194 protein-coding genes, 3 tRNA genes, 1 pseudogene and 1 riboswitch (1 of these 199 only partly in view) are annotated in these 229,020 nt (G+C 71.8%); of the genes and pseudogenes, 85 read left to right on the top strand and 113 right to left on the bottom strand.

From position 1 onward, the window contains the following. Positions 1 to 10,127, bottom strand: the 5' portion of a protein-coding gene (locus EWV39_RS13355) for an amino acid adenylation domain-containing protein (RefSeq protein WP_129661312.1). It extends 4,096 nt beyond the left edge of the window; 10,127 of the gene's 14,223 nt are visible here — the first part of the coding sequence; it begins with the start codon at positions 10,125 to 10,127; its stop codon lies beyond the left edge, outside the window. Positions 10,128 to 10,244: 117 nt separating this feature from the next. Here EWV39_RS13355 and EWV39_RS13350 point away from each other — a divergent pair, with 117 nt between their 5' ends. Then, positions 10,245 to 10,466, top strand: coding sequence for a phosphopantetheine-binding protein (locus tag EWV39_RS13350; RefSeq protein WP_202864943.1), 222 nt, complete (start codon positions 10,245 to 10,247; stop codon positions 10,464 to 10,466). Between the two features lie 188 nt (positions 10,467 to 10,654). Here the strand turns inward: EWV39_RS13350 and EWV39_RS13345 are convergent, their stop codons facing one another. From EWV39_RS13345 to EWV39_RS13335, 3 genes are read right to left on the bottom strand one after another with little or no spacing between them, the layout of a single operon-like run. After that, positions 10,655 to 12,484 carry an ABC transporter ATP-binding protein gene (locus EWV39_RS13345; protein ID WP_129661306.1) on the bottom strand — a complete coding sequence of 610 codons (1,830 nt, stop codon included), beginning with the start codon at positions 12,482 to 12,484 and terminating at the stop codon, positions 10,655 to 10,657. Beyond that, positions 12,481 to 14,160: an ABC transporter transmembrane domain-containing protein gene (locus EWV39_RS13340; protein ID WP_129661303.1), complete on the bottom strand. Its 1,680-nt coding sequence runs from the start codon at positions 14,158 to 14,160 to the stop codon at positions 12,481 to 12,483. Before EWV39_RS13340 ends, EWV39_RS13345 begins: the two co-directional genes overlap by 4 nt. Before the next feature lie 8 nt (positions 14,161 to 14,168). Next, on the bottom strand, positions 14,169 to 15,962 hold the full coding sequence (locus tag EWV39_RS13335; RefSeq protein WP_165313329.1) for a (2,3-dihydroxybenzoyl)adenylate synthase: 1,794 nt from the start codon (positions 15,960 to 15,962) through the stop codon (positions 14,169 to 14,171). Between the two features lie 479 nt (positions 15,963 to 16,441). Here EWV39_RS13335 and EWV39_RS13330 point away from each other — a divergent pair, with 479 nt between their 5' ends. The 3 genes from EWV39_RS13330 to EWV39_RS13320 all read left to right on the top strand — a co-directional run bounded on the left by EWV39_RS13330 (position 16,442) and on the right by EWV39_RS13320 (position 20,036). After that, positions 16,442 to 17,506, top strand: coding sequence for an intradiol ring-cleavage dioxygenase (locus tag EWV39_RS13330; protein WP_129661300.1), 1,065 nt, complete (start codon positions 16,442 to 16,444; stop codon positions 17,504 to 17,506). Between the two features lie 197 nt (positions 17,507 to 17,703). Next, entirely contained in the window at positions 17,704 to 18,459 is a 756-nt protein-coding gene (locus tag EWV39_RS13325; protein ID WP_129661296.1) for a response regulator transcription factor, read from the top strand. Beyond that, positions 18,459 to 20,036 carry a sensor histidine kinase gene (locus EWV39_RS13320; RefSeq protein ID WP_129661293.1) on the top strand — a complete coding sequence of 526 codons (1,578 nt, stop codon included), beginning with the start codon at positions 18,459 to 18,461 and terminating at the stop codon, positions 20,034 to 20,036. The genes EWV39_RS13325 and EWV39_RS13320 overlap by 1 nt, the downstream gene beginning before the upstream one ends. 71 nt (positions 20,037 to 20,107) lie before the next feature. On the opposite strand, the gene EWV39_RS13315 is transcribed toward EWV39_RS13320, so the two are convergent. The 3 genes from EWV39_RS13315 to tkt all read right to left on the bottom strand — a co-directional run bounded on the left by EWV39_RS13315 (position 20,108) and on the right by tkt (position 24,269). Beyond that, positions 20,108 to 21,280, bottom strand: a complete 1,173-nt coding sequence (locus EWV39_RS13315; protein ID WP_165313327.1) for an ROK family transcriptional regulator — start codon at positions 21,278 to 21,280, stop codon at positions 20,108 to 20,110. 176 nt (positions 21,281 to 21,456) lie between these two features. Further along, positions 21,457 to 22,131: a deoxyribose-phosphate aldolase gene (deoC, locus tag EWV39_RS13310; protein ID WP_129661287.1), complete on the bottom strand. Its 675-nt coding sequence runs from the start codon at positions 22,129 to 22,131 to the stop codon at positions 21,457 to 21,459. A 59-nt stretch (positions 22,132 to 22,190) separates the two neighbouring features. Next, complete coding sequence (gene tkt, locus EWV39_RS13305; protein ID WP_129661284.1) at positions 22,191 to 24,269, bottom strand: transketolase; 2,079 nt, start codon at positions 24,267 to 24,269, stop codon at positions 22,191 to 22,193. Between the two features lie 276 nt (positions 24,270 to 24,545). Here tkt and EWV39_RS13300 point away from each other — a divergent pair, with 276 nt between their 5' ends. The 4 genes from EWV39_RS13300 to EWV39_RS13285 all read left to right on the top strand — a co-directional run bounded on the left by EWV39_RS13300 (position 24,546) and on the right by EWV39_RS13285 (position 27,522). Then, complete coding sequence (locus EWV39_RS13300; RefSeq protein ID WP_129661281.1) at positions 24,546 to 24,998, top strand: PTS sugar transporter subunit IIA; 453 nt, start codon at positions 24,546 to 24,548, stop codon at positions 24,996 to 24,998. Positions 24,999 to 25,026: 28 nt separating this feature from the next. Next, positions 25,027 to 25,299, top strand: coding sequence for a PTS sugar transporter subunit IIB (locus EWV39_RS13295; protein ID WP_129661278.1), 273 nt, complete (start codon positions 25,027 to 25,029; stop codon positions 25,297 to 25,299). A gap of 26 nt (positions 25,300 to 25,325) precedes the next feature. After that, positions 25,326 to 26,828, top strand: a complete 1,503-nt coding sequence (locus EWV39_RS13290) for a PTS ascorbate transporter subunit IIC (protein ID WP_129661275.1) — start codon at positions 25,326 to 25,328, stop codon at positions 26,826 to 26,828. A 130-nt stretch (positions 26,829 to 26,958) separates the two neighbouring features. Then, a complete protein-coding gene (locus tag EWV39_RS13285) occupies positions 26,959 to 27,522 on the top strand; it encodes a GNAT family N-acetyltransferase (RefSeq protein WP_129661272.1) in 564 nt (187 codons plus the stop codon). Positions 27,523 to 27,544: 22 nt separating this feature from the next. Here the strand turns inward: EWV39_RS13285 and nagB are convergent, their stop codons facing one another. From nagB to EWV39_RS13270, 3 genes and pseudogenes are all read right to left on the bottom strand, one after another. Continuing rightward, positions 27,545 to 28,309: a glucosamine-6-phosphate deaminase gene (gene nagB / locus EWV39_RS13280; RefSeq protein WP_129661269.1), complete on the bottom strand. Its 765-nt coding sequence runs from the start codon at positions 28,307 to 28,309 to the stop codon at positions 27,545 to 27,547. Further along, a complete protein-coding gene (locus EWV39_RS13275) occupies positions 28,306 to 29,766 on the bottom strand; it encodes an N-acetylglucosamine-6-phosphate deacetylase (protein ID WP_129661266.1) in 1,461 nt (486 codons plus the stop codon). Before EWV39_RS13275 ends, nagB begins: the two co-directional genes overlap by 4 nt. Before the next feature lie 245 nt (positions 29,767 to 30,011). Continuing rightward, positions 30,012 to 31,259 (bottom strand): annotated as a pseudogene (locus EWV39_RS13270) (PTS transporter subunit EIIC); the annotation flags it as partial. A 213-nt stretch (positions 31,260 to 31,472) separates the two neighbouring features. Between EWV39_RS13270 and EWV39_RS13265 the strand changes: the two are divergent. From EWV39_RS13265 to EWV39_RS13240, 6 genes are all read left to right on the top strand, one after another. Beyond that, positions 31,473 to 31,703: a PTS sugar transporter subunit IIB gene (locus EWV39_RS13265; RefSeq protein ID WP_129661261.1), complete on the top strand. Its 231-nt coding sequence runs from the start codon at positions 31,473 to 31,475 to the stop codon at positions 31,701 to 31,703. Continuing rightward, on the top strand, positions 31,700 to 32,191 hold the full coding sequence (locus EWV39_RS13260) for a PTS sugar transporter subunit IIA (RefSeq protein ID WP_238148355.1): 492 nt from the start codon (positions 31,700 to 31,702) through the stop codon (positions 32,189 to 32,191). The genes EWV39_RS13265 and EWV39_RS13260 overlap by 4 nt, the downstream gene beginning before the upstream one ends. 6 nt (positions 32,192 to 32,197) lie before the next feature. Next, positions 32,198 to 32,923 carry a GntR family transcriptional regulator gene (locus tag EWV39_RS13255; RefSeq protein WP_129661258.1) on the top strand — a complete coding sequence of 242 codons (726 nt, stop codon included), beginning with the start codon at positions 32,198 to 32,200 and terminating at the stop codon, positions 32,921 to 32,923. Positions 32,924 to 33,015: 92 nt separating this feature from the next. Next, a complete protein-coding gene (locus EWV39_RS13250) occupies positions 33,016 to 33,486 on the top strand; it encodes a hypothetical protein (RefSeq protein WP_129661255.1) in 471 nt (156 codons plus the stop codon). Between the two features lie 51 nt (positions 33,487 to 33,537). Further along, positions 33,538 to 34,464 (top strand): GNAT family N-acetyltransferase, encoded by a 927-nt coding sequence (locus tag EWV39_RS14315; RefSeq protein ID WP_129661252.1) that lies wholly within the window; start codon positions 33,538 to 33,540, stop codon positions 34,462 to 34,464. A gap of 98 nt (positions 34,465 to 34,562) precedes the next feature. After that, complete coding sequence (locus EWV39_RS13240) at positions 34,563 to 35,063, top strand: hypothetical protein (RefSeq protein ID WP_129661249.1); 501 nt, start codon at positions 34,563 to 34,565, stop codon at positions 35,061 to 35,063. Between the two features lie 30 nt (positions 35,064 to 35,093). Here EWV39_RS13240 and EWV39_RS13235 read toward each other — a convergent pair whose 3' ends face one another. Beyond that, positions 35,094 to 36,017: an Lrp/AsnC family transcriptional regulator gene (locus EWV39_RS13235; protein ID WP_129661246.1), complete on the bottom strand. Its 924-nt coding sequence runs from the start codon at positions 36,015 to 36,017 to the stop codon at positions 35,094 to 35,096. A 202-nt stretch (positions 36,018 to 36,219) separates the two neighbouring features. On the opposite strand from EWV39_RS13235, the gene EWV39_RS13230 reads away from it, so the two are divergent. The 4 genes from EWV39_RS13230 to EWV39_RS13215 all read left to right on the top strand — a co-directional run bounded on the left by EWV39_RS13230 (position 36,220) and on the right by EWV39_RS13215 (position 40,470). Then, on the top strand, positions 36,220 to 37,890 hold the full coding sequence (locus tag EWV39_RS13230) for an amidohydrolase (protein WP_129661243.1): 1,671 nt from the start codon (positions 36,220 to 36,222) through the stop codon (positions 37,888 to 37,890). A gap of 186 nt (positions 37,891 to 38,076) precedes the next feature. After that, positions 38,077 to 39,414, top strand: a complete 1,338-nt coding sequence (locus EWV39_RS13225; protein ID WP_129661240.1) for an MFS transporter — start codon at positions 38,077 to 38,079, stop codon at positions 39,412 to 39,414. Positions 39,415 to 39,485: 71 nt separating this feature from the next. After that, positions 39,486 to 39,824 carry a transcriptional regulator gene (locus tag EWV39_RS13220; RefSeq protein WP_129661237.1) on the top strand — a complete coding sequence of 113 codons (339 nt, stop codon included), beginning with the start codon at positions 39,486 to 39,488 and terminating at the stop codon, positions 39,822 to 39,824. Continuing rightward, positions 39,811 to 40,470 (top strand): nucleotidyl transferase AbiEii/AbiGii toxin family protein, encoded by a 660-nt coding sequence (locus EWV39_RS13215; RefSeq protein ID WP_129661234.1) that lies wholly within the window; start codon positions 39,811 to 39,813, stop codon positions 40,468 to 40,470. Before EWV39_RS13220 ends, EWV39_RS13215 begins: the two co-directional genes overlap by 14 nt. A gap of 286 nt (positions 40,471 to 40,756) precedes the next feature. Here EWV39_RS13215 and EWV39_RS13865 read toward each other — a convergent pair whose 3' ends face one another. From EWV39_RS13865 to EWV39_RS13165, 11 genes are all read right to left on the bottom strand, one after another. After that, positions 40,757 to 40,912: a hypothetical protein gene (locus tag EWV39_RS13865; protein ID WP_165313325.1), complete on the bottom strand. Its 156-nt coding sequence runs from the start codon at positions 40,910 to 40,912 to the stop codon at positions 40,757 to 40,759. Between the two features lie 110 nt (positions 40,913 to 41,022). Further along, entirely contained in the window at positions 41,023 to 41,403 is a 381-nt protein-coding gene (locus EWV39_RS13210) for a hypothetical protein (protein WP_129661231.1), read from the bottom strand. After that, positions 41,400 to 41,576: a ribonuclease PH gene (locus EWV39_RS13205; protein ID WP_129661228.1), complete on the bottom strand. Its 177-nt coding sequence runs from the start codon at positions 41,574 to 41,576 to the stop codon at positions 41,400 to 41,402. The genes EWV39_RS13210 and EWV39_RS13205 overlap by 4 nt, the downstream gene beginning before the upstream one ends. A 524-nt stretch (positions 41,577 to 42,100) precedes the next feature. After that, positions 42,101 to 43,804 (bottom strand): dipeptide ABC transporter ATP-binding protein, encoded by a 1,704-nt coding sequence (locus EWV39_RS13200; RefSeq protein WP_129661225.1) that lies wholly within the window; start codon positions 43,802 to 43,804, stop codon positions 42,101 to 42,103. After that, positions 43,804 to 44,778, bottom strand: a complete 975-nt coding sequence (locus tag EWV39_RS13195; RefSeq protein ID WP_129661222.1) for an ABC transporter permease — start codon at positions 44,776 to 44,778, stop codon at positions 43,804 to 43,806. The genes EWV39_RS13200 and EWV39_RS13195 overlap by 1 nt, the downstream gene beginning before the upstream one ends. Beyond that, the gene (locus EWV39_RS13190) at positions 44,771 to 45,697 is read right to left on the bottom strand and encodes an ABC transporter permease (RefSeq protein WP_129661219.1); all 927 of its coding nucleotides are present in this window, start codon (positions 45,695 to 45,697) and stop codon (positions 44,771 to 44,773) included. Before EWV39_RS13190 ends, EWV39_RS13195 begins: the two co-directional genes overlap by 8 nt. A 132-nt stretch (positions 45,698 to 45,829) precedes the next feature. Next, a complete protein-coding gene (locus EWV39_RS13185; RefSeq protein ID WP_238148354.1) occupies positions 45,830 to 47,437 on the bottom strand; it encodes a peptide ABC transporter substrate-binding protein in 1,608 nt (535 codons plus the stop codon). Between the two features lie 1,333 nt (positions 47,438 to 48,770). Continuing rightward, on the bottom strand, positions 48,771 to 50,012 hold the full coding sequence (locus EWV39_RS13180; RefSeq protein ID WP_129661213.1) for an MFS transporter: 1,242 nt from the start codon (positions 50,010 to 50,012) through the stop codon (positions 48,771 to 48,773). 226 nt (positions 50,013 to 50,238) lie between these two features. After that, on the bottom strand, positions 50,239 to 51,456 hold the full coding sequence (locus EWV39_RS13175) for a cystathionine gamma-synthase (RefSeq protein WP_129661210.1): 1,218 nt from the start codon (positions 51,454 to 51,456) through the stop codon (positions 50,239 to 50,241). After that, positions 51,453 to 52,913, bottom strand: a complete 1,461-nt coding sequence (locus EWV39_RS13170) for an O-acetylhomoserine aminocarboxypropyltransferase/cysteine synthase family protein (RefSeq protein WP_129661207.1) — start codon at positions 52,911 to 52,913, stop codon at positions 51,453 to 51,455. The genes EWV39_RS13175 and EWV39_RS13170 overlap by 4 nt, the downstream gene beginning before the upstream one ends. Positions 52,914 to 52,955: 42 nt before the next feature. Next, a riboswitch (SAM riboswitch) is annotated at positions 52,956 to 53,079 on the bottom strand. 222 nt (positions 53,080 to 53,301) lie between these two features. After that, positions 53,302 to 53,838: a GNAT family N-acetyltransferase gene (locus EWV39_RS13165; RefSeq protein WP_129661204.1), complete on the bottom strand. Its 537-nt coding sequence runs from the start codon at positions 53,836 to 53,838 to the stop codon at positions 53,302 to 53,304. Positions 53,839 to 54,038: 200 nt separating this feature from the next. On the opposite strand from EWV39_RS13165, the gene EWV39_RS13160 reads away from it, so the two are divergent. From EWV39_RS13160 to EWV39_RS13130, 7 genes are all read left to right on the top strand, one after another. Then, a complete protein-coding gene (locus EWV39_RS13160) occupies positions 54,039 to 54,836 on the top strand; it encodes a hypothetical protein (protein WP_129661201.1) in 798 nt (265 codons plus the stop codon). 113 nt (positions 54,837 to 54,949) lie between these two features. Further along, on the top strand, positions 54,950 to 56,032 hold the full coding sequence (locus EWV39_RS13155; RefSeq protein WP_238148353.1) for a zinc-dependent alcohol dehydrogenase: 1,083 nt from the start codon (positions 54,950 to 54,952) through the stop codon (positions 56,030 to 56,032). A 127-nt stretch (positions 56,033 to 56,159) separates the two neighbouring features. Continuing rightward, a complete protein-coding gene (locus tag EWV39_RS14265) occupies positions 56,160 to 56,354 on the top strand; it encodes an antitoxin VbhA family protein (protein WP_129661197.1) in 195 nt (64 codons plus the stop codon). Beyond that, positions 56,341 to 57,045, top strand: coding sequence for a Fic/DOC family protein (locus EWV39_RS13145; protein ID WP_129661193.1), 705 nt, complete (start codon positions 56,341 to 56,343; stop codon positions 57,043 to 57,045). The genes EWV39_RS14265 and EWV39_RS13145 overlap by 14 nt, the downstream gene beginning before the upstream one ends. 125 nt (positions 57,046 to 57,170) lie before the next feature. Beyond that, on the top strand, positions 57,171 to 57,551 hold the full coding sequence (locus EWV39_RS13140; RefSeq protein WP_129661190.1) for a 6-pyruvoyl trahydropterin synthase family protein: 381 nt from the start codon (positions 57,171 to 57,173) through the stop codon (positions 57,549 to 57,551). Further along, on the top strand, positions 57,532 to 58,779 hold the full coding sequence (locus tag EWV39_RS13135; RefSeq protein WP_129661187.1) for a glycosyltransferase family 4 protein: 1,248 nt from the start codon (positions 57,532 to 57,534) through the stop codon (positions 58,777 to 58,779). Before EWV39_RS13140 ends, EWV39_RS13135 begins: the two co-directional genes overlap by 20 nt. Next, positions 58,776 to 59,579: a class I SAM-dependent methyltransferase gene (locus tag EWV39_RS13130; protein ID WP_129661184.1), complete on the top strand. Its 804-nt coding sequence runs from the start codon at positions 58,776 to 58,778 to the stop codon at positions 59,577 to 59,579. The genes EWV39_RS13135 and EWV39_RS13130 overlap by 4 nt, the downstream gene beginning before the upstream one ends. Positions 59,580 to 59,759: 180 nt before the next feature. Here EWV39_RS13130 and EWV39_RS13125 read toward each other — a convergent pair whose 3' ends face one another. The 4 genes from EWV39_RS13125 to EWV39_RS13110 form a co-directional block, all read right to left on the bottom strand. Then, positions 59,760 to 60,200, bottom strand: coding sequence for a HEPN domain-containing protein (locus EWV39_RS13125; RefSeq protein WP_129661181.1), 441 nt, complete (start codon positions 60,198 to 60,200; stop codon positions 59,760 to 59,762). After that, positions 60,193 to 60,786: a nucleotidyltransferase family protein gene (locus EWV39_RS13120; protein ID WP_129661178.1), complete on the bottom strand. Its 594-nt coding sequence runs from the start codon at positions 60,784 to 60,786 to the stop codon at positions 60,193 to 60,195. The genes EWV39_RS13125 and EWV39_RS13120 overlap by 8 nt, the downstream gene beginning before the upstream one ends. 389 nt (positions 60,787 to 61,175) lie before the next feature. Then, positions 61,176 to 62,546 (bottom strand): GTP cyclohydrolase II, encoded by a 1,371-nt coding sequence (gene ribA / locus EWV39_RS13115; RefSeq protein WP_129661175.1) that lies wholly within the window; start codon positions 62,544 to 62,546, stop codon positions 61,176 to 61,178. Positions 62,547 to 62,644: 98 nt separating this feature from the next. Continuing rightward, positions 62,645 to 63,211 carry a YdeI/OmpD-associated family protein gene (locus tag EWV39_RS13110; protein WP_129661172.1) on the bottom strand — a complete coding sequence of 189 codons (567 nt, stop codon included), beginning with the start codon at positions 63,209 to 63,211 and terminating at the stop codon, positions 62,645 to 62,647. A gap of 335 nt (positions 63,212 to 63,546) precedes the next feature. Between EWV39_RS13110 and EWV39_RS13105 the strand changes: the two genes are divergently transcribed. Genes EWV39_RS13105 through EWV39_RS13085 form a run of 5 tightly spaced genes read left to right on the top strand, consistent with a single transcriptional unit; the run spans position 63,547 to position 68,606 of the window. Then, entirely contained in the window at positions 63,547 to 64,227 is a 681-nt protein-coding gene (locus EWV39_RS13105; protein WP_238148352.1) for an isochorismatase family protein, read from the top strand. Continuing rightward, entirely contained in the window at positions 64,224 to 65,009 is a 786-nt protein-coding gene (locus EWV39_RS13100) for an SDR family NAD(P)-dependent oxidoreductase (RefSeq protein WP_129661169.1), read from the top strand. Before EWV39_RS13105 ends, EWV39_RS13100 begins: the two co-directional genes overlap by 4 nt. Further along, on the top strand, positions 65,006 to 66,160 hold the full coding sequence (locus EWV39_RS13095) for an isochorismate synthase (RefSeq protein WP_129661166.1): 1,155 nt from the start codon (positions 65,006 to 65,008) through the stop codon (positions 66,158 to 66,160). Before EWV39_RS13100 ends, EWV39_RS13095 begins: the two co-directional genes overlap by 4 nt. Continuing rightward, positions 66,157 to 67,590 (top strand): lysine N(6)-hydroxylase/L-ornithine N(5)-oxygenase family protein, encoded by a 1,434-nt coding sequence (locus tag EWV39_RS13090; protein WP_129661163.1) that lies wholly within the window; start codon positions 66,157 to 66,159, stop codon positions 67,588 to 67,590. Before EWV39_RS13095 ends, EWV39_RS13090 begins: the two co-directional genes overlap by 4 nt. Then, positions 67,587 to 68,606, top strand: coding sequence for a dimethylarginine dimethylaminohydrolase family protein (locus EWV39_RS13085; protein ID WP_129661160.1), 1,020 nt, complete (start codon positions 67,587 to 67,589; stop codon positions 68,604 to 68,606). The genes EWV39_RS13090 and EWV39_RS13085 overlap by 4 nt, the downstream gene beginning before the upstream one ends. A gap of 165 nt (positions 68,607 to 68,771) precedes the next feature. On the opposite strand, the gene EWV39_RS13080 is transcribed toward EWV39_RS13085, so the two are convergent. Continuing rightward, on the bottom strand, positions 68,772 to 69,395 hold the full coding sequence (locus EWV39_RS13080; RefSeq protein ID WP_238148351.1) for a YczE/YyaS/YitT family protein: 624 nt from the start codon (positions 69,393 to 69,395) through the stop codon (positions 68,772 to 68,774). Positions 69,396 to 69,525: 130 nt separating this feature from the next. On the opposite strand from EWV39_RS13080, the gene EWV39_RS13075 reads away from it, so the two are divergent. Continuing rightward, a complete protein-coding gene (locus EWV39_RS13075) occupies positions 69,526 to 70,398 on the top strand; it encodes an SMP-30/gluconolactonase/LRE family protein (RefSeq protein WP_129661154.1) in 873 nt (290 codons plus the stop codon). A gap of 30 nt (positions 70,399 to 70,428) precedes the next feature. On the opposite strand, the gene EWV39_RS13070 is transcribed toward EWV39_RS13075, so the two are convergent. After that, on the bottom strand, positions 70,429 to 71,088 hold the full coding sequence (locus tag EWV39_RS13070; RefSeq protein WP_129661151.1) for a response regulator: 660 nt from the start codon (positions 71,086 to 71,088) through the stop codon (positions 70,429 to 70,431). Between the two features lie 153 nt (positions 71,089 to 71,241). On the opposite strand from EWV39_RS13070, the gene EWV39_RS13855 reads away from it, so the two are divergent. Further along, positions 71,242 to 71,406, top strand: coding sequence for a hypothetical protein (locus EWV39_RS13855; RefSeq protein ID WP_165313323.1), 165 nt, complete (start codon positions 71,242 to 71,244; stop codon positions 71,404 to 71,406). A 79-nt stretch (positions 71,407 to 71,485) separates the two neighbouring features. Beyond that, entirely contained in the window at positions 71,486 to 72,634 is a 1,149-nt protein-coding gene (locus EWV39_RS13065; RefSeq protein ID WP_129661148.1) for a sensor histidine kinase, read from the top strand. A 32-nt stretch (positions 72,635 to 72,666) separates the two neighbouring features. On the opposite strand, the gene EWV39_RS13060 is transcribed toward EWV39_RS13065, so the two are convergent. Further along, entirely contained in the window at positions 72,667 to 73,416 is a 750-nt protein-coding gene (locus EWV39_RS13060; protein ID WP_165313321.1) for a siderophore-interacting protein, read from the bottom strand. A gap of 400 nt (positions 73,417 to 73,816) precedes the next feature. Then, positions 73,817 to 74,839, bottom strand: coding sequence for a Gfo/Idh/MocA family protein (locus EWV39_RS13055; RefSeq protein WP_129661143.1), 1,023 nt, complete (start codon positions 74,837 to 74,839; stop codon positions 73,817 to 73,819). 138 nt (positions 74,840 to 74,977) lie between these two features. On the opposite strand from EWV39_RS13055, the gene EWV39_RS13050 reads away from it, so the two are divergent. Further along, positions 74,978 to 75,916 (top strand): sugar phosphate isomerase/epimerase family protein, encoded by a 939-nt coding sequence (locus EWV39_RS13050; RefSeq protein ID WP_129661140.1) that lies wholly within the window; start codon positions 74,978 to 74,980, stop codon positions 75,914 to 75,916. A 119-nt stretch (positions 75,917 to 76,035) separates the two neighbouring features. After that, the gene (locus EWV39_RS13045) at positions 76,036 to 77,451 is read left to right on the top strand and encodes a sugar porter family MFS transporter (RefSeq protein WP_238148362.1); all 1,416 of its coding nucleotides are present in this window, start codon (positions 76,036 to 76,038) and stop codon (positions 77,449 to 77,451) included. Between the two features lie 91 nt (positions 77,452 to 77,542). On the opposite strand, the gene EWV39_RS13040 is transcribed toward EWV39_RS13045, so the two are convergent. Then, the gene (locus tag EWV39_RS13040; RefSeq protein ID WP_129661134.1) at positions 77,543 to 78,148 is read right to left on the bottom strand and encodes an NAD(P)-dependent oxidoreductase; all 606 of its coding nucleotides are present in this window, start codon (positions 78,146 to 78,148) and stop codon (positions 77,543 to 77,545) included. A gap of 98 nt (positions 78,149 to 78,246) precedes the next feature. On the opposite strand from EWV39_RS13040, the gene EWV39_RS13035 reads away from it, so the two are divergent. Together EWV39_RS13035 and EWV39_RS13030 are read left to right on the top strand one after the other, a co-directional pair. Beyond that, positions 78,247 to 78,627 (top strand): winged helix-turn-helix transcriptional regulator, encoded by a 381-nt coding sequence (locus EWV39_RS13035; RefSeq protein WP_129661131.1) that lies wholly within the window; start codon positions 78,247 to 78,249, stop codon positions 78,625 to 78,627. A 153-nt stretch (positions 78,628 to 78,780) separates the two neighbouring features. Continuing rightward, positions 78,781 to 79,278 (top strand): hypothetical protein, encoded by a 498-nt coding sequence (locus EWV39_RS13030; RefSeq protein ID WP_129661128.1) that lies wholly within the window; start codon positions 78,781 to 78,783, stop codon positions 79,276 to 79,278. 146 nt (positions 79,279 to 79,424) lie between these two features. On the opposite strand, the gene EWV39_RS13025 is transcribed toward EWV39_RS13030, so the two are convergent. The 3 genes from EWV39_RS13025 to EWV39_RS13015 all read right to left on the bottom strand — a co-directional run bounded on the left by EWV39_RS13025 (position 79,425) and on the right by EWV39_RS13015 (position 80,780). Continuing rightward, positions 79,425 to 79,859, bottom strand: coding sequence for an OsmC family peroxiredoxin (locus EWV39_RS13025; RefSeq protein WP_129661125.1), 435 nt, complete (start codon positions 79,857 to 79,859; stop codon positions 79,425 to 79,427). 154 nt (positions 79,860 to 80,013) lie between these two features. Continuing rightward, positions 80,014 to 80,409, bottom strand: a complete 396-nt coding sequence (locus EWV39_RS13020) for a DUF202 domain-containing protein (protein ID WP_129661122.1) — start codon at positions 80,407 to 80,409, stop codon at positions 80,014 to 80,016. Continuing rightward, positions 80,406 to 80,780 carry a YidH family protein gene (locus EWV39_RS13015; RefSeq protein WP_129661119.1) on the bottom strand — a complete coding sequence of 125 codons (375 nt, stop codon included), beginning with the start codon at positions 80,778 to 80,780 and terminating at the stop codon, positions 80,406 to 80,408. The genes EWV39_RS13020 and EWV39_RS13015 overlap by 4 nt, the downstream gene beginning before the upstream one ends. A 427-nt stretch (positions 80,781 to 81,207) precedes the next feature. On the opposite strand from EWV39_RS13015, the gene EWV39_RS13010 reads away from it, so the two are divergent. Continuing rightward, entirely contained in the window at positions 81,208 to 82,731 is a 1,524-nt protein-coding gene (locus EWV39_RS13010; protein WP_337589953.1) for a peptide MFS transporter, read from the top strand. A 54-nt stretch (positions 82,732 to 82,785) separates the two neighbouring features. After that, on the top strand, positions 82,786 to 84,804 hold the full coding sequence (locus EWV39_RS13005; RefSeq protein ID WP_272947844.1) for a CocE/NonD family hydrolase: 2,019 nt from the start codon (positions 82,786 to 82,788) through the stop codon (positions 84,802 to 84,804). Positions 84,805 to 84,958: 154 nt separating this feature from the next. On the opposite strand, the gene EWV39_RS13000 is transcribed toward EWV39_RS13005, so the two are convergent. The 4 genes from EWV39_RS13000 to EWV39_RS12985 all read right to left on the bottom strand — a co-directional run bounded on the left by EWV39_RS13000 (position 84,959) and on the right by EWV39_RS12985 (position 88,664). Continuing rightward, complete coding sequence (locus tag EWV39_RS13000) at positions 84,959 to 85,735, bottom strand: IclR family transcriptional regulator (RefSeq protein ID WP_165313319.1); 777 nt, start codon at positions 85,733 to 85,735, stop codon at positions 84,959 to 84,961. 148 nt (positions 85,736 to 85,883) lie between these two features. Beyond that, positions 85,884 to 87,041, bottom strand: a complete 1,158-nt coding sequence (locus EWV39_RS12995; RefSeq protein WP_129661107.1) for an aromatic ring-hydroxylating oxygenase subunit alpha — start codon at positions 87,039 to 87,041, stop codon at positions 85,884 to 85,886. Positions 87,042 to 87,063: 22 nt separating this feature from the next. Next, positions 87,064 to 88,320 carry an NAD(P)/FAD-dependent oxidoreductase gene (locus EWV39_RS12990; protein WP_129661105.1) on the bottom strand — a complete coding sequence of 419 codons (1,257 nt, stop codon included), beginning with the start codon at positions 88,318 to 88,320 and terminating at the stop codon, positions 87,064 to 87,066. After that, positions 88,320 to 88,664, bottom strand: a complete 345-nt coding sequence (locus tag EWV39_RS12985) for a bifunctional 3-phenylpropionate/cinnamic acid dioxygenase ferredoxin subunit (protein ID WP_129661102.1) — start codon at positions 88,662 to 88,664, stop codon at positions 88,320 to 88,322. Before EWV39_RS12985 ends, EWV39_RS12990 begins: the two co-directional genes overlap by 1 nt. Before the next feature lie 464 nt (positions 88,665 to 89,128). Between EWV39_RS12985 and EWV39_RS12980 the strand changes: the two genes are divergently transcribed. Further along, the gene (locus EWV39_RS12980; protein WP_129661100.1) at positions 89,129 to 91,687 is read left to right on the top strand and encodes a GcvT family protein; all 2,559 of its coding nucleotides are present in this window, start codon (positions 89,129 to 89,131) and stop codon (positions 91,685 to 91,687) included. A gap of 106 nt (positions 91,688 to 91,793) precedes the next feature. On the opposite strand, the gene EWV39_RS12975 is transcribed toward EWV39_RS12980, so the two are convergent. From EWV39_RS12975 to EWV39_RS12965, 3 genes are all read right to left on the bottom strand, one after another. After that, the gene (locus EWV39_RS12975; protein ID WP_193554718.1) at positions 91,794 to 93,101 is read right to left on the bottom strand and encodes a YkvI family membrane protein; all 1,308 of its coding nucleotides are present in this window, start codon (positions 93,099 to 93,101) and stop codon (positions 91,794 to 91,796) included. A gap of 170 nt (positions 93,102 to 93,271) precedes the next feature. Continuing rightward, positions 93,272 to 94,360 carry a class I mannose-6-phosphate isomerase gene (locus EWV39_RS12970; RefSeq protein ID WP_129661381.1) on the bottom strand — a complete coding sequence of 363 codons (1,089 nt, stop codon included), beginning with the start codon at positions 94,358 to 94,360 and terminating at the stop codon, positions 93,272 to 93,274. Between the two features lie 5 nt (positions 94,361 to 94,365). Then, positions 94,366 to 95,157, bottom strand: coding sequence for a glucose 1-dehydrogenase (locus EWV39_RS12965; RefSeq protein WP_202864940.1), 792 nt, complete (start codon positions 95,155 to 95,157; stop codon positions 94,366 to 94,368). Positions 95,158 to 95,509: 352 nt separating this feature from the next. On the opposite strand from EWV39_RS12965, the gene EWV39_RS12960 reads away from it, so the two are divergent. The 3 genes from EWV39_RS12960 to EWV39_RS12950 are packed head-to-tail and all read left to right on the top strand — an operon-like array spanning position 95,510 to position 98,789. Further along, entirely contained in the window at positions 95,510 to 96,556 is a 1,047-nt protein-coding gene (locus EWV39_RS12960) for an alpha/beta hydrolase (protein ID WP_129661094.1), read from the top strand. After that, positions 96,553 to 98,130, top strand: a complete 1,578-nt coding sequence (locus EWV39_RS12955; protein WP_129661091.1) for an alcohol acetyltransferase — start codon at positions 96,553 to 96,555, stop codon at positions 98,128 to 98,130. The genes EWV39_RS12960 and EWV39_RS12955 overlap by 4 nt, the downstream gene beginning before the upstream one ends. After that, positions 98,127 to 98,789 (top strand): DUF6320 domain-containing protein, encoded by a 663-nt coding sequence (locus tag EWV39_RS12950; RefSeq protein WP_129661088.1) that lies wholly within the window; start codon positions 98,127 to 98,129, stop codon positions 98,787 to 98,789. Before EWV39_RS12955 ends, EWV39_RS12950 begins: the two co-directional genes overlap by 4 nt. 170 nt (positions 98,790 to 98,959) lie before the next feature. On the opposite strand, the gene EWV39_RS12945 is transcribed toward EWV39_RS12950, so the two are convergent. Genes EWV39_RS12945 through EWV39_RS12935 form a run of 3 tightly spaced genes read right to left on the bottom strand, consistent with a single transcriptional unit; the run spans position 98,960 to position 101,190 of the window. Continuing rightward, positions 98,960 to 99,364, bottom strand: a complete 405-nt coding sequence (locus tag EWV39_RS12945; RefSeq protein ID WP_129661085.1) for a RidA family protein — start codon at positions 99,362 to 99,364, stop codon at positions 98,960 to 98,962. Positions 99,365 to 99,421: 57 nt separating this feature from the next. Continuing rightward, positions 99,422 to 100,207 carry an IclR family transcriptional regulator gene (locus tag EWV39_RS12940; RefSeq protein WP_129661082.1) on the bottom strand — a complete coding sequence of 262 codons (786 nt, stop codon included), beginning with the start codon at positions 100,205 to 100,207 and terminating at the stop codon, positions 99,422 to 99,424. Further along, on the bottom strand, positions 100,204 to 101,190 hold the full coding sequence (locus EWV39_RS12935; RefSeq protein WP_165313317.1) for a sugar kinase: 987 nt from the start codon (positions 101,188 to 101,190) through the stop codon (positions 100,204 to 100,206). The genes EWV39_RS12940 and EWV39_RS12935 overlap by 4 nt, the downstream gene beginning before the upstream one ends. A gap of 124 nt (positions 101,191 to 101,314) precedes the next feature. Between EWV39_RS12935 and EWV39_RS12930 the strand changes: the two genes are divergently transcribed. From EWV39_RS12930 to EWV39_RS12915, 4 genes are all read left to right on the top strand, one after another. Beyond that, positions 101,315 to 102,550: an alanine racemase gene (locus tag EWV39_RS12930; protein ID WP_165313315.1), complete on the top strand. Its 1,236-nt coding sequence runs from the start codon at positions 101,315 to 101,317 to the stop codon at positions 102,548 to 102,550. Positions 102,551 to 102,577: 27 nt separating this feature from the next. Next, positions 102,578 to 104,224 (top strand): N-acyl-D-amino-acid deacylase family protein, encoded by a 1,647-nt coding sequence (locus EWV39_RS12925; protein ID WP_129661076.1) that lies wholly within the window; start codon positions 102,578 to 102,580, stop codon positions 104,222 to 104,224. Positions 104,225 to 104,454: 230 nt separating this feature from the next. Then, on the top strand, positions 104,455 to 105,123 hold the full coding sequence (locus EWV39_RS12920; RefSeq protein WP_129661073.1) for a bifunctional 4-hydroxy-2-oxoglutarate aldolase/2-dehydro-3-deoxy-phosphogluconate aldolase: 669 nt from the start codon (positions 104,455 to 104,457) through the stop codon (positions 105,121 to 105,123). Between the two features lie 5 nt (positions 105,124 to 105,128). Further along, entirely contained in the window at positions 105,129 to 106,517 is a 1,389-nt protein-coding gene (locus EWV39_RS12915; protein ID WP_129661070.1) for a GntP family permease, read from the top strand. Between the two features lie 74 nt (positions 106,518 to 106,591). Here the strand turns inward: EWV39_RS12915 and EWV39_RS12910 are convergent, their stop codons facing one another. After that, a complete protein-coding gene (locus EWV39_RS12910; RefSeq protein WP_129661067.1) occupies positions 106,592 to 107,470 on the bottom strand; it encodes a sugar phosphate isomerase/epimerase family protein in 879 nt (292 codons plus the stop codon). A 172-nt stretch (positions 107,471 to 107,642) separates the two neighbouring features. Next, positions 107,643 to 108,905, bottom strand: a complete 1,263-nt coding sequence (locus EWV39_RS12905) for an RbtT/DalT/CsbX family MFS transporter (RefSeq protein WP_129661064.1) — start codon at positions 108,903 to 108,905, stop codon at positions 107,643 to 107,645. Between the two features lie 183 nt (positions 108,906 to 109,088). On the opposite strand from EWV39_RS12905, the gene EWV39_RS12900 reads away from it, so the two are divergent. After that, a complete protein-coding gene (locus EWV39_RS12900; protein ID WP_165313313.1) occupies positions 109,089 to 110,081 on the top strand; it encodes a LacI family DNA-binding transcriptional regulator in 993 nt (330 codons plus the stop codon). A 124-nt stretch (positions 110,082 to 110,205) separates the two neighbouring features. Here the strand turns inward: EWV39_RS12900 and EWV39_RS12895 are convergent, their stop codons facing one another. Continuing rightward, positions 110,206 to 110,661: a class F sortase gene (locus EWV39_RS12895; protein ID WP_238148360.1), complete on the bottom strand. Its 456-nt coding sequence runs from the start codon at positions 110,659 to 110,661 to the stop codon at positions 110,206 to 110,208. A 270-nt stretch (positions 110,662 to 110,931) separates the two neighbouring features. Then, positions 110,932 to 111,585 (bottom strand): excalibur calcium-binding domain-containing protein, encoded by a 654-nt coding sequence (locus EWV39_RS12890; RefSeq protein WP_202864939.1) that lies wholly within the window; start codon positions 111,583 to 111,585, stop codon positions 110,932 to 110,934. Between the two features lie 550 nt (positions 111,586 to 112,135). On the opposite strand from EWV39_RS12890, the gene EWV39_RS12880 reads away from it, so the two are divergent. The 3 genes from EWV39_RS12880 (at position 112,136) to EWV39_RS12870 (ending at position 117,848) form a co-directional block, all read left to right on the top strand. Beyond that, a complete protein-coding gene (locus EWV39_RS12880) occupies positions 112,136 to 116,008 on the top strand; it encodes a TM0106 family RecB-like putative nuclease (RefSeq protein WP_193554717.1) in 3,873 nt (1,290 codons plus the stop codon). Continuing rightward, entirely contained in the window at positions 116,001 to 116,729 is a 729-nt protein-coding gene (locus tag EWV39_RS12875; protein WP_129661056.1) for a hypothetical protein, read from the top strand. The genes EWV39_RS12880 and EWV39_RS12875 overlap by 8 nt, the downstream gene beginning before the upstream one ends. Positions 116,730 to 117,050: 321 nt before the next feature. Further along, entirely contained in the window at positions 117,051 to 117,848 is a 798-nt protein-coding gene (locus EWV39_RS12870; RefSeq protein ID WP_129661053.1) for a metal-dependent hydrolase, read from the top strand. A gap of 60 nt (positions 117,849 to 117,908) precedes the next feature. Here the strand turns inward: EWV39_RS12870 and EWV39_RS12865 are convergent, their stop codons facing one another. Next, on the bottom strand, positions 117,909 to 119,228 hold the full coding sequence (locus tag EWV39_RS12865; protein ID WP_129661050.1) for an MFS transporter: 1,320 nt from the start codon (positions 119,226 to 119,228) through the stop codon (positions 117,909 to 117,911). 161 nt (positions 119,229 to 119,389) lie between these two features. Further along, positions 119,390 to 120,607, bottom strand: coding sequence for an L-2-hydroxyglutarate oxidase (gene lhgO / locus EWV39_RS12860; protein WP_129661047.1), 1,218 nt, complete (start codon positions 120,605 to 120,607; stop codon positions 119,390 to 119,392). A 146-nt stretch (positions 120,608 to 120,753) separates the two neighbouring features. Here lhgO and EWV39_RS12855 point away from each other — a divergent pair, with 146 nt between their 5' ends. Both EWV39_RS12855 and EWV39_RS12850 read left to right on the top strand, forming a co-directional pair. Next, on the top strand, positions 120,754 to 121,464 hold the full coding sequence (locus tag EWV39_RS12855; RefSeq protein ID WP_129661044.1) for a GntR family transcriptional regulator: 711 nt from the start codon (positions 120,754 to 120,756) through the stop codon (positions 121,462 to 121,464). A gap of 221 nt (positions 121,465 to 121,685) precedes the next feature. After that, the gene (locus EWV39_RS12850) at positions 121,686 to 122,345 is read left to right on the top strand and encodes a recombinase RecJ (RefSeq protein ID WP_129661041.1); all 660 of its coding nucleotides are present in this window, start codon (positions 121,686 to 121,688) and stop codon (positions 122,343 to 122,345) included. Positions 122,346 to 122,425: 80 nt separating this feature from the next. Here EWV39_RS12850 and EWV39_RS12845 read toward each other — a convergent pair whose 3' ends face one another. From EWV39_RS12845 to EWV39_RS12815, 7 genes are all read right to left on the bottom strand, one after another. After that, positions 122,426 to 123,436 (bottom strand): glycine betaine ABC transporter substrate-binding protein, encoded by a 1,011-nt coding sequence (locus tag EWV39_RS12845; RefSeq protein ID WP_238148348.1) that lies wholly within the window; start codon positions 123,434 to 123,436, stop codon positions 122,426 to 122,428. Between the two features lie 64 nt (positions 123,437 to 123,500). Continuing rightward, on the bottom strand, positions 123,501 to 124,490 hold the full coding sequence (locus EWV39_RS12840; protein ID WP_129661039.1) for a glycine betaine ABC transporter substrate-binding protein: 990 nt from the start codon (positions 124,488 to 124,490) through the stop codon (positions 123,501 to 123,503). A gap of 42 nt (positions 124,491 to 124,532) precedes the next feature. Further along, positions 124,533 to 125,294: an ABC transporter permease gene (locus tag EWV39_RS12835; protein ID WP_129661036.1), complete on the bottom strand. Its 762-nt coding sequence runs from the start codon at positions 125,292 to 125,294 to the stop codon at positions 124,533 to 124,535. After that, positions 125,291 to 126,754 carry an ABC transporter ATP-binding protein gene (locus tag EWV39_RS12830; RefSeq protein ID WP_129661034.1) on the bottom strand — a complete coding sequence of 488 codons (1,464 nt, stop codon included), beginning with the start codon at positions 126,752 to 126,754 and terminating at the stop codon, positions 125,291 to 125,293. Before EWV39_RS12830 ends, EWV39_RS12835 begins: the two co-directional genes overlap by 4 nt. Continuing rightward, on the bottom strand, positions 126,747 to 127,388 hold the full coding sequence (locus EWV39_RS12825) for an ABC transporter permease (RefSeq protein WP_129661031.1): 642 nt from the start codon (positions 127,386 to 127,388) through the stop codon (positions 126,747 to 126,749). Before EWV39_RS12825 ends, EWV39_RS12830 begins: the two co-directional genes overlap by 8 nt. A 249-nt stretch (positions 127,389 to 127,637) precedes the next feature. Further along, positions 127,638 to 128,963 (bottom strand): guanine deaminase, encoded by a 1,326-nt coding sequence (gene guaD, locus EWV39_RS12820; RefSeq protein WP_202864938.1) that lies wholly within the window; start codon positions 128,961 to 128,963, stop codon positions 127,638 to 127,640. A 118-nt stretch (positions 128,964 to 129,081) separates the two neighbouring features. Beyond that, positions 129,082 to 130,665 carry a nucleobase:cation symporter-2 family protein gene (locus EWV39_RS12815; protein ID WP_129661028.1) on the bottom strand — a complete coding sequence of 528 codons (1,584 nt, stop codon included), beginning with the start codon at positions 130,663 to 130,665 and terminating at the stop codon, positions 129,082 to 129,084. A 619-nt stretch (positions 130,666 to 131,284) separates the two neighbouring features. Between EWV39_RS12815 and EWV39_RS12810 the strand changes: the two genes are divergently transcribed. The 5 genes from EWV39_RS12810 (at position 131,285) to EWV39_RS12790 (ending at position 138,221) form a co-directional block, all read left to right on the top strand. Then, entirely contained in the window at positions 131,285 to 132,754 is a 1,470-nt protein-coding gene (locus tag EWV39_RS12810; RefSeq protein ID WP_129661025.1) for a xanthine dehydrogenase small subunit, read from the top strand. Continuing rightward, on the top strand, positions 132,751 to 135,192 hold the full coding sequence (gene xdhB, locus EWV39_RS12805) for a xanthine dehydrogenase molybdopterin binding subunit (RefSeq protein ID WP_129661022.1): 2,442 nt from the start codon (positions 132,751 to 132,753) through the stop codon (positions 135,190 to 135,192). The genes EWV39_RS12810 and xdhB overlap by 4 nt, the downstream gene beginning before the upstream one ends. Beyond that, positions 135,192 to 136,148: a xanthine dehydrogenase accessory protein XdhC gene (gene xdhC, locus EWV39_RS12800; protein WP_129661019.1), complete on the top strand. Its 957-nt coding sequence runs from the start codon at positions 135,192 to 135,194 to the stop codon at positions 136,146 to 136,148. The genes xdhB and xdhC overlap by 1 nt, the downstream gene beginning before the upstream one ends. A 73-nt stretch (positions 136,149 to 136,221) precedes the next feature. Then, a complete protein-coding gene (locus EWV39_RS12795; protein ID WP_129661016.1) occupies positions 136,222 to 137,691 on the top strand; it encodes an O-acetylhomoserine aminocarboxypropyltransferase/cysteine synthase family protein in 1,470 nt (489 codons plus the stop codon). 2 nt (positions 137,692 to 137,693) lie between these two features. Then, positions 137,694 to 138,221 carry a CoA-binding protein gene (locus EWV39_RS12790; protein WP_129661013.1) on the top strand — a complete coding sequence of 176 codons (528 nt, stop codon included), beginning with the start codon at positions 137,694 to 137,696 and terminating at the stop codon, positions 138,219 to 138,221. A gap of 64 nt (positions 138,222 to 138,285) precedes the next feature. Here EWV39_RS12790 and EWV39_RS12785 read toward each other — a convergent pair whose 3' ends face one another. The 6 genes from EWV39_RS12785 to ilvD all read right to left on the bottom strand — a co-directional run bounded on the left by EWV39_RS12785 (position 138,286) and on the right by ilvD (position 147,539). Then, a complete protein-coding gene (locus EWV39_RS12785; RefSeq protein ID WP_129661011.1) occupies positions 138,286 to 139,302 on the bottom strand; it encodes a hypothetical protein in 1,017 nt (338 codons plus the stop codon). Between the two features lie 181 nt (positions 139,303 to 139,483). After that, positions 139,484 to 140,557 carry a CAP domain-containing protein gene (locus EWV39_RS12780; RefSeq protein WP_129661008.1) on the bottom strand — a complete coding sequence of 358 codons (1,074 nt, stop codon included), beginning with the start codon at positions 140,555 to 140,557 and terminating at the stop codon, positions 139,484 to 139,486. Between the two features lie 290 nt (positions 140,558 to 140,847). Continuing rightward, positions 140,848 to 142,308, bottom strand: a complete 1,461-nt coding sequence (locus EWV39_RS12775; protein WP_129661005.1) for an amino acid permease — start codon at positions 142,306 to 142,308, stop codon at positions 140,848 to 140,850. A 170-nt stretch (positions 142,309 to 142,478) separates the two neighbouring features. Further along, positions 142,479 to 144,167 carry an amino acid permease gene (locus tag EWV39_RS12770; protein ID WP_129661002.1) on the bottom strand — a complete coding sequence of 563 codons (1,689 nt, stop codon included), beginning with the start codon at positions 144,165 to 144,167 and terminating at the stop codon, positions 142,479 to 142,481. Positions 144,168 to 144,306: 139 nt separating this feature from the next. After that, entirely contained in the window at positions 144,307 to 145,689 is a 1,383-nt protein-coding gene (locus EWV39_RS12765; protein ID WP_129660999.1) for an FAD-dependent oxidoreductase, read from the bottom strand. An 8-nt stretch (positions 145,690 to 145,697) separates the two neighbouring features. Next, positions 145,698 to 147,539: a dihydroxy-acid dehydratase gene (gene ilvD / locus EWV39_RS12760; RefSeq protein WP_129660996.1), complete on the bottom strand. Its 1,842-nt coding sequence runs from the start codon at positions 147,537 to 147,539 to the stop codon at positions 145,698 to 145,700. 306 nt (positions 147,540 to 147,845) lie between these two features. On the opposite strand from ilvD, the gene EWV39_RS12755 reads away from it, so the two are divergent. The 4 genes from EWV39_RS12755 to EWV39_RS12740 all read left to right on the top strand — a co-directional run bounded on the left by EWV39_RS12755 (position 147,846) and on the right by EWV39_RS12740 (position 152,900). Continuing rightward, positions 147,846 to 149,039: a cobalamin-independent methionine synthase II family protein gene (locus EWV39_RS12755; RefSeq protein ID WP_129660993.1), complete on the top strand. Its 1,194-nt coding sequence runs from the start codon at positions 147,846 to 147,848 to the stop codon at positions 149,037 to 149,039. Between the two features lie 347 nt (positions 149,040 to 149,386). Beyond that, positions 149,387 to 149,677: a hypothetical protein gene (locus tag EWV39_RS12750; RefSeq protein WP_129660990.1), complete on the top strand. Its 291-nt coding sequence runs from the start codon at positions 149,387 to 149,389 to the stop codon at positions 149,675 to 149,677. Further along, the gene (locus EWV39_RS12745; protein WP_238148347.1) at positions 149,677 to 150,021 is read left to right on the top strand and encodes a hypothetical protein; all 345 of its coding nucleotides are present in this window, start codon (positions 149,677 to 149,679) and stop codon (positions 150,019 to 150,021) included. Before EWV39_RS12750 ends, EWV39_RS12745 begins: the two co-directional genes overlap by 1 nt. A 656-nt stretch (positions 150,022 to 150,677) precedes the next feature. Further along, positions 150,678 to 152,900 (top strand): PTS sugar transporter subunit IIABC, encoded by a 2,223-nt coding sequence (locus tag EWV39_RS12740; protein WP_202864937.1) that lies wholly within the window; start codon positions 150,678 to 150,680, stop codon positions 152,898 to 152,900. A gap of 10 nt (positions 152,901 to 152,910) precedes the next feature. Here the strand turns inward: EWV39_RS12740 and EWV39_RS12735 are convergent, their stop codons facing one another. The 11 genes from EWV39_RS12735 to pyrE form a co-directional block, all read right to left on the bottom strand. Then, positions 152,911 to 154,137 (bottom strand): acetyl-CoA C-acyltransferase, encoded by a 1,227-nt coding sequence (locus EWV39_RS12735; RefSeq protein ID WP_129660984.1) that lies wholly within the window; start codon positions 154,135 to 154,137, stop codon positions 152,911 to 152,913. Between the two features lie 32 nt (positions 154,138 to 154,169). Beyond that, positions 154,170 to 155,150 (bottom strand): magnesium and cobalt transport protein CorA, encoded by a 981-nt coding sequence (locus EWV39_RS12730; RefSeq protein ID WP_129660981.1) that lies wholly within the window; start codon positions 155,148 to 155,150, stop codon positions 154,170 to 154,172. 55 nt (positions 155,151 to 155,205) lie between these two features. Further along, positions 155,206 to 156,498: an adenylosuccinate synthase gene (locus EWV39_RS12725; protein ID WP_129660978.1), complete on the bottom strand. Its 1,293-nt coding sequence runs from the start codon at positions 156,496 to 156,498 to the stop codon at positions 155,206 to 155,208. A 175-nt stretch (positions 156,499 to 156,673) separates the two neighbouring features. Next, on the bottom strand, positions 156,674 to 157,084 hold the full coding sequence (locus EWV39_RS12720) for a DUF4870 domain-containing protein (protein ID WP_129660975.1): 411 nt from the start codon (positions 157,082 to 157,084) through the stop codon (positions 156,674 to 156,676). Between the two features lie 270 nt (positions 157,085 to 157,354). Then, complete coding sequence (gene ald / locus EWV39_RS12715) at positions 157,355 to 158,443, bottom strand: alanine dehydrogenase (protein WP_129660972.1); 1,089 nt, start codon at positions 158,441 to 158,443, stop codon at positions 157,355 to 157,357. A 103-nt stretch (positions 158,444 to 158,546) separates the two neighbouring features. Then, the gene (locus tag EWV39_RS12710; protein WP_129660969.1) at positions 158,547 to 159,203 is read right to left on the bottom strand and encodes a hypothetical protein; all 657 of its coding nucleotides are present in this window, start codon (positions 159,201 to 159,203) and stop codon (positions 158,547 to 158,549) included. Further along, positions 159,200 to 160,042 carry a glycosyltransferase family A protein gene (locus EWV39_RS12705; protein ID WP_238148346.1) on the bottom strand — a complete coding sequence of 281 codons (843 nt, stop codon included), beginning with the start codon at positions 160,040 to 160,042 and terminating at the stop codon, positions 159,200 to 159,202. The genes EWV39_RS12710 and EWV39_RS12705 overlap by 4 nt, the downstream gene beginning before the upstream one ends. A gap of 12 nt (positions 160,043 to 160,054) precedes the next feature. Then, complete coding sequence (locus tag EWV39_RS12700; protein WP_129660966.1) at positions 160,055 to 160,477, bottom strand: DUF3151 domain-containing protein; 423 nt, start codon at positions 160,475 to 160,477, stop codon at positions 160,055 to 160,057. A gap of 357 nt (positions 160,478 to 160,834) precedes the next feature. Continuing rightward, complete coding sequence (gene fbaA / locus EWV39_RS12695; protein ID WP_129660963.1) at positions 160,835 to 161,860, bottom strand: class II fructose-bisphosphate aldolase; 1,026 nt, start codon at positions 161,858 to 161,860, stop codon at positions 160,835 to 160,837. 818 nt (positions 161,861 to 162,678) lie between these two features. Further along, a complete protein-coding gene (locus EWV39_RS12690) occupies positions 162,679 to 163,326 on the bottom strand; it encodes a TrmH family RNA methyltransferase (protein WP_238148357.1) in 648 nt (215 codons plus the stop codon). 77 nt (positions 163,327 to 163,403) lie between these two features. Beyond that, on the bottom strand, positions 163,404 to 163,988 hold the full coding sequence (gene pyrE / locus EWV39_RS12685; protein ID WP_129660957.1) for an orotate phosphoribosyltransferase: 585 nt from the start codon (positions 163,986 to 163,988) through the stop codon (positions 163,404 to 163,406). A 153-nt stretch (positions 163,989 to 164,141) separates the two neighbouring features. Here pyrE and EWV39_RS12680 point away from each other — a divergent pair, with 153 nt between their 5' ends. The 3 genes from EWV39_RS12680 to EWV39_RS13845 all read left to right on the top strand — a co-directional run bounded on the left by EWV39_RS12680 (position 164,142) and on the right by EWV39_RS13845 (position 166,615). Further along, entirely contained in the window at positions 164,142 to 165,809 is a 1,668-nt protein-coding gene (locus EWV39_RS12680; RefSeq protein ID WP_129660954.1) for an SLC13 family permease, read from the top strand. A 312-nt stretch (positions 165,810 to 166,121) separates the two neighbouring features. After that, a complete protein-coding gene (locus EWV39_RS12670; protein ID WP_129660949.1) occupies positions 166,122 to 166,415 on the top strand; it encodes a hypothetical protein in 294 nt (97 codons plus the stop codon). Positions 166,416 to 166,441: 26 nt separating this feature from the next. Next, positions 166,442 to 166,615, top strand: coding sequence for a hypothetical protein (locus tag EWV39_RS13845; protein ID WP_165313311.1), 174 nt, complete (start codon positions 166,442 to 166,444; stop codon positions 166,613 to 166,615). Between the two features lie 165 nt (positions 166,616 to 166,780). Here EWV39_RS13845 and EWV39_RS12665 read toward each other — a convergent pair whose 3' ends face one another. From EWV39_RS12665 to EWV39_RS12630, 8 genes are all read right to left on the bottom strand, one after another. Further along, positions 166,781 to 167,638: a hypothetical protein gene (locus EWV39_RS12665; protein ID WP_129660946.1), complete on the bottom strand. Its 858-nt coding sequence runs from the start codon at positions 167,636 to 167,638 to the stop codon at positions 166,781 to 166,783. After that, the gene (locus tag EWV39_RS12660) at positions 167,635 to 168,651 is read right to left on the bottom strand and encodes an ABC transporter ATP-binding protein (RefSeq protein WP_129660943.1); all 1,017 of its coding nucleotides are present in this window, start codon (positions 168,649 to 168,651) and stop codon (positions 167,635 to 167,637) included. The genes EWV39_RS12665 and EWV39_RS12660 overlap by 4 nt, the downstream gene beginning before the upstream one ends. Beyond that, positions 168,648 to 169,037: a GntR family transcriptional regulator gene (locus EWV39_RS12655; protein WP_129660940.1), complete on the bottom strand. Its 390-nt coding sequence runs from the start codon at positions 169,035 to 169,037 to the stop codon at positions 168,648 to 168,650. Before EWV39_RS12655 ends, EWV39_RS12660 begins: the two co-directional genes overlap by 4 nt. Before the next feature lie 190 nt (positions 169,038 to 169,227). Further along, entirely contained in the window at positions 169,228 to 170,769 is a 1,542-nt protein-coding gene (locus EWV39_RS12650) for an anthranilate synthase component I family protein (RefSeq protein WP_129660937.1), read from the bottom strand. Positions 170,770 to 170,994: 225 nt separating this feature from the next. Beyond that, entirely contained in the window at positions 170,995 to 172,182 is a 1,188-nt protein-coding gene (locus EWV39_RS12645; protein ID WP_238148345.1) for an acyl-CoA dehydrogenase family protein, read from the bottom strand. 4 nt (positions 172,183 to 172,186) lie between these two features. Beyond that, the gene (locus tag EWV39_RS12640; RefSeq protein WP_129660934.1) at positions 172,187 to 173,341 is read right to left on the bottom strand and encodes an acetyl-CoA C-acetyltransferase; all 1,155 of its coding nucleotides are present in this window, start codon (positions 173,339 to 173,341) and stop codon (positions 172,187 to 172,189) included. 76 nt (positions 173,342 to 173,417) lie between these two features. Beyond that, positions 173,418 to 174,182: an SDR family NAD(P)-dependent oxidoreductase gene (locus EWV39_RS12635; protein WP_129660932.1), complete on the bottom strand. Its 765-nt coding sequence runs from the start codon at positions 174,180 to 174,182 to the stop codon at positions 173,418 to 173,420. 91 nt (positions 174,183 to 174,273) lie between these two features. Continuing rightward, complete coding sequence (locus EWV39_RS12630) at positions 174,274 to 175,482, bottom strand: acyl-CoA dehydrogenase family protein (RefSeq protein ID WP_238148344.1); 1,209 nt, start codon at positions 175,480 to 175,482, stop codon at positions 174,274 to 174,276. A 211-nt stretch (positions 175,483 to 175,693) separates the two neighbouring features. On the opposite strand from EWV39_RS12630, the gene nadE reads away from it, so the two are divergent. From nadE to EWV39_RS12610, 4 genes are all read left to right on the top strand, one after another. Next, positions 175,694 to 176,515 carry an ammonia-dependent NAD(+) synthetase gene (gene nadE, locus EWV39_RS12625; RefSeq protein WP_129660926.1) on the top strand — a complete coding sequence of 274 codons (822 nt, stop codon included), beginning with the start codon at positions 175,694 to 175,696 and terminating at the stop codon, positions 176,513 to 176,515. 57 nt (positions 176,516 to 176,572) lie between these two features. After that, positions 176,573 to 177,124 (top strand): HdeD family acid-resistance protein, encoded by a 552-nt coding sequence (locus EWV39_RS12620; RefSeq protein ID WP_129660923.1) that lies wholly within the window; start codon positions 176,573 to 176,575, stop codon positions 177,122 to 177,124. Between the two features lie 238 nt (positions 177,125 to 177,362). Next, positions 177,363 to 179,180 (top strand): AMP-binding protein, encoded by a 1,818-nt coding sequence (locus EWV39_RS12615; RefSeq protein ID WP_129660919.1) that lies wholly within the window; start codon positions 177,363 to 177,365, stop codon positions 179,178 to 179,180. Positions 179,181 to 179,274: 94 nt separating this feature from the next. Next, positions 179,275 to 180,330, top strand: a complete 1,056-nt coding sequence (locus EWV39_RS12610) for a Gfo/Idh/MocA family oxidoreductase (protein WP_238148343.1) — start codon at positions 179,275 to 179,277, stop codon at positions 180,328 to 180,330. Between the two features lie 52 nt (positions 180,331 to 180,382). Here EWV39_RS12610 and EWV39_RS12605 read toward each other — a convergent pair whose 3' ends face one another. From EWV39_RS12605 to EWV39_RS12570, 8 genes are all read right to left on the bottom strand, one after another. Beyond that, the gene (locus tag EWV39_RS12605) at positions 180,383 to 181,045 is read right to left on the bottom strand and encodes an ABC transporter ATP-binding protein (RefSeq protein WP_129660915.1); all 663 of its coding nucleotides are present in this window, start codon (positions 181,043 to 181,045) and stop codon (positions 180,383 to 180,385) included. Beyond that, positions 181,042 to 183,078: a hypothetical protein gene (locus EWV39_RS12600; protein WP_129660912.1), complete on the bottom strand. Its 2,037-nt coding sequence runs from the start codon at positions 183,076 to 183,078 to the stop codon at positions 181,042 to 181,044. Before EWV39_RS12600 ends, EWV39_RS12605 begins: the two co-directional genes overlap by 4 nt. Positions 183,079 to 183,204: 126 nt before the next feature. Further along, entirely contained in the window at positions 183,205 to 183,429 is a 225-nt protein-coding gene (locus EWV39_RS14390) for a lactococcin 972 family bacteriocin (RefSeq protein WP_129660909.1), read from the bottom strand. Between the two features lie 300 nt (positions 183,430 to 183,729). Further along, positions 183,730 to 185,031: an MFS transporter gene (locus tag EWV39_RS14260; RefSeq protein WP_129660906.1), complete on the bottom strand. Its 1,302-nt coding sequence runs from the start codon at positions 185,029 to 185,031 to the stop codon at positions 183,730 to 183,732. A 92-nt stretch (positions 185,032 to 185,123) separates the two neighbouring features. Further along, a complete protein-coding gene (locus tag EWV39_RS12585; protein ID WP_129660904.1) occupies positions 185,124 to 185,918 on the bottom strand; it encodes an enoyl-CoA hydratase in 795 nt (264 codons plus the stop codon). Further along, entirely contained in the window at positions 185,915 to 186,814 is a 900-nt protein-coding gene (gene mmsB / locus EWV39_RS12580; protein ID WP_129660901.1) for a 3-hydroxyisobutyrate dehydrogenase, read from the bottom strand. Before mmsB ends, EWV39_RS12585 begins: the two co-directional genes overlap by 4 nt. Before the next feature lie 26 nt (positions 186,815 to 186,840). After that, positions 186,841 to 188,082, bottom strand: coding sequence for a 3-hydroxyisobutyryl-CoA hydrolase (locus EWV39_RS12575; protein WP_129660898.1), 1,242 nt, complete (start codon positions 188,080 to 188,082; stop codon positions 186,841 to 186,843). Positions 188,083 to 188,520: 438 nt separating this feature from the next. Then, positions 188,521 to 189,447 (bottom strand): SDR family oxidoreductase, encoded by a 927-nt coding sequence (locus EWV39_RS12570; protein ID WP_129660895.1) that lies wholly within the window; start codon positions 189,445 to 189,447, stop codon positions 188,521 to 188,523. 258 nt (positions 189,448 to 189,705) lie between these two features. Here EWV39_RS12570 and EWV39_RS12565 point away from each other — a divergent pair, with 258 nt between their 5' ends. Continuing rightward, positions 189,706 to 190,512: an exodeoxyribonuclease III gene (locus EWV39_RS12565; RefSeq protein ID WP_129660892.1), complete on the top strand. Its 807-nt coding sequence runs from the start codon at positions 189,706 to 189,708 to the stop codon at positions 190,510 to 190,512. A 487-nt stretch (positions 190,513 to 190,999) separates the two neighbouring features. Here EWV39_RS12565 and EWV39_RS12560 read toward each other — a convergent pair. The 5 genes from EWV39_RS12560 to EWV39_RS12540 all read right to left on the bottom strand — a co-directional run bounded on the left by EWV39_RS12560 (position 191,000) and on the right by EWV39_RS12540 (position 194,096). Then, a tRNA-Phe gene (locus tag EWV39_RS12560) sits at positions 191,000 to 191,072 on the bottom strand. A 64-nt stretch (positions 191,073 to 191,136) separates the two neighbouring features. Next, positions 191,137 to 191,210 (bottom strand) — tRNA-Asp (locus EWV39_RS12555). A gap of 68 nt (positions 191,211 to 191,278) precedes the next feature. Continuing rightward, positions 191,279 to 191,351: transfer RNA gene (locus EWV39_RS12550), tRNA-Glu, on the bottom strand. Positions 191,352 to 191,452: 101 nt separating this feature from the next. Next, entirely contained in the window at positions 191,453 to 192,478 is a 1,026-nt protein-coding gene (locus EWV39_RS12545) for a universal stress protein (protein ID WP_129660889.1), read from the bottom strand. Between the two features lie 214 nt (positions 192,479 to 192,692). Then, positions 192,693 to 194,096, bottom strand: a complete 1,404-nt coding sequence (locus tag EWV39_RS12540) for an FAD-dependent oxidoreductase (protein ID WP_129660886.1) — start codon at positions 194,094 to 194,096, stop codon at positions 192,693 to 192,695. 262 nt (positions 194,097 to 194,358) lie between these two features. Between EWV39_RS12540 and EWV39_RS12535 the strand changes: the two genes are divergently transcribed. Both EWV39_RS12535 and EWV39_RS12530 read left to right on the top strand, forming a co-directional pair. Then, positions 194,359 to 196,395, top strand: a complete 2,037-nt coding sequence (locus EWV39_RS12535) for a M13 family metallopeptidase (protein WP_129660883.1) — start codon at positions 194,359 to 194,361, stop codon at positions 196,393 to 196,395. Beyond that, entirely contained in the window at positions 196,392 to 197,405 is a 1,014-nt protein-coding gene (locus EWV39_RS12530; RefSeq protein ID WP_202864936.1) for a ribokinase, read from the top strand. The genes EWV39_RS12535 and EWV39_RS12530 overlap by 4 nt, the downstream gene beginning before the upstream one ends. A 63-nt stretch (positions 197,406 to 197,468) precedes the next feature. Here the strand turns inward: EWV39_RS12530 and EWV39_RS13840 are convergent, their stop codons facing one another. From EWV39_RS13840 to EWV39_RS12525, 3 genes are all read right to left on the bottom strand, one after another. After that, on the bottom strand, positions 197,469 to 197,624 hold the full coding sequence (locus EWV39_RS13840; protein ID WP_165313309.1) for a hypothetical protein: 156 nt from the start codon (positions 197,622 to 197,624) through the stop codon (positions 197,469 to 197,471). A gap of 153 nt (positions 197,625 to 197,777) precedes the next feature. After that, positions 197,778 to 197,903 (bottom strand): hypothetical protein, encoded by a 126-nt coding sequence (locus EWV39_RS14255; RefSeq protein ID WP_272947843.1) that lies wholly within the window; start codon positions 197,901 to 197,903, stop codon positions 197,778 to 197,780. Beyond that, the gene (locus EWV39_RS12525; protein ID WP_129660880.1) at positions 197,900 to 198,196 is read right to left on the bottom strand and encodes a MerR family transcriptional regulator; all 297 of its coding nucleotides are present in this window, start codon (positions 198,194 to 198,196) and stop codon (positions 197,900 to 197,902) included. The genes EWV39_RS14255 and EWV39_RS12525 overlap by 4 nt, the downstream gene beginning before the upstream one ends. Before the next feature lie 149 nt (positions 198,197 to 198,345). On the opposite strand from EWV39_RS12525, the gene EWV39_RS12520 reads away from it, so the two are divergent. The 4 genes from EWV39_RS12520 (at position 198,346) to EWV39_RS12505 (ending at position 202,820) form a co-directional block, all read left to right on the top strand. Further along, on the top strand, positions 198,346 to 198,780 hold the full coding sequence (locus EWV39_RS12520) for an Hsp20/alpha crystallin family protein (RefSeq protein WP_129660876.1): 435 nt from the start codon (positions 198,346 to 198,348) through the stop codon (positions 198,778 to 198,780). 534 nt (positions 198,781 to 199,314) lie between these two features. Next, positions 199,315 to 200,619, top strand: a complete 1,305-nt coding sequence (locus EWV39_RS12515) for an MFS transporter (RefSeq protein ID WP_165313307.1) — start codon at positions 199,315 to 199,317, stop codon at positions 200,617 to 200,619. Between the two features lie 192 nt (positions 200,620 to 200,811). Beyond that, entirely contained in the window at positions 200,812 to 201,855 is a 1,044-nt protein-coding gene (locus tag EWV39_RS12510; RefSeq protein WP_129660874.1) for an NAD(P)-dependent alcohol dehydrogenase, read from the top strand. 14 nt (positions 201,856 to 201,869) lie between these two features. Next, the gene (locus EWV39_RS12505) at positions 201,870 to 202,820 is read left to right on the top strand and encodes an AraC family transcriptional regulator (protein ID WP_129660871.1); all 951 of its coding nucleotides are present in this window, start codon (positions 201,870 to 201,872) and stop codon (positions 202,818 to 202,820) included. Here the strand turns inward: EWV39_RS12505 and EWV39_RS12500 are convergent. Further along, positions 202,753 to 203,445: a TetR/AcrR family transcriptional regulator gene (locus EWV39_RS12500; RefSeq protein WP_129660868.1), complete on the bottom strand. Its 693-nt coding sequence runs from the start codon at positions 203,443 to 203,445 to the stop codon at positions 202,753 to 202,755. The two genes, EWV39_RS12505 and EWV39_RS12500, sit on opposite strands and share 68 nt — an antisense overlap. 390 nt (positions 203,446 to 203,835) lie before the next feature. On the opposite strand from EWV39_RS12500, the gene EWV39_RS12495 reads away from it, so the two are divergent. Further along, positions 203,836 to 205,257: a glycoside hydrolase family 1 protein gene (locus EWV39_RS12495; protein ID WP_129660865.1), complete on the top strand. Its 1,422-nt coding sequence runs from the start codon at positions 203,836 to 203,838 to the stop codon at positions 205,255 to 205,257. Between the two features lie 92 nt (positions 205,258 to 205,349). Here EWV39_RS12495 and EWV39_RS12490 read toward each other — a convergent pair whose 3' ends face one another. From EWV39_RS12490 to EWV39_RS12475, 4 genes are read right to left on the bottom strand one after another with little or no spacing between them, the layout of a single operon-like run. Beyond that, positions 205,350 to 206,609: an MFS transporter gene (locus tag EWV39_RS12490; RefSeq protein ID WP_238148342.1), complete on the bottom strand. Its 1,260-nt coding sequence runs from the start codon at positions 206,607 to 206,609 to the stop codon at positions 205,350 to 205,352. Then, positions 206,606 to 207,916 carry a glycosyltransferase 87 family protein gene (locus EWV39_RS12485; RefSeq protein ID WP_238148341.1) on the bottom strand — a complete coding sequence of 437 codons (1,311 nt, stop codon included), beginning with the start codon at positions 207,914 to 207,916 and terminating at the stop codon, positions 206,606 to 206,608. Before EWV39_RS12485 ends, EWV39_RS12490 begins: the two co-directional genes overlap by 4 nt. Then, complete coding sequence (locus tag EWV39_RS13905; protein WP_193554716.1) at positions 207,913 to 208,566, bottom strand: hypothetical protein; 654 nt, start codon at positions 208,564 to 208,566, stop codon at positions 207,913 to 207,915. The genes EWV39_RS12485 and EWV39_RS13905 overlap by 4 nt, the downstream gene beginning before the upstream one ends. A gap of 19 nt (positions 208,567 to 208,585) precedes the next feature. Beyond that, a complete protein-coding gene (locus EWV39_RS12475) occupies positions 208,586 to 209,086 on the bottom strand; it encodes a DUF456 domain-containing protein (RefSeq protein ID WP_129660862.1) in 501 nt (166 codons plus the stop codon). 193 nt (positions 209,087 to 209,279) lie between these two features. Here EWV39_RS12475 and EWV39_RS12470 point away from each other — a divergent pair, with 193 nt between their 5' ends. Both EWV39_RS12470 and EWV39_RS12465 read left to right on the top strand, forming a co-directional pair. After that, a complete protein-coding gene (locus tag EWV39_RS12470) occupies positions 209,280 to 209,825 on the top strand; it encodes a transglycosylase SLT domain-containing protein (RefSeq protein ID WP_165313305.1) in 546 nt (181 codons plus the stop codon). A gap of 557 nt (positions 209,826 to 210,382) precedes the next feature. Then, positions 210,383 to 211,447 carry a sulfurtransferase gene (locus tag EWV39_RS12465; RefSeq protein WP_129660856.1) on the top strand — a complete coding sequence of 355 codons (1,065 nt, stop codon included), beginning with the start codon at positions 210,383 to 210,385 and terminating at the stop codon, positions 211,445 to 211,447. Positions 211,448 to 211,528: 81 nt separating this feature from the next. On the opposite strand, the gene EWV39_RS12460 is transcribed toward EWV39_RS12465, so the two are convergent. From EWV39_RS12460 to EWV39_RS12440, 5 genes are all read right to left on the bottom strand, one after another. Then, a complete protein-coding gene (locus EWV39_RS12460; protein WP_238148340.1) occupies positions 211,529 to 212,803 on the bottom strand; it encodes an aminotransferase-like domain-containing protein in 1,275 nt (424 codons plus the stop codon). A gap of 26 nt (positions 212,804 to 212,829) precedes the next feature. Next, entirely contained in the window at positions 212,830 to 213,903 is a 1,074-nt protein-coding gene (speB, locus tag EWV39_RS12455) for an agmatinase (protein WP_129660853.1), read from the bottom strand. 297 nt (positions 213,904 to 214,200) lie between these two features. After that, positions 214,201 to 214,956: a fructosamine kinase family protein gene (locus EWV39_RS12450; protein WP_129660851.1), complete on the bottom strand. Its 756-nt coding sequence runs from the start codon at positions 214,954 to 214,956 to the stop codon at positions 214,201 to 214,203. A gap of 50 nt (positions 214,957 to 215,006) precedes the next feature. Beyond that, complete coding sequence (locus EWV39_RS12445; RefSeq protein WP_129660848.1) at positions 215,007 to 216,065, bottom strand: hypothetical protein; 1,059 nt, start codon at positions 216,063 to 216,065, stop codon at positions 215,007 to 215,009. Between the two features lie 44 nt (positions 216,066 to 216,109). Then, positions 216,110 to 216,676 (bottom strand): helix-turn-helix domain-containing protein, encoded by a 567-nt coding sequence (locus EWV39_RS12440; protein WP_129660845.1) that lies wholly within the window; start codon positions 216,674 to 216,676, stop codon positions 216,110 to 216,112. 188 nt (positions 216,677 to 216,864) lie between these two features. Here EWV39_RS12440 and EWV39_RS12435 point away from each other — a divergent pair, with 188 nt between their 5' ends. The 3 genes from EWV39_RS12435 to EWV39_RS12425 all read left to right on the top strand — a co-directional run bounded on the left by EWV39_RS12435 (position 216,865) and on the right by EWV39_RS12425 (position 221,213). Further along, a complete protein-coding gene (locus EWV39_RS12435; RefSeq protein ID WP_129660842.1) occupies positions 216,865 to 218,364 on the top strand; it encodes a sodium:solute symporter family protein in 1,500 nt (499 codons plus the stop codon). A 157-nt stretch (positions 218,365 to 218,521) separates the two neighbouring features. Next, positions 218,522 to 220,129: a thiamine pyrophosphate-binding protein gene (locus EWV39_RS12430; protein ID WP_129661335.1), complete on the top strand. Its 1,608-nt coding sequence runs from the start codon at positions 218,522 to 218,524 to the stop codon at positions 220,127 to 220,129. A gap of 163 nt (positions 220,130 to 220,292) precedes the next feature. Continuing rightward, the gene (locus tag EWV39_RS12425; protein ID WP_129660839.1) at positions 220,293 to 221,213 is read left to right on the top strand and encodes an AEC family transporter; all 921 of its coding nucleotides are present in this window, start codon (positions 220,293 to 220,295) and stop codon (positions 221,211 to 221,213) included. 70 nt (positions 221,214 to 221,283) lie between these two features. Here the strand turns inward: EWV39_RS12425 and EWV39_RS12420 are convergent, their stop codons facing one another. Both EWV39_RS12420 and EWV39_RS12415 read right to left on the bottom strand, forming a co-directional pair. Continuing rightward, positions 221,284 to 222,228: a phosphoglycerate dehydrogenase gene (locus EWV39_RS12420; protein WP_129660836.1), complete on the bottom strand. Its 945-nt coding sequence runs from the start codon at positions 222,226 to 222,228 to the stop codon at positions 221,284 to 221,286. Positions 222,229 to 222,264: 36 nt separating this feature from the next. Further along, complete coding sequence (locus EWV39_RS12415) at positions 222,265 to 222,750, bottom strand: SRPBCC family protein (RefSeq protein WP_129660833.1); 486 nt, start codon at positions 222,748 to 222,750, stop codon at positions 222,265 to 222,267. A gap of 106 nt (positions 222,751 to 222,856) precedes the next feature. Here EWV39_RS12415 and EWV39_RS12410 point away from each other — a divergent pair, with 106 nt between their 5' ends. Further along, complete coding sequence (locus EWV39_RS12410) at positions 222,857 to 223,174, top strand: putative quinol monooxygenase (RefSeq protein ID WP_129660830.1); 318 nt, start codon at positions 222,857 to 222,859, stop codon at positions 223,172 to 223,174. A gap of 50 nt (positions 223,175 to 223,224) precedes the next feature. Beyond that, on the top strand, positions 223,225 to 223,974 hold the full coding sequence (locus EWV39_RS12405; protein WP_129661332.1) for an NUDIX hydrolase: 750 nt from the start codon (positions 223,225 to 223,227) through the stop codon (positions 223,972 to 223,974). A 154-nt stretch (positions 223,975 to 224,128) separates the two neighbouring features. On the opposite strand, the gene EWV39_RS12400 is transcribed toward EWV39_RS12405, so the two are convergent. The 3 genes from EWV39_RS12400 to EWV39_RS12390 all read right to left on the bottom strand — a co-directional run bounded on the left by EWV39_RS12400 (position 224,129) and on the right by EWV39_RS12390 (position 228,190). Further along, positions 224,129 to 224,761, bottom strand: coding sequence for a superoxide dismutase (locus tag EWV39_RS12400; RefSeq protein ID WP_129660827.1), 633 nt, complete (start codon positions 224,759 to 224,761; stop codon positions 224,129 to 224,131). A gap of 136 nt (positions 224,762 to 224,897) precedes the next feature. Continuing rightward, complete coding sequence (locus tag EWV39_RS12395) at positions 224,898 to 226,625, bottom strand: AbgT family transporter (RefSeq protein ID WP_129660824.1); 1,728 nt, start codon at positions 226,623 to 226,625, stop codon at positions 224,898 to 224,900. A gap of 170 nt (positions 226,626 to 226,795) precedes the next feature. Continuing rightward, entirely contained in the window at positions 226,796 to 228,190 is a 1,395-nt protein-coding gene (locus EWV39_RS12390; protein WP_129660821.1) for a M20 family metallopeptidase, read from the bottom strand. 337 nt (positions 228,191 to 228,527) lie between these two features. On the opposite strand from EWV39_RS12390, the gene EWV39_RS12385 reads away from it, so the two are divergent. After that, the coding region (locus tag EWV39_RS12385; protein ID WP_193554715.1) for a BCCT family transporter at positions 228,528 to 229,020 on the top strand (493 nt) is incomplete at its 3' end.

Genomic DNA, 229,020 nt, shown 5'->3' with positions numbered 1-229,020 from the left:
AGCTCCTCGAGGACCCCGCGCAGCTCGGCGCCGGGCTCGATCGCGACCCGGGTGCGGGCGGGGCCGGCGTCCTCGGTGTCGTCGGGCTCGATCCGGCGGGCGCCGGCGGCGAGCGCGCCGAGCACGGGGCGGGCGAAGACGTCCGCGACGCTCAGCGCCCATCCCTGACGGCGCGCGGCCGCGACCAGGCGCACCGAGGTGATGCTGTCCCCGCCGAGGGCGAAGAAGTCGTCCTCGGGGCCGGCGCCGGCGATGCCTAGCAGGGCGTCCGCGGCGGCGCACAGGGCCCGCTCGGCATCGCTGCCCGGCGCGCGGCCGGTGCCGGGGGCGGCCAGCTCGGGGTCGGGCAGTGCGGCCCGGTCCACCTTGCCGTTGCCCGTCATCGGGACGCTGTCCAGCACCGTGACCGCGGCGGGGACCATGTACTCCGGGACCCTGCCCCGGACGGCGGCCAGGACGGCGTCGGCCTCGGGCTCCTCCCCCGCCGCGGCGGTCACGTAGCCGAGCAGGCGCGCGATCCCCTGGGCGTCGGTGCGCACGCAGGCGACGGCGCGGTCTACGCCGGGGGCCGAGGCCAGGGCTGCCTCGACCTCGCCCAGCTCGATCCGGTGGCCCCGGACCTTGACCTGGTCGTCGGCGCGGCTGACGTAGTGCAGGCTGCCGTTCACCTCGCGGACGAGGTCGCCGGTGCGGTAGAGGCGGCGGCCGGGGCTCTCGGGGTCCGCCACGAAGCGGGAGGCCGTCATGCCGGGACGGTTCAGGTACCCGCGGGCGACCTGCGCGCCGCCGAGGTACAGCTCTCCCACGGCGCCCGCCGGGACCCGGCGCAGCAGCGGGTCCAGGACCCTCGCGCGGACGCCGGCCCAGGGGGCGCCGATCAGCGGCGGCTCCCCCGCGACGACGCGGGAGCTGGTGGCCCAGATGGTCGCCTCGGTGGGGCCGTAGACGTCGTGGACCTCGGCGCAGGCGCCGGCCATCGCGTCGGCCAGGGCGGCGGGGACTGGCTCGCCGCCCACCAGGGCGCGGACCGCGGCGAGCGGCCGGGTCCCGGCGTCGCGGGCGGCCGCGACCAGCTCCCGCCAGAGGGAGGGCGTGGCCTGCAGGACGGAGAGTCCGTGCTCCTCGACGATCTCGACCAGCTCGCCGGGGTCGAGGATCTGCTCGCGCTCGGCGATGACGCAGGTGCCGCCGACCATCAGCGGGCCGAACAGCTCGAGCCCTGCGATGTCGAAGGTTGCGGTGGTCACCGCGAGCAGGCCCTCGCCCTCGCGGATCCAGCCGAGCTCGACGGCCGCGGACAGGAAGGCCGCGAGGTTGGCGGTGCTCACCATGACGCCCTTGGGGCGGCCGGTGGAGCCGGAGGTGTGCAGGACGTAGGCCAGGGCGTCGTCCGCGGCGGGGACCGGGCCCAGGGCGGCGACGGCGTCGGGGGTCTCGGAGGAGGCGCCCTCCCCGGCCGCGGCGGGCCCCCGCGCTGATGCCGAGTCAGACGCGCCCGGGGCGGCGGCCGACGGCGCGAGGACGGCGGCCGGCACGGAGCCGGCGGCCGCAGCCTCATCGATCAGCAGCGCCTCGGGGGCGCCCTGCGGCAGGTGCGCGGCGGCGTCGGCGGTCGTCAGGACCAGCGCGGGGGCCGCGTCCTCCAGGACCAGCTCGAGCCGGGCGGCCGGGTGGTCCAGGTCCAGGGGCACGTAGGCGGCCCCGGCCCGCAGCACGGCGAGCATCGAGACCAGCAGGTCGCAGCCCCGGGGCAGGGCGATGGCGACGGCGCTCTCCCGCCCCACGCCGCGTCCGGCCAGCCGGGCGGCGAGCGCGTCGACGGCGTCCGCGAGCTCCCGGTAGGTCAGCGAACGGCGGGCGTCCCGCACGGCCACGGCCTCCGGCGCGCGCTGCGCCCACTCGGCCAGGGCCTGGCTCACGCTGCGGCCCGGCACGCCGCGCTCCGGCGGGTCGGCCGGGTGCTCGGAGCGCAGGGCGACCTGGGAGAGCGGCAGCTCCGGGTCCCCGACGAGCTGGCCGAGGACCTGCTCGACGGCGTCGGCGAGCCGCTCCACGGTGGCCGGGTCGAAGAGGTCGGAGGAGCCGACCACGCGCAGGCCCGAGCCCTCGGCGGAGTCCAGCAGCCAGACCCCGACGTCGAAGCGCGAGCTCTCGGTGCGCACCCGCACCTCGGAGACCTCGAGCCCGGGCAGGGACGGCGGCTCGACCGGCGTCTCGTAGGAGACCAGGGTCTGGAACAGGGGGTGCCGGGAGCGGGAGCGCCCCGGCGCCAGCAGCTCGACCACGCGCTCGAAGGGCAGCTCGCGGTGCTCGACGGCGTCCAGCGAGCGGGAGCGGACCTCGCGCAGGGTCCGCCCCACGGTGGCGCCGGCCTCGACCGGGCAGCGCACCACCACGGTGTTCACCAGGTAGCCGATCTGCTCGTCGGCGGCGCCGGGGTCATCGCGCAGGGCGACGGTGCTGCCCAGGGGGACGTCGTCGCCGGTGCCGAGCAGGGACCAGGCCACGGCGACCGCGGAGCGCAGCACCATCAGCGGGGTCAGGCCCTGGGCGGCGCAGGTCCGCGAGAGGGCCTCGCGCAGGGCCGGGTCCAGGTCGCGGAGCACGGCCGTTCCGGCGTGGCCCGGGGTCTCCGGGCGGGGGCGGTCGGCGGGGAGGTCGAGCTCTTCGGGCAGGCCGGCCAGGGCCTCGGCCCAGAACTCCTCGTCCTCGGCGAGCTGCCGCGGGTCGGGGGCGGGGGCCGCGGTCGCCGCGGGGGCGGGCCAGGCCGGCGCCCGGCCGGCGGCGCGCGCCCGGTAGGCGGTGCTGAGGTCCGTCAGCAGCGGGACCATCGAGGCGGCGTCGACCGCGATGTGGTGGATGACCATCACCAGCACGTGGGTGCGCGGGCCGTAGCCGAGCACGGCGGCGCGGGCCGGGGCCTGGCGGGTGATGTCCGCGGCGAAGGCGGGGTCGTTGACCAGGCGGGCGACGTCGTCCTCCAGCGCGGCCTCGTCCGGGCCGCCCTCGAGGAGCCGCGGTGCGGCGACCTCCTCCGGCGCGAGCGTCCGGGAGGCGGCCGAGCCGTCCGCCCGGGCGGGGTAGACGGTACGCAGCACGGGGTGGCGCTCCAGGAGGTCGCGCCACGCCTCGCCGAGGGCGGCGGGGTCCAGGGGACCGTCCAGGCGCAGGGCCACGGGGACGTCGTAGAGCGTGGAGGGGCCCTCCAGCTGGTGGAGGAACCAGAGGCGCTCCATCGCGGGGGTCAGGCCGATCTCCGCGGTCTCCGGCGTGGGAGCGGAGGGCAGGTCCGGTGAGAAGGCGACCGGGGTTCCGGCGTCGGCGCTCTCGCCGGGCGAGGCGGAGGCGCCGGACGGATCGGGGGCGCCGGACGAGGTAGTCCGGGCAGCGACGTCGTCTCCCCGGGAGTCGGGGCCGCCCGGGGCGCCTGTCTCGCTCGGCTCCGCCGGACCAGGCTCGGCGGGGCTCGCGTCCGCGGTGCCCTCCTCCAGCGCCTCGACGACCTCCTCCGGGATCGCCGCGGCCGCGGCGATCCCGAGCGGGGTGCGGTGGTCCAGGATGTCGACGATCTTCAGGCGCATCCCGAGGCGGCGCAGCCTGCCCAGCAGGCGCATCGCGATCAGGGAGTGGCCGCCGAGGGCGAAGAAGTCGTCCTCCTCGGCGACCTCGGCGAGGTCCAGCAGGTCGGCCATCTGCTCGGCGATCGCTCGGACGGCGGGCTCGGGGGCGTCGTCGGCGGGCTGGGCGGAGGATCCGTCCGCCGCGGCGCCGGGGCGGGATGCGGCATCCGGGTGGCCGGCGGGAGCACCGGCGGCGGATGCGCCGGCGGCGGACATGCCGGGGCCGGTCGCGGCTGCCTCGGGCGCGGCCTCGGCGTCCAGCCGCCCGGCGTCCACGAGATGCTCCAGCGTGACATCCGGGTCCTCGACCAGCGCGGCGAGCACCTCGGCCAGGCGCGCGGAGAGGCGGGCGGCCAGGGCGTCGTCGAGCGCGGCCGGGTCGTGGTCCAGCAGGACGCTGAAGCCCTCCCCGGGAGGCACCGTGACCGTGACCGGGTAGTGCGTCCCGCCGGAGCTGCTGATGCCGGCCAGGCGGGGCGAGGAACCGGCGTCGTCCTCGATCAGGCCGGGGGCGTTCTCGTAGACCACGAGCGAGTCGAAGAGCGGGCCGGCCCCCAGCTCCTTCTCGATCCGGGCCAGGGAGGCGGACTCGTGGCCGGCCATCTCCGCCTGGTCCGCCTGCAGACGGGTCAGGGCGGCCAGGAGGGCCTCGCCCTCCTCGAAGGCCAGGCGGGCGGGCAGGGTGTTGGCGAACAGGCCCACGGTGTTCTCGATGCCGGGGACGTCCGTGGGGCGGCCCGAGGCGGTGACGCCGAAGACCACGTCGCGCGTGCCGACGGTCTCGGCGAGCACCGCGGCCCAGGCTCCCTGCAGCACGGTGTTGGGGGTCAGGCCCCGCGAGCGGGCGAGCTCGGGGAGGCGGGCCGCGACGTCGTCCTCCAGCGGGATCCGCGTGCGGACCGCCTCGCGCGGCGCGTCCTGATCCGCGGAGGGCCGGGAGGCCACGAGGGTCCCGGCGCGCACGCCCTCCAGGCGGCGGCGCCAGGCAGCCTCGGTCTGCTCGGCGGGCGTCCCGGCGAGCCGGCGCAGGTGCGCGGAGAAGGGGGCCGCGAAGGGCAGGCTCCCGCCCTCGCCGCGGTACAGGGCGAGGAGGTCGCGGACCATGATCGGGGTGGACCAGCCGTCGGTGAGCAGGTGGTGGGCGCCCAGGACCAGGCGGGCGCGGTCGCCGGGCAGCAGCACCAGCACGGCGCCGACGAGCCCGCCGCGGGTCACCTCCACCGTGCGCGCGGCCTGCTGCTCCTGCAGCCGGTCCGCCGCCGCCTCCGCCATCTCCGGGGAGGAGCCGCGCAGGTCCACCGTGCGCCACGGGACCTGCGGGGCGCGGGTCAGCACCTGGACCGGGCGGTCCACGGACTCGACGTCGAAGCTCGCCGAGAGCACCGGGTGGCGCTCGACGACGGCGTCGAAGGCGGCGCGCAGCCGCTCCGGGTCCACGGGGCCCTCGATGTCCAGGCCGGCGGCCAGGACGTAGGCGTCCCGCTCGCCGTCGGCCAGGGCGTGGTAGAGCAGGCCCTCCTGGAGGGGGGTCAGGGGGAGGACGTCGTCGAGGGGGCCGTGGGCGGACTCGAGCGCGTCGATCTCGGCCTGGCCCAGGCTCAGGAGGCTGAGGTCCGAGGGGCTCGCGCCGCCCGCGCCGAGCAGCGCGTGGAGTCCGAGGGCCTCGAGGGCGCGGCGCAGGTGCCCCTGGATGCCGCGCAGGGCGGCGTCGTCGAGGATCCCGCCGGCCGCGCGCCACTCGACGGACAGCTCGGGCTCGGGGCCCGCTCCGGTGAAGACGTTGACCGTGAGCGCCTCGGTGAGGTCGCGGCGGGGCGACTCGACGACGCTGAACGCCCGCTCGCCGTCCAGGGCCCAGCCGCCCGCGGCGGAGTCGAAGGCGCCCAGGACGTTCAGGACCACCTCCGGGTCCGGCAGGTCCCCCAGCAGCTCCGGGCCGCGCGGGTCTAGGTGGCGGAGGATGCCGTAACCGACGCCGCTCTCGGGCGCGGCGCGCATCGCCTCCTTGGCCGCGCGCAGCACCCGGGAGGCGGCGGGGCCGCCGGCGAGGGCGTCGTCGAGCGCGGCGGCGTCCAGCACCAGGTCGGCGCCGAGGTGCACGGGGTGCTCGGTGGTGAACCAGCCGAGCGTGGAGGAGAGGTCGTAGTCGGGACCCAGCGGCTCGCGGCCGTGGCCCTCGACCGTGACCGGGCGGGCCGGGGCGGCGGGCAGGCCGCGCTCCCGGTCCCGCAGGGCCAGGGCCAGCGTCAGGGCGGCCAGGAGCACCTCATCGGTCCGCATGCGGTAGGCGCGCGGTAGGTCCTCCAGGAGGGGACGGGCGAGGTCGGCGGGCACCGTGGTGAAGCCGCCGCGGGCGGTGGCCACGGTGTCGGTGCCGGTGGCGAGCCGGCGCTCGCCGAGCGGGGCGGTGGGGCCCCCGGAGAGGACGCTGCGCCAGTGCTCGGCCTCGCCGCGGCGCGCGCCGGAGCGGCCGAGCGCGGCCTGCCTCCGGGCGGCGTGCCGCCAGGAGGTGCCCTCGGCGCGGGGAGCCGGGCTGCCGCCGGCCGCGGCGGCCTCGTAGCAGCGCTGGAGGTCCTCGAGGAGCAGGCGCCAGGAGACGCCGTCCACCGCGAGGTGGTGCACCGTGATCAGGAGACGGGTGGGGACGGGCCCGGCGTCGGCCGGGGTGCCCGTCGCGTCGGACGCGGGGGCGGAGCCGGCGGACGGGGGCAGGATCGCGACGCGGATCAGGCGGCCGGCGGCGGGATCGAGGTCCTCGATCAGGTGGGCGGCGAGGGCCTCGGGATCCGGTGCCGCACCGGGGGTCCCGGGAGCGGGAACGGCGTCGTCGGCGAGGACGTCCTCGACCGCGACGGCGCCCGGCCGCCGCGCGTACAGGACCGGCGAGGGCCCGCGCGGGTCCAGGACGGTGCGCAGCGCGTCGTGCCGGTCCAGCAGCTCCCGCAGGGCCTCGGCCAGCGCCTCGCGGTCCACGGGGCCGCCGGTCCGCACCACGGCCCACTGCGCGTGCCGCGCCAGCGCCTGACCGTCCGGGGCCGCCGCGCTCTGGGTGCGCACCACCGGGGATGCGGGAAAGGAGCCGAGCGGGCGGTCCACGGCGTCGCCGGATCCGCTCGCGTCCGCCGAGTCCTCGGCGCCCTCCGCGGAGCCGTCCCCGCGGGATCCCGCCGGCTCCGCGCCCTCGGGGTCGAAGGCGGCCTGCGCGGCGATGTCGGCCAGCGTGCGCGGCCCCAACAGGTCCTGCGGCCGCAGCGCGAGGCCCCGGCGCCGGGCCCGGCCCACCGCGGTCAGCGCCGCGATGCTGTCCCCGCCGAGGGAGACGAAGTCGCGATCCAGGGAGATCTGCGGGGCGTCCTCGGGACGGCCGGAGGACAGCGCCTCGGCCACCACCTCCGCCAGGACCCGCTCTCGCGTGGTCTCCGCGGAGCGGGACCGGCCCTCCTGCTCCTGCGGCAGCGGCAGGGCGGCGCGGTCCAGCTTCCCGCCCACGGTGGTCGGCAGGGAGTCGATGACCATCAGGTGCGCGGGGATCAGGTAGGTGGGGGCGCGCTCGGCCAGGCGGGCGCGCAGCGCCTCGACGTCGAGCCGGGCACCCGCCGCGGGCACCAGGTAGCCCGCCAGCGCGGCCTGCCCGCGGGACTCGACGACGGTCACCGCCGCCGCGCCCACCCCCGGCGAGGCCTGCAGCAGCGCCTCGACCTCGGCGGGCTCCACGCGCTGCCCGCGGATCTCGACCTGGTCGTCCGCCCGGCCGAGGATCGCGTAACCCAGGCCGGGCACCCAGCGGGCGAGGTCCCCGGTCCGGTAGAGGCGCCCGCCGCCGAAGGGGTCCGCGACGAAGCGCGCCGCGGTCTCCCCGGGGCCTCCAAGATAGCCGCGCGAGAGCTGGGGCCCGCCAAGGTACAGCTCGCCGACCTCGCCGTCCGCGACGGGCTGGAGGTCGAGGTCCAGCAGGTGCGCGGTCAGCCCGCCGAGCGGGCGGCCGATGTGCGGCGTCCGCCCGGTCACCCGGGCGGCCAGGGCGTCCACCGTGGACTCGGTGGGCCCGTAGAGGTTCCACGCATCGATCCCGGCGGCCGTCACCGCGCCCCAGAGCGCCGGGGGCAGCGCCTCGCCGCCGAAGACCAGCGTGCTGGGCCGGAGCTCTCCCTCGAGCAGCCCGAACTCCACGAGCACCGCCGCGAGCGAGGGCGTCGAGTCCAGCACGTCGATCCGGTCCTCCGCGAGGGCCTCGAGCATCCCCAGCGCGTCGCCGGTGACGTCCGAGCCGTAGAGGTGCACGGTGTTCCCGTCGAAGATCCAGGAGAGCTGGTCCAGCGCGGCGTCGAAGGAGAACGACGCCGTGTGGGCCACCCGCAGCCGGTCCCGCCCGGCGCTGCGCCGGGCCCGCGGGAAGAGCTCCGCGCGGTGGTGCCGGATCAGGTGGGTCAGGGCCTCGACCGGGATCTGCACGCCCTTGGGCCGGCCGGTGGTGCCGGAGGTGTGCAGGACGTAGGCGAGGTCGGCGCCGCGGCGGGGCGCGGCCAGCTCCTCCTCGGCCAGGGGGCCGGCGGGGAGGGCGGCCAGGCGCTCGGCGGCGTCGTCGAGGTCCAGGCGCGGGACGTCCGGGCAGGTGCCGGCGTCGCCCTCGGCGTCGGTGAGCACCAGCGCCGGAGATGAGTCGGCGGCGGTCTGACGACGCCGCTCGGCCGGGTGCGCCCGGTCCAGGGCCTGGAACGCCCCGCCCGCGCAGAGGGCGGCGAGCATCCCGAGGACCATCCGGTGGCCGCGGGGCAGGTCCAGCAGGACGATCCGCTCCGGGCCGATGCCCTCTCGGCGCAGGGCTCGGGCCAGGCGGTGGACCCGCTCGGCGAGCTCGCGGCCGGTCAGCCGGGCCGCGCCGTCGACGAGCACCTCCTCCTCGGCGCGCTCCTCACCGATCCGGGCGATCAGGGCGGGGATCTCCCCCGGGTCCGGGGTCTCGGCACGGGGCAGCGGACTCGTCCCCCCGGTGGCAGGGCGCGGGGAGGGACCGTCGGCGCGGGGCGGCGAGGCCGGAGCGGCGGCGGCATGGGACGGCGAGCTCGGGACGTCGACCTCGGAGGGCGAGTTCGCGGCATCGGGGAGGGCGAGCGGCTGGGCGGCACGGCGTCCGAGCATCCGGGCCGCGGCGTCGTCCTCGAGGGAGGGGGCGGCACCGACGCTGGGCAGGTCGGGGGCCGTGAGGCGGTCCAGCAGGGTCGCGAAGGCGCGCAGCCGGGCGCGGGAGCGGCGCTCGGGGACCCGGGCCGGGTCGGTCTCGAAGCTCAGGCGCAGGGCGCCGCCCGGGATCGGGGTCGCGGTCAGTCCGAGGTCCTCGGGCGGGCCGCCGGCGACGTTGCGCAGCTCGGCCGGGACGCCGTCGAAGTCCAGGCGCAGGTCGAAGACCTTGACGTTGGCGCCGACGCCGTGCAGCAGCGCCCCGGCCCCCGGCACGCCGAGGTCCTTGGGCAGGTCCTCGCCGCGGTAGGACTGGTGCTCGCGCATCCCGGCCAGGCCCTCGGCGACGGTGCGGGCGACGTCCACGACACTCTCGGTCCCCTCGATGCCCACGCGCAGCGGCAGGACGTTGACGGCCATGGTGGGGGTGCGCAGGGCCGCGGGGCTGGTGCGCACCATCATGGGGATCGCCAGGGTCACCTCGGGCTCGCCGTTGAGGCGGCGCACGTGGACGGCGTAGGCGGCCAGCAGCAGCTCGACCCAGGTCACCCGGTGAGCCTCAGCCACCTCGCGGAGGCGGGCGACCGCGGCGGCGTCGAGGTCCAGGGAGGCGAAGACCGTGCGGGGCACCGACTCCTGAGCGGCGGCCTCGCGGTTGCCGACCGGGGGCAGCGGCGTGAAGGTCCCGGTCCAGTGCGCGCGGTCCGCGGCGTGCTGCTCGCCGGCGCGGTAGGCGCGGTCCTCCTCCACCAGCTCCCGGATCGGGGCGTAGCGGGCCTCGGGGACCTGCTCGCCGCGGCGGGCGGCGGTGTAGCGGGCCGCGATGCGGCGGGTCAGGCGCGCCGCCGAGTACCCGTCCACGACGAGGTGGTGGTAGAGCTGGACGACCCAGACGGTCTGCTCGGTCAGGCGCAGCACCACGTAGCGGCACAGCTCGCGCTCGGTCATCTCGACGCAGTGCTCGGCCATGCGGGTGCGCTCGTCGTCGACCATGGCGGAGGCCAGGGCGAAGGGGTCGGCGGCGTCGGTGAGGTCGCGGACCTCGGGCAGCGGGACCTCGGAGGCGTCCACGCGCTGGCGGGGGCCGGCGTCGGTCTCGGAGAAGCGCAGCCGGAGGGTCTCCGCCTCCCGGACGGTCTCGCGGACCGCCTCGGCGAGCAGGCGGGCGTCCACCTCGCCGGGGCCGATCTCCAGGACCTCCCCCACCACGTAGTACGGCGAGGAGGGCTCCAGCCGCTGGGCGTTCCAGATCCCCTGCTGAGCGCCGCTCAGGGGGAAGAGGGCTCCCGTCTCCGTGTCCCGGGCGGGTGCCGAAGCCTCGTGCCGCATGCGCGTCCTTCCGATCGATTCGCCTGAATGCTTAGGTTAGGGTAACCATAGTAAGAGGAGATGGTCCACCGTACGACGGGACATCTCAGAGAACATTCGACAGGAAGAGAGACACCCGTGCAGCAGATCGTCGAGGAGCTCCGCGCGGAGATCGCCAGCGCCCTGGAGACCACCCCGGAGCAGATCGACCCCGACGCCGACCTCACCGACCAGGGCCTGGACTCGGTGCGCATGATGGGGCTGGTGGAGCGGATCCACGCGGCGGGACACGCGGTGGACTACGCCGACCTCGCCGAGGATCCCCGGCTCACGGCCTGGGATCGCCTCCTGAGCGCCTGACGGCCCGCTCGGATCCGTCGCCGTCCCGGCCCGGGACGGCGACGGATCCGCGCGCGGGGACCGGACAGGTGCGTATCGACGCGCCCGGATGCCTCCTCGGCGGAACATCCGCAAAAGGGCAGACAAAACTTTCGTAAAGACCCGCCGGATCCGCGGACCCGGCGGGGCCCTTCGGTGCTCCCACCGAGTCAGTCCTCCCGCCGGCCCTCGTGGGTCGCGGCCCACAGGTCGGCGTACCGTCCGCCCGCCGCGACCAGCTCCTCGTGCCCGCCGGACTCGACGACGCGCCCGTCCTCCATGACCAGGATGCGGTCGGCGGTCCGGGCCTGGCTCAGCCGGTGGGCCACGATCATCGCCGTGCGGCCGCGGCGCAGGCCCTCCGCGGCGCGGGCCAGGGCGTCGTCGTCCTCCGCCGAGCGGGAGGCCGCCTCGTCCAGCACCAGCACCGCCGGGTCCAGCACCGCGACCCGGGCCAGGGCCAGCTGCTGAGCCAGCTCGGGCTCGGGGTCCACGCCCTCGGGGCCGAGCACGGTGTCCAGCCCGCCGGGCAGGGCCCGCGCCCAGTCCTCGAGCCCGACGCGGCGCAGCGCCTCCCACAGGGTCCCGTCCTCGGCACCGGGCGAGGCCAGGTCCAGGTTCTCCCGCAGCGAGACCGGGAAGACGTGCCCCTCCTGGGCCACCAGGGCCACCGTGCGGGCGCGCCGTCCCGCGGGGATGCCGTGCACGGGGCGACCGTCGATCGTGACCTTCCCGCCCTGGGGCTCGCGCACGCCGGCGACGACGGCCGCGAGCGTGGACTTCCCCGCCCCCGAGGCGCCGACCACCGCGACCGAGGTCCCGGCCGGCACGGCGAGGTCGACGCCGCGCACCACCGGCTCCGCCCCGTACCCGGCGAGCAGTCCCTCGATCATCAGGTCCCCGCCGCGCGGAATCGCTCCATCCGCGGCCTTCTCCCGAGGCTCCGGATCCTCGGGGCCGTCCCCGGCCCCCCGCCGCGGGCCGGCCATCCCGACAATCCGGCTCAGCGAGGTCAGCGCCGACTGGACCTGGTCCAGCGTCATGAGCACCGCGCCGACCGGGTCGAAGATCCGGAGGAAGAAGAGCACCGCGGAGGTCGCCGCGCCCAGGGTCACCGCCTCCCCGTCCAGCAGGAGGAAGGCGGTGCCCAGCAGCGCCGCGACGCCGAGGAACTCGGCGAGGTTCACCCCGCCGAAGAGCCGGGTGGTGGCGATCTGCACCAGCACGTTCATCCGCGCCACGACCCACGACGTCGCCGCCAGGGGCCCCCGCAGGAACCCGGCCATGCCGTATGCCCGCACCGTCCGCCCGCCGCGGGCCGCCCCCAGCACGACGCCGGCGCGGCGGGCCCGCTCGGCCCGCTCCCGGTGGTACATCCCGGGCGCGACCCGCAGATAGCGGCGCACGGAGAACCAGTAGACCGGGATCGTGACGACCAGGGACAGGGCGAAGGCCCAGTGGATGCTCGCCATGCCGATCAGGGTGACCACGATCCCCGCCCCCGCGCCGGTCAGGGCCGGCATCGACTGGTTGACGGCGGTGGTGACGGCGGCGACGTCGTCGCTGGACCGGGAGACCACGTCCCCGGTCCCCGCGGCCTCGACCTCCGCCTGGCTGCGCCCCAGGGCCGAGCCGACGGCCCGCTCGCGCAGGGAGGCGACCACACGGTCCGCGGCCCCGGCCGAGAGCACGATGCCGGCGGCCTGGAGCCCCGCGCCGGCGACCAGCGCCCCGACCATGGCGGCGACGGCGCGCCAGAAGCCGCCGGTCCCCTCGATCCAGGAGGGGGCGCCGTCGCCGGAGAGCAGGTCGACGAAGGCGCCCAGCAGCCACGGCAGCACCAACCCGCACGCGGCGGCGGCGGCCAGCAGGACCACCGAGGCCAGGATGCGCGGGGCGTGCGGCGCGGCCAGGCGCAGGATCTCCCGCCAGACCTGCCCCGGGCGGGCGATGGGCAGCGTGGTCTCCGGGGCGGTGCCCGGTGCGGCGGGTGCGCTCACGGCTGGACCTCCACGTCGTCGTTGCTCAGGACCCGGTCCGCCACGGAGTGCCACGCGGGGGACGAGGTGCATACCAGGGTGGTGCGCCCGCGCCTGAACCGGGCGACCGAGCGGGCGACGTCGACCTCGGTCACGGAGTCCAGGGCGGTGGTGGGGTCCTCGAGGACCAGCACCGCGGGGTCCGCGGCGAGCGCCCGGGCCAGGGAGATCCGCTGGCGCTGGCCGCCGGAGAGCCTGCCGCCGGCCTCGCCCACGGGGGCGTCGACGCCGCCGGGCAGCACCCGCAGCACGTCGGCGCAGCCCGCAGCCTCGCAGGCGCCGATCATCCGCGCCTCGTCCACGACGCCGCGGCTCACGTTCTCCCGCACGGTCCCGGCGAACAGGAAGTCCTCGCCGGTGGCCAGCAGCACGTGCCGGCGCAGGTCCGCGACGGGCCAGGACGAGGTCTCCTCGCCGGCCAGCCGGAGCACCGACTCCGGGTCCTCCCCGGACAGCGCCGCGAGGATCTCGCGGGAGCCCTCGCGGTCGGCGTCGAGCACCGCGAGCTCTCCCGGGGCCAGGCTCAGGCCCCCTTCCCCGGTCTCGATCTCGAGGGGCACCGCCCCGGCCAGCCGCTCACCGGCGGGGGCCGCGGCCGGCTCGAGGGGGTCGGGGACGGCGTCGGGGGCGTCCAGGACCTCCAGCACGCGCCGGGAGGAGGCGAGCCCGGTCGCCCAGACCACGCCGATGTTGCGCCCCAGCACCGACATCGGCTCCACGAGCATCTGCGAGATCCCCACGACCATCACCAGCTCGCCCACGCTCAACAGGCCGGCCAGCGCGGCCCAGACGGCGAGCGCCGCGGTGGCCGCGACGAAGACGCCGCCGGTCACCTGCGTCATCCCGCCCAGCTGGGCCCGGGCGCCGTTGGAGCGCAGCACGGCCCGCAGCGCGGTGCGCGAGGACCTGACGTAGCGCCGGCCGGCCTCCTCCGAGGCCCCCAGCCCGGAGACCACGCGCAGCCCGGAGACGAAGTCGGCGGCCACGCTCGCCGCGGCGCCGGAGGCCTGCTGCGAGGCCCGCAGGCGGTGCGCGAGCGGCGCGGCGAGCCGGTCAGCGACCAGCGCGGTCACGGCCGCCCCGCACAGCACCCCCACGCCCAGCGGCCACCAGATCGCGATGAGCACGACGCCGCCCGCGACCACCGCCGCGACCTCCCCCACCGGGAAGAAGGCGAGCAGCTTGGTCCGCGCCACGGCCTGGGCGTCGGTGCTGGCCACGGTGAGCAGGTCGCCGTGGGCCCGGTGCCTGCCGCCGAGGCCGTTGGGCCGGGTCAGCCGGTCGGTGACGAGCATGCGCAGCTCGTGCTCGACGTAGCTGGCGGCCGAGTGGGCCATCCGCGCGCCGAAGCGGTAGGCGGTGGCGAGGACGAGGAAGACGACGCCGAGCGCGAGGACCGCCAGGAGGGTCCCGGCGGCGTCGCGCTCGGCCAGGGGACCGTCGATGGCGCGTCCCACGACCACCGGCACCAGCACCTCGCCGATCTGGTGCAGCACGGCCATGAGCGCGGCGCCGGCGGTCAGCCAGGGGCGGGAGCGGATGACCTGGCCGATCAGGCGAATCGGCGTCGTGGCGCGGTCCAGCCGCAGCGTCGAGCGGACGTCCTCGGCCTCGGGCGGGGTGAAGAAGGGCTGCATGGGGCGGATCAGCCTTCCCGCGCCGCGCGCTGGTGCTTCTTGCTGACCTTGCCGACGCCGGTCTGCGGGAACTCCTCGACGATCCGGAGCACGTCCGGCATCGCGAAGCGGGCGAGCCCGCGGCCGCGCAGGAAGGACCGCAGCTGCGGCAGCGTGGGCGCCTGCTCGCGGGCCTCGGGGCGCAGGATGAGGTAGGCGCAGATCTTCTCGCCGAGGACCTCGTCGGGGACGCCCACCACGGAGGCGTCGTGGACGGCGTCGTGGGCCAGCAGCTGGTTCTCCACGGCCTCGGGGGCGACCTTCTCGCCGCCTCGGTTGATCTGGTCCTTGGCGCGGCCGACGACCTCGAGGTACCCGCCCGGCGTCATCCGGACGATGTCCCCGGTACGGTAGAAGCCGTCCTCGGTGAAGGAGCGCGCGTCATGCTCGGGGGCGCGGTAGTACCGCCGGATCGTGTAGGGGCCGCGGGTCTGCAGGTGGCCGGGCTCGCCCTGCGGGACCGGGCGGCCGGCGTCGTCGAGGATCCGCACCTCGTCATGGGGGGACATGGGGGCACCCTGGGTGCCGACGACGGTCTCGATCGCGTCGTCGAGCCGGGTGTAGTTCACCAGCCCCTCGGCCATGCCGAAGACCTGCTGGAGGACGCAGCCGAGCTCGGGGGCGACGCGGCGCGCGACGCTCTCGCTGAGCTTGGCGCCGCCGACCCACAGGGTGCGCAGGGAGGAGAGGTCGTGCTGGGAGCGGGCGGGGGCGTTGAGCCAGGAGAGCAGCAACGGCGGGACCAGGGCGGTCTGGGTGATCCCGTGCTCGGCGACCAGGCGCAGGCAGGTGGAGGGGCTCGGGTCGGGGGCGATGACCACGCTCGCGCCGACCTGCAGCGCACCCAGGATGCCCGGGGAGCTCATGGTGAAGTTGTGGGCGCAGGGCAGGACCACGAGCATCGCGTCGTCCGGGCGGAGGTCGCACAGCTCGACGCTGCGGCGGACCGAGTAGAGGTAGTCGTCGTGGGTCCGGGGGATTAGCTTGGGGATGCCGGTGGTGCCGCCGGAGAGCTGGAGGAAGGCGAGCGCGGCGGGGTCGACCTCGGCGGCGGGCGGGGTGGAGGCGGGGTCAGGGGTCCGGGCGGCCCCCCGGGCCTCTCCCACGGCGCCGGGCACCGGGGCCTTGCCGGCGGAGCCGGGCACCGGGGCCTCGTCGGCGACTGAGGGCTCCCCGGCCTCGAAGGACCCGCCGGCGGCAGGAGCCGCCGCGGCGCCGCTCCCCCACGGGTCCTCGGCGCGGTGGTCCACGGCGATGACCCCGACCTCGGGGCGGCGCTCCCGCAGCCCCTGGACGACGGCCGCGGCGTCGGGCCCGGCCGATCGCGCCCCGAGGTAGTGCGTGGCCTCGGAGATGCGGCAGAAGTGTTCGACCTCCAGGCTGCCGTGGGCGGGCAGGGCGAAGACCGGCACGGCGCCCAGCCGGAACAGGGCGAGCACGGCGTCGAGGAAGGCCGCCGAGTTGGGCAGCTGGACGACGACGCGCGCGCCCTGCCGCACCCCCGCGGCGGTCAGGTGCGCGGAGGCGACGCGGACGGCGTCGTGCAGCTGGGCGTAGGTGAGGCGGCGGACGCCGTCGTCCACCGCGAGGCTCTCCGGGCGACGGCGGATGGTCTCCTCGACCATCCCCCAGTGGGTCTGGCCGGTCCACAGGCCCAGGTCGCGGTAGCGCTGCGCGGCCTCGGGCGGGAATCCGTTGGGGAGGGTCCCCGGGGCCTGCTCGGGGACGGGGGCGGCTGCTTCCGTGGACGCGCGGACGGGCATGGGTCTCCTGGGGACGGTCGACGACGACGGCTGGGCCGCCCGGGCGCCGAAGAGCTCGCGGGGCGGCTTGTTAGGTTAGCCTATCTTTGCATGAAGCGGTGTGTCGTGGCCAGTGACGCCCGTCTCATGGGGACCGGATCCCTCGCTCGTCAATACGGGCCTCCGGGATGCCCTTATCGCGGCGACGGAGTTCATCGACCGGAGGCGCCCGCCGCGGCCCGCGACCCGGACGGGACACGGACGTCCCGCGGCGCACGGCCCGCGCTGGGGACGAGCGCCCCGCTCCGCCGGGACCGCCACGCCCCGCATCTCACAGCCGGGGCATAGCCTCCGCTGGGACGGGGGAAAACTGCGCTCCTTAGAGTCGGGGACCGAGGGAGGCGGACGCCCGCGCCGGATGGCCGGCGCGGACGCACCGGCCCGGACTGGCCGCCGGGCCGCGTCCCGCCTCCCTCGCCAAGCGAAAGGAACCCCACGTCATGAGCCCCCTCTTCTCCCGCCGGAACCGCCAGCGCCCGTTCCCCGCCGCCTCCGAGCACGGGGACGGCGAGACCCGCGAGGAGGACGCCGCCCGGCCCGGGGCCGAGCGCACCTTCGAAGGGCGCGTGCTGGACCGCCAGGACGAGGACGTGGAGGACCAGGGGCTCAGCTTCGACCTCGGGACGCTGGTCAGCCGGCGTCGCGCCCTGGGGACGGCGGGTCTCGGCGCCGGGGCCCTGCTCCTGGCGGCGTGCTCCTCGAGCGAGACCTCGACGACGTCGTCCGCCAGCCCTTCCGCGACCGCCTCGGCCTCCCCCAGTGCCACGCCCTCCGAGGACTACGCCGAGGAGATGCCGCAGGAGACCGCTGGCCCGTACCCCGGCGACGGCTCCAACGGCGAGGACGTGCTGGAGATCAGCGGCGTCGAGCGCAGCGACATCCGCTCCAGCATCGACGGCGGGGCCACCGCGGCCGGCGCGGCGATGATCCTGCGGATGAACATCGTGGACATGGTGAACGACGACGGCCCGCTCACCGGCGCCGCCGTCTACGTCTGGCACTGCGACCCCGAGGGCAACTACTCGATGTACGCCGACGGGCTGACCGAGGAGACCTACCTGCGCGGCGTCCAGGTGGTGGGCGAGGACGGGACCGTCACCTTCACCTCGATCTTCCCCGGCTGCTACGCGGGCCGCTGGCCGCACATCCACTTCGAGGTCTTCCCCGACGTCGCCTCGATCACCGACGCCGGCAACGCCATCCTGACCTCCCAGATCGCGCTGCCGGAGGAGGTCTGCTCCGAGGTCTACGCCGACGCGGCGTACGGCAACTCGTCGGTCAACCTCGCCGATGCTTCGCTGGAGAGCGACAACGTGTTCTCCGACGGCTGGGACCTGCAGCTCGCCGCCGTGACCGGCGACGCGAGCTCGGGGTACACCGTGAGCATCGACGTCCCGATCGACACCAGCACCGAGCCGGAGGAGGCCTCGATGGGTGGTGCGCCCGGCGGTGCCGGAGGGGAGCCGCCCGCCGGCGCCCCGGGCGAGGCTCCCCCGGCGCAGTGAGGCCGCCGGGGTGGCAGGCTCGCCGGGCCGGCGGGTCGCCCTGGGCCGGCGGGTTCGACTCGACCGCCCGGCCCGGCCCCGGTGCCGCCCCGCCTTACCCTGCCTCCCCCCTTCCCGAACCCCTGACCGTACCCCGCCTCCTCCCCTCGGCGCTTCATGCGCCGCCCATCGACCACTCGACGAATAGTGTGTGAACCATGACCCAGAACTCGTCCGCCTCCGCGGCGGAGATCGCCAAGAGCCTGCCCGCCCTGCAGCATCCGGACGGCAGCAGGATCCGCGCGCTCGTCGTCGACGACGAGGCGATGCTGGCCGAGCTCATCGGCGCGGGCCTGCGCATGACCGGCTGGGAGGTCCGCCAGGCGGGCGACGGCCCGAGCGCCCTCGACGCCGCCCGCGACTTCCGCCCCGACGTCCTGGTGCTGGACATCATGATGCCGGGCTTCGACGGCGTCGAGCTCCTGGGCCGCATCCGCCGCTTCGCCCCCGCCGTGCCCTGCCTGTTCCTCACCGCCAAGGAGTCGGTGGACGACAGGATCCGGGGCCTGGCCGCCGGCGCCGACGACTACGTGACCAAGCCCTTCTCCATGGAGGAGGTGATCATCCGGCTGCACCGGCTGGTCCAGCGCTCGGGCGTGGCCGCCGTGGACGAGGACGAGCTCGTGGTCGGCGACCTCGTCCTGCACCTGGACAGCCGGGAGGTCACCCGCGGCGGCGAGGAGATCCAGCTGACCGCGACCCAGTTCGAGCTGCTGCGCTACCTCATGGAGAACCCGCGGCGGGTGGTCTCCAAGGCGCAGATCCTGGACAACGTGTGGAACTACGACTTCGGCGGGCAGGCCAACATCGTGGAGCTGTACATCTCCTACCTGCGCAAGAAGATCGACGTCGGCCGCGAGCCCATGATCCACACCGTCCGCGGCGTCGGCTACGTCATCAAGCCCGCCTCCTGATGCGGACCGAGCAGCGGGCACGACGCCGGGGCCCCGCCGGCCGGCGCCTGAGCACCCGGCTCATCGCGCTCCTGCTGGCCTTCCTCGGCATCGCCTGCCTGGTGATCGGCGCCGTGAGCTACACCGCGATGAACGCCTCGCTCACCGGCCAGCTGCGCTCCCAGCTGACCGAGGCCTCGGACCGGGCCACGAGCTTCCGCGGTCCCGCCCGCGGCTGGGAGGGCCACGGCTCCGAGGACCTCTACGCCGAGCCCGGCACCGCCTCCGACGGGAGCGAGATCCCCAACCCGCTCAACGCCCCCGGCCAGGCCGCGGGCACTCTGAACGCGCGGATCGCCGGGGACGGGACCGTGGTCGGCGGGCTGCTGGACACCTCCGGCGCGGCCGTGGACCTGACGGCCGGCGACGAAGAGGAGCTCACCGCGCTGGAGCCCGGGGCGGACGCCGTCGAGCTCCAGCTCTCGGCCGGGGACTATCTGGTGGTCGCGGACTCCGACCAGGACGGGGAGACAGTGGTGACGGGCCTCCCGCTGGCCGGGGTGCATCGGACGCTGACCTCGATGCTGCTGATCACCGCGGGGGTCACCGGCGCCGCGCTGCTGCTGGCCGGCGTGCTGGGCTCCGTGGCGATCCGCCGGACCATGCGGCCGCTGGAGCGGGTCTCGGCCGTGGCCACCGAGGTCTCCCGGCTGGACCTGGGGGCCGGTCAGCTGCCCGCCGAGTCGCGGGTGGCGCCCGAGGACTCGCGGCCGGGCACCGAGGTGGGAGCCGTGGGCCACGCCCTGAACCGGATGCTGGAGAACGTCGACGCCGCCCTCACGGCCCGGCAGCGCTCCGAGGACCGGATGCGCGCCTTCGTCGCCGACGCCTCGCACGAGCTGCGCACCCCGCTCGCGGCGGTCCGCGGGTACTCGGACCTGATGCGGTGGACGGAGGAGCTGAGCGAGGACGGCGTCGTCTCCCTGAGCAGGATCGACACCCAGGCCCAGCGGATGGGGGCGCTGGTCGAGGACCTGCTGCTGCTGGCCCGGCTCGACGAGGACCACCGCCCCGCCGAGGAGGAGGTGGACCTGACCGAGCTGGTGGTGGAGAACGTGACCGACCTTCAGGTGGCCGCGCCCGGGCACCGCTGGGCCCTGGAGCTGCCGGACGAGCCGGTGACGGCGCTCGGGGATCCGCGGCAGCTGCAGCGGGTGCTGCTGAACCTGCTCTCCAACGCCCGGAAGCACACGGAGGAGGGCACGCTGGTCACGACCTCCCTGAGCGCCTCGCCGGACGGGCGGGAGGCGGTGCTGAGCGTGGTCGACGACGGGCCGGGCATCGACCCGGACTTCCTCCCCGAGGTCTTCTCCCGCTTCGCCCGGGCGGACCGGGCGCGCTCCGGGGAGGCGGGGACCACCGGGCTGGGGCTGGCCATCGTCAAGGCGATCGTGGAGAACCACGGGGGCCGGATCGAGGTGGCCTCCCGGCCCGGGCGCACGGAGTTCACGGTGCGGCTGCCGCTGCTGGGGCAGGGGGCGGAACGGTCCGGACCGGAGGGACCGGGGACGCCGGCGGCCCCTCCCCCCACGCCGTGACCGTCGCCCGACCGGGCGGCGGGATCGCGACCTGACCGGGCACCGGGGCTGGTTGGCCCGGTGCCCCTCCCCTACGCCAGCGTCGCGTCCACGTTCTCGGGCAGCAGGACGGTGTCCAGAGCCAGCTGGGCGGCGCCCGCGAGCCCCGCCTCGGCGCCGAGCGTGCTGGCGACGATGTCGATCGTGCTGGTCAGGGAGGGCGGGTAGCTGCCGTAGATGGTCTCCCGGATCCCCGCCAGCAGCGGCTCCGGGGACTCCGCCAGGTTGCCCCCGACGATGATCACGGCGGGGTTGGCCACCGCGGCGAGGAAGCCGAGCGGCCCACCCAGCTGGCGCCCCGCTTCGCGCACCAGGCGGATCGCCTCCGAGTCGTTGCCGCGCACGAGGTCGACGATCTCCCGGCTGGTGCGCGCCCGCCGGCCCTGTTCCCCGAGCTTCGCGGCGATCGCCCGGCCGCTGGCGACGGCGTCGAGGCAGCCGCGCTGGCCGCAGCGGCACAGGATCTCGCCGCCGCGCGGCACATGGCCGATGTCCCCCGCCGCACCGTGGGCACCGTGCAGGACCGCGCCGTCGACGATCACCGCGCAGCTGACCCCCATGCCCACCTTGAGCACGATGGCATTCCGGCAGCGCCGCGGGTCGCGCGCCTGCTCGCCGCGCGCGAGGATGTTCGCGTCCTTGTCCACCACCACCGGGACCCCGGGGAACGCCTCCCCGAAGGCGGCCGGGACGTCGGTCCCCTCCCATCCCGGCAGGTGCGGCCGCTGCATGATCCCGCCGGCCACGGGTCCCGGGACACCCACGCCGATGCCGCGGATGCGCCACTCCTCCAGGCCGATCTCGTGGATCAGCTCCCGCATCCGCTCGATGACGTAGCCCAGGACCGGGCCCGGGCCGTCGTCGGCGTCCAGATCGGCCTCGGCCGAGGCCACCAGGCGGCCGTCCAGGTCGGCGATGCCGATCCGGGTGTGCCGCCCGCCGATGTCGGCGACCATCAGCCGGCCGACGTCGGCGTTGAAGGAGTACGTCTCGGCGGGCCTGCCGCCGGTCAGCACCGGCTCGTTCACGGTGATCAGGCTCGCCCGGTGCAGCAGGTCCAGCCGCTCGGCGACGGCGGTCCGGCCCAGCCCGGAGGCCTTCACCAGCTCCGCGCGGGTCCAGGCCGGGGCGCCGCGCACGATGCTCAGCAGGGCGCCCGGCCCGAAGGATCCCCGGGACCTGCCGCCCGCCGTCTGACCACCCATCGCCGCATCTCCTCCGGTACGTCTGCATCTGCGCCCCGAGGAGCGCGAGCGCCGTCCGGGCATCGCGCCGAGGGGCTCCGCGCGCAGGGGCAGCCGTCACGGAACACTGTACGTGAAGGCAGGCGCGCTCCCGGAGCCGTCCCGGGAGCGCCGGCCCCGCCCCCTCCTCGGGAGCCCTAGTAGCCGCCCTCCTCCGAGGACCCGCCCTCGAGCACCTTCCGGCTGCCGGAGACCCCCAGGCGGGTGGCCCCCGCGGCGACCATGGCCTCCGCGGTCTCCCGCGTGCGGATCCCGCCGGAGGCCTTGACGCCGAGTCTGCCCTCGACCGTCTCGGCCATGAGCCGGACCGCCTCGACGGTGGCGCCGCCGGCCGGGTGGAAGCCGGTGGAGGTCTTCACGAAGTCGGCCCCGGCCCGGGCGGCCGCGCGGCACGCCACGACGATCCCCTCCTCGTCCAGGGCCGCGGACTCGATGATCACCTTGAGCACGGTGGGGGCGGGGGCCGCCTCGCGCACGGCGCGGATGTCCGCCTCCAGCGCCTCGCCGTCGTGCTCCCTGGCGGCGCCGACGTCGATCACCATGTCGATCTCGTCCGCGCCGGCCTCCACGGCGGCGGCGGCCTCGGCGGCCTTGATCCTCGACTCGTGCTTCCCGCTGGGGAAGCCGCACACGGCCGCGACCGCGAGGCCGCCGCCGGTGGGGAGGCTGAGGGGCAGCATGCTCGGGGAGACGCACACGGAGTACGTGCCGAGCTCCGCCGCCTCCCTGATCAGGGCCTCCACGTCGCCGGGCGTGGCCTCCGGCTTGAGCAGGGTATGGTCGATGATGCGGGCGAGTTCCTGAGTGTCCATGTAGCTATCCTTACTCTCTTAGTCTGTCCGTGCGCCGGACGGCGCGCCTGCGGAGCGGATCAGCGTCCCTGCGGGGCGGGGACGCGGGCGGCGAGCGAGGCCTCCACGGCGTCGACCACGGCGTCGGCGGTGATGCCCTTGCGGCGCAGCACCTCCGCGCCGTTGCCGGAGGAGCCGAAGCCCTCCACCGAGACCGCCACGCCCTGGGTGCCCAGGTAGCGGTACCAGCCCTGGTCCGTGCCGGCCTCGACGCTGACCCGGGCCGTCACCTCGGCGGGCAGCACCTCCTCGCGGTACTCGGGAGTCTGCTCCTCGAACCACTCCAGGCACGGCATGGAGACCACCCGGACGCCGACGCCGCGCTCCGCGAGCCGCCGCGCGGCCTCCACCGCGAGGTGCACCTCCGAGCCGGTGGCCAGGACGATCGCGTCGGGGCGTCCCTCGGCGTCCGCGAGCACGTACCCGCCGCGGCGCACGCCGGCCTCGATCGCGGACTGGTCCTCCAGCACGGGGACCCCCTGCCGGCTCAGGGCCAGCGCCACGGGCCCGCGGGGCTCCTCGAGGATCCGGCGGTAGGCGGCGACCGTCTCGCGGGCGTCGCCCGGCCGCACCACGGCCAGGCCGGGGATGCCCCGGTAGGCCCACAGGTGCTCGACCGGCTCGTGCGTGGGGCCATCCTCGCCGACCGCCACGGAGTCGTGCGTCCAGACGTAGAGGACGGGCAGCTGCATGAGCGCGGCCAGCCGCACCGAGGGGCGCATGTAGTCCGAGAAGACGAAGAACGTGGCTCCGAAGACGCGGGTCAGGCCGTTGAGCGCGATGCCGTTCAGCACCGCGCCCATCGCGTGCTCGCGGATGCCGAAGTGGATGGCCCGGCCCTCCTCGCCGCCCGGCCACTCGACGTTCGTCGAGCCGGCAGGGAGGAAGGAGGGGAACTCGGCCGACCAGGTGCCGTTGGTCTCCGCCAGGTCGGCGGATCCGCCCCACAGCTCCTCGGTCCGGTGCCCGGCCCCGACCAGCGTCCGGGCGCTGGCGACGCGGGTGGCCAGCGACTCGCCGGTCTCGAACGTCGGCAGCTCGGCGTCCCAGCCCTCGGGCAGGCGGCCCTGCTCCAGGCGCTCGAGCGTCCGCTCCCGCTCCGGATGCTCCTGCGCCCACGCGGCGAAGGCCTCCTCCCACGGAGCCCGGAGCCGCTCGGCGCGGCGGGCCGCCCGGGTCCGGGTGCGCTCCAGGAGCTCGGCGGGCATGTGGAAGGAGAGCCCGGGATCCAGGCCCAGGGCCTCCTTGGTCGCGGCGACCTCGGCCTCGCCCGGGGCCCCGGCGTGCGCCTTCGCGGTGCCGCCGACCGCCGGCATGGGATGGCCGATCCGGGATCTGAGCCGGATGAAGACGGGGCGGTCGTCGGCCTCGAGCGCGGCGTCCAGGCCAGCGCGGACGGCGTCGAGGGATTCGGCGTCGTCGATCGTCAGGGTCCGCCAGCCGTAGGCGGCCATCCGTGCCGAGACGTCCTCGCTGGTGGCGACGTCGGTGGGGCCCTCGATGGAGATCCCGTTGTCGTCCCAGACCAGCACCAGGCCGGCCAGGCGCAGGTGCCCCGCCAGGGCGGCGGCCTCGTGGCTGATGCCCTCCTGCATGTCGCCGTCGGAGGCGAGGCAGTAGATCCGGTGGTCGAAGGGGCTGGCGCCGGGGGCGGCGCCCGGGTCGAGCAGGGAGCGGACCCGGCGCGTGGCCATCGCCATGCCCACGGCGTTGCCGATCCCCTGCCCCAGCGGGCCGGTCGTGGTCTCGACGCCGGGGGTGTGGCCCCACTCGGGGTGGCCGGGGGTGGCCGAGTCGAGCGTGCGGGCCGCCCGCAGGTCGGACATCTCCAGGCCGTAGCCGGCGAGGAAGAGCTGGAGGTAGAGCGAGAGGCTGGTGTGCCCGCAGGAGAGGACGAACCGGTCGCGGCCCAGCCACCCCGGCTCGGCGGGGTCATGGCGCAGGTACTCGTTGAAGAGGACCGAGAGGAAGGGGGCGAGGCCCACGGCGGTGCCGGCGTGACCGGAGCCCTTGGCCTGCACGACGTCGAGGGGCAGCACGCGGGCGTGCCGGACGGCGTCCTCGTCGAGGGCCGAGTGGGCGGTAGATGCTTCTGACATGGCCTGGTGTCTCCTTGCCGGTCCTATGGTTCAGAACGTGTCGATGGTGTTACACTCTAACCTAATGCCGCTAAGCGGCAAAAGAGGCTCTTCGAGGATCCGGTGTCGCAAAGAAGCGATTCCGCTGGAAAGACGCCCTGCTATTGGGCGACTTATGGACGCCGAGCCCCCGCGACCCGCGCCGGAGACCCCGAGCGAGGCGACGAGGGGTCCCATATTTACCACTCACCGACATAAGCCCCCTCCGCGGGGTGCCGAGACCGTCCAGGAGGACGCATGAGCCTGTCGACCTGGCTCCCGGAGGGAGCCGTCCGCATCCGCGCCGAGGCCTCGGACTGGCGGGGGGCCGTGCGCCTGAGCGGCGAGGCCCTCACGGAGGCCGGAGCCGCCGAGCCCGCCTACACGGACGAGATGATCCGCACGATCGAGGAGCTCGGCCCCTACATCGTGATCGCCCCCGGCTTCGCCCTGGCCCACTCCCGGCCCTCCCCCGCCGTCCGGCGGGCGGGGCTGAGCTGGATCACCCTGCGCGAGGCCGTGCCCTTCGGCTCCGCCAAGAACGACCCGGTCGACGTCGTCGTCGGCCTGGCCGCGCTGGACCACGAGGGGCACCTGGAGATGATGTCCGAGCTCGCCCGGGTCATCTCCGACCCCGAGCTCCTGGCCGCCCTGCGCGCCGCGGGGAGCGAGGACGAGGCCCGCGGCGTACTCGACGCCGTCGGCTCCTGAGAGAGACCCCGAGAGAAGGAAGAAAGACATGAAGATCGTGACCGTCTGCGGCATGGGCATCGGCACCTCCGTGCTGCTGAAGATGAACACCGAGAAGGCGCTGCGCGCCCTGGACCTCGACGGCGAGGTGGAGGCCGCGGACATCGGGGTCGCCCGCGGGATGGCGCGCAGCGCCCAGATCGTCCTGACCTCCGCCGAGCTCGCCGAGGAGATCGGCGACGTGAGCGCGCAGGTCATCGTCATCGACAACTTCACCGACTCCGAGGAGATCGGCCGGAAGCTCTCGGAAGCCCTGGGATGACCGGGACCCCGGGAAAGGACTGAACAATGGACTGGTTCCTGCAGGTGCTCGACTTCATCGGGCAGCAGATCCTCAACGTGCCGGCGTACCTGATCGGCATCATCACCGCCGTGGGCCTCATCGCCCTGCGGCGCAACGCCGGGCAGATCGTGGGCGGCGGCCTCAAGGCGACGCTGGGATTCCTGATCCTCGGCGCCGGCTCCGAGGTCGTCACCGCGGCCCTCACGCCGCTGGGCGACCTCATCCTCGCGGTGACCGGCGCCCGGGGCGTGGTTCCCACCAACGAGGTCATCGCGGCGATCGCCTCCGAGGAGTACGGGGCGGAGGGCGCCTACGTGCTCGTTCTGGGCTTCATCGTCATGCTGCTGCTCGCCCGCTTCACCCCGCTGCGGTACATCTTCCTGACGGGCCACCACATGGTGTTCATGTCCATCCTCCTGACCGTGGTCCTCTCCGTGGGGCTCGGCGACGAGCTGGGCTGGCTGGTGGTGCCGGTGGGCGCCGTCCTGCTGGGCGTGATCATGGTGGTCATGCCGGCGTTCACGCAGCCGTGGACCCGGAAGATCACCGGCGACGACTCGATCGCGATCGGCCACTTCGGGAGCCTCGGCTTCCTCGCCGCGGGCGCCACCGGCCAGGCCGTGGGCCGCCGCAGCCGCTCGACCGAGGAGATCAAGTTCCCGCAGGGGCTGCGCTTCCTCCGCGACTCGATGATCGCCACCGCCCTGTCCATGGTGCTGATCTACTGGTTCTTCTCCATCTGGGGGCTCATCAGCCTCCCGCGGGACCAGGCCCTGGACATCTTCGGCTCGAGCGACGCCGGGGACTTCATGATGGCGGCGCTGGGCTTCGCCCTGCAGTTCGGCGTCGGCGTCGCGGTGATCCTCTATGGCGTGCGGACCGTGCTCGGCGAGCTGGTCCCGGCCTTCCAGGGCATCGCGGAGAAGCTCGTGCCGGGCGCGAAGCCCGCGCTGGACATCCCGATGATCTTCCCGTACGCGGCCAACGGCGTGCTCATCGGGTTCATCTGCTCCTTCGCCGGCGGCCTGATCGCGCTGGCGGTCATCGCGACGTGGCTCAACCCCGCCTTCGGGCTGGCGCTGATCCTGCCCGGGATGGTCCCGCACTTCTTCACCGGCGGCGGTGCAGGCGTGTACGGCAACGCCACCGGGGGCCGGCGCGGGGCCGCGATCGGCGGCTTCGTCAACGGCATCCTGATCACCATCCTGCCGGCCCTGCTGCTCCTGGTCTTCGGGGAGATGGGGCTGCAGAACTCCACCTTCGGCGACGCCGACTTCGGCTGGTTCGGCACCGCCGTCGGCTCGGGCTTCTTCATCGGCCCGGTGCCAGGACTGATCATCTCCCTGGTCATCGCCGCGGTGCTGGTCGTCGGCGCCTCGGTCTTCCAGCGGCGGGTCGTGGACCGGGGCTGGGTCCCGGGCGCGCGCCGCGACGCCCTGCTGGCCGAGGAGACGACCGCGGCGAAGGAGGAGAGGGAAGGGGCGACGGCCCCGGGCGCCCGGCGCTGAGTTCCGCCCCCTGCCCAGCCCGCGAGGGCCGATGCCCCGGGACCCGACGCCGATCGGGTCCCGGGGCATCGACGCGCACCCGTCCCGAGGAGGACACTTTTGAACACGAGGGCTCGGGAGGAGGATCACCATGGACCACGAGCGGCTCGACGTCGAGATCATCGACCACGACTTCCTCACCCGGACGCACCTGGGCCGCCTCCAGGAGCTGTTCGACGGCGAGTACCGCCACACCCACGGCCGCTGGAGCCCGCACCGGCCCTACGGCTACTCCCCCGCCGACGTCCACGTCCTGATCTACCGGGGCGAGGAGCTGCTCGGCCACGCGGGCTTCCAGCGGCGCGGCATCACGGTGGGGCACCATCGCATCCGGGTGGGCGGGACCGGCGGCGTGCTGATCACCGAGGCGGAGCGGGGCACCGGGATCGGCCGGATCCTGCTGCACCACATCCGGCAGACCATGCGGGAGGCGCCGCAGGTGGAGTACGGGTACCTCGGGTGCGGTGAGAGCGTGGTCCCGTTCTACGAGGCCGCGGGATGGCACCGGATCGCCGCGGCGGAGAGGTCCCTCTCCCGGGCCACCGGCCGGCCGCGGTACGTGGCGGCCGGCGCGCCGATCATGATCCTCCCGGTCTCCCGCTCGCTGGACCAGTGGCCGCGGGGCGTCGTCGACCTGCACGGGACGCCCTGGTAGGGGCGCCGGGGCGGCCCTTCCCTCACCGTGTGGCCAGGCGCTGCTCCTCGCGGAAGTAGTCGAGCATGCTCAGCTCGGCCGCGGCGTCGTCGTCGAGCAGGATGAGCGCCCGCCGGTGGAACTGCAGCGCCGACGCCGGGCACATCGCGCTCACCGGCCCCTCGACCATCGCCCGGACCGCGGCCGCCTTGCTCCGGCCCTGCGCCACCAGCACCGCCGTCTTGGCCTCCCCGATGGTCCCGAGCCCCTGCGTGATGCAGGTCCGCGGCACCTCCTCGTCCCGGAAGAACCGGCTGTTGTCCCGCCGCGTGGCGGGCGTGAGGACCTTGACGCGGGTGCGGGAGCTCAGCGAGGAGGTGGGCTCGTTGAACCCGATGTGGCCGTTGGCGCCGATGCCCAGCAGCTGCAGGTCCACGCCGCCGGCCTCGCGGATCTCGCGGTCGTAGCGGGCGGCCTCCTCGTGGGGGTCGGCGGCGTCGCCGCGGGGCGTGTGTAGCTGGTGGAGGGGGAGGCCGACGCGGTCCGTCAGCTCCCGCCGGATGGTCGAGTGGTAGGACTGCTCGTGATCCCGTGGCAGGCCGACGTACTCGTCGAGGGTGAAGGCCGTGACGCCCACGAAGCTCAGTCCCTCCTCCCGGTGGCGGCGCTCCAGCTCCTCGTAGGTGCTGCGCGGGGAGCTGCCGGTGGCCAGGCCCAGGGTCATCGGCCCGCGGGCCATGCGCTCCTGGACGAGGTCGGCGGCGCGGCGGCCCACGCCCTCGGGGGTGCCGCACAGAACGATCTTCATGCTGTCTCCTTCTGCTGGTCGGGTTCCCCGGCACCGGGTTCTCCGAGGCCGGGGGCTTCCTCGGCCGGATTCCGGCGGGCGGGGGCATCGAGGGGCGGGAGGAGGGCTGTGGGCGTCCGGGCGGACGGGGTCCGGGAAGGCTCCGGGGATCCCGCCGTTTCCGGAGCGCCTGTCGGGGCCATGGGCCCCGACTGATCGGGGGGCCTCGCCGGCTCCGGGGCCACCGGCCGGCCCGCGCGGTGGACCTCGAGGACGCGCAGGTCCCCGTCCGTCACCACGATATCCGCGCGGCGCCCCGGGGCGAGCTCGCCAACCTCGGCGAGGCCCATGGTCCGGGCGGGGGTGGAGGAGGCCGCGGCCACGGCGTCGGGCAGGGGGATCCCCCAGGCCACGCAGTTGCGCACGCCGTCGATCAGCCGGCTCGTACCGCCCGCCAGCGCTCCCGGCTCGCCGCGCTCGGTGTCCGCGCTGAGCCGGGCCTCGCCGTCGGCGACCGTGACGTCCATGGACCCCAGGGCGTAGCGGCCGTCCGGCATGCCCGCGGCCGCCATCGCGTCGGTGACCAGTGCGATCGCGCCCGGGCCGACCATCGAGAACATCCAGCGGACCAGCTCCGGCTCGACGTGGACGCCGTCGGGGATCAGCTCGAGCATCACCGGCGGGGTGTCGGCGGCGCGGTGCCCGGGAGGCGACCCGACGCCGTCGCGGGCCGCGCGCATGAGCACCGGGATCGGCCCCGGCTCCCGGTGGGTCAGGGGCGCGATCCGGTTGAACAGGTGCGTCCCGCTCCACGGCCCCGGCGGGGCCTGCTCCATGACCTCCCGGACGCGGGCGTCGGTGGCCTCCGAGTGGCCGATGGAGGGGACGACGCCGTGCTCCCGGCACAGCTCGACCAGCCGCGCCGCCTGCGCCGTCTCGGGGGCGAAGGTGATCGAGCGGATCGTCCCCCGTCCCGCGCGCAGCCAGCCCTCCAGCAGGCCGGGGTCGCCGGGGATCAGTGCCGCGGGGTCCTGGGCCCCGCACATCCCCTCGGCGAGGAACGGACCCTCCAGGTGGATCCCGGCCAGCTCGCCCGAGCGCACCGGCGCCTCCAGCTCCTCGATCTGCCGCAGCAGCGTCTCCGGCGGCGCGGAGACCAGGGAGGCGAAGAGCGAGGTGGTGCCGTGCGCGGCATGGTGGCCCGCCGCGATCCGCGCCCCCTCGACGTCCTCGCCGAAGGTCTCCCCGCGGGCCCCGTGGCAGTGGACGTCCACGAGCCCGGGGAGGATCAGCGGCGCGCGGCGGGCCGCCTCGGCGAGGCCCTGGGGGGCGTCCTCGGCCGGCCCGCACCACGCGATGCGGTCCTCGCGGACCCACACCACCGCGTCGGGGAGCTCCCCGGCGCCGGAGGTGCCCGGCACGAGCCGCCCGCGCAGGCCCCAGCCGCGGTCCGCGCGCGTCGTCGTCCCCTCGTTCACGACGACGCCCCCTTCCGGCCGCCGGCACCGTCCCGGCCCTCGGGCCCGTCCGGGTCCGTGCTCCGTCCGGCGTCGGCATCGGCAGAATCGCCGTGGGCGCCGCCCCCGTTCAGGCGGTCCCGCTCGGCAGCGGCCTCGGCGTCGGAGCCGCCGGCTCCTGTACCGGCCGCACTCGCCCTCCCGGCTGCTCCGTTCCCGGCCGCCGCCGGGGAGCCGTTGAGCACCGGAGCGGCGTCGTTCCCGGCCGTCGCGGGCGCCTCGGCCTCGTCCTCCCGCCCCGGCGTCTTCAGGTTCCAGCGGCGGATCACGAAGCGGAAGAGCAGGTAGTAGATCGCCGCGTAGCCCAGGCCGATGGGGATCAGCCAGATCGAGTTCTGCGAGATGCCGAAGTTCAGCACGTAGTCGATCGCCCCGGCCGAGAAGCCGAACCCGGTATGGATGCCCAGGGCGTTGACGAGCATCATCGAGGTCCCCATCAGCACCGCGTGGATGAGGTACAGCGGCCAGGCGATGAACATGAAGGAGAACTCGAGGGGCTCGGTGATGCCGGTCAGGAAGGCGGTGAGACCGGTGGAGAGCATGATGCCTCCCGCGATCTTCTTCTGACTGGGGCGCGCCTCCTGCCAGATCGCCACGGCGGCCGCGGGCAGGGCGAACATCATGATCGGGAAGAAGCCGGTCATGAACACGCCGGCCGTGGGATCACCGGCGAAGAAGCGGTTGAGATCGCCGTGGGCCCCGTTGTAGTCGCCGAGGATGAACCAGACCACGGAGTTGAGGATGTGGTGCAGGCCCAGCGGGAGCAGCAGGCGGTTCAGGAAGCCGTAGACCCCGCTGCCGACCACCGCGTTCTCCGAGACCGCTCCGCCCACGGAGGTGAGGCCCCTGTCGAAGAAGCCGTAGACCAGGGAGAGGACCACGCCGATGACGATCGCCGCCACCGCGGTCAGGATGGGCACCAGACGGCGGCCGCTGAAGAACCCGAGCCAGTCCGGAAGCCTGGTGCGGTGGAACCGCTGCCACAGCAGAGCAGAGGTCAGGCCGATGACGATGCCGCCCAGGACCCCGTAGTTGATCACCGGCTCGTCCTCGCCTGCGGATGGGCCGTCCAGGACGATCGGGGCCATGACGGTGAAGACGTTGGTCATCACCAGGTAGCCGACCACTGCGGCCAGGGCCGTCGACCCGTCGCCCTTGCGGGCGAACCCGAAGGAGATGCCCACCGCGAAGAGCAGGGGCAGGTTGTCGAAGAGAGCGGAGCCGGCGGCCCCGATGACCTGAGCCGTGGTGGAGAGGGCCTCGAAGCGCCCCAGGAGGTCGTCCTGGCCGAGGCGGAGCAGGAGCGCGGCGGCGGGCAGGGCCGCGATGGGCAGCATCAGGCTGCGGCCGAAGCGCTGCAGGATCTTCATGGCCCTGCCCTCCCCCTGGGAGGACTTCTTCTTGCCGGCCGGCGGATCGCTCGCGGCCCGGGCGGCGGTGGTGTCGGAGGACATCTTGGAACCTCGGTTTCCCTCTGAGGTGCGATGGATGGACGAGCTTGTGAACGCCCCGAGGAGGGGGTACGCTCGATCCAACTGATTATAACCAGTGGTTTCCATCACTGTGAGTGATCCGTTGAGCTTTTGTCAACCGTCCGTTCCCGCCGAGGAGGCGGGGCCGGGAGAGGGCCCCACCGCGCCCTCGAGACCCCCATCCAGGAGGCCGTCATGTTCAATCCCCAGGAGATCCTCGCCGCGCTCGGCGGGGCGGAGAACGTCGAGGAGATCGAAGGGTGCATCACCCGCCTGCGCACCGAGGTCGCCGACTCCTCCCTCGTGGACCAGGCGGCCCTGAAGTCGCTGGGCGCACACGGCGTCATGGTCTCGGGCAGCGCGGTGCAGGTGGTCGTCGGCCCGGAGGCCGAGACCATCGCCGAGGACATCCAGGACCTGCTGTGATCCACGAGGCGGCCGGCGTCGTCGTCGGCGCCCCGTTCACGGGCCGGCCCCTGATGCTGAACGAGGTGCCGGACCCGGTGTTCGCGCAGGGGATGGTAGGCGCGGGGGCGGCCGTGGAGCCGCTGCCCGACGCCGGCCGCCTCACCGTGACGGCCCCGCTCGCGGGGAAGGTGGTCAAGGCGATGCCGCACGCCGTGGTGCTGCAGTCCCCGCGCGGGTTCGCGGTGCTGGTGCACGTCGGGATCGACACCGTCACGCTCGGCGGCGAGGGCTTCGAACTGCTCGCCGCGGAGGGCTCGGAGGTCGGGGCCGGCGAGGCCCTGGTGGAGTTCGACGCCGCCGCGGTCCGCGGGAGGGGGCTGAGCCCGGTCTGCCCCGTCGTCGTGCTGGACACCGCGAAGGAGCACGTCACCCCCGCCGGCCCCGGCGGGACCGTGCGCGAGGGTGAGACGCTGTTCACCGTGCACCTGTTCGATGTGCGAGACTGATGTCCCGTGACGGAGAGCAGGCTGCACAAGCACGAGTGGGTGAGGCAGCAGCTGCGCGACCTCGCCCTGCATGAGCTCGCCCCCGGCGACGCGCTGCCCGGCGAGCGCCAGCTGGAGCGGACGTACGACGTCTCCCGCATCACCGTGCGCCGCGCCGTCTCCGACCTGGTCTCCGAGGGCGTGCTCGTGCGCATCCACGGCAAGGGGACCTTCGTCTCCCACGGCCGGGTCCGCTCCGACCTGCACCTCGCCTCCTTCAACGAGGACATGCGCCGGGCCGGCTACGCGCCGAGCACGCGCGTCGTCGAGGTCCAGGCGCGCTTGCCCGAGGCCCAGGTGGCGGCCTTCCTGGGCCTGGACGCCGGCGAGGAGGCCTTCATGGTCAAGCGCGTGCGCCTGGCCAACGGGGTGCCGGTCAGCGTCGACGAGTCCTGGATCCCGCCCCGCCTGGCCCCCGACCTGCTGCGGCGGGAGATGACCGGGTCCCTGTACGCCCACCTCGCCGAGGCGGGGCATCCGGTGCGGATGGCGGAGCAGACCGTGGAGGCCGCCGCGGCGACGCCGGAGATCGCCCCCCTGCTGGAGATCGAGCCGGCGACGCCGGTGCTGCTGTTCCACCGCTACACCTACACGGGCACCCCCGACGCCCGGGTCCCGGTGGAGTACTCGATCTCGACCTACCGGTCCGACCGGTACCAGCTGTCGATGCGGCTGGGGATGGACGGGGCGTAACCTCCCGCTGCCACCGCCCGCCCTGTGATGGAGTGGAGGTGCGGGTCCGACCAAGGCCCGGACCGCGCGCAGCCGATCGCAGGGGAGGCATCGTGGCCGACGTTCCTCAGCTCCGAGACCGTCCGGACGAGGGAGACCAGGAGAAGCGGATGGATGCGCCCGAGTTCTTGGGGCGTGCGGCCCTCATACTGCTCGCCATTGCCGGGATCCTCGGCCTCTACCTGGCCGTGGCGCGGTTCGGCGGGTGGCACCTGCTGTGGATCTCCGCGGGCGCCGTCGTGCTGGTCATAGGGGGTCAGCTCGTCTCCGATCGATTGGACCTCAGTGCCCGACGGCGCCAGGGCCTTCCGACGAACCCGGTGCCGATCCCCCGCGGGCACGTGGGGTGGATGGCCGTCGTCGCGGTGGGGCAGTGCTTCCTGGGGCTCTGGTTCGTGATCGATGATCGGGAACGGCACCAGGGCGGAGATACGGCGCTGGTGCTCGGTATCGCGCTGCTGGCCGCCTCCCTCTGCTCCATGATCCAGGCCGCCGGGAAACGCCGGTACGCCATCCAGCGGTAGCAGGAGCCGGTTCGCGCGGAAGCGGGACGCCCGGCGGGATAGTCTGAGCCCATGCTGACCGATCCCCTCGAGCGCCTCATGGAGGAGGCGCAGGACGAGGCTCGCCGCGGCCTCGGGCCGGACCACACTGTGGGCGCGGCCCTGCTGACCGAGGGCGGCCGCGTGGTGCGCGGGCTGAACACGCACCACTACCTGGGCGGCCCGTGCGCCGAGACGGTGGCCCTGTCCAACCATGCCGCGCGGTGCCCGGAGGACCCGGTGCGGGCCGTCGTCGCCGTCCACGGGCCGACGCGCGACGTGATCGCCCCATGCGGCATGTGCCGTCAGATCCTCTTCGAGATCGATCCCGGGATCGAGTGCGGCGTGCCCGGCCCGGACGGACCGGAGATGCATCCGGTCCGAGCACTGCTCCCCCACCCCTATGACCGGGCGGAACTCTTCCGCACCGAGGGAGACGGCTTGCGGAATCGATCCCGCATGCCAGAACGGGAGCCTGCCGGTCAGGAGACCCTGACGGCCGGCGGACGCGTCTACCGCGTGAGGCGGGCCCGGGCGGAGGACGTGGCGGGCGTCGTCGCGCTCCTGGCCGACGACGCCCTGGGCCGCGGCCGCGAGAGCATCGCGGCGGAGGCGTACCGCGAGGCCTTCGAGGAGATCGACGCCGATCCCCGCCATCTCCTCGCCGTGGTGGTCGCACAGGACGGGGCCTTGGCCGGGACGATGCAGCTGACGATCCTGCCCGGCCTCTCCCGCGGCGGCGCGCGGAGGCTGCAGATCGAGGCGGTGCGCATCGCCGCCGGCGAGCGCGGCGGGGGCCTGGGGTCCGCCATGATCTCCTGGGCCGAGGGGTACGGCCTCCGCCGGGGCGCGGTGCTCGCCCAGCTGACCTCGGACAACGTGCGCGCCGACGCCCACCGGTTCTACCAGCGGCTGGGCTACGCGGCGTCCCATACGGGCTTCAAGAAGCCGCTGGGATAGGAGGATCGTCGCATCGGCTCCGCTCCTGTGCCAGGGTGGAGGATGAGAGCCCGCCGACAGCGAGGGACCGCCGACGTCGAGGAGGCCGCAGGGACGCCGTGAGAACCGTATCCTCCGTGGGACTCGAGCGCATGGGCAGGGCCGTCCTCTGCACGGTCATGGGCCTCGCCGTCGCGTCCATCCTCCTCCCGCTGTGGCTCCTCGGCGGGGATCTCGGGAAGGGGACGCTCGCCCTCCTGATCTGCGTGATGCCCCTCACGGTCTGCGCCGTGGCGAGCGTCGTCATCATGCGCACCGAGATCCGCCAGGACGAGGAGGGCGCCGTCGAGCTCCGGCTGTGGCCGTACTGCCGCAGACGTCTTCCGGCGGCGTCCATCCTCTCCGTCGAGCCGACCGACCGCTGGACCTACGCCGCCGGCTACGGCTACAGGTTCCTCGGCGACGGTGCCCGCGCCCTCATGACGGGCGGCCCGACCATCACCATCCGGACGACCGAGCGGACCTGGGTGGTCACCGCGCGCGACCAGCGCTCCGTCGTCGAGGCCCTCCGCCTGCGGCTGGAATCCGCTGACGACGACGGCGGCCACGGCCGGCCCTGATCGCGGCGGACGAGCCCCTCCCGCCGGACCTCAGCCCCCTCGCCGCCCCACCAGCCGGTCCAGGCTCCACTCGTAGCGCTCCGTCCACACCGAGGCGTGGATCCACGTCTCCACGGCGTGCACCCCGGCGAGCTCGCGGAGCCCCCTGACCACCTCGGTGTACTCGGCGATGGAGCGCGCCGCCACGGTCGCCAGGAGGGAGAAGCGCCCGGTCGTGCGCGCGAGGAACTCCAGGCCGGGGAGCTCCAGGACGGCGGCCTCGACGTCCCGCTGCTCCTCCTCGCCGCCCGTCAGCGAGACGCCGAGGCCGAACAGCACGCCCCTGGTCACGCTGCTGCGCCGGCGCACCCCGCCGATCTGCATGACGCGCGCCTCCAGCAGCCGCAGCGTCCGGCTCCGGCACGCGGAGGCCGAGCGGCCCGTGCGGCGCGCCAGCTCGCCGAAGGTCAGCCGGCCGTCCCGCTGCAGGTTCGTCATGATCGCGACGTCGAAGTCGTCGAACACCAGCTCCGAGTCCTCGGGCTCCTCGCCCAGCAGCAGGGTCTTGAGCACGTGGTCGTACAGGGCGAGCTGCACCTCGATGACGCCGGGGATCGCCCGCATCGCGCGGACCGAGCGCGCCAGCTCGCCCTGCGAGGCGGCCCACACCTCGGCCACCACCGGCGCGGGCCCGGTGACCTCGGAGAGGTAGACGACGCCGTCGAACCCCCGGAGCCGCTCGAAGACCGGCCGCGTCGGCCCCGCCACGCGGAGCGTCAGGTGGGCCTGGACGGAGAAGCCCAGCACGCGGGGGTGCAGCGCGGCCAGGACCCGGAGCTCTCCCGAGTCCAGCAGCTCGCGGACGCGCTGGGCGACGAGGGAGCGGTGGACGCCGAGCTCTGCGGCGAGGGCCGAGAACTGGGCGCGTCCATCGACCTGCAGGGCCCTCAGGAGGTCTTCGTCGAAATCGGGCATGCCTCGATTCTCGCAGAATCCCGTCCCGGCGCTGAGGACAGAAAAACTCGTACGGCTCTGCACAGCCGCTCATATGAGACGTTCTGACAGAGCACAGCGCCATCTGTTCTTGTTGAGAACGGTTATCGATCATTCCGCTGTCCTCCGCCGCGCTTCCCCGAATATCCTCGGAAGTCACCACCGACCCGAAGGAGTCCCCACCGTGCGCAAGCTCGCTTTCACCCAGGCCCCAGCGCCCGCCGCGCCCCGGATCGTCACGGCCGGCCGGATCCGTGCCCTGGACGAGGCCGGCAGCACCCCCGAGGCCTTCCTGGTGCTCGGGGACCGCATCCGGCACGTCGGCCCGGTCGAGGACTGCCGGGAGGCGGCCGGGAGGGTGAGCGCGCTCGAGCCCGAGCTGCTCGACCTCGGCGCGGCCACCGTGGTGCCCGGCTTCGTCGATGCCCACGCCCACCCCCTGATGCTCGGCCAGATGATGAGCTGGGTCGACTGCGGCCCCGAGAAGGCCGGGTCCATCCCCGAGATCGTGGAGCTGCTGCGCGAGGCCGCGAAGGCCCTGCCCGCCGGCCGCCCGATCCGGGGATACGGATACGAGCAGCGCAACCTCGCCGAGCGGCGCCACCCCACCCGCCACGAGCTGGACCGGGTCGCGACCGACCGCGAGGTGTACCTGATGAACGCCTCGGGCCACGGCGGCGTCGTCAACTCGCACACCTTCGAGCTGCACGGCGTCACCCGGGACACCCCGAACCCGCCGGGCGGCGAGTTCTTCCGCGACGAGGCCGGGGAGCTCACCGGCGAGCTCTCCGACGCCGCGTGCAACGTGCTCACCGGCCTGGAGGGCGTCAAGATCGGCCATCACGGCCCCAACTTCCACCTCGCCGACGAGCCCGAGGAGCATCGCCGCCAGCTCGCCGCCGCGCAGGAGAGCTTCCTGGCCGGCGGCGTCACGACCATCGGCGACTGCCAGGTCAGCCGCCGCGAGTTCGACATGTACCTCCGCCTGGCCGAGGCCGGCGACCTGAAGGTGCGGGTCAGCATGTACCTGCTCTCCCACCTGCTCGACGACGCCGTCGAGATGGGCCTGCACGGCCAGTTCGGCAACGAGCACCTGAGCTTCGCGGGCATCAAGTTCTACTCCGACGGCACCCTGGGCGGCTGGACGGCGTACTTCCCCGACGGCTACGTGGGCGACCCCTGCCGCACCGGCCAGCTGTACCACGAGCCCGGCGACTACGCCGAGCTCATCAGGAAGGCCCACCGCGTCGGCCTGCAGACCGCCACCCACTCGCAGTCACCCACCGCGCTGGAGATGGTGATCTCCGCGATCGAGGAGGCGCTGGCCGAGCGGCCGGATCCCGATGCGCGGCACCGCATCGAGCACTGCGGCCTCCCCACCCCCGAGCAAATCCGGCGCATGGCCGCAGCCGGCATCTATCCCGTGAACCAGCCCCAGCACCACTACAACTGGGGCGAGGGCGTGGAGCAGGCCATCGGGACGCCGGGCGAGCGGTTCAACCCGCTGGGCGAGTTCGAGCGGGCCGGCGTGCAGGTGACCATCTCCTCGGACGCGCCCGTCGCCGACCCCCGTCCCATGGAGGCGATCCAGGCCGCCGTCTCACGCGTCACCCGGCGGGGCACGCACCTCGGACCCGAGGACCTCGCGGTCTCGCTCGACACCGCGCTGCGAGGGCACACGATCTCCGCGGCCCGAGTGCTGGGCCGCGAGGACGAGATCGGCAGCCTCGAGGTCGGCAAGCGCGCCGACTTCGCCGTGCTCGCCCGCGATCCGCACCAGACGCCGACGCAGGAGCTGGCCGGCGTCGAGGTGCTCTCGACCTGGGTCGGCGGGGCACGCGTCCACGGGCGCTGACCCTCCGCCCGGCCTCGCGCCCTCCGGGGGAATCCGCGACTCCGCGCCCTCCGAAGGCACCCTGCCCTGGTCCCTCCGGGGCGCCCGGCCCGGCATCCTCCAGACCACCCGACCCGGCACCCTCCGGACCCGACCACCACCGTTTCCCCCTCCACGCACGCACCAGCACACAGAACGGGATCCCCCATGGCACCCCAGCGCACGAAGCAGGCGCGGAAAGCCGCCTTCGCCGCTTTCATCGGCACCGCGATCGAGTGGTACGACTTCTACATCTACGCGTTCTCGGTGACGCTCGTCTTCAACGTCCTCTTCTTCCCCGAGGGCACCGACCGGCTGACCGCCATCGCGGCGGGCTTCGGCGCGGCGGCCGTGGGCTTCTTCGCCCGGCCGCTGGGCGCCGTCGTCTTCGGCCACATCGGCGACCGGTTCGGCCGGCGGCCGGCCCTGGTGCTCACGCTGTCGATCATGGGCGCGGCGACGTTCCTGATCGGCGTGCTGCCCACCTACGCGTCGGTCGGCGTCATGGCCCCGATCCTCCTCGTCGTGCTGCGCTTCCTACAGGGCCTCGCGGTGGGCGGCGAATGGGGCGGTGCCGTGCTGATGTCGGTCGAGCACGCGGACGAGCGGAAGAAGACCTTCTACGGCTCCTTCACCCAGCTCGGCAACCCGGCGGGCGCGCTGATGGCCACGAGCCTGCTGAGCCTGCTGATCGGCATCACCGGGGAGGAGGGCTACCTCGACTTCGCCTGGCGGATCCCCTTCCTGCTCTCCGCCCTGCTGGTCATCGTCGGGTTCGTCGTGCGGTGGACCGTCGAGGAGTCGCCGGTCTTCGAGACGGAGACCGCGGCGCTGAAGGCTCAGGCGGTCCGGCAGCGGGCCCCGCTGGTCGACGCGCTGCGCCGCAACTGGCGGACCCTCCTGCTGGGCATCGGGGCGCTGCCCGTCGCGGTCGGCGGTTACTACCTCACGACGACGTTCGCCACCACCTACGCGACCGACCCCAGCGTCGGCCTCCCCGAGATCCTGATCCTCAACGCGCTGAGCGTGGCCTCGATCGTGGAGCTGTGCGCCACCGTCCTCTTCGGGTGGCTGGGCGACCGGATCGGCCGGAAGACGGTCATCATCTCCGGGTCGATCCTCGTCGCGGTGCTCGGGATCCCGATGTTCCTGACGCTCGGGGGCGGGAACGTCGCGCTGATCTTCGTGATGTTCGCGCTGATGCGGTTCGCGATGTCGGCCACCTACGGGCCCATGGCCACCGCGATGTCGCAGATGTTCCGCCCGCTCGCGCGGTACACGAGCATCTCGGTCGCCTATCAGGCGGCGGGCGCGATCTTCGGCGGCCTCTCCCCCATCGCCGCGACGCTGATGTTCCAGGCGACCGGCAGCATCTGGCCCATCATCGGCCTGCTGGCCGGGATGTGCGCCCTCGGCGCGATCTGCCTGGCCGCGGCGCCGCAGTACGTGGACGACGTCGACGAGACCATGGGAGCGGTTGGGGTACGGCAGCGCACGACGCAGTGAGAAAAGCGGACGTCCCGACCCGCGGCATACTCCCCCGCTGTACCGTGGTAGCTATCGGTGAGGAGGCGAGCATGACCGTTGAGGACAGAACGAGCTTCGGGGACCGGAAGGTCTATTCGGTCCCGGAACGCTGGGAGGATCTGCGGGGCCCGGACCACGGCGTCCTCGAAATGCCGGTGACTCTGCACTGGGTCGAGGATCGCCGGATCCGCCTCGAGGAGCCGGGAGAGCTTCGCATGGGGTACCGCGCGGTCATCTGCGAGGGGCTCGCCGAGGATCAGGAGAGGTACCTCAACCCGGATCTGCTGCGCTCGATCTGGGCCGACATGGTCCTGCCCCCGCGCGTGCGCAGCCTGTGGCGCGCCCGGTTCCCCGAGCATCTGCCGGAGAACTCCCATGGCGTCCTCTGATCGGGAACGAGACCTCCGCTTCCAACGGCAGGTCACCCACCTGTTGCTGGAGCAGCTGCAGGCGCAGGGTTTCGTCCTCACCGGCTCCGGTGCGCTGCGCGAGCACGGCCTCATAGACCGTCCCACCAAGGACGTGGACATGTTCACCGAGATGTCTTCGGCGCAGACGTTCGTACCGGCCACGAAACGGGCGGTGGAGATGCTGCGCGCGGCCGGGTACGACGTCGAGGTAGGACGGGACTTCCCCACCTACAAGTCCATCGGCGTCAGTCGAGGAGACCAGCGCCTCGAGGTGGACTTCGGCCTCGACTATCGCGGGCATCAGCCGGTCCGGATGGAGATCGGCCCGGTCCTCGCCTTGGACGACGCCATAGGGAGCAAGGTCAGCGCTCTGTACAGCCGCGGCTACCCGAGGGTCTTCCTGGACGTCGACGCGATCCGCCAGACGGGACGCTTCACTGACGGGCACCTGCTGCAGGCCGGCCAAGCCCAAGATCCGGGTCTGGACCGGCGTCTTTTCGGTGAGCTGCTCCAGGATGTCTACAAGATCCGACTCGGCGAAGTACTCCCATACGGGATCACGGAGGAGCAGCTGGAGAACATCAAGCGACGCATGGGCGCTTGGGGCGAGGAGCTCAGCGGATGAAAGGGCTATCTCATCTAGCCACCGGCCTAGGTGCAGAAACGTCTTCTGCTGGCGAGGAGGAGCAGCTTACAGGTGCTCCAGGAGCGGTGGCTAGCGCCTGAGAGACCCCCGGCACAGCGCGTCATGCAGTCGGAAGATATTTTTCCAGCGCCTCGCGCATGACCTCCCTGGGATTCTTGTGATGGGCTTTGGCGTAGGCATCCAAGCGATCGCTCATGGCCTGAGGCAGACGCACCTGTCTCCGGGGGAAGCTGTCCGCGCCGGAGGGCGCCGCGCCCCGATTCGGTCACCCGCCAGCCGCGGCCTCGATCATCGCCCGGGCGGCGGCGTGGGTTTCATCGTTGCCTTCGATAATGCGCCGAGCACTGGAGATGGCCTCGGGCATCGCGTCGCTTTCAGCCCAGCGACTCAGGGCCTCGTGGTCGGGGGTCTCGGCGTTCATCGCGGCTTCCTCTCGTGGACTCATCTGGGCGTTCCTGCGACGTTCCCATTCTTCCAGGGCCCTGTCCCGGATCTTCCTCCGTGGCGGCATGACATGGAAGATCACCGTCGCTATTCGGCCATCAGCTGGCTGACCCGCTGGTGGGAGAGCTTCATGATGGACCCGGTCTCCCGAAGAGAACGGTGCTCCTCCTCGCGCAGATGCCGCGCGAGTTCGCGCCGCTTGGCCGAGGCCTCCTGGGCCAGTTGGTCGGCCCGGCTCTGGAGAGTCTCTATCTCGTCGAGGCTCGAGCTGACGTCCTCGGAGATGTTCGTGTGGAGGGCCACGGTGATGGCCTCCGGCGCCTGGCCCGTGAGGTCGGCGATCGCGGCGCGCATCTCATCCTCCGCCTGGTCCAGGCGACGGACCTGGCTGACCCCGACGCCCTCGACGACCAGGGTCCACCCCCCGCGGGCCAGCGGGGTCGCTTCAACGGTGTATGCGGTGCTCATCGGCGCCACCATCCCTTCCCTAGTTCCTCGGCGATCTCGGAGTGCCGACCCAGCGTCCTGCTGGTCGATCCGATGGTGACGATGGCGTGGCGGGTTCCCTCACGGGTTCCGTATCCCAGGCCGCGGGCCTTGGCCTGCCGTTTGAGCTTCTTGAGCACTGCGGTTCTCTTCATGAGTATCGTCTATCCCCCCTTGCCTAATCAAGGCAAGAGGGATAGACAATTGTGGACGCCGACTCATCAGGTTATGGTGCCTTCTGTACAACATGCACGCCCCCTGAAGCCGCAGGGGATAAGTCGTGCCCTTCCGGTGAGGGAGATACCCCTATATGTGCGGGGAAGAGCTGGCGTTCAAGCGCGGTCCGGACCCGTTGTAGAAAATACCCCGTGTGTACGGGGAAGAGGTGGCCACGGTCCGCTGCTGGACGTACACCTTGGAAATACCCCCATGTGTACGGGGAAGAGCTTAGGCGGTTCCGGGGTTCGTTGTGTCCATAGGAAATACCCCCGCGTGTACGGGGAAGAGCCAACTGACTAGGTATTTTATCTGGATGAGGACTGTTTTTTCGCGTGTTGCACGCGAAAACCCGCCCTCAAGCCTCAGCCGGGGCCCCGCCCTACGAGCTGCGGCGTGACGCAAGCCGGGGCACGACGCCGCCCGATGCGACGTCGTGCCCCGATCCTCGTCTCCGCATCCCTCAGGACGCCGGCTCTACGCTCCGCCCCGGGATCGCCGCCAGCAGCCGCTTGGTGTACTCCTCGCGCGGATGGTCGAAGACCTCGAGGCTGCCCGCCTGCTCGACGACGCGGCCCTTCTGCATCACCAGCACCTGGTCCGCGATCTGCCGTACCACCGCGAGGTCGTGCGTGATGAACAGGTAGCTCAGCCCCAGCTCGGCCTGCAGGTCGTTGAGCAGCTTGAGGATCTGCGCCTGCACCAGCACGTCCAGCGCGGAGACCGCCTCGTCCAGCACCACGACCTCCGGGTCCAGCGCCAGGGCGCGGGCGATCGCCACGCGCTGGCGCTGCCCGCCGGACAGCTCGTTCGGGTACCTCGACATCACCGCGCCCGGCAGCGAGACCTTGTCCAGCAGGTCCCTGATCTTCCGTTCCCGCTCCTTGCCCGTGCCGACGCCGTGCAGCCGCAGCGGCTCCTCGATGGACCGGTAGATGGAGTACATGGGGTCCAGTGAGGCGTACGGGTTCTGGAAGACGGGCTGCACCCGGCGCCGGAAGTCCAGCTGCTGGGCGCGGGTGCGGATGGAGCCGACGTCGACGCCGTCGAACTCCACCGTCCCGGAGGTCGGTTCCAGCAGGTCCAGGACCATGCGCGCGACCGTCGACTTCCCCGACCCCGACTCGCCCACGATCGCGGTGGTGGTGCCGCGCTCGAGCGCGAAGGACACCGAGTCCACCGCCGTGAAGTCCCGTTTGGAGAACCCCTTGCCCGGCAGCTTGAAGACCTTGGTCAGGTCCGTCGCGCGGATCACCGGGCCGGTGGCCTCGCCGCCGAACTCGGAGGCCTCCGCGATGGTATCCTCGGCGACCTCCAGCGCGGCCTCCGTTGCCTCCTCCCGCACCTCGGCCCGCTCGCTGGCCGCCAGCCGGCGGGAGCGCAGGGAGGGCGCGGAGCTGATGAGCCGCTGCGAGTACGGGTGCTGCGGGTCCCGGAGGATCTGCAGCGCGGGTCCCGACTCGACGACCTGACCCTTGTACATGACCACCAGGTGGTCCGCGCGCTCGGCGGCCAGGCCGAGGTCGTGCGTGATGAGCAGGACCGCGACGCCGAGCTCGTCCGTCAGCCCGTCCAGGTGGTCCAGGATCTGCTTCTGCACCGTCACGTCCAGCGCCGAGGTCGGCTCGTCCGCGATCAGCAGCTGGGGCCGGGCCGCCAGGCCGGCGGCGATCAGCGCGCGCTGGCGCATGCCGCCGGAGTACTCGTGCGGGTACTGCTTGGCGCGGGCCTCGGCGTCACCCAGTCCCGCCTCCTCCAGCAGCTCGACGACGCGGCGGTCCGCGGCCTTGCCCCGCGCGACGTCGTTGACCTCCAGGACCTCCTTGATCTGCGCCCCGACCCGGTACAGCGGGTTGAGGTTGGACATCGGGTCCTGGGGCACCAGGCCGATCCGGTCGCCCCGGTAGGAGCGGCGCCTGCGGCCGCCGAGCTTCATGAGGTCGACGCCGTCGAACTCAATGGAGCCTGCGGTGACGTGACCGGTGCCGGGCAACAGGTCGATGACGGCGTGCGCCGTCGTCGACTTCCCCGAGCCCGACTCCCCCACGATGGCCACGGTCTGGCCGGGGTAGACGGTGAGGTCGACGCCGCGCACGGCGGGGACGTCCTTCTTGCCGGAGGTGAAGGCGATGTGCAGATCCCTGATCTGCAGGAGAGGCTGTGTCATCACTTCCTCGCTTTCGGGTCGAGCGCATCGCGCACGGCGTCGCCCAGGAGCATGAAGCTCAGGACGGTGACGGCGAGCGCGCCGGCGGGGGCGAACAGGACGTGGAGGTTGTCGCCGGAGCGCACCTGGCTCTGGGCCGCGGCGATGTCGTTGCCCCAGGAGACGATGCTCGGCGGCAGGCCGATGCCCAGGAAGGACAGGGTCGCCTCGGCGACGATGTAGACGCCCAGGGAGACGGTGGCCGTGACGATCACCGGCGCCAGCGAGTTCGGGATGATGTGGGAGAACAGGTTCCGCCACTTCGAGGCCCCGATGGCCCGCGAGGCGTCGACGAACTCCAGCCCCCGGATCTCCAGCACGGCGCCGCGGGCGATCCTGGTGACCTGCGGCCAGCCGAACGCCGCCAGGGCGAAGACCACCGCGAGCACGCCGCCCCAGTAGCCCCGGTCCGGCCAGACGTTGTTCAGCGCGGAGAGCCCGACGATCGCGGCCAGCAGCAGCGGGATCGCGAAGAAGATGTCCGCGATGCGGGAGACCAGCGCGTCCACCCAGCGTCCGAAGAAGCCGGCGACGGCGCCCGTGAACAGCCCGATGACGGTCACGATGACGGTGGTCAGCAGGCCGACGACGACGGAGGCGCGAGCCCCGTAGACCACGCGGGAGTACACGTCGTACCCCTGCTTGTCGAAGCCGAACGGGTGCCCGGACTGCGGCCCCTGGAGGCTCTTCGAGAGCATCGACTGGCGCGGGTCGACGCCGGTGAACAGGCCGGGGAAGCACACCACCACGAGGATGAACAGCAGCAGGATGGCGGAGACCCAGAAGAGCCAGTTGCGGCGCAGGACCTTCCACGCCTCCTTCCACTGGCCTTCGGGCGGGGCGCTGGTGTCCACCATGCCGGTGGCCTGCAGCGGCGTCTCGGAGGAGGGGGCGACGAAGTGCGTCTGCCCCGGGAGTGAGGTGGTCTCAGGCATAACGAATCCTCGGGTCGAGCACGGCGTAGAGCAGGTCGACGAGCAGGCTGGTCACCACGTAGATGATCACCATGACCGTCACCACGGAGACGACGGTGGGGTTCTCACCGCGCAGGATCGCCTGGTACGCCAGGTTCCCGATGCCGTTGATGTTGAAGATGCCCTCCGTGACCACCGCGCCCGCCATGAGCGCGCCCAGGTCGGCGCCCAGGAAGGTCACCACGGGGATCATCGAGTTGCGCAGCACGTGCCGCCGGTTGACCATGCCGTCCGGGACGCCGTGGGCGCGGGCCGTGCGGACGTGGTCGGCGGTCAGGTTCTCGATGACGGAGGTGCGGGTCAGCCTCAGCACGTAGGCGAAGGAGACCAGGCCCAGCACCAGGGCCGGCAGGATCATGTTGGTGAACGAGGTGTTGCTGCCCACCGTGGCCGGCACCCATTGGAGCTGGATGCCGAAGACCAGCTGCATCATGAAGCCGAGGACGAAGATCGGGACCGCGATCACGATCAGCGAGACCACCAGCATGGTCGAGTCGAAGATCTTGCCGCGGCGCAGGCCGGCGTAGAAGCCGGCGACGACGCCCAGGACGGCCTCGAAGATCAGGGCCATCACCGCGAGCTGGAAGGTGACCGGCAGGGCCCGTGCGATCAGCTCGGAGACGGGCTGGCCGGAGTAGGCGATGCCGAAATCCCCGACGAGCGCGCCCTTGAGGAAGAGCAACCACTGGACGATGAACGGCTGGTCGAGGTTGTACTGCGCCATGAGCTGCGCGCGGGTGGCCTCGGACACCGGCTTCTCGCCGAAGAGGGCGACGATGGGGTCTCCGGGCTGGAGGAAGACCATCGCGTAGATGAGGAGAGTGGAGCCCAGGACCACGGGGATGGTCTGGAGCAGCCTTCGGGCAATGTAGCGCCACACAGTTGATGAACCTCCGTGAGGAGCGGCGGGGCGGGCCGGAGCGAGCGGATGCGGCTCGGGCCGCGGCGCCGGAGAGCGGGGAGGGAGCCCGCGGCCGGGGAAAGCCCCGGCCGCGGGCCCCTGGGTCGGGCGTTACTTGGTGATGGTGTGGTACGTCGGCTGGGCCTGCCAGTTCATCTCCACGCCCTCGATGCCCTGGGCGGCGACGCCGTAGGAGTTGCGGTCCCACAGCGGGATGGCCGGCAGGTCCTCGAAGAGGATGGTCTGCGCCTCGTTCAGGGCGTCCTTCCGCTCGTCCTCGTCCTGGGAGCTGGCGGCGCGGACCAGGGCGGCGTCGAAGTCCGGGTTGGAGTAGTCGCCGTCGTTGGATCCGGCGCCGGTGCCGAAGACCGCGGCCAGGTAGTTGTACACGGAGGGGTAGTCGGGCTGCCAGCCGGAGCGGAAGGCGGTGCCGATGCTCCGGTTGGTGATCAGCTCGCGGTACTCGCCGAAGGTCGCGAAGGGCTTGGGCTCGGCGCTGATCTGGAGGTTCTCGCGCAGCTGGTTGGTCACGGCCTCGACCCACTCGGCGTTGCCCGAGCCGTCGGCGTTGAAGGAGACCTCGAAGGTGCCGTCGAAGTCGCTGATCTGATTGGCCTGGTTCCACAGGTCACGGGCCTTCTCGGGATCGAAGTCCAGGACGTCGCTGCCCTCGATGTCGTCCGAGTAGTCGGGCATCACCGGGGAGGAGAAGTCGGTGGCCGGGGAGTAGGTGTCGTCGAAGATCTGCGAGGTGATCTCGCCGCGGTCGATGGCGTGCGAGATCGCCTGGCGGCGCAGCTTGCCCTCCTCGTCGTCGCCGAAGTGCTCGAGCGAGTCCGGGATGGTGACGTTGGTGCTGATGGGGCCCGGGTCGTTGAAGGCCTGGAGCTGGTCGTCGGTGGTGAAGGTGGAGATCGCGCTGGTGGGGACCTCGTCCAGGACGTCGAGGACGCCGGACTGGACGTCGGTGTAGGCGGCGTCGGGGTCCGTGTAGAACTTGAAGGTCACGCCGTCGTTCTGGGGGTCGCGGTTGCCGTCGTAGTCGTCGTTGGCCAGCAGGCGGGCCTCGGTGTCGTGGTCCCAGCCGTCCAGGGTGTAGGGGCCGTTGCCGATCGGCGCCTCGCCGAATGCCTCGGGGTCGTCGAAGGCGGCCTCGGGGAGCGGGAAGTAGCTGGAGTAGCCCAGGCGGTCCGGGAAGTCGGAGGCGGGGTCCTTCAGCGTGACGGTGAAGGTCGAGTCGTCCTCGACGTTCAGGCCGGAGATGCCGTCGGCGCCCTCCTCGAAGGTGCCGTCGTCGGTGGTGCCCTCGATGGGGTAGAAGAAGTACGCGCCGAGCTGCGCGTTCTCGGGATCCGCGCCGTAGTTCCAGGCGTCGACGAAGGAGTTCGCGGTCACGGCCGAGCCGTCGGAGAAGGTCCAGCCGTCCTTGAGCTTGACGGTCCAGGTCTTGTTGTCCTCGGACTCGATCGAGTCGGCGACCTCCATCTCGGTCTCGCCCTCGGAGGTGTAGGAGACCAGGCCGGCGTAGAGCAGGTCCACGATGCGTCCGCCGCCGACCTCGTTGGTGGAGGTGGGGATCAGTGGGTTCTGAGGCTCGAGGCCGCGGGCGTTGATGATCATGTCGCCGTCTCCGCCACCGCTGCCGCCGCCGTCGTCGCCTCCGCCGCCGCATCCTGAGAGCAGCAGGGCGGCGGCGCTGACGCCGGCCGTGATCGTCATAATTCTTCTCGTTCGCATCGAGGATCTCCGTCTTCTCACGAGTGGATTGATGGGTGAGGATGCTCGGTGACCGCCGAGAATACCCGGTGATCGCGGTCACAGGTAATCAATAGTACTGCATTGTGAGGTGGACTACGCAAGGGCGACGAGGAGAGCCATGCGCCGACCTTCGGATTCGTATGGCGTGCGGCACGAGGCCCCTGACCGAGCAGTGACTGAACCGGCCACGCCTCAGAAGCGTAGACGTCGTTTGTTTCGATGCGGTAACGCGGGAAAAGAGTCGGCCTCTCGACTTACCGGAGCGAGCAGGGGTGGCACCCGTCGCCCTCTGCATTGAACTGGGGCTGCTCTCACTAGGAGGAATGGGATGACAGGAGGGTCAGCGCAGGCGGAGCGACGCTTCGTGGATCGACTCACGGTGAGAAGTTGACGGCTGGAGACTCAACAAAGTTGAAGGATCCTCCGATTTTCACGGTCACCCTCAGTAGGGATATCGAACAATCCGAGCGTCCTCAAGAAACGCTTAATGCATATATTTCATTGCGAGCGGGGTGGGAACAACATTCACGTAAATAAAACATAAGAGGCTTCAGGTCGCATAACATAAGACATACCGAACAATGTTTTATCGGTGTGTGAACATGCTTCGCTCGTCTCCACCTCATGACGTCCGGCGGCCGTAGCCTCACGCCTGCGGAAGACAGCTCGATCTCATGTTTCGAGAAAGCCGATGGACGGCGTCGGCCGGAGCTCCCATAATCCCTGCACCTCCGCGGAGGCCGGGGTTCGCAGCGTCATCGAGCGGCGTCGTCCAACTCCGGGCCGCTGCCGACGGCGCGGGCCCGATGTCCCTCCCGCCCGTGTTCTCGAGGAGGAGAACATTCTTCCTGAACATTTGTTAGATAGGTCTCACAGCCAGCGCTCAGCGTTAAAACCCGCTCCGCCCGGCAGTGCTCGCGCATATTCATCGCATGCCCCGGTGATGACGCTCCGTACCCCGTACGCTATCGACTCGTCACTCACTCCGGACGCCCGGAGCACGCTCCTCATCCACGCCGGAGCGTCAGTCCGATATATCGATCCCGTATGCATCATGTCTCTTATCCCCTCCCGGCCACCACGGCTGCCGATAGGCGCAGAGGGAGGAACGGGAGGGAAGCCTGTCCGACGTCCGAGACAGCATTCAGGATCGCGGAACACGTACCGAATCCTGCGAACCCGAGGATGCCCCGCGCCGAGGAGCTCCGATACGACGACGTCGCCCGCCCCACCCGGGCTTCCGGGCGGGACGGGCGACGTCGTGGGAGAAGGAGGCGCCGCCGGGCGCCTGGGGTCAGGCTCGGGCGGCCTTCCGCGACCGCTGCGCGAGGAGCATGGCCGCGGCCATCCCGGCACCCAGCAGAGCGGCGATCCCGCCCAGCAGCGAGGGGGCCTTCAGACCCCAGCCGATCCCGATGACCGCGCCGCCGAACCACGCGCCGAAGGCGTTGGCCAGGTTGAACGCCGAATGGGTCAGCGCGGAGGAGATCTGCGGGGCGTGCGGGGCGCAGTCGATCAGGTGCATCTGCAGCGCCGGGGCCAGCGCCTGCCCGCTGATGCCCACCATCGTCATGAACAGCAGGGCCAGGGGCAGCACGTCGGAGGTCATGGAGAACAGCAGCAGGGAGGCCATCAGGGTGATCAGGGCGCCGCAGACGGTGCCGAGGACCGAGATGTCGGCCAGGCGCCCGCCCAGCATGTTGCCCACGACCATGCCGAGGCCGTAGATCGCCAGCGCGAAGGGCAGCATCGCAGGCGCGAGTCCGGCGGTCTCGGTGAGCACCGGTGAGATGTAGGCGTAGAGGGCGAACATTCCGGAGAACCCGACGATGGCCAGCAGCAGCCCCAGCCACAGCCGCGGGGACTTCAGCGCGGAGAGCTCGTTGCCCATGGAGACCGAGGCCTCCACCTTCTGGGCGGGGATCACGGCGCGGATCATGACGCCGGTGACGACAGCGGCCGCCAGCGCGACGCCGAGCATCCACCGCCAGCCGAAGTTCTGCCCCAGCCAGGTGACCACCGGGACGCCGACGACGTTGGCCACCGAGAGCCCGACCATGACCCAGGAGGCCGCCCGGGCCCGCTTGGCCGGGCCGACGAGGCCTGCGGCCAGGAGGCTCGCACCGGCCAGGTACGCCCCGTGCGGCAGCCCGGAGAGGAACCGGCCGGCCAGCAGCATGCCGTAGGTCGGCGAGAGCAGGGACACCGCGTGCCCGAGGACGAAGAGCCCCAGCAGGGAGATGACGAGGGCGCGCCGCTCGAAGCGCGCCGCCACGACCGAGAGCAGCGGCCCGCCGACCACGGCGCCGAGCGCGTACGCGCTCACCAGGTTGCCGCCCTGCGAGAGGTCGATGCCCAGATCCGTCACGGCCTCCTGGAGCAGCCCCATCATGGAGAACTCGGTGATGCCGATGGCGAAGCTGCCGAGGGCGAGGGCCAGGATGGCTGCTCCCAGATGGGTGCTCTTGCGCTGGGATCGGTCGACAACGGGGAGCTGCCGGGTCATTTCCTCCGTGATCGGGCTGTTGAGCGTCACGCTGCCTGCCCTCCTCTCCAGAAGTCGGTGTCGGGGCCGTGCCGCGTCACCGCAGCCCGGGGAAACCGGGCCGATGCGGGCACCCCCGGGTCAACCGGAGGGGCCCGGACGCTATTCCCCGCGAGAGGAGGGATCGGCGGTGAGATACCTCGCACCGCCGGGGTCGGGAGCAGCGCGCCCGCCGGCAGACGTCAGCCGGCCTCGGCGCGCCCGATGCCAGTGGCTCTCAGCGCAGCCGCCGGAGAGCGCGGTCCAGATCCTCGATCAGATCCTCCGCGTCCTCGATCCCGGCGGAGAGCCGCACGACGTCCCGCGGCGGGGCCTCCGGGGTCCCCCGCGTCGACCCGTGCGTCATGGTGGCCGGGTGCGAGATCAGCGACTCGACGCCGCCCAGGCTCACCGAGAGCCCGAAGACCTCCGTGGACTCGGCGACCGTCCGCGCCGCCGCCTCCCCGCCCTCGAGCTGGAAGGTCACGATCCCGCCGAATCCGGACATCTGCCGGCAGGCCAGCTCGTGGGTCGGGTGCTCCGGCAGGCCCGGGTAGAAGACGCGGGCGACGTCGTCCTGCCCGGTCAGCCACTCGGCGATCGCCTGCGCGTTCTCGCAGTGCTGGCGGATCCGGACCCCGAGCGTCTTGAGCCCGCGGGTCGTCAGGAACGCGTCCTGCGGCCCGGCCACGGCGCCGCCGGCGAACTGCTGGAAGCGGATCAGCTCGGCCAGGGGGCCGTCCTCCCAGACGGCGTCGTCGATCACCAGGGCGCCGCCCAGGACGTCGGAGTGGCCGCCGATGTACTTGGTGGTCGAGTGGACCACCGCGTCGGCGCCGAGCGCGAGCGGGGTCTGCAGGGCGGGCGATGCGAAGGTGTTGTCCACGACGAGCAGCGCGCCGTTCGCGTGCGCGGCGCGCGCCCACTCCTCGATGTCGACGACGGTCAGCAGCGGGTTGGTCGGCGACTCCAGCCACACGATCCTGGCCGCGGGGTCCGCGAGGGCGGCGTCCCGGGCGGCGACGTCGTCGGTCGCCACGAACACGGTCTCCACGTCCCAGCGGGAGTAGAGCTGGCTGAGCAGCCGGTGCGTACCCCCATAGGTCTCGCCGACGGAGACCACGCGGTCGCCCGGGTGCAGGGTGGAGCGCAGCAGGGCGTCCTCCGCGGCGATGCCGGAGGCGAAGGCGAAGCCGTGGGCGCCGCCCTCCAGCGCCGCGAGCTGGACCTCGAGGGCGTTCCGGGTGGGGTTGCCGCCGCGGGAGTACTCGTACCCGCCGCGCAGGGTCTCGACGCCGGGCTGGGTGAAGGTGGAGGTCTGGTAGATCGGCGGGATGACGGCGCCGGTCAGCGGGTCGGGCTCCTGCCCGGCGTGCACCGCGGCGGTCCGGAAGCCGGGGCGGACGGTGGGCCGGGCGACGTCGGGACGGGGGCTGAGGTTCTCGGTGACGGTCATGCTCGGACGGCCTCCTTCTGGGCGGTCTGCGGGGCGGGCTTCTGCGCGGGCTGCGGGGCAGGCTTCCGGGCGGTTCCCCGGGTGCCGCCGGCGGGGCCCTGGCGGAGGGTCGCGGCGTCGAGGGCGCGGGCCAGGTCGCCCCACAGGTCCTCGACGTCCTCGCGGCCCAGCGAGAGCCGGACGGTCCGCTCGGTGATCTCGCCGGCCTCGCGGAGCTCGGGGGTGAGGCGGCAGTGGGTGGTCCACGCGGGGTGAGTGGCCATCGAGCGGCCGTCGCCGATGTTGGCGGCCAGCTTGAACAGCCGGAGCGAGTCGAAGAAGCGCTCGACGTCGTCCGTGCTCCCCTCGATCTCGAAGGAGAGCACGGCGCCGGTGCCCCGCGGGAAGTCGCGCTCCGCGATCGCGGCGTCCCGCGAGCCGGGGACGCTGGGGTGCCTGACGACTCGCACGCCCGGGTGGGTGACGAGTCGTCGCGCGATCTCCTCGGCGACCCGGCAGTGGCGCTCGACGCGGATGTCCAGCGTCTCGATCCCCTCCAGCGCCTGCTGGGCGTTGAGCGGGGCCAGGCTGGGTCCGAGGTCGTTGAGCAGCTGGGCGCGGACGAGGTGCAGCAGCGCGCCCCGGTCCCCATGCCCCTCGACCAGCGAACGGCCGCCGAAGCGCCGCCGCGGGGCGGTGAGCTGCGGCCACCGGGCGGGGTCCGCGCTGGGGGTGAAGCGCCCCGTGTCGACGACGGCGCCGGCCAGCGAGGTGCCGTTGCCGGTCAGGTACTTGGTCACCGAGTGCACCACGACGTCGGCCCCCAGCGTGCCGGGCTGCAGCAGGTAGGGCGTGGCCAGCGTGTTGTCCACGATCAGCGCGGCGCCGCGGCGGTGCGCGACCTCCGCGACGGCGGGGATGTCCGGCAGGTCGGCGTGCGGGTTCCCGATGGACTCGAGGAGGAAGGCGCGGGTGCGCTCGGTGACGGCGGCCTCCCAGGTCCCGGAGTCGTGGGGGTCCACCCAGGTGACGCCGATGCCGGCCTCGGCCAGGGTGTCGTTGAGCAGGTCGGCGGTGCCGCCGTAGATCCGGTTGGAGGCGACGACGTGGCCCGCCGGGACCTCCGGGTGCGGCTCGCCGTCGGGACTCTGCCCGGAGCGGCCCGCCAGCGCCAGGACGGCCAGGGTGACGGCGGCCTGCCCGGAGGCGGTGGCGACAGCCCCGACGCCGCCCTCGAGCGCGGCGAGCCGCCGCTCCAGCAGCGCGACGGTGGGGCTGCCCGTGCGGGAGTAGGTGAAGCCGGGCTCCCGCTGGGCGAAGCACTCGCGGGCGTCGCGCAGGGAATCGAACTCGTAGGAGGCCGTCAGGTAGACCGGCGGGTGCACCGGGCGGGCGGTGGGCGGCTGGGCCGTCCCACCGTGCACCTGGAGCGTGCCGATGCCGGAGTGTTCCGGCTGCGGATAGGGCTCAGCAGACATAGTGTCCCCCTCGAAAAGGTGGGGCGCCAGGGTGATCTCGAAGCGCCGTGCTTGCCGCTGGGCGGTTACGTGCCCACGGCCGGATCGTCATCTGGGGCACCCCATCACAGCGGAGAAGGGTTGCCGACCGGCCAGCCAGAGCTGAAAGAGACCGGTGCTCGTGATCCTGCCTCCGAACCTAACAGCCCGGCGGGGACGCGGGAAGCACATGACATCCGGTGCGCGGGGGACCGTCATATGTCGGTCATGCGGGCGGTGCTACGTCATATGTCGGAGGGATGAAGCGGGGAGATCACCGGAGCGAGCCCTCAAAAAAGCGGCGAGAAGTCATCCAAGAAACGGCGAGAGGCCACCACCCCGACGACTCGTCACCCGCACTGACGACTCGTCAGTCGGCCACCGCCCCCTCGACGTCGAACCGGTGGAGCATGGTGTGCCCGCCGAGGTCGTCGGGGCCGAGGTCGGTGAAGCCCGCCTTCTCGTAGGCGCGGTGGGCGCGGTCGTTGCCGACCTCAACGGAGAGGCTGACGCCGGGGTAGCCCAGGTGGCGGGCCTCCGCGAGGAGCGCCGTCAGGAGGCGGGAGCCGAGCCCGCGGCCCTCGTGCCCGGTGACCACGGCGATGGCCACCTCGGGGTACTCGTCGGCGACGTACCCGTAGCCGGGGTCGTCGTCCGTCAGCCGCCGCAGCCACGCGGCGCCCACCGGGCGCCCAGCGGCGCCGGCGTCCTCCGGGACGGTCTCCTCCAGCACGACGCCGCCCTCCTCGGGGCTCCAGCGGTCCACGTACCGCTCCATGTCGGCCGGGAAGTTCTCCGGCAGGTCGGCGCCCGGCTCGCGCCACGTCTCGGTGAGCACGAACATCTCGCGCAGGAAGGCGCGGTCCTTCTCCTCGGCGGGCCGGGTGCCATACGTCGTCTCAGCCATGTCCTCCAGCCTATCGGGCCGGACACGGCCCCCGGCGGGCGTCTCACCCACTGACCCGGGCACTGCCTGGGAGTATTCTGTGGATCAACCGGGCAGCGGCGCTCATCGCGCGGAAGTCGGTGCGAAGGAGGTCCCGCGGCCGAGGACGATCGCGGGCCGGGTCCCCGCCCCGCCGCCGCCCCCGCCGAAAGGACCTTCCCGTGAGCATCCGACAGTTCTGCTGCCTGACCGGCGTCGCCGCCGCGGCCCTCCTCATGAGCGCGTGCGGGGACGGTGACGACTCGCCGGAGTCCTCCGCCGGGACGTCGTCCGCCTCCCCGGCGGCCTCGTCCGTCTCCGGCTCCTCCTCCTCCGAGGCCACTCCCTCGGGAGACGACGCGAGTTCCCCCTCGGAGACTGAACCCTCCTCCGCGAGCGCCTCGCCCACCGAGCCCGCCGAGTCGCGGGCCCCGCGGTCCCCCTCCCCCGAGCCCTCCTCGGAGGGGCCGGAGCGCTCCTCCGCCGCGTCCTCGGATCCGGGCGGCGGCCAGGCCGAGCGCTCCGACCGGGGCTACCTGATGAAGGAGATCGGCGAGGAGAGCTACATCAACGACTCCACCGGAACCCCGGCCGTCTCCTTCGCCCTCACCGACGTCGTCGCGGACCCGGTGTGCAGCGCCCCGTATGCGGAGGCCTCCGAGAACGGCCATCTGGTGCGCCTGGACATCGACCTCGAGACCGGCAGCGCGGAGTCCCTCGAGGAGGTCCTCTACAGCGACTCCTACTACCTCTCCTCCTCCGACTGGAAGTTCGTCGACTCCGAGGGCGTCCGCGCCAACACCACCGACACCGTGGCCTCCTGGATGTGCCTCGACACCAGCGAGCAGTTCCCGGTCGACATCGGGCCCCACGAGCGCATCCGCGGCTCCATCGTGCTGGACCTGCCCTCCGCCTCGGGGACGCTGATCTACACCCAGCCGCTCATCGACGACGGGTGGGAGTGGACCATCGGCCAGTGACCGGGTGACGCGCCCGCCGTTCCCCGCGGCCGCCCCGCGGTCTCCACGTGCGGCGGCCGCGGCTACCGTAGGAGGGGAGAAGCAACCCGTCTCCCGACCCCAGGAGCGCCCGCATGGATGCACACCTCCCCCACGTCCCCTCCCAGCCCGACGGACCGGACCGGCCGAACGGACCGGATCGGACGGACGAGCCGGCCGGGTCCCCCGGCGGCTGCACGGCGTACTGGGTTACCGCTCCGGGCAGGGGCGAGCTGCGCGGCGCCGAGCTGCCCGCCCTCGGTCCCGGCGACGCCCTGGTCCGCGCGCTGTACTCCGGCATCAGCCGCGGCACGGAGCTGCTGGTGCGTGGCGGCCGGATCCCCGACGCCGTCGCCGAGCGCATGCGCGCCCCGCACCAGGAGGGCTCCTTCGACTTCCCCGTCAAGTACGGGTACCTCTCGGTCGGCGTCGTGGAGGAGGGCCCCGCAGAGTGGGTGGGGCGCCGGGTCTTCTGCCTCTACCCGCACCAGGACCGCTACGTGGTCCCGGCGGATCAGCTGACCCCCATTCCCGACGACGTCCCCAGCCGCCGCGCCGTCCTCGCCGGCACGGTGGAGACCGTGGTCAACGCCGCGTGGGACGCCCCGCCCTGCGCCGGGGACCGGATCGCGGTGGTCGGGGCGGGGCTGATCGGCGCCGCGCTCGCCCGGCTGCTCAGCCGGTTCCCGCTGGGGCGGCTGCAGGTGGTGGACCCGGACCCCGCCCAGCGCGCCCGGGCCGGCCGGCTGGGGGTGGACGCCGTCGACGTCGACGACGCCGCCGGGGAGTGCGACCTCGTCTTCCACGCCTCCGCGACGCAGGAGGGCCTGGACCTGGGACTCTCGCTCCTCGGGGACGAGGGCGAGCTCGTGGAGCTGTCCTGGTACGGCACGCGCTCCCCGCGAGTTCCGCTCGGCGCCGACTTCCACGCCAGGCGGCTGAGCATCGTCGCCACGCAGGTCTCCCGGATCGGGCGGGCCCGGCGCCACCGCAGGGACCACGCCGAGCGGTTCGAGTTCGTGTTCCGGCTCCTGGCGGACCCAGCCTTCGACGCCCTGATCACCGGGGAGACCGCCTTCGCCGAGATCGAAGGGGCGCTGACGGCGCTCGAGGACGGGCGACTGCCCTCGGGGTGCCACGCGATCGCGTACCCGGGGGCCGAGCGGGAGCTCATCTGAAGCCGCCAGCAGGTGGGGAGGGAGAGCCCCGCTGCGGACGTCAGGCCCTGTGGATATCCGAGCCGACGCTGGTGCTCCAGCGGTATGATGCTGGAAGACCGTCGAGGCAGCAGAGGGGGCAGCGAAAGTGACGACGCGTACCATCACCGCCGAGGACCAGCTCCAACGGGAGCAGCTCGTCCTGGAGGCCATCCACAACGGCGAGATGGAGGGACTGACCCTTTCACCGAGTGGATACGAGGAGGCCGAGGCCTATGCCGCTGGCCGCATTGACGCAGACGACCTCGTGACCCGTGCCCGGGCACGGCATGGTCTCGCATAATGCTGCCGACCCGTACATAGACCCGGAGACCGGCACCCTCCGCAATCTCGTCGGGGCGAGGACCCCGGCAGAACTCGCCGGTGCCGAGGGGGACCTCGTCTTCGCCCGAATGGTGCAGCTGGCCGAGCATCCGCCCGAGCCCACCGGCGATCTGGCGGAGCTGCAGGCAATCCATCGTCAGCTGTTCCAGGACGTGTACGCCTGGGCCGGGGAACTGCGGCTTGTCGAGCTCCGCAAGAACGTCGAGGACGCTGAGCCCTTTCTCCCCTTCTCGATGATCCTCCGGGCTTCCACGCACGTCGTAGAGGCTCTGGCTTCCGACGATCTCCTCCGCTCACTGCCGCGTGGGCGTTTCGTCGAGCGCCTGGCCTTCCACTACGACCAGCTCAACTACATCCATCCCTTCCGAGAGGGAAACGGCCGTACGCAGCGTGTCTTCTGGACCCGTGTAGCCCGGGACGCCGGATGGACCCTCGACTGGCGCCTCGTCTCCGGCGCCGCCAACGACTCCGCGTGCAGGGCGGCGTCGGAGGACCGGGACCTCGCACCTCTGCGGCGCATGTTCGACCTGATGGTGGCCCAGGCTTCCGCGCGACCGCCGGGCCGTGGAGCCCCAGCCGAGACCGAACGGCTCCGCGCAACGTTCAGACGTGTGCCCGGGAGCGACGGCGAAGCTCGACGCCACTGGTGAGCACGGGCCCGCGCCCCGGCTCCGAGGCAGCAGCTCAGGCTCCCGAGCCCTGTTCCTGAACTAGGGTGAGTGGTGCGCGCCGCCACCTGTCCGGGCGCGCCCCCCGACTCCCGAGAGGTGCCCGCGTGTTTCGTCTGACGGTCCGGAACCACATCATGATCGCCCACACCCTGCCGGAGGCCTTCTTCGGGCCGGCCCAGGGCATGCACGGCGCGACGCTGGAGGTCGAGGCGACCTGGCGGCGTCGCGAGCTGGGCCCCCACTCGGTGGTCATGGACATCGGCGCCGCCACCGAGATGCTCGACGCCGCCCTGGAGCCCCTGCGCTACCGGAACCTCGACGAGCACCCCGCCTTCCACGGCCGGCTGAGCACCACCGAGGCCATCGCGGAGCACATCGGCCGGGACCTGGCCGGGCGCTTCGACACGAGCGACTTCTCGGGCCTTGAGATCGTCATCCGGGAGAACCCGGACGCGTGGGTCGCCTATGACCTCCCCTTCGAGTAGAGGCCCTGGGCCGGTCCCGCCCGTCCGCCTCGTCCTGGTGGAGCCCGCCGACCTCCCCGGGCCCAGCGGCGGGCTGGTCTTCAACGCCTCCCTCGTCCGGGCGCTGCGCGGGGCCGGGCACGACGTCGAGGTGCGGCGCGTCCCCGGTGCCTGGCCGCGGCCTGCCGAGGAGGATCTCCGCGCACTGGAGCGGACGCTGGGCGAAGCCTCAGACCCGCCCGGGCGCCCCACGATCCTCGTCGACGGCATCGTCGCCTCCGCGGCTCCCGCACAGGTGCGGAGCGCCCGGGCGGCGGGGGCGGACGTCGTCGTGCTGGTGCACCTGCCGCTGCCCGCCGAGACGGGGTTGTCCGCCGAGGAGGGGGCGAGGCTCGCCGCGAGTGAGCGCGAGGCCCTCTCCGCCGCATCCGGCGTGATCTGCACGAGCCGATGGGCGGCGCGCGACCTCGGGGAGCGCTACGGAGTGCGCGACGCCGTCGTGCTGGAGCCCGGCGTGGACCCCGCCGCGACGGCGCGAGGCAGCGACCCGCCGCTCCTCCTGCTGCTCGGCTCGGTCACGCCGCGCAAGAACCCGCTGACGGTGTTGCGCGCGCTGCGACGACTCGTCGATCTCCCGTGGCGGGTCTCGGTCACCGGACCGTATGACGACTCGTCGCCCTACGTCCGCCGGGTCCTCGAGGCCGCCAGTGCACTCGGCCCCGGCCGGGCGGAGGTCACCGGCCCGCTCACCGGCGCGGCGCTCGAGGAGGTCTGGGCGCGCACCGACCTGCTGGTCCTGGCCTCGAGAGCGGAGACCTACGGGATGGTCGTGGCGGAGGCGCACGCGCACGGCGTCCCGGCCCTCGTCGGGGCGGGCACGGCGGCGGAGGAGGTGCTGCGGGGCGGGCCGCGGGCCGACGGGGTCGGCCGGACGGGCCGCGGCACCCTCGGGCGGGAGGAGACCGGCGGCTCTGAGGAGACGGACGGCGAAGGGGCCGGGCGGATGAGCGCCGACGAACTCGATGGGCTCGGTAAGCCCGGTAGGACCGGACAGCCGGGCGCCGCCGTCCCGCCCGACGACGAGGCCGCCGTGGCGGCCGCCCTGCGACGCTGGCTGACCGACCCCGCTCTGCGCCACGCGTGGCGGGAAGCCGCCCGACAGCGCCGTGGTAACCTCCGATCGTGGGAGCAGACAGCGCAGACCCTGGCCGCCTACCTGAGCCGGCCGCGGCCCCGGAACCGGTCGTGAGACCGATCCGCGCCTCGTGGCTGACCCTTCGCCGCGAGGCCGACCACCGCGCCCGCGAGCACTCCCTGCCCCTCGTCGACGCACTCGTGGAGAGCCTGGGCCATCGCGAGCCTGTGGAGATCGTGGACATCGGCGCGGGCACCGGCTCCAACCAGGCGTGGCTGGCCCCGCGCCTGCCCCTCACCCAGACCTGGACCCTGCTCGACCACGACGCCGGGCTGATCGGCCAGGCCACCGCCGCCCAGGGCCACCCCCGGGTGCTGGCGACCCGCCGCGTGGTCGCCGGCATCGGCCAGCTGGACGAGATGCTCGACGACGAGTCGTCCCCCGTCATCACCTGCTCGGCCGTCCTGGACCTGCTGACCCTGGACCAGGCGCGCCAGCTCGCCCGGGTCATCGCCTCACGCCGCCTCCCCGCCCTGCTGAGCCTCACCGTGACCGGCGAGGTCGGCATGAGCCCCGAGGATCCCCGGGACGCCATGGTCGCGGAGACCTTCAACGCGCACCAGCGCCGGGACGGCCTCCTCGGGCCCGACGCCGCGGGCACGGTGGCCGAGCTCCTGCGCGAGGCGGGCTCCCGGGTCACCGTCGGCCCCACCGACTGGGAGCTGGGACCCGAGCAGGCGCCCCTGGTCGAGAGATACCTGCGGGACCGGGCCGGCGTCGTCGTCGAGCACGCGCCCGACGCCGAACCGGAGGCCTCCGCCTGGCTCGCGGAGCGCCTGGCCCAGCTGGAGCGCGGCGAGCTCCGGGTGACCGTGGGCCACGCGGACATCCTCGCGCTGACCGAGGCCGCCTAGCACGTGTCCTGTAGGTGTGGCCTGAGGCGGAGGATGATGCTGGCGATGACGATCTCACTGGTGCAGTAGGCGGCGCGCTTGGCGCAGCGAGTGGCCAGATCACGGAGCTGCTTGATCCGATTGAGACACCGCTCGACCGGGTTCGGTCGCACAGCAACGTCTGGGCGCTCGCCTATTCAGCTATGCACCGCGGCGGATGTATGCAGCGCAGACTTCGACGATCCGCGTCGCCGCATCAATCGCTTCACCGACGTCCTGCCTCGTCGCCGTCGGTCGATCACCATCCGGATACTCCGTCGCGTTGCGCACCTGGCGCATCCAATCGAACTCGCCCAAGGCGCTGTCCTCGACGAATGCCCCTGCCGCGATCCCCGTGTTGTGATGCGCTCCCCCGAGGGGACGGACACGCAATCCTTCGACAGCGAGGACAGCGACGAGCGCCTTGCGTGTGCCGTCATACGCTGCGGTGAACGCCATCGCATGATCATCGGTCCGAATCAGCATCTCCGCCGTACGGACATGACGCTCGGCGGTCTCGATCACGGCCAATGCGTGCTCGCGATTCGCACCGACACGTTCCAGCCTCCGATTGACGATCATCTGGTCGATGATCTCAGGCACGGAGCTCACCGGACATCACCTCGACCATAGGACGCGAGCGAATCGTCGCAACGAACGCCGATGGCTCTTCAGCCTCCCAGTCTCCCGGGGCGAGCCGTGTGATGTTCACGGGAATATCGAGCTGGCCACCGGCCTCCGAAGCGAGAGTCGCGAGCCTCCTCCGCGGAGCGTCGCCGATGACGAGCACGTCGATGTCGTTCGGGAACGCGCCGCTCTCCCCCGCCCGGCGCGCGGCCCAGGATCCGTAGATCAGCAGCTGCTCGACCCCGTCGACCCCCTCGAACAGGTCGCGCAGCACCGGCACCGGCCCGTAAGTCGCCGCGATCAGATCCCGCATGAGAGCGAACAGCGGATGATCGACGTTTGCGCTCACGAGTCGGTTCCGGCCCTCGTAGCGGTCGCGAAGCACGTCCGAGTCGACGAGTCGCCCCGCCTCGCGATGCACGACTGGCCCACTCGCGCCGGTTCGCCGCCCGAGTTCAGCCAGCGTGAACTCCCGATCGGGATGCCCGAGCGTCTCGGCCAGGATCGCCCCAGCTGCATCCGAACGCACGAACGGCGTCAGCTGCGGCGCTATAGTCTTCATAAAACAGGAATATATCTTCCAGTTATAGGAAAGGTCAAGAGGGTGAGGACTCAGACGTTGAACCGGAACCCCACCAGATTCCGACGCTTGCATTCCTCGCGATCGAAACCAGGCGGACGCCCGCTAGCCGATCCCTTCGCCTGGCGGCGGGCGATCTGATCAGGCGGTCTTTGTCTCACGACACAGATCTGGCTCGGCGAGCGCATAGAGTAAGCGAGCTGCAAGAGACCGGAGGCGGCAAATTCCACCCGGTCGTCTCTCATTCTCGGTAGAGGGAAGAGTCTCGATGGCACCAACGCCATGACCGAGCACAGCGAGGACGCAGGGGCGCCCCACGGCCGATAAACAGTGCACTCAGGTGATGACGTCGGCAAAAGCGCCCCGCCCCCTCACTCCCCCGAGAAGTCCAGCACCGTGCACACGTCCTCACCGAGCATGAACTTCCGGGCCGGGACCCGCAGCGCGTCGGCAAGGGCGTCCGAGCCGGCGAAGCGCAGGCCCGGCACGCCGTCGCCGATCAGCAGCGAGGCCGTGGTCAGGTACAGCCGGTCAACCGCGCCCGCCCGGACGAAGCGCGAGACGGTCCGCCCGCCGCCCTCCACCAGGACCCGGCCCAGACCGCGGCCGGCCAGCAGCTCCAGCAGCGCGGCGGGCTCCAGCTCCCGCAGTCCGGTCACGGGCAGCACCGTCACGTGCGGGGAGGGGGCCTGCGGCGTCGGCGTCGCGGCGTCGACCAGCCACAGCGTGGGCGAGGAGCCGTCGCTGAGCACGGCGGACGCGCGCGGGGAGCGGGCGCCGGGGTCCAGGATCACCCGCACCGGATTCTCCCCCTCCACGGCGCGCACGGTCAGCCGCGGGTCGTCGGAGGCGACGGTCCGCCAGCCGAGCAGGACGGCGTCGACCAGCGCGCGCAGCCGGTGCAGGTGGGTCCGGTCCTCCTCGCCTGTCACGAACTCGGCGTCGCCGGTGCGGGAGGCGATGAAGCCGTCCAGGCTCTGCCCCAGCTGGGCGACCGCGGCCCGCTCCCCGCGCGCCACGAGCGGCCCGTAGCGCTCGACCAGCTCGCGATCCGAGGCCGTCAGCGGCGCCTCCGGGACCCGTCCCGCGGTCAGCTCGGCCCAGGCGTCGCCGGCCGGGAGGTGGTCGTGCCCCATCCGGGTCCGCTTGGCGTCCAGGTAGCGGGAGTTCTCCGCGCGGTCGGCCACGGGGAGGCGGACCCGCTCGGTGACCTCGATTCCCAGCCTCGTCAGCTCCTCCTGCTTGGCGGGGTTGGAGGAGAGCAGCCGCAGACGCCGTATCCCGAGGTCGCGCAGGATCTCCGCGCTCTGGGAGTAGTCGCGGGCCTCGACCGGCAGGCCCAGGTGGGAGTTCGCGTCGACCGTGTCCAGCCCGCCGTCCTGCAGCGCGTAGGCCCGGAGCTTGTTGAGCAGCCCGATGCCGCGCCCCTCGTGCCCGCGCGCGTAGATGACGACGCCGGCCCCCTCGGCGCTGATGACGCTCAGGGCGGCCGCCAGCTGCTCCCCGCAGTCGCAGCGCAGGGAGCCGAAGGCGTCGCCGGTGAGGCACTCGGAGTGGATCCTGACCAGCGGGCCGCGGCCGCCCACCGCGGCGGGGTCGCCGTAGACCAGCGCGATGTGCTCGGCCCCCTCCCCGCACCGGTACCCGATCATGTCGAAGACGCCGTGGACGGTGGGCAGCACGGTGGCGGTGAGCCGCTCGACGCCGGCCGCGGGACGGGCGGATTCTGCATTCGGAGCCATAGGCCAAGCCTAGTGGGAGCCGGCGCCGGGGAGGGCGACCGGCGTCATCCGTCGTCTCCTCCGCGGGAGGCGACGGATGACGACGGCGAGCGGCCCCGTCACCCCTCGCCGCGCTCGAGCGCCTCCACGGCCCGCTCCAGCCTGCGCCGCCGGACGGCGTCGTCGGGGGCCGTCATGAGGGGGAAGAGCACCGAGTACCGGCCCTGCGAGCCGAGGGACTCAAAGCGGGCGAGCGCGGCGGGAGAGGCGGCCAGGGCCTCGAGGAGGTCCGGCGGGGCCTGCGCGGCGACGGCCCCGGGATAGGCCCGCTCCCACCGCCCGTCGGCCCGGGCCGCGGCGACCTCGGCATGACCCCGCTCCCGCATGCGGCCCTCCTCGATCAGCCGCTCGACGATCCCGATGTTCCGCAGGGACCACAGGGAGCGCCGACGCCGCGGGGTGAAGCGCTGGAGGAAGGTCGCGGCGTCGCGGCCCCTCTTCTGCCCGTCGATCCAGCCGCTGCACAGGGCCTCCTCGAGGGCCTGTGCGTAGGTCAGCGACGTCGGCCCCAGGACGCCCTTCTTGGCCAGGACCAGCCATACGCCCTCGGAGGCGTGCTCGTGCCGGTCCAGCCAGTCCCGCCAGGCGAGGACGTCCGCCACGATCAGCTCCGGCTCCTCGCCCATGACCGCCCCTGTCGCGTCGTCGTATGTGCTGATCAGTCTCCCACAGGGAGGCCCGGGCCAGGTCCCGCGGAGGCCCCGCGGAGGCCCTGCGGAGGATCGCGGAGTGGAACTTCCCACATGCCGCCGCCCTCCGCGCGCGGGAGGAATAAGGTAAGGCTTAGTAAACTTCCGCGGAATCACGCCTCCCATCAGCCCGCACGCCGACCCCGGATACACCCACGTGACCGTTCAGTCAACGCCCCAGCCGCCTGCGCTACAGTCACTTCGACCCGTTTTCAATAAAGACAGCTTGGTGTAGCTTAATTCAAGTTCACCCCGAATTTAGGAGAGCCTAAGTGAGCCTGCCACTCATCACGCCGTACCGACTGGATCCCGGCGAGCGGTGGAAGAACCGCACCTCCTGGACCCTGGACCCGCGTCGCGCCATGCTGCTGGTCCACGACATGCAGAACCACTTCGTGGACGCCTTCGACGGCGGCCCTGACGCTCAGATCAGCCTCGCCGTCGAGGAGATCGCCTCGATCCGGGCCGCCTGCGCCGAGGCCGGCGTGCCCGCCATCTACACGGCCCAGCCGCCCTCGCAGGACCCGGCCGACCGCCAGCTGCTGACCGAGTTCTGGGGCCCCGGGCTCGACGACGAGCGGGCCGCCGCGATCATCGACCGGCTCGCCCCGACCGAGCGCGACATCGTGCTCACCAAGTGGCGCTACAGCGCCTTCTTCCGCAGCGACCTCGAGCACCGCATGCGCAACCACGGCCGCGACCAGCTGATCATCACCGGCGTCTACTCCCACATCGGCTGCATGACCACCGCGCTGGCCGCCTTCATGCTCGGCTTCCAGGTGTTCTTCGTCGCCGACGCCCAGGCGGACTTCACCGAGGAGGACCACCGCATGGCCCTCGACTACGTGGCCTCCCGGTGCGGCCAGACCTGCCTGAGCGCCGACGTCAAGGCCGACCTGGCCCGCGGCGCGGCCGTGGGCGCGGGCGCCGCCGGCGGGGTCCTGACCGCATGAGCCCGGAACCCACGGCCATCCTCGTCACGGGGGCCTCCGGAGGGATCGGGCGTGCCGTCGTCGAGCTGCTGGCCCGGCGGGCGGGGGACCACGGCGACGCGGTGGTGATCGCCGCCGACGTCGCGGCCGCCTCCGGCGAGGAGGCGGCCGGCGTCGAGCGCCTGGCCCTCGACGTCTCCGACGCCGGCGCCGTCCGGGCGGCACTGTGCGGCCTGGCCTCCCGCTACCGTCTGCGCGCCGTCGTCAACGCCGCCGGCGTCCTGGCCTCCGTCCCCGCCCTGGAGACCCCCGACGCGGAGCTGCGGCGCATGGTCGAGGTCAACGCCCTGGGCGTGGCCCACGTCAGCGCCGAGGCCGCGCGCATCATGGCGGAGCAGGGCGGGCACGTCCCCGGCGAGCGCCCCGAGCGGGCCATCGTGACCATCGCCTCCAACGCGGGCAACGGGCCGCGGGCCGGCTTCTCCGCCTACGGCGCGAGCAAGGCCTTCGCCTCCCACTACACCCGCAGCCTCGGCCTGGAGGTCGCGGAGCACGGGATCCGCTGCAACGTCGTGAACCCGGGGACCACCCGGACGCCGATGGTCGAGACGCTGTGGGGCGGCGCCGATCGCTCCGCGGAGGCCGTGGCCGGGGACCCGAGCGTGTTCCGCCCCGGCATCCCGCTCGGCCGGGTCGCCGAGGCGCACGACGTCGCCGAGGTCGTCGAGTTCCTCGTCTCCCCGCGCGCCGCGCACGTGGCGCTGGCCGAGATCAGCGTGGACGGGGGTGCGACCCAGCGATGAGCCTCGAGACCCTCCGCACCGGATCCTCCCCCGCGCCCGCGGACCCCGCCCGCCTGGACCCGGACTTCACCATGACCTCGGGCCGCTGGACCCTGCGCGCCGAAGGCGGGGACCGTCTCACCCCTGTCCTCTCCTCCCCCGAGGCCGCCCGGGACCTCCTCGAGCGGCTGCGGGACCGCGAGCGTGCCACCGGGCGCACCCAGCTCCTGTACGGCCTCATCCCCTTCGACCTCACCGAGCCCGCCGACCTGCACGTGGCCGACCGCGCCGCGTGGCGCCCCCGCACCGTGGAGGCGACCTCGCTCGGCGCCGAGGGCGATGCCCGCCCGCCGGCCGACTCCCCCGCCTACCGGGCCATCGTGGCGGAGGCGCTGCGCCGGATCGAGGCGGGCGAGGCGGAGAAGGCGGTGCTCTCCCGCACCATGACGCTGGCCCTCGACGCCGCCCGCCTCCCGGAGGCCTCCCGCCTCATCGCCGAGCGCCTGGCCGCCTCGAGCCGCCGCGCCGACGTGTTCCGGGTCCGCCGGGCCGAGGGCGAGACCTGGGTGGGCGCCAGCCCCGAGATCATCGCCGACGTCAGCGACTCCCGGTTCCTGACCCATCCGCTCGCCGGCTCCCTGCCGCGCACGCCGGGAGGGCTCGACGCCGAGACCGCCGCCGAGCGGCTCTCCGCCTCGGCGAAGGACCTCCACGAGCACCGGTTCGTCACCCGGCACATCGCCGAGGCCCTCGCGCCGCTGGCCGAGGAGCTCAGCCTCCCGGAGGAGCCCGAGCTGTTCGGCACCGACGCCATGTGGCACCTGGGCACCCGGATCACCGGCCGGCTGCATCCGGAGGTCTCCGCCCTGGAGGCCGCCCTGGCGCTGCACCCCACCCCCGCCGTGGGCGGGACCCCGGCCGCTCCCGCGCTGCGCATGATCCGCGAGCTGGAGGGCGCCTCGCGCGGCTTCTACTCGGGGCTGGTGGGATGGACCGACTCCAGCGGCAACGGCCGCTGGTCGCTCGTCCTGCGCTGCGCCAGCAGCCGGGGGGAGGCGCTGACCCTCTACGCGGGGGCCGGCGTCGTCTCCGGCTCCACCCCGGCCGGCGAACACGAGGAGACCGGCGCGAAATTCAGCACCATGCTCCGCACTCTGGAAGGACTTCTATGACCGCCACCTCGGACCTCCGGCTCCCCGCCCGCACGGACGACGGCCTCGCGACGGACCGCGGCCCCCGGGCGGAGGGCCCCCCCGCCCGTCCGGCCGGCCTCGACGCCGGGTCTCCCGCCCGCACGGCCTCCCCCGGCGGCGGCGCCGCCGGCCCCGCGTCCGGCGAGGGCGAGGAGCGGTACGACATCGTCGGCGTCGGCTTCGGCCCCTCCAACATGGCGCTGGCCGCCGCCTGCTCGGAGGACCCCGGCGCCCAGCACGCCGTGTTCTTCGACGCCGCGGAGGGCCCCTCCTGGCACGAGGGGATGCTGCTGCCCGACGCCGGCCTCCAGGTCTCCTTCGCCAAGGACCTCGTGACGTTCCGGAACCCGACCTCCTCCCTGAGCTTCCTCAACTTCCTGGTGGAGCGGGGCCGGATCCACGACTTCTTCAACCGCGGGTCCTCGGCGCCGCTGCGCGTGGAGTTCTTCGCCTACCTCCGGTGGGCGGCGGAGCGGCTCGCCGAGTACGTGCGGTACCGCCACCGCGTGACCGCCGTTCAGCCGCAGCGCTCCGGGGAGACGATCACCGGCTACCGCGTCACCGTGGAGGGGCCCGAGGGGGTCTCGACCGTGCTGGCGCGCCACGTCGTCGTCGCCGCGGGACTGCAGCCGAACGTGCCCGAGGGGCTGCCCGAGGACGAGCGGGTGCTGCACACCTCGCGGTACCTGCACCGGGTCGAGGGGCTGGGCGAGGTGCGCTCCGCCGTCGTGCTCGGCGGCGGGCAGAGCGCGGCCGAGGTGGCCCTGGACCTGCGCTCCCGCTTCCCCGACGCGCGGGTCCACTTGGTGCACTCGCGCTTCGGCATCGTGCCGGCCGACTCCACGCCGTTCGCCAACCGGATCTTCGACAACACCTCGATCGACCGGCTCTACGAGGCGCCCGAGGAGGTCCGCGAGCGCCTGGGCCGCATCCACGCGAACACCAACAACTCGGTGGTCCACGAGAGCACCATCCAGGCTCTCTACGACGCCTGGTACGCGGATTCGTGGGCCGGGCGGGAGCGGATCGTCTTCCACGACGCCTCGCGGATCGCCGGCGTCGAGCCGAGCGAGGACGGCCTGGACGTGGCGGTGCGCAACGACCTGGACGGCGACGTCGAGCACCTGCGCAGCGACGTCCTGGCGCTGGGTACCGGCTACCGGCCGCTGGACCTGCGGGCGCTGCTGGGCGAGGACGCCGACCTGCTGGCCCGCGACGCCGAGGGCCGCGTGGTCGCCGAGCGCGACTACTCGGTGCGCTGGCAGGCCCCCGCCGAGGGGCGCCTGGTGGCGGTCGGGATCACCCAGCACCAGCACGGGGTCTCCGCGACGCTGCTGTCCAACATCGCGCTGCGGGCCGGCGAGATCCTCGCCTCCCTCACCGGCGAGCGCGCCGGCGCCGCCCGATGAGCCGGACCGCCGCGCCGGCTCCCGCAGGGGCATCGGCCCGCCCCGAGGCGTCGATCCGCACCGGCACGTCGGCACGCCCCGCGCCCGCGGCCCGTCCCGGGGCCTCGGCTCGCGACGCCGCCGAGCGCTCCGCCGGGACCCCGCCGTTCAACCCCGTGGTGCTGATGTCCTCGCCCGAGCACTTCCGCACCACCGATGCGCTCAACCCGTACTACTCGGAAGCCGCCCTGGACCGGGACGCCGCCGTCGAGGAGCACCGGGAGATCCGGCAGACCCTGGAGCGGGTCGGCGTCGAGGTGGTCTCGGTGGATCCGCCGGAGGAGAGCCAGGACGGGGTGTACACCGCCAACTGGGCGCTGCTGCACGGCGGGACCGCGGTGATGGCCCGGCTGCCGCACGCCCGCCGGGCCGAGGAGGAGCACGCCCGCCAGCTCCTCGAGGGCCTCGGATTCGCCACGCTCGAGGCCCCCGCCGGGACGAGGTTCTCCGGCCAGGGCGACGCGCTGGTCTGCGGCCGCTACGCCCTCTGCGGCCAGGGCTACCGGTCCGACGCCGAGGCCCAGGCCTTCGCCTGTGAGGCCCTCGGCCTGGAGCGCGTGCAGCTGCGCACCGTGCCCCAGCTCGACGACGCCGGCGCCCCGGTGGTCAACGGCGTCACCGGCTGGGAGGACAGCTTCTACTACGACATCGACCTCGCCCTGGCGGTCGTCGCCGAGCCCTCCGAGGGCTCCCCCGGACTGATCGCCTACTGCCCCGAGGCCTTCGACGCCCCCAGCCGGGAGGCGCTGCGCAGCCTGGAGGGCGTCGACCTCATCGAGGTGGACGAGCGGGAGGCCCGCGAGCACTTCGCGTGCAACCTGGTCTCCACCGGGCACGACGTCGTGATGAGCGCGAGCGCGCCCCGGCTGCGGGCGGCGCTGGAGGAGCGGGGGCTCCGGACCCACACGCCCCGGATCAGCGAGCTTGCCAAGGGCGGGGGCTACATCCGCTGCACGACGCTGACCCTCCGCCGCTGAGCGCGCGGGCCCGCGGAGGCGCCGGCCCCGCAAAGGGGCGTAAGCCGACGCCTCCGCGGCGGCCGGACCCGGTGGCCCGGGTGCGAGGAGCGGCGGAGGAGCGCCGGCCGAGAGCCTCCGAGGGGTTCGCGAGCTCCAGGCGCGTGCCTGACCGGGGGCAACCCGTCAGCCGGCCTCCTCCACGGGGGACCCCGTCAGCTTCGCCAGCACGGGCTGGTGCACCCGCTTCGTGAAGAACTGGATCAGCGGGCCGTTGAAGAACGCCGTCATGACCGTGCCGAAGCCCACCGGGCCGCGGAAGAGCACAGCGGACGCCACCACGAGGACGTCCTGGGGGACACGCACCTTCTGGTACTCCCACCGGGTGTGGTCCACGATCATGGGCGCGATCGCGTCGTACGGCGCCGTGCCCAGCCCCGCGGTCATGTATGCGCTCGCTCCGAACGCGAAGGTGATGCTGCCGAGCACGAAGAACACCGTCATGACGAGCAGGGAGCGCTCATCGGGGACGAAGAGCTCGAGGACCGCGGAGAAGAGGTCGATGAAGAACCCCGTCATCACCATGTTGATGACGCTCCCCCAGCCGATGTACTGCCTCCCCCAGATCAGCACCGGGATGAAGAGCACGATGTTGCTCAGGAGCTGGTAGCTTCCCAGCGTCCATCCCAGCTGGTCGCTGACGCCGATGTTGAGCGCGGTGTAGGGGTCCACGCCGACGCCGCCGACCTGGAGGATCGAGGCCCCGAGCCCGATCACCGCGACCCCGAGGAGCGCATATCCCACACGCACCCAGAAGTCTTTTCCGCTGTGTCCGTTCATCGTGCCCCGCATCCCTCGACGTGTCCGTCTGCTCCGGCTTCCGGCTGACGCTCACAACCCGACTATACGAAGGCGCAGGCGGATCCATAGAATAAGAAGTATGCATGCCGCGCAGCACACCGACCCCGTGGCGTTCCACGCCGAAGGCCCCGTCTGGTGGCCCGATGACGGCTCTCCCGTCGCGAACACGCTGCGATGGGTCGACATGACGAACGGACGCGTGCTCACCGAGAGCGCGGCGGGCATCGCCGTCGCGGAGGTGGGGAGCCCGATCGCCGCGATGCTGCGGCCCCGCGCCGGAGGCGGTGCCGTCGTGGCCACGGAGCACGGCCTGAGCGTGACCGAGGATCCGGCCCTCGGCGGCCTGCGGCCTTTCTCGACCGTGCTCGAGGACCCGGCCGCGCGGCTCAACGAGGGCGGCTGCTCCCCCGCCGGCACCCTCCTCGTCGGCTCCACGCGCTACGACCAGGAGACCGGCGGCGCAGTGCTCGTCGAGGTCTCCGCGGACGGCAGCCGCCGCACGATACGCGCAGACGTCACCGTCTCGAACGGGATCGGCTGGAGCCCGGATGGAGCCCTCGCCTACTACAACGACACCCCGTCCCACCGGACGACCGTCTACTCCTGGGACCCCGAGGCCGGTCTGCACGACCCGCGCCCGCTGTTCGCCCTCGACGACGCCGACGCAGCGGGTCCCGACGGGCTCTGCGTCGACGCCGAGGGCAACGTCTGGACGGCGATCTACGGCGGTTCCCGGGTGGAGTGCCGGGATCCCCGGGGGCGGCTGGTCGAGGTGGTCGAGCTGCCGGTCACCAACGTCTCGGCCTGCACCTTCGGCGGCCCGGGGCTCGAGCGCCTGTTCATCACGACGAGCCGCGAGAACGTGCCCGAGGGAGAGCAGCCGGAAGCCGGCGCGGTCTTCGTGGCCGAGCCGGGAACGACCGGACAGCCGGTACGACCGTTCGCGGGGTGACGGGCCCCGGCGAGGTCTTCCGCGGGAGTCCTAGACCCCGATCCTCACCAGGCCGAGCTGAGCCGCGTGGATCAGGACCTGCACCCGGTCCCGCACGCCCCACTTGTCCATGATCCGACCCATGTGGGTCTTCACCGTGGCCTCGGCGAGGAACAGCTCGGCCGCGATCTCGGAGTTCGAGTTCCCCCGCGCCAAGGAGAGCACGACGGCGAGCTCCCGCTCCGTCAGCCCGTGCTCGACGAGGCCGCCCGGCTGGAGCGGTCCGGTGGAGACCTCCCGGACGGCGTCGATGAGGTCCGAGGCCACCTGCGGCGCGATGACGCCGCTGCCCTCGTACACGCCGCGGATCGCCGCGACGACCTCCTCCGGCTCCGCGTCCTTGACCAGGTAGCCGGAGGCGCCGGCGCGCAGCGCGGGGACGAGGTACTGCTCCGAGGAGAAGGTGGTGACCGCCAGCACGCGCGCCTTCGGGAGGTCCCGGGTGATGATCCGGGTGGCCTCCACGCCGTCCATCACCGGCATCTGCATGTCCATCACGACGACGTCCGGGGAGAGGATCTCCGCCTGCCGGATCGCCTCGGCGCCGTCGGAGGCCTCGCCCACCACCGTCATACCTTCGGAGCCGTCGACGAATACCTTCAGGGCTTTGGCCATGAGCGGCTGGTCATCGACGATGAGAACCTCAATCACGATGTGACCTCCTTGTTGCGTGCGCCGCCCTCTGGGGAAATCCCCGTTCGATCGACAAAAACGATACGAAAGTTGTAACCAATGCATAGGATTTTACACGAAACTGGTTACCATCTACTTAAGTGTGTAGCAATGAGTACTGAGGAGTACACCATGCGTCGTCTCGCCGCCATCGCCGTCCTTGCCGTCTTCGCGACCGTCCCGATGGGAGCCGCCTCGGCTGCGCCCGCTCAGGCCGCTTCGACATCGTCGACCGCCTCCTACGGCTCCGTCACCACGTACTCGTGGGTGTGCTCGGTGCTGAGGCTCTGCCGCTAATCCGGGCTGAACCCGTTCGTATTATCGATTGAGAGCCTTTCCCAGAGACAATGAACCCGTAGAGAGATCCCGACCTACCATGAGATCAGCCGAATTCTTCAGATCTCTGCCGCTGCCGCGCTGGGTAAGCGCGGCGGTTGCAATCTGCGTCGGCTGCGTCGTCATCCTGGAATTCATTGCGACCGGGGTAAAGCTGCCGGACACCTCATATCTGGACGCGTTCTCGGTCCTTGCGGTCGGAATTCTTGTAGCTCTCACCAGTCGATGGCCTGCCGCGGGTGCCCTGGTCTTCCTCGTCGTCGCCATCGTTTCATACGCCGCCTTCGATCCCACTGCCTTCCCCATGGCGATCGTGCCCATGGCCGCCCTGGTGGCCCGAGCATGCACCGGTCGTTTCTGCATTGTGGCGGGCGCTCTCACTGTGGTGTGGCTCGTCGTCATGATCATGGTCGAGAACTACTTCTGGTACGAATGCCTGCTCATCGGCGTTCTCGTGGTTTTCGGAGCCGGACTCGGCCTATCCCTACGGCTGGCCGCATTACGCAATATGCGTCTGAGCCAGGAAGTCCGCATCCAGGAGGAGACCCGGGAACAGGCGATCACCGATGAGCGCAAGCGCATCGCGGGGGAGCTGCACGATGTCGTCGCGCACGATCTCACGATCATCGCGATGCAGGCGCGCGTCCTGGATACAGCGACTGACCCGGAGGACCGGGCGGAGGCCAGACAGGCCATCGGCGACGCCTCGCGCCAGGCGTTGAAGGACATGCGTCGCATGCTCGGGGTCCTGTACGGGCCGGACGCCCCCGGCGCGGTGCCCGACGGCGAGGAGACCACCGGCGGGCTGAGCCTTCGCATCCAGGAGTTCGCCGCCCTCCTGCGCGCCCAGGGCATCGGGGTGAAGATCGAGATCCCGGCGGACCTCGTGCTTCCCCGCTCGCTCGAACTGACGCTGATCAGGATCGCGCAGGAGGCGACCACGAACATCCTCAAGCACGCCCAGGGCGCCCCGTGGGCCCGCTACGTGGTGGAGTCCGACGAGCGCCGCCTCAGCCTGACCATCAGCAACGCCGAGCCGGCCCGGCGCTCCCACCTCGAATTCCCCTCCTCCGGCTTCGGCTTGGTGGGGCTGCGCGAGCGCGCCTCGGTCTATGGGGGGAACATCGAGACAGGACCCATCGCGGGCGGCTGGAGCGTCCGGGCCACCTTCGAGACCGCGGCCGCGTAGGCATCCAGGGAGGGGACGCCCCTCATACCCCGCTAGTCCCGCGCGGTCCCCATCGCGCGCCCCGCGATCCAGTAGGCCTGGATGTGCGTGTTGGCCTTCGAGCCTCCGGCGCGGCCGCTCGCCGCCTTCCGGATCCCCTTGAGGGAGCCGCTCTCCCCCGCGGCCCAGACCTGCGCGCCGTCGAGGTCCGGGACCTGTTCCGCGAGCTGCCGGGCCATCGTCGCCGGCCCCTCGCGATCGAAGCGGTGGACCCGCAGGCGGGGGTGCTCCGTCAGGGGGACCCCGGCGTCGTCGGCGTGGGCCTGCTCCAGGAGGAGGACGACGTCGCGCTCGGCGGGGAGCTCGCGGAGGACGGCGTTGACGGCGGGCACGGCGGCGAGGTCCGCCAGCAGCACGAGGCGGTCCGATTCGGCGTGCGCCTGGAACGGCACCGAGCCGAGGGACTGGGCGATCAGCTGATCCCCCGCCTCCGTTCCGAGCGCCCAGGCGGAGGCGGGCCCGGCCGGCTCGTGGAGGACGAACTCCATGATCAGACGCCCGGCCTCCGGATCCGCCTCGGCGATGGTGTAGCCGCGCTGGTACTGCCTCCTCCCGCCGGCTGGGTCGGGGAACCACAGCCGCAGCCAGGCGGCAGGGCGGGGCTCGACGTCGCTGAACAGCGTCGGCGCCTCGAACTCCAGCCGGACGTAGTGGTCCGTGAAGAAGCGTTTGGAGACGAGGGTGATGAGATGCTCCTTGGCCCCCAGGGCTCGCAGCACCAGACCTTGCCATCCACGGGACATGGGGACTCCTTCGGAGACGGACGCCAGGGGCCGAGGCGCGGCCCGGCCCGCCGGTGGAGGCGGGACGGACAGACGACCTGCTCCCAATCTAGACGCGGACCTGACAAGGGGCAAGGTTAGCCTAACCATAGTCTCATCACGTAAGCTCGGCCGCTTTGCCCTCAGCGAGAGCCTCGTCCCCGCCACCGCTGACCGCAGGACCCCGCAAGAAGCGATTCGGACTCATCACCCCGATCGCCGCCGCCGAGGAGCGGGAGGAGGACGTGCCACCGGGGCCATCCGCACCGTCCCGCGGTAGGCGCCCGTCTTCGCCCCTCCGACGAGAAACCAGCCTCCGTCCCCTCCGGTGAGAAAGGCGCCCCGGACCCTCGGCCCGGGGCGCCTTCGCCGTCCGCGGAGGTTAGCGCGGGATCAGCTCCTCCACCTCGTCGAGCGCCCGCAGCACGTCCACCGCGGCGCCCATCGGGTGCAGAGGGCTGGATGTCTCCCCGGCCGCGATCCGGCGGGCCGCCTCCGCGGCCTCGTAGCAGAGCCCGTCCTCCTGGGTCCTCGCCGCGAAGGTCGCCTCCTCGGTCAGCGTCCCGTCGGCCGAGGCCAGCTCGATGCGTCCCGGCGCGTAGAACGGGGCGTCGAAGGCGAGCCTGCCCCGGCTGCCCTGGACGAAGGCGGTGGTGGGCGTCCGGGTGCCCATCGTCGTGTAGAGCTGGGCGAAGCCGGAGGAGAAGCCGAGGTCGAAGGCGGCGTCGGAGGTCACCCCGGTCTCCGCCCGGCGGCCGCGGGCGCCGAGCACCCGGGGCGCCTCGCCGAAGACCTGCGCGGCGAAGGAGGTCAGGTAGACGCCGATGTCCAGCAGGGCCCCGCCGCCCAGCGCCGGGTCGAAGAGGCGGGCGCTCCCCTCCGGGGTGAAGTGCTCCCCCAGGTCCGCGCGGAGGTAGCGGACCTCCCCGAGGTCACCGCACTCGAGGATCTGGCGCACGACGTCGAAGGCCGGCAGGAACCGGGACCACATCGCCTCCATCGCGAACAGGCCCTTGCGCTCGGCGAGGTTGCGGACGGCGTCGGCCTCGGCGGCCGTGGCTCCCACCGGCTTCTCGATCAGCACGTGCTTGCCCGCCTCGAGGCACAGCTCGGCGCACTCGGCGTGCGCGGTGTGGGGCGTGCTGATGTAGACGACGTCGACGTCCGGGGACGCTGCCAGGTCCGCGTAGTCGGCGAAGTAGCGCTCGACGCCGAAGCGCTCGGCGAAGCCCTCCGCCCGGCCCCGCGAGCGAGAGGCCACGGCCGTGAGCCACTGGCGCGTGTGCCGGCGCAGCGACTCCGCGAAGGAGCCCGCGATGTTGCCGGGGCCGATGACGCCCCACCGGAGCGCCGGGGCGTCCATGGGGTCCGGGATCCTCGATGCGGGCATGCCCTGTGCACTCATGCGCTCCTCCTCGACGCGGCCGGCTCCCCCACCGGGCACGAGTCCCGCGGCATGGTGCAGAGCCTGTGATGTGTGCTACGTTCCACGGTAGGGCGCACTATTTTGTGCTGTCAATGTGTCAAAGACGAAGGAGTCACCATGCACATCGGTGTCCTGACGGACAGCCTGGCGGACCTGACGCTGGACGAGGCCCTCGCCCACGCGCGCGCCGTCGGCGCCGAGACGGTCGAGTTCGGGGCCGGCCCCTGGTCCCCCACGCCGCACGTCAGCGCCCCGGACCTGCTGGCCTCCCAGAGCGCGCGGGCGGACCTGAAGCGGCGCGTCGAGGGGGAGGGCCTGGGGATCTCCGCGATCAACGCCAGCGGCAACCCCCTGCACCCGGGCGAGCCGGGCAACGACGGCGTCACCCGGGACGCGATCCGCCTGGCCGGGGAGCTCGGCGTCGAGACCGTGGTCCTCATGTCCGGGCTGCCGGCCGGCCGCGAGGGCGACCTCATGCCCAACTGGATCACCACCTCCTGGCCGCCGGAGACCACGCAGATGCTGGAGCACCAGTGGAACGACGTCGCCCTGCCCTACTGGGCCGACCTCGCCGAGTTCGCCCGCCGGGCGGGCGTGAGCCGCCTGGCCGTGGAGATGCACGGCAACCAGCTGGTCTACAACGTCCCCTCCGCGCTGCGGCTGCGCGAGGAGATCGGCGAGACCGTGGGCGTGAACTTCGACCCCAGCCACCTCCTCTGGATGGGCGCCGACCCGCTCCGGGCGATCCCGGCGCTGGGCTCGGCGATCCAGCACGTGCACGCCAAGGACACCCGGGTCGAGGAGGCCGCGCAGGTCCGCAGCCGCCTCGAGTACCTCACCCTGGACCACCCGGCCGAGCGCGCCTGGAACTTCGTCACGGTCGGCCGCGGGGCCGACGGCGAGCGGTTCTGGGCCGACTTCGTGCAGGCGCTGCGCGGCGTCGGGTACGACGGCGCGCTGTCCATCGAGCACGAGGACGTCGAGGTCGGAGGGCCGGACGGCGTCGCGGAGGCGGCGGGGGTGCTCAGCCGGGCGCTCGCCGTCACCCCGGCGTGATGCCGGAGGACCTCCCCGCCACGACGCGGCACACGAGAACACCACCGCGCGCCGCCGGCGCGCCCCACGACGAAGGAGTCTCCTTGCCAGACACCACGAACCCGACCTCCGGCAGCACGATGCCGCCCCTCACCAAGGGTCCCCACACCCGCAGGCTCGGCCTGGTGGCCCTGGTCGCCACCCTGGGCGGGCTGCTCTTCGGCTACGACACCGGCGTCATCAACGGCGCCCTGCTGCCGATGAGCGAGGAGCTCGGGCTGACGGCCTTCACCGAGGGCGTCGTCACCAGCTCCCTGCTCTTCGGCGCGGCCGTCGGGGCGATGCTGGGCGGGCGCCTCTCGGACGGGTGGGGACGGCGCAAGACCATCCTCCTGCTCGCGGTCATGTTCTTCGCAGGAGCCGTGCTCTGCGTGGTGGCTCCCGGCATCTCGGTCCTCGTGGCCGGGCGCATCCTCCTGGGGCTGGCCGTGGGCGGGGCCTCGACCGTGGTGCCGGTCTTCCTGGCCGAGCTCGCGCCCTACGAGATCCGCGGCTCGCTCTCCGGGCGCAACGAGATGATGGTCGTCACCGGGCAGCTCGCCGCCTTCGTTATCAACGCCATCATCGGCAACACCCTGGGGCACATCGACGGCGTCTGGCGCATCATGCTGGCCGTCTCCGCGCTGCCGGCCATTTTCCTCTTCTTCGGGATGCTGCGGATGCCGGAGTCCCCGCGCTGGCTGCTGTCCAAGGGCCGGGACGAGGAGGCCCTGCAGGTCCTGAGCACCGTGCGCTCGCCGGAGCGCGCGCAGGCCGAGACGGAGTCCATCCGCAGCGCCGTCGCCGAGGAGGACCATGCCGAGCACACCGGCTGGAAGGCGGTCCTGAGCAACCGGTGGCTGCTGCGCATCCTGCTGGTCGGCATCGCCCTGGGCGTCTTCCAGCAGCTGACCGGCATCAACTCGATGATGTACTACGGCCAGGTCATCCTGACGGAGTCGGGCTTCGAGTCGCAGGCGGCGCTGATCGCCAACATCGCGCCCGGGGTGATCGGCGTCGTCGGCGCCTTCATCGCCCTGTGGATGATGGAGCGGGTCAACCGCCGGACCGTGGTCATCACCGGCTACATCCTGACGACCATCTGCCACGTGCTGATCGGCTCCGCCGCCCTGCTGCTGCCCGAAGACAGCGCGGCCCGGCCCTTCGTGATCCTGGTGCTGATCGTCGCGTTCGTCGGCTCCATGCAGACGTTCCTGAACATCGCCACCTGGGTGCTGCTCAGCGAGATCTTCCCGCTGCACATGCGCGCGGTGGGCATGGGCATCTCCGTGTTCTGCATGTGGATCGCCAACGGGCTGCTGAGCCTCACGTTCCCGACGCTGGTGGAGCTCATCGGGCTGACCGGGTCCTTCTTCGGTTTCGCGGTCGTCAACGCCATCGCCATCGTCGTGATGGCCTGGGGACTGCCGGAGACCCGCGGGCGCACGCTCGAGGAGGTCGAGGAGGGCGTGACCACCGGCGCGATCTACACCGTGGGGCGGGAGCAGCGGAGGTAGGCCGCGGACGCGCCGGGCATCGGAGGCACGACGCCGCGCGGTCCGGGCGGGTTTCTCCTCCCGCCCGGACCGCGCGGCGTCGCCGCAGGGGCTAGTTGGCGGCGGTGAAGCGGCGGCCCGCGTGGGCGGGCTCCTCGAGCTCGTCCACCAGGGCCACGGCGAAGTCCTCCGCGGAGATCGCCTCGCCGGCCGGGCGGTCCAGCTCGGTGGAGTACCGCCCCGTGCGCTCGCCCGGCGCGATGGCGGGGGCAGGCGCCAGCATGGTCCACTCCAGGCCGCTCGAGGTGCGGTAGGCGTCGTAGATCTCCGAGAAGGCGTCGGCCTCGGCCTTGTACGCGGCGGGGAAGTCCGGGGTGTCCTTGAGCCGGGTCTCCTCGTCGGCCTGCAGGGCGCCCGCCCCGCCGACCACCAGGAAGCGCCCGCTCGGGGCGGCTGCGATGAGGCCGCGGTGGTTCGCGACGTCGTCGGCGTAGCTGCCGGTGCGCCCGCTGACCGCGGTGATCACCGTGGCGTCGTGGGAGCCGATGGCCTCGGCGACGCCGGCGGTGTCCCCCAGGTCCAGCGGCAGGGCGGTCTCGGCGCCCTCCACCGTCTTGCCGGAGCGGCTGTAGGCGTCGACGACGTGCCCGCGCTTCGAGGCCTCGGACACCACCCGGGAGCCGACCATTCCGGTGGCTCCGATGACTGCGATCTTCATGATTCCTCCTCGGTCCTGAGGCGGGACCGGCGTTCCGGCCCCGCACAAGATACAGTATCCATCGGATACCAGATACCTCAACGTAACCGAGGAAGCCGATGCACACGCTCACGACCCCGCCCCCGCCCGCCTTCGACGTGCTGAGCCCGCAGTGCCCCTCCCGGACCGTGCTGCGGCACGTCACGGACCGCTGGACCCCGCTGATCGTCTCCGCGCTGGAGGAGGGGCCGCTGCGGTTCGGGCGGCTCCGCGAGCGCGTCGGCGGCATCACGCCCAAGGTGCTCACCGAGACGCTGCGCTCGCTCGAGCGGGACGGGCTGGTGCTGCGGACCGTGGGGCCGACCTCCCCGCCCCGCGTCGACTACGAGCTGACGGAGCTGGGGGCCACCCTCGCCGGCCCCATCCAGACGCTGCGGAGCTGGGCCCAGGAGCACGCCGAGGCGGTGCTCTCGGCGCGGGATCGGTACGACGCGGAGTGAGGCGGGGGGGGGCGGACGCCGCGGGACGGCCGGGCTGCCGGGCCGGAGGCATGACGCCGGACCGGGGCGCGGCAGCGGACGACCGGCGCGGGCGGAGCCGCAAACCGGCGTCACGAAGTGCCCGCGGCGTCGTCGTTCCCTAGCGTGGGAGCCATGGCAAGAGGATCCGAAGCTCCCCGTCCCGGCGACCGGCGCGTCATCTCCTCCGTCCGCATGCCGCGGCGGTATCTGCTGATCCTGGTGGGAATCGGGGCCCTGGCCGGCGGGGGCACCGTGCTGGGCGGCCTCCTCGGCGGGGAGCCGACGGCGATCTGGATCGGCGTCCCCACCCTCGCCCTCTTCGCCGGCCTCGCCCTGGGCCGCGCCACGATGACGGCGCATCCGCGGGAGGGGCTGGTCGTTTCCGTGTACGGGATCTTCCGCGCGGGGATCCCGTGGGAGAGCATCGAGGACGTCGAGCGCGCGGCGCCCACCGGGCTGCTGGCCGGCATGGGCCTGCGCCGGCTGCGGGGAGGGACCACGGGCTACCTGATCGGCGGGGACTCCGTCCTCATCACCGTGCGGAGCGGGCGCTACCGCGTCTCCGTCCGCCGGCCGGACGACGTCGTCGAGGAGATCCGCTCCCGGATCGGTGCGGCGGAACGGGCGTAGAAGGGGCCGGGCGGAGAGCGGTCCGCGGGTGAGGACGCGGACGGTCGAGACGACCGGTGCGGCCGGAGAGACGCGCCCGCCGACGAGACCGCTCCGGGGAGGGGCAGCTCGCCGGCGGGCACGCCGCTCGGGAGAGGCCGAGGAGCCTAGAAGCCGGCCTTCAGCGAGATCTCGACGCCGCTCAGCGCCTTGCTGACGGGGCAGGTCGCCTTGGCATCCTCCGCGGCCTTGCGGGCGGCGTCGGCGTCTATACCGGAGATGTCGCCCGAGACGTTCAGGACGATGCCGGTCAGCTTGAAGCCGCCGCCCTGCTCCGGGCCGAGGGAGACGTCGGCGGACACGTCGAGGGACTCCACGGTCCCGCCGGCCTCGCCGACCAGCGCGGAGAACTGCATGGCGTAGCAGGACGAGTGGGCCGCGGCGATGAGCTCCTCGGGGCTGGTGGTGCCCTCGGCCTTCTCGGCGGAGCGCTTGGGGAAGGACACGTCGAAGGCGCCGGCCCCGGAGCTGCTCAGCTCGACCCGGCCGGAGCCCTCCTCCAGCGATCCCTTCCAGGCGGTGCGGGAAGTGCGTGTGGGCATACTGTGTCTCCTATCACTGATGGCGGATGAGTGATTCGAGACTATGCACACCGGGCGGGCGGTGGCAATCGGCGTCCACGGTCGCCGGGGGCGGTTTCCCTGACGGCGATACGGCGGAGGCCCTCCGAGCCCGCACCCTTCGACGAGGCCGCTCCTATCCCAGGACCACCCAGACCCCGAGCCCGCCGAGGACGCACGTGGCCGCCGTCGTCGCGAGGACCGCGACGGCGTCGGGTTCCAGGACGCCGGCGGAGACGCCGCGGCTCTGCCTCCCGTAGCGGTGCCGCTGGCTCAGGTAGATCCCGGCCGCCGTCGAGGCGGCGAGGAAGGCCAGCACGACCATCCACCCCCCGTAGTGCGGGAGCCAGCGCAGGAAGACGGCGGAGACGGTAGCGAACAGCAGCAGGGTACGGCCCCAGGACAGCACGGTCCGCTCGGGCTGCAGCCCCGGATCGCGGTGCTGGGGGCGGCCGGGCTCCTTCCCGGGCCGGCGGCCGAGGCCGGCGGCGGTTCGGGCCGGGCCGCCGCGGGCGCGCGGGCGGGCGGTCATAGGAGGATCGCGAGGACGACGACGACCATCGCCGCCCCGCAGCTGAAGCTGAGCAGCGGGACGATCAGCGGCACCGGCAGAGCGCGGCGACGGCGCATGCTGCGCTCCACCCGGATCCACCGGGAGGCCGCCCCCAGGCTGATCAGCCCCCCCACCCCGATCAGGACGACGGCGAAGACCCGACGCCAGAGCTCGTCGAAGATCGGCACGGCGAAGGCCTCCAGGGCGATGCCGCCGGCGAGGAAGGCCAGCGAGGTCCTGATCCAGGCCAGGAACGTACGCTCGTTGGCCAGCGTGAAGCGCGGGTCCGGCTCCTCGCCGTCGGGGAAGAGCCGCGAGGCGAGCCGGCCCCGCCCCGATTCCTCAGTCATCGCCTCGCCTCTCGCCATCGGCCGCCCCGGCCAGGCCGGAGCCTCCGCGAGCGGTGTTCATCTCTGATCGCCTCCCAGTATGTCGCCCGAGGGCCGCATCGCCAAGACCGCCCCGCAGCTGAACGACCGACCGCCCTTTGGGCCGGCCTGCACGCTGCTTTCCTGTCCGCGCACGCCTCACGGAGGCCTCTCGACGTGTCCCACACCACATGAGACGTTCGGGGCAACGCGTGGCGACGAAGCCACCGGCTGAGCGCTGTCCCGTCCTATGAGAGAAGTTTTCCCGAGACGCTGGACAGCTCTAAGCTGATGCCGTCCTCCGACCGCCCACCACCTCGAATCGGACGCCATGTCTCACGCAGCTGACGACCCGAAACGCCCCCACGACCCGCCCTCCGGAGACGATCACCCCGTTGCCACCGGTGCCATCGCCCCCGGGCAGCTGGACGATCCCGCTTTCAGGGCCCGCTGGGATGAGGCCCGACGGGAGGATCGGGAGGTCCGTGAGGCCCCTCCGCTGTTCGGCCATCCCCGCGGGCTCATGTCCCTCTTTGGCCTCGAGCTCTGGGAGCGCTTCTCGTTCCTCGGGTTCCAGGCCATCCTGGCCCTGTACTTCGCCGACTCGATCGCCAACGGCGGGCTCGGCTACGAGCAGACGACGTCGTCCTCGATCGTCGCGGCCTACGGGGCGCTGGTGTACCTGCTCTCGATCGCGGGCGCCTGGGTGGCGGATCGCATGGCAGGCACGTTCCGGGCGGTCTTCTGGGGCGCCGTGATCATCGCGGCGGGACACATCTTCATGGGGCTCCCCGCCGAGTTCGCCACCTGGGTGGGACTCGGCCTGATCGTCGTCGGCACCGGCCTGCTGAAGCCGAACGTCAGCACCAAGGTCGGGGAGCTCTATGAGCGGGGCGATACGCGCCGTGACGCGGGATTCTCGATCTACTACGCGGGCATCAACATCGGCGCCTTCCTGGGGCCTCTCGTCGCAGGGTGGCTCGGTCAGAACGTCCAGTGGCACGCCGGGTTCGCGGCCGCTGCCGTCGGGATGATCCTGGGCCTGATCCAGTTCACGTTCAGCCGGAGGCACCTGGCAGGGAGGGCTCGTGCCCTCGAGATCCGCGCGGCGTTCCAGCCGGACGGGAAATTCTGGGCGGTGGTCGGGATCGTCGCCGGCGTCGTCGCCGTGGGGGTGCTGTTCTCCGTGCTCTCGGGGCAGACCCTGGAGGGCTTCGTCAACGCCATCTCGGTGGTCACCGCGATCGTCCCGATCGTGTTCCTGCTCTGGATGTACCGCTCGCCCAAGGTCACCGCCCTGGAGCGGCGCAACCTCGGACCCTTCGCGCTGCTGCTCGTCGCGCTGGTCGTGTACAACCTCAGCTACTTCCAGACCGGCAACACCCTGAACTTCGTGGCACTGGAACGGACCGAGAACGTCTTCTTCGGCGCCGCCTATCCTTCCACGTGGTACATCTCGCTGACCGCGATCGTGGAGATCATCCTGGGTCCGGTGCTCGCCTGGCTGTGGATCAAACTGGGCAGGCGCCAGCCGCACGTGGCCACCAAGGTGGGGCTCGGCGCCGTCTTCGGCGGCGTCGCGTTCCTGCTGGTAGCACTGGCCGGGGCGGTCACCCCGGGCGGCGCCCTGATCGCGAGCGCTTGGCTGATCGGCTGCTACGTCTTCCTGGGGCTGGGAGACCTGATCCTGCAGACCTCGGGGATGTCCGCGACCACCAAGCTCGCGCCACGCGCCTTCGCCTCCCAGACGATGGCGCTGTGGTTCGCCGCGATGGCCCTTGCCCAGGGCATCCAGGCGCAGCTGGTCAAGCTCTTCACCTACGAGAACATGACCGCGTACTTCGGAATCCAGGGTCTGGTCATCCTGGGGTACGGTGTTCTGCTGATTCTTCTGACGCCGTGGATGCGTCGACGCATGCACTCCGTCGCCTAGTCGAAAGGAAACCTCATAGAGATCATCAAGGACTTTCCCTACGACGTCGAGATCGTGGAGGACTGGATCCCGCTCTCTGACGGGACGCGCCTGTGGATGAAGGCGTGGCGTCCGGTGACCGACGAGCCGGTGCCCGCCATCCTGGAGTACCTCCCATACCGGCACGGGGACTGGACCGCCCCACGGGACCACGAACGTCACCCGTACTACGCCGGCCATGGCTACGCCTCGGTGCGCGTGGACATCCGCGGCCATGGCAGCTCGGACGGGGTTCCCGGCGACGAATACGATGAGCAAGAGCTCAGGGACGGCGTCGAGGTCATCGACTGGCTGGCCGTCCAGGAGTGGTGCTCGGGCAAGGTCGGCATGTTCGGCATCAGCTGGGGCGGCTTCAACTCCCTGCAGCTGGCCCACCTCCGGCCCGAGGCGCTGAAGGCGATCGTGACCGTGTGCTCGACCGACGACAGATACGACAACGACGTGCACTACATGGGCGGCTCGATGCTCGGCGTCGACATGCACGCGTGGGCCGCCACGATGCTGACCTTCGAGTCGCGCCCGCCGGACATCCGCGTCCGGGAGGACTGGAAGGAGCAGTGGAGGCACCGCCTCGACCGGATGGAGCCGTTCGTCCAGACGTGGATGGGGCACCAGACGCGTGACGACTACTGGCGCCACGGCTCCGTGTGCGAGGACTACGACCGGCTCGACGCCGCGGTGCTCGCGGTCGGCGGCTGGTACGACCCCTACCGCGACACGGTCCTGCGCCTCTGCGAGAACCTCTCCGCGCGGGGGAAGAACGTCAAGGGGCTCATCGGGCCGTGGGCCCACCAGTACCCGGACCGCGATCTGCGTCCCGGCCCCCACATCGACTTCCTCGGCGAGACCCGGCGCTGGTTCGACTACTGGCTCAAGGACGAGGACAACGACGTCATGGAGGAGCCCCTCCTGCGCGCCTGGATCACCGACAGCGTACGCCCCGCCTCGGTGTACGAGCAGATGCCGGGGCGGTGGGTCGCTGAGACGGAATGGCCCTCCCCCCACGTCCCGGGCCGCCGGTTCGGCCTAGAGGACGCGCACGTATCCCCCCTCGCAGCGGCGGACGACGGCGTCGTGCTCGTGGACTCCCCCATGGACACCGGCAAGGACGCCGGCCGGTACTTCCCCTACGGCAACGCCGCCGACCTCCCGGCGGACCAGCGGGACGACGACGGCCGCAGCGTCATCTTCGACTTCCCCCTGACCGAGGACCTCGAGATCCTGGGCAACGGCGAGCTGAACCTGCGCGTGAGCACCGACTCCGCGCGCGGGCAGGTCTACGCGCGGCTGTGCGATGTGGCTCCCGACGGATCCTCGACCATGGTCACCCGCGGCAACCTCAACCTCTCCGCGCGGAACGGCCGAGACCGAGCGGACGCCTTCCCCGCCGGCGGATGGGAGGACGTGAGCTTCCCGATGACCGGCGTCGGCTACCGGTTCCCCGCCGGGCATGTGCTGCGGCTGGCCCTCTCCAACGCATACTGGCCGTGGATCTGGCCGCAGCCCGGGACGGCGCCGGTCTCCGTGGACCTCGCCGGCAGCTCGTTCACGCTTCCCCAGCGCGAGGCTGTCGCGGCGGGAAGTGAGCGGCGACGGCTGGACGAGGCGCTGAGGTTCGATCCCCCGGTCCAGCCGGAGGGACTGGACGTGCGGTACCCCGGAGCGGGGACGGCCGGCGCGCAGCGGCCCGAGCGACTGGCGAGTCACGACGTCGCCGCCGGCACCTCGGTGCTGGAGGTGGATCCCGCCTACGGCGGCACCCGGGTGTACCCCGACGGGCTGCACTATGACGAGGACACGGTGGAGCGATACGTCATCAGAAGGGACGATCCCCTCTCCGCGCGGGCCGAGGCCACCTGGCGGGTCGGTCTGGCCCGTCCCGACCAGGGCTGGAGCACCTCCCTGGTCACGGAGCAGACCATCACCTGCGACGCGGAGAACTTCTACGCGGAGTCGTCGGTGGAGTGCCGGGTCGATGACGAGGAGTTCTGGTCCCGGACATGGCATCACACGATCCCACGGGAGGCCTCCTAACGGGTCCTACCGGGCAGGCCCGCGGCCGGAGACCCTCTGCAGTGCCACCTCGGCGTCAGAGGGTCTCCCATGCAGTGGTCGCATCTCACCGCACTCGTCCTTCCCCTGTCGCGGAGCCGGACGATGGATCAGGAGCCACGACGCCGAGGGGCGGTCAGGGCGACTCGCCCGTCTCGGGCGCCGGGACCTCGCCGCGGTACCCCAGGTCGGCCGAGATCGCGCAGGAGGTCTCGTGAAGCGCCGGCAGCAGCGCGGTCAGCTGCTGGAAGTCCATCGCCGCCGTCGGGACCCCGACGGACAGGGCGGCCCACACCGCCCCGTCGAGGCCGTACACGGGGACGGCGATGTAGTCCGCCGAGCTCTCGTGCTCTTCGCGATCCGCGGCCCAATGGCGGCGGCCGGCCTCCTCCCAGGTGGCGAGCACCTGCTCAGGGCTCTTCAGGGTGTTCGGGCCGCGCGCGATGAACTCGACGCGCTCGAGCATCCGCTGCCGGCCTTCGGGTCCGAGGCTTCCGACCAGGACCTTCGCGACCGCCGTCGCCCCCAGCCAGGCGGGGAGCCCGCTCCGGGACGGCGTGCGCACGGAGCCGCTGGGCTCGATCTTGTCGATGTAGACGACGTCCTCCCCCTCGAGGACGGCCAGGAGCACCGTGTGCCCGACCCGGGCGTTCAGCGCCACCAGGTGCGGGTGCGCGACGGGCTGCACCCCGCGGTCCTCCACCGCAGCAGCGGCCAGGGCGAGGACGCTGCGCCCGAGGTGGTAGCGCCCGTCGGGAAAGCGCACCACGTAACCCCGCTTCTCCAAGGTGTGCAGCGAGCGCATGATCGTCGTCTTGTGGACGGCGAACGCCCGGCTCAGCTCGGCCAGGGACGCGGGCCCTTCGGACAGCCGGTCCAGGATGTCCATGGCACGGCTCAGCACTTGGCTCACAGGCGACCTCCACGTCGACACGCGCCCGGGCGCGGGGTTTCGGATCCATCCGCACCGGACCCGTACCGGAACAGGAGGCTGGTCCGGGGTGCGGCAGACGCGAAGGAGGCCGGCCCACGACCGGCCTCCTTCCATCATGCCCTGGCGTCTATGCCGGAACGGGCACGTTCCCGCCGAGGCGCGCGGCCCACCACTGGTGGAACTCCTCGATGTGATGCTCGCTGGGGACGAGCGCGCCGCCGTGGTCGTAGGCCTTGGAGCTCATCGAGGGCTGCGTCTGCTCGCATGCCTCGAAGTCCTGCTGGTTGACCCGGTGGAACAGCTCCACGGAGTTCGCGATCTCCATGCCCTCGTCGATGACCTGCGGCTGGAAGAGCCAGTCGCACACCACGATCGTCCGAGACTCCGAGACGGGGAACATCCGGTGGATGATGACGTGGTCGGGCACCGTGTTGATGAACACCTGCGGCTTCACGGTGATCGCGTAGTACTTGCGATCCTGGCCCGGCGCGATCGCGGGCAGCGAGCTGACCCCCGAGGAGCCGTCCACCGTGAAGCCCTGGATGTCGTCGCCGAAGCTCGCGCCGTGGACCTCGCCGTTCTTGCGCTGCGAGGCCAGGCCGTCCGCGAATTCCGGGATGACCTCGGTCAGCTCCGGGTGGATCGTGGCGCAGTGGTAGCACTCCATGAAGTTCTCGATGATGAGCTTCCAGTTGGCCTGGACGTCGTACGTCTTGCTCTCACCGCACTTGAGGTTCTCGACGCCGTAGTTGTCGATGGACTCCACATCGCCGAAGCGCGTCTTCACCTCTCCCAGGACGGTCTCGTCGAACGACGGCGGATCATCGGCCAGGCTGATCCAGACGTATCCGAGCCAGGTGCGGACGTGGACGGGCTTGAGCCCGTACTCCTTGCGGTCCACGTCGGGCATGGACGTCAGGTTCGGCGCCGCGACCAGGTCCCCCTCCAGGGCATAGGTCCACGCGTGGTAGCCGCACTGGAGGGTCTTGTTCTTGCCCTCCCCCGACGTGCAGACCCGCATCCCGCGATGGCGGCAGACGTTGTAGTACGCCCTGATGCCGGACTTGCGGGTGCGGACGACGATGATCTCCTCGCGTCCGATCGTGATGGTCTTCCATTCACCGGCCGTGGCGAGGCTGTCCTCGCGCATGACGCAGTTCCACATCTTCTCGAAGATCTCCGCCTGCTCACGCTCGAAGATCGTAGGGTCTGTATAGGCGTCCCCCGTGGGGGTGGAGAGCAGGGACGAGCCGGGAACCGGTTCGTTCAGCTGGTCAATGATCATGGATACACTCCTCGTCGAGTCTTTAGCGGGACAGGGTGGGGATCTGGCCCGTCGATGGTGCTGATGTCTGCTGGGCGGGGGTGCTGCGGATCTGGCGCCTCTTGCGCCAGCACTTGACGTCCCGGAGGCGGTTGATGCCCAGGATCCCGGTCTCCTGCCCGTCGCGGAGGTAGCGGACCAGGAGGTTGCCCTCCTCCGGCGTCCCCTCCAGCACCTCGTGCTGGTCGGCGCTGTGGATGCGCCCGGCCCCCTGGATCCGCAGGTCGAACTGATCGGACCAGAAGTAGGGCTCCTGGAGGGAGACCGGGTTCGCGCCGGTCAGCGTCGCCGCGATGACGCCGGCCTCCTCCACGGCCTCCTGCCAGTGGCCGACGGGCCGCAGCCCGCTGGAATGGGATGCCCACTGGGCGCAGTCGCCCGCGGCGTAGACGCCGGGGACCGACGTCGCCCCGGTGTCATCGCACAGGATGGCGGAGGTGTCCGCGGTGAGCGGCACCCCGGAGTCCCGCAGCCACTCGGTGCGGGGCTTGGCCCCGATGGCGCAGATGACGACGTGCGCCTCCAGCTGCTGCCCGCCTTCGAGGACCACTTCGTGGCGGACCGTCTCCCCCGAATAGCTGCTGCGCAGTCCCATCGCCCGGCCGGGGGGCGCGAACTGGATGCCGCGGGCCTCATGGGCGATGCGGATGGCCTGGCCCACGGGACGGCCCAGGCGCTTGGCGCCGGGGAGCTCCTCGCCGGCGGCGACGGTCACCGACTCCGCCCCGCGGCCGATGCAGGTCGCCGCCGCCTCCAGGGCGAGGAAGCCGCCGCCGACCACCACGACGTCGGCGCCGTAGAGATTGGCGTCGCGGAGGGCGAGGGCGTCCTCCATGCTTCGCAGCACGTAGGGGCGCACGTAGGAGCCGGAATCCGACTCAGCGGGAGGGAGGGTGCAGGCCGAGGCCCCGGTGGTGATGACCACCGCATCCGCCTCGTGGAACCCTCCGTCGTTGGTCTCGACGCCCAGCGGGCTCTGCGAGAGGCCCACGACGCCGCGGCCGCTGACCCACGTGACGTCCAGCGGATTCTCCGGGTCGTCGAGGTGGAGGTCCTCCTCGGAGACGGCGCCCGTGAGGTACGCCTTGCTGAGGGCGGGACGGTCGTAGGCCGGCCGGGACTCCTCGCCGATGACGGTGATCGAGCCGGTGTGGCCGTGGGCGCGTAGCCCGCGCGCCGTATGATAGCCCGCCAGCCCGGCGCCGACGATGAGGATACGGCAGTCTGGGGTGATCGGCATCAGAGGGTCACCCCCGGAGGCAGCTGGGGCGCCTTGTCGGAGAGCTCGACGAGCACGTCGTCCCCCTCGAGCTCCACCTCGTGGACCCGGACGCCGCGCTTCGCCGGCGGCTGGTCCACCTCGCCCGTGAGGAGCGAGAAGGTGCTTTCGTGGAGAGGGCACTCGACACGGCAGTCCTCGACCCACCCTGCCGCCAGCGAGGCGTCCTGATGGGTGCAGGTGTCGTCGATCGCGTGGACGTCTCCCTCATCCGTCAGGAACACTGCGATCGGCGGATTCACCGAGTCGATGCGCAACCCCTCCCCAGGGGTCAGGTCGTTGAGTGAACATGCTCTAAATGCCACTTTTGGTCACCAACCATTCGGGCCTGTGTTGCAACGGGTGCAACAGCGTTTGTAATGCACAACACGTGCGTTCCATAAGTATGACCTAGGTCATTCATAGCCCGTCAAGAGGTTGGGGGACATATCCGGAAATTAATCATGCCGAAACAACCGAGGGGCCCTCGCGGTGCACTGTGTGCACCGCTCAACCTCGCCATCCCGGCGCAGGAACGGCATCGGCCCGTCCGCCCCATCCGGAGGGAGCGATCGGCCTCCGAAAACAATCAGCAAGCTGTTCAAACCGTTACAAAATATAATCAGCCTGCTGGTTGTTTACCCCGGCACCAAATGCGGAGGTTTATGCTCCCACTAATTTTCCCTCGATATGCCGGAACTCTTGCTCACGGCTTTTTCATGACCGTACTGTTGTTACCTAAGACACACATGGGCCCGCAGCTGCGGGCCGGGGAACGGGAGGATTCGGCATGGCAGGTACTCGGTCGGGAGCGGACGCCCGCGTCGTCATCATCGGACTGGGGGTGGTGGGTGCCGCCGTCGCGGACGAGCTCGTGCTCCGGGGGTGGCGCGACGTCACCGTCGTCGAGCAGGGTCCCCTCTACGTGACCGGCGGCTCCAGCTCGCACGCGCCCGGCTTCGTCTTCCAGACGTCGCCGAGCCGTTCGATGACCCTGCTCGCGCAGCGGACGCTGGACAAGCTGGACGGCCTGGAGGTCGACGGCGAATGGGTCATGAAGCGCGTCGGCGGGCTCGAGATCGCCACGACCCCCGAGCGGGCGCGCGAGCTGCACCGCCGCCACGGCTTCGCCGAGTCCTGGGGCATCCCCTCCGAGATCGTCTCCGCCGAGGAGGTCGGGCGCCTCTGGCCCGGCCTGGACACCTCCGAGGTGATCTGCGGGATGCACACCCCCACCGACGCGGTGGTCAAGGGGATCCGCGCCGTCCAGTTCCAGGCCGAGCGAGCGGTCGCCGGCGGTGCCAGGATCCTCGCGGAGACGCAGGTGACCGCCGTGAACACCGAGAACGGCCGGGTCACGGGCGTGGAGGTGCTCCCGGTGGGCTCCGGCGGTCCCGCGGAGACCCTCGAGGCCGACGTCGTGGTCTCCTGCGCGGGCCTGTGGGGCCCCAAGCTGGCGCGTCAGACGCTGGGGATCGACATCCCGATGCTCCCCGTGGAGCACGGCTTCGGCTTCAGCCAGCCGGTCGCCTCGCTCGCAGACATGGACCCGCAGACCGAGGTCGTCAAGCCGATGCTGAGGCACCAGGGCCACGCCATGTACCTCCGCGAGTGGGGGGACCGCATCGCCATCGGCGCCTACGAGCACCGACCCCTGCCGGTCGCGGACGAGGAGATCGCGGCGCCGGACGAGTTCCTGGCCAGCGGCGTCCACCCCGCGATCCACGAGTTCACCCGCGAGGACTACGAGTCCACGTGGCGCGAGGCGCAGAGGCTGCTGCCCGAGTTGCGCGGCACCGAGCTGGACGAGTCGATGAGCTTCAACGGGATCTTCTCCTTCACCCCCGACGGCGGTCCGCTGCTGGGGCCCGTCCCCGGCCTCGAGGGCCTCTGGATGGCGCAGTCGGTGTGGGTCACCCAGTCCGCCGGCGTCGGCCAGGTGGTCGCCGAGTGGATCACCACCGGCGAGCCCGGCCTCGACACCCACGACCTCGACCTCTCCCGCTTCGATCCCGTCCTGACCTCCCAGCGGTGGGCCCGCGAGCAGGGCGAGGAGACCTACGACGAGGTGTACGACATCGTGCACCCCAAGTCCACGACGCTGCGACTGCGCGGCATCCGGACCTCGCCGTTCTACGAGCGGCAGAAGGAGCTGGGAGCGGTCTTCAGCTCGGCCAACGGCTGGGAGCGCCCCCTCTGGTACGAGGCCAACACCGGACGCGCCGAGCCGAAGCTGGGCGATCGGGCCCTGCCCGAGCGCGATGCATGGACGGCCCAGTACTGGAGCCCCACCGTGGCGGTCGAGGCGCACGCGCTGCGCGACTCGGCCGGGCTCGTGGACATGTCCTCCCTCCCCCGGCTGACGGTCTCCGGGGCCGGCGCCACGGACTTCCTCAACGGCCTGGCCGAGAAGGGTCGCCTGAGCCGGCCGATGGCGAAGACCGTTGGGGGCGTGGTCTACGCCCTGATGCAGAGCGACGGCGGCGGCGTCCTCTCGGACATCACGATCGCCCGCACGGGTCAGGAGAGCTACCACCTGGGCGTCAACGGGCACCAGGACGAGACCTGGGTCCAGCGGCAGATCCTGGAGGACCTGGCCGCGGACCGCGGGGAGGAGCCGGGGTCGAGCCCGATCCGCGTCGCCGACGCCGGCTCGGGATCCTGCGGCGTCGGGCTGTGGGGCCCCAATGCCCGGGAGATCCTCTCCCGGCTGGTCGATGAGGACATCTCCCACGAGGCCTTCCGCTTCTACCGCTGCCGCGAGCTCCGCGTGCTGGGGGTGCCCGTCCTGGCGATGCGCCTGAGCTACGTCGGCGAGCTGGGCTGGGAGCTGTACGCCCCGGCGGAGTTCGGGCGCTTCCTGTGGGACAGCATCATGGACGCCGGGGCGGAGTTCGGCATCGCCCCCGTCGGCCGCCGCGCCTTCGAGAGCCTGCGGCTCGAGAAGGGGATGCGCCTGTGGGGCACCGACATGCACCGGGAGCACAACGCCGCGGAGGCGGGCATCGCCTTCGCGGTCAAGGGGACGGCGGCCGAGCAGCTGGAGGGGCTGGGAGCCCCTCAGCGCCGCCTGACCTGCCTGACCCTGCGCGACCCCTCCCGGGTCCTGGTGGGCCACGAGCCGGTCTACGCCGCAGGGTCCGGAAAGGACTCGGCGGGCCCGGTCGGCTACGTGACCAGTGCCGATCAGGGCTATGTCATCGGCCAGTCGATCGCCTACGCGTGGCTGCCCGCCGAGCTGGCGGAGCCGGGGACGGAGCTGGAGGTGGCCTACTTCGACGAGCACTTCCCGGCCGTGGTCGCGGAGGAGCCGCTGTTCGACCCCACGGCGGCGCGGATGCGGGCCTGAGGAGGCACGGCGGAGAAGAGGGCCGTGGCGGGGAAAGCCCGCGAGGGCCCTCTTCCCGTCCTCCCGTGCGCGGTTCGCGAAGAGACGCCGGCGAGCTGGGCTCTCGCTACCCCTCCCGGTCCACGCCGGGATCCTCCTCCTGGCCCGTTCCGGGGCCCCGCTCGGTCCCGGACGCCCGGTCGAGGGCCGTGCCCTTGATCGAGATCTCGCTCGTGACGGCCTGCTCGAGCCGGTCCCCATCGATGTCCGAGCCCTTCAGCTCCGCGTCGAGCTCGGACTGCTCACGGATCCCGAAGTCCCGCTCGGGGTCCTCGCGCCGCTCCGCGAGGTCTCGGATCCGGCTCCGTCGCTCGGACTCGCGGGAGAAGCGCCCCCGGGACTTCGCCCACCAGCCGACCAGGAGCACGACCATCGCCAGGCCCAGGTAGCCGAGGACGGGGTAGACGTAGACCATCAGCGTCTCGAAGCCGACGAAGCTCACCGCGTACCCCACCGCGCACAGCCCGAGGAAGACGGGGACGTACCTCCGGGGATGCTTGGCGGTGACGCGCTTGCCCAGGGCGTAGAACATGCCGATCGCGGTGTTGTAGATCATCAGGAAGATGATGAAGGTCATGATGAAGGCCATGACCGGATGCATCGATTCGAAGAGGCTCAGCATCGGCACATTGTCCCCCGCGACCCTCTCGATGTTCATCAGCAGGGTGAAGGCGGCCATCGCCAGGAGGATCGTGTAGATGACGCCGCCGATGAGGCCGCCGCGCCCGGCAGCGCGCAGGTTGCTGTGCGCGCCCCCGATCACCAGGGACATCGAGACCCCGAGGATCAGAGCCAGGCCGTTGTAGTTCAGCGCGGAGAGCCACCAGGGGCTGACCGGGGACTCCTCCTGCATCGCCAGCTCGCTGAGTCGCCCGACGCCGTCGGGCAGGTTGAACAGGGTGTAGACGAACGCCGTGAGGACGGCGACGATCAGCAGAGGCGTCACAGCGCTGATGATGCTGCTGACCTTGTCCACGTCCAGCAGCCCGGTCGTCGCGACCAGGACGAGCATGATGAGTGAGCCGATCCAGGTCGGCAGGCCGAACTGCTGCTCGAGGTTGGACCCCGCGCCGGCGAGCATGACGAAGCCGACGCAGAAGAGGGTGGCGATCACCGCGAGGTCCAGGCTCCGAGAGATCACCGGATGCGCGACCTCGCGGAAGACGCTGTGATGCTCCTCGGCCAGGAAGTAGCTCCCCAGCTGGAGGATCACCGCCCCGGCGGTGGTCATGACCACCCCGGCGATGAGCACGCCCCACAGGCCGTTCAGGCCGAAGGAGATGAAGTACTGGATCACCTCGAGTCCCGTCGCGAACCCGGCTCCGACGAGGAGCCCCACGAAAGCCAGAGAGATCTTGAGCTGTTCTTTCATCATGGACGGGGTTCCTTTTCGCCGAGGCCCGCGAGCGGTGGACAGGCTCCCACGGTACACGGGCGTGCTGATCCGAGCCCTTCCCCCGGGAGGAGCTCTGCGGTGAAGTCCCGGGGGAGGGAGCCGTCGCCGGGGCCGCACCGGCGGTCCGCCGCCGAGGACGGTGGCAGAACTCACCCCGCGGGTGCGTCCCCCTCCAGCCCCTCTCCCAGAGCGGCGATCAGCTCGCGGCTGTAACCCGCCTCCATGAGGGGAGCGACGACGTCGCGCTCCAGGTCCGGGAGGTACCCGACCAGGACGTCCGCCGGCCCCTCGATCTCGACCTCGCCCAGTGCCGCCGGGACCACCAGCGTCTCGGCGGGTCCCAGGCCCGCCGAGCGCTCCTCGACGCGTACGGTCACCGCGGCCCCCACATTGGTGATGATCTGAGCCGTCTCGGAGGAGCGGCGGATGGGCTGGACCGTGCCGGCCCGCCAGCGCTCGAGGGCGAAGTGGGGGCCCGCGCAGCAGAACACCCTCTCGACGCCGTCGCCGACCTGGATCCTCAGTCCCGCGTGGAAGTCCGGCCGCGCCTCGAGGTCGACCTCATCCATGACGGCCTCGAGGTTGGCGTGCCATTCCTCCTCCGGGACCTCCGACCCGTCCTCCATGTTCCAGCGCATCGCATGCTGCTGGACGTCCGAGGTCTGCTCGATCTCGTAGATCAGCGTGTCGGGACCGAAGCTGTGGAGCGTGCCGCCGGGGACGTAGATGGTCTCACCGGCCCGCACCGGCAGGCGCCGCAGCACGGCGTCGAAATCCTGATCCAGGAGCGCCCGGTGCAGCTGCTCCGCCGTCACCCCCTGCCGGACGCCGCACAGGGCCGTGGCCCCGGGAGCGGCGTCGAGGATGTGCCAGGCCTCGGTCTTGCCGTTGGGCTGGCCCTCCCGCCGCCGGGCGGCGGCGTCGGCGGCGTGCAGGTGCACCGGCAGGGCCCCCGCCGCATCGATGAACTTGGTCAGGAGGGGGAAGTGTTCGCCGCTCCACCCCCGTCCCATCAGCCCTTCGGGGTCGTGCGCCACCAGGTCCCGGAGGGTGGCCCCCGCCCACGGCCCTTCGGTCACGGTCGACTGGTTGCCGTCGACGTCGCTGACCTCCCAGGTCTCGGCGATCGACCAATCGGGGATCCCGCTCTTGCCCAGCCGTCCGGCGATGGAGTGCCCGCCGAACACCAGCGGGCGCGCGGGCGCTGTGACGCGCAGCGGGTGCCATGCTCCGCTCACGGCGGTCACAGGATGGGCTTTCCGCCCGTGACCGCGATCCTGGCCCCGGAGACGTAGCTCGACTCGTCGGAGGCGAGCATGACGTAGACCGGCGCCAGCTCTGCAGGCTGCCCCGCGCGGCCCAGCGGCACCTGCTGCCCGAAGCCTTCGACCTGCTCGGCCGGCATCGTGGAGGGGATCAGCGGGGTCCAGATGGGACCGGGGGCCACGGAGTTGACGCGGATGCCACGTTCGCCGAGCATCTGCGAGAGGTCCCCCGCCATGTTGGCGATCCCGGCCTTGGTGGCGTTGTAGGCCAGCAGCGCGGGAGGCGGGTCGTCGGAGTTCACGGAGGTGGAGGCGATGATGGAGCCGCCTGCGGGCAAGTGCGGCACGGCCGCCTTGGCCAGGTGGAAGAACGCGCTGAGGTTGATCGCCAGGGTGCGGTCCCACTCCTCGTCGGGGATCTCCTCGATCGTCTCGTGGGTCATCTGGAAGGCGGCGTTGTTGACGAGCACCTCGAGGTGGCCGAACTCTTCGAGAGCGCGGTCGATGATCGCGCGGCAGTGCGCCGGATCCGCGACGTCGCCGGCGAGCACCACGGCCTTCCGCCCCGCGTCCTCGACCAGGCGGGCGGTCTCGCGTGCGTCCTCGTGCTCGTCGAGGTAGGAGATCAGGACGTCGGCGCCCTCCCGGGCGAAGGCGAGCGCGACGGCCCGCCCGATCCCCGAGTCCGCGCCGGTGACGACCGCGGCCTTGCCCTCGAGGCGGCCGGAGCCGCGGTAGCTGTCCTCTCCGTGGTCCGGCTGGGGCTTCATCCGTCCCGTCTCGCCTGGCGGGGTCTGATGCTGTGCGGGGATGTCGTTCATCGTGCTCTGCCTCCAGCGTCGGGTGCCTCGGATGTATCCACAGTGTCAGCCGCTGCTGACGTACGTCTACGGGTTCGGCGGAACTGTGGATAAAGGGACGGGCCCCGCCTGCGGACGGACTCAGAACGGCCTGCCGGGAACGCTCGTCTCCGGGACGAGATCGGCAGCCTCCGTCTCCCCGGGCGCAGGAGCCGCCGTACGGTCCCGCCCGAGGCGGCCGCCCCGGCAGCCCGCCGGCCTGCCGGCCCCCAGGATAGGCTGGGCCCATGGAACAGTCCGCCTCCCACCCCACCGTCCGCCCATGAACCGGGCCTTCCGCGCGGTCCTGCGACTGTTCTCCGCCCCGCGGGTCAACATGCGCCAGGACTACGAGAAGGTCCGCCGCTTCCAGCGCCACCTGGCCGCCCTGCCGCCGTCGCGGTATCAGACGCTGGACCGGCAGATCGTCTCCGAGGACGGCTCCCACCGGATCCCCGTCCGGGTCTTCCAGCCGAAGGAGCGACGACGCGAGGACGTGCTGCTCTTCTTCCACGGCGGCGGCTGGGTCACCGGCGACATCGAGAGCTACACCCCGGCGTGCGCTGCGATGGCGGACCTCACCGGCTGCGTCGTCGCCTCCGTCGACTACCGGCTGGCCCCGGAGCACCCGTTCCCGGCGGGCCTCGAGGACTGCCGCCGCGTGGCCCGGCTCCTGCTGGAGGATCCGGGGCGGGCCGGGATCGAGGACGCCGGCCGGATCGTCCTGGTGGGCGACTCCGCCGGGGCCAACCTCGCCGCCGTGGTCTCCCTGATGCTCCGGGACGAGGGACGACGCGGGGCGAGCCGGCAGATCCTGCTGTATCCGGTCGCCCACTGGGACCACGACCCCCTGACCTCCCCCTTCGCCTCGGTGCGCGAGCACGGGGAGGGCTACCGACTGACCACCACGGAGGTCCAGGACTACTTCGAGCTCTACGTGCCCGACGCGGAGAGGCGGCAGGACCCGATGGTCGCGCCCCTGGAGGCCGCGGACCACTCGGGGCAGCCGAAGAGCCTGGTGATCACCGCGGAGCTGGACCTGCTGTGCGACGAGGGTGAGGCCTACGCCCGCGTCCTGGAGCAGGCGGGGAACACGGTGCGGACCCATCGCGTGGACGGGGCGCTGCACGGCTTCATCACCCTGCCCCGCTTCTCCCGGCCGCTCCGGGAGGCCTACGAGGAGATCAACCGGTTCCTCGACGAGGACTCGGCCTCCGACGCGGAGCCCCGCCCCGAGGCGGGCCCCCGAACCTCGGCGCCGGCCCCCGCCCCTGAGCCGGGCTCCGCCTCCGAGCCGGACCCTGCTTCCCAGCCGAGGGGCCCCGCGTGACGCGCCGAGCCTGGGTGCGGCTCGACAACGCCTCCAACATCTTCCTCGCCGCCCGCAGCGACGCCGACCCCAAGGTGTTCCGCATCAGCGCCGAGCTGCGCCACGACGTCGACCCCGGCCTTCTGCAGCAGGCCCTGGACACGACGTACGAGAGGTACCCTCTCTACCACGCGGTCCTGCGCAGCGGGGTCTTCTGGCACTACCTGCAGGACAGCGACCTGCGCCCGCTCGTCTCCGCGGAGGACCAGCACACCTGCGCTCCCCTCTACCAGGCGGGCCGGCGCAACCTGCTCTTCCGCGTGCTCCACCATCGCCGCCGGATCGTCCTCGAGATCTTCCACGCCCTCTCGGACGGCACGGGCGCCCTCTGGTTCCTCACCGACCTCGTGACCGCCTACCTCCGCCTGCGGGACCCCGGGCAGCCGTCCCCGGCCGGGAGCATCGAGGCGGCCACCACCCCACGGCACGCCGGCGGGCGGACGGAGACGGGCGGCCGAGCCGGCCACGACGCCGCGGAGACCACGCACGAGCTCACCACCGACAGCTTCGCGCACTACTTCCGACGACGCCGTCGCCGTCACCGCGTCGATCCGCCCCTCGTGCCGGAGCTCGGCAGCCCCACGCTGCCCGGCGGGTCCAGCGGGCAGGGTGGGTCTGGCAGGCAGGGTGGAGCCGGCGGGCCCGGCAGATCCTCCGGAACCAGCGGGCCCACCGAGACCGCAGAGACCGCAGCCGGAAGCGGACCCGGCAGCGCCGATAAGAGCGGCACCGCCCCGCCGACTCGTCCCACCGCCCGGACGCCCGGCCGGCCGTCGCGCCCTCCCCGGAAGAGGGTGCACCGGGTGAGGGGCACCCGCACCCCCGACTCCCGCACGCGCGTCGTCGAGCTCACCATGCCCGCCCCCGCAGTGCTCGCCCTGGCGCGCGCCGAAGGCGCCTCGCTCACGGTCTACCTCACGGCCCTGTTCTTCGAGTCCCTCCGCGCCTCCTCGGGCGGTCTGGGCAGGGCCCGCACCGTGGCGGCGTCGATCCCGGTGAACCTGCGGCAGTTCTTCCCCTCGACCTCGGCGCGCAACTTCTTCGCGACCGCCCGGGTGGAGCACACCTACGGCGAGGGGCCCGACGACCTGGGCTCCGTCTGCCGGGACCTCGAGGGCCAGTTCCGCCCGCAGGCCACCCCCGAGTCCCTGGAGAGGAAGCTGCGCCGGTTCATCCGCTTCGAGCGCTCCCCTCTGCTGCGGGTCGTCCCGCGGATCCTCAAGGACGCGATCCTGCGGCTGATCAACTGGGGCAACAACCGCGGCCTGACCGTGGCGGTCTCGAACCTGGGCCGCGTGGTCCTGCCCGGGGCCGCCGAGGCGAGCGTGGGGAGGATGCTGTTCCACGTCTCAGCGGTGCGCCCGCAGTTCTGCGCCATGTCGCACGCCGGGCTGCTCACGATCAGCTTCACCTCGCCCTTCGTGGAGACGGGGCACGTCAGGGAGTTCGCCCGGATGCTCACTGCCCACGGCGTCGAGGTGACGGTGGCCGCTGCGCGCGTCACCGAGGAGGAGATCGCGGAGGGGGAGCGATGAGACGCTGCACCGGATGCGCCGTCGACGTCGAGGGGGACTGGGCCCGCTGCCCCCTCTGCGGGGAGCCCCTCGGCGGCGAGGCGGTCCGCAGCCCCCTGCCTGCCGTGCCGCTCAGGTTCTCCCGACGCCGGGTGCTGAGGGCCCTGTTCCTCACCTCGCTCGCGGCCATCCTCGCCTCGTTCCTCGCCCAGCTGCTGTTCAGCCGCTTCAGCGACCTGGGGGCCCTGCGCTCCGTGTGGCTGGGCGTGGTCACCCTCTGGCTGGTGGTGCTGATGGCGGTGCGCAAGCGCCGCAACGTGGCCAAGGGAACCGTGTACCTGGTGATCCTGGTCGGGCTGATCTGCACGTACTGGGACTACCTCACCGGCTGGCACGAGTGGTCGCTGACGTACGCGGTGCCGATCGTCTGCGGGTCCTCCATCATCGCCCTCATGATCACGGTGCGCCTGATGAGCATCGAGGTGGGGGAGCACGTCGTCTACAGCGGCCTGACGGCGATCCTCGGCCTGGCGCCCATCCTCTTCCTCGTCCTCGGGTGGGTGCAGCACCCGCTGCCCTCGGCCATCTGCGGGGCGCTCGGCGTCGTGGCCCTGGTGCTGCTGCAGCTCACCTGGGGAGCTGAGACGCGGCATGAGCTGGCTAAGAGGCTGCATCTGTAGGGCGGCCGGCGCATCCACAGGAGTCAGCTCGACGCGGCGCAGCGCGCCAGCGAACGCAGCCGCGGTTCCGGAGAGAGGCGCTCGGAGAGCCCGAGGGGCGCCGGAGCGGAAAGGACGACGTCGGGTGGGCGACGACGCCGGGGCGCTCCCCCGGCGTCGTCGGCACGGACCTACGCCACGACGGCGACGGCGTCGATCTCCACCAGCATCGGCTCGTCCGGCAGGCCCACGAAGACCGTGGTGCGGGACGGGAACTCCTTGGAGGGCACGTACTTCTCCACGAACTCGGCGTAGGCCTCGTTCATCGGGGCGAAGTCCTCGCGCTTGGTCAGGTAGACGCGCAGCATCAGCACGTCCTCCATCGAGGCGCCGCCGGCCTCCACGATGGCCCGGACGTTCTCCAGGGTCCGCGTGGTCTGGGCCTTCACGTCGCCCGCGCCGATGTACTCGTTGCTCTTCGGGTCCTTCGGGCCCTGCCCCGAGATCTGCAGCATGTTGCCGATGCGGATCCCCTGGGAGAAGACGTAGGCCGGGGCCGGCGCCTGGTCGGTGGTCACGATCTGCTTGTCGCTCATGGCGACTCCCTTCTGTCGATGTCGTTTGACGGAAAACTCTGTGGTCGGGGCGGGGTCCTAGCCGGCCGCCCGCTCGGCGAGGTCCGGCGCGGGGACCTCGCCCCGGAAGCCGAGGTCCGCCGAGATCGCGCACGCGGTCTCGTGCAGTCGCGGCAGCATCGCCGTCAGCTGCCCGAAGTCCAGGATCACGGTGGGCACCGTGACGGAGAGCGCCGCCCACACCGTGCCGTCCGCCCCGTAGACCGGCACCGCGACGCAGTGCACCAGCCGCTCGTGCTCCTCGCGGTCGGCGGCCCAGTGGCGGCGGCTGGCCTCGTCCCAGGCGGCGAGCACCTGCTCCGGCGTCGTCAGCGTGTGGGACGTGCGCTCGGTGAGATCGGCGCGCGCGAGCAGGCGTTCCCGGTCCGGCCGGTCCAGGCTGCCCGCCAGGATCTTCGCGACGGCGGCCGAGTTCAGCGAGGCGGAGAGGCCCACGCGGGAGTACATGCGGACCGGGGTCCGCGGCTCGATCTTGTCGATGTAGACCACCTCGTCGCCCTCCAGCGCGGCGAGGTGCACGGTATGGCCGATGTCCATGTTCAGCCGCACCAGGTGCGGATGCGCCGCGGACTGGATGCCCCGGCCGCTCGCAGCGGCCGCCGAGGCCAGCGCGTAGGCCCCGTGCCCCAGGTGGTACCGCTCGTCCGGGTGCTTCACCACGTAGTGGCGCTCCTCCAGCGCGTGCAGCAGGCGCATGATCGTGGTCTTGTGCACGTCGAACGCGCGGCTCAGCTCGGCGAGCGATGCAGGCTCGCTCGCCAGATGGTCCAGGATGTCCAGCGCACGGCCCAGGACTTGGCTCACAGTCGACCTCCACGGTGCGCACCCGACTCGTCGACGCGGATGCTCTCCCACTCATCTTCGGTCACGGCGAGTAGGGCGTCCAACGTCGCCTCGGAGGGCGGCAGAGCACGGTCGGCCGTGGTGGTCAGCGCGGCGGAGGCATGGAGGTGGCCGCGGCGCAGGCAGCGGACGGCGTCGTCCCCCCGGAGGAGGCCGGCCAGGAAGCCCGCGGCGAAGGCGTCGCCGGCGCCGACGGCGTCGACCACCCGGACCGAGAGGGAGGGGGCCTCGCTGAGCTCGCCGTCGAGGCGGCACAGCGCCCGCCGGGAATCGTCCTTGACCACCACGCACGGGACGTCCGGCAGCGCGGCCAGGACAGCATCGACGCCCTCCGCGCCCCAGGCCGCCCGCGCCTCGTCGGCGCCGACGAACACGACGTCGGCCCGGCGCGCCAGCCCGAGGAGCTCGGGGGGCGAGACCCGCGGCAGCGAGGGACGGTAGTTGACGTCGAAGGAGAGGCGCGCGGAGCGCGGCCGGGAGAAGAGGGCCTCCAGCAGCTCCGAGCACCCCGGGGAGAGCGAGGCGGTGATCCCGGAGGTGTGCACCAGGTCCGCCTCGGCCAGGCGTCGGGCCGCCTCCGGCTCCTCGAGCAGCCCGGACGACATCGCCGAGGCCGCCGAGCCCTCGCGGTAGTAGAACACCTCGCTCTTGCCCGCCTCGCCCCGCCGGGACTTCAGGTACAGCCCGGTGCGCCGCTCCGGGTCGCGGACCACGGCCCCGGCGTCGACGCCGGCGGCCCCCAGCTCCTCCAGGATTAGGTCGCCCAGCGGGTCCTCCCCCAGGCGGGAGATCCACGACGTCGGTATTCCTGCCGCCTCCAGCCCCGCGGCCACGTTCGACTCGGCGCCGCCCGCGGTGCAGGAGAGCAGGCGGACGGACTCGTCCCGCGGGTCGCGGGGCGACATGACGGCCATCGTCTCCCCGAGGCAGACAGCGTGGGGCATGAGGTCCCTTCCGTTCTTCGAGCCGTTGACAACTTCTGCCTGTGACACTAGACATAGAAACAGGTTTTTGCAACATGCGTTGCAATATGTGCAACGAAGCCCATCGGCAGTGAAGGAACGCATCATGCTCCCCATCCCCCAGCAGCCCCTCGACCGCCCCTCGCACGGCGCCAACAAGGCCCTCGGAGGCCGGGACCTCGCCTCCGGGGACCGGGACGTCCTCGGCACCCCCGTCACCGAGCTCAACACGCCCCTGGTGACCCTCGAGGAGCGGGCCCTCACCCACAACGCCCGGACCATGGCCGAGTGGTGCCGCGAGCACGGCGTCCTCCTCGCCCCGCACGGCAAGACCACCATGTCCCCGCAGCTGTGGCAGCTGCAGCTCGACGAGGGGGCCTGGGGCATCACCCTGGCCAACGTGCCGCAGCTGCGCGTCGCCCGCCGCTTCGGGCACCGGCGGCTGATGCTCGCCAACTCGCTGACCTCGCCGGCGGACATCGCATGGGCCTCGGCCGAGGCCTCCGAGGGCGTGCGGCTGGTCTCCTGGGCCGACTCCGCGGGAACCGTCGAGCTGCTGCGCCAGCACGCCGGCCAGGGGCCGCTCGAAGTGATGGTCGAGCTCGGCGGGGTCGGCGGCCGCACCGGCGCCCGGACCGTCGAGGAGGCGCTCGAGGTCGCCCGCGCCGTCCACGACGCGCCCAACCTGCTGCTGTCCGGCGTCGGCGGCTACGAGGGCGCGCTGGCCCACGAGAGGACCGAGGCCGACCTGGGCATCGCCCGGGAATACCTCGGCCGGGTCGCCGAGCTGCACCGTGCGGCGGCCGGGCTGTACGACGTCGAGCGCCCCTTCCTCAGCGCGGGCGGCAGCGCCTTCTTCGACGTCGTCGCCGAGGTCCTGCGCCCGGCCGCGGAGCAGACCGGGGCGGACGTGATCGTCCGCGCCGGCGCCTACCTGGTGCACGACGCCGGCTTCTGCCGCGGTGTCTCCCCGCTGACCGGAACCGAGCACGAGTTCGCGAGCGCGATGACCGGGTGGGCGCGGGTCGTCTCGCAGCCCGAGCCCGGACTGGCGATCGTGGACGTCGGGCGGCGGGACGTCTCCTTCGACGTCGGGCTGCCCACGGTCGCGGCCGCCTGCCAGGCCCCCGGCGGGCCGGAGCGGGAGTTCCGGGGCGAGGTCGTCGAGCTCAACGACCAGCACGGGTACGTGCGCTACGGCGAGGACCAGGAGCCGCCGCGGGTCGGCGAGGTGCTCCGGCTGAACCTCTCCCACCCCTGCACCGTCCTGGACAAGTGGGCTGTGCTGCCGGTGCTCGACGCCGAGGGCACCGTGACCGACCTCGTCACCACCTACTTCTAGAGCACGGGACCGGCAGAGGAGGACCCCATGGACCTGGACACCGCACGCACCCTCATCTCCCGCGCCGTCGTCGTCGACGGGACGGGAGCGCCCGGGAGGGAGGCCGACGTCGTGCTCGAGGGCGGGCGGATCCGCACGATCGCGCGCCCCGGCTCGCTGGACCCGACGGAGCACCCCGGGCACCTCGACGCCGCCGGGCTGGTCCTGACGCCGGGCTTCATCGACATGCACGCCCACTCCGACCTGCAGATCCTCCTGACCCCCGAGCACACCGCCAAGCTGAGCCAGGGGGTCACCACCGAGGTGCTGGGCCAGGACGGGCTCTCCTACGCGCCCATCACCCCCGAGGTGCTGGCCGTAGTGCGGCAGAAGATCGCGGGGTGGAACGACGACCCGGCGGACCGGGAGATCGGCTGGCCCACCGTGCGCGCCTACCTCGACGAGCTCGACGCCGCCGGGATCGCGACCAACGCCGCGTACCTGGTGCCGCACGGCGTCGTCCGCGCCCTGGTCATGGGCTTCGAGGAGGGGGCCGCCGACGCCGAGCAGATCCGGCGCATGTGCGCGATCCTGGAGGAGGGGCTGCTGGACGGCGCCGCCGGGATGTCCACCGGGCTGACCTACACGCCCGGCATGTACGCCGACCGGGCCGAGCTGGCCGCGCTGTGCGGCGTGCTGGCACGGCACGGCGGCTACCTCTCGCCGCACACGCGCTCCTACGGGCACGGGGCGCTGGAGGCCTACGCCGAGATGGTCGACCTCGCGGAGACCAGCGGCTGCGCGCTGCACCTGACGCACGCGACCATGAACTTCGGCGAGAACAAGGGACGCGGCGGCGAGCTGCTGGAGCTGGTCGACGCCGCCCTGGCCCGCGGCGTCGACATCACCCTCGACACCTACCCCTACCTCCCCGGCGCGACGACGCTCTCCGCGGTGCTCCCCTCCTGGGCCGCCGCCGGGGACACCGAGGCGATCCTCGCCCGCTTCCAGGACCCCGCCGCCCGCGCACGGATGCGCGAGGACATGGAGGTCAACGGATCGGACGGCTGCCACGGCGTCACCGTGGAGTACGAGACGCTGGAGATCTCCGGCGTCCGCAACCCGGAGCTCGCGGGGCTGGTCGGCCGGACGGTGCGGGAGATCGCCGAGGAGACCGGCGAGGAACCCTTCGACGCCGCCCTGCGCATCATGGCCGCCGACCGGCTCGGCACCGGCATCCTGCAGCACGTGGGCCACGAGGAGAACGTGCGCACCATCATGGCCCACCCCGCGCACACCGGCGGGAGCGACGGGATCCTGATCGGCGCCAAACCGCATCCGCGCGCGTGGGGCACGTTCCCCCGCTTCCTCGGCCACTACGTCCGGGACGAGGGGCTCATGAGCCTTGAGGAGATGGTGCACCACCTGAGCGGACGTCCCGCGCGGCGGCTGCGGCTGCGCGAGCGGGGCGAGATCCGCGAGGGGTGGGCCGCCGACCTCGTGCTCCTGGACCCGGCCACGGTCGACGCCGCCTCCACCTTCGCCGACCCCCGGCAACCCGCCCGCGGCATCCGGGCCGTGTGGGTCAACGGGGCGCTGGCGTACGGGGAGGGCGGGGTGACCGGCCGCCGCGCGGGGCGCGCCCTGCGCCGCGAGGCTGAGACGCCGCATCGGCTCTCCCCTGCGGGCCGCTGAGCCCGGCCCGTTCCCGTCCACCCCGCCGGGCCCGGACCTTCCCCATCGAGGCGGCTGTCCCCGGCTCATCCCGGCCCGCAGCGCTGCCGAGCCCGGCCCGCCCCTCCCGCGCCACCTCACCTGACCCTCGTCCCGGCAAACGCCGCCGACACGACCGCACCCGCTCTTCCATCACCCCGCAGGCGCCCTCCGGCGCCCCGACAGACCCTGAGAGACAAGGACACCCACCCATGACCACGTTCACCGAACAGCTCCGCAGCAGCCGCGTCGTCGCCGTGGTGCGCGCCCAGCGCATCCCCGACGCCGTCGCCCTGGCCGAGTCCCTCGCCGCTGGCGGCATCTCCATCCTGGAGCTGACCTACACCACGCCCGACGTCGAGACACACCTGCGCGCGATCAGCTCCGGCGCACCAGGCACTCTGGTGGGCGCCGGCACAGTGCTCGACGCCGCCCAGGCCCGCGGCGCCGTCGAGGCCGGGGCACGGTTCCTGGTCACCCCCGCCGTGATCGAGGAGGTTGCCGAAGTCGCCCGCGAGGCGGGGGTCCCGGTGCTCCTCGGCGCGATGACCCCCACCGAGGTCCTCCGGGCCCGGGCACTCGGGGCGGAGCACGTGAAGATCTTCCCGGCCGGCGTCGTCGGGCCCCGGTTCGTCAAGGACCTCCAGGGGCCCTTCCCCGGACTGTCCACCGTCCCCAGCGGCGGGATCGACGAGAAGAACGCCAGGGACTTCATCGAGGCCGGGGCCACGGCCGTGTGCTGCGGCTCCTCGGTGGTCTCGGCCGCCGACGTCGAGGGCGGTGCGTGGGAGAAGATCACCGCGAGCGCAGCCGAGTTCGTGGAGCGGGCCACCGGGGACGCCCCGGCCGCCGGCTCCGCCGCGCGCGGAGAGGGGCGGTGACGGCGATGGCCTTCGTCGACTGGCTGCAGAACGACACTCTGGGGCTCCTCCTGCTGGCCGCGGCCAGCGTCGCGGTGCTCCTGGTCCTCATCATCAAGGTCAAGCTGGAGCCGTTCATCGCTCTGCTGATCGTGGGCATCCTGACGGCCTTGGCCGGCGGCGTCTCCGTGGCCGACCTCGTGGGGTCCGCGACCGGCGCTTCGGAGTCCATCCTGGAGAAGGGCTACGCCGGGACGCTGGGGCACATCACCGTCATCATCGGCCTCGGCACCGTGCTCGGCGCGCTGCTGGAGTCCTCCGGGGCGGCCGAGGTGCTGCTGGCCCGGCTGACCAAGGTCTTCGGCACCAAGGGAACGCCGGTGGCCATCGGCATCTGCGGGTTCGTGCTGGGCATCCCGGTGTTCTTCGACATCGGCATCTTCGTGCTGGCCCCGCTGGTCTACGTCGCCGCCAGGCAGGGCGGGGGATCGCTGGTCAAGTACGCGATGCCGCTGCTCGCCGGCCTCTCCGTGACCCACGCCTTCCTGCCGCCGCACCCCGGTCCGGTCACCGCCGCCGGTCTCTTCGGCGTGGACCTGGGATGGGTGCTGCTGATGGGCTTCGCCGTGGGCATCCCGGCATTCATCGTCTCGGGCCTGCTGTGGGGCATCTGGATCGGCAACCGCGTGCACGCCTTCATCCCCGCCACCTCGGCGAAGCTCCAGGACGAGGCCGAGGACCGGACGCCGCCGAGCATGGGCGTGGTGGCCCTGGTGATCGGCCTGCCTCTGCTGCTGATCCTCGGCGGGACCTTCGGGAACATCCTGCTTCCCGAGGGACCGCTGCGTAACCTGCTGACCCTGGTGGGCACGCCAGCCATCGCGCTGACCCTCGCGGTGCTGCTGTCCATGTGGCTGCTGGGGCTGCGCCGCGGGCGCTCCTCCTCCGACATCGCCTCGATCATCTCCAAGGCGCTGAACCCGGTGGGGATGCTGCTGCTGGTGATCGGCTCGGGTGCGTTCTTCGGCGCGGTGCTCTCCGCGACCGGCATCGGCGAGGCCGTGGCCGGCTCGCTCAGCTCGCTGGGCTGGCCGATCATCCTCTCCGCCTTCGTGATCTCCTCGGGGCTGCGCATCGCGCAGGGTTCGGCGACCGTGGCCATCGTGACCACCGGCGGCATCCTGCAGGCGGCGGTGGAGTCCGGCGGGTACTCGCAGCCGCAGCTCGCGCTGCTCGTCGCGGCCGTGGCCAGCGGCTCCGTCATCGCCTCCCACGTGAACGACGGCGGGTTCTGGATCATCCAGCGCTACTTCAACATGACCGTGGCCCAGACGTTGCGAACGTGGACCGTCCTGGAGACGGTGCTGGCGCTGACCGGGTTCGCGGTGGCGGCGGGGATCTGGGCGCTGATGTGAGGCGATGGGGCGGGGCGTCGCTGCTGCGATGCCCCGCCCCTGCGATGCCCCGCCGTCGCCGCACCCGAGGCGCCTCAGACCTTGCCGTAGCAGGCACGAGCCGCCTGCATCCCGTCCTTCATGAAGCGCAGGGCGTGCCGGGCGAGGTCGTCGCCGTCGTCCCACAGGTTGCGCCACACCGCGAGGTTGTTGGACAGTGCGGGGTCGACGACGGCCGAGGAGAAGGACTCGAACGTGATCGGCCCCTCGTAGCCGGTCTCCACGAGAGCCCGGAAGAACGCCGGGAAGTCGATGGTGCCCGAGCCGAGGTAACCGCGGTGGCTCTCGCCGATGTGGACGTACGCGAGGCGGTCACCGGCGTCGAGCACCGGGCGACGCAGATCCCCCTCCTCGATGTTGGCATGGTACGTGTCCAGGTGCAGGTACACATTGTCCTCACCCACCTCGTCGATGAAGCCCAGGGCGTCCCGCACGGTGTTGAACAGGTTGGTCTCGTAGCGGTTGACCACCTCGACGCCGAGCCGGATGCCGCGCTCGGATGCCGCCCGGGCGACCTCGCGCAGCGCGGCGACGGCGTTGGCGCGGGCCTTCGGCGTGGCGGGCGCGGAGTACTTGCCGAGCGTCGAGTAGAGGCAGCCGCACAGGTAGTCCGAGCCGAGGCCCTCCACCAGCCCGACGGCGTCGACCAGGAAGTCCACACCCCGCTGGACGACCTGGGGGTCCTCGTTGTTGACGTCGCGGTCAAAGCCGAGCCCCAGGGAAGCCGAGGCCTGCATCCCAGCGGATCGCAGCTCCTCCCCCAGCAGGTTCGGGTCGATCTCGGAGAGGTCCGAGGCGGTCACCTCGAGCAGGTCGTATCCGGCGTCGGCGGCGCGGCGCACCGCGGAGCGGGTCTCCTCGGGGCTCCAGCCCCCGACGAAGACGCTGGCATGGATGCCGTAGGTGGTGGTCATGTCATTCTCCTGAATTATCGGATGGTCGTGAGAGGCATCGACTCGCCGCGAGGACGGCCGGATGGTCGTGAGGACGGTCAGATGGTCTGGGGATCGTCGGCCCGCGGCGGAGAGCGACGAGTCGTCATGCCGATCGACGAGTCGTCACCGGCGCGGACGGTTGGGGACGGGCTCAGGCGCTGCGGAGCACGAGCTCCCTCTGCCGGTCCGGAAGCATGAAGGTCATCAGGAAGGCGAGCAGGTACAGCCCCGCGAAGATCAACATGACGCCCTGCACCCCGGTGGTGGTGTAGAAGACCGCGACGATGGCGGGCCCCACGGCGATCGCCAGTCCGGACCCGAGGTTCAGGCAGGCGATCGACGCCGCATGGCGCTCGGGGTGCATCAGAGGCATGAGCGCGGAGAGCGGCACGAAGCCGGCAAGGGTGGCGCCGAACAGCACGGAGGTCAGCATCGCCGCCGGATAGCTGTGCGTCAGCTCGGGGACGAGCCAGAAGGCCAGGGTCGTCACCGCGCAGCCCAGCGAGCCCATGTACCGGACCACCCGCGCCAGGCCGATCCGGTCGCCGAGCCATCCCGCGAGCATGTTGAACAGGATGTTGGAGACGAACATCGCGGAGGAGACCGTGAGCCACTGCTGGAGCTCGAAGCCCAGGACCGTGGTGTAGTAGATCGGCATGAAGGCGATGAAGCCGTACTGCGGGATCGAGTTGACCATCCGGATGAACGCGCCCGTCGCCACCCGGCGGTCCTCCCAGAGCAGGGTCAGCGAGGAGAACACGGACTTGAGGGGGTGCGTCCCCTCCACGACATCGTCGCGGTGGTTGCCGTGGGGGTCCCGGTTGAAGGCCATGATGACGGTTCCGAGGATCACCAGGACCCACCCGATCCACAGGGTGTTGAGCGGACCGAACAGCGGGAGGAGGAACCCGGCCGCCAGCGGGGCCAAGGCCGCGAAGCCGGCGGAGTAGAAGAACCAGAAGGCTCCGACGGCGGTCCCCATGTACCGCGGCAGCGCGGCGGCGGTCAGCCACACCAGGAAGGCGTAGGCGAACATCGGGTAGCCGAAGCCGCGAAGCGCATAACTGACGAGCATGAGCGGATAGTTGTCGAGCACGATGCCGGAGATGAAGCCGACGTGGAGCACCACGAAGATCGCGGCGCCGGCGTACATCACCTTCCGGGGCCCGTAGATCTGGCTCAGCGCCGCCGCGAGCCAGGAGGCGATCGCGGCGCTCACTCCGTAGAGGGTCAGGGTGACCGCGATGACCTGCTGCTCGAAGCCGCGGTCGGCGAGGAAGGAGGCCAGGTAGCCCGTCTCCAGGCCGTCGCCGATCAGGAACACGAGCAGGCCCAGGAGGCCGATGAGCAGTGCTTTGGGCAGGCCGAGGATCCTGCGCGGGCCGGCCGGGGCGACCGTCGATGATGCGGACATAGCGGGTCTCCTTTGACTCCTTCTGCGTGGCAGTAGGTACAGTGAATAACAGCACTTGACTCGTGTCAAGAAGCGCGCTCGGTCATCATCGTGGAACAGGCGCCCGCCTATTCCGCCGTGGAGGAGTGCGAGACAATGGAGATGGGCACGACCCTGTGCGGCCCGAGAGGGGAGACTCACACGGTGGTCAGCAGACGCGAAGTGGCCCAGCGGGCCGACGTCGCACCCTCGCACGTCTCCAACTACTTCAACCGGCCTGATCTGGTCAGCGAGAAGGCGAAGCAGCGCATCGCCGCCGCCGTCGCCGAACTGGGGTACGTCCCCAACGGCATCGCCGCGGAGCTCAAGAGCGGGCGCTCCGCGGTGCTCGGCCTGGTGGTCCTGGACGCATGGATCCCCTACTTCGCTGAGCTCAGCCGGGGTTTCGAGCGCACCGCGGAGGCCGGGGGCTATTCCGTGGTGCTCTTCAACAGCGGCCGATCAGCACAGCGGGAAGAGGCCCACCTCGACTTCCTCGCCGCCCGCCGCGTGGCCGGCGTCGCCATCGTGCCCCAGGTGGACGTCTCCTCCCGACTGGAGCGCTGGCGGGAGGACGCGGGTATGGCGGTGACGATCCTGGACGATCCCTGCCGCGTCGGCGCGGACGTGCCGACTGTATCTCTCGATGACGAGCTAGGTGGCCGCCTCGCGGGTGAGCATGCGCTCGCGCGCGGCGCTCGGCACATCGCGTTTCTCGGTGCGTGCTCCGTCAATCACCAGGTCATGGACCGGCTCACGGGAGTTCGGACGACCGTCGACGCCCGGGGGGCTCGACTGGAGATCCTCGAGACACCCGATGTGACGATGGCCGACGGCGTCGACGCCGCCTCCCGGGTCCTCGCCCTCTCCAGAGCGCGCCCGGAGGTCCTCGTGTGCAGCAACGACCTCGTCGCGCTCGGCGCCCTGCAGGCCTGCCTCAAGGCGGGGCTCTCGGTGCCCGAGGACATCGAGGTGATCGGCTACGACGACATCGCCTTCGCCGCCCAGGCTGCCGTCCCGCTGAGCACGGTGCGGCAGCCGGCCGCCGAGATGGGCGCGGCGGCGGCGGAGCTCCTTCTGAGGCAGCTGAGGGGAGAGGGCCGTCCGGCCGACCAGCGATTCGAGCCCGAGCTGATGGTGCGGGAGAGTACGGGGTAGAGCATCGCCGCCGGCACTGCCCCCCCCCCTACCGCCTGCGGGGAGATGGCGACGATACAGAGGATCTCAGCAGAGGGGTACCGAACGGACGCAAGCTACCCGATCCGATGGCGTGATGGCTCCTTCATTCCACGAGCTTCGCGTAGACCACGTAGTTGTCATCGAAGAGCCCTGTATCGGGGTCGTAACCGTCGCAGGTGATCAGGCGCAGCTCGGAGCCAGCGGTGTTGCCGTAGACCTTCTGGGTCGGGAAGTCGTCCTTGGAGTACTGCTCGCCGTGGTCCACGGTGAAGACGGCGGTGGAGCCGTCCTCACGGGCGATCTCGACCTCGTCGCCGGACTCGAGGTCGCGCAGGCCCGCGAAGACGCCGTCGCCGCCCTCGGTGTCGTTGACGTGGCCCAGCAGCACAGCAGGACCGCGTTCGCCCGGGGTCGGTGACTTGTCATACCAGGCCGCCGGGGAACCGGGCTCACCCGGGGGGACGTCCAAGGACCCGTCATCGCGCAGGCCGAGATGCAGTAGTTCCGAATCCGTACCGGCTGAGGGGATGCGCACGGCCTCCGGGACGGACTCCTCCATGACTGGGAGCTGGTCGGCGGCGTTGGAAGAGGGCGTAGCCACTGAGGCGGCGGGTGATGTCGTCGACTCGGGAGACGGGACCGTCCGGGGGGACGCCGAGGCCGATGACGTGGAGGGCACACTCTCCCCAGCCTCCTGCCCGTTTCCGCCACAACCGGTCAGGGCGAGCAGAACGACCGCCACGGATGCTGCAAGGCATCCGTGGCGGCCGATGGAGGTGCTGGTCATACGAATCAGAATATTCCGATCAGTCCAGCGGGCGCTTCAGGACTAGGCCTGAGCACGGCGACGCAGCATGAAGGCGACACCGGCCACAACGACGAGGAGACCGCCCCCCAGGGTGAGGGCACCCGTGCTGTTGGAGGACTCCTGCGCGACGCCGGTGTCGGCGCCGCCGGCGGGCAGCTGAGCGACCTGCTGGTCGTCAGCAGTCCACTGCTGATCCCAGTTCTCGGCTCCGACGCCGGTGCCACCGTCGACACCCTCGATCTGGGGATCCGCGATCTCGTCGGCGCCGCTGGCATCGCAGCCGTAGCCGTCCTTGTCACGATCCAGGTGGGGGCCGTACAGGGGCGAGGTGGAGGGGATGTCGGTGTAGCCGGCCTCGCGAGCGGCGGTGCAGTTCTCGAAGGCGGTGCCGATGCTGTTCGGTTGTTCGGCGACCGGAACCTCGGGCTGCTGAACGACCTGGTTGTTCTTAGGGTTGCCGATGACGCTGCTGTCTTCACAGCCGATGCCGTCGTTATCGTTCCCATCCAGGTGCGGACCATATCCGTAGTCGCCCGCCTGGAGGTTGTAGGACCCGTCAGACTTGGCCTCGGTGCAATTCTGGTACTGGAACGGAGCGGCCATGGCCGGGGTGGTGGCGAGAGCAGAGAATCCGACGGCAGCGGCGAGCGCCACGGTGGCGGTGGTCTTCTTCAAGGTATCCTCATTCTTCTTTGAAAGGGCGTGAGTGATGCCTCCATCACACAGGAGCGGAGACTCTCCATAGCACATCAGGTTCGTTCAAATCTTGTCCATTTATTCCCTTTTATTTCCCCCGAAAAGACCACCGACTTGCGGAGGTGGCCATCATCATGTACTGCTCAGTATCCTCACTGCCACCTTCACCAGAGGGCTTCTAGAGGCGCCCCAGAGATGCCGGCCACCCGCCAGAATCTTCTCCCCGAGAGGGAGCGATCCCACCGAAGGTCACACAGGGGAGCCTCCACCCTCACCATCGCAATACATCGTGTCCGTGAAAGCAAAAAATGGCTCACGGACAGAAAACGGTGAAGGAACCGTTAAATCCGCACGATCCCTGCCCACACGGGGCGGAATCCCAGAACTTTCCTCGGTCGGGTGGCGTCTTCCCCTCTCAGGCAGCTCCGGCCTTAACTTGTCAGTCCCCTCCCCTACGCTGGAGCCAACGCCCAAAGCCCCTCGTCACACCCCTGACGGGGGACCAGTCCCAGCACACTAGGAGGCAGACGTGTTCTTCGTGCAGGCCCCCGCTGCCCCATCGGCCGCGAGCCCGGATCAGCTCGACGCCGCCGTGCCGCCCCGCTCACTCGTCTACTCGGCCAGCGACCTCGTGCGCGCCGCCGAGTGCCCCTGGGCCACCCTGCGCATCCTGGACGAGAAGCTGGGCCGCGTCCCCCGCCTGGACGTCCCCGAGGACCTCATGCTGGAGCGCACGTCCCGGCTGGGTGACGAGCACGAGGCCGCCGTCCTGGAGGAACTCAAGACGCAGTACGGGCCGTTCCGGGCGGCGTCGTCGTCGGGCTCCGAGGACGCCGGGCAGGGCGGGGGCAGCGGGGTCTACGAGATCGAGCCGGCCCGCCGGATGGACCACGCGACCCTGGCCGCCAAGCACGAGGAGTCCGTGCGGGCGCTGCGGGAGGGCGCCGACGTCGTCTTCCAGGCCTCCTTCTACGACGGCCGCTTCCACGGCCGCTCCGACTTCCTGATCCGCGAGCCGGACGGCTCCTACGCCGTCTACGACACCAAGCTCGCCCGCCACGCCAAGGTCACGGCGCTGCTGCAGCTCGCCGCCTACGCGGATCAGCTGGCCGCGGCCGGGATCCCGGTCTCGGACCGGGTCACGCTGATCCTGGGGGACCGGGAGCAGGCGAGCTTCGACGTCGGGGACTTCCTGGCCGTCTACCGCGAGCGCCGGGAGCGCTTCGAGGCCATGACCGCCGCTCACCTGCGCCGCCGGGAGCCGGTGGGCTGGTTCGCCGACGACGTCGCCCGCTGCGGCCGCTGCCCCCACTGCGAGGCGCAGATCGCCGAGCACCGCGACGTCCTGCAGGTCGCGGGCATGTCCATGGCCCGCCGCAAGAGCCTGCTCCAGCGCTACGGCGTGCGCACCGTGGAGGACCTCGCCGGCCTCCCCGAGCACGACGAGCGCGGGCACCGGCTGCCCGAGTCGGTCCGCCAGGCCCAGCGCCAGGCGCGGATGCAGTGCGGCCTGGCCGAGCCCGACGGCACGGTCTCCTACGTCGATGCCGCCGGCGAGCAGCGCACCGTCTCCTACACCGTGGAGGATCCCGCCCCGCTCCGGCGCATCCCCCGGGCCGACGCCGGGGACATCTTCTTCGACTTCGAGGGCGACCCCCTGTGGCAGGACGCCCACGACTCCTCGTGGGGCATCGAGTACCTGTTCGGCGTCGTCGAGGCCCCGCCTGGGGATGGAATACGTACCGGATCCGCGGAACATGAGCCCCGGTTCATCCCGTTCTGGGCCCACTCGCGCGCCGAGGAAAAGCAGGCGCTGCTGGACTTCCTCGCCTACGTCCGCGAGCGCCGGCAGCGCTACCCCGGCATGAAGATCTACCACTATGCCAACTACGAGAAGCGCGCCCTGCGGGACCTCGCGGCCCGGCACGGCGTCGGCGAGGAGGACGTGGACGACCTCCTGCGCCACGAGGTGCTGGTGGACCTGTACGACGCGGTGCGCTCCGCCGTCCGCATCTCCCAGCCCTCGTACTCGATCAAGAAGCTCGAGCCGCTGTACATGGGCGAGGACCTGCGCGGCGGGGACGTCACCGACGCCGCGGCCTCGGTGGTGGCCTACGCCGACTACTGCCTGGCCCGGGACGCGGGCGAGGAGGCCGAGGCCCGCCGCATCCTCGACTCGATCCACGACTACAACCGCTACGACTGCGTCTCGACCCTGCGGCTGCGGGACTGGCTGCTGGGCCTGGCCGGGCGCGACGCCGCCGAGGAGGCCGCCGCTCCCCCGACCGCCCTCCTGCCGGACCCCGAGGCCGAGGAGCTCGACGACGCCCGCATCAGCCCGGTGGAGGCCTCGCTGAACCACTTCGTCGAGACCGCGACGCCGGAGGGCACCGGCCTGGACCCGGAGGAGCTGGAGCGGACCGTGCGCGCCGTCGCCATGGTCTCCTCCGCGACCGGCTACCACCGCCGCGAGCGCAAGCAGTTCTGGTGGGCGCACTTCGACCGGCTCTCCGCTCCGGTCTCGGAGTGGGAGGGCCAGCGCGACGTCGTCCTCTTCGAGCGGCTCGCGGTCACCGAGGACTGGCATGTGCCCGGCCCCCGCGCCAGGACCGAGCGTCGGAGGCTGGCCGGGACCGCGCGCATCGCGGACGGGTCCGGGCTCAAGCCGGGGGCTTCGGGACTGTTCGGGATGTACGGCGCCCCGCTGCCCGGATACCTCGCGGACAAGGTGCTCCAGAGCCAGGAGCGGCTGGACGCGCTGAGCGGCGGCAACGCCCCGGTGGTCACCCGCGCCAGCGACGCCCGCGCCGCCGTGGAGTCGATCGAGCCCGCGGGCGCGGAGGGCATCTACCGGGTCGAGGTCCTCGAGACCCGGCCCCAGGGATCCGACGCCTTCCCCCAGCTGCCGCTCGCGCTCACCCCAGCGGCGCCGATCCGCACCCAGGCCCAGGAGGACTCGCTGGCCGAGCTGGCCCAGGAGGTCGACGCCGCGCTGTGGAGCGGCCCGGGCGGCACCGCCCGCCTGCCCCACGGCGCCGGCCTGGACATCCTCACCCGCCGCGCGCCCCGGCTGACGGGCGAGGGCCCCCTCCCCCAGCCCGACGACGCCGAGCACGCCGCCGCCGAGCTCCCCATGGTCAGCGCGATCCACGCGGCCGTGGCCCACCTGGACGACTCCTACCTCGCGGTGCAGGGCCCGCCGGGCACCGGCAAGTCCTTCGTCGGCTCGCACGTGATCGGGCGTCTGGTGGCCGAGGGGTGGAAGATCGGCGTCGTCGCCCAGTCGCACGCGGTGATCGAGAACCTGCTGCGCGGGTGCATCAAGAACGGCGCGGTGCCCGGCGAGGCGATCGCCAAGGCCAAGCCGCGGGCAGTGAAGAAGGCGGAGGACGACGTCGAGCCCCCGCCTCCGCCGCCGTGGCGGCAGATCGGGCCGAAGGAGATCCCCGGCTTCCTCGCCGAGGAGGGCGGCCGGATCTACGGCGGCACCGCGTGGGACTTCGCCAACCAGGACCGGTTCGAGCCCGGGGCGCTGGACCTGCTGGTCATCGACGAGGCCGGGCAGTACTCGCTGGCCAACATGCTCGCGGTCTCCCGGGCGGCGCGGAGCATGCTGCTGCTCGGCGACCCCCAGCAGCTGCCGCAGGTCACGCAGGGCAGCCACCCGTATCCGGTGGACGAGTCGGCCCTGGGCTGGCTCTCGGCGGGCGAGCGCACGCTGCCCGCCGAGTTCGGGTACTTCCTGGACGCCTCGTGGCGCATGCATCCTCGGCTGTGCGCGCCGGTATCCCGTCTCTCCTACCGGGGGCGGCTGCGCTCGGCGCCCGCGGCGGCCGGCAGGGCCCTGGCGGCGACGCCGCCCGGGGTGTACCGTCTCGACATCGGCCACCTCGGCAACGCGACCTCCTCGCGCGAGGAGGCCCGCGGCGTCGTCCGGGTGGCCCAGCAGTTCCTCGGAAGGAGGTGGCGCCGTGCGCCGGACCAAGAGGAGAGGCCGCTCGAGCCTGCGGATGTCCTCGTCGTGGCTGCCTACAACGCCCAGGTGGACGCGATTTCTCAGGCCCTCGCGGAAGCGGGGCTGGCGGATGCGGATCAGGAGGGGATCCGGGTCGGCACCGTCGATAAGTTTCAGGGTCAGGAGGCCCCGGTAGTCATCGTCTCGATGGCCGCGTCCTCCGCGGAGGAGGTACCGCGGGGCATGGACTTCCTCCTCTCCCCCAACCGCCTCAACGTCGCGGTGTCCAGGGGGCAGTGGTGCGCGGTGATCGTCAGCTCGCCGAGCCTCACCGACTACTGGCCCGCGACCCCCGAGGCGCTGGCGATCCTCGGCGGTTTCGTGACGCTACGCCGGGAGGCGAAAGCCTGGGAGGCGGTAGAGAGAAAGGGGGATTCCCGTGAATAATGGCACGAACAGCGGAGACAGGGACGAGGAGGTGGAGATCATCAAGCCGAGCTTCAAGCCCCGCGCCCCGTACATCCTGCACTTCGAGGAGCAGACCGTGGCGGTGGGCGACCCGGAGTTCCTGAAGCAGATCGAGACCTTCCTGCTCTCGGCCGATCTCGCCACCCGGACCACCTACTGGGAACGCAGCGCCACCGAGGACGACGCCGTCTTCGAGCCCGATCCCGAGCCCGAGGACATGAACGCCGTGGGCATCGAGGGCGACGAGGAGATCTTCTGGAACGCGATGCACGCCGCGATCTTCTCCCGGACGGAGTGGCCCGAGGAGGAGAGCGCGACCGTCTACTTCCCCGAGATGCCCGAGTGGCTGGAGCGCGCGCAGTCGTGGTACTTCGACCCCGTCTGCCCTCCCCTCGGCCCCGGCACGCCGGGCGGATGGATCCGACGCCGCTCGGTCGAGGAGCGCGGGCACCCCGTCGGGCTCTTCCAGCTCACGGACCAGGACTCGTTCTGGGTGTTCGCGACCGAGGAGGACCTCCAGGACGTGATCGGCCTGTGCGAGTCCCTGGCCCGCTTCCGCGCCGGCTTCGCGCAGGCCACGCCGTACCTCGGTCCGGACGACACGGTCGGTTCGGTGGCCCTGCCGCTGATCTGCCGGGAGGCCCTGATGGAGGAGCTGGTGATCCGCGGCGTCGACGTCGAGACGATGTTCTGGGAGTGAGGCGCGGGGTCCGCTCCGCCCTCTGAGCCCGACGGCCTCTCCCGGCTCTGAGCCCGCCGCCGCTCCCGAACGGGGCGCGGCGGCGAGGCCCTGAGCGCACCCGCCCCCGCCGAACGGATCTCGGCGGCATCGCGACGCATCGAGCCGACCGCCGTTTCCCTCTTACGGACCGCGCCCTCCGGCCGGTCCCATCCCCCACGCATCGCCGCTCCCGGACACGGGAGCGGCGATCATCAGCCATGCCCCGCGCCGTTCGCGTCCCTGCCCTCCTCCGGGGGGGCGGACGAGGCGGTGCCCACCGACAAGGAGACGATTGACCCCATGATGGGCAAAGGCCACGCCGTGCTCGGCGCGGCGACCTGGACGGCCGGCACCGCCTACGCGCTGCCGGCCATGGGCTACACCGCCACCCCGGCGATCCTGCTGATGGGCTGCCTGCCCGTCGCGGGAGCGGCCCTGCGACCGGACATCGACCACCCCAGCGCCTCGATCGCGCAGTCGGGCGGCTTCATCACCAAGGGCATAGCGGCCGCGGCCGGCAAGCTCTCCGGCGGGCACCGGCAGGGCACGCACCGGCTGTGGTTTCTGCTGGTCTGCGCGGCCTTCGACTTCGCCGTCGTGACCCTGTTCGGCCGCTGGGGCGGGCTGGCTCTGTTCTTCGTCTACACCGCCTTCGGCACCCAGGCCCTGGCCAAGACCACCCTGCACCGGGGGCTCGGGAGGAGATGGCGGAAGAGCACCTGGCTGCTCTCGGACCTCTACAGCTGGGTCTTCGCGGGCGCCGCCGCCTACGGGGCCTACCTCGTCTTCCCCGACGCCGGCTCCTGGTGGTGGCTGGCCGCGGCCCTGACGATCGGGCATCTCTCCCACCTGATCGGGGACTCGCTGACCACCTCGGGACTCGAATGGGCCCACGGCCACCGCATCCGCGTCCCGCTGCTCGGCAACGCCGGCTCGCGCCGTGAAAACCTGCTCGTCTCCGCCTGCGTGGTGCTCATGGTGGTGATCATCGCCTCCAGCGTGTTCGGCGTCAGCCTCGAGCTGCCCACCTGGGACGATCTGCCCGACTGGTTCCCCGCCTCGCTCGTCCCCGCCGCGGCGGGGAGCCTGCCGGGATGACGACGACGCCCCGGACCCCTCGCGCAGAGGGGGCCCGGGGCGTCGCGCGTCCGCGAGGCGTCAGTTCCTGCCGCTGGAGAACCTGCGCCCCTGGTCGAACCACGCGCCCGCCAGGACCGCGAGGCCCGCCGCCACCAGCACCACCCCGACGCCCGCGGTCGAGTTGCTCGGCGAGGCCACCACCAGCGAGAGCGCCCCCAGCGGCGCGAGCCCGCCGGCCACCGCCGTACCCAGCTCGCGCGCGGTGCCCACACCGGCGCTGCGGGACTCGGTCGGGAACTGCCGGCTGAGGAAGGCGCCCTGCGCGGAGAACATCATGGGCGCGAGCACGCCCGTCCCGACGCCGACTGCCAGGAAGATCGCCCACGTCTGCCCCAGCGCCAGCAGCCCCAGGAACCCGAAGGCGAAGACCGCCGAGGCCATGCCGCCCAGCGAGATCACGGCCTTGGATCCGTACCTGTCGCACATCGCCCCGAAGATCGGCACCATGACGATCGCGACGACGCCCGCCACCATCACCGACCCCGAGGTCACCGCGGCCGTGGCCCCCTGGAACTCGGTCAGGTACGCGACCGAGAAGGTCTGGAAGATGTAGCTCAGCGCGTTGTACCCGATCGCCACCACGGAGACCACCAGCAGCCCGCGCCAGTGTTTGACGAAGACGTCGCGGAACCGCGGCTTGATCCTGGCCTCCTTGACCTGACCGGCGTAGGTCGGCGACTCCGGCAGCGCGTTGCGCACCCACATGCCGACGGCGACCAGCACGATGCTGGCGAGGAACGGGATCCGCCAGCCGCCGGCGATCAGGAACTCGTCGCCGTTGATGCTGAGCAGGAGGATCGTGGCCGAGGAGAGCACCAGCCCCAGGTTCAGCCCGAGCGCCGGCCAGGCCCCCTGCCGCCCCCGGCGGTTCTCCGGGGCGTGCTCGTAGGAGTTCACGGCGGCGCTGGCGTACTCCGCGCCCGCCCCGGCGCCCTGCAGGATGCGCAGGACGACCAGGAGGATCGGCGCCCAGGCCCCGATGGTCCCGTAGGTCGGCAGCAGGCCGATCAGGAAGGTCGAGGTCCCCATCAGCGCGAACGTGATGACCAGGGTGGGCTTGCGCCCGACCCGGTCCCCGAGGTGCCCGAAGACGATGCCGCCGATGGGCCGGGCGAGGAAGCCGACCGCGAAGGTCGCGAAGGAGCTCAGCGTCCCCAGGCTGGAGTCGCCCGGCGGGAAGAAGACCGTGCCGAACACGATCGAGGCCATGGTCGCGTACAGGTAGAAGTCGAACCACTCGACGGTGGTCCCCACCACCGTCGCGGTCCTGACCTTCCGCAGCCGTCTGTGCTGCTCCTCGGGGGTCTCTGCGGCCGGAGGTCGGTGGGTCGTCGTCATGCTCACTCCATCGGAAACATCGGGGGCTGGGGGGGGGAGGGGAGGCCGGCGGCACCGACCACGGGTCAGGATTCAGCCGGCGGAGCCGGCCAGGACACAGGGGCCCGGCCGCCGCCCGCGCTCCGGGAGGGAGCCGGGAGCGCCGGGGCCGCTCGGGGCGGTCAGGAAGCGGGGATCAGATCCCGGTCGTCCGCGATCTGCGCGACGATGTGCTCGGCGATCGCGAGGGACGACGTCGCCCCCGGGGAGGGCGCGTTGCGCAGCAGGACGGCGCGCCCCACCCGCTCGATCACGAAGTCGTCGAGCAGCTCGCCGCGGGCGTCCATCGCCTGCGCGCGGATGCCCCGGGTGATCGGCCGGGACTCGGCGCCCTCCAGCGAGGGCACGTAGGCGGCGGCCCCGGCCAGGAACTTCCTGCGGGAGAGGACCGACGCCGCCTCCCGCCCGGCGGCCTTCATGTTGCGTCCCGCGAAGCGCCAGAAGGCGGGGCTCGCGCTCACCGCGAGGCTGTCCCGCACGCCGATCCGCGATCCCTCGTAGTTCTCGCGGCCGAAGGAGAGGAAGGCGTTGGGGCCCACCAGCATCTCCCCGTCCACCCGCTTGGTCAGGTGCACCCCGAGGAAGGGGTAGGCCGGATCCGGCACCGGGTAGACCAGGCCGTTGAGGATGTCCCGGTGCTGCGGCGCCAGCTGGGAGTACTGGCCGAAGAAGGGCACGATCACCGGGTAGCGGTCCCCTCCCGCCATCCGCGCGATCCGGTCCGACTGCAGGCCGGCGCAGGCGACGACGATGTCGAACTCCTCCTCCCCCGCCCAGGTGCGGATGCCGCAGCGGCCGGCGTCGTTGGAGATGTCCTCGACCTCGGTGTCGAAGCGGACGGTGCCGCCGGCCGCGCGGACCTCGGCGAGCAGGGCCCGGGCCACGGCGGCGTAGTCGATGATCGCCGTGTGCGGCGAGTGCAGCGCCAGGCGCCCGCGGGCGTTGGGCTCGATCGCGGCGATCCCCTCCGGACCGAGCAGCTCGACGCCGGGGACCCCGTTGGCCACCGCCTTCTCGTGGATGGCCCGCAGTCGGGCCTCCTCGGACTGCTCCAGGGCGACGACGAGCTTGCCGCACTCCTCGTACGGCACGCCCTTCTCCAGGGCGAACTCGCGCAGCAGGTCCACGCCCCGCCGGCACATCCGCGCCTTGAGGCTCCCCGGCTGATAGTAGAGGCCCGCGTGTACGACGCCGGAGTTGTGCCCGGTCTGGTGCGCCGCCGGCTCGGAGGCCTTCTCGAAGACGGTGACCTCGGCGCCGGGATAGCGGTTCAGCAGCTCGCGTGCGACGGCGGCGCCGATGATCCCGGCGCCGATCACGGCGAAGGAGGGTGTGCTCACGTAGATGACCTTTCGATGGATTTCCTGGGAGTCCGTGCCCGGCGGCACGGGAGGCGGAGCAGGCACTCGGGGCGGAGCAGGCGCTCAAAGCAGGGCGGGCGCTCAGGGCAGGGCCCGGTGCCGGACCCGTTTGGCATACTGGGAGGATGGAGTCCGTACTGCGTCCGACGAGCCTGACCGACCAGGCGATCGAGGCGATCCGCGGGGCGATCCTCAGCGGCGACCTGGTCCCCGGCGAGCTCTACACCGCGACCCAGCTGGGGGACCAGCTGAAGGTCTCCCGCACCCCGATCCGCGAGGCGCTCCAGGAGCTGGCCCGGCGCGGCATGGTGAGGGTCGAGAAGAACCGCGGCGTGCGGGTGCTGAGCACCAGCGTGCAGTCGGTGATCGAGGTCTTCCAGCTCCGCCTGATGCTGGAGGTGCCCCTCTCCCGGCGCGCGACGCAGCTGCGCACGCCGGAGACGACCGCCGAGCTGGAGGCCGCCTACGCGCGCTTCGCCGAGGCTGCGGACTCGGGCGACGCCGACGCGGTGCTGCGCGCCGACCGGGACTTCCACGGCGCGCTGATCTCCGGCGGGCGCAACGCCAAGGCGCGCGCCGTGCTGCAGGAGCAGCGCGACTTCGTGCTCAGCACCGGCAAGGGGACGGTGCCGACCTCGCGCTCCCCGCGGGAGTGCTTCGAGGACCACGCGGACATCATGGCAGCCTTCCGGGCCGGCGACGCCGGGGCCGTGGGCGACGCCGTCGCCCGCCACATCGGCCACACCGCCAAGATGCTCATCCGGCAGGAGACGCGCAGCCGCGCGGAGTTCGCCGACGTCGACGCCGACGAGGCCATCGATTGGCTGCTGCACTAGCCCTCCCCTCCTGGCCGGCGTCGTCCGCCGGTCGCTTCGCTGTGGTGTGGATTACAAGATCCTGACAGGTTGCATGCAACATGCAAGAAGAGATCGCAGAGACCCTGCCGCGCGCCCCGAGCCGAGGCGCGCGGCGTCCGCACCGGCGGGTCGGCACGGGGCGCGACGCCACGGCGACATACACGGTGGGACGCCCCACTTCGGGGCATACTGGTGGGGATATGTATGTACTGATCGTTGCCCAGCACTGCGCATCCGGCCGGGAGAGAGCGGCCGCTCCGACGCACGACGAGGCCGCCCGGCCTGCCGCAGCGGCGCCCCGCGCCGCGACCCCCTCGACGGCGGCGCAGCTGGCCGAGCGCCTCAACGCCCTCCCCGTGCCCGACGGAAGCCGCCCGGTGCCGTTCTCGACGACCTACCCGGACGAGGTCAGGGCGGTCTTCACCGAGCCGGCGCCCGCCCTGAGCGCCGCGCTGCACGCCATCCGCGAGCGGGGCGTGCTGGCGGGGATCGGCGTCGGCGCGCTCGAGCTGGGCGACGGCGAGCCGGAGGGCCCGGCTCTCGGCTACGCCCGCGCGGCGATCGAGCGCTGCGCGGCGAGGCTGCCGTGCCGTGACGTCGCGGCCGAGGGGGAGGATCCGGGGCTCTCGGACGCGATCACCTCGATGCTGCGCCTGCTGGCACGGATCATCGACCACCGTACCGAGGCCGAATGGCGGGTCGTGGACCTGCTGGTGCCGGACGTGCGAGGGCAGCACCGGGCCATCGCCCAGGCGCTGCACATCTCGCCGCAGGCGGTCAGCAAGGCCCTCATCCGCACCGGCTGGCACGAAGAGGCCGCCGGGCGGGCATCGGCCGCGGAGCTGCTCGGCCGGCTCTAGGCCGGCGCCGGACGGCCGGACGGGCGCGGCGCCGGGAGGGGCCGCAGAGGCCGGACGAGCGGCCCCGGGCCCCGCCTCGCCTACCCCTCCTCCGCGTTCCCGCCCGGATCGGTGATGAACCCCTCGGAGACCATCCAGTCGAAGGCGACCTGGGCGGGCTCCTCGCCCTCCACGTCCACGCGGTAATTCAGCTGCTGCAGGGTCTCGTTGTCGAGCTCCTGCGAGACCTGCTCGTAGCGGTCCATGAGCTCGGGGTACCGCTCGGCCATCTCGGTGTTGAGCACCGGGGCCACGTTGTAGTGCGGGAAGAAGAGCTTGTCGTCGTCGAGCACGGTGAGGTTCAGCGCCGGGATGCGGCCGTCGGTGGTGAAGACCTCGCCGAAGTTGCAGGTCTCGCCGTCGGCGGTCGCGGTGTAGACGGAGCCGGTGTCGAGGATCGCGATGTTGTCCTCCGGGACGCCGTCGGGGGTCCCGCGGGGGATCCCGTAGGTCTCCAGCATGGGGTTGATGCCGTCCTGGCGGGAGTTGAACTCGGACTCGACGCAGAACGTGCGCTCCTCGACCGGCACCTTCGCGATGTCGGAGAGGCTCTTCATCCCGTATCGGTCGATGATCTCCTGGCGCGCCGCGAAGGCGTAGGTGTTGTTCATGGGGGCGGGCGCGCCCCAGGTCAGGCCGTACTCGGCGTCGGCGTCCCGGACCGCCTCCCACTGCCGCTGCTGGTCCTTGATGCCCTGCTCGTGGCCCAGGTAGGTCAGCCACGCGGATCCGGTGTACTCGAAGAACACGTCCGCCTCGTGGGTGGCCATGATCTGGCGAGTGGGCTGCGAGCCGGGGATGTTGCTCAGGTCGGTGACCTCGAACCCCGCCGCCGAGGAGGTCAGCGCCGCGATCTTCCCGAGGATCAGCTGCTCGGTGTAGTTCTTGGAGGCCACCACCAGCTCCTGGCCCTCGGCCCCTTCCACGGGCTCGATGCTCCCCTGCCCGAGCTCGGGCACGTAGGAGCCGGCGGGCTGGAGGCCGCAGCCTGCCAGGGCCAGCGTCGCGACGACGCCGAGCCCGAGGACCTTGATTCTTTTATGAGAGGACAACGTGGGTTCCTTGATGTGTCTCGTGAGGTGAGTGCCGGGGTGACCTGGCGTCCCGGTGGGAGTCCTACGACTCCTGGATGAAGCCTTCCTCCACCATCCAGTCGAAGGCGACCTGGGCCGGGTCCTGGCCCTCGACGTCGACCTTGAGGTTCATGTCCCGCATCTTCTCGTCCGTGAGGCGGGCGACGACCTCGTTGTAGCGGTCCTCCAGCTCCGGGTACTGGTCGAGGAACTCGGTGTTCAGCACCGCCGAGGCGTTGTAGGCGGGGAAGAAGCTGCGGTCGTCCTCGAGGACGGTGAGGTCCAGCGCGTCAATGCGGCCGTCGGTGGTGAACACCTCGCCGAAGTTGCAGGTCTCGCCGCCGGCGGTGGCGGAGTAGACCGTGCCGGTGTCGAGGATCGCGATGTTCGAGTCGGGCACACCCTCGGGGGTGCCGCGCTCGATGCCGTAGGCGCTGAGCATCGGGTTCAGCCCGTCGCTGCGGGAGTTGAACTCGGAATCCACGCAGAGGGTGCGGTCCTCCACGGGGACCTTGGCCATGTCGGAGAGCTTCGTGATGCCGTTGGCCTCGGAGTAGTCCGAGCGCACGGCCATGGCGTAGGTGTTGTTCAGCGTCCCCGGCGCGCCCCAGGTCAGGCCGTTGCCGAGGTCCTCGTCGTGGACCGCCTGCCACTGCTCCTGCTTGTCGGGGATGCCCTTCTCGTGGCCCATGTAGGTCAGCCAGGCGGTGCCGGTGTACTCGATCGTGACGTCGGCGTCGCCGGTGGTCATGAGGTTACGGACGGGCTGTGAGCCCGGGACGTTGGTCAGGTCCTGGACGTCGAAGCCCGCGGCATCGCCCGTCAGCACGGCGATCTTGCCGAGGATGATCTGCTCGGTGAAGTTCTTGGACGTCACGACGAGGTTCTCCCCGTCCGCCCCCTCCACGGGCTCGATGCTCCCCTCGGCCACGGCCGGGACCTCTGACGTCGAGGGGTTCAGGCCGCAGCCGGCCAGGGCGAAGAGCCCGACGAGGCCGAGCGCCGTCGTCGCGGTGTGCTTTCTGCTGAACATGATTCTCACGGCCTCCTCGGTCGCGGCTTCTCGTGGATCGTTCTAGAGCCCCCGCGGGCGGGCGACCTGCTCGAAGAGCCTGGCGATCCAGTCGATGGTCAGCGCCAGGAGCGCCACGAGCAGGGAGCCGGTGATGAGCACCTTGTCCAGGGCCAGGTTCACGCCGGTGGTGATCAGCAGGCCCAGCCCGCCGCCGTCGATGAACGCGCCCAGGGTCGCGGTGCCCACCAGGAGCACCAGGGCGGTGCGGATGCCGGCGAGCATCACGGGGAGAGCCAGGGGCAGCTCGATCTTGAACAGGACCGCGGCCGCGCTCATGCCCATGCCGCGGCCGGCCTCGATGAGCCTCCCGTCGACCCCGCGCAGGCCCACGATCGTGTTGCCGAGCACGGGCAGGAAGGCGTACAGGATCAGGGCGACCACGGTGGCCTCGAACCCGAAGCCGAGCCAGAAGGCGAAGAGCACGACCAGGCCGATCGCGGGCGCCGACTGGCCGATGTTGGCGATCGCCATGACCGGGGTGGTGTACCGGCGGAACGGCCCGCGGGTCAGGAGGATCCCGAGCGGGATGGCCAGGACCAGCACGATCACCGCCGCGACGACCGTGAGCTTCAAGTGCTCGAGGGTCAACCCCCACAGATAGGAGACGCTCAGGGTCACCCGCTCGGTGTCGGTCAGGTCGGCGTTGCTGATCCAGAGGGCGACGGCGCCCAGGGCCAGGAGGATCACGATCGGCTGGACGATCAGGCCCGTCCACTGGCGGCGGCCCGTGTCCAGCGCTGCGCTGTCTGATGCGGTGCTCACGGGCGTCCCTCCGGGCGGTCGGGGTTCTCGGCGGCGCCCCCGGAGGGTGTGCCGTCCGCGGCGGAGCTGCCCTGCTCGGGGCGGGTGCCCGCCCAGGGCGTTCCGGAGGTCGTCTCGGGCTCGGCGGAGGCCGAGGCCGGCTCGGCGGCGCTCCCGCCCGCGGACGGGGCCTGGTCACCGGGCGCGGCGTGGCGGCCGGTACGGACCGCGGCGTGGGAGCCGGCTCCGGCCTCGTCCTCCGCCGCGTCGTCGCCGTGGCCGTTCACCCGCGGGATCTCGCCGGTGTTGTTGCCCACCGGGGCCTGCTGGCGGGAGGCGTTCTCCCGCAGCTCGCGGATCGCGTTCATCACCGTCTCCACGGAGATCAGCCCCTGGAACTGGTCGCGGTTGCCCACCACGATCGCGGATCCGGTGCTGGCCTGGAGCATCGAGTCCAGGGCATCGTTCAGCGTCGAGCCGGTGGAGACCAGCGGGAGGTTCTCGTCCCGGGTCTTCGGCAGCTCGGTCATCCGCTTCAGCTGCTCGCGGGAGAGCCAGGCCAGCGGGCGGTCCCGCTGGTCCAGGATCACGGCGTTGCGGCGCTCGGCGAGCGTCACCAGCTCGAGCACCTCGGCCGGCTTCTGCTCGGGGCGCCCGATGACGCCGGGACGCATGTCGACGTCCTTGACGCGGGCGAAGTTCAGCTGCTTGAGCCCCGCCCCGGAGCCGATGAAGTTCTCGACGAACTCGTTGGCGGGGTTCGCGAGGATCTGCTCGGGGGTGTCGTACTGGACGATCCGGGCGCCCTCGTCGAAGACGGCGATCCAGTCGCCGAGCTTCACGGCCTCGTCGAAGTCGTGGGTCACGCAGACGATCGTCTTGTGCAGCTCCGCCTGGATGTTGATCAGCTCGTCCTGCAGGCGCTGCCGGGTGATGGGGTCGACGGCGCCGAACGGCTCGTCCATGAGCAGCACGGGCGGGTCGGCGGCGAGCGCGCGGGCCACGCCGACGCGCTGCTGCTGGCCGCCGGAGAGCTCCTTGGGGTAGCGGTCCCGGTAGGTGTCCGCGTCGAGGGAGACCAGGTCGAGCAGCTCGTCGACCCGCTCGGCGATGCGGGACTTGTCCCAGCCCAGCATCTTCGGCACCAGCCCGATGTTGGCCGCCACGGTCAGGTGCGGCAGCAGCCCGCCGGCCTGGATCACGTAGCCGATCTTGCGGCGCAGCTTGTCGCCGTTGATGTCCGTGACGTCCTCGCCGTTGATGATCAGCCGGCCCTCGGTGGGCTCGATGAGGCGGTTGATCATCTTCAGCGTGGTGGTCTTGCCGCAGCCCGAGGGACCCACGAACATGACGATCTGGCCGGCGGGGATCTCCAGGGTCAGCTGGTCCACGGCGGGCTTCTTCCCGCCCCCGTAGCGCTTGGTGACGTTCTCGATCAGGATCGCTGCGCCGGTGGACGACTTGTCGGTGTTCTCAGACACGGATACCCCTTGAGGTGGTCAGGCGGCCGATGATGAGGAGGGCCGCGTCGAGTATTTGAGCCAGGATGACGACGGCGATGACGCCGACGGCGACGGACTCCAGCGAGTTGGCCCCGCCCAGGCGGGAGAGTCCGGAGAAGATGTAGCTGCCGAGCCCGGGGCCCAGGACGTACGCCGCGACGGCGGCGATGCCCATGGTCATCTGCGCCGAGACCCGCATGCCGGCGAGGATCACCGGCCACGCGAGCGGGAGCTCGACCCGGAAGAAGGTCTTGGCCCGGCTCATGCCGATGCCGCGCGCCGCCTCGATCGTGGAGGCGTCGACGCCGGCCAGCCCCACCACCGCGTTGCGCAGGATGGGCAGCACGGCGAAGAAGACCACCACGATCACGGCGGGCACGACGCCGAAGCCGAACGGGATGATCAGCAGGCCGATCAGGGCGAAGGAGGGGATGGTCAGACCGATGGCCGAGACGTTGTTGGCCAGGGAGGTCAGGCCCCGGCTGCGGTAGCACAGCGCTGCCAGCAGGATCGCGATGACGGTGGCGAGGATCAGGCACTGCACCACCAGGCTGAAATGCTGCCAGCTGGCGGACAGGATCTGCTCCCACCGCTCGGCGAAGAATGAGCTCATAGTGGTCCTTGGGTGATCGGCGAGTGACGTGTGAGACAAAGCTCCAGCTCTCCACAATAATCAGTCTGCTGATTTTGACCAACTCGCCTCTCCGCGGGCCCGCTGCGACGACCCGGGCTCAACGGCGCCGCCGGCGCGCGGCAGCGGCCCGGCGCGGTGACGGCCCCGGCGCGCGATGAGGGCCCGGAGCGCGACGCCCCTGCGGCCCCGGCAGGCCGGCGAGCCCCGCCTCCCACCGCTCCCGGCTCCCTAGCGCTTCGCCTTCTCACCGGCGACGTACACGGCACGGACGCTCCGGTCGTCCCCGAGCATCATCAGCGCGAACAGCAGCTCCGCCGTGCTCTCGGCATGGTCCGCCCGCCGCCCGAGCACCGGGGTGGCCCAGGGGTCCAGGACCACCAGGTCCGCGTCCTTTCCCGGCTCCAGGCTGCCCACCCGGTCGGCCCGGCCCAGCGCCTCGGCGCCGGCCAGGGTGGCCAGCCGGAGGGCCTCGAAGGGGCCTATGGGCTCGCCGACCATCCGGCTGACCTTGTACGCCTCGTTCAGCGAGGCGAGGGGCGAGAGGTTGGTGCCGGCGCCGACGTCGGACCCCAGCCCGATCCGCAGCCCCCGGCGGCGGAGGCGCCCGAACTCGAAGAGCCCCGACCCGAGGAAGAGGTTCGACGTCGGGCAGTGGGCCAGGGAGGCTCGGGCCGCGGCCAGCCGGTCCAGCTCGCCGTCCGAGAGATGGATGGCGTGGCCGAAGACCGAGCGCTCCCTGACCAGGCCATAGCGCTCGTACACGGCGGTGTAGTCGTCCTCGTCGGGGAAGAGCTCGCCGACCCATCCGCACTCAGGCAGGCTCTCCGCCAGGTGAGTCTGGATCACGACGTCGGGATGCTCCTCGGCGAGCCGCCCCAGGAGCTCCAGCTGCCGCGGGGACGAGGTCGGCGCGAACCTCGGGGTCAGGGCGTACTCGAGCCGCCCCCGGCCGTGCCAGGCCTCCAGCAGCTCCAGGCTCTGCTCGTAGGCCCGCTCGGGGGTGTCGAGCAGGTGCTCGGGGGCGTTGCGGTCCATGCACACCTTCCCCGTGATCAGGCGGAGCCCCTTCGCCCGCGCGGATCGGAACAGCGCATGGACCGAGCCGGGGTGGACCGTGGGGTAGACGCACGCCGTCGTCACCCCCTGGGCGATCAGCTGCTCGGTGAAGAAGTCCGCCGCCTCCGCGCAGTGTGAGGCGTCGGCGAAGCGCGCCTCGGCGGGGAAGGTGTAGTTCCTCAGCCACTCCAGCAGCTCCAGGCCCGGCGAGGCGATCATGTTCATCTGGGAGTAGTGGACGTGGCAGTCCACGAAGCCGGGGACCACGAGGCTCTCGCCGTGGGGCTCCACCGGGCCCTCGGGATACCGGGTGAGGACCTCGGCCGCCTCGCCCACCGCGAGGATGCGCCCGTCCCGCACCGCCACCGCTCCGCGCTCCAGGTCGAGCACCTCCCCCGAGGGGCCCCCGACGGGAGTGACGACGTGCCCCGTCACGATGCGCAGAGCCGCCTCCCCGCCGTCGATGGGACCCCTCCGGCCCCGCTCCGTCTCGCTCACTGCCCGTGCCCTCTCTCCCGTGGGATGCGCCGCTCGTCCGCGGGACCGGACTGCGCCGATGCCGACGCCGCCCCGGCCGGGACCGCCCCGGCGCGGCGTCGGCGCGCCCGCCGTGCCGCTATTCCCTGCCGTCGAGGATCATCCTGATCTGGCTCGTGTCCGTCACCTCGCCGGAGGCGATGGCGTCCCGCACCTCCGCCGTCCTGTCGTCCGGGACCTGCGGGACCTCCACCCCGTCGCGGTCCACCAGTCTGCCATCGGTCACCGCGTCGCCCTCCCGGAGCTTCTGGAGCTCCGAGGCCGTGAGGAAGCGGATGGGCTTGGCCGCGAAGACGGAGGGGTCCTTGGAGTTGCCGAATCTGATCTCGTTGAACAGGAGGTTCAGCAGCACCGCCATGATGGCGGCGGAGGAGATGCCAGAGGAGAAGATGGTCTGGAACCAGGAGGGGAAGTCGCCGTAGAAGTCCGGCTGGACCATCGGGATCATCCCGAAGGCCAGGGAGACGGAGACGATGATGAGGTTCATGTTCCCCTCGAAGGAGACGCTCTTGAGGGTGCGGATGCCCGAGCCCGCGACGGTCCCGAAGAGCACCATCCCCGCCCCGCCCAGCACCGGCATGGGGATGGCCGCCACGACCTGGCCGAGGATGGGCAGCAGGCCCATGATCACGAGGATGACCCCGCCCGCGGCCACCACGAAGCGGCTCCGCACCCCGGTGAGGGCGATCAGGCCGATGTTCTGCGAGAAGGCGGTCTGGGTGAAGGAGCCGAAGATCGGGGCGAGGGTCGAGGAGAGCATGTCGGCCCGGAGCCCGTTGGCGATGCGGCGTCGGTCCACGGGCGTCTTGACGACCTCGCCGACCGCGAGGAGGTTGGCCACCGTCTCCGTCTTGGCCACCAGGATGACGATGAGCATCGAGACGATCGCCGCGACGTCGAAGCTCGGCAGCCCGAAGCCGAAGATCTCCGGCAGCGCCGCCCAGGAGCCCTCGCCGACCTCGGAGAAGTCGGTGAGGCCCATGAACACCCCGACGACGGTGCCGAGCACGAGCCCCAGGAGGATCGAGAGCCGGGAGAGGGTCGCGGACCCGACCTTGCTGAAGAGGAGCGTGATCGCCAGGGTGATGAAGGCCAGGAGCACGTTGGTGACGGCGCCGTAATCGGCGGCCTCGGCGTCGCCTCCCATCGCCCAGTCGGAGGCCACGGGGATGAGGCTCAGCCCGATGGCGGCGATCACCGTCCCGGTCACCACCGGCGGCAGGAAGCGGACGATCGAGGCGAAGAACGGGGCGATCAGGAAGCCGATGGCGCTGGCGACGATCACGGCCCCCAGCACCGTGGTGATGTCGTTGCCCGGGGTGGCGAGGATGGCGAGCATCGTGGCGACGCCGCCGAAGGTGACCCCCTGGACGACCGGGAGCTTGGCTCCGAGGAAGGGGACTCCCACGCTCTGCAGGATCGTGGCCAGGCCTCCGACGAAGAGGCTCGCCGTCACCAGGATGGCCGTCTGGCCCGCCGGGAGCCCGATGGCGCCTCCGACGACCAGGGGGACCGCGATGAGGCCGCCGTACATGGTCAGGACGTGCTGCAGGCCGAAGACGATCATCCTGCCGATCGGCAGCCAGGCGTCCTCGGGTCGTTGGGAGGAGGCGGGGATCGAGGTGCGTCGGGCGGATGGTCGGGGTTTGTTGTCGGTGCTCATCGGGGGACCCTTCCCTCACAGGGGGCCGGGAGAGGCGAAGCCGTCGGACCCTGGCCCAGGAAACGGAGAACTTTCACAATGCGGTATTCGTTCTTCGCATCGCGGCTAGTGTAACTCGGATCACTCCCGGAATGACAAATGTTTCCCGGTTGCGACTCTGTCCCCCACCCGACGCTGCCGACCGATCCGAAATTCATGGGGAAGGGGCGAGCCCGGTGATTTCCCGGTTGATTCGAGGGGAATCTGAAAAGACTCCAGTTCATTTTCCAGGGGGGATGGAGTGGTCCAAGCCACTCCGGGAATTCCGACCGCAAGCCCCCGGATCGCCCGTGTGACGCAGCGGAGGAAGCCAACCCTCCGCCTCGGAGAGCCCCGGAATACCGCCCGAACAAGACCGGAGCCCCGTGTACAGCCGAGTAAAATTCCACGATGCGGATTCGCGCTTCCGTCAAAGGTGCTACCATGACTCAACCGCAATGCTCGGGGAAACCCGCATCGGACTCGCCTTGTTGGGTGGGACACCACGTTGAGAGGAAACGCGCCACGCGGTTCGTCTTCCCCGCTCCCCACCGCCCTCAGCGCGTTCAAGGCATTCGAAGAATTCAAGGAGGAAGCGACGATGGGGTCATTCCAGATAACCGTCAACGGGCAGCCACGGGTCGACGACGACGTGCCCGTGCACCTCAACCTGTTGGACTGGCTGCGCGGCCTGGGGCTCACCGGCGCCAAGGAAGGCTGCGCGGAGGGTGAGTGCGGGGCCTGTGCCGTCCTCGTGGCCCGCCCCGACGGGCGCGGCGGCTCACGCTGGACCTCCGTCAACGCCTGCCTGACGCCGGCGCTGGCGCTCGACGGGCAGGAGCTGGTGACCTCCGAGGGCCTCGGCTCCGCCCCCGGTCCCTGCACCACGGAGGACCTGCACCCCGTCCAGCGCGAGATGGCCGAGCGCGGGGGCTCGCAGTGCGGCTTCTGCACCCCCGGCTTCGTCTGCTCCATGGCCGCCGAGTACTACCGCCCCGAACGCGCTCCCCTCCCCGCCGCGGAGAAGGAGGCGGAGATGGGGGAGAACGGCTTCGACCTCCACGCCCTCAGCGGCAACCTCTGCCGCTGCACCGGCTACCGACCCATCAAGGACGCCGCCTACGCCCTGGGCATCCCCGAGCCGGAGGACCCCCTGCTCGAGCGCCAGGCCCTCGCGGCCCCGCCCGCCCGGCGCACCGAGGTGCGCACCACGGCGTCGACCTTCCTCCGCCCCGCCACCGTCGAGGAGCTCGCCGAGCGCTACGCCGAGCACCCGGATGCCACGCTGCTGGCCGGGGCCACCGACGTCGGCGTCGAGGTGAACATCCGGCACACCCGGCCGCGGCTGCTGCTGGCCATCGACCACCTCGAGGAGCTCCGCTCCCTCCGGTTCGCCGAGGACCACGTGGAGCTCGGCGCCGCCATGACTCTCTCGGAGCTGGAGCGCTCCCTGGCGGGCAGGATCCCCCTGCTCGCGCAGCTCTTCCCGCAGTTCGCCTCCCGGCTGGTGCGCAACAGTGCCACCCTCGGCGGGAACCTGGGCACCGGATCGCCGATCGGGGACTCGGCCCCCGTGCTGCTGGCCCTGGACGCCTCGCTGGTCCTGTTCTCCGCCTCCGGCGAGCGCACCGTGCCCCTCTCCGAGTACTTCACCGGGTACCGCCGGACGGTCCGGCGGGAGGGCGAGTTCCTCCGTGCCGTGCGCATCCCGCTCCCGCTGGCGGAGACCACGGCCTTCTACAAGGTCGCCAAACGCCGGTTCGACGACATCTCCTCGGTCTCCACCGCCTTCGCCCTGCAGCTCGAGGAGGGCAGGATCTCTTCGGTCCGCATCGGCCTGGGCGGCGTCGCGGCCACTCCCCTGCGGGCCCGTGCCGCAGAGGAGGCCCTGCTGGACCGCCCGTGGACGGAGGAGACGGCGCGCGAGGCCTCCGTCGCCATGACCTCGGAGAGCACCCCGATGGACGACCACCGGGCGAGCGCCCGCTACCGCTCGGCGATGCTCGAGCAGTCCATGATGCGCTTCTTCGCCCAGCACCGACCCTCCGAGCACGTGGGAGCGAGCCGATGAGCACCGTCATCCATCCCCCCGCCAGCACCGCCCCCGAGGGGGTGGGTGCCCGCACGGCCCATGAGAGCGCCGGCCAGCACGTCACCGGAGCGGCCCTCTACACCCAGGACCTCGCCCTCCGGGACAGCAGGACCCTGCACGCCTGGCCCGTCCAGGCCCCGCACGCCCATGCGCGCGTGACCTCCCTGCGGACCGAGCGCGCCCGGAACGTCCCGGGCGTGGCCGAGGTCCTCACCGCCGAGGACGTCCCCGGCCTCAACGACTCCGGGGTCAAGCACGACGAGCCGCTCTTCCCCTCCGAGGTCATGTACTACGGCCACGCCGTGTGCTGGGTCCTCGGCGAGACCGTCGACGCCGCCCGCCAGGGCGCGGAGGCCGTGGAGGTCGAGTACGAGCCGCTCCCCTCGATCGTGACGCTCGCCGAGGCCATCGAGGCCGAGAGCTTCCAGGGCGCCCGCCCCCTCATGGCCCGCGGCGAGGCCCGCGCCGCGCTCGACGCCGCTCCCCGCCGCTTCCGCGGGTCCTTCGAGTTCGGCGGCCAGGAGCACTTCTACCTCGAGACCCACGCCTCCTTCGCCCGCGTGGACGAGGGCGGCCAGGTCCTGGTCGACTCCTCCACCCAGCACCCCACCGAGACCCAGGAGATCGTGGCCCACGTCCTGGGCCTGGCCAGTCACGACGTGACGGTGCAGTCGCTGCGCATGGGCGGTGCCTTCGGCGGCAAGGAGATGCAGCCCCACGGCCTCGCCGCGGTGGCCGCCCTCGGCGCGGTCCGCACCGGCAGGCCGGTCAGCCTCCGGCTGACCAGGACGCAGGACATCACGATGACCGGCAAGCGCCATCCCTTCCACGCCGAGTGGGAGGTCGGCTTCGACGAGGAGGGACGGATCGCGGCGCTGGAGGCGACACTCACCTCCGACGGCGGCTGGTCGCTGGACCTCTCGGAGCCCGTGCTCTCCCGCGCCCTGTGCCACATCGACAACGCCTACATGATCCCCAACATCGAGGTGCGGGGCAGGATCGCCCGGACGCACAAGACCTCCCAGACCGCCTTCCGCGGCTTCGGCGGGCCCCAGGGGATGCTGGTCATCGAGGATATCCTGGGCCGCTGCGCCCCCCTGCTGGGGGTCGACGCCGGCCAGCTGCGGCGCCGCAACTTCTACCGGCCCGGCGAGAGGACGCCCTACGGCCAGGAGGTCCGCCACGCCGAGAGGCTGCAGGACATCTGGGACACGCTCGCCGAGCGCGCCGACGTCGCCCGCCGCCGGGCCGAGATCGCCGAGTTCAACGCCGCCCACCCGGAGGCCAAGCGGGCACTGGCCATGACGCCGGTGAAGTTCGGCATCTCCTTCAACTTCACCGCCTACAACCAGGCCGGTGCCCTCGTGCACGTCTACAAGGACGGCTCCGTACTCATCAACCACGGCGGCACGGAGATGGGCCAGGGGCTGCACACCAAGATGCGGCAGGTCGCGGCCACCACCCTCGGGGTCCGCCTCGACCGGGTCCGCCTGGCGCCGACCCGCACCGACAAGGTGCCCAACACCTCCGCGACGGCCGCGAGCTCCGGAGCGGACCTCAACGGCGGGGCGGTGAAGAACGCCTGCGAGCAGATCCGCGAGCGCCTCGCGCAGGTCGCGGCCGGGAAGTTCGGGGGCCACCCCCACGACATCCGCTTCGCCGACGACGCCGTGAGCGCCCTGGGCAAGAAGCCCATCCCCTTCCACGACGTGGTGCGCGACGCCTACTTCCAGCGGGTCCAGCTCTTCGCCGCCGGCTACTACCGCACCGAGGGGATCCACTGGGACCTCGCCAAGATGCAGGGCGACCCCTTCAAGTACTTCGCCTACGGCGCCGCGGCGAGCGAGGTGGAGGTCGACGCCTTCACCGGCTCCTACCGGCTCCTGCGCACCGACATCATCCACGACGTCGGCGACTCCCTCTCCCCTCTGGTGGACATCGGCCAGATCGAGGGGGGCTTCGTCCAGGGCACCGGGTGGCTGACCCTCGAGGAGCTGCGCTGGGACGTCTCCGAGGGCGAGCGGCGGGGCCGGCTGGCCACGCAGGCGGCGAGCACGTACAAGCTGCCCAGCTTCTCGGAGATGCCCGAGGAGTTCAACGTCCACCTCTTCGAGCGGGCCACCGAGTCCGGCGTCGTCTACGGGTCCAAGGCCGTCGGCGAGCCCCCGCTGATGCTGGGGATGAGCGTGCGGGAGGCCCTGCGCACCGCGGTCGAGGCCTTCGGCCCCGGCGGGGTCGAGGTGGACCTCGGCTGCCCGTCCACCCCCGAGGCCGTGTTCTGGGCCCTGCGGGAGGTCTCGGGCCGCGAGCCCGCCGGCGAGGGCGGGCGCGCCGAGGAGGAGCGCGAGGAGATCGGCAGCGGAGAGGGCCCCGGGCCCCAGGCGGCCAGGTCGCCGCGGGAGGCGGAGTCGGTCTGATGGAGTGGCTGACCGCTCTCCAGCGTCTGCACGAGGAGGGCGTCCCGGCCGTTCTGGTGACCCTGACGAGGGTCCGCGGGCACGCGCCCCGGGCGGCCGGCGCCAAGATGGTCGTCTCCTCCCGAGGCTCGTGGGACACCATCGGCGGCGGGAACCTCGAGGCCACCGTGATGGACCGGGCGCGCCGGATGCTCCGGGAGGGCGCTGCCGAGCCGCTCTCCCTGGAGATCCCGCTCAGCGAGCACGCCCGCACCCGCTACGGCCAGCAGTGCTGCGGCGGGGAGGTCTCGGTGCTGCTCGAGCCCGTCGAGGCGCCGCCCGTCGTCGCGATCTTCGGCGCAGGGCACGTGGGCCTCGAGCTGGTCCGGGCCCTCTCGCGGCTGCCGCTCACCGTGCACGTGGCGGACAGCCGGGGCAGCGCCGTCGAGTCCGCCCGGCCCCTCGCCGAGCTCGAGGGCCCCGCGAGCATCCGCGTGCACCACGCCCCGGCCCCGGAGACCCTCCTGGCGGAGCTCCCGGCGGGCAGCCACGTGCGGATCATGTCCCATGACCACTCCGAGGACCTCGTCCTGTGCGACGCCGCCCTGCGCCGGGATGATCTGGGGACGCTCGGCCTGATCGGCTCCTCCGCCAAGTGGGCCCGCTTCCGCAAGAGGCTCCGCGAGCTGGGGCACGACGACGCCGCCGTCTCACGCATCGCCTGCCCCATCGGGATCCCCGGCGTCACCGGCAAGTCTCCCGCCGTCATCGCCCTCAGCGTGGCGGCGGAGCTGGCCGAGCAGACCCACGGCGCGAGGCGGGGCGCGGACCCGGCCGAGGCTCCGGGCGCGACACCGCACGCGGGACGGACCGAGGCCCCCGGCGTGAAGCCGCACGCGGGCGGGACCGAGGCCCCCGGCGCGACGCCGCACACGGCACGGACCGGAGCCCCCGGGGCCGGCCCGCCCGAAACATGACGAGCAGTTGCGCCCCGGCACCGCGCCGACCGACCATAAGAGGTGGACCATCCCCTGATCTTGAAGGATCCACATGGCTGAACACACCTTCGGATTCCGCACCCGGGCGCTGCACGCGGGCGGAACCCCCGACTCCGAGCACGGGGCCCGCGCGGTGCCGATCTACCAGAGCACGTCGTTCGTCTTCAAGGACGCCGACGACGCCGCCAACCTCTTCGCCCTGCAGAAGTACGGCAACATCTACTCCCGCCTGGGCAACCCCACCGTCTCCGCCTTCGAGGAGCGCGTGGCGTCCCTGGAGGGCGGCATCGGCGCCGTCGCCACCGCCTCCGGCATGGCCGCGGAGTTCATCACCTTCGCCGCGCTGACCCAGGCGGGGGACCACATCGTCTCCTCCGCCCAGCTCTACGGCGGCACCGTGACGCAGCTGGACGTGACCCTGCGCCGCTTCGGCGTGGAGACCACGTTCATCGACTCGATGGACGCCCAGGCCTTCAAGGACGCGCTGCGGCCCAACACCAAGGCGATCTACACCGAGGCCGTCTCCAACCCGGCGTGCCAGGTGGCCGACCTCGAGGGGCTGGCCGAGGTCGCCCACGAGGCCGGCATCCCGCTGGTGGTCGACGCGACCATCTCGACGCCGTACCTCGTCCGGCCGCTCGAGCACGGCGCGGACATCGTGATCCACTCGGCGACGAAGTTCCTCGGCGGGCACGGGACGACGCTGGGCGGCGTCGTCGTTGAGTCCGGCCGCTTCGACTGGGGCAACGGCAACTTCCCCTCGATGACCGAGCCGGTCCCCTCCTACAACGGGGTCTCCTGGTGGGGGAACTTCGGCGAGTACGGGTTCCTGACCAAGCTGCGCTCGGAGCAGCTGCGCGACATCGGGCCCTCACTCGCGGCGCAGTCGGCGTTCCAGCTGCTGCAGGGCGTGGAGACCCTGCCCCAGCGCATGGACGCGCATCTGGCCAACGCCTCGGAGGTCGTCTCCTGGCTCGTGTCGGACCCGCGCATCGCGTACGTCAACCACGCGGGCCTGGCCGACCACCCGCACTACGAGCGCGGGCGGAAGTACCTGCCGCTGGGCGTCGGCTCGGTGTTCAGCTTCGGCGTGGCGGGGACCGGGGAGCTCTCGGCCCGGGCGGTCGGCGAGCGATTCATCGAGTCGCTCCAGCTGGCCAGCCATCTGGCCAACATCGGCGACGCCCGCACCCTGGTGCTGCACCCGGCCTCGACCACGCACCAGCAGCTCACGCCCGAGCAGCTCGCGGCGGGCGGGGTCGGCGAGGACCTGATCCGCATCTCGGTGGGCCTGGAGGACCCCGAGGACATCCTGTGGGACCTGGACCAGGCGCTGGCCGCCGCCACCGGGCTCGACCGGGCGGGCGAGCCCGTCACGGGGGCCCCGGCCGAGGACGCCGTGTCCTCGGGCGCCGGTGCGGCCTCCCCCGGCTCCGCGGCCGAGGGCAACGCCGCGGTCGACGGCGGCGGGACGGCGATGAACGCCGCCTGCTGCGTATCCACCGATCAGAGGGAGGGCTAGAGATGGCCGAGGCCAACCCGCAGCAGCCGCAGCCCGTGCGCACCTGGACGGGCCCCTCCGCCCCGGAGCGGCTGAACATCCTGCACAACACCCGGACCGTGGCGATCGTGGGCATGTCCGACAAGCCCGCACGCGCCTCCTACTTCGTGTCCACCTACCTGCTCTCCAGCTCGCCGTACACCGTGTACTTCGTCAACCCCATCCTGGCGGCGAAAGGCAAGGAGGTGCTGGGACAGAAGGTCTACACCTCGCTGGAGGAGCTCCCCGAGGCACCCGACGTCGTCGACGTCTTCCGCCGGCACGAGGACCTTCCCGACGTGGCGCGCGAGGCGGTGGCCGCGGGGGCGAAGACCCTGTGGCTGCAGCTGGGCTCCTGGAACGAGGAGGCCGCGGCGATCGCCGAGGAGGCGGGGCTGAACCTGGTCATGGACCGGTGCATCAAGATCGAGCACGCGCGCTTCCACGGCGGGCTGCACCTCTCGGGCTTCAACACCGGGGTCATCTCCTCGAAGCGCCAGCGCCGGGCGTAGGTCCGTCCGGCGGCGCCCTGCCCCGCGGTCCGGACGAGCTCCCCGCGCGTCCGGGCCGCGGGCTTCAGGGCCGCAGCCGCTGCTGCGTGATGGCCCGGCGGATCAGGATCACGGCGTGCGGGACGTCGGCCGTGCCGATCCGGTGCGTGCGCTCGAGCTCCTCCGGCCCCACCACGACCTCCGCCCACCCCATGTGCTCCGTGCGCCGCCGGCGCCGCTGGTCCCGCTGGCGCTGCCGTGCCTCCCCGGCGCGCGGGTGCCGCACCTGGATGCTGACCCCGGCGGACATCTCGGCCAGGTCGGAGCGGAAGACGATCTCGCCGTAGGCGTTGCGGATCGTGGCCCCCGCGTGCAGCCCCTTGATCCCGTAGTCCTCGCAGGCGAGCCGCAGACGGGTGTGCACCGGCGAGGCGGCGCCTGCCCGGGCCCGGCGCATGGCGGCGTCGAAGGCCCTGATGCCCCGGATCCGCCGGTGGGTGCGCCGGAACTCGAACAGCTCGGCCCTGCTCACCGGCCGGGGCCGGATGGGCGCGCTCCCCTCCCCCGCCCTGCCGTCCCCGGCCCTCCCGCGCTGCTCGAACAGGCCGTCCAGCACGCAGACCAGCTCCTCGTGCTCCAGGAGGTCGGCCAGGTCCAGCACCGTGCGCAGGGGCGAGGTGATGGAGATGCCGGCCACCCGCACCACGTCCTGCCCGTCGTAGGCGCACTGACGGCTGATGACGCCCGCCCGGCGGACCCGGCTGTGGCCCGGGCCCCGGTTCAGGTGGATCGTCCGGTGGGCGCGCAGCCACTCCGGCAGCCGCATCCCGTACATCTGGGCCGCCGTCACGGAGTTCACGACGCTGCCCGGCAGGGCGCGGGCCAGCGCCGCGGCCTCCTCCCACGGCTCGCGGGCCGGCTCGCCCGCATCCGGCACGAATTCCCCCGTCCCGACGCCGCGGGACCGGCCGGGCCGCACGGCCCTCCCTGCCACGGTCTCTCCGGCGAGGGCATCGCGCGCCGAGGCCATGAGGTCCATCGGGTCCCCGGCCTCCGCCGGCCCGAGGCCGCCCTCGCCCGTGCCGTGTGCGGGCCCATCCATCGCGTCCATGGCTCCCACTGTCGCGGGGCCGGGGGTGAGCCCGCAGGACCGGCAGTCGATTGTGGACACTGCTTCGGAACCCGTCACGAGTTCTCCACAGGGCTGGCGGGGAGGGCGGACGCGGCGGGGCCCGGGCCGGCGTTCCGCCGTCCCGGGCCCCGCCCGTCGCTCCGTCAGGCGCCTACCAGCGCAGGACCCGCAGGGCGCCGTTGTTCATGTTCCAGGTGATCGTGTACCCGTTGGCGAAGTCCTGGCGCATCTCGTTGCCCACCTGGTACTCGCTGGTCAGCGGGTACCCGTAGCCGCGCTCGTAGCCGCGGATCGACCACTCGAAGCCGATGGCGCCGAACTCCCGGATGGCGTGCGCGCCGGTGGCCTGCGACCAGATCATCTTGGTGCGCTTCCCCGCCTTGTCGAAGATCTGGTACTGGCCGCCGCCGGTGGCGGGGGCCTCGTTCATGATCGGCTGGCCGAAGAAGGCGGAGCCGCCGTCGGAGAAGTAGCGGGAGCCGATCGCGCCGCGCAGGGTGTAGCCGGTGGTGTTGCCGGAGGGCGCCAGCCCGGTGTTGCCGGAAGGCGCCTGTCCGGTGCCGCCGGAGGGCGTGCCGTTGACCGTGGCGGAGGTGTCCGCGGGGGCCCCGCCGTTGGCGTAGCCGTAGAGGTTCACGGTGGACAGGATCCGCCAGGCCTGCCCGGTGTTCTGGAGGCTGCCGTCGGCGTAGGTGAGGCCGATGCCGATCACCTGCGCCTTCGGGCTGGTCAGGGCGGCGTTGTGGGCCGGGGAGGTCTTCCACCAGCTGACGAGCTGGTCCACGCTGTCCTGGTAGGACAGGGCGATGATCTCGTTGGTGTGCGTCCACTGGCCGGCGCGGGCGTCGGTCATGAAGGAGGAGGAGTGGTAGAAGCGCTCCTCGGCCACCTGGCGGTTCGAGTGCTCCTGGACGATGCCCGAGAGCTGGTTCGAGAACTTGACCGGGTTGAGGCCCAGCGAGGCCCGGTACTGGTTGATCAGGGTGAGCATGCGCTGCATGTCGGCCGTGCGCTTGGCCGCGCTGACCTGCACGATGTCTCCCTGAGCCGCCTGCGCCCCCGGAGCGGCGGCGATCTGGCCGGCGGAGATCCCTCCCGCCGCCAGAGCCGCCACCAGCGCTCCGGCGCCGACCTTCCGGCCGATCCCCCCTCCGCGCGCCGCCGGTGCGATGTGCCGGGGGACGTAGCGCCGCCCCAGGACCGACCAGCCGTTCCCCTGTTCCATTTGCGTTGTCTGCTCCACTCAAGGTCTCCAATGTCGGTGCGAGTAATAGATGACCCCGGCGCGCGGAGGCGCGGGGCCCAGAGATCCGGGGAAGAAGATCACGATCAGGTCACGAAATTACGTGACCCATCCGAAAGATATATATCACCGTGACTCAGGAAGTTCCAGGCCTTCACCCTCCCTGTGCACAGAACGCGACCATGGTGTGACGGAGACGACCCAGCACGAAGGCGCCCGGCCGGCCCCTCACGGGGCCGGCCGGGCGCTAGACCGTATGACTAGTGGAAACGCTATCCTTCGCGCGCGGAGGCGATCTCCCGCACGCGGCTCCGCACCGCGAACCAGCCGATGACGAAGATCGGGATGAGCACCAGGGCCGCGGCGAGGGTGTAGGTGCCGACCGGGAAGTCGATCGCTATTAAAACCACCACCCCGGCCAGGAAGGTCAGCGTGATCCAGTTGGTGAGCGGCGCGAGCGGCGCCCGGTAGGCCGGGCGCTCGTACCGTCCCTTCTTCACCAGTGAGAGGAACTTCAGGTGGCACAGGGTGATGGTCACCCACGCGCTCATGATGCCCAGCGAGGCGAAGTTCAGGACGATCTCGAACGCGTCGGAGGGGACCACGAAGTTCAACACGACGCCGATCATGGACACCGCGGCCGTGAGGATGATCCCGCCGTACGGCACCCCGGAGCGGGTGAGGTTCCCGGTCCAGCGGGGAGCCGAGCCCGCCATGGCCATCGAGTGGACGATGCGCCCGGTCGAGTACAGCCCGGCGTTGAGCGAGGAGAGCGCCGCGGTGATGACCACCAGCTGCATGATCGGCCCGGCGGCGTCGACCCCGATCGAGGAGAAGAACGTGACGAAGGGCGACTCGTCCTTGTCGAACGCCGTGTACGGCAGCAGCAGGCACAGCAGCAGCACGGACCCGACGTAGAAGACCACGATCCGCACGATCACGGTGTTGATGGCCCGCGGGATCACCTTCTCGGGATGGCGGGTCTCTCCCGAGGCGGTGCCGACCAGCTCGATGCTCGCGTAGGCGAAGACCACGCCCTGCACGATGACCAGCGCCGGCATCAGCCCGTTGGGCAGCAGCCCGCCGTTGTCAGAGATGAGGGAGAAGCCGGTCTCGGAGCCAGTGGGCGTCCCGAAGATCACGAAGAAGATGCCGACGACGAGGAAGATCACGAGCGCCGCGACCTTGATCAGCGAGAACCAGAACTCCATCTCGCCGAAGACCTTGACCGAGATCAGGTTCATCGCCACCACGATCACGACGACGGCGAACGCCGTCACGCCCTGCGGGATCGATCCCACGAAGTCGCTGTACTGGCCGAACCACTTGACGTAGATCGCGATGGCGGTGGCGTCCACGATCGCGGTGGTGGACCAGAACAGCCAGTACATCCACCCCGAGACGTAGGCCGCCTTCTCGCCGAAGAACTCGCGGGCGTAGGAGACGAAGGAGCCCGAGGAGGGCCGGTGGACCACCAGCTCGCCCAGCGCCCGGAGGATGAGGTAGCCGACGAAGCCGCACACCGCGTAGATCAGGAACAGGGAGGGCCCGGCGTCGCGCAGCCGGCCGCCGGCGCCCAGGAACAGACCCGTCCCGATGGCGCCGCCGATGGCGATCATCTGCAGCTGGCGGGGCCCGAGCCCCTTGTGGAAGCCGGCCTGCTCCTCGGCGAACTCCGGGGCGCCGGCGGGCTCTCGGGGCCCTGAGGACCCCTCGGATGTCTTCTCAGACATGGGAAACCTTCTCACTGGGAAAGGAGGGCCCCGGGCATCTCCCGGAACGCGGAGGAAGCTTAGCCCTCGAATGCGAACACCATGTTACGGCGACGCCGGCCGGGGACGGGACGAGGGAGACCGCCTCGCGGCCGTGTCGGAGGGAGCGGGCCGACCGCGGCCGGAACGGGTCAGCCGCGGCCGGAGCCGCCGTCCCGACCGCCGTCATCGCCGTCATCGCCGTCATCGCGGACAACGTCCTGGCCCTCCGGCGGGTGCTCCTCGCCCTCGTCCTCACGGACGTGGATGTAGACCTTGGCGCCGTGGCGGGCCGGGGCACGCCGGGAGTCCTGCAGCGAGATCGGCTCCACGACCACCGGATAGGCGCCGGTGTACCCCTCGCGCTGCCGGGCGATCTCCCGGACCCGGTGCCGCACCACGAACCAGCCGATGACCAGCAGCGGGATCACCACCACCATCGAGGCGAGCGTGTACGTACCCACGGGGAAGTCGAAGGCAATGAGCACGACGACGCCCACCAGGAAGGCCATGGTCAGGTAGTCCGTGTACGGAGCTAGCGGCGCCCGGTAGCCGGGCCGCTCGTAGGCGCCCCGGCGCGCCAGGCCGACGAACTTCAGGTGCGGCATGGTGATCCCCGCCCAGCCGACGATGATGCCCACCGCCGATATGTTCAGCACGATCTCGAAGGCCTGCTCCGGGACGTAGTAGTTGAGCACGACGCCGAGCAGCGCCACCACCGCGGTCAGCAGGATCCCGCCGAACGGCACGCCGGAGCGGCTCAGGATGCCGGCGAAGCGCGGCGCGGAGCCGTTCATCGCCATCGAGTGCATCACGCGCCCCGTGGAGAAGAGCCCCGCGTTGAGGGAGGACAGCGCGGCGGTGATGACCACCAGCTGCATGATCGGCCCGGCGGCGTCGACCCCGATCGAGGAGAAGAAGGTGACGAACGGCGACTCGTCGGCGGAGTAGGCGCTGTAGGGCAGCAGCAGGCTCAGCAGCAGGATCGATCCGACGTAGAAGACCGCGATGCGCAGGATCACGGTGTTGATGGCCCGCGGGATGGTCTTCTGGGCGTTCTCCGTCTCGCCGGAGGCGGTGCCGACCAGCTCGATGCCCGAATAGGCGAAGATCACGCCCTGCGAGACCACCAGGGCCGGCAGCAGCCCGTTGGGCAGGAGCCCGCCGCTGTCGGTGATCAGCGATATCCCGGTCACCGCCCCGGTGGGGCTGCCGAAGACGACGCAGAGGATGCCGACCACCATGAAGACCACCAGGGCCAGCACCTTGATCAGCGCGAACCAGAACTCCAGCTCGCCGAAGACCTTCACGGAGATCAGGTTCATGGCGACCACGACGGCGATGACGAGGAACGCGATGACCCACTGCGGGATGCTCGCGATGAACTCGCTGTACTGCCCGAACCAGCGCACGTAGATCGCGATGGCGGTGGCGTCGACGATGGTGGTCGCGGCCCAGCTGAGCCAGTACATCCAGCCGGTGAAGTAGGCCGAGCGCTCGCCGTAGAACTCGCGGCAGTAGGAGACGAAGGAGCCGGAGGAGGGGCGGTGGACCACCAGCTCGCCGAGCTGGCGCAGGATCAGATAGCCGAAGAAGCCGGCGATCGCGTAGACGACGAACAGCGCGGGCCCGGCGCTCTCGAGCCGTCCGCCGGCACCGAGGAAGAGGCCGGTGCCGATCGAGCCGCCGATCGCGATCATCTGGATCTGGCGGGGCTTCAGGCTCTTGTGGAAGCCCGCCTGCTCCTCGGCGAAGGCGTCCTGGGGGTCGGCCACGGCCTGTCCCGCTCCGGCGCGGCCCGCCGGGTCCGGCTGCCCCTCCGAGGTGGACGAACTGCTCATGTGTCACCTTCCCTGCAACGACCTTCGCGCGGAACGCGCGGTGCTCCGTAGCCTACCCCCTCCGCCGCTCACAATGTAACCCATGACACACCATAAGTTGTTCCACGGGAAACACATCGGCACAGGCCGGACCGCGGGGCTAGGAGACCCCGCCGTCGTGCTCCAGCAGGGACCCGTGCCACGGCTGGAACCGCTCCGGCACCGCGGCGAGGCCCCGCGCCGGCTCCTCGGGCAGGGCGAGGTCCCGGATGAGCTCGCCGAGCAGCGGGGCGAACTTGCCCCCGTGCCCCGAGCACGGCGAGGCGATCACGACGCCGCCCCACCGGTCCAGCACGAAGTCCTCGTTGGGCGTGTTGGTGAACAGGCAGGTGGTCTCCGCGTAGGGCTCCGGCACGAGCCCCGGCATCCGCTCCCGGACGAAGTCGACGACGTCGCGGCGCTGCCCCTGCGTGACGGCCAGGTCCTGCTCGGAGGCGTCGGCCAGGGGCCTGCCGGCGTTGAACCGGGCGACCTTCTGCCCCCGGTGCCCCGCGTCCCGCCCGCCGGGCAGCCCGTAGACCGGCAGTCCCGAGCCCATGTGGATGAAGGTGGGCCAGACGGCGGCCTCGTCGGGCGCGTCCGCCTCCGAGGCAGCCGCGTCCGAGGGGGCTGCGCCCGAGATGGCCCCACCCGGCGGGGCTGCCGGAGGGCCCGGCAGGCCGGCCGGCGTCGCGCCCGGCTCCCGGTAGGGGAAGTGGAAGGCGGACTCCTGCATCACCCGCAGGGGCGGGAGCCGTTCGAGGCACCCGTCCGCGAGGGGAAGCTCGCGCAGCAGTCCCGGCAGCCATCCGCCGGCCGCCACCACGACCCGGCCCGCCTCGGCCCGGCGGCCGTCCCGGGCGAGCACCTCGTAGCCGGCGGCCCGCTCGCGGACCGAGGCCGCCTCCCAGCCGGTGAGGACCCGCGCGCCGAGGGAGCGGGCGGCGTCCAGCAGGGCGGCGACCGTGCCCTCGGCGTCGAGGACCCCGGCGTCGGGCTGGAAGAGCGCGGCGGAGTCGAAGGAGATGCCCGGCCAGCGGGCGGCCGCCTCCTGAGGGGCCAGCACCTCGTGCTCCAGTCCCTCCGCGGCGAAGGCGCGGGCCACCGGCGCGATCCGGCGCTCGGGGCCGAAGTCCACGCAGCCGGTGCGGGTGACCAGCCGGCGGCCCGAGGCACGCTCGAGCTCGCGCCAGCCGCCCTCGGCGCGGCGGAGCAGGGAGGTGTAGAAGCCGTCGGCGTAGCCGTAGCGGAGGATGCGGGCCGAGCCGTGCGAGGAGCCGAGGCGCCCGGCGGGCACGTCCCGCTCGAGCACGAGCACGTCCCGCCCGGCCTGGGCCAGCCGCCAGGCCGCGGCCGCGCCGGTCAGCCCGGCGCCGACGATCACGACGTCGGCGGCCTCCCGGACGGGCGCGGCGCCCGCGGCAGAGGCATCAGCGGACGCGGCGCCGCGCGCGGCCCGGGACGCACCGCCGCCGCCCGCGGCCCCGGCGTCGTCGTCCGCCATCCCGTCGCCTACTCGGGGACCACGCGGACCGCGCCCTTGTCGGCGCTGGTGACCATCGAGGCGTAGGCGCGCAGAGCCCGGGAGACCTCGCGCTCGCGCGGCTTGGTCGGCTTCCAGGGCAGCGGGCCGCGGGCCTCGCGGCGCGCGGCGAGCTCCTCGTCGGAGACGTTGACGCGCAGCAGGCGGTTGGCGACGTCGATCTCGATCTCGTCGCCGTGCTCGATCAGCCCGACCGCGCCGCCGGATGCGGCCTCTGGCGAGATGTGGCCGATCGAGAGCCCCGAGGTGCCGCCGGAGAACCGTCCGTCGGTGATCAGGGCGCAGTCCTTGCCCAGGCCGAGTCCCTTCAGGTACGACGTCGGGTACAGCATCTCCTGCATGCCCGGCCCGCCCTTGGGCCCCTCGTACTGGATCACCACGATGTCCCCGGGGGTCACGTGCTTGGAGAGGATCTCGAAGACCGCCTCGTCCTGGGACTCCACCACGAAGGCCTTGCCCGTGAAGTGGAACAGCGACTCGTCGATGCCGGCGGTCTTGATGACCGCGCCGTCCTCGGCGATGTTGCCGAACAGGATCGCCAGGCCGCCGTCCTTGGTGTAGGCGTTCTCGACCGAGCGGATGCAGCCGTCCTCGGGATCGGTGTCGTGGGAGTCGAACTTGTTGGCCGTGGAGAACGCCTGCGTGGTGCGCACCCCGCCGGGGGCGGCGAGGAACAGCTCGCGGGCCCGCTCGCTCGCGGTCTCCCGGCGGATGTCCCACTCGTCGAGCCAGGCGTCCACCGACTCGGCGTGCACGGTGCGCACGCCATCGTGGTTGAACAGCCCGGCGCGGTCCAGCTCGCCGAGGATCGCGGGGATGCCGCCGGCCTTGTGCACGTGCTCGATGTGGAAGCGCGTCGAGTTCGGCGCGACCTTGGTCAGGCAGGGCACGTACCGGGAGATCCTGTCGATGTCCTTGAGCGTGAAGTCGACCTCGGCCTCCTGGGCCGCGGCCAGGATGTGCAGCACCGTGTTGGTGGAGCCGCCCATCGCGACGTCGAGCGCCATCGCGTTGCCGAACGCGTTCTTGTTGCCGATGCTGCGCGGAAGGACGGACTCGTCGTCCTCCTCGTAGTACTTCCTCGCCAGCTCGACGACGGTGCGCCCGGCCTTGAGGAACAGCTCCTTGCGGGCGATCTGGGTCGCCAGCGTCGTGCCGTTGCCCGGCAGCGAGAGGCCCAGCGCCTCGGTCAGGCAGTTCATCGAGTTGGCGGTGAACATGCCCGAGCAGGAGCCGCAGGTGGGACAGGCGTTCTCCTCGATCTGGGCGAGCTGGTCGTCGGTGACGTCCTCGTTGACGGCGTAGGACATGGCGTCCACCAGGTCCAGCCGGTGCTCGATGACGCCCTCCACCGCGTTGCCGGACTCCATCGGCCCGCCGGAGACGAAGACGACCGGGATGTTCAGGCGCATCGCGGCCATGAGCATGCCGGGGGTGATCTTGTCGCAGTTGGAGATGCACACCAGGGCGTCGGCGCGGTGCGCGTTGACCATGTACTCCACGGAGTCGGCGATGATGTCGCGGGAGGGCAGCGAGTAGAGCATGCCGTCGTGGCCCATCGCGATGCCGTCGTCCACGGCGATCGTGTTGAACTCCTTGGCGACGCCGCCGGCCTCCTCGATCGCGCCGGCCACCAGCGACCCCATGTTCTTCAGGTGCACGTGGCCCGGGACGAACTGGGTGAAGGAGTTCGCGATGGCGACGATGGGCTTGCCGAAGTCTTCGCTCTTCATGCCGGTCGCGCGCCACAGGGCGCGGGCCCCGGCCATGTTGCGTCCGGATGTGGATGTTCTCGAGCGCAGCTCGGGCATGTGCTCCTCCTCGTGTATGTCAGGCCTTAGAGCAGGTTACTCCCGCGCCGGGAGCGGCCCGTACTCACGTCCTCACATCTTGGATGGTGGGACGGCTGCTTAGATAGTGGGACGGCGTCGGCCCCTCCGGCGACGCCCCTCGCGCCCGCGCTTCACATTTCCCGATCGGGGCGCAACACCGTCACATCCTCGGGCACGCCCGTCCCGGCTGGTGCGGGAGCGCGGCACGGGCCAAGCTGGGGTGGCACCGCAACGCGCGCGGCGGCCGGGCATGAGCGCCCGCCCGCGGCAGACCCAGGAGGAGACATGCTCAGCAGCTCGGACCGCATCCGCACCACCCACGTCGGCTCGCTCCCGCGCCCCGACGCCCTGCGCGAGGCCAACGCCGCCCGCCGGGAGGGCTCGCTGAGCGAGGAGGACTTCCAGACGGTCCTCTCCCGCTCGGTGGACGAGATCGTAGGGAAGCAGGTCGAGCTCGGCATCGACACCGTCAACGACGGCGAGTACGGCCACGCGATGGCGGGCTCCGTGGACTACGGCGCGTGGTGGCACTACTCCTTCGCCCGGACCGGCGGGCTCGACGTCGTCGACGGCGTGACCTTCGAGGAGATCCTCAGGTCCCCGGGCAACGGCCGGTACAACAGCTTCGCGGTGCGCCGGGACTGGAACCGCTTCTCCGACTTCTACGCCGAGCTGGAGCTGGGCAACGACCCCTCAAGCGAGTTCCCCATCGCCACCGGCCCGCTGACCTACGAGGGCGGCGACGCCGTGGCGGCGGACATCCGCAACCTCCGCGACGCCGTCGAGCACCGGGGCGCCTCGGAGGCCTTCGTCGCAGCGCTCTCCCCCGGCTCGGCCTCCCGGATCGGCAACCGCCACTACAAGACCGATGAGGAGTTCATCTACGCCTGGGCGGACGTCCTCCACGAGGAGTACAAGGCCATCACCGACGCCGGGCTGATCGTGCAGCTGGACGACCCCTCCATCGCGGAGGCGTGGGACCAGCTCAACCCCGAGCCCACGGTCGAGGAGTACCTGCGCTTCAACGACCTGGCGATCGAGGCCGCCAACTACGCCCTGCGCGGCATCCCGGAGGAGCAGGTCCGCTTCCACCTGTGCTGGGGCTCCTGGCACGGCCCGCACACCACCGACATCGAGATCCGGCACCTCATCGACTCGCTGTTCACGATCAACGCCGGGGCGTACAGCTTCGAGGCCGCCAACGCCCGGCACGCCCACGAATGGAAGGCCTGGGAGGACGTGGACCTGCCCGAGGGCAAGCTGATCCTCCCCGGCGTGGTCTCGCACTCGACCAACGTCGTCGAGCACCCGGAGCTGGTGGCCCAGCGCATCGAGCAGTATGCCTCGGTGGTGGGGCGCGAGAACGTCGTCGCCTCGACCGACTGCGGGCTGGGCGGGCGCATCCACCCGCAGATCGCGGAGGCCAAGCTCGCCTCCCTCGCGGAGGGCGCGCGGATCGCGAGCCAGCGACTGTTCTAGCGGACGACGCCGAGGGCCGGGGCGGGGTGGGGCGGACGTGCGATCGCGGATGGCCGAGGTCAGGACATCCCCGAACTAGGCGTTTTCGGAGCCATCCTTCCGAAAATTTCAGCTCCTCCCCGGCGCGAAGCGCCCCGAGGCGCGTGTCAGCGCTCGAGCAGACCGGAACGGATGGCCCCGTGGAGAACGAGGCCATCATGAGCGCGCCCGTGGCATTCGAGACCCGGCGAAGGGGCCGCCTCGCTTCCTGCGCCACACCCCGCACCCCGTCCGGCAGAGTCCCACCCATACCCATGCGGTACACAAAGGTGTACACGTACGTGTACTCCATCGGGTACACTGATTGTATGGCCGCTCTTGAACACCGCATCCGCACCAGCCGGGAAGCCCGCGAGACCCTGGGCGACACGCTCTCCCGCTTCCGCAGCGAAGGCATCGCCGCTGAGCCCCTGGTCTTCGGTGCGCAGCGCAAGCCCGAGGCCGTGATGATCCCCTTCGAGACCTTCCAGGCCCTCGTCCCCCTGATGGAGAACCTGGCCATCGCGGAGACGATCCGCCCCCGCATCGAGGCGGGCGGGGCCGCCCCGCTGTCCGAGACCGCCGCGGCCCTGGGCCTGGACCCCGCTGATTTTGAGTGATGACGCGGAAGCTGAAGCTGATCAAACTCCCCGGCTTCGACCAAGACGTCCATGCTCTGCCCCGGCAGATCGCCCTCATGGCCCTGGAGCGCCTCGTGTTCATCCGCGACGGCAGGATCCGAGGGGAGCGCCTGGACGACCACCCCACCACCGGGGACCTCTCGGACTGCTACAAGCTCTACTTCGACCCGAATCCGCACCGGAAACCCCGCTACCGTCTCGTCTACCGCTACACCCCCGATGAGATCGAGGCCGTGGCTCTGGAGGCGGTCGCCGGCGGCGAGCGGGAGGCCCTCTCGGTATACCTCCAAGCCCTGGAGCGCCTGGACCGACGGGGAGGCTGATGGGCCTCGAGGGTCCTACAGGATGGGGACGGCTTCGGAAGGCTCAGGGGATGGTGTGGAATCGATGTCTTGCCTTCCGTGAGCTAGGCGTTTTCGGAGCTATCGCTCCGAAAATCCAGCCGGACCGCTTGGGCCCGTGAGCGTCGGCGCCCCTCACTTTTCCGGAACGATAGCTCCGAATTTCCCTAGTTCCCGTCATCATGCCCATCCTTTTCGATCGTTCACCGCTCGCGGCCGGCGCCGGCTGCGACCCCGCCTCAGGCGTCTGCGCTCCGGCCCGTCGGATGCGCCTCCACGCCTTCATGCCTGCACGCCCTCATGCCTTCACGCCGGGTCGAGGGGACGGCCTCTCTCCGGCAGGAATCCCGCCGACGCGGCACGCCCAGCCCTCGCCCCGGCTCCGGCGGCGTGCGTACGCTGAGGGCAGGCCCGGGATCGACGGCCCCGGCGGAGACCTCATGCTCCCCCGGGAAGCCCCCGCGGCCTGTTCGAGATCCCCATCTCACCCTGGAGCCGGCCCCTCGCCACGCGCGAGGGGCCGGTTCCGTTCATGAAGCGCCTCACCCGCCCGGTTACCCGATAGTGTGATGTACACCATTCCCACTCGGTGGCCTTCTCACCCCGGGCGGGGCCCCCGACGTGGAGGAGAGGCTTCCGTGGCGCCCCATTCAGAAGCGAAGACCGTGGAGCTGCTCTCCCCGGTCGCCGGCCGCATCATCGACATCGCCGAAGTACCGGACCCGGTGTTCTCCAAGAAGCTCGTCGGGGACGGATTCGGGGTGAGCGACCCGCCGGGCGGCGCCGTGCTCGCTCCCGTCAGCGGCAAGGTCACCATGTCCGCAGAGTCGAAGCACGCCCTCGGATTCCGCACCCCGGACGGGCTCGACGTCCTGGTCCACCTCGGCATCGACACCGTCGAGCTGGAGGGCAGGCCCTTCGCCCTGCATGTCGCCAAGGGCGACGAGGTCCAAGCCGGTCAGGAGATCGGGACCATGGACGTCGAGGCGATCCGGGAGGGCGGCAAGGACGCGACGGTCATCCTGGCGGTGACCAACACCCCCAAGGTCCTGGCCTCGCTGGAGGTCAATCCGCGCGAGGTGCAGGCCGGCGAGGCCGCCGCCACCGCGGGCTTGAAGGACCCGGCGGAGGCCTCGTCCGCGGGGCGGTCCTCCGCCGGTGCCGCCTCCGCGAGCGGGGCGGCGGGCGCCGGGAAGGGAAAGGCCGACTCCGCAGACGGAGCGTCCGCCTCGGCGGGCTCCACCACGGCGAGCGCCTCCGCGGCGAACTCCTCCGCGGCGTCGGCCTCCGCCGAGGGGACGGCCGATGGGGACGGCGCCTCCGAGGAGACGGGCGGGGGCGGCGTCGCCGTCCAGGAGGATTCGGAGCGCCCCGCCGGCCTCGAGGGCTTCGACGCCCTGGCCTGGGACATCCTCAAGCACATCGGTGGCAAGGGCAACGTCCGCAGCGTCACGCACTGCATCACGCGGGTGCGCTTCTACCTCAAGGACCAGGCGAAGGCGGAGGACGACGTCGTCGCCGACCTGGACGGGGTGATCGACGTCGTGAAGGCCGGCGGCCAGTACCAGGTGGTGATCGGCCCGGCCGTGGAGGACGTCTACGACGCCATCGTGGCCCAGCTCGGCGAGGAGAAGGCGGCCGGGGAGCAGGCCGCCGGCGACGACGAGGACGCCGAGCGCCCCAGCACCGCCTGGGGCTGGGTCAAGCACGGCTTCAGCTCCCTGATCGGCGTCATCACCGGCTCCATGATCCCGGTGATCGGCCTGCTCGCGGCCTCGGGCATCATCAAGGGCGTCCTGTCCCTCCTGCTGACCTTCGGCGCCATCACCGAGGAGAGCCAGACCTACGCCGTCATCAACGCCATGAGCGACTCGGTGTTCTTCTTCCTGCCGATCTTCGTGGGCTTCACCGCCGCCCGGCGGCTCGGGGCGGACCCGATCATCGTGGCGATCATCGGCGGCGTGCTCACCTACCCCTCCCTGGTGGAGATCTCCGAGACCGAGGCGCAGAACTCGATCCTGGGGATGCCGCTCAACGCCGAGTTCTTCGGCCTGCCGTACCACATGGCCACCTACACCTACTCGATCTTCCCGATCATCGTCGCCGCCTGGCTCGCCTCGATCCTCGAGCCGTGGCTGAAGAAGGTCATCCCGGTGACCGTCCGGATGATCTTCCTGCCGCTGGTCGAGGTCGTGGTGGTCTCGCTGGCGATCCTGCTGATCCTCGGCCCCGTGGTGACCTTCCTGTCCGGCGGCATCGCCGCGGGCATCCAGGCCCTCTACGACCTCTCCCCCACGGTCTCCGGCCTGGTGATCGGCGGGCTCTACCAGTGCCTGGTGATCTTCGGCCTGCACTGGGCGGTGATCCCGCTGATCGCGCAGGACATCGCAGCCAGCGGCAGTTCCTCGCTCAACGCGATCGTCTCGGCCACGATGGTGGCCCAGGGCGGCGCCGTGCTCGCGGTCTTCTTCAAGTCCCGCGTCCAGAAGCTCAAGACGCTCTCCGGGCCCGCCGCGATCTCCGCGTTCTGCGGCATCACCGAGCCGGCGATGTACGGCGTCAACCTCAAGTACGGCCGCGTGTTCATCATGGCGCTGGCCGGCGGCGCCGTCGGCGGCCTGCTCACCGGCATCTTCAACGTCAACATGTGGGGGTTCACCGGGGCGCTGGTCGGGTTCACCTCCTTCGTCAACCCGGAGGGCCTCGACGCCAGCTTCTGGGGCTACCTCATCGCCTCGGGCGCAGCGCTCGCCGTCTCGTTCCTGCTGACCTGGTTCTTCGGCTTCAAGGACTCCGACGCGGAGAACGTCAGGGAGGTCAAGAAGGTCCGGCTGGGCCGCCGGGACCCGGTGCAGAAGTAGGGGCGGTCCCTCACCGGGACAGCAGCAGGGCCTCCCCCTGGCCGCCGCCCCCGCACAGGGACACCGCCGCCCGGCCCCGCCCGCGGCGGGAGAGCTCCAGCGCCGCGTGCAACGCCAGGCGGGCCCCCGAGGCCCCGATCGGATGCCCCAGGGCGATGGCCCCGCCGTGGACGTTGACCCGCTCGGCGGACACGCCCAGGTCCCGCGCGGACTGGTAGGGCACGGAGGCGAAGGCCTCGTTGACCTCCCACAGGTCCAGGTCCGACGCCGCCCATCCGGCCCGCCGCAGGGCCGCCGCGGTCGCCCGCGAGGGCTGGGAGTGCAGCGAGGCGTCGGGCCCCGCGGTCTGCCCAGCGGCCCCGACCTCGGCGAGCCACGGCAGCCCGCGCCGCTCGGCGTAGTCCTTCGAGGCGAGCACCAGCGCGGCCGCGCCGTCGGAGAGCGGCGAGGAGTTGCCGGCGGTGATGGTCCCGCCCTCGGTGAAGGCGGGGCGCAGCCCCGCCAGGGCCTCGGGCGTGGAGTCGGGGCGGATCCCCTCGTCGGCGGAGACCATCAGCGGACCGCCCCGGCGCTGCGGCACCTCGAGCGGAGCGATCTCCTCGTCGAAGAGCCCCGCGGCCGCGGCCGCCCCGGCACGCCGGTGCGAGGCGGCGGCCAGCTCGTCCTGCGCCGCGCGCCCGATCCCCCGGGCGGCGTTGTCCGCGTCGGTGATCTCGCCCATGCTCCGGCCGTCCGCCGCGTCGGTCAGGCCGTCGCGGGCCACGGCGTCGAGCAGCCGCAGGTCTCCGTAGGTCCTGCCGGCCCGGACGCCGGGGGCCAGGTGCGGCGCCCCGGACATCGACTCCTGGCCGCCGGCCACCGCCACCGCGGCGTCCCCGAGCCGGATCGCCCGCGCGGCCTCGTTCACCGCGGCGAGCCCGGACAGGCACACCTTGTTGAGGGTGGTGGCGGGGGCCGTCCGCGGGATGCCGGCGCCCAGCGCGGCCTGCTTGGCGGGGTTCTGCCCGCACCCGGCCTGGACCACCTGCCCCATGAGGACCTGGTCCACGAGACCGGGGTCCACGCCGGCCCGGCGCAGCGCCGCGGCGATGGCGTGGGCGCCGAGCTCCACGGCGCTCAGCGGGGCCAGCTGCCCCATGATCCTGCCCTGCGGGGTCCGCGCCCCGGCGAGGACGACGACGTCGTTCAGCTGCTGCACCCGATCCTCCCTGCGATCCTCGACTGATGTGCTCTGCATCTCATCCTATCGAGGGGCACAGGGGCGGCGGATCACAGCCACTTCTTGATCCGGAACACCGCCCACAGCCCGAAGCTCGTGGCGACCATCAGCCCGATCGCGAAGATGTAGCCGAAGTGCCAGCCCAGCTCCGGCATGTCCTCGAAGTTCATGCCGTAGATCCCCGCGATGATCGTCGGCGCGATCAGCACCGCCGCCCAGCCGGAGAGCTTCTTCATCGCGTCGTTCTGCCGCTGCCCCACCAGCGTCGCCTCGATGGTCAGGGCGTTCTGCAGCGCGCTGCGCAGGGAGTCCAGGTGCTCGACGTCGCGGGTCACGTGGTCGCGGACGTCGCGGAAGTACCGGTGCAGCTCCTCGGAGACCCCGTACTTCCCGCCACCGCGCATGAGCAGCTCGAGCATGTGCCCCAGGGGGCGCGCCGCCCGCTGGAACTTCACCACCTCGTTGAACATCTCGTAGATCCGCTGCGAGGCGTTCTGCCCGGTGAACAGCTGCTCCTCGACCTCGTCCAGGTCCTCGTCGAGCGCCTCGAGGATGGGCTCGTACTCGTCCACGACGCCGTCGAGGAGGAAGTACAGCAGGGTCTGGGGGTTCTGGGGCTCGAGGTTGCGGCGCTTGAAGGCGCGCCGCATCCAGTGGACGACCCGGTCGGACCCGGCCGGGTGCTCGGTGAACACGATGAAGAAGTCCGGGCCGAGGAAGGCATGGATCTCCCCGAACTCCATGCGCTCGGCGTCCTGGTCGTACCGGGCCGGTCGCAGGACCACGAAGAGCGTCTGGCCGTAGCGCTCCAGCTTGGGGCGCTGACGCCAGTGGGCGGTGTCCTCGAGGGCCAGGGCATGCAGCTCGAACCGCCGGGCGCAGGCTCGCATCTCCTCCTCCGTGGGCTCCTGGGCGACGAGGCAGACCGTGCGGTCCCGGCCGGCGTCGAGCTCCTCGAGGGCGCTCTCCGGGGAGTCGAGGTCGCGGTAGTGGCCCTCGGCGTCGGAGACCGCGTTGAGGAGGAAGGGCATGGGGGGCTCCAGGGGTCGGGGCGGGACGAGGGGTGGCGGGGCGGAGCCGGCGGGCCTACTCGTCCTCGATGAGGTCCCGCACCACGATCGTGTTCTCGCGCCCGGGCCCGACGCCGATGGCGGAGATCCGGCAGTTCGAGAGCCGCTCGAGGCTCTCGACGTAGCGCCGAGCGTTCTCCGGCAGCTCCTCCAGCGAGGTGGCCTGCGAGATGTCCTCGGTCCAGCCGTCGAAGTACTCGTAGATCGGCTGCGCGTGGTGGAAGTCGGTCTGGGTCATGGGGATCTCGTCGTGGCGGACGCCGTCGACGTCGTAGGCCACGCAGACGGGTATCCGCTCGATGCCGGTCAGCACGTCCAGCTTGGTCAGGAACAGGTCGGTGAAGCCGTTGATGCGCACGGCCTGGCGGGCCAGGACGGCGTCGTACCAGCCGCAGCGGCGCGGACGGCCGGTGTTCACGCCGAACTCGCCGCCGGTCCTCTGCAGGTACTCACCCCACTCGTCGAAGAGCTCGGTGGGGAAGGGGCCTGCGCCCACGCGGGTCGTGTAGGCCTTCTGGATGCCGATGACCCGGGAGATGCGGGTGGGTCCCACGCCCGAGCCGACCGAGGCGCCGCCTGCGGTCGGGTTCGAGGAGGTCACGAAGGGGTAGGTGCCGTGGTCGACGTCGAGGAAGGTGGCCTGGCCGCCCTCCATCAGCAGGGTCTTCCCCTCGTCCAGGGCGTCGTTGAGCAGCAGGGTGGAGTCCACGATCATGGGCCGCAGCCGCTCGGCGTAGGAGAGGAAGTACTCGACGATCTCCTCGACCTCCACGTGCCGGCGGTTGTAGACCTTGACCAGCAGCTCGTTCTTCTGCCGGAGCGATCCCTCGACCTTCTGCCGCAGGATCGACTCGTCCAGGATGTCCTGCACCCGGATGCCGAGGCGGCCGATCTTGTCCATGTAGGCGGGCCCGATGCCGCGCCCGGTGGTGCCGATGGCGCGCTTGCCCAGGAAGCGCTCGGTGACCTTGTCCATGGTCTGGTGGAAGGGCGCCACCAGGTGGGCGTTGGCGGAGATGCGCAGCCGGGAGGTGTCCGCGCCGCGGGCCTCGAGGCCGTCGATCTCGGCGAACAGCGCCTCGGGGTTGACCACGACGCCGTTGCCGATCACGGGCACCGCGTTCTCGCTGAGGATGCCGGCCGGGAGCAGCTTGAGCTCGAACTTCTCGCCGCCGACGACGACCGTGTGGCCGGCGTTGTTGCCGCCGTTGGGCTTGACCACGTAGTCGACGCGGCCGCCGAGCAGATCGGTCGCCTTGCCCTTGCCCTCATCGCCCCACTGGGCGCCTACGATCACGATTGCTGGCATGTGGAACTATCACTCCTCAAGACACTGTGCCCGTCGGGTTGCCGGGGGCACCGTGTCCCAGGATACCCGGTCGCCGGGGCGGGCGCCCGGGCGGCGCAGCGTGGCGAGCCGGCGCCGGGGCGGGGTGGCGGCACCCGGCCGGCGCGGGTCCGGCCCCGGCACGGGTCCGTGCGGATCAGGAGAGGATGCGCGTCTGCAGGGGGTAGCGGTAGACCTCGCCGTTGTTGGCCTTCACCGCGCCGATGATGTGGAAGATGAGCACCAGGATGCTGGTCACCGCCCAGATCGGCCCGGCGATGATGAGCCCGAAGCCCAGGGTCACGATCGCGAGGAGTCCCGCCGCGATGTTGACGATCCACATGGTGAAGTTGAAGTTGAAGGCCTGCGCCGAGCAGACGCGGACGAATCCGTAGCCCGGCTTGTCCTTGTAGATGAACCAGAAGATCAGCGGGCCGAGGAAGCTCAGCGAGCCGATCGAGATCACCAGCGAGACCAGCGAGGAGAGGTGGGACAGCAGCGCCATGGTCCGGGCGTCCGGCGGGATCTGGTTCCCGTAGGCGTCCATCGTCCTGGGTTCGGTGCTCATCGGCCCTCCTCGGTCTGGCTCCGGTCCCGGGGCCCCCGCCGATCCGCGGAGGGTCGGCCCCTTCTCCTCCAGTCTACGGGGCGGCGGCCCACGAGGGCACGGCGAAACGGCGCTGATCAGGGGAGATCAGCGCCATCTCCCTCCCGCCGACCGATCGGCCCGGGCCAGGGCGCCGACCAGAACCAGGTCAGGGTCCGAGCCAGAACCGAGTCAGGGCCCGGGCCAGAACCAAGATCAGGGTCCGGACCCGGCCAGCCGCTCAGAGCCCGCTCAGCGGCTCGGCAGATCCTCGTACGCGGCGGCGACGCCGGGAGACGTGATGAGACCGCCCTCGGTGTTCGCGCCGGCGGCCAGGCCCTCGGAGGCCTCCAGCGCGGCGTCGACCCCCGAGGCCAGGCGCTGCACGTACGGCAGGGTCGCGTTGTTGAGCGACGTCGTGGCCGTACGGGGCACCGCGCCGGGCATGTTGGTCACGCAGTAGTGCCGGATGCCCTCGACCTCGAAGACGGGGTCGTCGTAGCCGGTGGGGTGCGAGGTCTCGAAGCAGCCGCCCTGGTCGATCGCGACGTCGATCAGCAGCGACCCCGGCTTCATCCGGGCGAGGTGCTCGCGCCGCACCAGCTTGGGCGCGCGGGCGCCGGGCACCAGGACCGAGCCGATGACGACGTCGGCCTCCTCCAGCTCCCGCTCCACGGTGCGGGGGTTGCTCGCCAGCACCCTGGCGCTGGTGCCGAACATCTGGGTCAGCTCGCGGACCCGGGCCATCGAGGCGTCGAGAACGCTCACCTCCGCCCGCAGGCCCAGCGCCAGCTGCGCCGCCTGGGTCCCGACGACGCCGCCCCCGAGCACCACGACCCGCGCCGAGGCCACGCCCGGCGCCCCGCCGATCAGGATCCCGGGGCCTCCTTCGGTGACCATGCTGTAGCGGGCCGCCGCCTGGGCGGCGAGCCTCCCGGCGATCTCGGACATCGGGGCGAGCAGGGGCAGTGCGCGGCCCTCCCGGACGGTCTCGTAGGCGATGGATCGCATCCGGGTCTCCAGCAGCGCCTCGGTCAGCGGGCGCGCGGCGGCGAGGTGGAGGTAGGCGAAGAGGGTCAGGTCCTCGCGGAAGCGCCCGAACTCGGACTCGATGGGCTCCTTGACCTTCACCACCAGCTCGGCGGCGTCCCAGACCTCCTCGACCCCGGTGAGCCGGGCGCCGGCGTCCTTGTACTCGGCGTCGCCGAAGCCGGTCCCCTCGCCCGCTCCCCGCTGCACCAGCACCTCGTGCCCGGCGTCGGCGAGGGCGTGGACGCTGTCGGGAGTCAGCCCGACCCTGCGTTCGTTCGGCTTGATCTCCGTGGGCACCCCGATGAGCATGTTCCGCCCTTCCTGGTCGAAGCTGGGGACACCGGCCACGCCATTGTGACCGGCATCTCCCATTATGGTCCGCCGGGCGGCGGAGGTCGAAGGGGACACGGCCTCAGGCGGGACGGGTCCTGAGGGCGCACAGGGCCGCGCCCAGCAGGCCCGCCAGGATGTCCGTGACGGTGTCCAGCGGCGGGATGTGGATCTCCGGTGTGACCAGCAGGAACCCGAGGAACTCCATGAGCTCCCAGACCACGGCAAGCGCCAGGCCCGCACCGAGGCACCAGCGCAGGCGGGTGGGGAGGGCCGGGGCGGCGGGAGCTTCCGCCGGAGAGCGCGAAGGACGTTCGAGCCCCGCCTGCGACGGGCTGGAGGGCGGGTGCGGTGCCCGTGAGAGCGGATACGACAGGAGGGTGGCCGAGGCCGCCCACCTCGCGCCCGCCCGCAGCCGCAGGTTCCACGGGATCCGGACGAGGGCATAGGTCGCCAACAGATGGACCACCAGGTCCCACCAGGGGACGGCGTCGTAGAGCTGCTCGGCGGAGCTGACGCCGGCGAGCAGGAGGATCGCGCTCGCCTCGAGCCGCGCGGGCCAGGTCCTGAAGGCGAGGAAGGCCAGCACCTGCCCCAGCCCCACCAGCAGGAGCACCGCGACGTCCACCCAGCTGCCGCGGACCGAGTACACCAGGGCGGCGACGATCCCGCTGAAGCACGCGCTGGAGCCCACCGCGTGGGCCAGGCGGCCGCCCGGCGTCCCGCGGGCCGGGCTCATCCGCCGCCTCCGGGAGGGGCGTGCGGCGCGCGGCCGGACGGGACGGGCGCCGCGCGGCCGGGCCGGAGTCGCGCCAGGCGCGGGGCAGCGCGCTCGGCGAGCCGCTCCCACGGACGCTGCCGCGGCCACTGGAGCCGGATGACCCGCCCCGCCATGCGCAGCTGCCGGACCACGCGGCGCGGCATCGCCACGGCGCGCCAGGACACCCCGATGACGCCGCCGCGGTCCACGAGGAACCGCTCCCCCGGGGCGAGAAGGAAGCTGAGGTCGTAGTCGTCGTGGACGTCGGCTACCCGGTGCACGCCGTCCCGCACCCGATCCCACCACGAGGCGCGCATCGCCATGTTCGAGCCCCACAGGGGCGGGTGGCCCAGCGCGAGCCCGCCCACCAGGCGGTACGCCTCGACGTAGAGTCGGCACGCGCCCTCCCCGAGCCAGCGGGGGGCGGGGCGGAAGCGGCCCATCCCGGTCGAGGCGACCGCCGCCGGTCCGGCCGCGCGCAGCAGGCCGGCGTGGCGGGCCGTCCATCCGGGAGGCGGGAAGCTGTCGGCGTCGCAGCGCAGGATCAGGGTGCGGCGGGCGGCGTCATACCCCGCGGCGGCCGCGAAGGCGACGCCGGCGCGCGGCTCCCTGACGACGCGCAGCGGCAGGGCCCAGCGCCGCCGGGCGGTGGCGAGGACCTCGTGCAGCCCGTCGCGCGAGCCGTTGTCGACCACCACGACCTCGTCCGGCGGGAGCTGCTGGAGGGAGAGGCCGATGAGGCAGCGCCAGAGATGCTCGGCGTCGTCGCGGACGGGGATGACGACGCTGATCCCCTCCGCGCGCTCGCCCCGCAGCACCCGGCCGCCGCCCTAGCGCGCGGCGATCTGCGCGGCGGCCTCAGGATCGGAGTCGTCGAGGAACGACCCGATGCGCACGGCCTCCTCCTCCTCGCCGATGGCGGCGGCGGCCTGGCCCAGCAGGTAGAGGGAGGTCAGGAAGCCCCGGTTGGGCTCGTGGGAGAACGGGATGGGGCCGTGGCCCTTCCAGCCGTGCCCGCGCAGGGCGTCGAGGCCGCGATGGTAGCCGACCCGGGCGTAGGCGTAGCCCTCGACGAGCCGCCCCTCACCCAGCGCCTCCCCGGCGAGGATCGACCAGGCCAGCGAGGAGGTCGGGAAGGCCTTGGCGAGGTCCTCCCCCTCGTCGCCGGCCTCGATGCGGGCGAGCACGTCGGGCTCCTCGTCGAGGTAGGTGGGGGCGGGTGCGTCCAGGAGGTTCTTGCCGGCCAGAGACATGCGGGTCCTTTCGAAGCGGTGCGGGCTTGTTCGTCTCCAACCCTATCCAGCGGCGGGACGCGCCGCACCGGGCGTTCGCGGCGGACGGGGCGGCGGAGGAGCAATGGACAGGGCGGCGCAGGGGCGGGGACGCGACGGGGCCAGGGCACGCCGATCGCGGACGACGCGACGCACCGCCGGCGTCGGACACCCCGGCGCGGCCCAACGCACGGGTGATGGCGGGGACGGCGAAGAGCCTCACGGACGCGATCGGGCCCCGGCCGAAGGATCGGCCGGGGCCCGATGCGCCGCCGGAGGCGTCCCGCGGAGCCGGGCGGGCATCGCCGCCGGGGCGCGGGCCGCCTCCCGCCGCGGAGGCTACTTGACGGAGGTGCCCGCCGAGCCGAGGTTCTCGCAGGCCTGGACCACGCGGGCCGACATGCCGTCCTCGGCCTTGGCGCCCCACACGCGGGGGTCGTAGGCCTTCTTGTTGCCGACGTCGCCGTCGACCTTGAGGACGCCGTCGTAGTTGTCGAACATGTGGCCGGCCACCGGGCGGGTGAAGGCGTACTGGGTGTCGGTGTCGACGTTCATCTTGATGACGCCGTAGGAGACGGCGTCGGCGATCTCCTGCGCGGAGGAGCCGGAGCCGCCGTGGAAGACGAGGTCGAACGGACGGTCCTGGCCGACCTTCTCGCCGGCCTCCCGCTGGATCTGCTCGAGCAGCTCGGGGCGCAGGCGCACGTTGCCCGGCTTGTAGACGCCGTGGACGTTGCCGAAGGTCAGGGCCGTGATGTAGCGGCCCTTCTCGCCGTTCTTGCCGAGCGCCTCGAGGGTCTTCAGCGCGTCGTCGGTGGTGGTGTAGAGGGTGTCGTTGATCTCGCCGACGACGCCGTCCTCCTCGCCGCCGACCGCGCCGATCTCGACCTCGAGCACGATGTGGGCCTTGCCGGTCCTCTCGATCAGGTCGGCGCCGATGCGCAGGTTCTCGTCCAGGTCGATCGCGGAGCCGTCCCACATGTGGGAGTTGAAGATCGGGTCCTCGCCGCGGGCCACGGCCTTCTCCGACTCCTCGAGCAGCGGCAGCACGAAGCCGTCCAGCTTGTCCTTCGGGCAGTGGTCGGTGTGCAGGGCGATGTTGACGTCGTACTGCTTGGCGACCTCGCGGGCGAAGGCGGCGAAGGCGAGCGAGCCCACCACCATGTCCTTCTTGCTGGAGCCGGACCAGTACGCCGAGCCGCCGGTGGAGACCTGGATGATCCCGTCGGAGCCAGCCTCGGCGAAGCCGCGGATCGCGGCGTTGAGGGTCTGCGAGGAGGTGACGTTGATGGCCGGGTAGGCGAAGCCCTTCTCCTTCGCGCTGTCGAGCATCTGCGCGTAGACGTCCGGGGTGGCAATAGGCATGCTGGCTCCTTGGAACGGGGAACTATGGAGCGCCGGGGCCGACGCTCGTTTCTGACGGCGCGGGCACCCGGGGCGCCTCATCGCCGATCACCCTCAGTGTAACAACCAGCACCCCCGGTGAAGAGGGGTTTGACAGGATATTTCGAACGCAAAACCACAGAAACCCAAACGATTCAATGGGGATGGGGCCTGGCGAGGGCGCCGCGGAGAGAGGCGGGCGAGGGGCGCGGATGCGCGGCGGCGGAGGCGGCGACGAAGATATAACGCGCGCAGTACTAGCGGTATTCGGAGCTTTCGCTCCGAAAAAGAGGGATGAACCCAGCGCGTGAAGCGGGAGGGGCGGGAGCGCGAAGCGAGGGATCCACAGGATTGGATACGGGAATCCAAGACGAGGGACCAGCAAGAGTGGAGGGGGACGCAAGGAGAAGACCGGCGAGATCGGGAGGCTCGGGGAAGCAGGCCAGGAGCCGGCCAGACAGGAGGGCCGGGCCACAGGCAAGGACCGGCAAGAGGGGGAGACGAGGCAAAACAGGGCCTGAGGGAGGACCCATGGCAAATTTTCGGAGCTAAAGCTCCGAAATACGCCAGTAGTGCGCACCCCATACCTCGCCTCTGCCGCCGCAAGCCCTCGGCCCCGGAGGAAGCCCCCGGCCCCCGGCTACCGGCAACCGCCCCCAACAACGACCCCGCCATCACCCACGTCTTCAGCTGACCCCTTCAGCTGGCCATGGGGCCGCGCGTCTCACGACGATTCGACCGGCTACCCGAAGAGGCGACCCCGGCCCCACACGTCCGGCCCGTCCAGCCCCTCCGGCCGCCTAGCCGGCCCGCTGCCCGAAGACGTGCCGCCGGATCCACGCGTGCATGGCCACCGCGGCGGCCGCCGAGGCGTTGATCGAGCGCGTCGAGCCGAACTGCTCGATCGAGAGCGTGTCCCGGGCGGCCTCCTTCATGGCCTCGCTGATGCCCGGCCCCTCCTGGCCGAACACCAGGACGCAGCGCTCCGGCAGGTCGTAGGTCTCCAGCCGCCGGGAGTCCGGGAAGTTGTCGATCCCGATCACCGCGAGCCCCTCGCCGCGGGCCCACTCGACGAAGCCCTCCACGGTCTCGTGGTGCCGCACGTGCTGGTACCGGTCGGTGACCATCGCCCCGCGACGGTTCCACCGCCTGCGTCCCACGATGTGCACCTCCTCCGCCAGGAAGGCGTTGGCGGTGCGCACCACGGAGCCGATGTTCAGGTCGTGCTGCCAGTTCTCGATCGCGACGTGGAAGGAGTGCCGGCGGGAGTCCAGGTCGGCGATGATCGCCTCCATCCGCCAGTAGCGGTACCCGTCGGTGACGTTGCGCCGGTCCCCGTGCTCCAGCAGCTCGGGATCCCACTGCTCGCCTTCCGGCCAGGGGCCCTCCCAGGGGCCGACGCCGACCACGTGGGACGCCGCGGCGCCGTCGGACTCCCGGGTCGGCACCTCCGCCGGCGCCGCGGCGGAACCGGGCTCCTCAGCGGCCCGGCCCGGGACGGCGTCGTGCTCCCCCGATGCCACCCCTAGTCCAGGCCGAGTTCCGACTTGGAGAAGGCGTACAGGCAGGGCACGCCGGCCGCCTGCTCGATGCGCTCCTTGGCCCCCGTGGCGCGGTCCACGATCACCGCGACGGCGACGACGTTGGCCCCCGCCTTCTGCAGCGCCTCCACCGCCGTGAGCGCCGAGCCGCCGGTGGTGGAGGTGTCCTCGACCACGACGACGTCGCGCCCCTCCACCGCCGGCCCCTCGACCTGGCGCCCCATCCCGTAGGACTTCTGGGCCTTGCGGACCACGAAGGTGTCGATGGCGCGGTCCTGGTCCCCCGCGGCGCGCATGATGGCCCCGCCCACCGGGTCGGCCCCCATGGTGAGCCCGCCGGCGGCCTGGAACTGCACCCCGTTGCGGTCCAGCAGGTCCAGCATGACCTGCCCCACCAGGCGCGAGGCCTCATGGTGCAGGGTCACCCGGCGCAGGTCCACGTAGTACTCGGCCTCGAGGCCGGAGGCCAGCGTGACCCGCCCGCGGACCACGGCGAGCTCGAGGATCAGCTCGCGCAGACGCTCGCGCGCCGCCTCGAGCGAGGGCGTTTCAGAAAGCTTGGAAGTCATAGGCCCATTCTATGGGCGTTCGCCGCCCCCCGGCGTCATCTCCGGACCGTCTGTGGATGAGCCGGACCACCCCTTGCCTGTGATCTGTAGCATGGTCAGAAACGCCCCTCAGCCACCCTCCCGACGCCGCGACCGATGACCGAGGACGAGTTCATGAGCACTCCCCGCATACCAGGCGACCACCTCAGGCAGTACGAGACGACGCCGACGCAGTCGACCGGCGAGATCCGGCGCTCCGACGGCCAGAAGGCCGAGGAGGTGAAGCACCGGGAGCGCCTCAAGCGCGTGATCGGCATCCTCGGCGGGCTGATCGCCGCGGGGATCGTCTACCTCGTCATGCCCGCGGACGCCCCCGACGCCGCCCGGCTCACCGCCGCCACCGCCGTCCTGATGGGTCTGTGGTGGATGACCGAGGCGATCCCCATCCCCGCGACAGCGCTCCTCCCGCTGGTGATCTTCCCGGTCTTCAACGCCGAGGTCGGCTTCGACGACGTCGGCGCCTCCTACGGCAACAACGTGATCTTCCTGTTCATGGGAGGCTTCCTGCTGGCGCTGGGCATGCAGCGGTGGAACCTGCACCGCCGCCTCGCCCTGCTGACCCTGAAGGTCATGGGCACCAAGCCGGCGGCCATGGTCGGCGGGTTCATGATCGCCACCGGCTTCCTCTCGATGTGGGTCTCCAACACCGCGACCGCGGTGATGATGCTGCCCATCGGCGTCTCCGTGCTCGTGCTGGTCACGCAGATCGGGAACGAGGAGGCGGACGGGTCAGGGGCGCCGGCGGACGAGGCTCCGGCCGGGGGTTCCGGGGACGGCTCCGCGGAGACGGCGGACGCCGATCCCGGCGCGGTGACGGAGGAGGCCAAGAAGGCGGTCAAGAAGTCCAACTTCGGCACCGCCCTGATGCTGGGCATCGCCTACGCGGCGTCGATCGGCTCGGTGGCGACGCTCATCGGCACCCCGCCCAACACCCTGCTGGCCGGGTACATGGCGGACACGCACGGCGTCGACATCGGGTTCGGCCAGTGGATGATCGTGGGGATGCCGCTGGCGGTGGTCGGCCTCTTCGTCTGCTGGTTCATGCTGACCAAGGTGCTGTTCAAGCCGGAGATCAAGGAGATCCCGGGCGGCAAGCGGCTGATCGAGGACGAGCTCGCCAAGCTCGGGCCGATGAGCCAGGGGGAGATCCGCGTGCTCGCGATCTTCGTCCTGGCCGCCGTCTCCTGGATCACCATCCCGCTGGTCTTCGAGGACCCGCCGATCTCCGACGCCGGGATCGCCATGGCCGTGGGCGCGCTGCTGTTCCTGCTGCCCGCCGGCGCGGCGAAGGGCGTGCGGCTGCTCGACTGGGAGACCGCCGTCAAGCTCCCCTGGGGCGTGCTGCTGCTGTTCGGCGGCGGCCTCGCGCTCTCGGCCCAGTTCACCTCGAGCGGGCTCTCGGAGTGGATCGGCGAGGCCGCGACGGTGCTGGCGGGGATCCCGGTGCTCGTGATCGTCCTGGTGGTCGCCGCCGGCGTGCTGGCCCTGACCGAGATCACCAGCAACACCGCCACTGCCGCGACGTTCCTGCCGGTCGCGGGCGGCATCGCCCTGGGCATGGGGTACGACCCGATGCTGCTGGCCGTGCCGGTCGCCCTCGCCGCCACGTGCGCCTTCATGCTCCCGGTGGCGACGCCGCCCAACGCCATCGCGTACGGCTCCGGCTACGTGACCATCGGCCAGATGGTCAAGGGCGGGGTCTGGCTGAACCTGATCTTCGTCGTGCTGATCACCGCGACCGTCATGACGATCGCGGTGCAGGTCTTCAGCATCTCGCTCTGAGCCGCAGGGGCGGGGCGGGCTCCCCACCAGCCCCTGGACCAGGGCGAGGCCGGTCGGACCCGGCCCAGCCGGGAACCGGCACCGACCGGGCCGGCCGAGCCCGCCGCCGGGGCCCCTGGGCCCCGGCTCCCGGCTCCCGGCTCCCGGCTCCCGGCTCCCGGCTCCCGGCTCCCGGCTCCCGGCTCCCGGAAGACCCTGCCCCACCCCGTAAGACGCCGACGACCTGCGGAAACATTCGTCGCCGATATGGATCGGCGTCCCCGCGCTCCGTAGAGTGGATCGACCACCTGCGAGCGATGGGAGGTCCGAGCGGTGAGGCTCAGACGACGGCGGATGACGACGGGGGACGCCCCCGCCCTCATCGTGGCCGGCATCGGCGGATTCTGCAGCCCCTTCCTTGTGCACGCGCTGGGGCTGGGCGACACGGCGTGGCGGTGGCCGGCCGCCGTCGTCGTCGGCATAGCGCTCGCCGGCATCATGTGGCTGGTGCTGCGCTGGCGCGACCGCCTGGATCGGGGACGGGACGGGGACGACGGGTCCGAGGCCACCCCGGAGACCCGCCCGCGCGACGGCGGGGAGTCCTCGCGGACTCGTGGGACTTCCTGACCAGGACCCCTCGGAAGACGACGCCCGTGAACCACCGCCTGCGCGGCGAGTCGGGGGTCGTGGTCCGCGAGGGCTCCTCGCACGAGCGCTGGCAGCACGAGCCGACGGCGGCCGGGGACGCCCGCATCTGGTTCTACGTGGAGGACGACGTCGTGCACCTGGAGCAGGTCCGCACCCGGCACCCGAACGAGACGAAGTGAGCGGGGCCGGATCGCCCCGGCCCCGCTCGCCGCGTCCTCCTGCCTCCGGCTCAGGACGTCCTCCCTACATCCGGCTCAGCGCCAGTACATCCAGCTCGGAGCCAGGCCGGCCGGCCCGGGCGGCGGCGGCCTGGTCGCGACGCCGCCGGCCGGGCCGCGCCCGCCTCAGCGGAAGGACGCCCTCCGGTAGATCAACCATCCGCCGGCCAGCGAGAGCAGCACCGCCAGCCCGAGGGCCCACGGCAGCAGCCCACCCGGCAGCCCCTCGCCGAGCGTGAGGAGCGCGGAGACCCCGCCCTGCTCGGAGCGGCTGAACGCCGAGATCAGGATGCCCATCACGACGACGAGCAGCACCGCCGTGCCGACGATCGACAGCGTCAGCCCCATCGCCCCGGCCCGGAGGTAGATCGCGGTGAAGAGCAGCGCGATCACCTGGGCGCCGAAGAACGTGCCGAGCGCGATCAGCCACGCCGACAGGAGCGACCCCCGCCCGAAGTAGATGATGTCGATCGCGGAGAGCCCCATGAACCAGCCGTGGGTCAGCCGCTCGAGGGCGATCAGCACCACGAGCGCGGTGGCCGTCAGCGCCGAGCCCACCAGGGCGTAGAGGATGGCGCCCCACCAGACGTTGCGCCGGGTCATGCCCAGGCCGAGCATCGCCGTCGTGCCCTGGCCCACGGCCGAGCACAGGATGGCCAGCGGGGCGATGCTCCCCCACCAGACCACCGTCTGGTTGTAGGTCAGGCCGTTAGAAACGTCGGCCGCCTCCGCCTGCGAGGACCCGAGGATCACCGCGCCCACCGCTAGCGAGAGCGCGGCCACGACCACCACGATCCCCGGCCCGGTGTAGAGGCGGCTGGGCACCGTGAGGTAGTACCGGAGCGCCAGCATCGTGCGGCCGCGCCCGGCGTCGGGGAGGCCCCCTGTGCCGGCGACCCCGGGGGCCTCCCCCGTCCTCCGGGAACCGCCGGCGCCGGCACCGCCCGTGACCGTCCTGTTGTCTTCCGCTGCTGCCTGGCTCATCGCTGGGCTCCTTCCTGTGCGGCGTCTCCCGTGTCCCGCGGGGAGCTCCCGAGGGGCGAGAGGGTCCCCATCGCGGCGACCACCTCCTGCAGCGAGACCGGCTCGACCTCGAGGCCCAGCTCGCGCGCGGCGGCCTCCGCCTCGGCGTCGAGGGGTGCGGCGACGACCACCATCGTCATCGAGCCGACGCTCTGGCGGCGGCTCACCCGGCCGGTCGAGCCGGTGCGCTCCAGGAGGCGCTCGACGTCGTGCACCGGGCCGGCGAGCCGGTACGCCCGGTCCCGCGCCCGCTCCTGGGACTCGTGGAGGGTCACGGCGCCGTCGTCGAGGAGGATGACGTCGTTGAGGAGGTCCGCGATCTCGTCCACCAGGTGGGTGGAGATGATCACGGTGCGGGGGTGCTCGGCGAAGTCCTCGAGGAGGCGGTCGTAGAAGACGCCGCGGGCCACCGGATCCAGCCCGCTGTAGGGCTCGTCGAAGATGGTCAGCTCGGCCCGCGAGGCCAGGCCCACGATGATGCCCAGCGAGGTCCGCTGCCCGGTGGAGAGCTTCTTGGTGCGCGCCCTGGGGGAGAGCCGGAAGTCCTCCGTCAGCCGCCGGGCGAGTCCCTCGTCCCAGCGGGGGTAGGCGCGCCGGGCGATCCCGAGCACGTGGTGCACGCGCATGTCGTCCGGGTAGCACTGGTGGTCCCTGACGTAGACGGTGCGGGACAGCACGGCGGGGTTCTCCAGCGAGCGGCCGCCGAGGACCTCGACGCTGCCCGAGCTGGGGATCACCTGCCCCACCAGCGTGGAGAGCAGCGTCGTCTTCCCTGCACCGTTGCGGCCCACCAGGCCGTGGATGCGGTTCGGCGCGAGCTCCAGGTGGATGTCCCGCAGGGCCTCGACCCTGCCGAACCGGCGGTTGAGGCCCCTGACGACGACGGCGGGCGCCTCCTCGGGGGACGCGGGCGCCTCGGCGACGGCCTCGCGGCCGGGCGAGGCCCCGCCCCAGGGCGTGGTTGCGGCGGTCATGACTGCTCCTTCCGGGGATCGCCCGCGGCGACGGCGCCTAGACGGCGACCCACCACCCTGAGGGCGTCCTCTGCGGTGAATCCGATGGCCCTCGCCTCCGTGACGAGGGGATCGACGTAGTCGTTCACGAACTGGTCCTGGCGCTCACGCAGGAGGATCTCCCGGGCCCCCGTGGCGACGAACATCCCGATCCCCCGGCGCTTGTAGAGGATCCCGCGGGCAACGAGGGTGTTGATCCCCTTGCCCGCGGTGGCGGGATTGATGCGGTGGAAGAGCGCGATCTCGTTGGTCGAGGGGACCTGCTCCTCCTCGCCGTACGTGCCGGCGAGGATGTCGGAGCTGATGCGCTCCGCCACCTGCTGGAAGATCGGCTTGGAGTCGTCCACGGCCACCCCCTTCAGATGATTCGGTTAGGTGGTTCATTAGTTATGTAACTAACCATAGAACCACTTCGGCGGAAGTCAAGGGTCGGGAGGGGACAATCCGCGGCGGAGAGGTGATCAGACGGACCGGGCCATGGACGCCCCGAGGGTCGAAGAGGGCCCCGACGACGCGGCGCCGGGGCCCAGCGCCCCTTCAACCCAGCCGCCACCCCGGCGGCAGCGGGGCCCGGAGCTTGGCGAGCATCTCCTCGTACTCCTCGTGCGGATCCGAGTCGGCGACGATCGCGCCACCGGCCGCGATGCGCACCAGCGCGCCCACGGCGGCGTCGGGCTCCGAGGCTGCCGGAGTCGAGAGGACCGCCGTGCGGATCACGATCGAGAGATCGGCTGCCCCGCCCGGCCCCAGGTACCCGACGGCGCCCGAGTAGACGCCGCGGGCCCGCCCCTCCAGCCGCTCGATGATCTCCATGGTCCTGGCCTTGGGCGCGCCGGTCATCGAGCCGCCGGGGAAGCAGGAGGCGACGGCGTCCAGCGCGGTGGCGCCCGCCCGCAGCCGCCCCCGCACGGTGGAGACGAGCTGGTGCACGGTCGCGTAGGACTCCACGCCCATCAGCACCGGCACCTGGACCGTGGCGGGGTCGCACACGCGGGAGAGGTCGTTGCGCATCAGGTCCACGATCATCAGGTTCTCGGCCCGGGTCTTCGGGTCCGCGGCGAGGGCGGCCGCCCGCTCGGCGTCGGTCCGCGGGTCCGGCGAGCGCGGCGCCGTCCCCTTGATCGGCTTGGCCTCGCACCACCCGTCCTCGTCCACCGAGAGGAAGCGCTCCGGGGAGGAGGAGAGCACCGCGTGGTCCCCGCACCACAGGAAGGCGGCGTGGGGCGCGGGGTTCGCCGCCCGCTGGGCCCGGTAGAGCCCCCAGGCGACCTCGAAGGAGAGGCCGACGCCGAGCCGGGCCGAGGTCTCGGCGGTCAGGCAGATCTCGTAGGAGTTCCCGTCGCAGATCTCGGCCAGGCACTCCTGGACCGCCTGGAGGTAGTCCGTGCGGTCGGGGGTCGGGAGGACGACGTCGCCCGCCCCCGGCACGCTCGGAGGTCCCGCCGCACCGCCGGCGTACGAGGCGGGGGCCTCGAGGCCCTCCAGCCACCCGGCATCGCCGAGGCCCCACGCCTCGCCGCGCAGGTGGTCGAGGACGACGCAGCGGCTGACGCGGATCCACACGGCGTCGGGGGTCTGGCTGAGGTGCCGGTTCGGTGAGCCGAGGTCGGCCTTCATCTCATATCCGAGGTAGCCGACGTACCCGCCGAGCAGGTTCCGCAGGATCGGCGGGGCGCCCTCGGGCGCCGTCAGGCCCGTGCCGTCGCTCGTGCCCGCATCCGGGCCCGCCGCCGGGCCCTCGCCCGGATCCGCCCCCGGCGCCTCCCCCTTCCCAGCCTCCTCGGCGAGCAGCTCCAGTACCGAGCCCCGCCGGGGAGTCCGCGTCCCGGCGTCGGGCTCCAGGACGTCCGTGACCGGCTCGGGCAGCCCTGCGGTCTCGTAGCGCAGCACCCGGGCCCCGGCCCCGCTCGCGACGCCCAGCACGCTGTACCGCGAGGCCGCCCCGCCCCGCCGGTCCCGCGCGGAGGAGGAGTCCAGCCAGTAGGCGTACTCGGCGCCGGCGGCGATGCGCTCGAAGAGCGGCTCCGGGGCCGCGGGGTCGACGCGGAGCCGCCGGACGACGACGGCGGGCCCGGTCACCGCGCGCCGCCCCGGACGCGGACGGCAGGGGACATCATGCGCGCTCCTCGCACTCGATCTGTGGCACGCCTCAGTCTAGGTCAGGGCACCCGGCCCTCCCCGGCTGCGGGGACGGCGGGTCGCCTAGCCCGCGGCCCCGGCCTCGCCGTCCGGCGCCTCGGGACCGCTGCCCGGGACCTCGGCACCGCCACCCGGCGCCCCGGCGGGGCCCGCCCTGGCAGGACCTCACGCGAACGCCGACTGCCCCGTGACGTCCCTTCCCACGATGAGGGTCTGGATGGACTCGGTCCCCTCATAGGTGTGGATCCCCTCGATGTCGGCCATGTGCCGGGCCACGTGGTTCTCCAGGAGGATGCCGTTACCGCCGAGCATGTCCCGCGCGGTCGCCGCCACCCGGCGCGCCCGCACCGTGTTGTGCACCTTGAAGAGGCTGGCCTGCTGGTCCCGCAGCCGCCCCCGCTCCTGGAGGCGGGCCGTCTGGGCGGCCATAAGCTGCATGTCGGTGACGTCGGTGAGCATGTTCACCAGCCGCTCCTGGACCATCTGGAACTTCGCCAGCGGCTTGCCGAACTGGACCCGCTGCCGGCTGTAGGCCAGGGCCGCCTCGTACACGCCGACGGCGTGGCCCAGCGCGGACCACGCGACGCCCACCCGGGTCTGCACCAGCGCCCGGGAGACCTCCTTGAAGCTCTGCGCGCCGGGCAGCAGCGCGTCGGCCGGGACGCGGACGGCGTCGAGCGTGATCCTCGCCTGGTGGATGGCCCGCAGCGCGGCCTTGCCCTCGATGACCTCGGCCCGGTACCCCTCGGCCTCCTGCGGCACGATGAAGCCCCGGACGCCGCCGTCCTCGCAGCGGGCCCACACCACCGTGATGCCGCCGGAGGCGCCGTTGCCGATCCACTTCTTCTCGCCGGTGATGACGTACCCGTCGCCGTCGCGGACCGCCGAGGTCTCGAGCCCCACCGAGTCGGAGCCGTGGTCCGGCTCGGTCAGGGCGAAGGCGCCCAGCAGGCTCGCCTCGGCGAGGGGGACCAGGTACCGCTCGCGCTGCTCGGGGGAGCCGAACAGCGCGATCGAGCGCAGCGCCAGCCCGCCCTGGACCGCGGCCGCCGTGCCGAGCGAGCCGTCCCACCGGGAGAGCTCCATGGTCACCAGGCCCGCCCCCAGCGGGGAGAGCCGGCGCCGGCCGGGGATGTCCAGCCCGTCGGTCAGCAGGTCCCGCTCCCCCAGCCCGCGCAGGGTCTCCAGGGGGTACTCGGCGCGCTGCCAGGCGTCGTTGGCGCCGGCCAGGATCTGCCGGCCGTACTCCCGGGCGAGCCCCCAGGCCTCGCGGTCGGCGTCGCTCGCCTCCTGAAGGACCCCCAGGTAGTCGGTGTCCAGCGGTTCGGTCAGCTCGTAGGCGTTCTCGGGCACCCGATCACTCTCCCAATCTCTCGATGATGGTCACGTTGGCCTGCCCGCCGCCCTCGCACATGGTCTGCAGGCCGTACCTGCCGCCGGTGTCCTCGAGGACGTGGAGGAGGGTGGTCATGAGCCGCGCGCCGGTCGCCCCGATCGGGTGCCCCAGCGCGATGGCGCCGCCGTGGCGGTTCACGTGCGCCATGTCCGGCTCCAGCTCCCGGGCCCAGGCGAGCACGACGCCGGCGAAGGCCTCGTTGATCTCCACGGCGTCGATGTCCTCCAGCTCCAGGCCGGTGCGCTCCAGGGCGCGGCGGGTCGCGCGGATCGGGGCGGTCAGCATGGCCACGGGGTCGTCCCCGCGGGCGCTCAGGTGGTGGATCCTCGCCCGCGGCACCAGCCCGTGGCGCTCCACGGCGCGCTCCGAGGCGATCAGCAGCGCGGCCGCGCCGTCGGAGAGCTGGGAGGCGGTGGCCGCGGTGTGCGCCCCGCCCTGGCGGATCGGCTCGAGCTCGGCCATCCGCGCCCGGTTGGGCTCGCGCGGACCCTCGTCCCGCTCCACCCCCGCGAGCGGGACGATCTCCCGGTCGAAGCAGCCCGCGCCCTGGGCCGCGAGCGCGCGGCGGTGAGACTCGGCGGCGTAGGCCTCCAGGTCCTCGCGGCCGAACCCCCATCGCTGCGCCATGAGCTCGACGCCGCGGAACTGGGAGATCTCCTGCCCGCCGTAGCGCCCGGCCCACCCCTCGGAGCCGGTGAAGGGGTCGGGGAAGCCGAGCTGGGCCGCGGCGCCGTTGGCCCAGCCGAGCGGCACGGAGCTCATCGACTGGACCCCGCCGGCGAGCACCAGGTCCGCGGTGCCGGACATGACGGCCTGGGCGGCGTAGTGCACCGCCTGCTGACCGGAGCCGCACTGCCGGTCCACGGTGGTGCCGGGGACGGCCTCCGAGCCGCCTGCGGCGAGCCACGCGCTGCGGGCGACGTCGAAGGCCTGCGGCCCCACCTGGTCGATGCAGCCGAGGATCACCTCGTCGTACTCCTCGGTGTCGACCCCGGCCCGCTCGACCACGGCGCGGATCGGAGTGGCCGCCAGGTCCAACGGGTGTACGCCGGCGAGCCCGCCGCGGCGCCTGCCCACCGGGGTGCGCAGGGCGTCGATGATGTATGCCTCGGCCATGATGTCCTCCTTGCGACGGTGCCGATGCTGCTTGTGGTCCGACGGCGCGGCCCCGGCTGCCGGGCCCGCCCCGTCCCTACCGGGGCGCCATCCGGAGGGCTCCGTCCAGGCGGACGGTCTCCCCGTTGAGGTAGTCGTGCTCGATCAGGGCCAGCGCGAGCCGCGCGTACTCCTGCGGCCGCGCGAGCCGGTGCGGGAAGGGCACCGACGCCGCGAGCCCCTCGCGGTACTCCTCCCCCACGCCGGCGAGCATGGGGGTGTCCACGATCCCGGGCGCGATGGCGTTGACCCGGATCCCGCGGCCGGCCAGGTCCCGCGCGGCGGGCAGCGTCAGCCCCACGACGCCGCCCTTGGAGGAGGCGTAGGCCGCCTGCCCGACCTGCCCCTCGTACGCCGCGACCGAGGCGGTGTTGACGACGACGCCGCGCTGCCCGTCCTCGTCCACGGGATCCGTCTCAGCCATCGTCTCCGCCGCCAGCGCGAGCACGTGGAAGGTCCCGAGGAGGTTGACCCGCACGACCTTGGCGTACAGCTCGAAGTCGTGCACCCCCGAGCGCCCGAGGATCCGGGCGGAGGGCCCGATCCCCGCGCAGCTCACGGCCGCCCGCAGCGGCCCCTCCCCTTCCCGCACCACGCGCTCGACGCCGGCCCGCACCGACTCCGGGTCGGTCACGTCGGCCTCCACGTACCTCACGCCCTCGGCCGGCTCGGCCCGCTCGATGGCGGGGGCGAGGTCGAAGGCGTGGACGTCGGCGCCGCGCGCGGCGAGGGCGAGCGCCGTCGCCCGTCCCAGCCCGGAGGCGCCCCCGGTCACGATCGCCGCGGTCCCTCGGATCTCCATGGTGTCCTCCCGGTCGGTTGGTGGTGGTCTGGATGGCCTGAGCCGGCCGGCGGGGGCGAGCGGCGGTCCCGCCGCTCGGCCCGGCGTCGCCTCACCGGAACGCCGAGACCCCCGTGACCGCCCGCCCGACGATCAGCGAGTTGATCTCGTAGGTCCCCTCGTAGGTGTACATGATCTCGGCGTCGCCGAAGATCTTGGCGGCGTGGTACTCGCTGGTGACGCCGTTGCCGCCCAGGATGCCCCGGGCCTTGGCCACGGACTCGCGGACCAGCCGGGTCCCGGTGGCCTTGCCCATCGCCGCGTGCAGCATCTCCATGCGCCCCTCCTGCTGGAGGCGGGCCACCAGGACCATCATCCCCAGGCTCGCCTGCGCATTGCCGAGGATCTCGGAGAGCGGCTGCTGGATCAGCTGGAAGCCGGCGAGCGGGCGGCCGAACTGGCGGCGCTGCAGGGAGTACTCGCGGGCGACGTCGAAGGCCGCCAGCTGCACGCCGACCGCCTGCCAGCCGACCCAGGCCCGGGAGCTGCGCAGCAGCCGGTTGGCGCTGGAGAAGTCCTCGGCCCCGGGCAGGAGGTTCCCCGCCGGGATCCGCACCTCCTCCAGCTCGATGTCCGCGTTGGGGATGATGCGCAGCCCGATCTTGTGCGGGATCTTCTGCGCGCGGTAGCCCGGGCGGTCGGTCTCCACGAGGAAGGCCTTGATCCGGCCGTCCGCGACGTCGCGGGCCCAGACCAGCGCGAAGTCGGCGATGGTGCCGAGCCCGATCCACCGCTTCCGCCCGCTGATGACCCACTCGGAGCCCTCCCTGCGGGCGGTGGTCTCCAGCCCGCCGGCGATGTCCGAGCCGTGGTCCGGCTCGGTCAGGGCGAAGGCCCCGAGCGCCTCGAAGGTGCGCAGCCGGGGCAGCCAGCGCTCCTTCTGCTCGGGCGATCCCAGCTCGTTGAGCGTCCCCACGATCAGCTCGTTGTGGATGCCGATCAGCGCCGAGATCGAGACGTCGGCCCGGCTGGCCTCGGCGTAGACGAGCCCGCGGTACAGGCGGGAGGCGGTCCCCAGCTCGACCTCCCCGAGCCCCCGCTCGGCCAGTCCCGGCAGCAGCTCGAAGGGGAAGTCCTCCCGGTTCCAGTAGTCGATGGAGCGGGGGCGCACGACGTCGTGCAGGTGCTCCCGCACGGCCTGGAGGGAGCGCCGCTCGGCGGGCTCGAGGAGGGAGAGGGCGTCGAGGACGTCGGCGTCGGGATAGGGCAGGTGCTCTGGTTCTGGGGGCGCCGGGGTCAGCCCGCGGAGATCGGTGGTCACGATGGCCTTCCTGGATGGGGAAACCGCGATCCTCGTACGGTGTGTGCCTCGGATCACATGGTACATCGACCCTACCGAGCCGTCTTTCGATCCGCCAGCACGGTGCTCCCTCCGGGGGGCGCCCGTGCGGAAAGGGACGTCGTCCTGACGGGAAGCGCGGTGCGGCGTCGTCACCCGTGCGAGGGCGAGCCCGGCGTCCTAAGATGGCCCCATGCGTGAACTCCAGGCGAAGATCATCGAGGAAATGGGCGTCAAGCCTCGGATCGACCCGGTCGAGGAGGTGGAAGCCCGCGTCGGACTCCTCTGCGACTACCTCAGGGCCACCCGGACGATGGGCTTCGTCCTGGGCATCAGCGGCGGTGTCGACTCGACGCTGGCGGGCCGGCTCGCCCAGCTCGCGGTGGAGCGTCTGGCCGAGGAGGGGCACGACGCCGACTTCGTCGCCGTCCGCCTGCCCTACCGGGTCCAGCACGACGAGGAGGACGCCCAGCGGGCCCTGGCGTTCATCCGCCCCCGGACCAGCCTCGTGTTCAACGTGGAGCCCGGCACCACGGGCGTGACCGAGGAGTTCGCCCGCGCCACCGGCCGTGGGATCACCGATTACAACCGCGGCAACGTCAAGGCCCGGATCCGGATGATCGCCCAGTACGCGCTGGCCGGCGAGCGCAACCTGCTGGTGATCGGCACCGACCACGCCGCCGAGTCCGTCACCGGCTTCTTCACCAAGTTCGGCGACGGCGGGGCGGACGTGCTGCCCCTGTACGGGTTGAACAAGCGGCAGAACCAGGAGCTGCTGCGCCACCTCGGCGCCGAGGACGGGCTGTGGGACAAGGCCCCGACGGCGGACCTGCTGGACGAGTCCCCCGGCCAGACCGACGAGGCGGAGCTGGGCCTGAGCTACGACCTGGTGGACGACTACCTCGAGGGCCGGGAGATCGACGAGGTCCACGCCGAGGCGCTGGAGGCCCGCTTCCTGCGCTCCCGGCACAAGCGCACCACACCCGTGACGATCCGCGACTCGTGGTGGAAGTAGGGGCCTACCCGCGGGTATAGCATCGAATCATCGGAAGTCTCTCGAGAAGGAGGACCCATGGATCCGATCGTCCGCCGTTCGTCCACCGCGCTCATCGTCTCGGGAGTGCTCGCCATCGTCTTCGGAGTGGTGCTCCTCGCGTGGCCCCTCTCCTCCGCGATCACGCTCATGATCCTGCTGGGCGCGTACGCGCTCGTGGACGGGATCTTCGCGCTGGTCACCTCGTTCAACGCCCCGCGCGGGGCGCTGCGCGGGTACCTCATCTTCTCGGGGATCCTCGGCATCCTGGCGGGCATCTTCGCCCTGATCAACCCGGCCATCGGCGCGGCGGCGTTCGTCTGGGTCCTCGGCGTGTGGCTGCTGATCCGCGGCGTCACGGAGATCGTCAGCGCCGTCCAGCGGCGCAGCGGCGGCCCCCGCTGGCTCCTGGTCGTCGGCGGCATCCTGTGGATCGTCGCGGGCGGCATCTTCGTCTTCAACCCCGCCGGCGGCGTCGTGGCCTTCGCCGTGCTGATCGGCATCCTGGCCCTGGGGTGGGGGCTGCTCTCGCTGGTGGCCGGCATCGCGCTGCGCGTGGCGGGGAAGCGCTCGGCGCGCGCCGCCTCCTGAACCCCCGGCTCCCGGCCCATCGGCGCGGGATCGATCCCGCACGCTCTGACGTGCTCTCCCGCTTGCGACCTTTCCGAAGGGCCGCGGATCTCCGGGGCGCCCGGATCCCGCCCGGATCGGGCGTCCCCACCCGCGGGGCGCCCGTTCTCTTTTGCCGGGCGGCGGGCTACTGTGACAGGACAGTGATCCCGGGCACACCCATGTGTCCCGGGAGGACCGCCGCACAGGAGGAGTCGCGATGACCGTCACCGAGGAGTTCCGCGAGGCCAGGGACCAGCTCCTGAGGCTCAGGGAGGACTACGGGGCGGCCCGGCAGCACTTCGAGTGGCCGCGTCCCGAGCACTTCAACTTCGCGCTGGACTGGTTCGACGCCCTCGCCGCCTCGCCGGAGGAGGGCGGGCGCAGCGCCCTGGTGATCGTGGAGTCGGACGGCGGCTCCCAGCGCGTGACCTACCGGGAGATGGCCGAGCGCTCGTCGCGGCTGGCGAACTGGCTGCGCGGCATCGGCGTCGGGCGCGGGGACCGCATCCTGCTCATGCTGGACAACCAGGTGGAGCTGTGGGAGACCGTCCTGGCCAGCATCAGGCTGGGCGCCGTGCTGCTCCCCACGACCACCATGCTCGCCCCGGCCGGGCTCACGGAGCGGGTGGAGCGGGGAGGGGTCGGCTGGGTGGTGACCAATCCGGCCAACAGCGCCAAGTTCGCCGAGGTGCCGGGCGGCTTCTCCGTGATCGAGACCGGCGAGGAGGCCCTGGGGCGCGCGGAGAGTCCCGCCGGCAGCCATCCGCACCACGCCTACGCGGCCCACCGGGAGGCCTCCCCGGACTTCCTCCCGGACCGGCCGACCCGCGCGGACGAGACCCTGCTGCTGTACTTCACCTCGGGCACGACGTCGCGGGCCAAGCTCGTGGAGCACACGCACGTCTCCTACCCGGTGGGGCACCTGACGACGATGTACTGGATCGGCCTGGAGCCCGGCGACGTCCACCTCAACGTGGCCTCCCCCGGCTGGGGCAAGCACGCGTGGTCCAACGTCTTCGCGCCCTGGATCGCGGGCGCCACGGTGCTGATCTACAACTACGCCCGCTTCGACGCCGCGGCCCTGATGAGCACCATGGACGCCGAGGGCGTCACCAGCTTCTGCGCCCCGCCGACCGTGTGGCGGATGCTGATCCAGGCCGACCTCGCCCAGCTGCGGAACCCTCCCCGGAAGGTGGTGGCGGCGGGCGAGCCGCTGAACCCGCGGGTGATCCTCCACGTCCAGCAGGCGTGGGGCCTGGACATCCGGGACGGCTTCGGCCAGACCGAGACGACCGTGCAGATCGCCAACACCCCCGGGCAGCCGGTCAAGGTCGGCTCCGTGGGACGCCCGCTGCCGGGGTACGACGTCGAGCTGCTGGACGAGGCCACCGGCGAGGTCGTGGAGGGCCCGGGCGAGGGGGAGGTCTGCCTCGTGACGGACCCCCGGCCGGTGGGGCTGATGACGGGGTACTACGGCGATCCGGCGCGGAACGAGGAGGTCTTCCGGGACGGCCTGTACTGCACCGGGGACGTGATGAGCCGCGACGAGAACGGGCTCTACACCTACGTGGGCCGCTCCGACGACGTCTTCAAGGCCAGCGACTACAAGATCTCCCCCTTCGAGCTCGAGTCGGTGCTGATCGAGCACCCGGCGGTGGCCGAGGCCGCGGTGGTCCCCTCCCCGGATCCGATCCGGCTGGCGGTTCCCAAGGCGTACGTCGCGCTCCGGGCCGCCGCGGAGCCCACGGCCGAGACCGCCGAGTCGATCCTCGCGCACTGCCGCGAGAAGCTCCCGCCCTACGCCCGGGTGCGGCGCCTGGAGTTCTGGGACCTGCCCAAGACGGTCTCGGGCAAGATCCGCCGCGTGGAGCTGCGGGCCCGGGAGGCCGAGCTGCACGGCGAGGCGGGAGGCGGCGCCGATGCCGCGGGAGGCGGAAGCGCAGCGGGCGACGGGGGCTCGGCCCAGGAGGGCCGGGGCGGCGGGGCGACGGCGGGGGAGTTCGCGGACACGGGCTTCCCTGGGCTGAGGGGGTAGAGCGGGGTGAAACCCCCGCGCCGACGAGACCCCGAGGGGAAACGCCTCGCCAGCCTGAATCCTGGGAACTCACTGGAATGTTATGTTCTGACATATGAACAATGATCAGCCCCTGCGCATCGGCATCGTCGGCTACGGCAAGGGCGGTCGCGAATACCACGCGCCCTTCATCGAGGCGGCCGAGGGCGTCCGGCTCGCCGGCGTCGTGGCCCGCTCCGAGGAGAAGCGCCGCCGCATCGAGGAGGACCTGCCCGGCACCGCCGTCTACGGCAGCCTCACCGAGATGCTCGCGGCCGGCGTCGACGCCGTCACGATCACGACGCCGCCCTCGACCCGCCGCGACCTGGTCCTCGAGGCCGTCGGGGCAGGGACCCCCGTGGTCGCGGACAAGCCCTTCGCCCCGGACCCCGCGACCGCCCGCGAGCTGTGCGACGCGGCCCGCGAGGCCGGCATCCCCCTGGCCGCCTTCCACAACCGCCGCTGGGACGCCGACGTGACCACCCTCCGGGCGGTCCTCGCCGGCGGGCGCGTGGGCCGCCCCGTCTCCTACTCCTCCGTCTTCGACCTGGTCGAGCCCGAGGGGATCGCGCTCGGCGTCGGCGGCGGGGTCCTCTCCGACATCGGCTCGCACCTCATCGACCAGGCCGTCTCCCTCTTCGGTCCCGTCGCCTCGGTCTACGGCGAGCTCGAGGTCCGCCCGCTCCGGGAGATCGGCGTCGAGGAGGAGGGCGAGATCGACACCGGCTTCTTCGCCGCGCTCGTCCACGCCTCCGGCGTCCGCTCCCACGTCGAGTCCAGCAAGATGGGGAAGCAGGCGCTGCGGCGCCTGCGGCTGGTCGGGACCGAGGGGACCTACGCGGCCACCGGCGTCGACGTCCAGGGCCGCGCCCTCGGCCAGGGCGCCCGGCCCGCCGAGGACCCGGAGCACTGGGGGTACGAGCCCGAGCCGGGCAGCCTCGCCACCTCCGCCGGGGCCGAGGCCGTCCCCTCGGAGCAGGGCTCCTACGCCCGCTTCTACGAGCAGTTCGCCCGCGCCGTCCGCGGCGAGGCGGAGCTGCCGGTCACCGCCGACGACGCCGTCCACATCGTCGACGTCATCGACGCCGTGCGGGCCTCGGCCCTCGAGCGGAGGGTCGTCGAGCTCTCCTGACCTCCCGGCCGGGGCGGCTCGGAACGGATACGCCCCGCCGGACCGGCCCGGCTCAGACCCTCCCGCCCTGCGCCTCCCCGAGGTCCAGCACCCTGTCGCACGCCCGCGCGATGCCGGGGTTGTGGGTCGCGACCACCGCGGCCGCGCCCTGACGGGCCATCTCGCGGATGAAGCCCAGGACCATTCGGCCGTTGGCCTCGTCCAGGGCGCCGGTCGGCTCGTCCGCGAGGATCAGGTCGGGCTTCTTGACCAGCAGGCGCGCCACGGCCACGCGCTGCTGCTCGCCGCCGGAGAGCTGGAAGACCCGGTCCCCGCCCCGCCCCTCGAGCCCGACCCTGGCCAGAGCTTCCTCGACCTCCCGCCGCCCCGGCCGCCGGGAGCGGGGCAGCACCTTCAGCGGTGCCTCCACGTTCTGCGCGGCGGTGTCGGCCTCCACCAGGGCGTAGTTCTGGAAGAGGTACCCCAGGTGGTCACGCCGGAAACGGCGACGGGCGGAGGCGGAGGTGTGGGAAAGCCGGCGCCCTCCCACGAAGAGCTCCCCGTGGTCGAAGGGGCTCAGCGCGCCCAGGCAGTTCAGCAGCGTCGTCTTCCCCGACCCGGACGGGCCGACGAGGGCGAGGACCTCCCCGGCGTGCACCGTGAGGTCCAGGCCCTGCCAGATGGTGCGTCCGGCGATCGTCTTGCCGGCGTCGCGCAGGCGGATGTGCTCGGTCATTCGGTACGGGTCCTTTCGGTGATGTCGCGGCGGGAGCTGAGCAGCAGGGCGCCCAGGAGCAGCGCCAGGTCGAGGAGGACCAGTGCGCCGATCGACCCCCAGCTGAACCGGAGGAAGTCGGTGACGACGCCGTCGTCCGCGCCGGTGCTCAGCAAGCCCTGGCTCTCCCCCACGGTCCGGTAGGCCTGCCAGGCCACGACCCCCGCCATGACGAGGACCTCGACCCCCAGCAGGGCGCGGAAGGTGCCGAGGAAGCCCCAGCCGCTGAGGTGCTTGACGAAGATCTCCTGCCCGTTCTCCCGGCAGTAGAGGACGGCGTAGGCCAACAGCGCCAGGACCAGCACGACGCCGAAAGCCACTGCTCCGTAGAGGGAGGTGCGCAGGTCCGCCCCGTACTTCTTGAGGTACGAGGCCTGGTGCACGGCGACCGGCTTGATGGAGGCGACGAGGGTACGGGCCGGCGACTCCGCGAGACGGTCCATGGCTCCGGCGCGATCCTCGATGATCGCCCCGCCCTGGGTCGCCCACGCCGCGACCGAATCCGCAGAAGCGAGCAGGTCCTCCTGAGGGAGGTAAACCACCAGGGGATCATGCACGCTGAGAGGATCTTCATTTATCGATGAACCATAGGTGAAGACGTCACGGCCGGCGGGAATGCGGTGCTCTGTGAAGTCCGCGAGTCGCTGCTCGGGGAATCCGTAGGGAACCACCTCCTCCAGCTCCTCTCGGGACACTTCCCTGCCTTCAGGGAGGAATACCGCCGGCTGATGCCGGTGCTCATCCTCTGCGATCCACCGAGCGGCTTCGGGGACCTGTTCGGCGTGGAGTCGCAGATAGTTCTGATCGACGGCCAGGGCCGACGTGAGCGAGAGCGGCTTGAAATCCGGGCCGAACTTCATCAACGGCTTGTTCTGGGCGATGATGACGTTGCCTCGGCCGATCTCTCCTGCGAACCACTCGGCCGTCGAACGCCGGTCCGCCTCTTCCGGCGTGACGCCCCTCTGATCGACGTAGCTGACCTGCCCCAGCGTGCTCAGGAGCGCGGAGGAGCTTCGGTGGTCGGCCATGAGGCCGGCGGTGGAGAAGGAGATCTGCATCAGCGACAGCAGACCCACCAGGCATCCGATCTTGACCAGGCTGACCGCGGCGTAGCTCGACCGGACCGGCTGCCTCCCCTTGATCGCCTCCGGGATGTCCACCCGGGAGACCAGCTGCACGGCCACCAGGTGCACCACGAGGATGAGGACGGTGATCACCACCGTGACCAGCAGCGAGATCTTCCAGAAGAGCCCGTAGAAGGCCATGCCGTTGTAGAGGAGGAGAACGACGGCGGCCATCGCCTGCACGCCGATGAAGCTCACCAGGACGGTCAGCAGCGCGGCGCGGGCCTCCCTGACATAGGCGCCCAGCGGAGAGCTCCCGAAGAGGAATCGCTGGGCATAGACCCGGCTGCCCATCACCGCCGATGCCATCACGGCGAAGGCGATCCCGAGGACGGATGCGGAGAAGGCCCAGGCGAAAGGGCTCCCTCTGAGGTAGTCCACCATGTCCTGATTCGCGTACAGAGTCCGCTGAGCCCCTCCATAGCCGGTCTCGGCGAGGCTTTCGAGCAACCCCTCCTTGGACTTCTCAGGACCGTAGAGCATGTAGATGCCCCGTGGATCCTCGAGAGGCCTGTCCAGAGTTTCGACCGTGACGTGCTGCCCTTTGTCGAAGACCGGGTACCCCTCTTCGGCCCACCGGGCCGAAGAAAGGTCCGGATTGCCGATGCGCAGCTGCAGCACCTGGCTCCGCACGGGATCGTCGGCGTCGAAGTCGAGGCGCGCGGCGTTGATGTCCCGGGCTTCGAGCTCCTCCCCCAACCGCTCGTGGAACTTCTCGGGCGAGAAGCCTGTGTGCACATCGGTGATCCAGAGGAGATGGCGGCTTCCGAGGGTCATCTCGGAGTCGGTCTCGTGAAGCTGCGCGAAGACCGCGACGGCGCTCAGCAGCGCGATCAGGCCGTAGAAGAGACGGATGAATATGATCCGCACAATACCTCCATGTCAGAGCGGTGCGACCTCGGAATTGCACGAGGTCGCACCGCATCGATAGGTCAGGGATCAGCAGAAATTGTAATAGGACTTATTTCCGCCCAACTTTTTCCTCGGGGTAGAGGCCTATGACCATTTACCTGCAGAAACGTTTCCGGAATAAGCTTCCCATTGCCCTATCGCAGTAGACCCATGGCACTTACCACCGTGATAGTAGTTAGACCAGACCCGAGCCGAATTGACGCCCTGGTTCCAGATACCCCCGCCCACCTGATGGACGGCCGCCTGCGCCGCCGTGAAGCTCCCCAGCGCCAAGGCCAAGCCCGTCGCGCAGGCCGTAATCTTCCTCATGACATACTTCCTTCCGATATCCGCGCAAGAGGGCCGACCTCTCACGTTTCCGGTACAGAGAATCATCTTCGATCGCTCCGCATGCACAGAAAGTATCCACTCGGAAGGAGGGAATCAATTAAGATTTTGAATAAATGGCGGAATTGTTTCGAAATTGAAATTTCCCTCGGAGGTTTTTACTGGTCAGCGAGTTTCACTCTCACTGCAGCTCACAACGCTCCTCCAAATATTTCTTATTAAGACGCGACACCGCCACTCGGCGGCCAGCATCCATCCCCCGGCATTCACCGGGAACCTCACTCAGCCGCCGCGCGAGACCCGCCGGGCGCGCATCTGCAGCCCCGCGGCGATCGCCACGACCACGCAGCCCGAGACCAGCGGGATCACGAACGCCACGCGCAGGCTGCTGGCGTCGGCGATCAGGCCGATCGCCGGGGAGGTGAAGAGGAACCCGATCCGCATGACCCAGCCGACCACCGTGATGCCCGTGCCGTCCCTGAAGCCCGGCACCCGGTTCGCCTCGGCGTAGGCGGCCGGGATCAGCGTCGCGCACCCGAAGCCGGCCAGCGCGAACGCGGCGAAGGCGCTCCACGCGGCAGGCTGGAGGATCACCAGGCCGAAGCCGAGGGCGATCAGTGCCCCGCCCGCCATCGCCACCCGGTCCCGGCCGAAGCGGTCGGTCAGGGGGTCGCCCAGGATCCTGCCGAGGAACTGGAAGACCAGCAGCGTCACGTACCCGTACCCCACGAAGGCCAGGGGCAGGCCCACGGAGTCCCGGAGGAAGTTCGCCGACCAGTTGTTGCCGACGTCCTCGATCAGCGCCCCCGCGACCGCCATGAGCGCCAGGAGCATCAGGAACGCCCAGCCGCGCAGGCCGGGACGGGGACGGGACGACGCCGTCGCGCCGGGACCGGCGGGGTACGCCTCCGCGCCCTCCGAGCCGTCTGGACTCCCGGGACCGGACTCGATGCCTTCGTGCACCGCACCTTCCGCGTCAGCCGGGGCCCCACCCGCCCCCATGCTCACGGACGGGGCGGCCGCGGCGAAGTAGGCGAGGACCGCCACCGCCGCCACCAGCAGCCCGCTCACGCCCAGATGGACCCCGAGCCCGACGCCGGCCCCCTGGGCCAGTGCCGCCCCCAGGCCGCCGAGCGCCGCGCCGATGCTCCACGAGGCGTGCATCGAGTTGATCACGGTCTTCCCCAGCCCCTCCTGGACGAAGAGGCCGTGGACGTTCTGGGCGGCGTCGACGACGGCGTCGAGCAGGCCGACCGTCCCCAGCAGGAGCGCCACCGCCCACACCGCCGGACTGATGCCCACCAGCGCCATCACCGCGGCCATCAGCACGGTGCCCACCGTGGCGGTCCGGCGCGCACCGAACCGGCGGATCGCCACCGCCGGCAGCCCCGAGGCCACCAGCGAGCCCACCGCGACGGCGGCGACCAGTGCCCCGAACCCCGCGTTGCTCAGCCCCAGGGCGTCCTTGAGCTCCGGGTAGCGCGGCAGCAGGCCGGCGATGACCGCCCCGTTGGTGAAGAACATCAGGGCCACGCCCCAGCGGGCCCTGCGCCACGTTTTATTCGAGCTTCGAATCAACTCCATCCGCTCAGCCTACCGGCCCTCCCAGACCCGGACGCCACCGCGCCGGGAGAGGGTCGGCATCCCTCCGCCGGCCCACCGAGGGCCTACGCCCCTCACCGGTCCCGGAACTCCGGCTCCCGCTTCTCCGAGAAGGCGGCCATGCCCTCCTTCTGGTCCTCGGTCGCGAACAGCGAGTGGAAGAGGCGGCGCTCGAAGCGCACGCCCTGCTCCAGGGTCGTCTCGAAGGCCGCGCCGACCGCCTCCTTGGCGGTCATCGTCACCGGACGCGACTTCGCGGCGATGGTCCGGGCGACCTCCATCGCGGTGTCCAGCACGGCGTCGTCGTCCACCAGGCGGGAGACCAGGCCGGCGCGCTCCGCCTCCCGGGCGTCCATCATGCGCCCGGTCAGCACCATGTCCATGGCCTTGGCCTTGCCGACGGCGCGGGTCAGCCGCTGCGTGCCGCCCATCCCGGGGATGACGCCGAGGTTGATCTCGGGCTGCCCGAAGCGGGCGCCCTCGCCGGCGACGAGGACGTCGCACATCATCGCCAGCTCGCAGCCCCCGCCCAGCGCGTAGCCGCTCACCGCGGCGATCACCGGGATCCGCACCTCGGCGAGGCGCCCCCACTGGGAGAACCAGTCGGCGGCGTAGACCTCCGCGTAGCTCTTGTCCGCCATCTCCTTGATGTCCGCGCCGGCCGCGAAGGCCTTCGCGGAGCCGGTCAGGACGATCGCCCTCACCCGCGGGTCGGCGTCCCAGGCCTGGGCGGCCTCGACGACGGCGTGCATCGTCTCCTGGTTCAGCGCGTTGAGCGCCTTCGGCCGGTTCAGCCGGATGAGCCCGACGCCGTCCTCCACGCTGGTCAGCACGGCCGCCTCGGCCTCCTGGTTCCGCTCCTCGCTCATCGGTTCCCCTCTCGGATCGTCTGGATGATGGCGGAGAAGTCGAGGCCGCCGTGGCCCGACTCCTCGAACTCCTCGTACAGCTTCTGCGCCGCGCGGCCGAACTCGGCCCGCGTGCCGGTGGACTCGAGCGCGGCGAGCGCGAGACCGAGGTCCTTGGCCATGAGCGAGGTCGCGAAGCCCGGCCGGTACTCGTGGTTGGCGGGGCTGGTCTCGACCGGGCCGGGCACCGGGCAGTTGGTGCTCACGGCCCAGCACTGCGCCGCGGAGCTGGACATGACGTCGTAGAGGACCTGGTCGCTCAGCCCCAGCTTCTCGCCGAGCACGAAGGCCTCGGAGGCTCCGATCATGGTCACGGCCAGCAGCATGTTGTTGCAGGCCTTCGTCGCCTGGCCGGCGCCGCTGACGCCGCAGTGGACGATCTTCCGGCCCATGACCTCCAGGAGGGGCAGCGCGGCGTCGTACTCCTCGGCGGGGCCGCCGACCATGAAGGTCAGGGTCCCGGCGTCCGCCCCGGCCACCCCACCGGATACGGGGGTGTCCAGGGCACGGTGGCCCGCTGCCCGGGCCAGCTCGGCGGCCTCGCGCGCCTCGTCCACGCTGATCGTCGAGGAGTCGATGAACAGGGTGCCGGCCTCTGCGGCGGAGAGCAGCCCCTCGGCATCGTCCTCGCCCCGGTAGGCCGCGAGCACGTGCGCGCCGGAGGGGAACATCGTGAACACGACGCCGGCCCCCGGGACCGCCTCCTCGCCGCTGGCCGCGATGCTCACCCCGGCGGCCTCGGCGGTCCGGCGGGCGGCCTCGACCGGGTCGTACCCGACGACGTCGTGGCCGGCCCGCACCAGGTTGCGGGCCATCGGCCCGCCCATGTTGCCCAGTCCCAGAAAGGCGATTCTCATCTCGGTCTCCTCAGCTCACGGGGCGTCTACCCCTCCGGCAGCCGCAGGTCCTCGTAGCCGGGGACGGGCTCGAAGAAGCCCAGCACCCGGTCCCGGCCGACCTCCTCCAGCGAGGGCGGGTCCCACGCGGGGGTACGGTCCTTGTCCACGACCTGCGCGCGGATGCCCTCGGTCATGTCGTGGCCGAGGACCGCGTTCCCGCTGGTCCTGAAGTCCTGCTCGAGGGTCTGGGCCAGCGTGAGGCCCCGGGCCCTGCCGATGCCCTCCCAGGCGGTCTTGATGCCCGTGGGACTGTTGCGCTCGAGCGCGGCGAGGGCGGCGGCGATGCCCTCGTCCTGCGGCTCGCGCTCGGCGAGGATCGCCAGGTTGTCCCGGACCTGCTCGACGGCGTCGGCGGCGTACGCCTCCTCGATCCAGGGCTGGGCGGCGGCCAGGGGCGGCTCCGGAGCGGGGCGATCGAAGCGGGCGATGACGGCTGCTACGGCGGAGGCGGCTGCGTCGGCGGAGGCGGCTGCGTCGGTGCGGGCTGCGGCAGCGGCATCGCCGGCGTCAGCGGTCGGCGTTGCGGTGGAGCGAGCCTCGGCGGTGGCGGAGTCCTCGACGGCGGAGCCTGCGCTCTGGTCCTCGGGGGCGGCCTGGGCCGCGGCCGAGGGCACCTCCTCGAGGGCGCGCAGGAGCTCCGGCAGGGAGGCGTCGGGGACGTAGTGGTCGGCGATGCCGATGTACACGGCGTCGGCCCCTCCGATGTGCAGGCCGGTCACCGCCAGGTGCTCGCCGGTTCGCCCCGGCGCGCCGGAGAGGTGCTTCAGCCCGCCGACGTCCGGGCTGAAGCCGATGCCCGTCTCCGGCATGCCGGTGCGGGTGGACTCGGTGACGACGCGGTGCGAGCCGGCCGCGGAGAGGCCGATGCCGCCGCCGAGCACCAGCCCGTTCATCAGCGCGACGTACGGCTTGGGATAGCGCGAGATCCGGTGGTCGAGGGTGTACTCCTTGCGGAAGAACTCGATGCACTCCTCCTCGCGGCCCGCCGTGGCCGCCCGGTAGAGCGCGACGACGTCGCCCCCGGAACACAGCCCCCGCTCGCCCGCGCCGACCACCGCCACCACGCGCACCGCCGGGTCCGCCTCGAAGGCGTCGAGCGCGGCCATCATCAGGTCGATCATCTCGATGGTCAGGGCGTTGACCGCCCGGGGGCGGTTGAGCGTGATGAGCCCGAGGCTCCCTCGGGTCTCGGAGAGCACCGGCGGTTCCTGCCGTGCGTCGGTCATCGTCCCTCCTGGGGCGTGGTCGGTGCCGTGCCGGGCGGGCCGGGACGGGGTCGGATCGTTGCTGTGCTTCGACTCACAGACTATCGCGCGGCCTGCGGAGGCTGCCAGGAGCCGGGCGGGGCGAGGCGGGCAGGGGCGAACGACGTCCCGGCGGGGTGCAGACCACGGCCACGGCGGCGGGCGCGGCCCCGTGGCGATCGGGGAGGGCGGGCCGGGTCGGAACCTCAGCCTCAGCCTCGGCAATCGGCAATCGGCAATCGGCAATCGGCACAGTGAGCCACGCGCGTACTAGCCGTTTTCGGAGCTATCCTTCCGCTGATGCGGAGAGGAGATCCTTCGGAGGTCGAATTTTTCGGAACGATACCTCCGAAAACCGCCAGCTCAGTGATGACGATGCTTTGAATCCCACCAGAACGAGGACGACGTTGTTCGTGCCCCTCAGCCGTCCCCTGCGCCCTGCCCCCGCTGCCCCTTCGACGCCGCGGCCGCGCGGCGCCCCTGCTCCCCGATGCGCGCCCAGTCCTCGTCCGTGAGCTCGGCCAGTGCCGAGAAGGTCGAGGGGCCGGCGAGCATCTGCCCGCCGTCCATCGTGATGGTCTGCCCCGTCAGGTAGTCGCAGGCACCGGAGAGGAGGAAGATCGCCAGGTGGGAGAACTCCTCCACGGTGCCGGCCCGGCGGGCGGGCACGGCGTCGAGGTCCGTCATCGCGCCGCGGTCCCCCCGCTCGCCCCCGCTGGAGCTGAGGACCGCCGAGGTGTACTCGGTGGGGATCGGTCCGGGCGCGATCGCGTTCAGCCGGATGCCGTGGGGCGCCCACTCGACGGCCAGCGACATCGTCATCGCGTGCACCGCCGACTTGGCCATGGCCGAGGGGACCACGTACGCGGAGCCGGTGAAGACCCAGCTGACGAGGGTGGACAGCACCGTGCCGGGCAGGCCCTCCGCGATCCACCGCCGCCCCACCGCGTGGGTGACGTTGTAGGAGCCGTTCATGACGGTCTCGGTGATCGCCTGGAAGCCGCGGGGGCTGAGGTCCTCGGTCCGGGCGATGAAGTTCCCCGCCGCGTTGTTCACGACGCCGGTCAGCGGGCCGTGCTCCTCCCAGGTCAGGCGCACGGCCTCGTCCACCGCCGCGGCGTCGCGCACGTCGGCCGTCCGCCAGTGCGGCCGGCGCCCGGTCGCGGCCTCGATCTCCTCGGCCGCCTCGCGCAGCATCCCCTCCCGGCGGCCCCAGAGGTGCACCTCGGCGCCGTGCCCGGCCAGGCGCAGGGCGAGGCCGCGGCCCAGCCCGCTGCCGCCTCCCGTGACGAGGATGCGCTGGCCCTCCAGGACGTCGGCGCGGAAGGGCGATGGGTGACTGCTCATGGGGGCCTCGTTCTGCTCGGCGACGTCGTGTGTCCCACCTCACGATACCGGCGGTCCCGGGTATCGTGAAGCCTCCGGCCGGCCCGCGGGGCACCGTGGACCCGGCGGCGGAGATCGCGACGACAGCGGGAACAGATCTGAGCGCGGGAGGCCGGGGAGCGCGGCAGGGCCTCGGCGGCTGGGGGTTGACAACCGGGGGTCGCGACGGCGGATGGGCGTGATCCCGCCCCGCGTTCCCCGCCCGGTAACGTGGTCGCCATGAGAATTGCGACCTGGAATGTGAATTCGATCCGCGCCCGCGCCGATCGCGTGGAGGCCTGGCTGGACCGCTCGGACGTGGACGTGCTGGCCATACAGGAGACCAAGGCCAAGGACGAGAGCTTCCCGTTCGCCCTGTTCGAGCGGCTCGGGTACGACGTCGCCCACTTCGGCCTGAGCCAGTGGAACGGCGTCGCCATCGCCTCCCGGGTGGGGTTGGACGACGTCGAGCGCACCTTCCCCGGTCAGCCGGTCTTCGGCAAGCCCGGCCAGGAGGAGGTCCAGGAGGCCCGCGCCCTGGGGGCGACCTGCGGCGGGGTCCGCGTCTGGAGCCTCTACGTGCCCAACGGCCGCGGCATCGACGACCCGCACATGGCCTACAAGATCGAGTGGCTGCGCGTGCTGCGCGAGGACGCCCAGAAGTGGCTGGGTGAGAACCCGGAGGGGCAGCTCGCGCTGGTGGGCGACTGGAACGTGGCGCCGCAGGACGAGGACGTCTGGGACATCGACTTCTTCCGCGAGAACCAGATGACCCACGTGACCGAGCCCGAGCGCGGCGCCTTCAACGCCTTCCTCGACGACGCCGGCCTGGTGGACGTCGTGCGCCCCCACACCCAGGGCGAGAAGGACTACACCTACTGGGACTACAAGTCGCTGCGCTTCCCCAGGAACGAGGGCATGCGGATCGACTTCCAGCTCTGCTCGCCGGCGCTGGCCCGGCGGGTGAGCACCGCCTGGATCGACCGGGAGGAGCGCAAGGGCAAGGGGGCCTCGGACCACGCGCCAGTAGTCATCGAGTGCGAGTGAGACGGGCGGGGTGGCCCCGCTGATGCGAGGCAGCTGGAGAGGCACCCCCATCTTCAACGATCCAGGGGCCTTTCCAGCCACTCACGCGGGGCCAGGGCCTGAGGGTCTCTAGCCGTCGTGAAGCTGACATAGGTCAGAGCCGTCAGCCCATCCCGTTCCGCCGCTCCGAGGCCTTGAAACCTCCTCCCGGCCCAAGAAAGAGAAAAATCCCCCAAGTGCGCTTCCGCGAGAGACGTGGGGGATGCAGTGAGCACCACCATAGAACGAGAGCATGGAGCGAGCTGTTCTCGCGGATCCACCACTGTGGAGAGGCGATGAGGAGCACGAGCAGCTATATGGCATGCGACGTGCGTCAACGCCGGAGACCGGGTCAGATCCCTGTGAAGGACGCACCTAAGCAGTGGTTAACACCACAATTCATTCGGCTTCAATGACCCGTTAAATGGAAGAAAACCGCCCCGTATAGAAGCCTACGAGGCGGTTTTCGTGGCTCCGACCGGCGTCGATCCGGTGACCTTACGATTTTCAGTCGTACGCTCTACCAACTGAGCTACAGAGCCCGGCATCTCTGTCAGCAGATATGCCGCGACGGCGTCTCTCGCGAGGAGAGATACGCCGCCTGAGCGACCCTGACGGGACTTGAACCCGCGACCTCCGCCGTGACAGGGCGGCGCGCTAACCAACTGCGCTACAGGGCCTTGTTGTTTTTCCAACGAGAGAAAACTCTATGGGAAGAACTCTGGCTTTGCAAATCGGAGATTTGCAGTACCCCCAACGGGATTCGAACCCGTGCCGCCGCCGTGAAAGGGCGGTGTCCTAGGCCGCTAGACGATGGGGGCCGGACCTCGCGGACGGGCATGCCCGTGCTCGGAACCTCCCCAAGCATATGGGGCGGTCCCGGAAACCACAAACCCGTCCGCGAGATGAGACGGACGTCACCTCAGCCCCAGGCGACCCCCGCCTCCGGCGCGTCCTGGGTCCGGGGGTCGTCCACGTCGGGGACGATCATCACCGGGTTCTGCGAGCTGTGCAGGACGCCCTGGGAGATGGAGCCCAGCAGCATCCCGCGCAGGCCGCCCCGGCCCCGCGTGCCGACGACCACCAGGTCCGCGCTCTCGCCAGCCTCCAGCAGCACCTGCACCGGGGAGCCGTCGATCCGCTCCGCGGTGATCTCCAGATCCGGGAAGTGACCCCTGATCCACTGGATGGCGCGGTTCTGCAGCTCGTCGATCTCCCGGTGCATGGCCTCGAAGTCCACGGCCGCCGGGACCCACGTCAGGGCGCCGGTGTAGGGCGCCAGCGCGTTGACGAGCTTGAGCCCCACGCCCATCCGCTGGGCCTCCTCGGCGGCCTTCACGATGGCGATGCGGGCCTGGTCGGATCCGTCCGAGCCCACCGCCACGCCGAGCGAGGGCGTGAGCGTCCCGGCGTCCTCCGCGTGGCGCTTGGCCCAGGCGTGCGGCACGACGACGACCGGGCACTTGGAGTGCGCCGGCAGCGAGGTCGAGACGGTGCCCAGAAGCCGCCCCACGAAGCCGCGGGCGCTGCGGGAGCCCACCACCATGAGGTCGGCGTGCTCGGAGAGCCGGACGAGGAGCGAGGACGCGTCGCCCGTCTCGACGGTCGCGCGCAGCTCGACGTCCTCGCCCCTGACGCGCTCGTAGGCCTCGTCCAGGATCTGCGCCACGCCGTCGGCGAGCGCCTGCTCGTCGATCACCGAGTACCCCGAGTCGAAGCCGGTGCCGGTGAAGACGGGCAGCGAATAGGCCGTGACCAGGCGGATGGGGACCCGACGTCGCTTGGCCTCGGCCACCGCCCAGCTCAGCGCGCCGTAGCTCTGCTCGGAGCCGTCGATGCCGACGATGATCTCGCCCTCGATGACCTCCGGGTCCGGCAGCTTCCCCCGGGCGGCGACCGCCCGGGCCCCGAAGCTCTCAGCGGACCTGTTGCTCGTCTCGTCAGTCATGTCTGCCCCTCCTCTGTGAGACTGCTCCAGATGCCCCCATTTTATGACGGATACCACGCCAGAGGGCGAGCAATCGCCGGGGAACGCAGATCTTTTATGGCATTCTGCATGCAAGAAACCCGCAGCCCCGTCCGCCCGCCCCGGCGAAGGGGCGGGCGGACGGGGCTGCGGGCTCAGGTCGCCTCGGCGCGGCTCCGCCGGAGCGGGGCGCCGGCTAGTCGGCGCGGGAGATGCTCACCATGTCCTCGCGGGGCACCACCTTGACGCGCTTGCGGGGATTGCCCTGCGCGTCCTGGAGCTCGGCCCCGAGGGCCTGCTCGTGCTCGTCCAGGCTGCGCCAGCCCGACCACGTGGTGTACTCGATGCCGCGTTCGGCCAGCAGATCCTCGATCTGCTTCAGACCGGGGCGCTCGGCCGTGAACTCGCGGTCCTCGAGCACGTGGTTGATGGTCTCCAGGGCGTCGGACTTGGTGGAGCCGATGAGGCCCACCGGGCCGCGCTTGATCCAGCCGGTCGCGTAGAGGCCGGGGACGGTGTTCTCGGTCTCGTCCACCACGCGGCCCTCGACGTTGGTGATCACCCCGCGCAGGGAGTCGAAGCCGACCTCGGGCAGCTCGGAGCCGAAGTAGCCGATCGCGCGGTACACGGCCTGGACCGGGTACTCCTGGATCTGGGTGGTCGGGCGGATGCCGCCGGCGCCGTCGAGCTCGTTGCGCTGCATGCGGAGCGCACAGACCCGGCCCTCGGCGTCGCCCACGAGCTCCGCCGGGGACTGCATGAAGTGCATGTGCAGGCGGCGGGAGGCGGTGCCGGGGTTCTCCCGCTGCTCCTCGCGCCACTTGTTCAGCGTCTTGATCATGGCCTTGATCTGGTTGTTCGACTCGATCGCGGCCTCGGAGGCCTCGTCGAACTCGAAGTCCTCGTCGTAGAGCACGATGTCGACGTCGCGGGACTTCGCCAGCTCCCGCAGCTCCAGCGGGGTGAACTTCATCTGCGCGGGGCCGCGCCGGCCGAAGATGTGGACGTCGGTCACCGGCGACTTCTTCAGCCCCTCGTAGACGTTGTCCGGGATCTCGGTGACCAGGAGGTCCTCGGCGTGCTTGGAGAGCACGCGGGCGACGTCGAGCGCCACGTTGCCGTTGCCGAGCACCGCGACCTCGCGGGCCTCGAGCGGCCACTCGCGGGAGACGTCCGGGTGGCCGTCGTACCAGGCGACGAAGTCGGCGGCCCCGTAGGAGCCCTCCAGCTCGATGCCCGGGATGTGCAGGGAGGCGTCGTAGACCGCGCCGGTGGCGAAGATGACGGCGTCGTAGTGGGCCCGAAGGTCCTCCAGGAGGAGGTCCGTGCCGTACTCGACGTTGCCGAAGAAGCGGATCCTCTCGTTCTCCATGATCTTGTGGAGCGAGGTCACGATCCCCTTGATACGGGGGTGATCCGGGGCGACGCCGTAGCGGATGAGCCCGAACGGCGCGGGGTAGCGATCGTAGATGTCGATGCTGACGTCCACCTCGCCCTCCGCGACGGCATCGGAGCGGCTGAGCAGGTCGGCGGCGTAGACGCCCGCCGGCCCGGAGCCGATGACTGCCACGCGCAGCGGACGCTCGGGGGCTGAAGACACGAGGTTTTTCCTTTCCGTTGACCTCCCCGCGCGGGGAGACAGTCCGTGGACACTGCCATCGATTCTACCCGCGCGGCAACCATCGGTCAGGGTGACCTTAGTAATTCTTCAGGGATCGTCACACGGTCACATGGGAAGCCGCCCCGCTCGGGGACCCCGCGCGCCGGCATCGATGGAGCTGTCCGCGAACACGCACCCTGCGCCCGTCCACAGGCGCCCTGCGCAGCGGCGTGGGGCCCGGGGTTCGCATTATCGTGGTGCCATGACTGCACGCAACCCCGCCCCCCGCACCGACGCCCCCGAGCCGAACGAAGACGAGGTGGCCGGGACGGCCGGTCTGGACGCCTCCGCGATGGACGCCTCCGTGGACCCCGGCGACGACTTCTACCGCTACGTCAACGGCGCCTGGATCGCCGCCCACGAGATCCCCGCCGACCGCGGCATCGACGGCGCCTTCCACCAGCTGCGCGACCTCTCCGAGGAGCGGGTCAGGGACATCATCGCCGACGCCGGCCGGGCCGACCCGGACTCCAAGATCGGCGCACTCTACAACTCCTTCATGGACGAGGAGGCGATCGAGGCCGCCGGGACCGCGCCGCTGGAGCGGGACCTCGCGCTGATCGAGGGAGCTGCGGACTCGGACGCCCTGGCGGACGTGCTCGCGGAGCTGGACGCGAGCGGCGTCGGCAGCCCGGTGGGGGTCTACGTCAACAACGACGCCAAGAACGCCACCGAGTACGTGCCCTACCTGGTGCAGTCCGGGATCGGCCTGCCGGACGAGGAGTACTTCCGGGAGCAGAAGTACGCGGACATCCGCGAGGCCTACCGGGCCCACATCGCGCGGATGCTCGAGCTGACCGGCGCCGCCGAGCGGCTGGGCGCGGATCCCGAGGAGGCCGCCCGCGCGGTCTTCGACCTCGAGACCAAGATCGCCTCCCACCACTGGGACAAGGTGACCTGCCGCGACGCCAACAAGCGCTACAACCCGTACACCCCGCGCGAGCTCGAGGAGTCCTTCCCCGGCTTCCCGTGGCTGCGCTGGATCGAGGGGCTGGGCGGCAGCGAGGAGGCCTTCGGGAAGACCATCGTCTCTCAGCCCTCCTACGCCGAGTCCTTCGCCGGGCTGTGGGCGACCGAGCCGCTGGAGCGCTGGAAGCTGTGGGCCGCCTGGCACGCGGCCCACGCCCGGGCGCCCTTCCTGCCCGACGCCGTCGTGCGGGAGAACTTCGACTTCTACTCCCGGACGCTCACCGGCACCGAACAGATGCGCGAGCGGTGGAAGCGCGGCGTCGGGCTGGTCGAGGGGCTGCTCGGCGAGGAGGTGGGCCGGGAGTACGTCGCCCGGCACTTCCCGCCCGAGCACAAGGAGCGGATGCTCGAGCTGGTGGAGAACCTCATCGAGGCCTACCGCGACTCCATCTCCGCGCTGCCCTGGATGACCCCGGGCACCCGCGAGCGCGCGCTGGAGAAGCTCGCCGCCTTCACCCCCAAGATCGGCTACCCGGAGAGGTGGCGCGACTACTCGGGGCTCCGGATCGGCGCTGACCTGCTGGAGAACGTGCGCGCCGGCAACCGCTTCGAGCACGACTACGAGCTGGGCAAGCTCGGCCAGCCGATCGACCGCGACGAGTGGCACATGACCCCGCAGACGGTCAACGCCTACTACAACCCGGTGATGAACGAGATCGCCTTCCCCGCCGCGATCCTGCAGCCGCCCTTCTTCGACATGGACGCCGACGACGCCGTCAACTACGGCGGCATCGGAGCGGTGATCGGCCACGAGATCGGCCACGGCTTCGACGACCAGGGCTCCAAGTACGACGGCGCGGGCAACCTCCACGACTGGTGGACCGCCGAGGACCTCGAGGAGTTCGAGCAGCGCACCTCCGCCCTGGTGGCCCAGTACTCGGGGTACACGCCCGAGGGCCTGGACCCCGAGCAGGACACGGTCAACGGCGAGCTGACCCTGGGCGAGAACATCGGCGACCTGGGCGGGCTGACGATCACGCTGAAGGCCTACCGCAAGGCGCTTCAGAAGCAGGGTCTGACCATGGAGACGGCCCCCGAGGCGGGCGGGGTGAGCGCGCTGCAGCGGCTGCTCATGAGCTACGCGCAGATCTGGCGCTCCAAGGCCCGGCCGCAGATGGCCCAGCTGTACCTCTCGATGGACCCGCACTCCCCCGCGGAGTTCCGGTGCAACGGGATCGTGCGGAACGTGGACGAGTTCTACGAGGCCTTCGGCGTCGGCCCGGAGCACCAGCTGTGGCTCGCGCCCGAGGAGCGGGTGAGGATCTGGTGAATCGCGGGGAGGGCGGCGTCTGCGTCGTCGGCTCCGTGAGCCGCGACGTCACGGTCGCGGTGCGGAGGTTCCCCGCCCCGGGCGAGACCGTGGTGGGCTCCTCCGTCTCCTACGGGCTGGGCGGCAAGGGGGCCAACCAGGCCGTGGCGGCCGCGCTGACCGGGACGCCGACGACGTTCCTGGGGTGCGTGGGGGACGATTCCGCCGGCTCCTCCCTGCAGGCCTCGCTGGCCGAGCACGGCGTCGGGATCTCCCGTCTGGCGCGGATCCCGGGCATGGACTCGGGCTCCGCGCACATTACGGTCGACGCCGCCGGGGAGAACTCGATCTCGATCGTGCCCGCCGCGAACCTCTCGCTCGGGCGCGAGATGGTCGCTGCGGCCGCGGCGGCCGGGTTCGACGGCGCCCGCGTCGTCGTCGCCCAGGGCGAGATCCCCGTGGAGACGATCGAGGCGACCGTCCGCGCCGTGGGCCGGTGCCGCCGGGTCCGGATGGTGCTGAACCTGGCGCCCGCCGCCGAGGTCTCGGGGCGGGCGCTCGGGGCCGTGGACGTGCTCGTGGTCAACGAGTCGGAGGCCGCGGCCGTGCTCGCCCGCCACGCCGGCGGGACGGAAGCGGGCGGCCCGGTGGCGGGCGGGGACGGATCCGCCGCCGCGCAGGCCAGGGCCCTGACGGCGATCGCCCCCGCCGTCGTGGTGACCCTCGGGGCCCGGGGCTCGCTCGCGGCCGTGCGCGAGGCCGAGGAGGTCCTGGAGATCCCGGCGACGCCGGTGGCCGAGGTGCTCGACACCACCGGGGCCGGCGACGCCTTCGTCGGCGTGCTCTGCGCGGCGCTGGCCCGGCGGCTGGACGAGGCCGAGGACCCGGGGGACGAGCCCCTCGGATGCGAGCTCCTCGGCGCCTGCGCGCGCATCGCCGGGCGTGAGGTGGGGCGGGTGGTGGGCAGGAGGGGAGCCTCCTCCTCGTACACCTCGTTCAGCCTGGAGGAAGCCGGGGACTCGGCGGGCTGAGCCCGGGGCGCCCTCTGGGACGTCGGGACGGCCCGTCGCCCAGAGGGCACGCGCCCCTCCCCGTCAGCGCTCGATGCGCAGGGCGTCGATGTCCGTCTGGGCCTCCTGGAGGGCCTCCGCCACGGAGGCCAGCCGCTTCTCCAGGGTGTGGATGCGGCTGGTCAGCTCGTCGACCCTCGTCTCGAGGTCGGTGGTCGATGCGTTCTCTTCGGTGCTCATCCCTCGTTCCCTTCCTCATCCTCGGCGGAGGAGCCGGAGCACACCACGGGGCAGGGCGTTCCCGCCCTCGCCCGCCATGGCACTGCTCAACCCTGTGATTCCGCCGTTCCTTCTCTCACCGGGCGTCGGATCCTCTCCTCCGCGGGAGGGACGTCAGTGCGCCTCTCCCCAGTAGCCGAGGAGCGAGGCCCCTGCCGGGGCGACGTTCTCCTCGGCCTCCGGCAGGGGGTAGTCCAGCTCGGGGGCCTCGTAGCGGGGGTGCGGGTGCGGACGATTCACGATGCTGCCTCCTTCAAAGCCGCTCGGAGCCGAGCGTTCTCATCTTCCAGGGCCATGACCCGGGCGACGCCCCGCAGGTTCAGTCCGTCGCCCACCAGGACGATGATGCGTTCGATGCGGTGGATGTCGTACGAGCTGTAGCGCCGGGTACCGCCTCGAGTCCGCTCGGGATCGATCAGGCCGCGCTGCTCGTACTGCCGCAGGGTCTGCACCCCGGTCCCCGTGAGCTCGGCGGCCACCGAGATCCCGTAGATGCCCTGCCGGGCCCCGGGGCCTTCAGGATATGCCGCCATCTCTTCTCCTGATTCCTGTTCGGGGGTCTTGTCGCATCTGCATCATGGTGCTACATATTATCTACATCAGGTGATAGAGATTCAAGGTCGCCTGATGCAGCAGTTCCGATCGCATCCGCAGACAGTTGATTCGGAGAAGGTGATTGAGAATGTTGATGCGAACCGATCCATTCCGTGATCTCGAGCGCTTGTCGCAGCAGTTCTTCGGGACCCACGGGACCACCGCGCACCCGACGATGATGCCCATGGACGCGTGGCGCGAGGACGGCGTCTTCCGGGTGGAGCTGGACCTGCCCGGCGTCGACCCCGAGACGATCGAGCTCGACGTGGAGCGCAACGTGGTCACCGTCGAGGCCCACCGCTCCAGCCCCGAGCAGGCCAAGGACCTCATCACGGCGGAACGGCCCCGCGGGGTCTTCAGGCGGCAGCTGATCCTGGGCGACGGCCTGGACACCTCGAAGATCGAAGCCGCCTACGACGCCGGGGTGCTCGGGCTGAAGATCCCGGTGGCCGAGCAGGCCAAGCCACGGAAGATCCAGATCCAGACCGGCTCCGCCGGCGCACGGGACGCCATCGGCGCCTAGGAGGCGCCGATGCTCCTCGACAGCACCTGCATCGTCGACGACGGCGTCGACCGGCGGTTCTGGGAGATGGTCCTCTCCGATGCCCGTCTCCTGGAGCTGGAGGAGGTAGACGAGGGCGGGGCCGCCCCTCCCGTCCGTCGCCGCATGGGCCGCGGGACCGACGGGCCCGCCTCCTCGCGCGTCGCGCTGGGTCCGGCGCGGCCCGCGGGGTCCGGCAGAGGGCGGGCTCCGACGCCTCCCCCGCCCCATGAACGATCTCCGCCTCGATGAGCCGCCCATGGATCTTCCTCCCGGAACACAGCAGCCCCTCGCCGCATCCGCTGCGGCGAGGGGCTTTCGCGTGCCCTCCTCTTCCGGAGGAGCGGATTCCGCTATCCCCAGGGGCAGGATGCATCAAAGTACCGGTGGAACGGGATCCCGGCGCTGGTTCCGCCGCCGGCCTCCTGAGAGCCTCGAGGGGTGGCTGCGCGCCCGGGCTGGTCCGGACGCGGCCGCGCCGCCCCCGCGGGGGACGATCCGTACGAAGGAGTGCCCGTGATCCTCGGCATGCCCAAGCGCCTGCTCTTCGGCTACATCGCCCTGGCCGTCTTCATGGCCGGCGACGGCTTCGACCTGACCTTCCTCTCCCGCTACCTCGTGGTGGAGCACGGCTTCACCGGCACCCAGGCCGGGATGGTCTTCACGATCTACGGCTTCGTCGTCGCGGTCTCCGCGTGGACCACCGGCGTGCTGGCCGAGACCTTCGGCGCCAAGCGCCTCATGCTGCTCGGCGGCGTCCTGTGGATCGGGCTGCACCTGCTGTTCGTGACCGCGGGGCTGACCAGCCCCGGCGCCGCGATGCTGACCTACGGGCTGCGCGGCGTCGCCTACCCGCTGTTCATGTACTCCTTCGTGGTGCTCATCGCCCAGAGCGTGGAGCCCGGCCGGCTCGCCTCCGCGATGGGCTGGTTCTGGGCCGCGTTCTCGGTCGGGCTGGGCTCGCTCGGCGCCTTCATCCCGACGCTGACCATCCCGCTCGTGGGCGAGCTGGGGACGCTCTGGCTGGCGCCGGCGCTCGTGGGAATCGGTACTCTCATGTGCCTGTTCCTGGTTCCGGGGCCGCCGCCGGAGGAGGACCTCTCGCGCCGGCTGAGCGGGGCCGCCCGGGGACGGGAGCTGCTGCGCGGCGTCACGATCCTCGCCGAGCGGCCGCAGATCTCCCTGGCCGTGGTCATCCGCATCCTGTGCAACATCACCCTCTACGGCTTCCCGATGATGATGCCGCTCTACCTGACCGGCCAGCTCGACGACTCGCGGCCCTGGTTCAGCCAGGCCGAGTGGATGAGCCTCTGGGCGATCATGAACACCATCACGATCGTGGCCAACATCGTCTGGGGACGCCTCGGCGACCGCTACGGGTGGATGCGGCAGATGCGCTGGTTCGGCTTCGGCGGCATGGCCCTGGCAGCCCTGGCCTTCGGCTACATCCCGCACCTGTTCGGCGGCAGCTACGTCGCGATGCTGGTCGCCGCCGTGGTCTTCGCCTGCTCCGTCACCGCCTTCGTCCCCATGGGCGCCATCTTCCCGGCCCTCGCGCCCGAGCACCGCGGCGCAGCGATCTCCGCCCACAACCTCGCCTCGGGGCTGACCACGTTCATCGGACCGGGCATCGCGACGCTGTTCCTCCCGCTCCTCGGCTCCCTCGGCGTCATCTGGGTCTACGCCGGGCTCTTCCTGCTCGGCACGGTGGTCACCTTCTTCATCCGGCCCCCGCAGCCCGGCATCACCGACGAGCACGGCAGGCCCCTGCCCGCCCGGGAGCGGGCCGCCGCGCGCCGGGGGTCCTCGGTGCTCGCCTAGGGCGGCCGCCCCGGGTGCGGCCCGCTCCGGACATCGTCCGTCCCGGGCGACGTCCGCTCTGGACGCCGTCCGCCGCCCCTCCTCGATCCTCGCCCCCCTCTCCCAGCCACCCCTCCCGGCCGCCGCCCGGAGGCACCGGCCCATCGCTATCGACCCCAACCCGGCGGGCCCGCCCGCGGAAAGGACCCCATCATGACCGAGACCGTCCAGGCAGTCGTCCTGCAGGAGAAGGGCCGCATCACCGTCGAGGACGTCCCCGCCCCGGGGGCTCCCGGCCCCGGCGAGGTGCGCATCCGCATGCACACCGTGGGCATCTGCGGATCCGACGTCCACTACTACACCGACGGGAGGGTCGGCCCCTTCGTCGTCGAGGAGCCGATGATCCTGGGGCACGAGGGCTCCGGGACCGTGCTCGAGGTGGGTGACGGCGTCGAGCACCTGGTCCCCGGCGACCGGGTCTGCATGGAGCCGGGGATCCCCGATCCGCGCTCCCGTGCTTCCCGCGAGGGCATCTACAACGTGGACCCGGCCGTGCGGTTCTGGGCCACGCCGCCGGTGGACGGCTGCCTCGTCGAGGAGGTCCTGCACCCGGCCGAGTACGTCTTCAGGCTGCCCGACTGCCTCTCCTACGCCGAGGGCGCGCTGATCGAGCCGTTCGCGGTGGGGATGCAGGCGGCCACCAAGGCGCGGCTCGCCCCGGGCGACGTCGCGGCGGTGGTCGGCTGCGGGACCATCGGGATCGTGACCGCCCTGGCGGCGCTGGCCGGCGGGGCGAGCCGGGTGTACGTCAGCGACGTCGCGCGGGAGAAGCTCGCGCTGGTGGAGGGGATCGAGGGGATCGTGCCCGTCGACGCCTCGGAGGAGGACCTCGGCGAGCGGATCCGCCGGGAGACCGGCGGGTGGGGGCCGCAGGCGGTCTTCGAGGCCTCGGGGGCCGCGGGGGCCTACCGCGGGCTGTGGGAGCTGCCGGCGCCCGGCGGGGCGCTCGTCGTCGTCGGCATCCCGGCGGATCCGGTGCCCTTCGACGTCGCGGCCGCTCAGACGCGCGAGCTGCGGATCGAGACGGTCTTCCGCTACGCCAACGTGTACCAGAAGGCGATCGACCTGGCCGCCGGGGATACGGTGGACCTGTCCCGGCTGGTCACCGAGACCTACTCGCTCGAGGACGCGGTGGCCGCCTTCGAGCGGGGGGCCGAGGGGCGCCCCACCGACACGAAGATCCAGATCAGGGTCTGACCCAGGAGGGAACCATGGCCGTTCCGGTGCACGAGGGCCCCGTCCCGGCCGGAGCCGGGCCGGCGCGGACCGGCTCAGACCCCGCCGGAGCCGGCCGATTCGGGGCCGCCGAGCGGGAGCTCGTGCCGCTGGACTCGGCGAGCGGGCTGCGCTGGTTCCAGCACGACTACCCACACCCCCTGGGCCGCTGGCACCACCACCCGGAGATCGAGATCCACCTGATCACCGCCTCCACCGGTACCGCGCACATCGGCACGGCCGTGCGGGTCTTCGAGCCCGGCAGCCTCTACCTCGTGGGCAGCGGGCTCCCCCACCACTGGGTGAGCCCGCTGCCCCCGGACGAGACGGTGCGGGGCCGGGACATGCTACTGCAGATCGATCCGATGCTGCCGGAGCGGCTGGCGGCCCTGCTGCCGGCCCTCGGGGTCCTGGACGGGCTGCTCGCCGACGCCGCCCACGGCGTCGAGTTCACCGGTGCCACCCGCGAGCGGGCCGCCCGGGTCCTCGCCTCCATGCGCGGCACCACCGGCATGGAACGCTTCGCCGCCGCGCTGACGCTGCTGAGCGTCCTGGTCGCGGCGCCGCGGGAGGAGCGGGAGATCATCGACCCGCACCACGCCGCCCGCGCCCTGCCGCGGGACGAGAGCGAGACCTTCGACCGCGCCCTGCGCTACGTGTACGAGCACCTGGCGGGACCGCTGCGCCTGGGCGACGTCGCTGAGCACCTCACGATGTCACGCTCCGGCGTCTCGCGCCTGTTCACCCGGGCGACGTCGGTCGGCTTCTCCCGCACCGTGACCCGCCTGCGGGTGACCGAGGCGTGCAGGCTGCTGCGCACGACCGACCTTCCCGTGGCCGAGGTCTGCTGGGCAGCCGGGTTCGCCAACCTCTCGAACTTCAACCGCCGCTTCCGGGAGGAGACGGGGAGCACACCGCGGGAGTACCGGCGGACGCGGGGAGGCTAGAGGCCGATGAGCGGAGCCGGCACCGCTCGCGGTCGGCCGGCTGGAAGGGGATGCCCGTCAGAGAGAGGTAGAGCTGCACGAGCATCTCCCGCTCCTCCGCGTCCTCGGCCCGGGCCAGCTTCCGCGCGATGTTGATGGTCGAGCCCAGGAGGATCTGGACCTCGGCGATCCGGGCGCTGCCGCGCAGGCCGGGGGTGAGCATGGCGGGATAGTCCCTGAGGATCCTCATCCTCAGCGCCTCGGTGAATTCCCCGATCAGCTCGGCGACGTCGGGCATGAACAATGATTCGGATTCGAAGACTATCTCATATGCCGAGCTGTGCTCACGGGCGAAATCCATGAACGCCTTGAGCAGGGAGAGCGCGCCGCCGACATCGCTCTTCGCCCCAGGGTCCATGCCGTCGAGGATTTCCAGGAACCCCTCGGAGTGCACTGTGACGATCTTTTCATAGATCTCCGCCTTGCTGCTGAAATACCTGTACACCATGGGCTTGGAGACCCCGCAGCGGCGGGCGACCTCGTCCATCGACGCCGAGCCATACCCCACTTCCGCGAACAGCTCCACAGACGCGAGAATGATTCTTCGGGACATCTCGCATCGATTGACCGTATTCCGCCTGGGCATCTATTCGAACCTTTCCGAATTATCACGATGAGACCCCGCGAGTGAGGCGACATCCCATCTCGCCTCACTTCCGAAAGGGTCCCGTCTATAATTAGTTACCACTCGGTCATGGTCCGGACCAACGATTCCCGCCCCTTAATGGCGATTATCACACGGGGCCTCCCTTCACATTCCGGACGACGGATCGGTCTGCTGTATATCGAGCGCGACGCCGCGCAGGACGGCCTCCGGGCCACGAGGCGGATGGGGTACCGTGGCCTCGACGGCCGCCATGGCCGCCTCCCGCTGCGCCCGGTACGAGGCGCTCATCGACCGCGAAGCCGTCCGCGGGCTCTCAGCCGAGCGAGGATCCGCAGCGAGGACCCCTCCGCGAGAACTGGAGCTGCCCAGATGACCGAGACGACGATGTTCCCCGAGGGCTTCCTGTGGGGCGGGGCGACCGCCGCCAACCAGGTCGAGGGCGGGTACGCCGAGGGCGGCAAGGGCCTCTCGGTCCAGGATGTGCTCCCCCACGGCGGCATCGGCTCCCCGCGCAGCCGGCGCCCGACGCCCGAGAACCTCAAGCTCGAGGCCGTGGACTTCTACCACCGCTACGCCGAGGACATCGCCCTGTTCGCGCGCATGGGCTTCAAGACCTACCGGTTCTCCATCGCCTGGAGCCGCATCTTCCCCCGCGGCGACGAGGCCGAGCCGAACGAGGAGGGCCTGGCCTTCTACGACCGGGTGCTCGACGAGCTCGAGCGGCACGGCATCGAGCCCCTGGTCACCATCTCCCACTACGAGACGCCGCTGCACCTCGCGGAGGCCTACGACGGCTGGACGAGCCGGGAGCTCATCGGCTTCTACGAGCGCTACGCCCGCGTCCTGCTCGAGCGCTACGGCTCCCGGGTCACCTACTGGCTCACCTTCAACGAGATCAACTCCCTGCTGCACGCGCCCTTCATGAGCGGCGGCATCGACACCCCGCGGGAGGAGCTCTCCGAGCAGGCGCTGTACCAGGCGATGCACCACGAGCTCGTGGCCAGCGCCCGGGTCACCCGGATGGCCCGGGAGGTCGCCCCCGCCGCGCGGATCGGCTGCATGGTCCTCTCGATGCCGGTCTACCCGCTCACCCCCGACCCCGCGGACGCCCTCTCCGTGATGCAGGCCGACCACCGGAACCTCGTCTACGGCGACGTGCACGTCCGCGGCCGGTACCCGGGGTACTTCCTGCGCACGCTGCGCGAGGAGGGGATCGAGCTGGAGATCACCGAGCAGGACCGCGAGGACCTGACCCACACGGTCGACTTCGTCTCCTTCAGCTACTACATGAGCGTGTGCGAGAGCGCCGACCCGGAGCGCCGGGAGCCGGGGCGGGGCAACATCCTGGGCGGCATCCCCAACCCCGCCCTCGAGGCCAGCGAATGGGGATGGCAGATCGACCCGGTGGGGCTGCGCCTGGTCCTGAACCAGTTCTGGGACCGGTGGCAGAAGCCGCTGTTCATCGTCGAGAACGGCCTGGGCGCCAAGGACGAGCTGGTGGAGGTCGACGGCGTGAGGACCGTGCTCGACGACTACCGCATCTCCTACCTCAGGGACCACCTGCTGCAGGTCGGCGAGGCGATCCGGGACGGCGTCGAGGTCCTGGGCTACACCGCGTGGGGCTGCATCGACCTGGTCAGTGCGAGCACCGCCCAGCTGAGCAAGCGCTACGGCTTCATCTACGTGGACCGCGACGACGACGGCGGCGGGACGCTGGAGCGCTACCCCAAGAAGTCCTTCGACTGGTACGCCGAGGTCATCCGCACCAACGGGGCGTCGCTCACGGAGTAGGGGCGCCCCGCGCCGGGGACCAGCTCAGACGCGGGCGGAGGCGCGGCGGGTGCCGCCGGCCACCGGCCTCTATCGGCGGGCCGTCCCCGCCCTCAGTCCAGCTCGGCCCCGCGGCGCTCCGGGACGGCGAACATGGTGAGGAAGGCCAGGACGTAGATCGCCGGCAGCAGGGCCAGCGCGAAGGGGAAGCCGTGGGCGGCCGCCACGGCCCCGATGACCGCCGGCGCCAGCCCGCCGATGCCGCGGCCGATGTTGAACAGCACGTTCTGCGCGGTGGCGCGGACCGCCGTCGGGTACAGCTCGGCCATCAGCGCGCCGTAGCCGCCGATCATGCCGTTGGCGAAGATGCCCATCACGAACCCGCCCAGCAGCAGCGCCGTCGCCTCGCTGAGCTGGCTGTAGGCCAGGACGCTCAGCGCGGCGCCGGCCTGGAAGATCCAGAAGGCCGGGCGGCGGCCGAACCGGTCGGCGATGTACCCGAAGACCACGATCCCGAAGGCCATCCCCAGCACCGTCACGGCGGTCCACAGGGAGGAGCTGGTCAGCCCCAGTCCCATCTGCTCGCTGAGGTAGCGCGGCAGCCAGGTGATGATGCCGAAGTACCCGAAGTTCTGCACCGAGGTCAGCACGATCATGGCCACCGAGATGCGCACGGTCCGGGCGTCCTTGAAGAGCTCCCCCACCCGCCTCAGGCCCAGGCCCCGGGTCTGCCCGGCCTGCTCCGCGTGCTCGATGAAGCGCGGGGACTCCTCGAGCTTGGCGCGGATGACGACGGCGATCAGGGCGGGCAGCGCGCCCACCGCGAAGAGCCCGCGCCAGCCGAAGGCGGCGATGATCGGCGCCGAGGCGAGCGCGGCCGCGAGCACCCCCACCTGGAAGCCGATGCCGACCCACGACGTCGCCCGCGCCCGGTGCCGCGCCGAGACGGCCTCCGCCGCGAGCGTCATCCCGATGCCGAACTCGCCGCCGATCCCGATCCCCGCGATGAACCGCAGGACCGCCAGCGACTCGTAGTTCGGGGCGAAGCAGGCCAGCCCCGTGAACACGGCGAAGAGGATCACCGAGTACGTCAGCACCTTGACCCGGCCCAGCCGGTCGCTGGCGACGCCGAAGACGACGCCGCCCAGCACCGCGCCCCACAGCGTGTAGGTGGCCAGGGCCCCGGCCTGCACGTCGTCGATCCCGAAGGAGGTGATGATCCCGCCGAGCGCGAAGCTCAGGATGAGCAGGTCGAAGCCGTCCAGGCCGTAGCCCACGGCCGAGGCGAGGACCGCCCTGCGCCCGTACCGGCCCATGCCGCGGCCGGGCGCCTCGGCGGTCCCGGCCTCCTGTGATGATGCCGCGCCGCTCAAATCGCCACGGGCTCCCCGCGGGTCGGGGCGAGGGCGTCGTTCCGGTGCCGCCACACGGCCCACAGCCACAGGCAGACGAAGAGGAACAGGCACAGGATCGGGATCGCCGAGACGACCAGCGGCACCGTGTCGATGTAGTCGAGGTACTCCGTCGAGCCGTAGAGGGCGACGCCGATCCACATCGGCGAGATGTACAGCCCCGCCAGGCCCACCCAGGCCAGGACCATCGCGATCCTGCGCTGCGGGCCCGGCCGGGAGAACAGCCACGGGACGGCGTCGACCCAGACCGCGGCCGCGATCAGCGGCAGCCACGTGTTGTGGTGCGACCAGGAGATCGGGGACATCTGCAGCATCAGGAAGGCCGTCAGGGCGACGACGGACATCCGCATCCCGCGCCTCTCCAGCGCGGGGATGGCCGCGGCGACCCCCACCAGCAGCACGAGGATCAGCACGTACATGAGGACCTTGAGCACGTCGCCGGTCACGCCGAAGTGCATGAGCCAGCCTTGGATCGAGATGTTGTCCAGGTAGTTGATGTTGCCCACCCGCGAGGGGTCGGAGACCGCGTGGGTCCAGAACTCTACCGCCTGGCGCGGCAGCAGCAGGAAGCCGAGTCCCACGGTCGCCGCGAAGGTGATCCCGAGGGTGATCACGCCCTTGACGTCCTTGCGCATCAGCAGGATCAGGCCGAAGGCCAGCGGGGTGAGCTTGATGCCGCCGGCGATGCCGATGAACAGCCCGCGCGGCACGCGGGTCGCCGGGCGGACCAGGTCCCACAGGACCAGGAGCATGATCAGCGGGTTGATCTGGACCAGGCCGAGGCCGCGCCGCCACGGGCCGGAGAAGCAGATCAGGGCGGTGAGCAGGGCGATCGTCGTCGTGCGGCCCAGCCTGTCCTGCAGGGGCAGCATCCGGCCCCGGGCGTTGGCGTAGTCGACGATCAGCGTCGAGATCCACCAGGCCACCGCCATCGACAGCAGCACCATGAACGCGACGCCGACCTGCGGGGGCACGAAGGCGAAGGGCAGCAGCACCAGCGCGGCGAAGGGCGGGTAGGTGAAGGGCAGGTAGGAGTCGGCGGTGAGCTGGATGAGGTTGCGCTCGTAGAGGTCCACGTCCATGCCGTCGTTGCCGAAGATCGTGGCGGCGCCGGCGCGGTAGACGGTGAAGTCCAGGCCGCCGACCGTCAGGGCGTGGACGAGCTGACCGCCCAGCACGGCGACGACGACGATCCAGGCCACGACCTGCCACGCGCGGCGCGGGGTCGTCTCGGATGCGGGGGCGGGAGCGGCGGAGGCGGGGCTCAACGGTCGCCCTCGCGGCGGGACTCGGCCCGGGCGTCGGCGGCGGGGGCGTCGGACTCGGCGGGCCGGCCGGTCCCGGCGGACTCCTCGGCCTCGGCGGACGCACTGGTCCCGGCAGATGCGCCGGCGCCGGCGGGCGCGCCGGCGCCGGCGGCCTCATCCGTCCCGGTGCCAGCGGCGGGCGCGTCCCCGCGCTCCGCGGCGGAGGGGGCGGCCTCGCCCTTGGGCGTGGCCACCAGGTGGGTGGGGCCGGCGCCGGCGACCCGGCGACGACGCCGCGGTGCCTTGCCCGCCTTCTCGGCCTTGGCCTTCTTGGGCATGGCCGTGATCCGCAGCGCCACGGTGACGGCGAGCAGCGCGAACGCCGCGTAGTAGATGATCGGCTGCGGGTACAGCGCGAAGATGGTGCCGATCTGGCCCACGGCGCTCAGGATGAGCAGCAGGAACCCCAGCACGGTGATCACCACGTGCGTGCGCTCGAAGCGCTCGGAGTCCTTCGTCCGGAAGCCCAGGTAGATCGCCATCAGGGCGAAGAGGATCGGGAAGAAGATCTGCCCCGAGATGGTGATGGCATCCGCGAAGTACGCGAACTGGCCCAGGGCTTGGATGACGGCCGCGGCGGCGAGGGTCAGGGACGCTGGCAGAGATTTCACGCAGGCCAGTCTATCGGCCTCACGCGGTGATGAAGTACGTCAGCACCGCGATGACGAACACGGTCCCGGCCGCGAGCCCGCACGCCAGCTCGACGAGCAGCCCCAGCCCCGCCGCCTTGAGCGCGGCCCACGAGGAGTCCAGCGCCAGCCGGGCGTCCCGCTGCCGGCTGAGCTCGAAGAGGAACAGCCCCACGGCGAACCCCAGGATCAGCCCGAACACGGGCAGCACGAACATGCCGACGACGGCGCCCAGCGCCCCGAAGAGCAGCGATCGGTTGGGGATCCTCCGCCGCTTCATGGCCCGCCCGGTGAGCAGCAGGCTCGCCGAGAGGCCGATGGCCGAGAGCCCTCCGCCCAGCCCGAGCATCCACCACCCCTCCGGCGCCTGCACCACGACGGCGAAGACCACGGCCGCGGCGATGATGAACACGGAGCCGGGCAGGACGGGGAAGATGATCCCCAGGAGCCCGATGACGATGAGGACGGCGGCGACGATGGTCGCGATGATCGCGGCGGTCATGGGACCATGCTACGCGGCTGATACGCGGCGGGCCGGGTCATGCGGCGTCTCGCAGGGCGGGATATCGCTGGCGCGCGGGGGCCGCCGCGGTACCCTGTCCACGATGATGAGTTCGCCGAACAGCTCCGAGGGGACCGCCTCCCCTCGCCCGACGGGAGAACGGAACGAACCCGGCACGTCCGGGGGCGGCGTCGTGCGCGGGATCCTGGACCATTGGCAGGTCCTCGGTGCGCTGGCGCTGCTGCTGGTCGGGGCGGTCGGGCTGTGGGCCGAGGACGGGACGCGACGCTGCGAGGTCGTGCTGGGCACCGAGCCGATACCGGACGACCTGCAGGACGACGTCGAGGCCGCCTCCGAGGAGTCGGGCTTCCCCGTCTCGGTCCTGGCAGCCCAGCTGGAGGCGGAGAGCAGCTGGAACCCCGAGGCGCACTCGCGCGCCGGGGCGATGGGCATCGCCCAGTTCACCCAGGACACCTGGGACATCTGGGGCGCCGGAGATCCTCTGGACGAGGAGGACGCCATCGCCGCCCAGGGGCGCTACATGAGCTTCCTGCGCGAGGAGCTGGAGCCCCTCGCCGACTCGGAGGACGAGCTCACCCGGTACGCGCTGGCGGGTTACAACGCCGGTCCCAACGCCGTGACGGACGCGGGCGGGATCCCGCCCTACGCCGAGACGGAGAAGTACGTCGAGCGCATCCAGGACCTCGCGGCGAGCAAGTACACGACCAGCTGCCGCTGAGGTCCGGCGCGGGGTGCGCCCGGTCCCGCGCCGGCGCAGCGCCGACCGGGGTTCGCCTCGCCTGCGTTTCGTTGCGTCTCACCCCGTCGCGCTTCGCTTCTCCCGGCTTTGCCTCGTTTCGCCCCCCTGCCTAACCTTGCTCCGCCTCGCCTAGCCTTGTTCCGTCTCGCCCCACCCGGTTTTGCCTCGCCTCACACCATCGTCATCTCTGAACTAGCGGTTTTCGGAGGTATCGTTCCGAAAATTTCGGGGCTCCCTTCCCCGGCGTTCCGGCGTTCCGACGTCGCCACAGCGTCTCCGTCTCCGTCTCCGTCTCCGTCTCCGTCTCCGTCTCCGTCTCCGTCTCCGTCTCCGGGCGGAAGGATCCCTCCGAAAACGCCTAGTTGGCGCGAGGCTTTGACGCTCTTTTGCGGGATCGTCCGCGCTCCGCTGGATTCGCACTCCGCCGGGTTCGTGGCCCATTCAGCTCACATCCCGTCCGGAGCCCTCGCCGTGGTTCTCCCCCGGAAGCCGCCGCCCCCTGCACCCCCGGCGGGGAGAGCGGTAGGTTGGGACGCATGAGCCTGAACTTCCCGTGGATCGTCTCGGTCGACCAGCTCGACCGCCTCGCCGCCGGTCCCGACGCGCCCTCGCCCGATGGCGCTACCTCCCACGGAGCTGCGCCCGATGACGACTCGTTCGCCGGCGCCTCATCCGGCAAGACCTCGCCCGGTGACGTCTCGGCCGAGTCCGCCTCGTCATCCCCCGCCGACGCCGACGCCGACGCCGCTTCGTCCGCCGCCATCGCTTCGTCCGACGCTGCCGGGACCGCCTCAGGCGAGGACGGCGGCCCCGCCCCGATCCGGGTGGTCGACGTGCGCTGGTACCTCGACGGCCGCTCCGGCTTCGCCGCCTACGAGGGCGGGCACCTCCCGGGCGCCGCCTTCGTGGACCTGGACGCCGTGCTCGCCGCCCCCGCCTCCCCGGCGGAGGGCCGCCACCCGCTCCCCGACCCGGCGGTCTTCGCCCGCGGCATGGAGGCCGCGGGCGTCACCGACCGGACCCGCGTGATCGCCTACGACGACGCCTCGGGCGCCTCCGCCTCCCGGCTCGTGTGGATGCTGCGCGCCACCGGACGCGAGGCCGCCGTGCTCGACGGCGGCCTCCAGGCCTGGACCGAGGCCCACGGCCGGGAGGCGCTGCGCGCGGGAGCCGAGGAGGTCGACGCCGCGGAGCCGGGCAGCTTCTCGCCGGTCGCGGTGCATCCCGGGTGGCTCGCCTCGATGGAGGAGACGGCGTCGGCCGCCGCCTCCGGGGAGCCGGTGGTCGATGCCCGCGCGCCGGAGCGCTACCGCGGCGAGACGGAGCCGATGGACCCGCGGGCAGGGCACATCCCCGGCGCGCTGAACGTCTTCCACCGGGAGAACATTCGCCCGGACGGCCTCTTCGATTCCCCCGCCTCGATCGCCCGCCGCTTCGCCGAGGCCGGGGTGGCGGGCGACGCCGAGCCGATCGTCTACTGCGGCTCGGGCGTCACCGCGTGCCACGACCTCGTCGCGCTGGAGGCCGCGGGCATCCACGGCCGGCTCTACCCCGGCTCCTGGTCCCAGTACTCCGCCACGGACCGGCCGCTCGCGACCTGAGCGGAGGACGACGCCGGGCCGGGGAGGCCGGGCCAGCGGCGGGGCCGGCCCGGGCCAGCGCAGGGCGGGCCGGCGCGCTCCCTACAGAACGCTCGCCAGGCGGCGCACCCCCTCCGCGAGCCGCTCGGGCTCGCCGTTGGAGTAGGCCAGGCGCAGGTTCGCTGCGCCGGTGGGCACCGCCGGGGCCCTGCCGGCCGCGTGGGCCGCGGCGTCGTCGTAGAAGGCCGTGCCGGGGACGAAGACCACGCCCGCGTCGATGGCCTCCGGCAGCGCCTGGGCGGCGTCGGCGTGGCGGCCGCCCTCCGGGAGCGTGAGCCAGGTGAAGAACCCGCCCGCCGGGACGGTCCAGCGGGTTCCCTCCGGCATGTGCCGCTCGCAGGCCGCCAGCACCGCCTCGCACCGCTGGCGGTACAGCTGCGCGGTGCGCTGGGTGTGGGACTCCCACATCCCCTCCCGCATGAAGCCGAGCACCAGGCGCTGGGAGAGCACCGACGGGCAGATCGTGACCGCCTCGGAGGCGATCTGCAGGAACTTTCGCACCCGCGGCGGCGCGACCATCCACCCCACGCGCACGCCCGGGGAGAAGATCTTGGAGAAGCTGCCCAGGTAGACCACGGCGTCGGGGTCGTAGGAGTGCAGGGAGCGGTGCCGCTCGCCGCCGAAGCCCAGCTGGCCGTAGGGGTTGTCCTCGACCACCACGACGTCGTGCTCCCGGCACACCCGCACCAGCTCGGCGCGGCGGTCCTCGGCCAGCGTCACCCCGGTGGGGTTCTGGTAGTCGGGGATGGTGTAGAGGAGCTTGATGCGCTTGCCCTCGGCCCGGAGCTCGCGGATCCGGGCCTCGACGGCAGCCGGGTCCAGGCCGGCGTCGTCCATCTGGACCTGCTGCACCTCGACCTCGTAGCCCTCGAAGACGCCAAGCGCGCCGGTGTAGGTGGGGCCCTCGGTGAGGATCACGTCGCCGGGGTCGGTGAAGAGCTTGGTGACCAGGTCCAGCCCCATCTGGGAGCCGGCGGTCATCTGCACCTCCTCCGGGCGGGGGCGGCTGCCCTCGGAGGCCATGAAGTCGCAGACCAGCTCGGTCAGCTCCTCCAGGCCCGCGCCGGAGCCGTACTGGAGGACCTCGAGGCCCTCCTCGGCGATGATCTTCGAGGCCATCTGCCCGAGCTCCTCGAGCGGCAGCAGCTCGAGGTCCGGGTTGCCGCCGGCCAGGGAGATGATGCCGGGGCGCATCGAGACCTCGAAGACGTCCCGCACGGGCGAGGGCCGGAAGCCCGCCGCCCGCGAGGCGAAGCCCCGCATGAGCCTCGCGTCGGCGCCGGTGGCGCCCTCCATGAGCTCCTGGATGCTGACCATCTGGGTTCCTTCCTCTCTGTCCGTCTCTACTCGCCGTAGCTGTTCTCGGCCTCGCCGTAGGCCGGGCCGTCCGCGGGAGCGCCGGCGCCGAGGGCCATCAGGCTGATGAAGTCGTAGACGATGTGGGCGGCGGCGATGCCGGTGAGCTCGGCGTGGTCGTAGGCCGGGGCGACCTCCACGACCTCGGCGCCGACCACGTTGGTCCCGCGCAGCCCGCGGATGATCTCGAGGATCTCGCGGCTGGTGGCCCCGCCGGCCTCCGGGGTGCCGGTGCCGGGCGCGTGGGCCGGGTCCAGCACGTCGATGTCCAGGGAGAGGTAGAGCGGCCGGTCGCCGACGCGCTCGCGCAGCAGCTCGACGACGCGGTCCACGCCCAGCCGGTAGATGTCGGCGGAGGAGACGATGCCGAAGCCGAAGCGGGCGTCGTCGTCCAGGTCCTGGGTCCCGTACAGCGGGCCGCGGGTGCCCACGTGGGAGACGGCGTCGGTGTCCAGCAGGCCCTCCTCGAAGGCCCGGCGGAACGGGGTGCCGTGGGTGTACTCGGCGCCGAAGTAAGTGTCCCAGGTGTCCAGGTGGGCGTCGAAGTGCAGCAGCGCGATCTTCCCGTGCTCCTTGTGCAGGTTGCGCAGGTTGGGCAGCGCGATGGTGTGGTCGCCACCGATCGAGACGAGCTTGGCGCCGTCCTTGGTCAGCTCGTGGGCGCCGGCCTCGATGGCCTCCAGGGCCTCCTCGATGTTGAAGGGGTTGCCGACGATGTCCCCGGCGTCGGCCACCTGCACCCGTTGGAACGGGGAGACGTTCTGCGCGGGGTTGAAGGGGCGCAGCAGGCGCGAGGACTCGCGCACGTGGTTGGGGCCGAAGCGGGCGCCGGGGCGGTAGGAGACGCCGGTGTCGAAGGGGACGCCGGCGACGACGACCTCGGCACCCTCCACCTCGTCCAGCCGCGGAAGACGGGCGAAGGTGCCCAGCCCGGCCCAGCGCGGGACCTGCGCGGCGTTGACGGGGCCGACGTTCTCCCGGCCGTCGGGGCCGGGGGCGACGACGCGCTCGGCGTCGGCCGAGAAGCTGGCGCGCACGTTCTGGGGCTGGGTGTTGCTCATGGGAACCTCCGTAGCGGTGAGATCTGGGCCATACGACTGTTTTCCATTATGCAACAAATGTTTTGTGAGGGAACCCGTGCGCCGTGCCGGGGCGGCGCGAGGGGCGGTGGGGCATGGCGCGGCGGGACGGCATGACGCGGCCCGGCGAGGGAGGACGCGGACGGCGTGGCGCGGTCCGAGGAAGCCGGGCAGCCCGCCCCGCGCGCGAAGGCGCCCGCCCCGCCGGAGCGGTGCGGGCGCCTCTGATGGCTCGCGGCGGCCGAGAGCCGGGACCGGGGGCCGGCGGCCAGCGGCAGGTCAGGCGTACCGGCGGGCGATGGCCAGCGCCTGGTTGACGTACCCGCCGCCGAAGAGGACGGCGTGGAGCAGGACCAGGTGCAGCTGGTGCAGCTCCACGCGTTCCTGCCAGCCCGCCTCCAGCGGGTGGACCTGCACGTAGCCCTCGACGATCTCCCGCAGGTGCGGGGCGCCGAACAGGGCGAGCGCGGCGATGTCGTCCTCGCGGTGCCCGCCGTAGGACGTCGGGTCGATCAGCACCGCCTCGTCCGGCGTCCACAGGACGTTGCCCGCCCAGAGGTCGCCGTGGATCCGGGAGGGGGCGTCGTCGTCGTCGAACTCGCCGTCGCGCAGGCGGCCGCACAGGCGCTCGAAGAGGTCGCGGTCCGCGGCGGCGAGGCCCTGGACCTTGCCGACCAGCGGGGCGATCCGCGCGTCGGCGTACATCCGCCCCCACGCCTTCCAGGCGCCGAGCTGGAGCGCCAGCTGCTGCCCCGCCGGGCCCTGGAAGCCGTTGTCCCGCCAGCCGGCGGGGCCGGAGCCCCAGGCCTCGGCGCCGGCGTCGTGGGTCAGCGCCAGGGCCTGGCCGAAGGCGCGGGCGGCGGCCTTGGAGGGGGCCGCCTCGCGGATCAGCTCCAGCTCCAGTCCGTCCTCCGCGACGCCGAGGATCCGGCAGACCCTGGCGCCTCCGGACTCCTCGGCCTCGGCCAGCCACTCGAGGCCGGCTCGCTCCCATCCGGCGGCGCTGCCTGACGTCTGCTTGATGAATGTCTCCATGTCACCGGTCTATCACGCGGGGGCCGGGCCCGGGCGGGGGCAGGCCGAGCCTACTGGTACGTGACCACCCACGGCTTGGGCTGGACGGCGTAGGTCTCCTCGGGCGAGAGCATGGGGGTGTCCTCGTCGTAGAAGTTCTTCCAGGACATCTCGATGCCCTCCGGCAGGCCCTCCTGGAGCGCGTCCCAGGTCTCGGTCTTCAGCTCCGGCGTGCCGTGGCCGTCCGCGTGCAGCGTCAGCGCGAGCTCGGGGTGGGAGGTGTCCAGGGTCTCCCGCTCGGTGATCATCGAGTGGGAGAACTGGTGGAGGACCACGAGCTTCTGCGGCAGGCCCTCCTCGGCCGTCAGCTCGGCGACGTCGTCGAGGGTCTCGTTGATCTCCGCGGCGGAGACGGTGCCGATCTGCTCGAGGGGGACCTGACCCGGGGCCAGGCGCCACTCGGGGTCGATGCCGACGCCGACGTTGGGGTCCTTGAGCAGGTCGGCGTAGCGCTCCACCTGCTCCGGGAAGGCCTCGAGGCCGGGCTGGAAGTCCAGGACCACGTAGACGTCGTTCTCGCGGGCCTCCTTCAGCAGGGGCTCCAGGTCCTCGGGAGTGACCTTGGCCGAGTAGTCGCCGTCGGGCCCCGGCTCGGAGGAGGCCACGGTGGTGATGATCTCGAAGGCGGGGATGACCTGCTCCTCGCTGTACGGCTGGTACTGGGCGGCGAGGTCCTTGGCCCGCTGCACGGACTCGGCGGGGCCCTGCTCGCCGAGCACGCCCATCGAGGGGTTGCCGGGGGTGCCGTAGAGGGCGACCATGCGCCGGTCGGGGAAGACCTCGCGGCCGCCGCCGATGATCTCGGCGTCGGCGTTGTCCTCGGCGCTCTGCGAGGACGACTCCTCGGAGGAGGGCGAGTCGTCGGATGACGATGACGAGTCGCCGGACGCGGAGGACGAGCCGCCGGAGGACTCCTGGGGGGAGCCGGAGGCGCTCTGCTCGGAGGCGGGGGCGTCCTCGCCCTGGTCGCCGTCGGATCCGGAGCAGCCGGAGAGGAGCAGGAGGGCCGCGGCCGCGGCGCCGACGCCGAGCCGCAGGCGGGAGGGGCGCGAGGGGTGCTGAGTGAACATGGGAACCTTCGGAAGGGAACGGGCGATCCTCCCACGCTAGCGGCTCAGCCGGTCACCAGCACCCACACGACCTCGGCCGGGACGTCCCCGAGGTTGCGCCAGGAATGCGGCTCCCGGCCGCTGAACGTCACGGTGTCGCCGGCCTCCAGCTCGTAGTCGGCCCCCGCCGTGCGGAGCAGAAAAAGTCCGGAGATGACGTGCAGGATCTCGGTCTCGCAGTCGACGGTGTAGAGGGACTCCTCGCCCTCGCCGCCGGGCTCGACGGTGGCCCGCAGGACCTGTGCCTTCTCCAGCTCGGGCGCCGAGACCAGGCGCTCGTGGATGCCCGCCCCGCCCAGGTCCACGGCCGGGGCGTCCGCCAGCTTCACGAGGCTGGTGGGCGGCTCCTCGAAGAGCGCGCCGATGTCCACGCGCAGGGCGCGGCAGATCTTGACCAGGGAGGCGACCGACGGCGAGGTCTGCTCGCGCTCCACCCGGCTGATGAACCCCTTGGTCAGTCCCGTGGCGGTGGCCAGCTGCTCGATGGTCATGTGGACCCTCAGCCGGTGGTTGCGCAGGCGCGCCCCCAGCTCGGGCTCCCTGTCTGGCTGTTGCACTGGCAGCGGCTTCACGGCTCCGGCGTCCTCTCCCTTCGGCCCCGGCGGCCCCGGGGAGCTCCGCCCCCACCGGCGGCGCGGGCGGCGGGCGACGACATGCGCCCGCCATCCGATCGTACTAGCATGTGAAAAACTTTTGTTGCCTGAAGCACAACACCCGGTGTGCGCAGCCACACCGACGGTCCGTCCAGGAATGGAATCTCATGAATCTCGCCATCATCATCCTCTACCTCGCCGCCATGGTCTTCCTCGGCTGGCTCGGCAAGAGGCGCGCCAAGAACGCCGAGGACTACCGGGTCGCCGGACGCCGCCTCGGCCCGCTCTTCTTCACCGGCACGATGAGCGCCGTCGTGCTGGGCGGGGCCGCCACGATCGGCGGCATCGGCCTGGGGTACACCTACGGGCTCTCGGGGATGTGGCTGGTGGGGGCGATCGCCGCCGGCGTCATGGTCCTCTCGCTCGCCTTCGCCGGGCCCATCCAGAAGCTGCGGGTCTACACCGTCTCGCAGATGCTCGGGCTGCGCTACGGAGGGCGCGGGATCCAGGCCTCCTCGATCGTGATGCTCGGGTACACCGTGATGCTCGCGGTGACCTCGACCTCGGCCTACGCCTCGATCTTCTCCGTCCTGTTCGACATCGACCGCGGCTGGGGCATCGCGCTCGGCTCGGTGGTGGTCATCGGATACTCCATCATGGGCGGCATGTGGTCCATCACCCTGACGGACATGATGCAGTTCGTGCTGATGACCCTCGGCATGTTCGCCCTGCTCCTGCCCTTCTCGCTGCACTACGCGGGCGGCTGGGACGGCCTGCACGAGCGGCTCGACGCGGAGTTCTTCGACCTCGGCTCCATGGGGGCGGCGTCGATCGTCACCATGTTCGTCGTCTACACCCTCGGCGTGCTGGTGGGGCAGGACATCTGGCAGCGCGTCTTCACCGCCCGCAGCCCCGGGGTGGCCCGCTGGGCCGGCTTCGCCTCCGGCGTGTACACCCTGCTCTACGGGATCGCCGGGGCCGTGATCGGGATGGGGGCGGCCGTCGTCGTGCCGAACCTGGAGGTTCCCGACGACGCCTTCGCCGCCCTCGCGCAGGACTACCTGCCGGCCGGCGTCGGCGGGGTCGTGCTGGCGGCGGGGGTGGCCGCGATGATGTCCACGGCCTCCGGCGCGCTGATCGCCTCGGCGACCGTGGCGCGCGTGGACGTGCTCCCGCTGCTGGGGTGGGTGTTCGGCGGGCGCCGCGCCCCCGCCCCGGCCGAGCCGCCGGCCGACACCGCGGAGTTCGACGCCGAGGACCCGACCCACTCCGACGCCGCCATCCGCAGGGACCGGCTGTTCGTGCTCGGGATCGGCCTGGTGGTGACCGTGATCGCCCTGCTCGTTCCCTCGGTGGTCGCCGCCCTGACCATCGCGTACGACATCCTCGTGGGCGGCCTGATGGTCGCGATCCTCGGGGGCCTGCTGTGGAGGCGGGGCACCGGGGCCGGCGCCGCGGCGTCGATGCTCACCGGCGCGATCGCGGTGCTGGTCTCGATGGGCCTGTTCGGGGTCATGGCCAACGAGCCGATCTACATCGGCCTCGGCGTCTCGCTGGTGGTCTACGTCGTCGTCTCGCTGTGCACCCGGCCCACCGCGCCGGAGGTCATGGACGAGTGGCAGTCCCGGCTGGGCAGGGTGCGGCGTCGGGCCGCGGCCGGGCGCTGAGCGCTGAGGCGACGGCCCGCGTCCGCCCGCGAGGCGGACGCTCGCAATTCGACGGTGAGGTAACTATAGTTTCGTATTTGTATACTTTGGTGTGCCACGCACCACAGTGCATACGGAAGGAGAGCACATGACCGCCCACGCCGCCGAGGAGGCCGGAATGCAGACCGAACCCCGCAGGAACGCCGGATACGCGATCATGGCCACCCTGCGCAACTACGGGATCGACGCCGTCTTCGGCATCCCCGGGACGCATAATCTCGAGTTCTACCGCCACCTCGAGGAACTCGAGATCAAGCCGGTGACCACCCGCCACGAGCAGGGCGCCTCCTACGGCGCCGATGGCTGGTCGCTGACCCGGGGCCTGCCCGGCGTCGTGGTCACCACCTCCGGGCCCGGGCTGCTGAACTCGCTCTCCGGGGCGGCCACGGCCTACGCGGAGTCGCGCCCGATGATCCTGCTCTCCCCCGGCCGCCCCCGCGGCCAGGAGTTCCGGGACATCGGGGCGCTGCACGAGACCAAGAACCCCACCGGCGCGGTCGGCGCGATCGTCGGCGTCTCCCGCCGCGTGAACTCGGCGCTGGAGGCCGTGGAGATGATCCACAACGCCTTCGTCTCCTTCAAGCACTCCCGCCCCCGCCCCGTGCACATCGAGGTCCCCCTCGACGTCCTGGAGGCCGAGGCCGAGTTCACCGACGCGGACCTCGCCGCCCGCCCGCTCGGCTCCCCGCAGCCGGCGCCGGTGGACGACGTCGCCCGGGCGGCGAACATCCTGGCCCGCGCCGAGCGCCCGCTCATCATCGCCGGCGGCGGCTCCCTGGCGGCCGGAGAGTCCCTCCTGGAGCTCGCCGAGATGCTCGAGGCCCCGGTCATCACCTCGGTCAACGGCAAGGGCGCCATCCCGGAGAAGCACCGCCTCTCCCTCGGCGCCGACCTGCGCCTCACGGCGGCCCACGCGTTCTGCCGCGAGGCGGACGCGACGCTGATCGTCGGCTCCAAGATCGGCGAGGCCGAGCTGTGGGAAGGCGACATCCGCCCCGCCGGCCCGGTGATCCGCGTGGACATCATGCGCGACCAGATGCTCACCAACATCACCCCCGACCTGGAGCTGCCCGGCAACTCCGCCGCGGTGGTCCCGCAGCTGGCCGCCGCGCTGAAGGTGGCCTCCGAGGGCCGCCCCGAACGCGGGCGCCGCGAGCTGCAGCCGGTCTTCGACGCCCTCGACGAGGAGGGCCGCGCCATCGCCCCCGAGCTCGCCCAGCTCAACGAGCTGATCATGGAGGCGCTCCCCGAGGACACGATCATCGCCGGAGACTCCTCCCAGGTCACCTACATGGGCACGACGACGTTCTACCGCGCCCCGCGCCCCAACTCGCTGCTGTACATGGCCACCTACGCGACCCTGGGGTACGGGCTGCCGGCCGCCGTCGGCGCCAAGATCGCGGCCCCCGAGCGCCCGGTGGTCTGCCTGCTGGGCGACGGCGCGCTGATGTTCGCGATCCAGGAGCTGATGACGGCGGTCGAGCAGCGGCTGGACCTGCCGGTCATCTGCGTGGACAACGGCGGCTACGGGGAGATCCGGGCCAACGAGGAGGCCCGCCGGATCGCCCCGACCGCGGTGGACCTGGTCCAGCCGGACTGGGTCAAGCTCGCCGAGGGCTTCGGCGCCGTCGGCTTCGAGGCGACCGTGGAGACCCTCGGGGAGACCGTGCGGAAGGCGCTGGGGACCGAGGGGCCCTCGCTGATCCACCTGCGCATCGGAGCGTAGCCGGGCGCGGGCGCACGGGGCCGCGCGGCCGACGCCGGAGCCCGGGTGCCCCTGCGGCGTCGGCCGCCCCGGCCGCCCGATCCGCGGACGCCGCGGGACCCCTCCCGCGCACCGGGCTTACAATCGCTGGGGAGACGACCGGCGGCGATGGTGAGAGGACTGGATGCTCGGCGTACTGGAGGGGTTTGCCATCATCGGCGTCGTGGTCGGCATCGGCTACGTCGTCGCCCGGGCCGGGGTGCTGGGCAAGAACGCGGGCTGGTCGCTGAACCGGTTCGCGTTCTTCGTGGCCCTGCCCGCGCTGATGTTCACGACCCTCTCCACCTCGGACCTGGGCGTGATCTTCTCGGCGCGGCTGCCGGTGGCCGCGCTGAGCTTCGCCGCCGTGGCGGTCCTCTACACGCTGATCGTGGCCCTGGTGATGAAGCGCAGGATCGGGCGGACCACCATGGGCGCCGTCGGCTCCGGGCTGCTGAACTCCAACAACATGGGCCTGCCGGTGGCGACCTACATCTTCGGCGATCCCACCCAGGTCGCGCCGATCCTGCTGTTCCAGCTGGTGGTGGCGACGCCGCTGTGCCTGGCGATCCTGGACATCGTGGCGCACGGCAGGATCTCGGTGCGCGACGTCGTGACCCAGCCCTTCCGGAACCCGCTGATCATCGGGTCGGTGCTCGGCGTCGTGATCAACGCCCTGGGCTGGAGCGTCCCGGAGGTGCTCTTCGAGCCGCTGCACCTGCTCGGCGGGGCGGGGATCCCGCTGGTGCTGGTGGCCTTCGGCATGTCGCTGCGGGGCAACCGGCCGCTGGCCGTGCCCGGGCAGCGGGTTGAGACGCTGCTGGCGGTGGGGCTGAAGGTCGCCGCGATGCCGGCCGCGGCCTTCCTGCTCGGGAACTTCGTCTTCCATCTGCCGCCGCACGACCTGTTCGCGGCCACCGTGCTGGGCGGGCTGCCGACGGCGCAGAACCTCTTCAACTTCGCCGCCCGCTACGACCAGGACATCAGCCTGGCCCGGGACATCGTGCTGCTCTCGACCGTCGCCTCCGTGCCGGGGCTGCTGATCATCTCGGCGATCATGACATGAGGGCGGGACGGGGTCAGGCCCCGTCCCGCCGCCGGCCGCACCCGTCCTTCCGGGCACGGCCGGCCCCGGCTCACATCTTGTTGCGGTACTCGCCCCTCCCGCGCAGCGCCTCGATGTTCTGACCCGTCAGCTCCTCGCCGCCGACCGGCCGGTTGCCGGCGGTGTGCGGGGTCAGCAGCAGGTTGGGGGCGTCCCACAGCGGGTCGTCGGAGGGCAGCGGCTCCTGCGCGGTGACGTCCAGCGCGGCGCCGCCGATGATCCCGTCCTTCAGGGCGGAGATCAGCGCCGCCTCGTCCACCGTGCTCCCGCGGCCCACGTTGACCACGTAGGAGGTGTCCGGCAGGGTCTCCAGCACGCGGGCGTCGAGCGATCCGTCCGTGGCCTCGCCCGAGGGCAGGATCATCACCAGGACGTCGGTGCGGGCCAGCAGCTCGTCCTTCTCCTCGGTGGCCACCACCTGGTAGCCCTCGCGCTCGCCGGTGGAGCGGGCGATGCCGCTGACGTGCGCGCCGAGCCCGGAGAGCAGCGGCGCGAGCGTGGTCCCGATGGAGCCGAAGCCCCAGATCGTGACCCGGGCGTCGAGCAGGGTGGTCAGCTGGTCGGCGGGGTGCAGCTCCTGCGGGCCGGTCAGCTCCGAGGCCCAGCGGCGCTGCCGCTGGTACTCCCTGATCTGCGGCAGCGAGCGGACCAGCGCGAGGATCAGGGCCAGCGCGTGCTCGGTCACCGTGCGGTCGTGCAGCCCGACGCCGGAGCACACCACGGCCTCCTCGCGGAACCCGGCGCGGGCGATCTGGTCCGGGCCGGCCGCGAGCGACTGGATGAGCCGGACCGAGCCCATCCGGCGCGCGGCGTCGGCGAGCTGGGCATCCGTATTGCCCCAGGCCACCAGGACTTCGGCGTCGACGTGCTCCTCGGGCAGCGGCGTCGTGGGGTCGTACTCGGCGGTGGTGTCCCCCGGCCCCAGCGGGAGGCGGGAGGCGTCCAGGGCGACGGTGGTGGGCAGCAGGATCTTCACGGGTTCTCCTCGTCGAGAGTGGGTGACGGTTCCAGGTTAGGCGCGGGCGAAGGTCCTGTGCAGGTTCGCCAGCGACCGGGCGATTCCCTCCCGGTTGCGGCGGAAGGCCCCGTTGAGCCGGAAGACCGGGGCGAGCGGCACTCCGGCCGCCCGCGCCGCGGAGGCGTCGAAGGTCTCCCGGACGACGACGCCCTCCTCCCCCGCCTCGATCTCCCACGTCCACGTGTGCCCGGTGGGCATGCGCCAGGCGAAGGCCCGCTCCGGCTCGGCACGGGTCACCGTGGCGGTGATGGCGTACGGGATGCCGTAGAGGCGCATGGACTGCGTCGTGCTCTCGCCCTCGGCCGGGTACCGCGGGCCGCGGACCTGCCGGCGGACGGTGCCGGCGCCGTCGAGCTCGTGGTGGCGGGCCGGCTGGGAGACCAGCTCGTAGACCTCGGCCGCGGTGACGTGCCGCAGGGTCGTCTCGGCGCGGATCGCGTCGCGGGAGGCGGGCAGGAATCTCACGAGGGGTTCGCTCATGGCCCCATCCTCTCATCCGCGCGCCGCGGGGTGACTGTGCCACCATGGGAGGAGACCGGCGCTACGAGCCGGTACGCACGCCGTGACCGGAGAAGGAGAGGACCCCATGATCTCGATCATCGTCAAGTTCAAGGTGAAGCCGGAGTACGCGGAGAACTGGATGGAGCACGTCCGCGAGTTCACCGAGGCGACCCGCGCCGAGCCCGGCAACAAGTGGTTCGACTGGTGCCGCAGCGTCGAGGACCCCCACGAGTACGTGCTCCTCGAGGCCTTCGACGACGACGCCGGCGAGGCCCACGTGAACTCCGACCACTTCGCGAAGGGCCTCGAGACCATGCGCCCGCTCATCTCCGAGACCCCGCGGATCATCTCCCGCCAGGTCGAGGGCGACGGCTGGGACGCCATGGGCGAGCTCCAGAAGTAGCCGCGGTGACGGAACGGAACCGGCGGGAGCCGCCCGAGCACGACGACGCCCTGGCCCCCCAGGACTCCGAGTCGGCCGCCGTCCAGCTCGCGGTCTCCGCCGTGATCCTGGCCCTGCGCGGCGGCGAGGACGAGCACCGGACGCTGTGGCTCCCGCTCGTCCGCCGGCTGCGCGAGCCCTTCAAGGGCATGTTCGCGCTGCCCGGCGGCCCGCTGCCCGCCCACCTCTCCCTGGAGGAGGCCGCGGGCTCGACGCTGCGGCGTGCCACCGGCCTCGCCCCCGGCTATCTGGAGCAGCTCTACGCCTTCGGCGCGGTGCACCGCGCGCCGGCCGGTGACGAGGGGTCAGGGCGCACCGAGTGGGCCGACGGCGTCGTGCAGCCCACCGAGCGGGTGGTCTCGGTGGTCTACTGGGCCTCGATCCCGGACACCGACATCGCCAAGACGCGCGTGCACGAGAACATCCAGTGGATGCCCGCCGACGACCTGCCGCAGCTGGCCTTCGACCACAACGAGATCGTCGAGTACGCGCTGCACCGGCTGCGGAACAAGGTGGAGTACTCGCGGATCGCGCACTCCTTCCTCGGCGAGGAGTTCACGCTGGCCCAGCTGCGCGAGGTCTACGAGGCGATCCTGGGGCGCCCGATGGACCCGGCGAACTTCCGGCGCCAGATCGCGGCGTCGAAGTCGATCATCGACACCGGCAAGCGCGTGGAGGGGACCCGGCACCGGCCGCCCCGGCTCTTCCGGTACGACCACGCGCTGGCGTTCGCGGATCAGGGGCCGTTGGGGATGGCGTAGGGGCGTCCTCCGCCTTTAGCAGTTCCTCCCGGATGAGCAGAACCCTCTGGACACGGAAGAGCCCCGCCCCTCTCCACGCAGGAGAGGAACGGGGCTCCGCACAGGCCACGCTCGGCGGCTGGGCATCAGCGCCCGGCCGCCGCGACGTCGTCATCTACTGGCCGGGGACGACCAGGCCCTTGGACTGCGAGCGCGCGCGCTCGAACCGGGAGGCGACGTCCTCCCAGTTGACGATGTTCCAGAAGGCCTTGACGTAGTCCGGCTTGACGTTCTGGTAGTCCAGGTAGAAGGCGTGCTCCCACATGTCCAGCTGCAGCACGGGGATCTGGGCGACGGGGATGTTGCCCTGCTGATCGTAGAGCTGCACGAGGTTCAGGCGCTGGCCCACGGTGTCCCATGCCAGGACGGCCCAGCCGGAGCCCTGGATGGAGGTCGCGGTCGCGGTGAACTGGTCGCGGAAGCGGTCGAAGGAGCCGAAGAAGTCGTCGATCGCGGAAGCGAGCTCGCCGGTGGGCTTGTCGCCGCCGTCCGGGGAGAGGTTGTTCCAGAAGATCGAGTGGTTCGTGTGGCCGCCGAGGTTGAAGGCGAGGTCCTTCGACAGCTGGCTCACGTAGGTGAAGTCGCCGTTGGCCCGGGCCTCCTCCAGCCTGTCCAGGGCGGTGTTGGCGCCCTTGACGTAGGTGGCGTGGTGCTTGTCGTGGTGCAGCTCCATGATCCGCGCGGAGATGTGCGGCTCAAGGGCGGCGTAGTCGTACGGAAGATCCGGGAGTACATACTGGTCAGCCATAGCGATCCTTTCAGTGATCCAACTAATAGATCCGATCCCCAACTTACACACGGCCCGCCGCACGATTCCAGGCACCCGTAACATCTTCCGCCCCTAGCGGAAGCGTCCGGGAGCCCCGCGGGGGAGGCCGCTCGCCCTACTCCGGGATCATGATGCCGGCGCCGGGACCGAGCGGCAGGCCCAGGAAGTAGAAGACCGCCAGGATGACCACCCAGCTGATCCAGAACGGCACCACGAAGGGCACCATGCGGGACATCGTGGTGCCCAGCCCCGCCTCCGGCTCGTACTTCCGCAGCATCGCCAGGAAGACCACCATGTACGGGTTCAGAGGCGTCATGACCTGGGTGGCGGAGTCGCCCACGCGGAAGGCGGCCTGCACGAACGCCGGCTCGTAGCCCAGCAGGCCGAGCATCGGGACGAAGACGGCGGCCATCAGCGTCCACATCGAGGAGCCGGAGATGATGAGCAGGTTCAGCAGGCTGCACAGGACGATGAACATGAGGATCACCGGGAAGCCCGTGACGCCCGCGTTCTGCAGGGCCTCGGCGCCGGTGACCGCGGTCCACGAGCCGATGCCGGACCAGTTGAACAGAGCGATGAACTGGCCGAGGATGAACGCCAGCACCAGGAAGGAGATCATGTCCTTCAGCGCCGCCCCCATCAGGCCGGGGACGTCCTTGAGACCGCGGACCGTCCCGGCGACCCGCCCGTAGACGTACCCGCTCACGGAGAAGAACGCGAAGATGATGAAGATGATCGAGTCCAGCAGCGGCGACTCGGGCAGGAAGCCACCGTCCTCGTTGCGCCACGGCGAGGCGGGGACCAGCGCGAAGACCGTGACGGCCGCCCCGACCAGCCCGAACGCGACGGCGCCCCAGGCCAGCGCCCGGAGCTCCCGCGGCGTGAGGCGGGCCTCGGCGTCAGGCTCGGCGGCCTGCGACGTCGTCTGCTCGTCGCCGGTCGCGCGGTTCTGGCGGGTGGTGGGGGCCGGGCCCTCGGCGGGTGACGAGTCGTCGCGTGCAGCGGGTGACGAGTCCTCGCGCACGGCGGCGTCGTGCGTCGACTCGTCGGAGGATGCGGGGCCGGCGTCCGCCAGGGCGACCTCCTGGCGCGGCACGCCCTGGCGGGTGATGCGGGGCTCCACGATGCGGTCGATCACGAAGCCGGCGATCACCGCCAGCACCAGCGCGGAGACGACGTTGAAGTAGTAGTTGGAGATCGGCGTGACGGTCGCGGCGCTCTCGGCCAGCTGCGGGACGCTGGGGACCACCGCGTTGGTGATGCCGGCGAAGAGCGCGTCGAGCGAGGTCGGGAAGATGTTGGTCGAGTAGCCGGCGCCCGCCGCCGCGAACCCGCCGATCAGACCCGCCACGGGGTGCCGCCCCGCGGCCTTGAACGCGATGGCCGCCAGCGGCGGGATGACGATGAACGCCGAGTCCGACATGATCGAGCCGACCACGCCCACGAAGCCGACGACGTAGGGCAGCAGCCAGCGCGGCGCCCGGCCGATGGTGTACCGGATCGCCGCGGAGAGGAAGCCGGTCTTCTCCGCGATGCCGATGGCCAGCAGGATCGTGGCGACCGTGACCAGCGGCGGGAAGCCGATGTAGTTCTCGCCCATCGTGGTGGTGAACCAGGCGATGCCCTCGCCGGTGAACAGTCCCTTGACGGCGACCGGCTCATCGGTGCCGGGCACCGTCACCTCGACTCCGAGCAGCGCCATGACGGTCGAGAGCACCCCGACCGTCAGGAAGAGGATCAGGAACAGCGTGAAGGGCTCGGGCAGCTTGTTGCCCACGACCTCGATGCCGGTCAGGACGCGGTCGCCGAGTCCTCGGCGGCGGACGGTGGCGGTGTCGGCCATGGCGGCCTCCTCGGTGGGTGCTGGATCGGCGGGTGCTGGATCGGCGGATGCTGGTGTCGGCGGGTGAGGGTCGGGGGCCGGGGCGAGGCGGCCGCGCCGGCGACGAGTCGTCGGGCGGAGGGGTGAACGGTCCGTTCCGCCGACCAGTCGTCGCCGCGGGTGACGACTCGTCAGTCGAAGTAGTGCTCGACGTCGACGGCGCCGCCCCGCTCCTCGAAGTCGGTGCGCACGGCCTCGGCCAGGGCGTCGTCGTGCAGGAAGTCCAGGGCGGTCGCGGCGAGTCCGTAGGCGCCGTCCACCGCGGCCGACTCCGCCGCCGGCGAGCCCGCGGCGGCCGCGAACTCGCGCGTGTGCAGGGCGACGTCCTCCCCCGCGATGCCGATCAGCGGGTGGATGCCCGGCAGGCGGAAGCTGAGGTTGCCGAAGTCGGTCGAGGCGGCGAGGGCCTCGGAGAGCGTGCCTCGCGGCAGCGGATCCCGTCCCCGGCGCCGCTGTGCGAGGACCCACCGGTCCGTCAGCGGTCCGTTGGTGCGCACCGGAAGCGTAGCCGGCGACTCGTCCCAGCGGACCTCGACGCCGACGCCGGCCATCAGCGCCGCCCCGCCCATCACCTCCTCGACACGCGCGGACAAGGCCTTCAGCGTCTCCGGGTCGCGGGAGCGGACGTACATCTTCAGCGTCGCCGACTCGGTGATGATCGAGGGCCGTTCGCCGCCCTCCGGGAGGATGGCGTGGAGGCGGTCGGTGGGCGGGGTCTGCTGCCGCAGCAGGCCGACGCCCTGGTAGGCGAGCACGGCGGCGTCGAGCGCGTTGCGGCCCATGAAGGGATGGGAGGAGGCGTGGGCGGCGACGCCGGAGAACACCGCCCGCATCACGCGGCGGCCGAGCCACGCCTGGTCGGCGACGTCGGCGAAGTAGGGGTGGAGCATGATCGCGGCGTCGGCCTCTGCGAAGGCCCCCGCCCGCGCCATGAGCTCCTTGCCCGCCTCCCCCTCCTCGGCGGGCGTGCCGTAGTAAACCGCACGGCCCTCGAGGCCGCCCGCCCCCTCCCGGAGCAGTCCGGCGAGTGCGGTGAACGCCCCGAGCCCGGCCGCCGCGATGACGTTGTGGCCGCACCCGTGGCCGATGCCGGGCAGCGCGTCGTACTCGGAGAGGACCGCGACGGTGCGGTGCCGCCCGGGGTCGAAGCCCGGGGACTCGACGACGGCGTGGACCGCGGTCTCGAGGCCGAAGGCCGGACGCTGGGGCACGAGGCCGCGCGCCTCCAGGTGCGCGAGCAGCCGGTCTGCGGCGTGGACTTCCCGGAACGCCTCCTCCGGGTGGCGGTGCAGGTCATGGAGGATGTCCACCAGCTCCTCCCGCTGGTCCTCGACGGCGCGCTCCAGGCGGTCGTACAGCTCCTCGGGAGCGTCCTCGCGCTCGGCGGGGACGTAGGAGGAGGTCTCAAGGAGGCGGCGGCTCTGCGCGGCCATGATGTCGAGGTAGGCGCGGGAGGGCGGCGCCGGCACGGGGTCCGGGGCAGCGTTCCGGGCCGGGAAGCCCGGCGGCGGTGTGTCGGGGGTCATAGCCATGTGGTTCAACATACAGGGGGCGTGCCGCCAGGGGCAGACGAATCGGCCGGATCCTCGTGCCGGAAGCGCGATGGCGCCCTCCCGCGGGCATGCCCGATGGGATGGCCCCCGCGCCTCCGGCCCCGAGGAGCGGCGCACAACGCCCGGCCCCGGCGTCCCTCCGCTTCCCGCGAAGAGGAAGCTCATTGGCATGAGCATCCTCGGTCATTTACCGTTGAAAGGCTGACGCAGGTCCAGTCCGCGGCCTCGGGTGGAAGACCTGGTATCTGGCAGGCCCCTCAACGCCCCTCTGAAGTCACGTTCGTGCCGTCCCACCATATGTAGGGAACAGATGTCCAATTTTCTCACTCGCAAGCCCGATCTCCGGGAAGGGGACATCTCCCCCCGTGCCAGACGGAAGATGTCCAAGGGACTGATCGACAAGCGGGTCTTCATTCCCGCCGCGATCATCATGGTCCTGTTCATCGGCATCACGCTGGCCTTCCCCACCGACGCCAACCGCGTGTTCTCGGCGCTGCAGGAAGACGTCGTCGGCTACTTCGGCTGGTACTACGTCGCCATCATCGGGCTGTTCATCGCCTTCGCCCTGTACCTGGGCTTCAGCCGCCTGGGCGACATCAAGCTCGGCCCCGACGATTCGACGCCCGACTACAACTTCGTCACATGGCTGGCCTTCCTCTTCGCCGCCGGCATGGGCATCGGCCTGGTCTTCTACGGGGCCTCCGAGCCCCTCTCGCACTTCGTCGAGCCGCCTCCGGGCGTCACCGGCTCGGAGGAGCAGATCGCCCAGTCCGCGATGTCCCGCTCCTTCCTGCACTGGGGTC

It is taken from the genome of Rothia halotolerans (genome assembly GCF_004136635.1).
Lineage (GTDB): Bacteria > Actinomycetota > Actinomycetes > Actinomycetales > Micrococcaceae > Rothia > Rothia halotolerans.
The sequence above is the reverse complement of the archived record's forward strand: the minus strand, read 5'-3'. Positions and strand labels throughout refer to the sequence as shown.

Coding starts and splice junctions, on each gene's coding strand:
- EWV39_RS13340 (WP_129661303.1), bottom strand. CDS start 14,160: ATGCAGCCCTTCTTCACCCCGCCCGAGGCCGAGGACGTCCGCTCGACG.
- EWV39_RS13335 (WP_165313329.1), bottom strand. CDS start 15,962: ATGCCCGTCCGCGCGTCCACGGAAGCAGCCGCCCCCGTCCCCGAGCAG.
- EWV39_RS13330 (WP_129661300.1), top strand. CDS start 16,442: ATGAGCCCCCTCTTCTCCCGCCGGAACCGCCAGCGCCCGTTCCCCGCC.
- EWV39_RS13325 (WP_129661296.1), top strand. CDS start 17,704: ATGACCCAGAACTCGTCCGCCTCCGCGGCGGAGATCGCCAAGAGCCTG.
- EWV39_RS13320 (WP_129661293.1), top strand. CDS start 18,459: ATGCGGACCGAGCAGCGGGCACGACGCCGGGGCCCCGCCGGCCGGCGC.
- EWV39_RS13315 (WP_165313327.1), bottom strand. CDS start 21,280: ATGGGTGGTCAGACGGCGGGCGGCAGGTCCCGGGGATCCTTCGGGCCG.
- deoC (WP_129661287.1), bottom strand. CDS start 22,131: ATGGACACTCAGGAACTCGCCCGCATCATCGACCATACCCTGCTCAAG.
- tkt (WP_129661284.1), bottom strand. CDS start 24,269: ATGTCAGAAGCATCTACCGCCCACTCGGCCCTCGACGAGGACGCCGTC.
- EWV39_RS13300 (WP_129661281.1), top strand. CDS start 24,546: ATGAGCCTGTCGACCTGGCTCCCGGAGGGAGCCGTCCGCATCCGCGCC.
- EWV39_RS13295 (WP_129661278.1), top strand. CDS start 25,027: ATGAAGATCGTGACCGTCTGCGGCATGGGCATCGGCACCTCCGTGCTG.
- EWV39_RS13290 (WP_129661275.1), top strand. CDS start 25,326: ATGGACTGGTTCCTGCAGGTGCTCGACTTCATCGGGCAGCAGATCCTC.
- EWV39_RS13285 (WP_129661272.1), top strand. CDS start 26,959: ATGGACCACGAGCGGCTCGACGTCGAGATCATCGACCACGACTTCCTC.
- nagB (WP_129661269.1), bottom strand. CDS start 28,309: ATGAAGATCGTTCTGTGCGGCACCCCCGAGGGCGTGGGCCGCCGCGCC.
- EWV39_RS13265 (WP_129661261.1), top strand. CDS start 31,473: ATGTTCAATCCCCAGGAGATCCTCGCCGCGCTCGGCGGGGCGGAGAAC.
- EWV39_RS14315 (WP_129661252.1), top strand. CDS start 33,538: ATGCTGACCGATCCCCTCGAGCGCCTCATGGAGGAGGCGCAGGACGAG.
- EWV39_RS13235 (WP_129661246.1), bottom strand. CDS start 36,017: ATGCCCGATTTCGACGAAGACCTCCTGAGGGCCCTGCAGGTCGATGGA.
- EWV39_RS13225 (WP_129661240.1), top strand. CDS start 38,077: ATGGCACCCCAGCGCACGAAGCAGGCGCGGAAAGCCGCCTTCGCCGCT.
- EWV39_RS13220 (WP_129661237.1), top strand. CDS start 39,486: ATGACCGTTGAGGACAGAACGAGCTTCGGGGACCGGAAGGTCTATTCG.
- EWV39_RS13215 (WP_129661234.1), top strand. CDS start 39,811: ATGGCGTCCTCTGATCGGGAACGAGACCTCCGCTTCCAACGGCAGGTC.
- EWV39_RS13865 (WP_165313325.1), bottom strand. CDS start 40,912: ATGAACGCCGAGACCCCCGACCACGAGGCCCTGAGTCGCTGGGCTGAA.
- EWV39_RS13210 (WP_129661231.1), bottom strand. CDS start 41,403: ATGAGCACCGCATACACCGTTGAAGCGACCCCGCTGGCCCGCGGGGGG.
- EWV39_RS13205 (WP_129661228.1), bottom strand. CDS start 41,576: ATGAAGAGAACCGCAGTGCTCAAGAAGCTCAAACGGCAGGCCAAGGCC.
- EWV39_RS13200 (WP_129661225.1), bottom strand. CDS start 43,804: ATGACACAGCCTCTCCTGCAGATCAGGGATCTGCACATCGCCTTCACC.
- EWV39_RS13195 (WP_129661222.1), bottom strand. CDS start 44,778: ATGCCTGAGACCACCTCACTCCCGGGGCAGACGCACTTCGTCGCCCCC.
- EWV39_RS13185 (WP_238148354.1), bottom strand. CDS start 47,437: ATGACGATCACGGCCGGCGTCAGCGCCGCCGCCCTGCTGCTCTCAGGA.
- EWV39_RS13175 (WP_129661210.1), bottom strand. CDS start 51,456: ATGACCGTCACCGAGAACCTCAGCCCCCGTCCCGACGTCGCCCGGCCC.
- EWV39_RS13170 (WP_129661207.1), bottom strand. CDS start 52,913: ATGTCTGCTGAGCCCTATCCGCAGCCGGAACACTCCGGCATCGGCACG.
- EWV39_RS13165 (WP_129661204.1), bottom strand. CDS start 53,838: ATGGCTGAGACGACGTATGGCACCCGGCCCGCCGAGGAGAAGGACCGC.
- EWV39_RS13155 (WP_238148353.1), top strand. CDS start 54,950: ATGGATGCACACCTCCCCCACGTCCCCTCCCAGCCCGACGGACCGGAC.
- EWV39_RS13145 (WP_129661193.1), top strand. CDS start 56,341: ATGGTCTCGCATAATGCTGCCGACCCGTACATAGACCCGGAGACCGGC.
- EWV39_RS13135 (WP_129661187.1), top strand. CDS start 57,532: ATGACCTCCCCTTCGAGTAGAGGCCCTGGGCCGGTCCCGCCCGTCCGC.
- EWV39_RS13120 (WP_129661178.1), bottom strand. CDS start 60,786: ATGAAGACTATAGCGCCGCAGCTGACGCCGTTCGTGCGTTCGGATGCA.
- ribA (WP_129661175.1), bottom strand. CDS start 62,546: ATGGCTCCGAATGCAGAATCCGCCCGTCCCGCGGCCGGCGTCGAGCGG.
- EWV39_RS13110 (WP_129661172.1), bottom strand. CDS start 63,211: ATGGGCGAGGAGCCGGAGCTGATCGTGGCGGACGTCCTCGCCTGGCGG.
- EWV39_RS13100 (WP_129661169.1), top strand. CDS start 64,224: ATGAGCCCGGAACCCACGGCCATCCTCGTCACGGGGGCCTCCGGAGGG.
- EWV39_RS13095 (WP_129661166.1), top strand. CDS start 65,006: ATGAGCCTCGAGACCCTCCGCACCGGATCCTCCCCCGCGCCCGCGGAC.
- EWV39_RS13090 (WP_129661163.1), top strand. CDS start 66,157: ATGACCGCCACCTCGGACCTCCGGCTCCCCGCCCGCACGGACGACGGC.
- EWV39_RS13085 (WP_129661160.1), top strand. CDS start 67,587: ATGAGCCGGACCGCCGCGCCGGCTCCCGCAGGGGCATCGGCCCGCCCC.
- EWV39_RS13075 (WP_129661154.1), top strand. CDS start 69,526: ATGCATGCCGCGCAGCACACCGACCCCGTGGCGTTCCACGCCGAAGGC.
- EWV39_RS13855 (WP_165313323.1), top strand. CDS start 71,242: ATGCGTCGTCTCGCCGCCATCGCCGTCCTTGCCGTCTTCGCGACCGTC.
- EWV39_RS13065 (WP_129661148.1), top strand. CDS start 71,486: ATGAGATCAGCCGAATTCTTCAGATCTCTGCCGCTGCCGCGCTGGGTA.
- EWV39_RS13060 (WP_165313321.1), bottom strand. CDS start 73,416: ATGTCCCGTGGATGGCAAGGTCTGGTGCTGCGAGCCCTGGGGGCCAAG.
- EWV39_RS13055 (WP_129661143.1), bottom strand. CDS start 74,839: ATGAGTGCACAGGGCATGCCCGCATCGAGGATCCCGGACCCCATGGAC.
- EWV39_RS13050 (WP_129661140.1), top strand. CDS start 74,978: ATGCACATCGGTGTCCTGACGGACAGCCTGGCGGACCTGACGCTGGAC.
- EWV39_RS13045 (WP_238148362.1), top strand. CDS start 76,036: ATGCCGCCCCTCACCAAGGGTCCCCACACCCGCAGGCTCGGCCTGGTG.
- EWV39_RS13040 (WP_129661134.1), bottom strand. CDS start 78,148: ATGAAGATCGCAGTCATCGGAGCCACCGGAATGGTCGGCTCCCGGGTG.
- EWV39_RS13035 (WP_129661131.1), top strand. CDS start 78,247: ATGCACACGCTCACGACCCCGCCCCCGCCCGCCTTCGACGTGCTGAGC.
- EWV39_RS13030 (WP_129661128.1), top strand. CDS start 78,781: ATGGCAAGAGGATCCGAAGCTCCCCGTCCCGGCGACCGGCGCGTCATC.
- EWV39_RS13025 (WP_129661125.1), bottom strand. CDS start 79,859: ATGCCCACACGCACTTCCCGCACCGCCTGGAAGGGATCGCTGGAGGAG.
- EWV39_RS13020 (WP_129661122.1), bottom strand. CDS start 80,409: ATGACCGCCCGCCCGCGCGCCCGCGGCGGCCCGGCCCGAACCGCCGCC.
- EWV39_RS13015 (WP_129661119.1), bottom strand. CDS start 80,780: ATGACTGAGGAATCGGGGCGGGGCCGGCTCGCCTCGCGGCTCTTCCCC.
- EWV39_RS12995 (WP_129661107.1), bottom strand. CDS start 87,041: ATGATCATTGACCAGCTGAACGAACCGGTTCCCGGCTCGTCCCTGCTC.
- EWV39_RS12990 (WP_129661105.1), bottom strand. CDS start 88,320: ATGCCGATCACCCCAGACTGCCGTATCCTCATCGTCGGCGCCGGGCTG.
- EWV39_RS12980 (WP_129661100.1), top strand. CDS start 89,129: ATGGCAGGTACTCGGTCGGGAGCGGACGCCCGCGTCGTCATCATCGGA.
- EWV39_RS12975 (WP_193554718.1), bottom strand. CDS start 93,101: ATGATGAAAGAACAGCTCAAGATCTCTCTGGCTTTCGTGGGGCTCCTC.
- EWV39_RS12965 (WP_202864940.1), bottom strand. CDS start 95,157: ATGAAGCCCCAGCCGGACCACGGAGAGGACAGCTACCGCGGCTCCGGC.
- EWV39_RS12960 (WP_129661094.1), top strand. CDS start 95,510: ATGAACCGGGCCTTCCGCGCGGTCCTGCGACTGTTCTCCGCCCCGCGG.
- EWV39_RS12950 (WP_129661088.1), top strand. CDS start 98,127: ATGAGACGCTGCACCGGATGCGCCGTCGACGTCGAGGGGGACTGGGCC.
- EWV39_RS12945 (WP_129661085.1), bottom strand. CDS start 99,364: ATGAGCGACAAGCAGATCGTGACCACCGACCAGGCGCCGGCCCCGGCC.
- EWV39_RS12935 (WP_165313317.1), bottom strand. CDS start 101,190: ATGCCCCACGCTGTCTGCCTCGGGGAGACGATGGCCGTCATGTCGCCC.
- EWV39_RS12930 (WP_165313315.1), top strand. CDS start 101,315: ATGCTCCCCATCCCCCAGCAGCCCCTCGACCGCCCCTCGCACGGCGCC.
- EWV39_RS12925 (WP_129661076.1), top strand. CDS start 102,578: ATGGACCTGGACACCGCACGCACCCTCATCTCCCGCGCCGTCGTCGTC.
- EWV39_RS12920 (WP_129661073.1), top strand. CDS start 104,455: ATGACCACGTTCACCGAACAGCTCCGCAGCAGCCGCGTCGTCGCCGTG.
- EWV39_RS12915 (WP_129661070.1), top strand. CDS start 105,129: ATGGCCTTCGTCGACTGGCTGCAGAACGACACTCTGGGGCTCCTCCTG.
- EWV39_RS12910 (WP_129661067.1), bottom strand. CDS start 107,470: ATGACCACCACCTACGGCATCCATGCCAGCGTCTTCGTCGGGGGCTGG.
- EWV39_RS12905 (WP_129661064.1), bottom strand. CDS start 108,905: ATGTCCGCATCATCGACGGTCGCCCCGGCCGGCCCGCGCAGGATCCTC.
- EWV39_RS12895 (WP_238148360.1), bottom strand. CDS start 110,661: ATGGAGGAGTCCGTCCCGGAGGCCGTGCGCATCCCCTCAGCCGGTACG.
- EWV39_RS12870 (WP_129661053.1), top strand. CDS start 117,051: ATGATGGGCAAAGGCCACGCCGTGCTCGGCGCGGCGACCTGGACGGCC.
- EWV39_RS12865 (WP_129661050.1), bottom strand. CDS start 119,228: ATGACGACGACCCACCGACCTCCGGCCGCAGAGACCCCCGAGGAGCAG.
- EWV39_RS12855 (WP_129661044.1), top strand. CDS start 120,754: ATGGAGTCCGTACTGCGTCCGACGAGCCTGACCGACCAGGCGATCGAG.
- EWV39_RS12850 (WP_129661041.1), top strand. CDS start 121,686: ATGTATGTACTGATCGTTGCCCAGCACTGCGCATCCGGCCGGGAGAGA.
- EWV39_RS12840 (WP_129661039.1), bottom strand. CDS start 124,490: ATGTTCAGCAGAAAGCACACCGCGACGACGGCGCTCGGCCTCGTCGGG.
- EWV39_RS12825 (WP_129661031.1), bottom strand. CDS start 127,388: ATGAGCTCATTCTTCGCCGAGCGGTGGGAGCAGATCCTGTCCGCCAGC.
- EWV39_RS12815 (WP_129661028.1), bottom strand. CDS start 130,665: ATGAGCACCGACAACAAACCCCGACCATCCGCCCGACGCACCTCGATC.
- EWV39_RS12810 (WP_129661025.1), top strand. CDS start 131,285: ATGGGGTCATTCCAGATAACCGTCAACGGGCAGCCACGGGTCGACGAC.
- xdhB (WP_129661022.1), top strand. CDS start 132,751: ATGAGCACCGTCATCCATCCCCCCGCCAGCACCGCCCCCGAGGGGGTG.
- xdhC (WP_129661019.1), top strand. CDS start 135,192: ATGGAGTGGCTGACCGCTCTCCAGCGTCTGCACGAGGAGGGCGTCCCG.
- EWV39_RS12795 (WP_129661016.1), top strand. CDS start 136,222: ATGGCTGAACACACCTTCGGATTCCGCACCCGGGCGCTGCACGCGGGC.
- EWV39_RS12790 (WP_129661013.1), top strand. CDS start 137,694: ATGGCCGAGGCCAACCCGCAGCAGCCGCAGCCCGTGCGCACCTGGACG.
- EWV39_RS12785 (WP_129661011.1), bottom strand. CDS start 139,302: ATGGATGGGCCCGCACACGGCACGGGCGAGGGCGGCCTCGGGCCGGCG.
- EWV39_RS12780 (WP_129661008.1), bottom strand. CDS start 140,557: ATGGAACAGGGGAACGGCTGGTCGGTCCTGGGGCGGCGCTACGTCCCC.
- EWV39_RS12775 (WP_129661005.1), bottom strand. CDS start 142,308: ATGTCTGAGAAGACATCCGAGGGGTCCTCAGGGCCCCGAGAGCCCGCC.
- EWV39_RS12770 (WP_129661002.1), bottom strand. CDS start 144,167: ATGAGCAGTTCGTCCACCTCGGAGGGGCAGCCGGACCCGGCGGGCCGC.
- EWV39_RS12765 (WP_129660999.1), bottom strand. CDS start 145,689: ATGGCGGACGACGACGCCGGGGCCGCGGGCGGCGGCGGTGCGTCCCGG.
- ilvD (WP_129660996.1), bottom strand. CDS start 147,539: ATGCCCGAGCTGCGCTCGAGAACATCCACATCCGGACGCAACATGGCC.
- EWV39_RS12755 (WP_129660993.1), top strand. CDS start 147,846: ATGCTCAGCAGCTCGGACCGCATCCGCACCACCCACGTCGGCTCGCTC.
- EWV39_RS12750 (WP_129660990.1), top strand. CDS start 149,387: ATGGCCGCTCTTGAACACCGCATCCGCACCAGCCGGGAAGCCCGCGAG.
- EWV39_RS12745 (WP_238148347.1), top strand. CDS start 149,677: ATGACGCGGAAGCTGAAGCTGATCAAACTCCCCGGCTTCGACCAAGAC.
- EWV39_RS12735 (WP_129660984.1), bottom strand. CDS start 154,137: ATGCAGAGCACATCAGTCGAGGATCGCAGGGAGGATCGGGTGCAGCAG.
- EWV39_RS12730 (WP_129660981.1), bottom strand. CDS start 155,150: ATGCCCTTCCTCCTCAACGCGGTCTCCGACGCCGAGGGCCACTACCGC.
- EWV39_RS12725 (WP_129660978.1), bottom strand. CDS start 156,498: ATGCCAGCAATCGTGATCGTAGGCGCCCAGTGGGGCGATGAGGGCAAG.
- EWV39_RS12720 (WP_129660975.1), bottom strand. CDS start 157,084: ATGAGCACCGAACCCAGGACGATGGACGCCTACGGGAACCAGATCCCG.
- ald (WP_129660972.1), bottom strand. CDS start 158,443: ATGCTCATCGGGGTGCCCACGGAGATCAAGCCGAACGAACGCAGGGTC.
- EWV39_RS12710 (WP_129660969.1), bottom strand. CDS start 159,203: ATGAGCCCGGCCCGCGGGACGCCGGGCGGCCGCCTGGCCCACGCGGTG.
- EWV39_RS12700 (WP_129660966.1), bottom strand. CDS start 160,477: ATGTCTCTGGCCGGCAAGAACCTCCTGGACGCACCCGCCCCCACCTAC.
- fbaA (WP_129660963.1), bottom strand. CDS start 161,860: ATGCCTATTGCCACCCCGGACGTCTACGCGCAGATGCTCGACAGCGCG.
- pyrE (WP_129660957.1), bottom strand. CDS start 163,988: ATGACTTCCAAGCTTTCTGAAACGCCCTCGCTCGAGGCGGCGCGCGAG.
- EWV39_RS12680 (WP_129660954.1), top strand. CDS start 164,142: ATGAGCACTCCCCGCATACCAGGCGACCACCTCAGGCAGTACGAGACG.
- EWV39_RS12665 (WP_129660946.1), bottom strand. CDS start 167,638: ATGAGCCAGGCAGCAGCGGAAGACAACAGGACGGTCACGGGCGGTGCC.
- EWV39_RS12660 (WP_129660943.1), bottom strand. CDS start 168,651: ATGACCGCCGCAACCACGCCCTGGGGCGGGGCCTCGCCCGGCCGCGAG.
- EWV39_RS12640 (WP_129660934.1), bottom strand. CDS start 173,341: ATGGCCGAGGCATACATCATCGACGCCCTGCGCACCCCGGTGGGCAGG.
- EWV39_RS12635 (WP_129660932.1), bottom strand. CDS start 174,182: ATGGAGATCCGAGGGACCGCGGCGATCGTGACCGGGGGCGCCTCCGGG.
- nadE (WP_129660926.1), top strand. CDS start 175,694: ATGCGTGAACTCCAGGCGAAGATCATCGAGGAAATGGGCGTCAAGCCT.
- EWV39_RS12620 (WP_129660923.1), top strand. CDS start 176,573: ATGGATCCGATCGTCCGCCGTTCGTCCACCGCGCTCATCGTCTCGGGA.
- EWV39_RS12615 (WP_129660919.1), top strand. CDS start 177,363: ATGACCGTCACCGAGGAGTTCCGCGAGGCCAGGGACCAGCTCCTGAGG.
- EWV39_RS12610 (WP_238148343.1), top strand. CDS start 179,275: ATGAACAATGATCAGCCCCTGCGCATCGGCATCGTCGGCTACGGCAAG.
- EWV39_RS12605 (WP_129660915.1), bottom strand. CDS start 181,045: ATGACCGAGCACATCCGCCTGCGCGACGCCGGCAAGACGATCGCCGGA.
- EWV39_RS14390 (WP_129660909.1), bottom strand. CDS start 183,429: ATGAGGAAGATTACGGCCTGCGCGACGGGCTTGGCCTTGGCGCTGGGG.
- EWV39_RS14260 (WP_129660906.1), bottom strand. CDS start 185,031: ATGGAGTTGATTCGAAGCTCGAATAAAACGTGGCGCAGGGCCCGCTGG.
- EWV39_RS12585 (WP_129660904.1), bottom strand. CDS start 185,918: ATGAGCGAGGAGCGGAACCAGGAGGCCGAGGCGGCCGTGCTGACCAGC.
- mmsB (WP_129660901.1), bottom strand. CDS start 186,814: ATGAGAATCGCCTTTCTGGGACTGGGCAACATGGGCGGGCCGATGGCC.
- EWV39_RS12575 (WP_129660898.1), bottom strand. CDS start 188,082: ATGACCGACGCACGGCAGGAACCGCCGGTGCTCTCCGAGACCCGAGGG.
- EWV39_RS12570 (WP_129660895.1), bottom strand. CDS start 189,447: ATGAGCAGTCACCCATCGCCCTTCCGCGCCGACGTCCTGGAGGGCCAG.
- EWV39_RS12565 (WP_129660892.1), top strand. CDS start 189,706: ATGAGAATTGCGACCTGGAATGTGAATTCGATCCGCGCCCGCGCCGAT.
- EWV39_RS12545 (WP_129660889.1), bottom strand. CDS start 192,478: ATGACTGACGAGACGAGCAACAGGTCCGCTGAGAGCTTCGGGGCCCGG.
- EWV39_RS12535 (WP_129660883.1), top strand. CDS start 194,359: ATGACTGCACGCAACCCCGCCCCCCGCACCGACGCCCCCGAGCCGAAC.
- EWV39_RS13840 (WP_165313309.1), bottom strand. CDS start 197,624: ATGAGCACCGAAGAGAACGCATCGACCACCGACCTCGAGACGAGGGTC.
- EWV39_RS12525 (WP_129660880.1), bottom strand. CDS start 198,196: ATGGCGGCATATCCTGAAGGCCCCGGGGCCCGGCAGGGCATCTACGGG.
- EWV39_RS12520 (WP_129660876.1), top strand. CDS start 198,346: ATGTTGATGCGAACCGATCCATTCCGTGATCTCGAGCGCTTGTCGCAG.
- EWV39_RS12510 (WP_129660874.1), top strand. CDS start 200,812: ATGACCGAGACCGTCCAGGCAGTCGTCCTGCAGGAGAAGGGCCGCATC.
- EWV39_RS12505 (WP_129660871.1), top strand. CDS start 201,870: ATGGCCGTTCCGGTGCACGAGGGCCCCGTCCCGGCCGGAGCCGGGCCG.
- EWV39_RS12500 (WP_129660868.1), bottom strand. CDS start 203,445: ATGCCCAGGCGGAATACGGTCAATCGATGCGAGATGTCCCGAAGAATC.
- EWV39_RS12495 (WP_129660865.1), top strand. CDS start 203,836: ATGACCGAGACGACGATGTTCCCCGAGGGCTTCCTGTGGGGCGGGGCG.
- EWV39_RS12475 (WP_129660862.1), bottom strand. CDS start 209,086: ATGACCGCCGCGATCATCGCGACCATCGTCGCCGCCGTCCTCATCGTC.
- EWV39_RS12465 (WP_129660856.1), top strand. CDS start 210,383: ATGAGCCTGAACTTCCCGTGGATCGTCTCGGTCGACCAGCTCGACCGC.
- EWV39_RS12460 (WP_238148340.1), bottom strand. CDS start 212,803: ATGGTCAGCATCCAGGAGCTCATGGAGGGCGCCACCGGCGCCGACGCG.
- speB (WP_129660853.1), bottom strand. CDS start 213,903: ATGAGCAACACCCAGCCCCAGAACGTGCGCGCCAGCTTCTCGGCCGAC.
- EWV39_RS12450 (WP_129660851.1), bottom strand. CDS start 214,956: ATGGAGACATTCATCAAGCAGACGTCAGGCAGCGCCGCCGGATGGGAG.
- EWV39_RS12445 (WP_129660848.1), bottom strand. CDS start 216,065: ATGTTCACTCAGCACCCCTCGCGCCCCTCCCGCCTGCGGCTCGGCGTC.
- EWV39_RS12435 (WP_129660842.1), top strand. CDS start 216,865: ATGAATCTCGCCATCATCATCCTCTACCTCGCCGCCATGGTCTTCCTC.
- EWV39_RS12430 (WP_129661335.1), top strand. CDS start 218,522: ATGCAGACCGAACCCCGCAGGAACGCCGGATACGCGATCATGGCCACC.
- EWV39_RS12425 (WP_129660839.1), top strand. CDS start 220,293: ATGCTCGGCGTACTGGAGGGGTTTGCCATCATCGGCGTCGTGGTCGGC.
- EWV39_RS12415 (WP_129660833.1), bottom strand. CDS start 222,750: ATGAGCGAACCCCTCGTGAGATTCCTGCCCGCCTCCCGCGACGCGATC.
- EWV39_RS12410 (WP_129660830.1), top strand. CDS start 222,857: ATGATCTCGATCATCGTCAAGTTCAAGGTGAAGCCGGAGTACGCGGAG.
- EWV39_RS12400 (WP_129660827.1), bottom strand. CDS start 224,761: ATGGCTGACCAGTATGTACTCCCGGATCTTCCGTACGACTACGCCGCC.
- EWV39_RS12395 (WP_129660824.1), bottom strand. CDS start 226,625: ATGGCCGACACCGCCACCGTCCGCCGCCGAGGACTCGGCGACCGCGTC.
- EWV39_RS12390 (WP_129660821.1), bottom strand. CDS start 228,190: ATGACCCCCGACACACCGCCGCCGGGCTTCCCGGCCCGGAACGCTGCC.